General features: G+C 56.3%; 222 protein-coding genes, 2 tRNA genes and 1 riboswitch (2 of these 225 only partly in view). Of the genes, 116 read left to right on the forward strand and 108 right to left on the reverse strand.

Annotation, left to right across the window (positions count from 1 at the left end; translation table 11 throughout):
- The 3 genes from BCF46_RS10475 to BCF46_RS10485 all read right to left on the reverse strand — a co-directional run.
- Positions 1-1,088: the 5' portion of a DNA translocase FtsK gene (locus tag BCF46_RS10475; protein ID WP_121023957.1), read on the reverse strand. 1,702 nt of this gene lie to the left of the window's left edge; only the first 1,088 of its 2,790 coding nucleotides appear in the window; it begins with the start codon at positions 1,086-1,088; its stop codon lies beyond the left edge, outside the window.
- A gap of 16 nt (positions 1,089-1,104) precedes the next feature.
- Complete coding sequence (locus tag BCF46_RS10480) at positions 1,105-2,277, reverse strand: aminotransferase class I/II-fold pyridoxal phosphate-dependent enzyme (RefSeq protein ID WP_121023959.1); 1,173 nt, start codon at positions 2,275-2,277, stop codon at positions 1,105-1,107.
- Positions 2,278-2,417: 140 nt separating this feature from the next.
- Positions 2,418-3,749, reverse strand: a complete 1,332-nt coding sequence (locus BCF46_RS10485; protein ID WP_121024516.1) for an amidase — start codon at positions 3,747-3,749, stop codon at positions 2,418-2,420.
- Between the two features lie 49 nt (positions 3,750-3,798).
- Between BCF46_RS10485 and BCF46_RS10490 the strand changes: the two genes are divergently transcribed.
- Positions 3,799-5,061 carry a UbiH/UbiF/VisC/COQ6 family ubiquinone biosynthesis hydroxylase gene (locus BCF46_RS10490; RefSeq protein WP_121023960.1) on the forward strand — a complete coding sequence of 421 codons (1,263 nt, stop codon included), beginning with the start codon at positions 3,799-3,801 and terminating at the stop codon, positions 5,059-5,061.
- Here the strand turns inward: BCF46_RS10490 and BCF46_RS10495 are convergent.
- From BCF46_RS10495 to BCF46_RS10515, 5 genes are all read right to left on the reverse strand, one after another.
- Positions 5,058-5,237, reverse strand: a complete 180-nt coding sequence (locus tag BCF46_RS10495; RefSeq protein ID WP_121023962.1) for a Trm112 family protein — start codon at positions 5,235-5,237, stop codon at positions 5,058-5,060. The genes BCF46_RS10490 and BCF46_RS10495 overlap by 4 nt on opposite strands.
- Complete coding sequence (locus tag BCF46_RS10500; RefSeq protein ID WP_121024518.1) at positions 5,234-5,875, reverse strand: LON peptidase substrate-binding domain-containing protein; 642 nt, start codon at positions 5,873-5,875, stop codon at positions 5,234-5,236. The genes BCF46_RS10495 and BCF46_RS10500 overlap by 4 nt, the downstream gene beginning before the upstream one ends.
- Positions 5,876-5,902: 27 nt before the next feature.
- Positions 5,903-6,820 carry a thioredoxin gene (gene trxA, locus BCF46_RS10505; protein WP_121023964.1) on the reverse strand — a complete coding sequence of 306 codons (918 nt, stop codon included), beginning with the start codon at positions 6,818-6,820 and terminating at the stop codon, positions 5,903-5,905.
- Between the two features lie 53 nt (positions 6,821-6,873).
- Positions 6,874-7,662, reverse strand: coding sequence for an exodeoxyribonuclease III (locus BCF46_RS10510; protein WP_121023966.1), 789 nt, complete (start codon positions 7,660-7,662; stop codon positions 6,874-6,876).
- 244 nt (positions 7,663-7,906) lie between these two features.
- Positions 7,907-8,593 carry a response regulator transcription factor gene (locus tag BCF46_RS10515; protein WP_121023968.1) on the reverse strand — a complete coding sequence of 229 codons (687 nt, stop codon included), beginning with the start codon at positions 8,591-8,593 and terminating at the stop codon, positions 7,907-7,909.
- A 163-nt stretch (positions 8,594-8,756) separates the two neighbouring features.
- On the opposite strand from BCF46_RS10515, the gene ribA reads away from it, so the two are divergent.
- Both ribA and BCF46_RS10525 read left to right on the forward strand, forming a co-directional pair.
- Complete coding sequence (gene ribA, locus BCF46_RS10520; protein ID WP_121023970.1) at positions 8,757-9,836, forward strand: GTP cyclohydrolase II; 1,080 nt, start codon at positions 8,757-8,759, stop codon at positions 9,834-9,836.
- A complete protein-coding gene (locus BCF46_RS10525; protein WP_121023972.1) occupies positions 9,833-10,330 on the forward strand; it encodes a L,D-transpeptidase family protein in 498 nt (165 codons plus the stop codon). The genes ribA and BCF46_RS10525 overlap by 4 nt, the downstream gene beginning before the upstream one ends.
- On the opposite strand, the gene BCF46_RS10530 is transcribed toward BCF46_RS10525, so the two are convergent.
- The 3 genes from BCF46_RS10530 to BCF46_RS10540 all read right to left on the reverse strand — a co-directional run bounded on the left by BCF46_RS10530 (position 10,320) and on the right by BCF46_RS10540 (position 13,251).
- Entirely contained in the window at positions 10,320-10,979 is a 660-nt protein-coding gene (locus BCF46_RS10530; protein WP_121023974.1) for a YggS family pyridoxal phosphate-dependent enzyme, read from the reverse strand. The two genes, BCF46_RS10525 and BCF46_RS10530, sit on opposite strands and share 11 nt — an antisense overlap.
- A gap of 104 nt (positions 10,980-11,083) precedes the next feature.
- Complete coding sequence (locus BCF46_RS10535; protein ID WP_121023976.1) at positions 11,084-12,067, reverse strand: porin; 984 nt, start codon at positions 12,065-12,067, stop codon at positions 11,084-11,086.
- Positions 12,068-12,264: 197 nt separating this feature from the next.
- Positions 12,265-13,251 (reverse strand): porin, encoded by a 987-nt coding sequence (locus BCF46_RS10540; protein ID WP_121023978.1) that lies wholly within the window; start codon positions 13,249-13,251, stop codon positions 12,265-12,267.
- A 254-nt stretch (positions 13,252-13,505) separates the two neighbouring features.
- Here BCF46_RS10540 and BCF46_RS10545 point away from each other — a divergent pair, with 254 nt between their 5' ends.
- The 5 genes from BCF46_RS10545 (at position 13,506) to BCF46_RS10565 (ending at position 18,732) form a co-directional block, all read left to right on the forward strand.
- On the forward strand, positions 13,506-14,027 hold the full coding sequence (locus tag BCF46_RS10545) for a DUF3576 domain-containing protein (protein ID WP_121023980.1): 522 nt from the start codon (positions 13,506-13,508) through the stop codon (positions 14,025-14,027).
- 82 nt (positions 14,028-14,109) lie between these two features.
- The gene (gene leuS / locus BCF46_RS10550; RefSeq protein ID WP_121023982.1) at positions 14,110-16,641 is read left to right on the forward strand and encodes a leucine--tRNA ligase; all 2,532 of its coding nucleotides are present in this window, start codon (positions 14,110-14,112) and stop codon (positions 16,639-16,641) included.
- Entirely contained in the window at positions 16,628-17,110 is a 483-nt protein-coding gene (lptE, locus tag BCF46_RS10555) for an LPS assembly lipoprotein LptE (RefSeq protein WP_121023984.1), read from the forward strand. Before leuS ends, lptE begins: the two co-directional genes overlap by 14 nt.
- A 1-nt stretch (position 17,111) precedes the next feature.
- On the forward strand, positions 17,112-18,134 hold the full coding sequence (holA, locus tag BCF46_RS10560; RefSeq protein WP_121023986.1) for a DNA polymerase III subunit delta: 1,023 nt from the start codon (positions 17,112-17,114) through the stop codon (positions 18,132-18,134).
- Between the two features lie 10 nt (positions 18,135-18,144).
- The gene (locus BCF46_RS10565) at positions 18,145-18,732 is read left to right on the forward strand and encodes a glutathione S-transferase family protein (RefSeq protein WP_121023988.1); all 588 of its coding nucleotides are present in this window, start codon (positions 18,145-18,147) and stop codon (positions 18,730-18,732) included.
- A gap of 19 nt (positions 18,733-18,751) precedes the next feature.
- Here BCF46_RS10565 and BCF46_RS10570 read toward each other — a convergent pair whose 3' ends face one another.
- The 4 genes from BCF46_RS10570 to BCF46_RS10585 all read right to left on the reverse strand — a co-directional run bounded on the left by BCF46_RS10570 (position 18,752) and on the right by BCF46_RS10585 (position 22,724).
- The gene (locus BCF46_RS10570; RefSeq protein WP_121023990.1) at positions 18,752-19,939 is read right to left on the reverse strand and encodes a TIGR03862 family flavoprotein; all 1,188 of its coding nucleotides are present in this window, start codon (positions 19,937-19,939) and stop codon (positions 18,752-18,754) included.
- A complete protein-coding gene (locus tag BCF46_RS10575; protein WP_121023992.1) occupies positions 19,936-21,246 on the reverse strand; it encodes a mechanosensitive ion channel family protein in 1,311 nt (436 codons plus the stop codon). The genes BCF46_RS10570 and BCF46_RS10575 overlap by 4 nt, the downstream gene beginning before the upstream one ends.
- 114 nt (positions 21,247-21,360) lie before the next feature.
- Positions 21,361-21,972: an enoyl-CoA hydratase/isomerase family protein gene (locus BCF46_RS10580; RefSeq protein WP_121023994.1), complete on the reverse strand. Its 612-nt coding sequence runs from the start codon at positions 21,970-21,972 to the stop codon at positions 21,361-21,363.
- A complete protein-coding gene (locus BCF46_RS10585; protein WP_121023996.1) occupies positions 21,969-22,724 on the reverse strand; it encodes an SDR family oxidoreductase in 756 nt (251 codons plus the stop codon). The genes BCF46_RS10580 and BCF46_RS10585 overlap by 4 nt, the downstream gene beginning before the upstream one ends.
- A 128-nt stretch (positions 22,725-22,852) precedes the next feature.
- On the opposite strand from BCF46_RS10585, the gene BCF46_RS10590 reads away from it, so the two are divergent.
- The 5 genes from BCF46_RS10590 to lpxK all read left to right on the forward strand — a co-directional run bounded on the left by BCF46_RS10590 (position 22,853) and on the right by lpxK (position 27,582).
- Positions 22,853-24,199 (forward strand): TldD/PmbA family protein, encoded by a 1,347-nt coding sequence (locus BCF46_RS10590; RefSeq protein ID WP_121023998.1) that lies wholly within the window; start codon positions 22,853-22,855, stop codon positions 24,197-24,199.
- On the forward strand, positions 24,186-24,974 hold the full coding sequence (locus BCF46_RS10595) for a 3'(2'),5'-bisphosphate nucleotidase CysQ (RefSeq protein ID WP_121024000.1): 789 nt from the start codon (positions 24,186-24,188) through the stop codon (positions 24,972-24,974). Before BCF46_RS10590 ends, BCF46_RS10595 begins: the two co-directional genes overlap by 14 nt.
- A gap of 71 nt (positions 24,975-25,045) precedes the next feature.
- Positions 25,046-25,291 (forward strand): DUF4170 domain-containing protein, encoded by a 246-nt coding sequence (locus BCF46_RS10600; protein WP_121024002.1) that lies wholly within the window; start codon positions 25,046-25,048, stop codon positions 25,289-25,291.
- A 21-nt stretch (positions 25,292-25,312) separates the two neighbouring features.
- Positions 25,313-26,605, forward strand: a complete 1,293-nt coding sequence (locus tag BCF46_RS10605; protein WP_121024004.1) for a 3-deoxy-D-manno-octulosonic acid transferase — start codon at positions 25,313-25,315, stop codon at positions 26,603-26,605.
- On the forward strand, positions 26,605-27,582 hold the full coding sequence (gene lpxK, locus BCF46_RS10610) for a tetraacyldisaccharide 4'-kinase (protein WP_121024006.1): 978 nt from the start codon (positions 26,605-26,607) through the stop codon (positions 27,580-27,582). Before BCF46_RS10605 ends, lpxK begins: the two co-directional genes overlap by 1 nt.
- 3 nt (positions 27,583-27,585) lie before the next feature.
- Here lpxK and BCF46_RS10615 read toward each other — a convergent pair whose 3' ends face one another.
- Both BCF46_RS10615 and BCF46_RS10620 read right to left on the reverse strand, forming a co-directional pair.
- Positions 27,586-28,239: a DsbA family protein gene (locus BCF46_RS10615; protein WP_121024009.1), complete on the reverse strand. Its 654-nt coding sequence runs from the start codon at positions 28,237-28,239 to the stop codon at positions 27,586-27,588.
- 16 nt (positions 28,240-28,255) lie between these two features.
- The gene (locus BCF46_RS10620; protein WP_121024520.1) at positions 28,256-28,723 is read right to left on the reverse strand and encodes a DUF721 domain-containing protein; all 468 of its coding nucleotides are present in this window, start codon (positions 28,721-28,723) and stop codon (positions 28,256-28,258) included.
- A 170-nt stretch (positions 28,724-28,893) separates the two neighbouring features.
- Here BCF46_RS10620 and mutY point away from each other — a divergent pair, with 170 nt between their 5' ends.
- Positions 28,894-29,940 (forward strand): A/G-specific adenine glycosylase, encoded by a 1,047-nt coding sequence (gene mutY / locus BCF46_RS10625; protein WP_281272091.1) that lies wholly within the window; start codon positions 28,894-28,896, stop codon positions 29,938-29,940.
- A gap of 62 nt (positions 29,941-30,002) precedes the next feature.
- Positions 30,003-31,142 carry an alkane 1-monooxygenase gene (locus BCF46_RS10630; protein ID WP_121024011.1) on the forward strand — a complete coding sequence of 380 codons (1,140 nt, stop codon included), beginning with the start codon at positions 30,003-30,005 and terminating at the stop codon, positions 31,140-31,142.
- Positions 31,143-31,190: 48 nt separating this feature from the next.
- On the opposite strand, the gene BCF46_RS10635 is transcribed toward BCF46_RS10630, so the two are convergent.
- From BCF46_RS10635 to BCF46_RS10650, 4 genes are all read right to left on the reverse strand, one after another.
- On the reverse strand, positions 31,191-32,240 hold the full coding sequence (locus BCF46_RS10635; protein WP_121024013.1) for a small ribosomal subunit Rsm22 family protein: 1,050 nt from the start codon (positions 32,238-32,240) through the stop codon (positions 31,191-31,193).
- Between the two features lie 188 nt (positions 32,241-32,428).
- Positions 32,429-33,529 (reverse strand): site-specific DNA-methyltransferase, encoded by a 1,101-nt coding sequence (locus BCF46_RS10640; protein ID WP_073145537.1) that lies wholly within the window; start codon positions 33,527-33,529, stop codon positions 32,429-32,431.
- A gap of 108 nt (positions 33,530-33,637) precedes the next feature.
- Positions 33,638-34,252: a ribonuclease HII gene (rnhB, locus tag BCF46_RS10645; protein WP_121024015.1), complete on the reverse strand. Its 615-nt coding sequence runs from the start codon at positions 34,250-34,252 to the stop codon at positions 33,638-33,640.
- Positions 34,253-34,356: 104 nt separating this feature from the next.
- On the reverse strand, positions 34,357-34,773 hold the full coding sequence (locus tag BCF46_RS10650; protein WP_121024017.1) for a hypothetical protein: 417 nt from the start codon (positions 34,771-34,773) through the stop codon (positions 34,357-34,359).
- 160 nt (positions 34,774-34,933) lie between these two features.
- Here BCF46_RS10650 and BCF46_RS10655 point away from each other — a divergent pair, with 160 nt between their 5' ends.
- Genes BCF46_RS10655 through BCF46_RS10665 form a run of 3 tightly spaced genes read left to right on the forward strand, consistent with a single transcriptional unit; the run spans position 34,934 to position 36,739 of the window.
- Positions 34,934-35,230, forward strand: a complete 297-nt coding sequence (locus BCF46_RS10655) for a hypothetical protein (RefSeq protein ID WP_121024018.1) — start codon at positions 34,934-34,936, stop codon at positions 35,228-35,230.
- 13 nt (positions 35,231-35,243) lie between these two features.
- Entirely contained in the window at positions 35,244-35,903 is a 660-nt protein-coding gene (locus BCF46_RS10660; RefSeq protein ID WP_245989999.1) for a winged helix-turn-helix domain-containing protein, read from the forward strand.
- 41 nt (positions 35,904-35,944) lie between these two features.
- On the forward strand, positions 35,945-36,739 hold the full coding sequence (locus BCF46_RS10665) for an inositol monophosphatase family protein (protein ID WP_121024020.1): 795 nt from the start codon (positions 35,945-35,947) through the stop codon (positions 36,737-36,739).
- Here the strand turns inward: BCF46_RS10665 and BCF46_RS10670 are convergent.
- The 5 genes from BCF46_RS10670 to BCF46_RS10685 are packed head-to-tail and all read right to left on the reverse strand — an operon-like array spanning position 36,736 to position 42,861.
- Positions 36,736-37,800 carry an ABC transporter ATP-binding protein gene (locus BCF46_RS10670; protein WP_121024022.1) on the reverse strand — a complete coding sequence of 355 codons (1,065 nt, stop codon included), beginning with the start codon at positions 37,798-37,800 and terminating at the stop codon, positions 36,736-36,738. The two genes, BCF46_RS10665 and BCF46_RS10670, sit on opposite strands and share 4 nt — an antisense overlap.
- Before the next feature lie 9 nt (positions 37,801-37,809).
- Positions 37,810-40,026 (reverse strand): ABC transporter permease, encoded by a 2,217-nt coding sequence (locus BCF46_RS10675; protein ID WP_121024024.1) that lies wholly within the window; start codon positions 40,024-40,026, stop codon positions 37,810-37,812.
- Between the two features lie 3 nt (positions 40,027-40,029).
- Positions 40,030-41,055, reverse strand: a complete 1,026-nt coding sequence (locus BCF46_RS10680) for an ABC transporter substrate-binding protein (RefSeq protein ID WP_121024026.1) — start codon at positions 41,053-41,055, stop codon at positions 40,030-40,032.
- 37 nt (positions 41,056-41,092) lie between these two features.
- Positions 41,093-41,215 (reverse strand): hypothetical protein, encoded by a 123-nt coding sequence (locus BCF46_RS20080; RefSeq protein ID WP_281272092.1) that lies wholly within the window; start codon positions 41,213-41,215, stop codon positions 41,093-41,095.
- Positions 41,212-42,861 (reverse strand): Na/Pi cotransporter family protein, encoded by a 1,650-nt coding sequence (locus tag BCF46_RS10685; protein WP_121024028.1) that lies wholly within the window; start codon positions 42,859-42,861, stop codon positions 41,212-41,214. The genes BCF46_RS20080 and BCF46_RS10685 overlap by 4 nt, the downstream gene beginning before the upstream one ends.
- 198 nt (positions 42,862-43,059) lie before the next feature.
- On the opposite strand from BCF46_RS10685, the gene BCF46_RS10690 reads away from it, so the two are divergent.
- The 6 genes from BCF46_RS10690 (at position 43,060) to BCF46_RS10715 (ending at position 48,287) form a co-directional block, all read left to right on the forward strand.
- On the forward strand, positions 43,060-43,857 hold the full coding sequence (locus tag BCF46_RS10690; RefSeq protein WP_121024526.1) for a DeoR/GlpR family DNA-binding transcription regulator: 798 nt from the start codon (positions 43,060-43,062) through the stop codon (positions 43,855-43,857).
- Positions 43,858-43,917: 60 nt separating this feature from the next.
- Entirely contained in the window at positions 43,918-44,895 is a 978-nt protein-coding gene (gene phnD, locus BCF46_RS10695) for a phosphate/phosphite/phosphonate ABC transporter substrate-binding protein (RefSeq protein ID WP_121024030.1), read from the forward strand.
- Between the two features lie 65 nt (positions 44,896-44,960).
- Positions 44,961-45,758, forward strand: a complete 798-nt coding sequence (gene phnC, locus BCF46_RS10700; protein ID WP_121024032.1) for a phosphonate ABC transporter ATP-binding protein — start codon at positions 44,961-44,963, stop codon at positions 45,756-45,758.
- Positions 45,755-46,567 (forward strand): phosphonate ABC transporter, permease protein PhnE, encoded by an 813-nt coding sequence (gene phnE, locus BCF46_RS10705; RefSeq protein ID WP_121024034.1) that lies wholly within the window; start codon positions 45,755-45,757, stop codon positions 46,565-46,567. The genes phnC and phnE (BCF46_RS10705) overlap by 4 nt, the downstream gene beginning before the upstream one ends.
- Positions 46,567-47,382 (forward strand): phosphonate ABC transporter, permease protein PhnE, encoded by an 816-nt coding sequence (phnE, locus tag BCF46_RS10710; RefSeq protein ID WP_121024036.1) that lies wholly within the window; start codon positions 46,567-46,569, stop codon positions 47,380-47,382. The genes phnE (BCF46_RS10705) and phnE (BCF46_RS10710) overlap by 1 nt, the downstream gene beginning before the upstream one ends.
- A gap of 5 nt (positions 47,383-47,387) precedes the next feature.
- Positions 47,388-48,287, forward strand: a complete 900-nt coding sequence (locus BCF46_RS10715; protein WP_245990066.1) for an HAD-IIA family hydrolase — start codon at positions 47,388-47,390, stop codon at positions 48,285-48,287.
- 137 nt (positions 48,288-48,424) lie between these two features.
- Here BCF46_RS10715 and BCF46_RS10720 read toward each other — a convergent pair whose 3' ends face one another.
- Positions 48,425-49,519 (reverse strand): tyrosine-type recombinase/integrase, encoded by a 1,095-nt coding sequence (locus BCF46_RS10720; RefSeq protein ID WP_121024040.1) that lies wholly within the window; start codon positions 49,517-49,519, stop codon positions 48,425-48,427.
- Positions 49,520-49,844: 325 nt separating this feature from the next.
- Here BCF46_RS10720 and BCF46_RS10725 point away from each other — a divergent pair, with 325 nt between their 5' ends.
- Genes BCF46_RS10725 through mcrC form a run of 5 tightly spaced genes read left to right on the forward strand, consistent with a single transcriptional unit; the run spans position 49,845 to position 54,418 of the window.
- Positions 49,845-50,309: a helix-turn-helix domain-containing protein gene (locus tag BCF46_RS10725; RefSeq protein WP_245990001.1), complete on the forward strand. Its 465-nt coding sequence runs from the start codon at positions 49,845-49,847 to the stop codon at positions 50,307-50,309.
- Between the two features lie 4 nt (positions 50,310-50,313).
- Positions 50,314-50,610, forward strand: coding sequence for a hypothetical protein (locus BCF46_RS10730; RefSeq protein ID WP_121024042.1), 297 nt, complete (start codon positions 50,314-50,316; stop codon positions 50,608-50,610).
- A 4-nt stretch (positions 50,611-50,614) separates the two neighbouring features.
- Positions 50,615-51,514, forward strand: a complete 900-nt coding sequence (locus BCF46_RS10735; RefSeq protein WP_121024044.1) for an HNH endonuclease — start codon at positions 50,615-50,617, stop codon at positions 51,512-51,514.
- A gap of 49 nt (positions 51,515-51,563) precedes the next feature.
- Positions 51,564-53,357 (forward strand): winged helix-turn-helix domain-containing protein, encoded by a 1,794-nt coding sequence (locus BCF46_RS10740; RefSeq protein WP_170157913.1) that lies wholly within the window; start codon positions 51,564-51,566, stop codon positions 53,355-53,357.
- Complete coding sequence (gene mcrC / locus BCF46_RS10745; protein ID WP_121024048.1) at positions 53,357-54,418, forward strand: 5-methylcytosine-specific restriction endonuclease system specificity protein McrC; 1,062 nt, start codon at positions 53,357-53,359, stop codon at positions 54,416-54,418. The genes BCF46_RS10740 and mcrC overlap by 1 nt, the downstream gene beginning before the upstream one ends.
- A gap of 115 nt (positions 54,419-54,533) precedes the next feature.
- Here the strand turns inward: mcrC and BCF46_RS10750 are convergent, their stop codons facing one another.
- Positions 54,534-55,646, reverse strand: a complete 1,113-nt coding sequence (locus tag BCF46_RS10750; RefSeq protein WP_121024049.1) for a hypothetical protein — start codon at positions 55,644-55,646, stop codon at positions 54,534-54,536.
- 330 nt (positions 55,647-55,976) lie between these two features.
- On the opposite strand from BCF46_RS10750, the gene BCF46_RS10755 reads away from it, so the two are divergent.
- Positions 55,977-56,897 carry a hypothetical protein gene (locus tag BCF46_RS10755; RefSeq protein WP_147435989.1) on the forward strand — a complete coding sequence of 307 codons (921 nt, stop codon included), beginning with the start codon at positions 55,977-55,979 and terminating at the stop codon, positions 56,895-56,897.
- A 247-nt stretch (positions 56,898-57,144) separates the two neighbouring features.
- The gene (locus tag BCF46_RS10760; protein WP_121024053.1) at positions 57,145-60,855 is read left to right on the forward strand and encodes a hypothetical protein; all 3,711 of its coding nucleotides are present in this window, start codon (positions 57,145-57,147) and stop codon (positions 60,853-60,855) included.
- 274 nt (positions 60,856-61,129) lie between these two features.
- Here BCF46_RS10760 and BCF46_RS10765 read toward each other — a convergent pair whose 3' ends face one another.
- The 4 genes from BCF46_RS10765 to BCF46_RS10780 all read right to left on the reverse strand — a co-directional run bounded on the left by BCF46_RS10765 (position 61,130) and on the right by BCF46_RS10780 (position 64,236).
- On the reverse strand, positions 61,130-62,680 hold the full coding sequence (locus tag BCF46_RS10765; RefSeq protein ID WP_121024055.1) for a relaxase family protein: 1,551 nt from the start codon (positions 62,678-62,680) through the stop codon (positions 61,130-61,132).
- Positions 62,677-63,150, reverse strand: a complete 474-nt coding sequence (locus tag BCF46_RS19945) for a MobC family plasmid mobilization relaxosome protein (protein WP_245990003.1) — start codon at positions 63,148-63,150, stop codon at positions 62,677-62,679. The genes BCF46_RS10765 and BCF46_RS19945 overlap by 4 nt, the downstream gene beginning before the upstream one ends.
- On the reverse strand, positions 63,147-64,004 hold the full coding sequence (locus tag BCF46_RS10775) for a hypothetical protein (protein WP_121024057.1): 858 nt from the start codon (positions 64,002-64,004) through the stop codon (positions 63,147-63,149). The genes BCF46_RS19945 and BCF46_RS10775 overlap by 4 nt, the downstream gene beginning before the upstream one ends.
- A 155-nt stretch (positions 64,005-64,159) precedes the next feature.
- Positions 64,160-64,236, reverse strand: a tRNA-Arg gene (locus BCF46_RS10780).
- Between the two features lie 108 nt (positions 64,237-64,344).
- Here BCF46_RS10780 and BCF46_RS10785 point away from each other — a divergent pair.
- Positions 64,345-65,403: a LacI family DNA-binding transcriptional regulator gene (locus BCF46_RS10785; RefSeq protein WP_281272093.1), complete on the forward strand. Its 1,059-nt coding sequence runs from the start codon at positions 64,345-64,347 to the stop codon at positions 65,401-65,403.
- Here BCF46_RS10785 and BCF46_RS10790 read toward each other — a convergent pair.
- The 9 genes from BCF46_RS10790 to BCF46_RS10830 form a co-directional block, all read right to left on the reverse strand.
- Positions 65,400-66,272: a YihY/virulence factor BrkB family protein gene (locus tag BCF46_RS10790; protein ID WP_245990005.1), complete on the reverse strand. Its 873-nt coding sequence runs from the start codon at positions 66,270-66,272 to the stop codon at positions 65,400-65,402. The two genes, BCF46_RS10785 and BCF46_RS10790, sit on opposite strands and share 4 nt — an antisense overlap.
- 2 nt (positions 66,273-66,274) lie before the next feature.
- Positions 66,275-66,454, reverse strand: a complete 180-nt coding sequence (locus tag BCF46_RS10795; protein ID WP_121024061.1) for a PLD nuclease N-terminal domain-containing protein — start codon at positions 66,452-66,454, stop codon at positions 66,275-66,277.
- A gap of 76 nt (positions 66,455-66,530) precedes the next feature.
- Complete coding sequence (locus tag BCF46_RS10800; protein WP_121024063.1) at positions 66,531-67,862, reverse strand: UDP-glucose dehydrogenase family protein; 1,332 nt, start codon at positions 67,860-67,862, stop codon at positions 66,531-66,533.
- Between the two features lie 123 nt (positions 67,863-67,985).
- Positions 67,986-68,579 (reverse strand): sugar transferase, encoded by a 594-nt coding sequence (locus BCF46_RS10805; protein WP_121024065.1) that lies wholly within the window; start codon positions 68,577-68,579, stop codon positions 67,986-67,988.
- Entirely contained in the window at positions 68,576-69,346 is a 771-nt protein-coding gene (locus BCF46_RS10810) for an NAD-dependent epimerase/dehydratase family protein (protein ID WP_170157915.1), read from the reverse strand. The genes BCF46_RS10805 and BCF46_RS10810 overlap by 4 nt, the downstream gene beginning before the upstream one ends.
- Before the next feature lie 122 nt (positions 69,347-69,468).
- Positions 69,469-71,142 carry a polysaccharide biosynthesis protein gene (locus BCF46_RS10815; protein ID WP_245990009.1) on the reverse strand — a complete coding sequence of 558 codons (1,674 nt, stop codon included), beginning with the start codon at positions 71,140-71,142 and terminating at the stop codon, positions 69,469-69,471.
- A 614-nt stretch (positions 71,143-71,756) separates the two neighbouring features.
- Complete coding sequence (locus tag BCF46_RS10820) at positions 71,757-72,443, reverse strand: D-lyxose/D-mannose family sugar isomerase (protein ID WP_121024071.1); 687 nt, start codon at positions 72,441-72,443, stop codon at positions 71,757-71,759.
- Between the two features lie 232 nt (positions 72,444-72,675).
- A complete protein-coding gene (gene uxaC, locus BCF46_RS10825; protein ID WP_121024073.1) occupies positions 72,676-74,082 on the reverse strand; it encodes a glucuronate isomerase in 1,407 nt (468 codons plus the stop codon).
- 139 nt (positions 74,083-74,221) lie between these two features.
- Positions 74,222-74,297: transfer RNA gene (locus BCF46_RS10830), tRNA-Lys, on the reverse strand.
- Positions 74,298-74,404: 107 nt separating this feature from the next.
- Here BCF46_RS10830 and dapF point away from each other — a divergent pair.
- From dapF to BCF46_RS10860, 6 genes are read left to right on the forward strand one after another with little or no spacing between them, the layout of a single operon-like run.
- A complete protein-coding gene (dapF, locus tag BCF46_RS10835) occupies positions 74,405-75,241 on the forward strand; it encodes a diaminopimelate epimerase (protein WP_121024075.1) in 837 nt (278 codons plus the stop codon).
- Entirely contained in the window at positions 75,238-76,470 is a 1,233-nt protein-coding gene (mtaB, locus tag BCF46_RS10840; RefSeq protein WP_121024077.1) for a tRNA (N(6)-L-threonylcarbamoyladenosine(37)-C(2))-methylthiotransferase MtaB, read from the forward strand. The genes dapF and mtaB overlap by 4 nt, the downstream gene beginning before the upstream one ends.
- Positions 76,467-77,132, forward strand: coding sequence for a glutathione S-transferase (locus tag BCF46_RS10845; RefSeq protein WP_121024078.1), 666 nt, complete (start codon positions 76,467-76,469; stop codon positions 77,130-77,132). Before mtaB ends, BCF46_RS10845 begins: the two co-directional genes overlap by 4 nt.
- 19 nt (positions 77,133-77,151) lie before the next feature.
- Positions 77,152-77,784, forward strand: a complete 633-nt coding sequence (locus tag BCF46_RS10850) for an FMN-binding negative transcriptional regulator (protein ID WP_121024080.1) — start codon at positions 77,152-77,154, stop codon at positions 77,782-77,784.
- Positions 77,781-78,395, forward strand: a complete 615-nt coding sequence (locus BCF46_RS10855) for a glutathione S-transferase (RefSeq protein ID WP_121024082.1) — start codon at positions 77,781-77,783, stop codon at positions 78,393-78,395. Before BCF46_RS10850 ends, BCF46_RS10855 begins: the two co-directional genes overlap by 4 nt.
- A 3-nt stretch (positions 78,396-78,398) precedes the next feature.
- Positions 78,399-78,839, forward strand: coding sequence for a GNAT family N-acetyltransferase (locus BCF46_RS10860; protein WP_121024084.1), 441 nt, complete (start codon positions 78,399-78,401; stop codon positions 78,837-78,839).
- Between the two features lie 201 nt (positions 78,840-79,040).
- Here BCF46_RS10860 and hppD read toward each other — a convergent pair whose 3' ends face one another.
- Positions 79,041-80,126 (reverse strand): 4-hydroxyphenylpyruvate dioxygenase, encoded by a 1,086-nt coding sequence (hppD, locus tag BCF46_RS10865; RefSeq protein ID WP_121024086.1) that lies wholly within the window; start codon positions 80,124-80,126, stop codon positions 79,041-79,043.
- 121 nt (positions 80,127-80,247) lie between these two features.
- Between hppD and BCF46_RS10870 the strand changes: the two genes are divergently transcribed.
- The gene (locus BCF46_RS10870; RefSeq protein ID WP_245990012.1) at positions 80,248-80,730 is read left to right on the forward strand and encodes an Lrp/AsnC family transcriptional regulator; all 483 of its coding nucleotides are present in this window, start codon (positions 80,248-80,250) and stop codon (positions 80,728-80,730) included.
- Between the two features lie 9 nt (positions 80,731-80,739).
- On the opposite strand, the gene BCF46_RS10875 is transcribed toward BCF46_RS10870, so the two are convergent.
- From BCF46_RS10875 to BCF46_RS10885, 3 genes are read right to left on the reverse strand one after another with little or no spacing between them, the layout of a single operon-like run.
- Complete coding sequence (locus BCF46_RS10875) at positions 80,740-82,056, reverse strand: TRAP transporter large permease (protein ID WP_121024089.1); 1,317 nt, start codon at positions 82,054-82,056, stop codon at positions 80,740-80,742.
- A gap of 18 nt (positions 82,057-82,074) precedes the next feature.
- Positions 82,075-82,593, reverse strand: a complete 519-nt coding sequence (locus tag BCF46_RS10880; RefSeq protein WP_121024091.1) for a TRAP transporter small permease — start codon at positions 82,591-82,593, stop codon at positions 82,075-82,077.
- A gap of 3 nt (positions 82,594-82,596) precedes the next feature.
- Complete coding sequence (locus BCF46_RS10885) at positions 82,597-83,634, reverse strand: TRAP transporter substrate-binding protein (RefSeq protein ID WP_121024093.1); 1,038 nt, start codon at positions 83,632-83,634, stop codon at positions 82,597-82,599.
- Positions 83,635-83,862: 228 nt separating this feature from the next.
- Here BCF46_RS10885 and BCF46_RS10890 point away from each other — a divergent pair, with 228 nt between their 5' ends.
- Entirely contained in the window at positions 83,863-84,303 is a 441-nt protein-coding gene (locus BCF46_RS10890; RefSeq protein ID WP_121024095.1) for a MarR family winged helix-turn-helix transcriptional regulator, read from the forward strand.
- A gap of 10 nt (positions 84,304-84,313) precedes the next feature.
- On the opposite strand, the gene BCF46_RS10895 is transcribed toward BCF46_RS10890, so the two are convergent.
- The 10 genes from BCF46_RS10895 to BCF46_RS10940 all read right to left on the reverse strand — a co-directional run bounded on the left by BCF46_RS10895 (position 84,314) and on the right by BCF46_RS10940 (position 93,482).
- Entirely contained in the window at positions 84,314-84,748 is a 435-nt protein-coding gene (locus tag BCF46_RS10895; RefSeq protein ID WP_121024097.1) for a MarR family winged helix-turn-helix transcriptional regulator, read from the reverse strand.
- A 64-nt stretch (positions 84,749-84,812) separates the two neighbouring features.
- The gene (locus tag BCF46_RS10900) at positions 84,813-85,001 is read right to left on the reverse strand and encodes a DUF2783 domain-containing protein (RefSeq protein WP_121024099.1); all 189 of its coding nucleotides are present in this window, start codon (positions 84,999-85,001) and stop codon (positions 84,813-84,815) included.
- Positions 85,002-85,004: 3 nt separating this feature from the next.
- Entirely contained in the window at positions 85,005-86,630 is a 1,626-nt protein-coding gene (locus BCF46_RS10905; RefSeq protein WP_121024101.1) for an FAD-dependent oxidoreductase, read from the reverse strand.
- 22 nt (positions 86,631-86,652) lie between these two features.
- Positions 86,653-87,603, reverse strand: a complete 951-nt coding sequence (locus BCF46_RS10910; protein ID WP_121024103.1) for an MBL fold metallo-hydrolase — start codon at positions 87,601-87,603, stop codon at positions 86,653-86,655.
- Between the two features lie 11 nt (positions 87,604-87,614).
- Complete coding sequence (gene fahA, locus BCF46_RS10915; RefSeq protein WP_121024105.1) at positions 87,615-88,868, reverse strand: fumarylacetoacetase; 1,254 nt, start codon at positions 88,866-88,868, stop codon at positions 87,615-87,617.
- Positions 88,865-89,506 carry a maleylacetoacetate isomerase gene (gene maiA, locus BCF46_RS10920; RefSeq protein WP_121024107.1) on the reverse strand — a complete coding sequence of 214 codons (642 nt, stop codon included), beginning with the start codon at positions 89,504-89,506 and terminating at the stop codon, positions 88,865-88,867. The genes fahA and maiA overlap by 4 nt, the downstream gene beginning before the upstream one ends.
- A complete protein-coding gene (gene hmgA / locus BCF46_RS10925; RefSeq protein ID WP_211332809.1) occupies positions 89,503-90,864 on the reverse strand; it encodes a homogentisate 1,2-dioxygenase in 1,362 nt (453 codons plus the stop codon). The genes maiA and hmgA overlap by 4 nt, the downstream gene beginning before the upstream one ends.
- Before the next feature lie 334 nt (positions 90,865-91,198).
- Positions 91,199-91,807 carry a LysE family translocator gene (locus tag BCF46_RS10930; RefSeq protein WP_170157916.1) on the reverse strand — a complete coding sequence of 203 codons (609 nt, stop codon included), beginning with the start codon at positions 91,805-91,807 and terminating at the stop codon, positions 91,199-91,201.
- A 239-nt stretch (positions 91,808-92,046) separates the two neighbouring features.
- Complete coding sequence (locus BCF46_RS10935) at positions 92,047-92,835, reverse strand: enoyl-CoA hydratase/isomerase family protein (RefSeq protein ID WP_121024112.1); 789 nt, start codon at positions 92,833-92,835, stop codon at positions 92,047-92,049.
- A 194-nt stretch (positions 92,836-93,029) separates the two neighbouring features.
- Positions 93,030-93,482: a TrmH family RNA methyltransferase gene (locus BCF46_RS10940; protein WP_121024114.1), complete on the reverse strand. Its 453-nt coding sequence runs from the start codon at positions 93,480-93,482 to the stop codon at positions 93,030-93,032.
- Positions 93,483-93,618: 136 nt separating this feature from the next.
- Between BCF46_RS10940 and petA the strand changes: the two genes are divergently transcribed.
- The 4 genes from petA to BCF46_RS10960 all read left to right on the forward strand — a co-directional run bounded on the left by petA (position 93,619) and on the right by BCF46_RS10960 (position 96,950).
- Positions 93,619-94,182: a ubiquinol-cytochrome c reductase iron-sulfur subunit gene (gene petA, locus BCF46_RS10945; RefSeq protein WP_121024116.1), complete on the forward strand. Its 564-nt coding sequence runs from the start codon at positions 93,619-93,621 to the stop codon at positions 94,180-94,182.
- A 13-nt stretch (positions 94,183-94,195) separates the two neighbouring features.
- Positions 94,196-95,539, forward strand: a complete 1,344-nt coding sequence (gene petB / locus BCF46_RS10950; protein WP_121024118.1) for a cytochrome b — start codon at positions 94,196-94,198, stop codon at positions 95,537-95,539.
- Between the two features lie 13 nt (positions 95,540-95,552).
- On the forward strand, positions 95,553-96,359 hold the full coding sequence (locus BCF46_RS10955; protein WP_121024120.1) for a cytochrome c1: 807 nt from the start codon (positions 95,553-95,555) through the stop codon (positions 96,357-96,359).
- 141 nt (positions 96,360-96,500) lie between these two features.
- Positions 96,501-96,950 (forward strand): CreA family protein, encoded by a 450-nt coding sequence (locus BCF46_RS10960; protein WP_121024122.1) that lies wholly within the window; start codon positions 96,501-96,503, stop codon positions 96,948-96,950.
- A 1-nt stretch (position 96,951) separates the two neighbouring features.
- Here BCF46_RS10960 and BCF46_RS10965 read toward each other — a convergent pair whose 3' ends face one another.
- Genes BCF46_RS10965 through BCF46_RS10975 form a run of 3 tightly spaced genes read right to left on the reverse strand, consistent with a single transcriptional unit; the run spans position 96,952 to position 100,140 of the window.
- Positions 96,952-97,647 carry a thiamine ABC transporter ATP-binding protein gene (locus tag BCF46_RS10965; protein WP_121024124.1) on the reverse strand — a complete coding sequence of 232 codons (696 nt, stop codon included), beginning with the start codon at positions 97,645-97,647 and terminating at the stop codon, positions 96,952-96,954.
- Positions 97,634-99,181, reverse strand: coding sequence for a thiamine/thiamine pyrophosphate ABC transporter permease ThiP (locus tag BCF46_RS10970; protein WP_121024126.1), 1,548 nt, complete (start codon positions 99,179-99,181; stop codon positions 97,634-97,636). Before BCF46_RS10970 ends, BCF46_RS10965 begins: the two co-directional genes overlap by 14 nt.
- Positions 99,157-100,140, reverse strand: a complete 984-nt coding sequence (locus BCF46_RS10975; protein ID WP_121024128.1) for a thiamine ABC transporter substrate-binding protein — start codon at positions 100,138-100,140, stop codon at positions 99,157-99,159. Before BCF46_RS10975 ends, BCF46_RS10970 begins: the two co-directional genes overlap by 25 nt.
- A 35-nt stretch (positions 100,141-100,175) precedes the next feature.
- A riboswitch (TPP riboswitch) is annotated at positions 100,176-100,275 on the reverse strand.
- A gap of 92 nt (positions 100,276-100,367) precedes the next feature.
- Between BCF46_RS10975 and aroC the strand changes: the two genes are divergently transcribed.
- Entirely contained in the window at positions 100,368-101,462 is a 1,095-nt protein-coding gene (gene aroC, locus BCF46_RS10980; RefSeq protein WP_121024130.1) for a chorismate synthase, read from the forward strand.
- On the opposite strand, the gene BCF46_RS10985 is transcribed toward aroC, so the two are convergent.
- The 4 genes from BCF46_RS10985 to ade all read right to left on the reverse strand — a co-directional run bounded on the left by BCF46_RS10985 (position 101,459) and on the right by ade (position 106,135).
- Positions 101,459-102,328: a DMT family transporter gene (locus BCF46_RS10985; RefSeq protein ID WP_121024132.1), complete on the reverse strand. Its 870-nt coding sequence runs from the start codon at positions 102,326-102,328 to the stop codon at positions 101,459-101,461. The two genes, aroC and BCF46_RS10985, sit on opposite strands and share 4 nt — an antisense overlap.
- A 100-nt stretch (positions 102,329-102,428) precedes the next feature.
- Positions 102,429-102,719: an HU family DNA-binding protein gene (locus BCF46_RS10990; RefSeq protein ID WP_073144880.1), complete on the reverse strand. Its 291-nt coding sequence runs from the start codon at positions 102,717-102,719 to the stop codon at positions 102,429-102,431.
- Between the two features lie 132 nt (positions 102,720-102,851).
- Positions 102,852-104,336: an AMP nucleosidase gene (locus BCF46_RS10995; protein ID WP_121024134.1), complete on the reverse strand. Its 1,485-nt coding sequence runs from the start codon at positions 104,334-104,336 to the stop codon at positions 102,852-102,854.
- Positions 104,333-106,135 (reverse strand): adenine deaminase, encoded by a 1,803-nt coding sequence (ade, locus tag BCF46_RS11000; RefSeq protein WP_121024535.1) that lies wholly within the window; start codon positions 106,133-106,135, stop codon positions 104,333-104,335. Before ade ends, BCF46_RS10995 begins: the two co-directional genes overlap by 4 nt.
- Positions 106,136-106,235: 100 nt before the next feature.
- On the opposite strand from ade, the gene BCF46_RS11005 reads away from it, so the two are divergent.
- From BCF46_RS11005 to BCF46_RS11020, 4 genes are read left to right on the forward strand one after another with little or no spacing between them, the layout of a single operon-like run.
- Complete coding sequence (locus BCF46_RS11005) at positions 106,236-106,985, forward strand: class II aldolase and adducin N-terminal domain-containing protein (protein ID WP_121024136.1); 750 nt, start codon at positions 106,236-106,238, stop codon at positions 106,983-106,985.
- Positions 106,985-108,145 (forward strand): acyl-CoA dehydrogenase family protein, encoded by a 1,161-nt coding sequence (locus tag BCF46_RS11010; RefSeq protein ID WP_121024138.1) that lies wholly within the window; start codon positions 106,985-106,987, stop codon positions 108,143-108,145. The genes BCF46_RS11005 and BCF46_RS11010 overlap by 1 nt, the downstream gene beginning before the upstream one ends.
- Complete coding sequence (locus BCF46_RS11015; RefSeq protein WP_121024140.1) at positions 108,138-110,159, forward strand: acetate--CoA ligase family protein; 2,022 nt, start codon at positions 108,138-108,140, stop codon at positions 110,157-110,159. The genes BCF46_RS11010 and BCF46_RS11015 overlap by 8 nt, the downstream gene beginning before the upstream one ends.
- Positions 110,156-110,938: a carnitinyl-CoA dehydratase gene (locus BCF46_RS11020; RefSeq protein ID WP_121024142.1), complete on the forward strand. Its 783-nt coding sequence runs from the start codon at positions 110,156-110,158 to the stop codon at positions 110,936-110,938. Before BCF46_RS11015 ends, BCF46_RS11020 begins: the two co-directional genes overlap by 4 nt.
- On the opposite strand, the gene serB is transcribed toward BCF46_RS11020, so the two are convergent.
- A complete protein-coding gene (gene serB / locus BCF46_RS11025) occupies positions 110,935-111,807 on the reverse strand; it encodes a phosphoserine phosphatase SerB (protein WP_121024144.1) in 873 nt (290 codons plus the stop codon). The two genes, BCF46_RS11020 and serB, sit on opposite strands and share 4 nt — an antisense overlap.
- Positions 111,808-111,964: 157 nt before the next feature.
- Here serB and BCF46_RS11030 point away from each other — a divergent pair, with 157 nt between their 5' ends.
- Together BCF46_RS11030 and serA are read left to right on the forward strand one after the other, a co-directional pair.
- Entirely contained in the window at positions 111,965-113,104 is a 1,140-nt protein-coding gene (locus tag BCF46_RS11030; RefSeq protein WP_121024146.1) for a phosphoserine transaminase, read from the forward strand.
- Between the two features lie 72 nt (positions 113,105-113,176).
- The gene (gene serA / locus BCF46_RS11035; protein WP_121024148.1) at positions 113,177-114,772 is read left to right on the forward strand and encodes a phosphoglycerate dehydrogenase; all 1,596 of its coding nucleotides are present in this window, start codon (positions 113,177-113,179) and stop codon (positions 114,770-114,772) included.
- Between the two features lie 66 nt (positions 114,773-114,838).
- Here the strand turns inward: serA and BCF46_RS11040 are convergent, their stop codons facing one another.
- The gene (locus BCF46_RS11040; protein ID WP_121024150.1) at positions 114,839-116,407 is read right to left on the reverse strand and encodes a pentapeptide repeat-containing protein; all 1,569 of its coding nucleotides are present in this window, start codon (positions 116,405-116,407) and stop codon (positions 114,839-114,841) included.
- Between the two features lie 139 nt (positions 116,408-116,546).
- Here BCF46_RS11040 and BCF46_RS11045 point away from each other — a divergent pair, with 139 nt between their 5' ends.
- The 3 genes from BCF46_RS11045 to BCF46_RS11055 all read left to right on the forward strand — a co-directional run bounded on the left by BCF46_RS11045 (position 116,547) and on the right by BCF46_RS11055 (position 119,337).
- Positions 116,547-117,107, forward strand: a complete 561-nt coding sequence (locus BCF46_RS11045; RefSeq protein WP_121024537.1) for a DUF2585 domain-containing protein — start codon at positions 116,547-116,549, stop codon at positions 117,105-117,107.
- A gap of 143 nt (positions 117,108-117,250) precedes the next feature.
- Positions 117,251-118,066, forward strand: a complete 816-nt coding sequence (locus tag BCF46_RS11050) for a metallophosphoesterase family protein (RefSeq protein ID WP_121024152.1) — start codon at positions 117,251-117,253, stop codon at positions 118,064-118,066.
- A gap of 95 nt (positions 118,067-118,161) precedes the next feature.
- Complete coding sequence (locus BCF46_RS11055; RefSeq protein ID WP_121024154.1) at positions 118,162-119,337, forward strand: acetyl-CoA C-acyltransferase family protein; 1,176 nt, start codon at positions 118,162-118,164, stop codon at positions 119,335-119,337.
- On the opposite strand, the gene pbpC is transcribed toward BCF46_RS11055, so the two are convergent.
- Positions 119,338-121,365, reverse strand: coding sequence for a penicillin-binding protein 1C (gene pbpC, locus BCF46_RS11060; protein ID WP_121024156.1), 2,028 nt, complete (start codon positions 121,363-121,365; stop codon positions 119,338-119,340).
- Complete coding sequence (locus tag BCF46_RS11065; protein WP_121024539.1) at positions 121,365-126,797, reverse strand: alpha-2-macroglobulin family protein; 5,433 nt, start codon at positions 126,795-126,797, stop codon at positions 121,365-121,367. Before BCF46_RS11065 ends, pbpC begins: the two co-directional genes overlap by 1 nt.
- A gap of 131 nt (positions 126,798-126,928) precedes the next feature.
- On the opposite strand from BCF46_RS11065, the gene BCF46_RS11070 reads away from it, so the two are divergent.
- On the forward strand, positions 126,929-129,070 hold the full coding sequence (locus BCF46_RS11070; protein WP_245990016.1) for an ATP-binding protein: 2,142 nt from the start codon (positions 126,929-126,931) through the stop codon (positions 129,068-129,070).
- On the opposite strand, the gene BCF46_RS11075 is transcribed toward BCF46_RS11070, so the two are convergent.
- Positions 129,057-130,055 carry an asparaginase gene (locus BCF46_RS11075; protein WP_121024157.1) on the reverse strand — a complete coding sequence of 333 codons (999 nt, stop codon included), beginning with the start codon at positions 130,053-130,055 and terminating at the stop codon, positions 129,057-129,059. The genes BCF46_RS11070 and BCF46_RS11075 overlap by 14 nt on opposite strands.
- Positions 130,056-130,231: 176 nt before the next feature.
- On the opposite strand from BCF46_RS11075, the gene BCF46_RS11080 reads away from it, so the two are divergent.
- The 3 genes from BCF46_RS11080 (at position 130,232) to rlmN (ending at position 132,705) form a co-directional block, all read left to right on the forward strand.
- Positions 130,232-130,753 (forward strand): invasion associated locus B family protein, encoded by a 522-nt coding sequence (locus tag BCF46_RS11080; protein WP_245990069.1) that lies wholly within the window; start codon positions 130,232-130,234, stop codon positions 130,751-130,753.
- Between the two features lie 97 nt (positions 130,754-130,850).
- The gene (locus BCF46_RS11085) at positions 130,851-131,468 is read left to right on the forward strand and encodes a Hint domain-containing protein (RefSeq protein WP_121024159.1); all 618 of its coding nucleotides are present in this window, start codon (positions 130,851-130,853) and stop codon (positions 131,466-131,468) included.
- Positions 131,469-131,511: 43 nt separating this feature from the next.
- Complete coding sequence (gene rlmN, locus BCF46_RS11090; RefSeq protein WP_121024161.1) at positions 131,512-132,705, forward strand: dual-specificity RNA methyltransferase RlmN; 1,194 nt, start codon at positions 131,512-131,514, stop codon at positions 132,703-132,705.
- Positions 132,706-132,788: 83 nt separating this feature from the next.
- Here rlmN and BCF46_RS11095 read toward each other — a convergent pair whose 3' ends face one another.
- Positions 132,789-132,968, reverse strand: coding sequence for a hypothetical protein (locus BCF46_RS11095; protein WP_121024163.1), 180 nt, complete (start codon positions 132,966-132,968; stop codon positions 132,789-132,791).
- A 156-nt stretch (positions 132,969-133,124) separates the two neighbouring features.
- Positions 133,125-133,727 (reverse strand): L,D-transpeptidase, encoded by a 603-nt coding sequence (locus BCF46_RS11100; protein ID WP_121024165.1) that lies wholly within the window; start codon positions 133,725-133,727, stop codon positions 133,125-133,127.
- Positions 133,728-133,885: 158 nt separating this feature from the next.
- On the opposite strand from BCF46_RS11100, the gene dalA reads away from it, so the two are divergent.
- Positions 133,886-134,395 carry a divisome-associated lipoprotein DalA gene (gene dalA, locus BCF46_RS11105; protein ID WP_121024167.1) on the forward strand — a complete coding sequence of 170 codons (510 nt, stop codon included), beginning with the start codon at positions 133,886-133,888 and terminating at the stop codon, positions 134,393-134,395.
- A gap of 10 nt (positions 134,396-134,405) precedes the next feature.
- Here dalA and BCF46_RS11110 read toward each other — a convergent pair whose 3' ends face one another.
- From BCF46_RS11110 to BCF46_RS11135, 6 genes are all read right to left on the reverse strand, one after another.
- On the reverse strand, positions 134,406-134,903 hold the full coding sequence (locus tag BCF46_RS11110) for a L,D-transpeptidase family protein (protein ID WP_121024169.1): 498 nt from the start codon (positions 134,901-134,903) through the stop codon (positions 134,406-134,408).
- Between the two features lie 71 nt (positions 134,904-134,974).
- Positions 134,975-135,844, reverse strand: a complete 870-nt coding sequence (locus BCF46_RS11115) for an SDR family oxidoreductase (RefSeq protein WP_425454420.1) — start codon at positions 135,842-135,844, stop codon at positions 134,975-134,977.
- Positions 135,844-136,866: a tRNA epoxyqueuosine(34) reductase QueG gene (queG, locus tag BCF46_RS11120; RefSeq protein WP_121024545.1), complete on the reverse strand. Its 1,023-nt coding sequence runs from the start codon at positions 136,864-136,866 to the stop codon at positions 135,844-135,846. Before queG ends, BCF46_RS11115 begins: the two co-directional genes overlap by 1 nt.
- Positions 136,867-136,868: 2 nt before the next feature.
- Positions 136,869-137,534, reverse strand: a complete 666-nt coding sequence (fzlA, locus tag BCF46_RS11125) for an FtsZ-binding protein FzlA (RefSeq protein WP_121024173.1) — start codon at positions 137,532-137,534, stop codon at positions 136,869-136,871.
- A 57-nt stretch (positions 137,535-137,591) separates the two neighbouring features.
- Positions 137,592-138,359: a monofunctional biosynthetic peptidoglycan transglycosylase gene (gene mtgA, locus BCF46_RS11130; RefSeq protein WP_121024175.1), complete on the reverse strand. Its 768-nt coding sequence runs from the start codon at positions 138,357-138,359 to the stop codon at positions 137,592-137,594.
- 77 nt (positions 138,360-138,436) lie between these two features.
- Positions 138,437-138,694 carry an I78 family peptidase inhibitor gene (locus BCF46_RS11135; RefSeq protein ID WP_211332801.1) on the reverse strand — a complete coding sequence of 86 codons (258 nt, stop codon included), beginning with the start codon at positions 138,692-138,694 and terminating at the stop codon, positions 138,437-138,439.
- 117 nt (positions 138,695-138,811) lie between these two features.
- On the opposite strand from BCF46_RS11135, the gene BCF46_RS11140 reads away from it, so the two are divergent.
- Positions 138,812-139,924, forward strand: coding sequence for an S-(hydroxymethyl)glutathione dehydrogenase/class III alcohol dehydrogenase (locus BCF46_RS11140; RefSeq protein ID WP_121024547.1), 1,113 nt, complete (start codon positions 138,812-138,814; stop codon positions 139,922-139,924).
- 41 nt (positions 139,925-139,965) lie between these two features.
- Here BCF46_RS11140 and BCF46_RS11145 read toward each other — a convergent pair whose 3' ends face one another.
- Positions 139,966-140,583 (reverse strand): TetR/AcrR family transcriptional regulator, encoded by a 618-nt coding sequence (locus tag BCF46_RS11145; protein ID WP_121024178.1) that lies wholly within the window; start codon positions 140,581-140,583, stop codon positions 139,966-139,968.
- Between the two features lie 123 nt (positions 140,584-140,706).
- On the reverse strand, positions 140,707-140,973 hold the full coding sequence (locus tag BCF46_RS11150) for a hypothetical protein (protein ID WP_147435990.1): 267 nt from the start codon (positions 140,971-140,973) through the stop codon (positions 140,707-140,709).
- 164 nt (positions 140,974-141,137) lie between these two features.
- On the opposite strand from BCF46_RS11150, the gene mbfA reads away from it, so the two are divergent.
- The 6 genes from mbfA to BCF46_RS11180 are packed head-to-tail and all read left to right on the forward strand — an operon-like array spanning position 141,138 to position 146,211.
- Positions 141,138-142,112, forward strand: coding sequence for an iron exporter MbfA (gene mbfA, locus BCF46_RS11155; protein ID WP_121024182.1), 975 nt, complete (start codon positions 141,138-141,140; stop codon positions 142,110-142,112).
- A 42-nt stretch (positions 142,113-142,154) separates the two neighbouring features.
- Positions 142,155-143,078 (forward strand): AEC family transporter, encoded by a 924-nt coding sequence (locus BCF46_RS11160; RefSeq protein ID WP_121024184.1) that lies wholly within the window; start codon positions 142,155-142,157, stop codon positions 143,076-143,078.
- Between the two features lie 10 nt (positions 143,079-143,088).
- The gene (gene fghA, locus BCF46_RS11165) at positions 143,089-143,919 is read left to right on the forward strand and encodes an S-formylglutathione hydrolase (protein ID WP_121024186.1); all 831 of its coding nucleotides are present in this window, start codon (positions 143,089-143,091) and stop codon (positions 143,917-143,919) included.
- The gene (locus tag BCF46_RS11170; protein ID WP_121024188.1) at positions 143,916-144,536 is read left to right on the forward strand and encodes an HAD family hydrolase; all 621 of its coding nucleotides are present in this window, start codon (positions 143,916-143,918) and stop codon (positions 144,534-144,536) included. The genes fghA and BCF46_RS11170 overlap by 4 nt, the downstream gene beginning before the upstream one ends.
- Entirely contained in the window at positions 144,533-145,441 is a 909-nt protein-coding gene (locus tag BCF46_RS11175) for an ornithine cyclodeaminase family protein (protein WP_121024190.1), read from the forward strand. The genes BCF46_RS11170 and BCF46_RS11175 overlap by 4 nt, the downstream gene beginning before the upstream one ends.
- A complete protein-coding gene (locus BCF46_RS11180) occupies positions 145,438-146,211 on the forward strand; it encodes a phytanoyl-CoA dioxygenase family protein (RefSeq protein WP_121024192.1) in 774 nt (257 codons plus the stop codon). The genes BCF46_RS11175 and BCF46_RS11180 overlap by 4 nt, the downstream gene beginning before the upstream one ends.
- On the opposite strand, the gene BCF46_RS11185 is transcribed toward BCF46_RS11180, so the two are convergent.
- On the reverse strand, positions 146,199-147,437 hold the full coding sequence (locus BCF46_RS11185) for an MFS transporter (RefSeq protein ID WP_121024194.1): 1,239 nt from the start codon (positions 147,435-147,437) through the stop codon (positions 146,199-146,201). The genes BCF46_RS11180 and BCF46_RS11185 overlap by 13 nt on opposite strands.
- Before the next feature lie 84 nt (positions 147,438-147,521).
- Between BCF46_RS11185 and zapE the strand changes: the two genes are divergently transcribed.
- A complete protein-coding gene (zapE, locus tag BCF46_RS11190; RefSeq protein ID WP_121024196.1) occupies positions 147,522-148,592 on the forward strand; it encodes a cell division protein ZapE in 1,071 nt (356 codons plus the stop codon).
- A gap of 8 nt (positions 148,593-148,600) precedes the next feature.
- Here the strand turns inward: zapE and BCF46_RS11195 are convergent, their stop codons facing one another.
- The 3 genes from BCF46_RS11195 to BCF46_RS11205 are packed head-to-tail and all read right to left on the reverse strand — an operon-like array spanning position 148,601 to position 151,747.
- Positions 148,601-149,872, reverse strand: coding sequence for a bifunctional folylpolyglutamate synthase/dihydrofolate synthase (locus BCF46_RS11195; RefSeq protein ID WP_121024198.1), 1,272 nt, complete (start codon positions 149,870-149,872; stop codon positions 148,601-148,603).
- A complete protein-coding gene (accD, locus tag BCF46_RS11200) occupies positions 149,869-150,789 on the reverse strand; it encodes an acetyl-CoA carboxylase, carboxyltransferase subunit beta (protein WP_121024199.1) in 921 nt (306 codons plus the stop codon). Before accD ends, BCF46_RS11195 begins: the two co-directional genes overlap by 4 nt.
- A gap of 55 nt (positions 150,790-150,844) precedes the next feature.
- A complete protein-coding gene (locus tag BCF46_RS11205) occupies positions 150,845-151,747 on the reverse strand; it encodes a CPBP family intramembrane glutamic endopeptidase (RefSeq protein WP_170157918.1) in 903 nt (300 codons plus the stop codon).
- 121 nt (positions 151,748-151,868) lie between these two features.
- On the opposite strand from BCF46_RS11205, the gene ilvD reads away from it, so the two are divergent.
- The 7 genes from ilvD (at position 151,869) to BCF46_RS11240 (ending at position 159,592) form a co-directional block, all read left to right on the forward strand.
- Positions 151,869-153,602 carry a dihydroxy-acid dehydratase gene (gene ilvD, locus BCF46_RS11210; protein ID WP_121024203.1) on the forward strand — a complete coding sequence of 578 codons (1,734 nt, stop codon included), beginning with the start codon at positions 151,869-151,871 and terminating at the stop codon, positions 153,600-153,602.
- A 4-nt stretch (positions 153,603-153,606) separates the two neighbouring features.
- Complete coding sequence (locus tag BCF46_RS11215) at positions 153,607-154,314, forward strand: hypothetical protein (protein WP_121024205.1); 708 nt, start codon at positions 153,607-153,609, stop codon at positions 154,312-154,314.
- A gap of 82 nt (positions 154,315-154,396) precedes the next feature.
- Positions 154,397-155,158: a DUF6478 family protein gene (locus tag BCF46_RS11220; RefSeq protein WP_121024207.1), complete on the forward strand. Its 762-nt coding sequence runs from the start codon at positions 154,397-154,399 to the stop codon at positions 155,156-155,158.
- A 12-nt stretch (positions 155,159-155,170) separates the two neighbouring features.
- Complete coding sequence (locus BCF46_RS11225) at positions 155,171-155,551, forward strand: hypothetical protein (RefSeq protein WP_121024209.1); 381 nt, start codon at positions 155,171-155,173, stop codon at positions 155,549-155,551.
- A 98-nt stretch (positions 155,552-155,649) separates the two neighbouring features.
- Entirely contained in the window at positions 155,650-157,674 is a 2,025-nt protein-coding gene (locus BCF46_RS11230) for an NADPH-dependent 2,4-dienoyl-CoA reductase (RefSeq protein ID WP_121024211.1), read from the forward strand.
- Entirely contained in the window at positions 157,671-158,537 is an 867-nt protein-coding gene (locus BCF46_RS11235) for a zinc transporter ZntB (RefSeq protein ID WP_121024213.1), read from the forward strand. Before BCF46_RS11230 ends, BCF46_RS11235 begins: the two co-directional genes overlap by 4 nt.
- A 143-nt stretch (positions 158,538-158,680) precedes the next feature.
- Positions 158,681-159,592: a LysR family transcriptional regulator gene (locus BCF46_RS11240; protein WP_121024215.1), complete on the forward strand. Its 912-nt coding sequence runs from the start codon at positions 158,681-158,683 to the stop codon at positions 159,590-159,592.
- A gap of 31 nt (positions 159,593-159,623) precedes the next feature.
- On the opposite strand, the gene BCF46_RS11245 is transcribed toward BCF46_RS11240, so the two are convergent.
- From BCF46_RS11245 to BCF46_RS11260, 4 genes are read right to left on the reverse strand one after another with little or no spacing between them, the layout of a single operon-like run.
- Positions 159,624-160,577 (reverse strand): OmpA family protein, encoded by a 954-nt coding sequence (locus BCF46_RS11245; RefSeq protein ID WP_121024217.1) that lies wholly within the window; start codon positions 160,575-160,577, stop codon positions 159,624-159,626.
- Complete coding sequence (locus BCF46_RS11250) at positions 160,574-161,143, reverse strand: peroxidase-related enzyme (RefSeq protein ID WP_281272094.1); 570 nt, start codon at positions 161,141-161,143, stop codon at positions 160,574-160,576. Before BCF46_RS11250 ends, BCF46_RS11245 begins: the two co-directional genes overlap by 4 nt.
- Positions 161,144-161,156: 13 nt before the next feature.
- Positions 161,157-161,864, reverse strand: a complete 708-nt coding sequence (locus tag BCF46_RS11255; RefSeq protein WP_342768425.1) for a GNAT family N-acetyltransferase — start codon at positions 161,862-161,864, stop codon at positions 161,157-161,159.
- The gene (locus tag BCF46_RS11260) at positions 161,848-162,579 is read right to left on the reverse strand and encodes a competence/damage-inducible protein A (protein ID WP_121024551.1); all 732 of its coding nucleotides are present in this window, start codon (positions 162,577-162,579) and stop codon (positions 161,848-161,850) included. The genes BCF46_RS11255 and BCF46_RS11260 overlap by 17 nt, the downstream gene beginning before the upstream one ends.
- A gap of 46 nt (positions 162,580-162,625) precedes the next feature.
- On the opposite strand from BCF46_RS11260, the gene sfsA reads away from it, so the two are divergent.
- From sfsA to radC, 3 genes are read left to right on the forward strand one after another with little or no spacing between them, the layout of a single operon-like run.
- Positions 162,626-163,360, forward strand: a complete 735-nt coding sequence (gene sfsA, locus BCF46_RS11265) for a DNA/RNA nuclease SfsA (RefSeq protein ID WP_121024221.1) — start codon at positions 162,626-162,628, stop codon at positions 163,358-163,360.
- A 48-nt stretch (positions 163,361-163,408) separates the two neighbouring features.
- A complete protein-coding gene (gene map, locus BCF46_RS11270; protein WP_121024223.1) occupies positions 163,409-164,221 on the forward strand; it encodes a type I methionyl aminopeptidase in 813 nt (270 codons plus the stop codon).
- Positions 164,222-164,264: 43 nt separating this feature from the next.
- Positions 164,265-165,014: a RadC family protein gene (gene radC, locus BCF46_RS11275; protein WP_121024225.1), complete on the forward strand. Its 750-nt coding sequence runs from the start codon at positions 164,265-164,267 to the stop codon at positions 165,012-165,014.
- A gap of 3 nt (positions 165,015-165,017) precedes the next feature.
- Here radC and BCF46_RS11280 read toward each other — a convergent pair whose 3' ends face one another.
- From BCF46_RS11280 to secA, 3 genes are all read right to left on the reverse strand, one after another.
- On the reverse strand, positions 165,018-166,568 hold the full coding sequence (locus BCF46_RS11280) for a phosphate ABC transporter substrate-binding/OmpA family protein (RefSeq protein ID WP_121024227.1): 1,551 nt from the start codon (positions 166,566-166,568) through the stop codon (positions 165,018-165,020).
- Positions 166,569-166,581: 13 nt separating this feature from the next.
- Positions 166,582-167,430, reverse strand: coding sequence for a hypothetical protein (locus BCF46_RS11285; protein ID WP_121024229.1), 849 nt, complete (start codon positions 167,428-167,430; stop codon positions 166,582-166,584).
- Between the two features lie 102 nt (positions 167,431-167,532).
- The gene (gene secA / locus BCF46_RS11290; protein WP_121024231.1) at positions 167,533-170,223 is read right to left on the reverse strand and encodes a preprotein translocase subunit SecA; all 2,691 of its coding nucleotides are present in this window, start codon (positions 170,221-170,223) and stop codon (positions 167,533-167,535) included.
- A 180-nt stretch (positions 170,224-170,403) separates the two neighbouring features.
- Here secA and BCF46_RS11295 point away from each other — a divergent pair, with 180 nt between their 5' ends.
- From BCF46_RS11295 to mutT, 3 genes are read left to right on the forward strand one after another with little or no spacing between them, the layout of a single operon-like run.
- Entirely contained in the window at positions 170,404-171,243 is an 840-nt protein-coding gene (locus BCF46_RS11295; protein ID WP_121024233.1) for a peptidylprolyl isomerase, read from the forward strand.
- A gap of 22 nt (positions 171,244-171,265) precedes the next feature.
- Entirely contained in the window at positions 171,266-172,501 is a 1,236-nt protein-coding gene (gene argJ / locus BCF46_RS11300) for a bifunctional glutamate N-acetyltransferase/amino-acid acetyltransferase ArgJ (protein ID WP_121024235.1), read from the forward strand.
- The gene (gene mutT / locus BCF46_RS11305; protein ID WP_121024237.1) at positions 172,498-172,896 is read left to right on the forward strand and encodes an 8-oxo-dGTP diphosphatase MutT; all 399 of its coding nucleotides are present in this window, start codon (positions 172,498-172,500) and stop codon (positions 172,894-172,896) included. The genes argJ and mutT overlap by 4 nt, the downstream gene beginning before the upstream one ends.
- Positions 172,897-173,123: 227 nt before the next feature.
- Here mutT and hemH read toward each other — a convergent pair whose 3' ends face one another.
- Positions 173,124-174,173, reverse strand: a complete 1,050-nt coding sequence (hemH, locus tag BCF46_RS11310) for a ferrochelatase (RefSeq protein ID WP_121024239.1) — start codon at positions 174,171-174,173, stop codon at positions 173,124-173,126.
- 2 nt (positions 174,174-174,175) lie between these two features.
- Positions 174,176-175,027: a methyltransferase domain-containing protein gene (locus tag BCF46_RS11315; RefSeq protein ID WP_121024241.1), complete on the reverse strand. Its 852-nt coding sequence runs from the start codon at positions 175,025-175,027 to the stop codon at positions 174,176-174,178.
- Between the two features lie 44 nt (positions 175,028-175,071).
- On the opposite strand from BCF46_RS11315, the gene BCF46_RS11320 reads away from it, so the two are divergent.
- Genes BCF46_RS11320 through BCF46_RS11335 form a run of 4 tightly spaced genes read left to right on the forward strand, consistent with a single transcriptional unit; the run spans position 175,072 to position 177,351 of the window.
- Positions 175,072-175,791, forward strand: coding sequence for a double zinc ribbon domain-containing protein (locus tag BCF46_RS11320; RefSeq protein ID WP_121024243.1), 720 nt, complete (start codon positions 175,072-175,074; stop codon positions 175,789-175,791).
- A gap of 37 nt (positions 175,792-175,828) precedes the next feature.
- A complete protein-coding gene (gene grxC / locus BCF46_RS11325; protein WP_121024245.1) occupies positions 175,829-176,083 on the forward strand; it encodes a glutaredoxin 3 in 255 nt (84 codons plus the stop codon).
- Entirely contained in the window at positions 176,080-176,907 is an 828-nt protein-coding gene (locus BCF46_RS11330) for a carbon-nitrogen hydrolase family protein (protein WP_121024247.1), read from the forward strand. The genes grxC and BCF46_RS11330 overlap by 4 nt, the downstream gene beginning before the upstream one ends.
- A 3-nt stretch (positions 176,908-176,910) precedes the next feature.
- Entirely contained in the window at positions 176,911-177,351 is a 441-nt protein-coding gene (locus BCF46_RS11335) for a MarR family winged helix-turn-helix transcriptional regulator (protein WP_121024249.1), read from the forward strand.
- Here the strand turns inward: BCF46_RS11335 and ubiG are convergent.
- Positions 177,348-178,088, reverse strand: a complete 741-nt coding sequence (gene ubiG / locus BCF46_RS11340) for a bifunctional 2-polyprenyl-6-hydroxyphenol methylase/3-demethylubiquinol 3-O-methyltransferase UbiG (protein ID WP_121024251.1) — start codon at positions 178,086-178,088, stop codon at positions 177,348-177,350. The genes BCF46_RS11335 and ubiG overlap by 4 nt on opposite strands.
- Positions 178,089-178,159: 71 nt before the next feature.
- On the opposite strand from ubiG, the gene pip reads away from it, so the two are divergent.
- From pip to BCF46_RS11365, 5 genes are all read left to right on the forward strand, one after another.
- Positions 178,160-179,137: a prolyl aminopeptidase gene (gene pip / locus BCF46_RS11345; RefSeq protein WP_121024253.1), complete on the forward strand. Its 978-nt coding sequence runs from the start codon at positions 178,160-178,162 to the stop codon at positions 179,135-179,137.
- A gap of 113 nt (positions 179,138-179,250) precedes the next feature.
- Entirely contained in the window at positions 179,251-180,249 is a 999-nt protein-coding gene (locus BCF46_RS11350; RefSeq protein WP_121024255.1) for an ABC transporter permease, read from the forward strand.
- The gene (locus BCF46_RS11355; protein WP_121024257.1) at positions 180,246-181,445 is read left to right on the forward strand and encodes an ABC transporter permease; all 1,200 of its coding nucleotides are present in this window, start codon (positions 180,246-180,248) and stop codon (positions 181,443-181,445) included. Before BCF46_RS11350 ends, BCF46_RS11355 begins: the two co-directional genes overlap by 4 nt.
- On the forward strand, positions 181,442-183,088 hold the full coding sequence (locus BCF46_RS11360) for an ABC transporter ATP-binding protein (RefSeq protein ID WP_121024259.1): 1,647 nt from the start codon (positions 181,442-181,444) through the stop codon (positions 183,086-183,088). Before BCF46_RS11355 ends, BCF46_RS11360 begins: the two co-directional genes overlap by 4 nt.
- Positions 183,089-183,163: 75 nt before the next feature.
- The gene (locus BCF46_RS11365; RefSeq protein ID WP_121024261.1) at positions 183,164-184,708 is read left to right on the forward strand and encodes an ABC transporter substrate-binding protein; all 1,545 of its coding nucleotides are present in this window, start codon (positions 183,164-183,166) and stop codon (positions 184,706-184,708) included.
- A 59-nt stretch (positions 184,709-184,767) separates the two neighbouring features.
- On the opposite strand, the gene BCF46_RS19790 is transcribed toward BCF46_RS11365, so the two are convergent.
- The gene (locus BCF46_RS19790; RefSeq protein WP_170157920.1) at positions 184,768-184,911 is read right to left on the reverse strand and encodes a hypothetical protein; all 144 of its coding nucleotides are present in this window, start codon (positions 184,909-184,911) and stop codon (positions 184,768-184,770) included.
- 224 nt (positions 184,912-185,135) lie between these two features.
- Between BCF46_RS19790 and rimP the strand changes: the two genes are divergently transcribed.
- Genes rimP through infB form a run of 4 tightly spaced genes read left to right on the forward strand, consistent with a single transcriptional unit; the run spans position 185,136 to position 190,487 of the window.
- Positions 185,136-185,711 carry a ribosome maturation factor RimP gene (rimP, locus tag BCF46_RS11370; protein WP_073144726.1) on the forward strand — a complete coding sequence of 192 codons (576 nt, stop codon included), beginning with the start codon at positions 185,136-185,138 and terminating at the stop codon, positions 185,709-185,711.
- Positions 185,711-187,330, forward strand: a complete 1,620-nt coding sequence (gene nusA / locus BCF46_RS11375; RefSeq protein ID WP_121024263.1) for a transcription termination factor NusA — start codon at positions 185,711-185,713, stop codon at positions 187,328-187,330. Before rimP ends, nusA begins: the two co-directional genes overlap by 1 nt.
- Positions 187,331-187,353: 23 nt before the next feature.
- Positions 187,354-187,989 carry an RNA-binding protein gene (locus BCF46_RS11380; protein WP_121024264.1) on the forward strand — a complete coding sequence of 212 codons (636 nt, stop codon included), beginning with the start codon at positions 187,354-187,356 and terminating at the stop codon, positions 187,987-187,989.
- On the forward strand, positions 187,986-190,487 hold the full coding sequence (infB, locus tag BCF46_RS11385) for a translation initiation factor IF-2 (protein WP_121024266.1): 2,502 nt from the start codon (positions 187,986-187,988) through the stop codon (positions 190,485-190,487). The genes BCF46_RS11380 and infB overlap by 4 nt, the downstream gene beginning before the upstream one ends.
- Before the next feature lie 68 nt (positions 190,488-190,555).
- Here infB and BCF46_RS11390 read toward each other — a convergent pair whose 3' ends face one another.
- Positions 190,556-191,752 carry a Hint domain-containing protein gene (locus BCF46_RS11390; RefSeq protein WP_121024268.1) on the reverse strand — a complete coding sequence of 399 codons (1,197 nt, stop codon included), beginning with the start codon at positions 191,750-191,752 and terminating at the stop codon, positions 190,556-190,558.
- A 177-nt stretch (positions 191,753-191,929) separates the two neighbouring features.
- On the opposite strand from BCF46_RS11390, the gene hslV reads away from it, so the two are divergent.
- Positions 191,930-192,487 (forward strand): ATP-dependent protease subunit HslV, encoded by a 558-nt coding sequence (gene hslV, locus BCF46_RS11395; RefSeq protein ID WP_121024270.1) that lies wholly within the window; start codon positions 191,930-191,932, stop codon positions 192,485-192,487.
- Entirely contained in the window at positions 192,480-193,562 is a 1,083-nt protein-coding gene (locus tag BCF46_RS11400; RefSeq protein ID WP_121024272.1) for a hypothetical protein, read from the forward strand. The genes hslV and BCF46_RS11400 overlap by 8 nt, the downstream gene beginning before the upstream one ends.
- On the opposite strand, the gene BCF46_RS11405 is transcribed toward BCF46_RS11400, so the two are convergent.
- Entirely contained in the window at positions 193,563-193,946 is a 384-nt protein-coding gene (locus BCF46_RS11405) for a DM13 domain-containing protein (protein ID WP_121024274.1), read from the reverse strand.
- A 160-nt stretch (positions 193,947-194,106) separates the two neighbouring features.
- Between BCF46_RS11405 and hslU the strand changes: the two genes are divergently transcribed.
- From hslU to BCF46_RS11420, 3 genes are read left to right on the forward strand one after another with little or no spacing between them, the layout of a single operon-like run.
- Positions 194,107-195,426 (forward strand): ATP-dependent protease ATPase subunit HslU, encoded by a 1,320-nt coding sequence (hslU, locus tag BCF46_RS11410; RefSeq protein ID WP_121024276.1) that lies wholly within the window; start codon positions 194,107-194,109, stop codon positions 195,424-195,426.
- 1 nt (position 195,427) lies between these two features.
- On the forward strand, positions 195,428-196,519 hold the full coding sequence (locus BCF46_RS11415) for an alpha/beta hydrolase (RefSeq protein WP_121024278.1): 1,092 nt from the start codon (positions 195,428-195,430) through the stop codon (positions 196,517-196,519).
- Complete coding sequence (locus BCF46_RS11420) at positions 196,519-197,763, forward strand: MFS transporter (protein ID WP_121024280.1); 1,245 nt, start codon at positions 196,519-196,521, stop codon at positions 197,761-197,763. Before BCF46_RS11415 ends, BCF46_RS11420 begins: the two co-directional genes overlap by 1 nt.
- On the opposite strand, the gene BCF46_RS11425 is transcribed toward BCF46_RS11420, so the two are convergent.
- The 3 genes from BCF46_RS11425 to BCF46_RS11435 are packed head-to-tail and all read right to left on the reverse strand — an operon-like array spanning position 197,725 to position 200,013.
- Positions 197,725-198,318, reverse strand: coding sequence for a Smr/MutS family protein (locus tag BCF46_RS11425; RefSeq protein ID WP_121024282.1), 594 nt, complete (start codon positions 198,316-198,318; stop codon positions 197,725-197,727). The two genes, BCF46_RS11420 and BCF46_RS11425, sit on opposite strands and share 39 nt — an antisense overlap.
- A 4-nt stretch (positions 198,319-198,322) precedes the next feature.
- Complete coding sequence (gene mltA, locus BCF46_RS11430) at positions 198,323-199,360, reverse strand: murein transglycosylase A (RefSeq protein WP_121024284.1); 1,038 nt, start codon at positions 199,358-199,360, stop codon at positions 198,323-198,325.
- Positions 199,357-200,013: a Tim44/TimA family putative adaptor protein gene (locus BCF46_RS11435; protein WP_121024286.1), complete on the reverse strand. Its 657-nt coding sequence runs from the start codon at positions 200,011-200,013 to the stop codon at positions 199,357-199,359. The genes mltA and BCF46_RS11435 overlap by 4 nt, the downstream gene beginning before the upstream one ends.
- Before the next feature lie 118 nt (positions 200,014-200,131).
- Between BCF46_RS11435 and BCF46_RS11440 the strand changes: the two genes are divergently transcribed.
- Both BCF46_RS11440 and secB read left to right on the forward strand, forming a co-directional pair.
- Positions 200,132-200,620 carry an FxsA family protein gene (locus BCF46_RS11440; protein WP_121024288.1) on the forward strand — a complete coding sequence of 163 codons (489 nt, stop codon included), beginning with the start codon at positions 200,132-200,134 and terminating at the stop codon, positions 200,618-200,620.
- A gap of 69 nt (positions 200,621-200,689) precedes the next feature.
- Positions 200,690-201,190 carry a protein-export chaperone SecB gene (secB, locus tag BCF46_RS11445; protein ID WP_121024289.1) on the forward strand — a complete coding sequence of 167 codons (501 nt, stop codon included), beginning with the start codon at positions 200,690-200,692 and terminating at the stop codon, positions 201,188-201,190.
- Here secB and dnaQ read toward each other — a convergent pair.
- The 4 genes from dnaQ to BCF46_RS11465 are packed head-to-tail and all read right to left on the reverse strand — an operon-like array spanning position 201,187 to position 203,897.
- A complete protein-coding gene (gene dnaQ, locus BCF46_RS11450; protein ID WP_121024292.1) occupies positions 201,187-201,879 on the reverse strand; it encodes a DNA polymerase III subunit epsilon in 693 nt (230 codons plus the stop codon). The genes secB and dnaQ overlap by 4 nt on opposite strands.
- Positions 201,872-202,471, reverse strand: a complete 600-nt coding sequence (coaE, locus tag BCF46_RS11455) for a dephospho-CoA kinase (RefSeq protein WP_211332803.1) — start codon at positions 202,469-202,471, stop codon at positions 201,872-201,874. Before coaE ends, dnaQ begins: the two co-directional genes overlap by 8 nt.
- A complete protein-coding gene (locus BCF46_RS11460) occupies positions 202,468-203,301 on the reverse strand; it encodes a shikimate dehydrogenase (protein WP_121024294.1) in 834 nt (277 codons plus the stop codon). The genes coaE and BCF46_RS11460 overlap by 4 nt, the downstream gene beginning before the upstream one ends.
- Positions 203,298-203,897 carry a Maf family protein gene (locus BCF46_RS11465; protein ID WP_121024296.1) on the reverse strand — a complete coding sequence of 200 codons (600 nt, stop codon included), beginning with the start codon at positions 203,895-203,897 and terminating at the stop codon, positions 203,298-203,300. The genes BCF46_RS11460 and BCF46_RS11465 overlap by 4 nt, the downstream gene beginning before the upstream one ends.
- 394 nt (positions 203,898-204,291) lie before the next feature.
- Here BCF46_RS11465 and hemJ point away from each other — a divergent pair, with 394 nt between their 5' ends.
- The 7 genes from hemJ to BCF46_RS11500 all read left to right on the forward strand — a co-directional run bounded on the left by hemJ (position 204,292) and on the right by BCF46_RS11500 (position 211,657).
- Positions 204,292-204,744, forward strand: a complete 453-nt coding sequence (gene hemJ, locus BCF46_RS11470) for a protoporphyrinogen oxidase HemJ (protein WP_121024298.1) — start codon at positions 204,292-204,294, stop codon at positions 204,742-204,744.
- A gap of 139 nt (positions 204,745-204,883) precedes the next feature.
- A complete protein-coding gene (rho, locus tag BCF46_RS11475; protein WP_121024300.1) occupies positions 204,884-206,155 on the forward strand; it encodes a transcription termination factor Rho in 1,272 nt (423 codons plus the stop codon).
- 31 nt (positions 206,156-206,186) lie between these two features.
- Positions 206,187-207,467, forward strand: a complete 1,281-nt coding sequence (gene mnmE, locus BCF46_RS11480) for a tRNA uridine-5-carboxymethylaminomethyl(34) synthesis GTPase MnmE (RefSeq protein WP_121024302.1) — start codon at positions 206,187-206,189, stop codon at positions 207,465-207,467.
- Positions 207,468-207,478: 11 nt separating this feature from the next.
- Positions 207,479-209,350 carry a tRNA uridine-5-carboxymethylaminomethyl(34) synthesis enzyme MnmG gene (mnmG, locus tag BCF46_RS11485; RefSeq protein ID WP_121024554.1) on the forward strand — a complete coding sequence of 624 codons (1,872 nt, stop codon included), beginning with the start codon at positions 207,479-207,481 and terminating at the stop codon, positions 209,348-209,350.
- Entirely contained in the window at positions 209,347-209,973 is a 627-nt protein-coding gene (gene rsmG / locus BCF46_RS11490; RefSeq protein WP_245990029.1) for a 16S rRNA (guanine(527)-N(7))-methyltransferase RsmG, read from the forward strand. Before mnmG ends, rsmG begins: the two co-directional genes overlap by 4 nt.
- Positions 209,974-210,774 (forward strand): ParA family protein, encoded by an 801-nt coding sequence (locus BCF46_RS11495; RefSeq protein ID WP_121024304.1) that lies wholly within the window; start codon positions 209,974-209,976, stop codon positions 210,772-210,774.
- The gene (locus tag BCF46_RS11500) at positions 210,764-211,657 is read left to right on the forward strand and encodes a ParB/RepB/Spo0J family partition protein (protein ID WP_121024306.1); all 894 of its coding nucleotides are present in this window, start codon (positions 210,764-210,766) and stop codon (positions 211,655-211,657) included. The genes BCF46_RS11495 and BCF46_RS11500 overlap by 11 nt, the downstream gene beginning before the upstream one ends.
- 4 nt (positions 211,658-211,661) lie before the next feature.
- Here the strand turns inward: BCF46_RS11500 and hemW are convergent, their stop codons facing one another.
- From hemW to rph, 3 genes are read right to left on the reverse strand one after another with little or no spacing between them, the layout of a single operon-like run.
- Positions 211,662-212,822: a radical SAM family heme chaperone HemW gene (gene hemW / locus BCF46_RS11505; protein ID WP_121024308.1), complete on the reverse strand. Its 1,161-nt coding sequence runs from the start codon at positions 212,820-212,822 to the stop codon at positions 211,662-211,664.
- Positions 212,812-213,420, reverse strand: a complete 609-nt coding sequence (gene rdgB, locus BCF46_RS11510; RefSeq protein ID WP_121024310.1) for an RdgB/HAM1 family non-canonical purine NTP pyrophosphatase — start codon at positions 213,418-213,420, stop codon at positions 212,812-212,814. The genes hemW and rdgB overlap by 11 nt, the downstream gene beginning before the upstream one ends.
- 3 nt (positions 213,421-213,423) lie before the next feature.
- A complete protein-coding gene (gene rph, locus BCF46_RS11515) occupies positions 213,424-214,137 on the reverse strand; it encodes a ribonuclease PH (protein ID WP_121024312.1) in 714 nt (237 codons plus the stop codon).
- 133 nt (positions 214,138-214,270) lie between these two features.
- Between rph and hrcA the strand changes: the two genes are divergently transcribed.
- On the forward strand, positions 214,271-215,305 hold the full coding sequence (gene hrcA, locus BCF46_RS11520; RefSeq protein WP_245990033.1) for a heat-inducible transcriptional repressor HrcA: 1,035 nt from the start codon (positions 214,271-214,273) through the stop codon (positions 215,303-215,305).
- 8 nt (positions 215,306-215,313) lie between these two features.
- Positions 215,314-215,865, forward strand: a complete 552-nt coding sequence (locus BCF46_RS11525; RefSeq protein ID WP_121024316.1) for a nucleotide exchange factor GrpE — start codon at positions 215,314-215,316, stop codon at positions 215,863-215,865.
- Here BCF46_RS11525 and mutS read toward each other — a convergent pair.
- Positions 215,851-218,469 carry a DNA mismatch repair protein MutS gene (gene mutS, locus BCF46_RS11530; protein WP_121024558.1) on the reverse strand — a complete coding sequence of 873 codons (2,619 nt, stop codon included), beginning with the start codon at positions 218,467-218,469 and terminating at the stop codon, positions 215,851-215,853. The two genes, BCF46_RS11525 and mutS, sit on opposite strands and share 15 nt — an antisense overlap.
- Positions 218,470-218,631: 162 nt before the next feature.
- Here mutS and BCF46_RS11535 point away from each other — a divergent pair, with 162 nt between their 5' ends.
- Positions 218,632-220,890, forward strand: coding sequence for an NADP-dependent malic enzyme (locus BCF46_RS11535; RefSeq protein WP_121024560.1), 2,259 nt, complete (start codon positions 218,632-218,634; stop codon positions 220,888-220,890).
- Positions 220,891-220,921: 31 nt separating this feature from the next.
- Here BCF46_RS11535 and dnaJ read toward each other — a convergent pair whose 3' ends face one another.
- Positions 220,922-222,061, reverse strand: a complete 1,140-nt coding sequence (gene dnaJ / locus BCF46_RS11540; protein ID WP_121024318.1) for a molecular chaperone DnaJ — start codon at positions 222,059-222,061, stop codon at positions 220,922-220,924.
- Between the two features lie 86 nt (positions 222,062-222,147).
- Positions 222,148-224,067 carry a molecular chaperone DnaK gene (gene dnaK, locus BCF46_RS11545; protein ID WP_121024320.1) on the reverse strand — a complete coding sequence of 640 codons (1,920 nt, stop codon included), beginning with the start codon at positions 224,065-224,067 and terminating at the stop codon, positions 222,148-222,150.
- Between the two features lie 205 nt (positions 224,068-224,272).
- Here dnaK and BCF46_RS11550 point away from each other — a divergent pair, with 205 nt between their 5' ends.
- A complete protein-coding gene (locus tag BCF46_RS11550; protein WP_121024321.1) occupies positions 224,273-224,899 on the forward strand; it encodes an alpha-ketoglutarate-dependent dioxygenase AlkB family protein in 627 nt (208 codons plus the stop codon).
- On the opposite strand, the gene BCF46_RS11555 is transcribed toward BCF46_RS11550, so the two are convergent.
- Positions 224,896-225,717 (reverse strand): ABC transporter permease, encoded by an 822-nt coding sequence (locus BCF46_RS11555; protein ID WP_121024322.1) that lies wholly within the window; start codon positions 225,715-225,717, stop codon positions 224,896-224,898. The genes BCF46_RS11550 and BCF46_RS11555 overlap by 4 nt on opposite strands.
- A gap of 142 nt (positions 225,718-225,859) precedes the next feature.
- Here BCF46_RS11555 and cysQ point away from each other — a divergent pair, with 142 nt between their 5' ends.
- The 5 genes from cysQ to galE form a co-directional block, all read left to right on the forward strand.
- A complete protein-coding gene (gene cysQ / locus BCF46_RS11560; protein ID WP_425454422.1) occupies positions 225,860-226,642 on the forward strand; it encodes a 3'(2'),5'-bisphosphate nucleotidase CysQ in 783 nt (260 codons plus the stop codon).
- Complete coding sequence (locus tag BCF46_RS11565) at positions 226,642-227,442, forward strand: 3-deoxy-manno-octulosonate cytidylyltransferase (protein WP_121024326.1); 801 nt, start codon at positions 226,642-226,644, stop codon at positions 227,440-227,442. The genes cysQ and BCF46_RS11565 overlap by 1 nt, the downstream gene beginning before the upstream one ends.
- Positions 227,439-228,644: a glycosyltransferase family 2 protein gene (locus tag BCF46_RS11570; RefSeq protein ID WP_121024328.1), complete on the forward strand. Its 1,206-nt coding sequence runs from the start codon at positions 227,439-227,441 to the stop codon at positions 228,642-228,644. Before BCF46_RS11565 ends, BCF46_RS11570 begins: the two co-directional genes overlap by 4 nt.
- Positions 228,645-228,784: 140 nt before the next feature.
- A complete protein-coding gene (galU, locus tag BCF46_RS11575) occupies positions 228,785-229,678 on the forward strand; it encodes a UTP--glucose-1-phosphate uridylyltransferase GalU (RefSeq protein ID WP_121024330.1) in 894 nt (297 codons plus the stop codon).
- 15 nt (positions 229,679-229,693) lie between these two features.
- Positions 229,694-230,167, forward strand: partial view of a UDP-glucose 4-epimerase GalE gene (gene galE / locus BCF46_RS11580; protein WP_121024332.1) — the beginning only. 510 nt of this gene lie beyond the right edge of the window; 474 of the gene's 984 nt are visible here — the first part of the coding sequence; the start codon lies at positions 229,694-229,696; the stop codon falls past the right edge of the window.

The raw sequence follows: 230,167 nt of genomic DNA on the forward strand, positions 1-230,167 counted from the left end.
CGCAAAGCCGGCTCGATCCGCAATGGATCCGGGCCGCGTCCACGTGTCAATTTCGGCTCGGCGCGCATTGCCGGTTCATCGGTGTATTCCAGAGGTTTTGTCCGGCGGGCGCGATTTTTGATCACATCCGAAATCTTGGACCTAATACGATCTTCCGGCTCGATGTCATCGTGGATCATCGCAGGCTCGTCGTCATACTCGGGCTCACGCGGCTTCAGGCCGGGCAAGCGCGCGAGCAAACTTGGCTTGGTGACGGGTTGCTCAACTTCGATCTGAGGCTGACCAACCGGCTGGGGTGCGTGTACAACGGGTGTCCGGCGCAAGGATGGTCCAGCAATGGGGGCGTCTTCGTCATAGGCCTCTGCCGCAGCGGTCAGCCGTGCTTCCTTGCGTTGAACACGAATGTCATTGGCCTTAGCCGCGGCGAGAACTGCACCTTTGCCGGTTGAACCAAGAATTTTCATGATGCTCGCATAGGTCAGGATAACGCCGACTAGCATGAATCGAGCGACCGACTTGATTTCGGAGCGGTCAAAACCAAGCACAAAGAGAGACAGGAACAACAGGCCGAAGAACACGATAAACGCCAAGACTTTTAGACCGAACGTGGCGCTGATCGGAGCGACACCAAGGATCGCGCCCAAAACGGTGTCACCGAACAGGCCACCAAGTCCAAAGGAATGGGTCCACTCGCTTACCGGAACATGGGTAGAGGCGTAGACCGAAGCCAGGGCGACAGCCAATGGCGCGAAAATCAAACGGCCAACCGCACGCTCTTCGCCGCGGTGCATAACGAAACGCAGGCCCCAGACGACGGCAACAAAAGGAATGGCCCATGCCCCGAACCCGACGATGATAAACAACGGGCTAGCAAGATAGGCACCGAAACGGCCCAACCAGTTCTTGGCAGGCTCGTCTGTAGCAGACATCCAGCTTGGGTCTTCTGGCACGTAAGACAGCAGCAACATCGTCACCATGACACCAAGCGCCAACAGCCCGAAGCCAAAAAGCTCTTTGCCTCGTTTTTCGATTGCCGCCTGCATGTCGCTGTCCAAAAACGGATCGCGTGACCTTGCCTGATACGCCATAACTACTTCCTCACCTTCAACCGTATATGCAGCTCTTGAGGCGGGTTAGCCCCGGCTGCAGTTCGTTCATTGGGGCAACCAAGGCCACCCGGATATATTTCGTGCCGGGGTTAGACCCCTGATAGTCGCGACCCAGATACGCACCGGGTAATACTTTAACGCCTGTTTCGCTCCACAGCTTTTTCGTAGCCTCTTCGCCATCCTTGACCGGAAGCCATAAGAAGAAACCAGCTTCGGGCGCTAGGTAGCCGTCAACGTCGCCAAACAGTGTATCGCTAAAGTCCAGTTTTTCGCGGTAAAGTGCGCGGTTCGCTTCAACATGCTCTTCGTCCGCCCAAACCATTTCCGCGACGCGCTGCAAAGGCAGCGGCAAGGGAGCGCCAGCATAGGCCCGCAGCGCCTTTAGTCGTTTGATATTTTCGGGGCCACTTGCTGCAAAGCCAGACCTGAGACCCGCCAAATTAGATCGCTTCGACAGTGAATTGAACAAAACCACCCGCTCTGGGTCCAAATCCTTACCCGCTGTCAGCGCCCCCATCGGCGCGGAGGAGCGGTAGATCTCGGAATAGCACTCATCGGCAAAAATCTTGAAGTCGTACTTCTCAGCCAAGGCAAGCAAGTCGGCCCAATATTCTGGAGACGCCACAGCGCCTTGCGGATTGGAGGGCGAACACAAATAGGCGATCGCGGTGCGGTTCAGAACATCTTCGGGTAGAGCGCCAAAATCAGGCAAGAAGCCTGTTTCCAACGTTGCAGGCACATAGATCGGCTCCGCCCCTACAGCTAGTGTTGCAACCGCATAGACTTGATAAAACGGGTTCGGCATTAATACGACCGGTGTTCCGTTCTTTTCCTCGGGGCACAGAGCCAAGGCCGCGTTGAACAACCCTTCGCGGGTGCCGTTAAGAGGCAAAACCTGCGTCTCACCATCAACTGCTACGCCGTATCTGCGGGCGATCCATCCAGCAATCGCGGACTGCAATTCCGGCGTTCCATCATTCGGCGGGTAGCCGCCGAACCCTGAAGCATGGGCTACAATGATGTCAGTAATCCAGTGAGGGAAGGGATGCTGAGGCGAGCCAATCGTCATATCCACTGGCACCCCACCCGACTCAAGCCCGGCGAGAAGCGACCGCAAACGCGGAAATGCATATGGTGGCAGGTTCGAAAACCGCTCAGGAAAGGTCATTTGGACCTACTATTACTGCCTCAAGGATCGGGATCATTTTCGCCCCGTTTGTCCCAAGCTACCCCAATGCGCGGGGGGCGGTCCAGAAAAAGCACCGCAATTTCAGCAATGTGGTCACATGCCTGTGACTTTTTGGCCCATTAGCTGAACGCAGCCTCTGCCGCGGCGCCCAAGCGAAGCAAACGCTCCTCCGAGTTTGGCGCGCCAAGGAACATAATCCCCGTTGACGACAATCCGGTTGGCAATGTGATGCCAGCTGACCCCATCAGGTTGCCAACCCTAGTATTGCGCAGCGCCAGCAGATTTTCAGTGACGTAGTATTCGCTATCAGTCAGCAACCGCTCGGCGTTTGGCGGCAAAATAGGCGATGTGGGCAATATAACTGCGTCATAGCCTGCGATGCGTTCATTCCAGATGACTCGAAGCGCTTCGAGTTTACGCCAGCCAGCGACATAGTCTGGTCCAGATATTTGGCTGCCTGACCGGAAGCGCTCTAGAATTTCGGGGAACATTACGCTTGGATTTGCGTCGATCACGTCTTTCCAAATACCATAGGCTTCTGGCGCGAAAAGCGTGCCTGACAGGGCCAACGCATCCGCTACCTCGGGAGCTTCCTTGCGTTCAATGACAGCACCCGCCGCCTTGAGACGCTCGACCGCGCTCTCGAAGCCCGCCTTTGGTTCTGGGCGGATGTCGTCAAACGCGACTGACTCTAGGATCATCAACCGCATGCCGTCCAACGACACGCCATTTATGTCCGCTACTTTACCGCCCTCTAACGCAGCCAGCAGGTGCGCCGCATCCTCAACCGAGCGACACAACGGACCGACGGAATCAAAGCGGGCGCAAAGAGGCACCACGCCCTTGACGCTTACTCTACCGACTGTCGTCTTCAACCCGACAAGATCGTTCCACGCGGCAGGGATGCGAACTGATCCGCCCGTATCAGACCCTATTCCTGCGGCAGCCAGCCCAAATGCGACGGAGGTGGCCGCACCGGAAGACGATCCGCCTGCGACCGCGTCCACGTCATTCACACAAGGCGACGTGGCCGTGACAGGGTTTAGGCCAAGCCCCGAGAAGGCCAGTTCAGACATATGGGTTTTGCCAAGGCAAACAGCTCCGCCATGCGATGCGTTGACCAGCACTTCTGCATCGGAGTCAGGAACGCGGCCTTTCAGCAATGCGCTACCTGCTTCTGTTCCGGTGCCAGCCGTATCGAACAAGTCTTTCCACGAGATCGGAACGCCATCTAGCAACCCTCGGCGCTGCCCCATGTCTGCCCGGACCTTCGCAGCGGCAGCCTCGGTCCTTGCCCGACCTTCGGTCAAGCGAGCGTAAATACGATCGGAAAATTCATGACCCCGCGCCGCGTCCAGATACAACTCGGTCAGGGCAACCGGATCAATCTCTGCGGTATCGATCCCGCGACCCAAGTCGCTTGCTGTCATAAACAACCATTTATCCGACATCACCAATTCCTTGTGCTGATTTGGCGCGAGGGTAGCGGCAGCACAACGCATGGACAATCCCAACCAGCCCTCCATATTGAGAGGCATGAATTATGACAGCGATATCGCCATCGTCGGCGGAGGCCTGAACGGCTGTGCCCTTGCCATTGCGTTGGCCAGCGGTGGCCTTTCCGTCACATTGATTGACAGCTTGGCTGTCGACACGCTGAAGGACGACAGTTTTGACGGTCGATCCTATGCGCTTGCCTTGGCGTCCAAACGCTTGCTGAGCGCCGTCGGCGTATGGGACGGCATTGCCACTGATGCCCAACCGATGTTGGAGATCAAGGTCACAGATGGGCGCGCTGGCGAAGGCCCCTCGCCGTTTTGGATGCACTTTGACCATACCGAAATCGAGGAAGGCCCAATGGGGTTCATGGTCGAGGATCGCCATTTGCGCCGCGCCTTCCTTGAGAGAATTGCCTCGGATGATCACATCATCCACGTCACACCAGAAACTGTGATCGCCCAATCGGTCGATCAGGTAGGTGCAACTGTTTCTCTGGCTTCCGGCAAGACCATCCGCACGCGTCTGCTGGTTGGCTGCGATGGACGGCGCAGTGGTGTGGCCGAACGGGCCAATATCGGACGCAGCTTCAAAGACTATGGCCAGACAGCCTTGGTCGCGGCGATTGGGCATGAGTTGCCTCACAACGGAATTGCTCATCAGTTCTTTATGCCGGCTGGTCCTTTGGCAATCTTGCCCTTAACGGGTAACCGTAGCTCTATTGTGTGGGCCGAAACGCATGAGCGGGCGGCGGAGCTTTCCGGCCTCGACGATGACGCGTTCATCGAGGCCTTGCGCCCTGCGTTTGGGGATTTTCTGGGTAACATTCACGTCACCGGGGCGCGGTTTTCCTATCCGCTGAATCTGACTCTAGCTGACCGGCTGGTTGATACACGGCTCGTTTTAGTCGGCGACGCGGCGCATGGCGTTCACCCAATTGCCGGCCAAGGATTGAACTTGGGTCTTCGGGATGTCGGCGCACTGGCACAAGTACTTGTTGACGCCCGTAGACGCGGAGAAGACGTCGGAGCAGACGCAGTTCTGGCGCGATATGAAGACTGGCGGCGCTTCGACACCACAACATTGGCAATGGCGACAAATGGATTCAACGAATTGTTTTCAAACGATAATCCATTATTGAGAGCAGGTCGCGATATTGGGATGGGGCTGGTCAACGCCTTCCCCGCCTTGCGCCGAAGCTTCATTCGCGAAGCCGCCGGATTGACCGGAGACCTGCCCCGCTTGCTTCAGGGGCGCGCGCTTTAATCGAGCTTGCGCGCCTCGTCGACCAGCATGATGGGGATACCACCTCGTATGGGAAAGGCGAGTTTTGCGCCCTTCGAAACCAACTCTTGTTTCTCAGCATCGTAGGACAGCGTGGCCTGCGTGATCGGGCAGACCAAACCTTCAAGCATATGACGGTCAAAGTTGGGGTCGGTCATTGAAGTATCTCCTCGGTAGAGCCGCCTCGTAGCGAAAATTCGATCAGCGTTACCAGCGTTTCACGGCGCGTCGTCAGCGACGGCGCTTCAAGCAATGCTTGCTTTTCTTCTGGCTCGAACGGGCAGAGCATGGACAAGGAATTGATCAGTAACTCGGTGTCTGCATCTTTCAGGCTTTCCCAATCGGTGCGCAGGTCATGCGCGTCGAAGAACTTTTCAAGAGAATTCAGAAACTCTACGCGGTCAAACCCTGCATCTTGTTCAGTTGGCCCCAAGTCCCGCTCGAACCCTGCCCAACTCACCTCCGCCTTACGGTACGGGCTGAAACCATCGACTTCTTTGGAAATCCGAAAGCGGGAGATCCCTGCCAAAGTCACCATGTATCGCCCATCTTCTGTCTCGGAAAACTGGGTCACACGCCCTGCACAACCGATTGCATGAAGTTGTTCCTCGCCCTTCGGTCCATTGTGCGGCTGAACCATGCCGATAAGTCGATTAGACGTCTTTAGGACGTCTTCAAACATCTGCAAATAGCGAGGCTCAAACAAGTGCAATGGCAGCCTTGCACGTGGCAGCAGGAGTGCACCCGGCAACGGAAAGAGCGGGATAGTATCGGGAAGGTCAGCTGAGTTCATCATACGCATGGACCTAGCTCGCGCGCCTCTTCAGACAAATATCATCGACGATAATTTGCGGCGACCGTTCAACACGATCGGATCATCCGCTTTCAGTGCATCAAAAACCGTAAACAACTGTGACTTGGCGGCCCCGTCATTCCATTCGCGATCACGTCGGAACAACTCCAGCAAGTGATCGACCGCGCCTTGAGCGTCTCCTGAAGCATGCAATGCGACGGCCAAATCCAACCGTGCCTGATGGTTGTCAGGATCGGCGTCAACAGCGGCTTGAAGCTCCGTTGTTGGGCCAGTCTCCGCTGCCTGCAACAGCAGTTCTAACTGCGCGCGGACGGCCTCAATCTCGGGTAGGCCGTTCAACTCTTCCGGCGCGTTGGCGAGCAGCGTCGATGTTTTTTCTAGTTCATCCATCGCCATATGCGAGCGCATTAGCCCTGCATATGCGGCGGGGTTGTTCGGCTCTTCGCCCAAGATGGCCGCGAAGGTTTGCGCGGCGTCGACGGCAGCGCCCTCTTCCAGCATGGCTTCAGCAGCCGCGATGGCCTCGCCCAGCCCTTCGTCAACTTCACCGCCGGACTCGGCAATCAGTTTGTCGATAAAAGTCTTGATCTCGCTCGCCGGCAAGGCGCCTTGAAATGCGTCGATCGGCTTGCCTTTGTAGAAAGCATAGACGGTAGGGATCGACTGAATTTGCAGTTGGCCGGCGATTTGCTGATTTTGGTCGACATCGACCTTCACCATTTTTACAGCACCCTTGGCTTCTTTAACCCCGGCCTCCAACGCCGGGCCAAGCGTTTTGCATGGGCCACACCACGGAGCCCAGAAATCAACGATTACAGGCACTTCGTGGCTGGCCTCGATCACATCAACCATGAAGGTCGCTTCACTTGTGTCTTTGATCAGGTCGCTACCACCGGCGGAAATTCCGCCTACGTTTAGTTCAAGCATGGTTTTGTCCTCGGTGTTTAAGCTCAGTTGCCCTGTATATGTGCGCTCTTTGCTCAAAGATCAAATGTCGCGAAAACTGGCGCGTGATCAGAGGGTTTTTCCCAGCCCCGCACGTGCCGCACAACCCGTGAGGAATGGCCGGACGACGCAATGTCAGAGGTTGCCCAAACATGATCCAGCCGGCGGCCTTTGTCAGCGGCATCCCAGTCTTTGGCGCGGTAGGACCACCACGAATAAAGCTGCCCCTCCGGAATATCGTTACGGGTCACGTCAGACCAGCCGCCTGCGTCCATCACCTCGTTGAAATGTTCAACCTCGATCGGGGTATGGCTCACCACCTTTAGTAGCTGCTTGTGGGACCAAACGTCATCCTCACGAGGTGCGATATTCAAATCCCCGACGAGAATTGACTTGGTTGGCTTATCCGCATGAAAGGCGTCGCGCAGCTCGGTCAGGTAGTCGAGTTTGTTGCCAAACTTCTCGTTGATGTCACGGTCCGGCACATCACCGCCCGCCGGGATGTAATGGTTGTGGATGGTCACGCCATTCTCAAGCCGTGCGGCGACATGGCGGGCATGGCCCAACGAAGCGTAGTCCTCGGCACCAGCTTCAACAATTGGCAAGCGCGAGATAATTGCCACACCGTTATACCCCTTCTGGCCGCGTGCAACCATGTGGGAATAGCCAATTGCGTGCAGCCCTTCGAGCGGGATATTGTCCACGGGACTTTTGCATTCCTGCAGGCACAACACGTCAGGCGCTTCCTCGCGGAGTAGTTTTAGAACCAACTCCTCTCGCAACCGAACCGAGTTGATGTTCCAAGTAGCGAGAGTGAATGACATGAGTTTTCTCCGATGTGACCTGTTGCAAGGTTAGTCCGACGCTTGCGCCAGCACCACAAGGAAACGAAGAAAGCCAATTCCGCAATCAGCCATACCATGCGTCGTGCCAGTCCCTCACCTTGCAGGATACATCAGCGTGCACATCCAAAAAAAAGCCCGAGCATAAAGCTCGGGCCAGTCCAACAGGGAGAATACCGCAACATAACCCCGTTGCGGTCAGGGGAGCTTTGATTGAGGTCAAACCTCACGAATTCAGTTTATAGCCTCCAGATTCGGTCACAAGAAGGCGCGCATTTGACGGATCTGGTTCTATTTTCTGACGAAGGCGGTAAATATGTGTCTCAAGTGTGTGCGTTGTCACACCGGCGTTATAGCCCCACACTTCGTGCAACAGGACATCACGCGCCACCACGCCATCGGTCGAGCGGTAGAGAAATTTCAGAATATTCGTCTCTTTTTCAGTCAGACGGATTTTCTTCTCATCCTCGGTAATCAACATCTTCATAGAAGGTTTGAACGTGTATGGCCCAAGCTGGAACACTGCATCTTCGGACTGTTCGTGCTGGCGCAATTGGGCGCGGATGCGGGCCAGCAGAACAGGAAACTTAAACGGCTTGGAGACATAGTCGTTGGCGCCGGCATCAAGGCCCAAAATAGTATCTGAGTCGCTGTCATGCCCCGTGAGCATCAATATAGGGCATTTCACGCCTTGTTTACGCATCAAGCGACAAAGTTCACGCCCGTCTGTGTCTGGCAAACCGACATCAAGAACGACAAGATCGTAGATCGCCTCTTTTGCCTTCAGCATCGCGTCGGCGCCATTTCCGGCTTCAAACACGTCGAAATCTTCTGTCATGATCAATTGCTCGGACAGTGCCTCACGCAAGTCCTCGTCATCATCAACAAGCAGGATTTTTTTGAGTGTCGTCATTGTTCAATGTCCTCTTTTGTTGAGTACAAGATGTGCCCTGCCACCAAAGTAAACAACTCACGGGCCCGTTATTCACAGCCTCGTGTCGCAATGGGGGTGTTTTGTTTCAACTTTCTTTCGTTTGGAGTAGAAGTGGGCTGACAATGTTACAAGAATGAGCCCCATGACACTGGCACCTGACACAATTGAGCTAGCCGCCCGCGCCCGTGCTGACCTACGAATGGGCGTTCCAGTGGTCATTGGATCATCTCTCGTGCTTGCAGCAGAGACCCTTGGAGAAGGGCGTCTGAAGGCGCTGCAAATCTCTGGAATGCCCCTTGTGTTGGCTATTACGGACTGGCGTGCGCGTACGCTGAAGGCCCGTGCCTATGATACTGACCTTGCTCGAATCATCGTTCCAACGGACGCACCGGTGGATTGGATTGTCGCTATTGCCGACCCCGCTGATGATTTGAACGCCCCAATGAAAGGGCCGCTTCAAACACTGCGTGATGGATCCGCCGATGACGCGCGCCTAGCAATTCAGCTGACCAAAGACGCACGGTTGTTGCCCGCTGTTGTCATGACGCCGCTGGACTCCCCGTTTGAATATGCGGCGCGCCACTGTCTAACGGCGCTTGATGCAGATGCATTGGCCCGTATTTCTGCGACACCTAGCCCGCTTCACCCTTTGGTTAGCGCCCGTCTCCCGTTGGAGGTCAGCGAAGCAGGACGTTTGCATGTTTTTCGCCCTGAAGACGGCGGAGAAGAGCATTATGCGATCGAGATCGGCCAACCATCGCGATCAGCACCAGTGTTAACGCGGCTACATTCTGCATGTTTTACCGGCGACCTCCTTGGATCCCTTAAATGCGATTGTGGGCCGCAGCTTCGCGGGGCTCTCGCTCAGATGGGGGCGGAAGGGCAAGGTGTGTTGCTCTATCTAAACCAAGAGGGCCGCGGCATCGGACTCGCAAACAAAATGCGCGCCTATTCACTGCAGGATCAAGGATTCGACACCGTCGAGGCCAACCACCGGCTTGGATTTGAAGATGACGAACGCGACTTTAGGATCGGTGCTGGAATTTTGAAATCTATGGGATTTAGCAAGATCAAGCTTCTGACCAACAATCCCGCCAAACTTGCGATGCTAGAGGCCAATGGTCTGGAAGTAGTCAAGCGTGTACCCTTGAAGGTTGGCGAAACCCGCCATAACGCCGACTACCTCGCCACCAAGGCCGCGAAATCGGGACATCTTTTGTGACCACGGATGACTTGGTTGTAACCCGTTGGGCTACACGTTTCATGGGAAGGCTTTTTTCTTGCAGCATTGGCAAGGGCGGTCTCTCAAGCGACAAACGCGAAGGAGACGGTGCGACGCCTGCCGGTGTGCTTCGGATAGCAGGTATGCTTTATCGCCCTGATCGATTGGAAGCACCAACGACGTGGGCCCGACCAATTGGCCCCGCAGACCTTTGGTCCGATGATCCAACCGCCGCCGACTATAACCAATTGGTGCGGGCGCCGTATGCCCCGAGTCATGAGGCGTTGCGACGCGCTGATCCACTCTATGATCTGATTCTTTTGACGGACTGGAATTACCCGGTGTCGGTTCCCGGTTTGGGATCGGCAATTTTCATTCACCGCTGGCGCAAACCGCGACATCCCACCGAAGGTTGTGTAGCCTTTTCACCCGGAGATTTGCTGTGGATCGCACAAAGGGTAAATCTCGGCACCCGCGTGGTTGTCAGGCCTTAGTCGGGACACGCTCTCCAAAGATCGCAGATCCCACACGCACGTAGGTAGCACCTTGCGCGATGGCCTGCTCGAAGTCGCCACTCATGCCCATGCTTAACTCTGGCAGTCCGTTGCGCTCGGCCAGTTTTCTTAGCAGTGCAAAATGCACGGACGGGTCTTCGTCGACCGGCGGGATGCACATCAGGCCAATCACTGGTAGGTCGAGCTTCTGACACGCTGCGATGAAGCTATCGGTTTCTTCGGGCAAGACACCCGCTTTCTGATCTTCTTTTCCCGTGTTCACTTGAATGAACAGCTTGGGACAACGCCCCAGCTCGTCCCTTATCGCAGCTATCCGTTTGGCGAGCTTTAGCCGATCAAGTGTATGGAAATAATCGAACAGTTCCACCGCTTGTCGCGTCTTATTGGTTTGGAGCGGACCCAAAAGGTGAAGCTCTACACCATCATACTTGCTGCGAAACTCTGGCCATTTGCTTGCGGCCTCCTGCACGCGGTTCTCGCCGAATATCCGATGACCTTGCTCAAGCACCTCCTCGACACGGTCATTTGGTTGAACCTTGGAAACTGCGATCAAACCGGTGCTGCCACGTGGCCGACCGGCACGTTCTTCTTCTGCTGCGATGCGGTTTCGAATATCTGATAGCGACATGGACAGCTCCCGGAAGTTGGCACGCCCTTATCCAACATAGACCTGCACAAAAGAAAAGAGCGGGCCTAAGCCCGCTCTCTCTAAATCAGTAGGTTTGGTAGAGCTTAGAAGCTCAGGCCAAGACCGATCGAAGCCGATTTTTGTGTTGGGCCAGCGCCGACTTTGCCGGAACCGTAACCGAAGTGAGCAACTGCACCGCCGCCTAGGTCGTAAGCTGCAGCCAAGCCGAAGCCTTTTTGGTCGTTGGCAGCGACAACGCCGTCATACTTGCCGTAGTTGGCGTGGACCGAGATCGCGCCGGTTGTGTAACCAACACCAACACCGATGTGCTTGTCGAAGACCGAGTTGGTCATGTCTGTGTACTCGATGCCAGCGGCCAGGCCGTTAGCGAAAGTAGCGGACACGGAAACACCGGTTGCTTTTGCGTCAGTCGCGGTGCCAGGAGCGCCGTCAGCTGCGCGCTGGTGACCCAAACCGAAGTTTACAGTCGTGCCGGACAGGTCCAGAGCGTATTTGAAACCGATCGCATAACCGATGCCGGTGTTTACAGCGTTCGAACCGTTGTCGTCTTCCAAGGAGACTGCAACGCCCCAAGCGCCCGATGTGTAATCCCAACGCAGGATTTGGCCATCGTTGCCGCCATCAAGATACGCGCCGTTGTAGCCAGCGTGTGTGGTTTCGTCGTCAGCGATGGAACCTGGGTTGCCAACGTTACCGGCATCAGTCAAAGCCCAGTCCAGAGCGCCGTCTGTGTCGCCCATCGTCACGGTGCCGAAGCCGCCGGAGATGAAGATCGTTGCGCCGCCATCGTCGGAGTTGTTCTTCGTTGCAGCTTGGTTGCCGCCTTCGTCCAGATCAACGGACGCGCCGAAGGTCAGGCCGTTGTCAGTTTCGCCGGACATGGTGAATGTCACGTCGATGTCGGTGAAGAATTGTGGGTCACCAGGGTTTGCTGCGCCCTTAGCGGCTGCGAATGCGGCGTTGTACTGGTATACGCCCATTTCGGCGCGACCGGACAGAGCAACATCTGCTGCAGCCAGACCAGCTGTGGAAACCAGCGCGGTGGATGCGATAAGGATCTTTTTCATGACAATATGCCTCTTAAGTTAGTGTGCCAAAGATTCGGCACGTATATTTCCTTACCTTGGATAAGAGAAAACGCCGCCGGGCAAAAGTGGCAGAAAAATTGTAAGGCGAATTCGGCGCTTTTTTGCAACATATTTACGAACGAAAAAAGGCGGGCCTGCTGGCCCGCCTTTCTAAGATAGTCGCTTGGTGGGTGAGCTTAGAAGCTCAGGCCCAGACCCAAGGACATGGATTTTTGGCTTACGCCAGCGCCGACTTTGCCGGAACCGTAACCGAAGTGCACAACTGCACCGCCGCCCAGGTCGTAAGCAGCAGCCAAGCCGTAGCCTTTTTGGTCGTTGGCGGCGACAACGCCGTCATACTTGCCGTAGTTGGCGTGGATCGAGAACGCGCCGGTTGTGTAGCCAAGGCCAACACCGATGTGCTTGTCGAAGACCGAGTTGGTCATGTCTGTGTACTCGATGCCAGCGGCCAGGCCGTTAGCGAAAGTAGCGGACACGGAAACACCGGTTGCTTTTGCGTCAGTCGCGGTGCCAGGAGCGCCGTCAGCTGCGCGCTGGTGACCCAAACCGAAGTTTACAGTCGTGCCGGACAGGTCCAGAGCGTATTTGAAACCGATCGCATAACCGATGCCGGTGTTTACAGCGTTCGAGCCGTTGTCGTCTTCCAAGGAGACTGCAACACCGAAGGCGCCCGATGTGTAATCCCAACGCAGGATTTGGCCATCGTTGCCGCCATCAAGATACGCGCCGTTGTAGCCAGCGTGTGTGGTTTCGTCGTCAGCCAGGGAACCTGGGTTGCCAACGTTACCGGCATCAGTCAAAGCCCAGTCCAGAGCGCCGTCTGTGTCGCCCATCGTCACGGTGCCGAAGCCGCCGGAGATGAAGATCGTTGCGCCGCCATCGTCGGAGTTGTTTTTCGTTGCAGCTTGGTTGCCGCCTTCGTCCAGATCAACGGACGCGCCGAAGGTCAGGCCGTTGTCGGTTTCGCCGGACATGGTGAATGTCACGTCGATGTCGGTGAAGAATTGAGCGCCAACTTCAGTAACAGGGTTGCCTTTGGCAGCCTGGAACGCAGCGTTGTTTTTGAAGATACCCATTTCGGCACGGCCGGAAAGAGCTACATCTGCTGCCGCTGCGCCGCCGAAGGCGACCAATGCGGTGGATGCGAAGAGAATGTTTTTCATCGTTTTCCCTCGAAGGTTTCATTAATACTTAGGTGCACCTCAATTCAGGGAATCCGAACTGAGTCCCAGTCTGTTTCTTACGGACGGCCTCGCAATTCAAGCCGCCGCGCTCAAAGGAAAAGTTTACCACACCGATTGATGCAACAGCGCCACAGTCCCATTTTTGGCCAATGTGACCGTTTAGCTATTCTTTCTTGTTCCATATGGCAGCGTCCGATATGACAGGGAAAACAACAGGCCGAGAGCATTTATCAATGGTGAGCACCCGTATCCTTAAATGGACAGCAACCTGTACCCTAGTCCTGTCATTGTCAGCCTGCGGCGGTAGCGGCATCTTCGGCAAAGGCAAGAATGAGCGTCGCGAAAATGACGCTAACGGCTTCTCCCGCGATTATGACAGTGCCGCCCGCTCGAATGCGGTGAAGAAGGGCAGCCGGTTGGCCGACCTGTTTACCAACAATGACGATCCCAACGTCACGTTGAAGGTGAACAAATACCTTTGGAAGGCCTCTTTGGATGTGTTGAACTTCATGCCGGTTGAAGCCGCCGACCCGTTCACCGGCACGATCGCGCTAGGCTATGGCCGACCGCAAGGCGGTGGCCGCGCGTATCGTGCGACTGTCTTTATTACCGACCCCGCGCTTGACGCCCGCTCTTTGCGCGTGTCGCTGCAAGGCGCTGGCGGCAGTGCCGTTTCTACGCAAACCGCCCGCGCGGTCGAGGATGCGATCCTGACTCGCGCCCGCCAGCTTCGCATTGCTGACGGCAAACTCTAGCCTCTGGACCAAGTCCAGCGGCATCCCTATTACATGCGCCGGGCCTCATCGCCCGGCGCTTTTCGTATCCTAGGAAGACCAAATGTCCCGCTACAACGCCCGCACAGTCGAACCAAAATGGCAAAAAGCTTGGGATGACGCCCAAACCTTCCTAGCCACCCGTGATGAATCCCGCGAGAAATACTACGTGTTGGAGATGTTCCCCTACCCGTCGGGCCGCATCCATATCGGGCATGTGCGCAACTACACCATGGGTGACGTGATCGCGCGGTATAAGGCGTCATGCGGGTTTAGCGTGCTTCACCCGATGGGTTGGGACGCTTTTGGCATGCCTGCGGAAAACGCAGCAATGGCAATCGGCGGTCACCCCAAGGAATGGACTTACGGCAACATCGCCGCGATGCGCGACCAGATGAAGCCGCTGGGCCTGTCCATCGACTGGACCCGCGAATTTGCCACATGCGATCCGGAATACTACGGCCAGCAGCAGGCGCTGTTCCTCGATTTCATGGAAAAGGACTTGGTCTACCGCAAGAACGCCACGGTGAACTGGGATCCGGTCGATATGACCGTTCTGGCCAACGAGCAGGTGATTGACGGCAAGGGCTGGCGCTCCGATGCACCGGTGGAGCGACGCGAGTTGACGCAATGGTTCTTCAAGATCAGCGATTGGTCCGAGGAATTGCTGGGCGCGTTGGACGGGCTAGATAACTGGCCGGACAAAGTGAAGCTGATGCAGGCCAACTGGATCGGCAAGTCACGCGGCCTGCAGTTCGGGTTTGAGCGCACAGACGGTGGCGATGCGATTGAAGTTTACACAACTCGTCCTGACACGTTGATGGGCGCCAGCTTTGTAGGCATCTCCCCGGATCACCCGCTGGCTAAGGAACTGGAAGCCTCCGATCCAAAAGCCGCCGAATTCATTGCAGAGTGTCGCAAGGGTGGCACCACGGCGGAAGCTTTGGAAACGGGCGAAAAGCTAGGCTTTGACACTGGTATAAAGGTGAAGCACCCGCTGAACCCCGACTGGGAATTGCCCGTCTGGGTCGCGAACTTCATCCTGATGGACTACGGCACCGGCGCGATCTTCGCCTGCCCTGCGCATGACCAGCGCGATCTGGACTTCTGCCGCAAGTATGACTTGCCGGTGATCGACACCTTCTTTGCAATCGATGACGCGAAGCCCGTGGAGACAGAAGCCTTCGTACCGCTGAAAACCGAGAAGGTGAAATGGGTCGACCATTTTGCGGGCCTTGATGTTGCCACAGGCGAAGACGCGGTGAACGCCACCATCGACTTCGTTGAGGCCGCTGGTTGGGGCAAGGGCGTCACCCAGTATCGCCTGCGCGATTGGGGCCTGTCGCGCCAACGCTACTGGGGTTGCCCGATCCCCGTCGTGCATTGCGACGACTGTGGTGTGGTGCCCGAGAAGAAAGAGAACCTGCCGATTGAGTTGCCCGATGATGTCACTTTCGACATCCCCGGCAACCCGCTCGACCGCCACCCGACATGGCGCAACACGCCCTGCCCGTCTTGTGGCAAAGCCGCCAAGCGTGAAACCGACACGATGGACACGTTCGTGGACTCGTCGTGGTATTACGCGCGCTTCACCTCGCCCCACGCGAGCACGCCGACCGATATGGCGGACGCGGAGTACTGGATGAACGTCGATCAGTATATCGGCGGCATCGAGCACGCGATTTTGCACCTGCTCTATTCCCGCTTCTTTGCCCGCGCGATGAATGAGACGGGGCATTTGCCCGCGTCGGCAAAGGAGCCGTTCGATGCATTGTTTACGCAAGGCATGGTGACGCACGCTATCTACCAAACTCGCGACGACAACGGACGACCCATCTATCACCTGCCCGAAGATGTGGACGAAGCGAACGCCACCTTGCGTGCAACGGATGAAGCTGTGGAAGTCATCCCCTCCGCCAAGATGTCCAAATCCAAGAAGAACGTCGTCGATCCCGTCGACATTATCGACCAATACGGCGCGGATACCGCGCGGTGGTTCGTGTTGTCCGACTCACCTCCCGAACGGGACGTGGAATGGACCGCGTCTGGTGCAGAAGCCGCGTGGAAGTTCCTTGGCCGCGTCTGGCGCTTGGCTGCTGAATTGGAAGACGGCGATGACAGCGACCTTGATCTGGAGCGGGCCAGCGCGCAAGCCATCCGTGAAGTCACTTTGGGCATCGAGACCTTCGGGTTCAACAAGTCCGTGGCCAAGCTCTACGAATTCGCCAACGCGATCTCGAAGTCCAAGGCCGGTTCGGGCGCGAAACGCAAGGCGGTCAAAGTGTTTGCGCAGCTCATGTCCCCTATGACGCCGCACCTGTCGGAAGAAATCTGGTCTCATCTGGGCGGCGAAGGCCTGATCGCCAACGCCCCATGGCCCGTCGCCGACGAGGCACTATTGGTCCAAGACACCATCACCATGCCAATCCAGATCAACGGCAAACGTCGTGGTGAAATCGACGTGAGTGCGGACGCCTCCAAGGAAGAGGTTGAAAAGCTGGCGCTGGCGCATGATGCTGTCATCAAGGCTCTCGAAGGTCGCGAGCCCAAGAAACTTATCGTGGTGCCGGGCCGGATCATCAATGTCGTCATTTAACCGCCGTTTCCTGCTTCTTGCTCTGCCAGCCCTCGCCGCGTGCGGGTTCGAGCCTGTCTATGGCACAGGCGGTAGTGCAGAAGGCCTGCGCGGTTCTATTCTTGTGGACGAGCCGACCACGCTAGACAGCTTCAATCTGGTCGCTCAGTTGGAACAGCGGTTGGGCCGCGCGCAAGCACCTGTCTACGGCATGAGCGTGACGCTTAAGGTCGAAGAGAAGGGGCTCGCCATTTCCGGCTCCAACGACATTACGCGGTACAATGTCTTGGGAACTGCCGTCTACGTGTTGCGCAATCTGGGTTCGGACGAACAGGTCTACAAAGGCACCGTGAACACGTTCACGGCGTATTCTGCATCCGCCCAACCGGTCGCGACACTTGCAGCAAAGCGCGACGCCAGCGAACGGCTGATGACCGCGCTTGCCGATAAAATCACCACCGATCTGCTGATCAACTCCGGCAAGTTCTGACATGAAACTGGCCCCGAAAGACGCCCGCGCGTTCTTCGCCAAACCCGACCCGACCCGCGCCGGCCTTTTGATCTATGGCCCCGATGCCATGCGCATCGCTATGCGCCGTCAGGAAGTTATCGCAGCCCTAGTTGGCCCTCAGGGCGAAGCGGAAATGCGCCTGACGCGCATCCCGTCTTCGGATTTGCGCAAAGACCCGGCAATGTTGATGGACGCAATCAAGGCGCAGGGCTTTTTTCCCGGTGCGCGTGTGGCTTTTGTAGAGGACGCCACTGATACGGTCGCCAAAGCCATCGACGCGGCGTTGAAGGATTGGCGGCAAGGCGATGCTACCATCCTCGTGACATGCGGGCAGCTCACCCCCCGCTCTGCCTTGCGCAAGATGTTTGAGGGCCACAACAACGCCTATGCGGCAGCAATCTATGCCGATCCACCTGGCCGCGATGAAATTGAAGCAGAGCTTCGCAAGGCAGGTGTAACCGACATTCCACCCGATGCGATGGGTGATTTGATGGACCTAGGCCGTGTTCTCGAGCCGGGTGATTTCCGTCAAACCGTCGAAAAGCTGTCCCTTTATAAGCATGGTGACGCCACGCCCGTTACGTCCGACGACATCGCAAACTGCGCCCCCGCTACGTCCGAGGCATCGCTTGATGATGCGCTGGATATCGTGGCGGAGGGACGGTTTCAGGAAATCGGTCCGATCCTGACCAAGCTGGAGGCGCAGGGTGTTGCCGCCGTGCGCTTGTGCATCGGGGCGACGCAGCATTTCCGCAAGCTACACTTGGCAGCAAGCGACCCAAAAGGGCCAGACGCCGGCATCGCTCGCGCCCGCCCGCCCGTACCATATAAGCGCAAGGACCGGATGCTCCGGCAGGCCCGCGCTTGGGGCACCTACAAGCTCGAAAACGCCCTTCGGCTTCTGACAGATACAGATTTGCAGCTCAGGTCAGCTAGTACAGCACCACAAATGGCGCTTATGGAACGGGCGCTGATCCGCCTTGCAATGATGAACCGAAGATGAGGAAGCCCCCATGTATACGCTGATCGGATTGACCAAAACGCGCACCTTCCGCGTAAAGTGGGCACTAGAAGAGCTGGGATTGCCTTACACGCAACGGCAGGCTCCCCCCCGTTCCGACGAGGCGATGGAGCACAACCCCTCCGGCAAAGTTCCTGCATTGATCGTCGACGGCGCTACACTGACTGATAGCACTGCGATCATCACATATCTCGCTGACAAACATAGTGGGATAACATGTAAAGCTGGCACGCTAGGCCGTGCACGTCAGGATGGGTTTACGCATCTGATCCTCGACGAGCTTGACGCCGTACTCTGGACTGCCGCCCGGCACAGTTTTATTTTGCCGGAGGAAAAGCGCGTACCCGAAGTCAAAGAATCTCTGAAATGGGAATTTGCCCGCTCTGAAGCGGTGCTGGTCGCTCAAATGGGTGACGGGCCGTTCCTGATGGGTGAAGAGTTTACCATCGCGGATATCGTACTGACGCATTGTCTCGATTGGGCGATTGGCGCGAAGTTTGGCATCTCACAATCTCGTTTGAGAGAATATCTCAAAACCGTACACGCGCGGCCTGCCTATATAGCTGCGCGCGCTGACTAAGCGGGCTTAGTTTTGGCACCTACGAGATCTTGTTCGCCGACGGGCGCGACGCGTACGCAGCTGCAGCGTTCCCTGCCCAGCGGCCTGTCGCCAGACAACCAGTTATCAGGTAGCCGCCCGTTGGCGCTTCCCAATCCAGCATCTCGCCAGCGGCAAAAACACTAGGACGCGCGCGCAGCATTAGAGTCTTGTTGACCGCTTCCGACGCCAATCCGCCTGCCGTCGAGATCGCCTCGTCTATTGGACGCGGCCCTTTGTGTGGAACCGGAAGCGCCTTGATCAAAGCCGCCATATCGGTTGGATCATCCGGCAGCGGTCGTGCGAACTCTTGTAACAGAGCCAGCTTGACTGGCTCCAGTTTCAGGTTCTTGCGCAGATGATTTGACCAGCTGTTTTTCCCGCGTCTGCGCCTAAGGCGTTTCTCAACGTCAGCGATACTTAAATCAGGCAAAAGATCTATCTTCAGCTCAGCGCCATCGCGCACCGCCCCGGACACGGCATATACGCCGCCTCCCTCCAGCCCTTTGGAAGATATAACCGCCTCGCCGCGTATCGGAGCACCACCCGCGCTAAATGCAATATTCTTCAAGGGCGTTCCCAAGTGGTCATCCATATGGGTCGACCAGTCCACCACAAACCCCATATTGGCAGGTTTGAAAGGTTGCAGATCGGAACTGTTGAACTGCTCGGCCCATGCTCCGTCTGATCCAAGCTTGCGCCATGACGCGCCGCCCATTGCAAGGACAGTCACCGTTGGCTCAACTTCGATCGGCCCGTTAGGCGTCATGAAAATCGAAGCGTTGCCCTTCCAGCCTGTCCACCGCCACCGCGTTTGGAAACTTACATCTTTTTCAGCCAAGCGCGCCAACCACGCCCGCAAAAGGGGCGAGGCCTTCATTGCTTTTGGAAAAACCCGCCCACTTGAGCCGGTAAAAATCTGTTGCTCCAAATCTTCGGCCCAAGCCATGACGTCTACCGGTCCGAACTCTCTAAGCGCGGGCAGCAACCAGTCGGCTTTGAATGTACTGAAGAATTCAGCTTCGGGTTCATCTTTGGTCAAATTTAGTCCCGACTTACCAGCCATAAGAAACTTGCGTCCAACCGAGGGCTTTTGTTCGGCAACGGTCACTGAACGACCTGCATCCGCCAGCATCTCGGCTGCCATCAGGCCCGCAGGCCCGGCGCCGATGACAAGTGCATCGCTCACTTGGGCATCTCGCCTTTGAACTCGATGACACGGTGCGGATAAGGGATCTGAATTCCGTTGTCTTTCAGCGCGTTCCAGATGCGGAACAACACATCAGATGTGTATTTATGCCGCCCGTCGTCAATTCCGTTCACCCAGAACTCCACCGAAAAATCTATCCCGCTATCGCCAAACCCACGCAGCTCGCAATCGGCGGGGTATGGCTCCAGCAATACGTCTGGGTGCGCCTGCACCGCGGCCTCGACAATCGCGGGGACGGTATTGATATCGGTATCATAAGATACAGAAAATTCCGCCTCATACCGGTTAGCCGATCCTTGATCTGAATAGTTGACGACACGGGTGACAATGAAATCTTCGTTGGGCACGACAATCCATCTACCGTCGTAGGTCTCCAGGATGATCGCCCGAGCAGTCATCTTTACGATGGTGCCGGCTTCACCTCCGTCAAGCTCTACGAAGTCGCCCACGGTGGCTTGGCCTTCCAGTAGCAAGATGACGCCCGATATGAAGTTGGAGGCGATCTTTTGCAGGCCAAAACCAAGACCAACACCGATAGCACCGCCCAACACGGCAAGACTGCCGAGGCTGATCCCCATGATGTTCATCAACAGCAGGAACGCGGCGCCAAAGATCATGATCTCGACGGCTTTCACCGCAAGTTGCCGCGTCGCAGGGCGCAGCTCTTTCTGGTTTCCGATCATCGCCGCGCTTTGGTCGTTTGACCAACGCCCTAGCCAGAACAACAGCGAGCCAGCAATCAGCCCCCGTACCAGCGCCATGAGCGAGAAGCGGATGTTCCCGATTCCAACCTGGAACTCCGTGAGCGCCACCGTAGCGGTATCCAACAGACCCAGCGCATATAGCGCCGCTATCGGGATCAGGATGAATTTACCAAGTAGTTTCAGGAACGGATCAGTGATGATCCGCTGCACAAGGATTCGCGCTGCAAGAAACAGAAATACACGCTTTCCGAACGCGATGACCGCGCCACTATCGAATAGCGACCGGACGACCTGCTCGCCTACGGCGGTAAAGACGTAGGCCAACAGTGGCAGCATGAGCGGCAGGAACCGAAGAACAAAGCGTCGTGCCGTTGTGATGATGCCTTGGGACTCTTCTGCAGGTGTTAAAAGCGCACGCAGCATTTTGTTCAAACGTCGGCTTAGAAGCCACGCCAGTCCGAACGCGGCAACCAGCAGTGCGAACTGGGACCAGGCGGCCGGACTCGTAAGCCAACTCAGCGCCAGCTCCCAGCCCTGTTCGCCATAGCCTAGCATCTTCTGAATAAATGGATTGTTTTCCATCGCATGCACCTCTGGTCGTCGCACCTTGTTGGGTAATCTCTAGTCGGTCACCAACAGCAAAGGAAGCCCTACGAAGACGCGATGCCTTAGTTGGGAAGTCATCGCGCGGTGCGCCTAGCCAAGCATCGCCTTGATCCTAGCCGCATGCGCTGGCGTGGCTGCCACGACATCGTCCGCCAACGACTTTGCGGCATCAATTAGATCGTCGGCTTCTACTATGCGGTCGATCAAACCCCATTGCAGAGCCTCTTTTGCCTCAATCTTCTGGCCCGCCATCAAGATCATCTTGGCCCTTGCTGGACCAACGAGTGCACTTAGACGCGGCGGATCAGAAGGTTGCGGAAGAAAGCCAAGTTTCATTACCGGATAGAAAAATTTCGCCGTTGGGACACAAATGCGCAGATCGCAAGCCAACGCCATACCCGTGGCTCCGCCAGCCAGGGTGCCGTTTAACGCCGCAATGCTGAGGCCGGGAAAATCGGCGATTGCCTTTGATAGACGTTCCCAAATCGGATCGGTGGCCAAACCGGCCTTAGCGGCCTCCAGATCAGCGCCGGCACTGAACACTTTGCCTTCGCCTGTCAGAACAATGGCTTGCGCCTGCCCTGCCGCTGTTTCGACCGAGACTGCCAAGTCTTCCAGCATACCGCGTGTCAGCGAATTCGCCTTGTCCGGCCGGTTGATCTTGATAATCCAGATCGCGTCGTCCTTACGAAGCTCAATCATTCGCCAAGGCCCAACTGATTGCGGATATCCTCGTTTCGCAGCGAAATTTCCTCGCCCAGATGCGCGTCGGCATCGGCCCCGCACATCCAGAGTAGCGCCTTCGCGGGCCAATCGGCTGGAATATGGACGGACGGGTCCAACTCGCTGACCGGGTTAATACCGCTGGCTTTTATCTTGACTTGCATGTCAGTCGCGACCGTCCCCGGGGAAAGCCCCATGACGCGGATACCCGCATGGCTATGCTCTTTGTGGATGCAGCGCGTCAGCATGGCCGCTCCGGCCTTGGATGAGCAATAGGCGCTCCACCCTTCCAAGGGGCCGTGCGCAGCGCCAGAACTGATGTTCAAGATCGTGCCATACCCTTTGGCGATCATCGTCGGCAAGGTGGCTCTTACGCCATAATAGACACCTTTCAAATTCACATCTATGAGTCTGCCCCATTCCTCTGGGTCGCTATCTTCCAGACGCGCTATAGGGTCGATCAGGCCAGCATTGTTGACCAGAATGTCGATACGGCCAGTTTGCTCCAGCGCTACGCTCACAGCCTTGGTCCAGTGGTCGTAGTTAGCAACATCAGACGTGCAGACAATTGCTTGCGCCCCTATTTCAGCCGCCAGAACCTCCAGATCACGAACGCTGCGGGCGAGCAGAACAACCTGCGCCCCGGCCGCTGCCATGGCACGTGCAGTATCAGCCCCGATACCCCTGCTTGCACCCGTTATCAGCGCAGTTTTCCCCGTAAGATCAACCATGACTACTCCATCAACTTTCGCTCTATGTGACCCGTGCGCTATAACAGTTGCAAGCAGTCGTTACCCAAGTCGCCTTGCAAGCGGCGATCCATGAGACTACCTCCAACCATACACCACCGGAGCCACCTATGTCCCAAGATCTGTCCGCCCTAACCGACCGCATGCTTGAAGCCGCCCGCAAAGCTGGTGCCGAGAGCGCTGACGCGATGGCGGTTGATGGCACGTCCGTTTCCATCGACGTGCTAGATGGAAAGCTGGAACATGCCGAGCGATCCGAAGGCGTCGACATCGGCCTGCGCGTCTTGATTGGGCAACGGCAAGCAGTCGTGTCCTCGTCGCTTTTTGATGATGCGACTTTAACCACGATGGCCGAGCGTGCAGTCGCGATGGCCAACGAAGCCCCCGAAGACCCGTATATCGGTCTGGCAGACCCGACGCAGTTGGCCAACGATTGGGACGTGGGCACGCTAGAACTTTACGACACCACCCCTGAACCCAAGGCGGCAGAGTTGGAAGACGACGCCAAGCGGGCCGAGGCGACGGCCTTGGCACATGACGGTATCAGTCAGGTGCAATCCGCTTCTGCGGGTTATGGACAACGACGCATCCACCTTGCCACGTCCAACGGCTTTTCCGGTGGCTACCAGCGATCAAGCCGCAGTCTGTCTTGCGTAGCTATTGCCGGTGAGGGCAGCGCTATGGAGCGAGACTACTATGGCGAAAGCCGGATTTTTCAAAGTGAGTTGCCCGGCGCAGAGGAAGTCGGTCGCATTGCCGCAGAACGCACGCTAGCGCGTGCGGGTGCGCGCCGCCCGAAAACCGGGTCTTACCCTGTAATCTTCGACGAGCGCATCGCGTCCTCGTTAGTCGGACACCTGCTAGCGGCGTCAAACGGATCGATGATCGCACGCGGCTCCTCTTGGTTGGCCGGCAAGCTCGGAGAGCAAATCCTTCCTGCCGGCCTGTCGATCACCGAGAACCCGCACCGGCCGCGCATCTCCGGCTCTAAACCATTTGACGGCGAGGGCCTTGCCACCAAACAACGCGACATCGTGCGTGACGGGGTGCTTCAGGGATGGACGCTCGACCTTGCCAACGCCCGCAAGCTGGGTATGGAAAGCACCGCTTCTGCATCGCGCGGAACGTCGGGGCCGCCTAGCCCAACAGTCTCTAACATTGCGCTTACGCAAGGGGATCGTAGCTTGCAGGAGTTGATGAAGGAGATGGGGACCGGACTCTGGATCACCTCGATGATTGGCTCCACGATCAACCCCAACACCGGTGACTATTCACGCGGGGCCTCCGGTATCTGGGTAGAGAACGGCGAGCCGCAATATGCCATCAACGAATGCACGGTTGCTGGAAACTTGTTGGATGTGCTTCCCCGCATTCAACCCGCCAACGACGCCCGAACACATCTATCGCGTGTTGTTCCAAGCCTTCTGGTCGAAGGATTGACCCTTGCCGGCGACTGATGATTTACAGCTGCTAATCGACGCGGCCTACGCAAGCGGCGATATCGCGCGAAAGCACTTCAACGCGTCGCCAGAGGTTTGGGACAAGCCGGGGAATGCCGGACCTGTGACCGAGGCCGACTTAGCCATCGATGATATGCTGAGAACCGACTTGCTAGCTGCCCGAGCAACTTACGGATGGCTGTCCGAGGAAACTGAGGACGATAGCGCACGGTTGTCGCGAGAGCGGGTTTTCATCGTCGACCCGATTGACGGCACTCGTGCCTTTATCGCGGGTGAGCGGCATTTCTCCCACTCACTCGCTATCGCAGAGAATGGACGGGTGACGACCGCAGTGGTGTATGTCCCGATGTTGGACATGCTTTTCGCGGCAACCGAAGCCGGTAAATCGACCCTAAACGGTGCAAAAATAACTACGTCAGCACAGCTAGATCTGGATGGCGCGACCCTCCTCGCGACCAAACCGAACATGCGACCAGAACACTGGATTGGTGGTGTTCCCGCTGTGCAACGCAAGTTCCGGCCGTCGCTAGCGTACCGCCTTTGCTTAGTCGCACAGGGCCGCTACGACGCGATGCTAACGTTGCGCGACTGTTGGGAATGGGACATCGCAGCAGGCGACCTTATCGTGCGGCAGGCAGGTGGAACCGTCACCGACCGCCATGACAGTCCGCTTGCATTTAACAACCCACATCCCAAGACCAAAGGTTGCCATGCAGCCGGTCCACCGATGCATAAGGCATTGCAAGCCCGCATTCGCCAGCCAGAGCAGTAATAAGCCCCTGTCGCAACCCTGACCCATGGCCTATTGTCGGCGCAAACCATAGCAACACCGGAGCCTTTCCTATGACCCAGCGCCTGCACCTCGTCTTTGGCGGCGAGCTTGTCGATCCAACCAAAAACGCGTTCAAAGACGTCGACGACATCCATATCGTAGGAATGTATCCTGACTATGCCACCGCCTACGACGCGTGGAAGTCAGAGGCGCAGAAAACTGTAGACAATGCGCATATGCGGTACTTCATCGCGCATATCCACCGCCTGCGCGACGAAAAGGTCGAGGCGTCACCGACCGAAGAACTCGACAGCTAACGCAACTGCGTAGGTCTCGCGATGGCATTTTCCCCAATGCTGGCACTTTATCTGACGGCCTCTCGCTGGATGGTTCCGCTTGCCAATCGCAAACTGGAATCCCGTTTGGCCGAAGGGAAAGAAGACCCTGACCGCATCAACGAGCGGCGTGGTATTGCCTCGCAACCACGCCCTCGTGGAGAGCTCGTTTGGTTTCATGCGGCGTCGGTCGGTGAATCGCTTTCAGTACTGGACCTCATAGAGTCGCTCATCGACGAGCGACCCGATCTAAACGTCCTTATCACGACTGGCACGCGCAGCTCGGCTGACCTGTTGGAATCGCGACTTCCTGACCAGACAATTCACCAATTTGTCCCATTAGATGCCCGTGAGTATGTCAGAACATTTCTCGACCACTGGAAGCCTGACGTTGCGGTGTGGACAGAAAGCGAGTTTTGGCCCTCACTCATCCATGAGACCAGCGCCCGCGGGATCGCGATGATTTCCCTCAATACCCGCATGTCACACGACTCCTACAAGAAATGGCTTTGGTTTCGCGGCGCCGCGAGCGCGCTGCTTGGAAAGTTCAATCTGTTTCTGGCGCAAGACAGGATTACAGCGAAGCACCTACAACGCCTTGGCATCCCATCCGATCGGGTGCGCATTAACGGTTCTCTCAAAGAAAGCAGCGGTGCGCTGCCGCACGACGAAAAAGAGCGTGAGGCGATCTCCGCTGCTTTAGAAACGCGCCCGGTCTGGCTCGCGGCGTCCACCCATCCTGGAGAGGATGAAATTGCGGCGGAAGCGCAGCGCATTGCCCGCCGCACCGCCCCGCGGCTGCTGCTTATCATCGCCCCTAGACATCCAGAGCGAGGGCCAGAGATTGCCGAAATGTTGCGCAAGTCCGGTTGGCGCGTGGCCCTGCGCTCCGAAGGGGTGCAGCCTGATGCCGTAATCGATATCTATATTGCAGATACGCTTGGTGAGATGGGCCTCTGGTACCGAATTGCCCCGCTTAACTTCCTTGGTGGGTCGCTGGTCGAGATTGGGGGGCACAACCCCTACGAGCCCGCCGCGTTGGGCTCTGCAATTCTGCACGGCCCACATATTGAGAATGCGAAAGACATTTATGAGCGCCTCGATGAATCGGGCGGCGCACGGCTGGTCAATGACTCCCGTAGTCTGGGCGACGCTGTGATTGAGTTGCTGGAACCCCACAGGTCCGCCGCAATGGCTCATGCAGCTTGGGAAATCAGCAGCCAAGGTGCGCAAGCCGCGGAAACCGCCTTCGTCGAAATCAACGCCGCCCTTGACCGCGTCGCAAAGGGGGACTGATGCAGCCTCCCCGATTTTGGCACCGACCGCCTGGATTATGGTCCACACTATTGTCGCCGCTGGGGGCACTCTACGCCGCCGGCACGGCACGTCGTTTGGCTCAAGGACAACCGTCGAAGCAGAGTGTACCGGTAATCTGCATCGGCAACATTAACGCTGGCGGGACAGGAAAAACACCGACTGTCATTGCGCTTACCCAACGGCTGCAAGCCATGGGTCACACCCCGCATATCGTATCGCGCGGATACGGCGGCTCGGTGACGTCTGTTGTTCGGGTCGACGAACGCGCACACAAAGCAGCCGACGTTGGCGACGAGCCACTGCTACTGGCGGCTTTCGCGCCGACATGGGTTTCACCTAACCGTGTTGATGGCGCGGAACTGGCCGTTCAAAACGGGGCTGACGCCATCATTCTGGATGACGGATTCCAAGACCCGGCGCTACACAAAGATCTGTCTGTGGTCGTCGTTGATGCCGCGCGCGGATTTGGTAATGGGAAGGTCATCCCCGCAGGCCCTTTACGGGAACCCATCGCCACAGGCCTTGCCCGTGCCGATTTGCTGCTGAGTATAGGCCCTAAAAAGGCGCAAAGTCGTTTTTTGGAGGCATGGGGAACGCCACCCTGTCCGCATCTAACAGGCCGCTTAACCCCGCTGCAATCTGGCATGGATTGGCAAGGGAGCCGTGTTCTCGCTTTTGCGGGCATTGGTCACCCGCAAAAATTCTTTGCGACAGTGCAAGAGCTGGGAGCGGATATCGTAAAGTCCGAGGCCCTTGAAGACCATCAACCCCTATCGCAAGCGCTGATGGTTAGGCTGGAGCATGAGGCGATGCTTCTTGGGGCCCAGTTGGTTACAACCGAAAAAGACGCAACGCGCTTGCCCGACGAATTCCGTGCCAAGGTTCTGGCTGTGCCGGTCCGGTTGGAAATCGAGAATTGGTCAGCGCTTGACGCCGCGCTGACCAAGTTGTTCTAGATATTACAGCTCGGCGTCGAGGATCTTTTTCAGATCATCATAGCTCATGTTTTCATGGAGCTTGCCGTTGATAACCAGCGACGGCGTGGAACGGATGCCATCCGCTTCTGCGTTCTTTTGGTAGACGGCGGTCAATGCCGCCGCTTTGTCGCCATCGGTCATACAAGCATCAAGCGTTGCGTCGTCAAGGCCCGCTTGCTTGCCAAACTTACGAAGATTGCCCGCGATCTGGGCAGGTTCGCCCTGCGCCCAGTCGCGTTGGTTCTCGAAAATCAGATCAGTGATCCCGAAATAGCGCATGCCGTCACCGCAACGCGCAACCATGCCTGCCCAAAGGCCATAACGGTCGAAATAGACCTCACGAAACACGAACTTTACTTTGCCAGTGTCGACGTAGTCTTTCTTCAGTTGCTTGAAGACGTTTTTGTGGAAGGTCGCGCAGTGCGGACAGGTGAAGGACGCGTATTCAATCAACGTGATTGGGGCGTCGACGTCACCGATGACCATTTCCTTGACGCCAGAGGTGTCTACGTCACTGGTACTCGCCGTCTGTGCGTTCAAAGGCGTCACCGGCTCAGGGCTATTCCCCGTTAGCACGAAAGCGCCAAGGCCGATGGCGAGGACGCCAACTATGGCAATCAGGATATTGCGGTTCATCTGCTTATGTTCCTTCTCAGGTGTTCGTTTTGCGGGCCATAACATTTTGGCCAAGTTGTTCCAATGCGCGGCGCAGGCCGTCGCTTTCTACATCGCTAGCTAGTTCTTTACTGGCGGAAATCACGTGGGGCGCGGGAGGCGCTTTCTGCTTAGGGGCCGTATCGAACGACATCTGCCCCTCGCTGAACCCGACAGGCGCGGTTTGTGTCACCCGAACGCGGCTGATGGCGGAGTACCCATAGCAGGCATTCACCTTCTCGCGAATTTGCGGAAGCATCTGCTGTACTAGCGGCGCGCTGGAGCCCGTGCACAGCACGGTCAGGGTCGCGCCAAATCCTTCGCGACCATAGCCGACGTCCACCGGATGGGCCATGCGGGCAGTGTCGTCGCCGACAATTTCATTCCAGTGGGTCAAAAGGCGCATAACGGCAAAGCCGCGCTTCTCTCCCGCCCGACGGATTTGCCCGTCGAGAAACCCGGACATCGCCGAAAACCCTTTCGAGCCGCGCCGACGGTGGGTCGGGCGACCCTTTGTGCTGGGCGCGGAATATGGCGTCTGCTTGCGAGTCACGTTTTTTGCCTTAGGTTGCGCCCATAACCTAACGCCTCACCTTCGCGGTGTCAGACAAAAGCGATCCAATAGGGGAATAAACTTTGCGTGAAGACCCAACTTCCGACGCCCTCCTTGCGTGGTACGATCAGCACGCACGGCAGATGCCGTGGCGCGTTTCGCCGCAAGATCGCGCGCAGGGTATCATGCCCGATCCCTATCGCATCTGGCTAAGCGAGGTAATGCTACAGCAGACAACCGTAGCCGCAGTGAAGGACTATTTCCTGAAATTCACCACCCTTTGGCCAACGGTTCAAGATCTCGCCGCCGCTGAGGATGCCGATGTCATGGCCGCGTGGGCAGGTCTTGGCTACTACGCGCGCGCGCGCAACTTGCTCAAATGCGCGCGTGTGGTGGCGGCAGAATATATGGGCGTATTCCCAAGCGATCGTGACAGCCTGCAAACGCTCCCTGGTATTGGGCCTTATACCTCCGCTGCAATTTCAGCGATTGCATTTGATCTTCCCGAAACAGTGTTGGACGGAAACGTAGAGCGCGTGATGGCACGTATCCACGCTATCGAAACGCCACTGCCTACAGCCAAGCCCGAGTTGATGGCTTTGGCGCAGGCTCTAACACCGCTCAAAAGGGCCGGCGATTACGCACAGGCGGTAATGGATTTGGGAGCCACGATCTGCACCCCCAAAAACCCTGTATGTGGAATATGTCCTTGGCGGGACGGCTGCGAAGGGCACGCCACAGGCATCGCGCCAGAGCTTCCACGCAAGCTGGCCAAGAAAGCCAAACCAACCCGTCGCGGGATCGCCTATGTATTACGCAACTCGAACGGCGACTGGTTGTTGGAAACGCGTCCTGAAAAGGGTCTACTTGGCGGAATGTTGGGATGGCCGGGGTCGGACTGGTCGGAAGCCCCCGTTGCTGCGCCGCCAGTATCAACAGGATGGGAGGCTGCCGGAATGGAGGTCCGCCATACATTCACCCACTTCCATCTGATCCTCGAGGTTATGACCGCGCGCGCAGATATAGACCCTGACATTGGGAAATTTGTCCCGCATCATGCTTTCCGCCCCTCCGATCTTCCAACTGTTATGCGCAAGGTATTTGACGTTGCGAAACATCGCTTCGAGTAGAATTGAGTGCCTCCCGTTAACAAGGTACAATCTAACCAAACCAGAGTCGAAACAGGTATATCATGGCAACTTTGACCACGACCGAGGTCTCGAAATTCAGTGCGGCGGTGCCGTTTTGGCTTTCTCTGCTCATGATACCCCTTGCGTTAATAGGGGCGACACAAGGCGGGTGGTGGCTGGCGTTGCTTCCAATCTATGGCTGGGGAATGTTCTCGATCCTCGACGCAGTCATTGGCCTAAATCTTGACAACGCCGATCTGGACACCACCGAGGACGATCTGTTTTGGTACCGCATCATCACGATGATCTGGTTCCCACTGCAATTCATCCTGATCTTCGGAATGATCGCTTACGCCACGCGCGCAGACCATTTGTCAGGCGGTGAGAAAATTGCACTGTTCTTCGGCATCGGAGTGATTTCGGGAACGGTGGGCATCAACTACAGTCACGAACTGATGCACCAGAAAAACAAGCTGGAGCGCTGGCTGGGCGACCTGCTACTCGCAACAGTTATGTACTCGCATTTTCGATCCGAGCATTTGCTGACGCACCATCGGTATGTCGCGACGCCCAAAGATCCGGTGACTGCACGGTACAACGAAGGCTTCCACCGCTTCTTCCCACGCGTTTTGCGCCAGAGTGTGATCTCGGCTTGGGATGCGGAAAAAGCGATGCTGGCGCGCAAGGATTTGCCCGCGACGGACTTTGGAAATCCGTTTTATCGCTACGCGGCGTTGCAGGGGGTGATGTTGGTGCTGGCATTTCTGATTGGCGGCTGGGCCGGTCTGGGGCTTTTCCTGTTCCAAGCCTATGTCGCAATCTGGCAGTTAGAGCTGGTTAACTACATCGAACACTATGGTTTGACCCGAAAGCATCTGGGAGAAGGCAAGTACGAGCACGTCCAGCCACGTCATTCTTGGAATGCCGCACATAAAGCTTCGAACTGGCTTCTCATTAATTTGCAACGTCACTCGGATCACCACTACAAACCCGACCGGCGCTTCCCGCTCCTGCAAAACTATACCGAGGAGGAAGCACCTCAGTTGCCTTATGGCTATCCGGTAATGACATTAGCCGCGATGGTGCCGCCGATCTATCGTCGCATTATGAACCCAAGGGTGCGCAAGTGGCGGGCAATGTACTATCCCGAAATTACCGATTGGGGGCCCTATAAAGCGGCCACCAACCCGATGCCGCGCTAGGCGACGGGTCTTCACTACAATTGGGACATCTTGTATCTTTGCCGCTAACTAAAGAGCATAGCCATTGCGGCGCGATGCTTCCACCAACGGTCGCCAATATCCAAGTGCTGCATCTGTAGAACTGCTGTGCACCGGCGCCTCGGTGCCAATCAGTTCAGCACGATCCCGAAGCTTCTCCGTCTGATATGGCGCGACGCCCGCTACGTAGATTGAAGGCGCAATTTTAGAGCATCGTATGTCATCATCTTCCGCCGAGAAGCCCAGATACGGGGCGATCAATATGGTTCCGGGGCGGGCCTGCTTCATGATCTGATCTTCCATTTCAGTTAGACCAACGGAGTCTTTTAATGGCCTATAAAAATAGATCACATCGTAACTTGAATAGTCATCGAACAGCCGTGCGTCCGCCTCCATAATGCAGTCGGCAGGTGCGTTTAACTTTGCCATAGCGGCAGCGCCAATTTTCACCTGTGTTGGATTGTTCTCTAGGCCACGGGCATCGGGGAAAAACGGTAAAGCGGCCCAAATTTTGGTCCCGCCTCCGCACCCGACGTCAAGAAATCGCGGCGGAGCGTCTCGACCCTGCGCAAGACAAATCCTGTACGCGGCATGCATCAACGCCTCGAAATGGGTTGCGGGCAAAGCGACATCAGGGTGCGCGTCCGGCATCAGGTTCATCATCGCGGCGGCGGACGGCAACGCAAGTGTGTGCAGCGCCGAATACAGATGATTAACGTAGCGGTTATGTGCGCCCTCCATGTAGTTGGAAGGCTGCGGCATCAGCGCCTTACGCTCCGGGGTCACCTGCTTGTTCACCATATCTTCGATCTGAGGCCACAGGCGCAGGCGTCGGTGCGCTGCGTTATATCCGACTCGCTGTTCAATCTCGGATCTCTTTGCATCACGGTATCTTGGGTCGGAAAGAGCAGAGCTCTGTTCTTGCAAAGCAGTCCTCAATTGAACCCTATATCTGGAAATGGGGCGCCAGATTTTGGCAAACCCCGGAGTGCTGCGGTCGGTGGGTGGAAGTGACAAGAATTCTGCCAGTTGTTTGGTCAACTGAGCTAATTCGGCTTCCATTTTGTCTAATTTGGACATCCGAGAACCGTTCTGACTAATAAAAGATATGCAATTTACCAGCAGGTTAGACATTCGGCACAAGCATGACCAGTGCCGCAAACCGTGAAACCGCGTGAAAAAAATGCCCCGCACCTTGGGTTAGGGCGGGGCAGTTATGTGCCGCGGATAGGCCGCAGACACAGGCGGTAACTTGGAATTTCGGTGTCTTAGTTCATCTCGGCGCGGATTTGCTGGCGCAACAAATCAATCGGAACTTTTTTGCCATCGCGTTTGAACGTCCAGTAAGTCCAGCCGTTGCAACTTGGTGCGCCTTCCAACGCCGCGCCCACTTGATGGATCGATCCTTTAACGTCGTCGCCAATCAATGTGCCATCGGCGCGGATTTTCGCTTTGTGACGCCCGTTGAGGCTCCAGAGTTCTTCGCCCGGCGTCAGCATGCCGCGCTCAACCAATTGGCCGAATGGAACGCGTGGCTCGGCGCGTTTGGATTGCGTGACTTCTAGGGATGTTCGGTCAAATTTCCGCACATTCTTCAATCGTTTCTCGGCAACTTCACGATACGCGGCTTCACGCTCGATACCGATGAAGTCGCGGCCAAGCTTCTTGGCAACAGCACCTGTCGTGCCTGTGCCAAAGAATGGATCAAGGACCACGTCGCCCGGGTTTGTGGTCGCAACCAACACGCGGTGAAGCAGGCTTTCCGGCTTTTGTGTCGGGTGGGCTTTGTCGCCCGCGTCGTTTTTGAGGCGTTCGTGGCCGGTACAGATTGGCAGGACCCAATCGGAGCGCATCTGCGTGCCCTCGTTGAGAGCCTTCAATGCCTCATAGTTGAATGTGTATTTGCTGCCTTCGGACTTGGAGGCCCAGATCAGCGTCTCATGGGCGTTGGTCAAACGCTTGCCACGAAAGTTTGGCATCGGGTTCGACTTGCGCCACACCACGTCGTTGAGCATCCAGAACCCTTGGTTCTGCAACTCGTGTCCGACACGGAAAATGTTGTGGTAGGACCCGATCACCCAGATCGCGCCGTTCGGCTTGAGCAACCGCTTGGCGGCTTTTAGCCAAGCTTGGGTGAATTCATCGTATTTCTTGAAGGACGAAAACTGGTCCCATGCGTCATCGACCGCATCAACCTTGGAGTTGTCAGGACGATGCAGATCGCCACGCAATTGAAGGTTGTAAGGAGGATCTGCAAAGATCAGGTCGATGGAGCCTTCAGGAAGGCTGTTCATCGCATCAATGCAATCACCGTCTAAAATCGTGTTCAGCGGCAATGCTTCATGCATCACCTTTGTCATTTTACCCATCGTCTGCCCCAAGCTGGTGCACGTTGTCGTGCTTGTTCGCTGTGTTGCCCTAAAGATGAGTCAAAGCTGATTCGCTGTCAAAATCTTTATATTTCAATGCGTTAAAAATTATGGATGACACAAGATGTTGTGGACCGGCTTGAAGCTACGTCTATGATGTGGGGTCACACCAAGCTCAATTAGGGCAGAAATGTGACCCTTGGTCGGATAACCGGCATTTTTGTCCCATCCGTAGCCGGGGTATTGTTGCGCAAGTGCATCCATGTGTCTGTCGCGCGTCACTTTGGCCAATATGGAGGCAGCGGCAATTGACTGTGATTTACCGTCACCCTTCACGATCGCAGTTGCAGGTGCCATCATGTCGCGCGGGATTTTGTTGCCGTCGACCAGCACATGCCCGACCTGCCCCAAACCTGCCACAGCACGACACATCGCCAGATGCGACGCGTGGTAGATGTTCAGTTCGTCGATTTCTTCCACGGTCGCTTCGGCAACGCAAAATCGTGCGTGAGACTTTATCAAATTGAACAAGAGATCCCGCTTCTTGGCGCTGAGCTTCTTGGAATCATTCAGCCCGTCGGGAATGTTGTTGGGGTCCAGAATTACGGCGGCAGCGACCACGGGGCCAGCAAGTGGTCCGCGCCCAACTTCGTCGGTGCCGGCAATGGCTGTCACTCCTCGCGCGATCAGCGCCTGTTCATAGGTGAAATCCGGTTCGATCATACACACAGCAAGAGCCGGATTCGAAAGTGAGCGCAACCAAGATAGCTAGACAAGGAAGGGGCGAGCCTTTCAGCTCGCCCCTCCTGCTCGGTTATCTGAATTGGTTAAGCGTTCCAGCCGTTCCTGCGCAGGCAACGCGGCGCATAAAATTTGCGCACTCCGTTACGGGTATCAATGGTGCGCTTACAGTTGCGCGGTAGTGCATGGCGAGCATTGTTCTTCATACAACGCGCACTGTAGACCTCGCGCTTGCCACGGTGCGTCCATTGTTCACGCAGGCAACGACGCGGGGCGACCTTCTTATCGTGACGCTGGCGCTTCGGCTTCACATGATGCGGGCGATGCTGGTTTTGGGTGACGACCTGACGGTCGTTCTTCTTTGCAGCGTTGGCCAGAATACCCAGCAGCGCCAGACCGGCGATGATCTTGACAACATCTTCATCTGCGCGAGCGGGTGCGGTCGTCATGGCGCTAAATCCAAGTGAGAGGCTAAGCAGGGCGGCGATAAATTGGCGTGTCATGATGTTTCCTTCGGTTTGGCCTAGCTGAGTAGGCTTGTGATGGGTTGACCTTGACCGCAGCGGGTATTGTCGCTCAATGACAGCGCGTGGTTATCTGATAGCATGCCTCAAAATGCAGCTTGATATTGAATAACGGGGCGGCGCGGATCATGGTCGCCCTATGAAACATCGCATTCACATACTCGCCCTTGGTCTTGGACTGTCTGTCCTGGCATTACCCGCGCATGCCGCCTGCTATGCCGATTATAAGGCCAAGAAGGATAATCCGTTGAAACTGCATTACGGGGTGATCAAGCTTCCCAATTCCGCATGCTCATCCGCGAGTACCGCAGCCAATGCTATCGCACCACGGTTGGCGGCGGCGGGCTGGACCTTGCTCAACATTGTGTCGCTGTTCAACGAGAATGGCCTCGACGGGAGGCGGGCAAATGCCGGACCTTACTTCCTCCGCTTCTAAAGCGCCTTCACCCATGCAGGTTATCGTCGTTGGGATGGCCGCCATTGTGGGCATCCTAGTGGTGGCCGCATTGGTTTTGTTCCTGAACCTGCCCGACGCCAATGCCTTCAACATGCGGGTAGAACGCATTTTCATCGAAAACGACGCCCTCACCCAAGGCGGGGAAATCCGGCTGCTGGAAATTCTTGCGCAATCTGGCACTGCGTTCTCCGACACGCTGGCCTCCTACCGGTTCATCATCTTCGTTCTGCTAATTTTCGCGACCGCGCTGCTTATCGCGGCTTTGGTTTCAATTGTATTCCTCGTCACCCTTGCGCGCCGCATGGCCGAGATCGAGAAGAGCGGCATTCAAGTCAGTTCACTTGTTGTCAGTCGCGACGAGCGGATTGTTCAGATCAATGACATGGAATTCAAACTCACAGAGGCTGCACTTGAAACGCTTTCTGTACTAGCCGAAGCGCGGTTGGATGACGATATTCTGTCGGGACTGGAAATAGAATCCATGATTTCGGGGAAACCCGAAGTTGACTGCGACGAGGCCTCCGGCGCGACCCGCATCAAGCGGCTACGCGATCACTTGGGGAACCAGATGATAAGCGAGTTGTTGATTAAGAACATCGCCCGCAAAGGCTATGTTCTGGCGGTGGAGCCAAACGCGATCAAGATGATCTGAGCCTCTTTACGTGTTCAGGAAAGTCGCTACGCTTCGTCCCCATGACATATGATGCACGTTTAGAAATTCTTAAGAAAATCTGCGCCGAGGCTGGCAAGCTGGCCTTGCGATATTTCGAGAACCAGGGTGATTTGGTCATTGATCACAAAGGCCATCAGGACTTCGTGAGCCAAGCCGACCGCGAGGTCGAAGCGTTTACGCGCCGCCTTCTGGAAAACGCCTTTCCTGATGATGCAATCGTGGGGGAGGAAGATGCACCCAAGGCGGGCACAACCGGTTTTACTTGGGTGATCGACCCAATTGACGGGACCGCAAATTTCATCAACGGCATTCCCGCTTGGACCGTGGTGGTTGCTGGTGTCAGCCAAGGCAAGACCCAGATTGGCGTCATTCACGACCCCTGCCACGACGAAACGTTCGCGGCGATGTCAGGTGGTGGCGCTACACTGAACGGCAAGCGGCTGTTGCTGGACGATCAACGTGGCCTATCAGATGGGACAGTTGGCGTCGGGTATTCCGGTCGCGTCGATAACAAGGGGATCGTTCAGCTTGTCAAAGCACTCATAGATGAAGGCTCGATGTTCTACCGCAATGCCTCGGGCGCAATCTCGTTGGCTTATGTCGCCGCAGGGCGGCTGCTTGGTTATTCGGAAGAACACATGAATGCGTGGGACTGCCTCGCTGGGCAGTTGATTGTGGCCGAGGCAGGTGGTGTCGTGGAGGTCCAAGACGCCGACACGATGATCCTGGAAGGAGGTCGCGTCGTTGTCGGAACTCCTGCGGTATTCGAGCGACTGCTTGAGATATCCGAAAAGGCATTTGCGCCTAGCGCCTAGCCCTCGGGTAACAGCACAGGCCCCTTTGCGGCGAAGCCAACCGTTACCTCGGTTCCGACATCCAAAGGCGCGTCCACGTCGTCTTGCACCGCGAACATCGACCCAAATGCGGCCTCAAGCGTGTATTCCATCCTCACCCCGACATATGTGGCCTTGATAACCTTAGCTCGGAAACCGTCCGCAGCCCCGATGACCAAACGTGACGGACGAACAGCCATAGTCGCAGGCCCTTCGGAAATGCCTCGTGACGGCAGGTCGTAGCGATAGTCTTCGATCGCAATCGTCGCCTGCTCGCCCGTCACTGTCTCGATCGTGCACGGTAGCAAGTTCGCTTCGCCAATGAAGTCGGCGACGAAGCGATCCACGGGCGCATCATAAAGCTGGCGTGGCGTGCCGATCTGGGCAATCGCCGCGTTGCGCATGACGACAATTTCGTCAGAAACCGCCAACGCTTCTTCCTGATCGTGGGTCACGTAAACAACGGTCAAACCAAGATCTTTTTGGATAGCGCGAATGTCTTCGCGTACCTGCCGCCGCAGTTTAGCGTCGAGGTTGGAAAGTGGTTCGTCAAACAACAGAACCTGCGGCTCCAGCACCAACGCCCGCGCCACCGCTACCCGCTGCTGCTGTCCGCCCGATAGTTCGCTTGGCAACCGAGTGTCGAAGCCTTTGAGGCCGACAAGATCAAGGCCCACCAAGGCCCGCTCCCGCGTTTCGGCCTTCGAGAAGCCCGAGAACGACAGCCCATAAGACACGTTTTCCAGCACCGACATATGCGGGAACAGCGCGTAGGACTGGAACACCATCGACACGTCGCGGTCTGTTGCAGGCAGCGTTGTGACGTCGGCGTCGCCGATCAGGATACGGCCGGACGTCGCCATTTCCAGACCCGCTATCATGCGCAGCGTCGTGGTCTTGCCGCAGCCTGATGGCCCCAACAATGTGACCAGCTTACCAGCCTCTATCTCCAAATTCACGTCGTCTACCGCCAACACGTCGCGGCCATAAATCTTGCTGACATTCTGGAAGCTGACTGGCGCCGCCTTGGAACTAATTTTCATGATGATCCCTCAGACATTGGTGCGCGACTGGCTCATGCGCCGCCCGATTTCGGTTCGCCCGACAATAAGTTGCATGACGCCCACGACCGACAGCATCACGAAGATCAGCGTTGTCGAGTAGGCGATGGCAAGGCCGTAATCGTTATTCTCGACGCGCCCGATGATATAGCTGGTCGCCATGTCGTATTCCGCCGACACCAAGAAGATCACTGCCGAAATTGCAGTCATGGCGCGCACGAAGCTATAGACGAGAGCCGCCAAGATAGCCGGTCGTAGCAGCGGCAGGATCACCTTGCGGAAGGTCTGCCAGCTGTTCGCGCCAAGGGTCAGGGATGACTCATCAAGCGACTTGTCCAGCTGCGACATCGACGCGATGCCCGCACGGACACCCACGGGCATGTTTCGGAAGATGAAGCTGATGATCAGGATCAAACCCGTTCCGGTGATCTCGATGGGCGGCACGTTGAAGGCCAGAATATAGCTGACGCCAATGACCGTGCCGGGAATGGCAAAGCTGAGCATTGTGCCAAACTCGAACGCGTTTTTGCCCGCAAAGGTTTGCCTCGTCAGCAGGTAGGCGGTGATCAAACCGACCACTGCCGTGAGCGGAGCCGCAGCTGCTGCGATGTAGATCGTCGTCCAGAAACTGTCCCATGCCGCACCAGTCCAGCGGATGCCGCTATCCTCGATGCGGACCGAGAACGCGGTGACATAGTGCTTGAAGGTCAGTGTGTTGTTGACACCCCAAAGTTCAACCATGCTGCCGTACAGGATCATGCCGTAGATCACGATAGTGAAGAGCCCCCATGCGCCGGCAATAACAAAGACCGGAATCGCCAATCCGTTTGGCATCATTGGGTGAACGCCAGCATCCCCCTTGCCCGATACTGTCGTGTAGCTTTTCTTACCCAGCCACGCGCGTTGCGCGTAGAAGGCTGACAGCGTGAAGAACAACAGCACCATGGCCAGCACAGCCGCGCGGCCTTGATCGTATTGAGCACCTACAATGGCAAAGAATATCTCGGTCGACAGCACATCGAAGTTGCCGCCAAGAACCAGCGGATTGCCGAAATCCGCCATGCTCTCGATGAAACCAAGCAAAAACGCATTGGCGAGACCCGGGCGCATTAAAGGAAGCGACACTGTGCGGAAGGTTTGCCATTTGTTGGCCCGCAGCGTTTGCGCGGCCTCTTCCATTGACGGCGAGACGCCTTCCACGACGCCGATCAGCACAAGGAAGGCGATGGGCGTGAACGCCAAGACTTGTGCGATCAAGACTCCCGGCAGGCCATATAGCCACCTGGTGGGTTGGACGCCGAACAGGTCGGAAATGAATTGCGTGACGGCCCCGGACAAACCGAACAGCAGGATCAGTGCCAAGCCGATGACGAAAGGCGGTGTGATGATGGGCAGAACTGTGAGCGCCCGAAGGGCGCGTTTATAGCGGAAGCCGGAACGTGTCACGACCAGCGCGAAAACAAGGCCGAGAACCGTAGTTAGCAAACCAACAAGGACGGCTAGGAATAGCGAATTCCACGCAACACCACAGCGTCCACCACTTAGGCAGCCAAGCCCCCAGAGCCGATCATCGAAGAACTTTGCTGCGAAAACGCCCGCCGAATAACTACCTTCTTCGGTAACGAAGGCCGCAAGAAGCATCTTGGCAATCGGGAAGAATACGAATGTCGTCACGATAACGATAACGCCCCCGATGGCGCTGACCACGAACACGTCGCCGTTGATCGCCCCGCGTGCAGCTATGCCTTGGGTGAAGATAAACAGGAATGCCGAGGCAAGGACCATCGCGCCTAGCCCCATGCCGAATTGGCGGTCGCCCAACTCTCCGAACAGCGCTTTGAGCCATTCAAAGTTGAACCCGCGAATGCCAATTCCGAAGCCTTGGGCCGTCAACCATCCAAAGCCGAGTGCACCCGTCAGGATGAGAATTTTTGCGTAAAGCGGATCACTCTTTGGACGACCTAACGCGGCAAGTGACAATGCAAGCGGTAACAATAATGGAGCGAGCCATAGCTTCTCTCCCTGTGCGATAAGGAACGCCGCGGGCGCGTAGTCTTCGTCGAACGGATAGCCGTCTATCAGCCATTCAAACGACAGGATTCCGTCTTCGACCCCATACCAAGGCAGAAGCAGAAACCCGACCCACCCGGCAACGATCCAGAAGATCAACGCCGGGTGGGAGGTCTTGGTGTTTGTCGTATTGCGCAAAGTTTATTGCGGCAAAGTCGAGACGTCTTCGTCCCATTTTTGCAAGAGGCGCTTGCGTTCTGCCGACGACCCGTAGGTTTTGAAGTCGTAATCAATCAGCTTGATCGAAGACATGTCAGGCGCTGAAGGAGACGTATCCGCACCTTTGTTCGACGGCACTTGGAACGCGTTCACTTCAAGCGCAAGGTTCTGCGCGTCGGTTGAAAGCGCCCAGTCATAGAACTTCTTGGCCTCGTCCATGTTGCGCGCGCCTTTGATGATCGACATAGAGCCGATCTCGTAGCCGGTGCCTTCGCACGGGGCCACAACCTTCACGGGGAACCCCGAGACAGCCTGCTTCACAGCGTCATGCATGAAGACGATACCAATCGTGTTCTCGCCACGACCCGCGGCTTTGATCGGAGCCGAACCGGACTTGGTATATTGGTTGATGTTGGAGTGCAGACCCTTCATGAAATCAAAGCCTTCGTCCTCACCAAACAGCTGCACCATTGTGGCAAGCGTCGTGTAAGCGGTGCCCGACGAGTTCGGGTTCGCCATCTGCACGTGGCCTTTGTATTCAGGCTTCAGAAGATCCTTCCAGCAGGCAGGCTCTGGCAGGTTGTTCGCGGCAAGAAGGTCGGTGTTGTAGCCGTACCCCAAAGCGCCGGAATAGATGCCGATGGTTTTGTCACCGGCGCTTGATGCCTGAGAAATCGCCCAGTCGTGCAGCTCGCCACGCATCGGTGTGACATATGGCTCGGTCAGGTCTTCTTCGGCAGCTTGAAGATGTGGATCGCCAGTACCACCCCACCAGACGTCGCCCTTCGGGTTCGATGATTCCGCTTTGATCTGGGCGAAAGTTTCGCCGGATGATTTGCGGGTCATGTTCACGTCGATGCCTGTCGCATCTTCAAAACTACGCGCCATAAGCTGGCACCAGTCTTCTTGCGCAGAGCAGTAAAGCGTCAGCTTTTCGGCCTGTGCAGCTGAAACACTGGCGGCCATCGCAATAAGCGACGGGATCACTAGTCTTTTGATATTGTTCATATTTTCCTCCCTAGGATTTACTTGGTCTTATCGTCAGTCACAATGTCCTGAGCAGCAGTTCTTCGACCGCCGATTGTCCTCTCGGCTTGGTGGCCAGCACATGCAGCATGTGCGGAAACGCAGCTTCGTCAACATTATTCGTAGTGCTTGCAACTCTCACACCACGCCCTCCCCGGTCGCAAGACGGCTCGACAACAACGCCCCGGTCGCCTCCACGATCGGATAAGCAGTGTAGGTGAAATCAGTGTTCACTTGCTTCAAGGCGCGGATGGTTTCTTGGTGAAGGTTGCTCGTTTCCACGGTTGCAGTGTTGCCTTTTCGCAGTCGCTCAAGGTGATGCGCCTGCAGTCGTTGCTCGGCTTCGCGCATGCGGTCCTTTTCCTCGACAAGCTGAATTGCGGCCTCCGCGTCACCCGTCATCAGAATATTCAATCCAAGCTGCACATTCGACATAACCTGATCATGAAAATCGCACAGATCTCGCCAGCCTTCTTCCGAGAATGACAATCCGTCAGCACGAAGACGTTGAGCAATGTCGATCAGATTGGTGGAAACCTGATCGCCAGCGTCCTCGAGGTGATTAGAGATTGTTGCGATATCCATCGCTCGACGTGCTTGCCTGCCGGACAATACGCCTTCCTGAAGGTGGGCAATGTATAGCTTCACCTCGAAGTGCATCCGGTCAACTTCGTCTTCGCTATCACGGATCGCGCGGAGGGTATCTTCATCCCAGTCGCGCAATAGCCCCATAATCGGGGTCAACATGCCGTGAACCTGCTCGCCCATCTCTAGTACCTCACGCGCCGCACAGGCCAGTGCGCGATCAGGATCTGTCATCGTCGCATCAAGTGCGCTGATCCGCCGTGGTTTGGACGGTGCGATCTCCGGTAGAATCGAGGTGACAAGACTAAGCGTTGGGGTGATCAGTATCAGCCCAAGCAGCAGCACCACAAAATTGAACACCAGATGTAGATTGATAGACTGAACTGCGGCGCTCGCGCCAAGCAAGCCGATCTGATCTTGCCAATGAAGCAATGCGAGCAACGCCAGCAACGCGCCACCACCACGGATCAGCAAATTGGCCAACATGACCCTCCTTGCCGACTGCGCCCCAGACAACGTGAGCAACACCGGGATCGTAGCGCCGCCAAGGTTAGCGCCAAGGACAATTGCAGCCGCAACAGGTGCCGCAAGGAATCCTTCGGACGCCATGGCCACGACCGCAAGTACAGTCGCAACGCTGGAATGTGTCACCCATGCCAACACCGCCCCGATCAAAAACGACGTCAGAAGATCCGTCGACAGATACGAAAAGATCAGTGTGGTAAATTCGCTGTCCTGAAGGGGTGCTGTCGCTGTGCGGATCATCGAAAGGGACGTCAACACAAGCGCAATGCCTATGACAATGCGGCCCGATTGCTTGGTTCGGCGCGACCTGCCTTTCAAAAACAACCCGACACCGACAACCAAGAGCACCGGCACCAGTGCTGCAATCGGGGTCAGCAAAATGCGGGCTGCAATCGACGAGCCCAAATCCGCGCCAAGAATCACGGCCAAACCGCTTCCCATCGGAAGTGTGCCAGCGGTCAGAAACCCGGCGACGAGCATTGCGACAGCAGTTGAGCTTTGCATCGCGATGGCGGCAACTAGGCCGCTGCCCGCTGCGGTAGTTTTCTTTTGAGAAGCCCGTCTCACACCTGTACGCAACGGGCCGGAGAATCCTCGCTCAATTCCAGTGCGCACCAGACGCACCGACCAAAGGAGGAGCGCAATCGCGCCCGCAAGATTTCCAACTATTTGGATCACCGAATTTTATCCGATCCGCGCACTATCTCACAAATCGACGCCAAGCATTCTCTATAGCGCCACCGACCAGAAACCGGCCCTTGAGACAATCGGAACACCGAAATCTGCTATATGCAACAATTTTTCTTGCAAAAATGTGGAAAAGTCCACAACTTCGGCTGCAAGTTGGGGAATCTGATTCAAATTCAGAAAGCGCACATGTCAATCGATGTCGACATTGAAACACGACCGAAGCTGCGCAAGCACGAACGACGCAAGCATATCTTGCTTGAGTTGCGATTGCGTCCTCACGTCCGCATTTCAGAATTGGCTGATCGATTTCGGGTCTCCTCGGAAACCGTCCGCAGGGATCTTGAGAAACTCAGCGCAGATGGCCTGCTTGATCGGGCGCATGGCGGTGCATTGGCTTTGGTGTCAGGCAAATACCCCACATTCGACGAGCGCGCGACTGCCCGTGTCGAGGAGCGAGAACGGATCGGTCGTGTGGCTGCGCATCTTGTGCAACCGGGAGAGACGCTGATGATCGACTCCGGCTCGACGACCCTTCAGCTTGCACGGTTTCTTGCCTTTGACGGCACAGCTTGCACCGTGATCACCAACAGCTTTCCTGTTGCGATGGCTCTAGGCCAAAGCGAGGCTGCCAATGTCATCATCTGTCCCGGCGACTATCTTCCATCCGAGTCTGCGGTGATTGGGACGGATGCCGTCGAATTTCTAGCGCGCCATTCCGTTGATAGGTGCCTAATTGGTGCTTCGGGCATCGCCGAAGCGGGGCCGTCGGAGGCCGTGCGCGGGTTCGCTGCAATCAAACGCGCGATGCTGCGTCAAAGCGCTATCGCTCACCTTTTGATTGACGGCCAGAAATTCGGCCGCAAAAGTCTCGCACAAGTCGGCAATTTGTCTGACGTGTCGTCAGTTGTATCCGATCAAGCGCCAGCAGAAGAATTGGCCGCGTCACTCAAACGGGCAAATGTCGAGGTGCTTGTTGCACGTTAGAATAAGCGTGCTAGCCAGAAAAGGCTGGCACAAATGTAAAACCAAGGGAGGAAAGAAAGAATGAGTAAACTAAGAAAGATACTAGCAGCGACGGGGGCAATAGCCGCATTGTCGATCACGGCAACCGGTGCTTGGGCACAAGACTGCCCACGTGGCGATCTTGACGCGCGCTATTGTGACCGTGATGGCGATCTGGTCGCCGATACGCCTGATGACGCGTCTGAGTTAGTCGACCCTGACACGCTGATCTTTGCGTATACGCCAGTTGAAGATCCAGCCGTGTACAAAGCCGCTTGGGCTGACTTTCTGGATCACTTGAAGGAAAAGACCGGCAAAGACATCGTCTTTTTCCCGGTACAATCAAACGCAGCCCAAATCGAAGCCATGCGCTCCGGCCGTTTGCATATTGCAGGCTTCAACACAGGCTCCAACCCACTGGCGGTAAACTGTGCGGGCTTTAGCCCGTTCACAATCATGGCGGCGGACGATGGCGGCTTTGGCTATGAGATGGAGATCATCACCTATCCCGGCTCTGGTATCGAAGACGTCGCGGATATCAAAGGCAAGCAGTTGGCTTTCACTTCGCCAACGTCAAACTCCGGGTTCAAGGCACCAAGCGCTATTCTGAAAGCCGACTATGACATGCTGCCAGAGCGCGATTTTGAACCGGTCTTTTCCGGCAAGCACGACAACTCGATCCTTGGCGTAGCCAACAAAGACTACCTGGCCGCTTCTGTCGCCAACACGGTGATTACGCGCATGGTCGCGCGTGATGTGATCAAGGCTGACCAGATCGTGTCGCTCTACAAATCAGAGACATTCCCAACCACGGGTTTTGGCACCGCGTACAACCTGACGCCTGAGTTGCAAGCCAGTATTCGCGATGCGTTCTTCTCGTTCGAATGGGCCGGTACTTCGCTTGAGGCCGAGTTTGGCAAAGGCGGTGAGTCGCAGTTCATTGAAATGAACTACAAGGACTTCTGGAACGTGATCCGCAAAATCGACGCGGCAAACGACGTCAGCTACACCTGCCAATAGGCTAACCCTAATTGGCGGCGTTCTTACGGACGCCGCCAGCAAGACTGCGTCAACCGAGGCTGGACATGCTGAAACTCAAAAAGCTCGTGAAAACCTATCGCACGGGCGATCAGGCACTGAAATCTATCGAACTCGAAGTGCCGGAGGGACAAGTACTTGCCCTGATTGGGCCGTCGGGTGCGGGCAAGTCTACCTTGATCCGGTGCATCAACCGCCTTGTCGAACCCACCTCGGGTGAAGTCTGGCTGGGCGATATCGAACTCACCCACCTCAAGTCCTCTGGCCTGCGCCGTGCGCGGCGCGAAATGGGTATGATCTTTCAAGAATATGCGTTGGTCGAGCGCTTGACCGTTATGGAAAACGTCCTGTCTGGTCGACTTGGCTATGTAGGTTTTTGGCGCAGCCTGACGCGCCGTTTCCCGCAATCGGATGTCGACGAGGCATTCCGGCTGCTTGATCGTGTTGGGCTTCTGGCAATGGCCGACAAGCGCGCCGACGAATTGTCCGGCGGCCAGCGTCAACGCGTTGGGATTTGCCGTGCCCTAATCCAGAATCCCAAATTGTTGTTGGTCGACGAGCCCACCGCCTCGCTTGACCCAAAAACCAGCCGCCAGATCATGCGGCTGATATGCGAGCTGTGCACCGAGCGCGGTCTTGCGGCAATTATCAACATCCACGACGTCGCCCTCGCGCAGATGTTCGTGCAACGCGTCGTTGGGCTTCGGTTTGGTGCCGTCGAATTTGACGGGCCACCCGAAGCGCTGACACCAGACGTCCTGACCACCATCTACGGCGAGGAAGACTGGGAAGCGACAATCAAGAAAGTCGACGATGACGGCAATGAAATTGAGGCCGCCGAATGAGTACCGAGCTAGAAGCAGTACTTGGTAAAACTTGGAAACGGCCACCTTTCATCTCGAACCAGCTGCTACGCCGAGGGCTGGCCCTAGCGTTCGTGGCCTACCTGATTGCTGCCTATTTGACGATCGATATCAACTGGTCTCGCGTCTATGAGGGCCTCGACAGAGGGGCGCAGTTTGCCCTGGCCTTTACCAACCCCGACTTCACGTCCCGCGCGTCAGACATCTGGGGTGGTTTATTGGAAAGTGTGATAATTACCGTTGCCGCGTCGGTCGTCGGCATCTTGATTTCGATCCCTATCGGCTTGGGTGCTGCACGCAACATCGCACCTTTGCCAGTATATCTCATCTGCCGGGGCATCGTGGCCATCAGCCGTGCTTTGCAAGAAATTATCGTGGCAATCCTACTTGTCGCCATCTTCGGTTTTGGCCCGTTGGCTGGCTTCCTGACGCTTAGCTTCGCGACAATCGGCTTCCTGTCCAAGCTACTGGCAGAGGACATCGAAAGCATGGACCGTGTTCAAGCTGAGGCTATCAAAGCCTCAGGCGCGCGATGGGCGCAATGGATCAACTACGGGGTTCAGCCACAGGTCATGCCGCGGCTGGTCGGGCTATCAATCTACCGGGTGGACATCAACTTCAGAGAAAGTGCGATCCTAGGTCTTGTTGGCGCCGGCGGTATCGGCGCAACGCTGAATACCGCATTTGACCGGTATGAGTATGACACAGCCGCTGCAATCCTGATTTTGATTATCGTTGTCGTAATGGCGCTGGAATACATATCCGGCATTGTCCGCGCGAGGGTCCAATAATGCCCGTTATCGAAAAAAATGGCGACACCATTTGGCATCGCCGGACGACCAAGCAGTCGCTTGCACATTCCGCGATGTGGCTCGTTGGCCTCGCGATATTCGCCTATTGCTGGCAGCAAATATCCAATGCCACAACTTGGTTCTTCGTTTGGGACGCGCCTCGTATTGCAAGTGACATCTGGACACGTGCCACTCCTCCCAAATGGGAATACATCTCCCAGCTGGGCCGCCCGATCTGGGACACTCTGAACATTGCAACGCTCGGCACTTTAATCGCGCTTTGCCTCGCAGTTCCCGTTGCCTTTCTGGCCGCGCGCAATACCACGCCCTCGGCACTTTTCATCCGACCCGTCGCTCTATTGATTATCGTATCGACGCGCTCGATTAACTCGCTGATCTGGGCCCTACTACTAATCGCGATCATCGGACCAGGTGTGTTTGCTGGTGTTGTAGCCATCGCGATCCGCTCCATCGGTTTCTGCGCGAAGCTTTTGTATGAGGCCATCGAGGAAATCGACGAAGTCCAAGTGGAGGCCATCACGGCAACCGGTGCATCACGTTGGCAGGTCATGGCTTACGGTATCGTGCCTCAAATCCTTCCCGCGTTTGCTGGAATTGCAGTGTTCCGTTGGGATATCAACATTCGCGAATCCACAGTCTTGGGGCTCGTAGGTGCAGGGGGTATCGGACTTCAACTTTCGGCGTCCCTGAATGTTCTGGCATGGCCACAGGTTAGCTTGATCCTTCTGGTAATCCTCGCTGCTGTGGTGATCAGCGAATGGGTATCAGCGAAAGTTCGGGGGGCAATCATTTGAGCGAAATGGATACCGCTACGGCTTTTGCAGCTTACGAAGCTGTAAGACACCGTTTGCCGGTTCCCACCAAGCCGAGAAAAATCCCCCATCACGCCACGACGCTAGAAGACATTGCAGACCATTACGACGCCTTTCTTCTTGATGCATTCGGGGTACTTAATATCGGCGAAACAGCAATTCCCGGCGTCGCTGAACGGATTGAAATGCTGAAATCACGTGGCAAACGCGTGATCGTCGTCTCGAATGCCGCTGGCTTTCCTCAAGCCGCGTTGATGGAAAAGTATCGCCGCTTGGGTTACGATTTTACGCAAGAAGACGTGATCACCAGCCGGGCGACCCTATTGTCTGCGATAGGCTCCTATAAAGCGATGCACTGGGGTTTGATGGCGACGCGCAGCACGGGTTTGCGTGACCTTGAAGGTCTTAGCATAAGCTATCTGGAAGAAGACCCGGCTCCCTACTCGCTGGTTGACGGAGTCCTGATGATTGGAAGTGCGGCATGGACCGAAGAGCGTCAGGCGCTGCTTGTTCAGGCGTTGAAAGATCGCCCCCGACCGGTCTGGGTTGGCAATCCTGACATCGTCGCCCCGCGTGAAACTGGGTTTTCGGTGGAACCTGGCCATTTCGCGCATCGGTTGGCCGATGAGGCGGGTATTGTACCGCAGTTTTTTGGCAAACCGTTCAGCAATATCTATGAGCTTGCATTTGAGCGTCTGGGGTACGAAATACCGCGCGATCGTATCGTTATGGTTGGTGACAGCCTGCACACCGATATCCTTGGCGCGCAGGCAGCAGGCATCAAATCGGCGCTTATCGCAGATCACGGATTCTTTGCCGGCTACGACGTACAAAGCGCAATCAGCGCATCAGGTATTTCACCGGACCACGTCGTAACGCGCCCTTAGCGTTGCTCGATATCCTACGTCCGACTTTCCACACCAGTTACAGCCTAAATCGCAGAAATCTATCAGTAGTTTGGGATGGTGACCCCGGCAGGATTCGAACCTGCAACCTGCCCCTTAGGAGGGATGCGTTCATAGCGCTATTCCTTTTGTGATTTCTTACTGTTGGGTGTTTGTACAGTGTCATCCTGTACGTGGTTTGTACGAAAACGGGCCCTGATGTCGGCCTCATCGGTCTCTGCGTGGGCATAAATGCGCATGGGTAAATTGGGGTCTGACCATCGCCCAGCTTTAGCCGCCGTAACGGGGTCGACGCCCTGACGGACAACAAGTTCGGTGAAGAAACCGTGCCGTCCAGCGGGGTGCGCAGAAAGGTACGGAATGCCCGCGAGCTTACAGATCGTCTTCCAGCGCGTGTTGTAACCTGTCGAGCTGCCATAGCCGAAGATGCGCGCTTTCATCAGCTTGCCGGTCTTGCGGTTCTTGGGTCGCTTGGGTGGCAATGCGAGAAGCTCATCCATCATCTGAGGTGAGACAGTGATCCAGCTTTCCGGATGCCCCTTCTGCGCTTTCACGCTAACTTTGTTTTCATGCGGTCGAAGGTCATCAGGCTCCAATGACACTGCTTGATCAATCCGTGCAGCCGTCTCGAACATGAAGCGGACCAGAGCGGCGTTATATGGATCGGCGGCACGGCAAAATGCCTCGATCCATTCCTTGTCGGCTGGCGTGCGCTCGACGCGGCTGAGCTTCCCTCGTCGCTTGTCCTGCGCGATCCGCTCGAACTTGTCGTAGGGCCTCACGCGGATCAGCGGCGTCCCCTCCAGCTCATGAGCATTGTTGATCACTGCACTCGCAGGCGTCACGATTTCACGCCACCAAGTATCCGTTGATGCCTTGGGTTTTAACTTTGGCCCGAGGCCCTTTAACAACGCACCGGAAATTGCACTCAAAGACAGGTCGCCGATTGCTTCGACAATCGGGATCAACTGCTTCGCTGCTTTTGGGGACGCGTTGTAGAGCATGATTGCATCAGAGAACGTCTTGCTTGGTTCGTCGCCCACGACATAGCGACGGATCTGACGTTCGGTCTCATGGTTTATCCAGTCCCGTGCGCCCTCTTCTGAAGATGCCTTAGTGCTTCGCCGGTATGGGCCGGCGATTGGCCTGCCGTTGTATTCGATCCACCCCTTGGCCCAGTAAACGTGGCCCCTCTTGTAAATTTGGAGCGGCATGACTGGCCTCCTTCAAAAATCGTATCAATCTGCGCGGGCGTGATCAGCATGGTCCGCCCAAGCCGATAAAAAGCGCCCGTCTCATTGGCGCGTTCGCGCAAGGTGCGTTCCGAAATATCGATCCCCATCCCGGCCATAACTTCGACCCATTGCGCGGGCGTTTTCCCAAGCCCCAGGATTTGCGAGCTGTCTGAAAAGTTGGTCTCTGCCATTTCAGTCGTCCTTGTCCGCTTAAGTTGAATCGGCGACACGCATGGAATCGCTTGTTCTGCACCTTCTGACGTGATCAGATGTGATTAACTGAAAAAGTTCGTCACTTTTTGCAATGTTCGCGAAATTTGGCGAAGTAGTCAATTGGAAAATGCAGATGCCGCAGAAACATGCTGATCTTTTTGCTGCAATGGGTGCTCGTCTAACCATTGCTCGCAATGAAATCGGCTTCTCACAAGCGGCCATGGCGGAAGCCATCGGTGTTTCACCGCGCGCGTATCACAGCTACGAAAAGGGCCAACGCGGCATGCCTGTAGAAGCCCTGGTCGCGATGGGGGAACGGTTCGAGGTGGACGTTCCTTGGCTACTGCTGGGCACCAAATCCATTCGGGCTGGGCATGATTTCGAAGCGCTCAAACACATTGAAAGCTCGCTGGATAAGCACCTCACCGAAGAGGGCATAAAAATCAAAAGCGAGAAGCGCGGGGCCATCGTCGCCCGTTGGTATCAATCGCATGTCGAAGGTCGTGAAGTGACGGATGACGACGTGCACACATGGATCGAGTTGGTAAGGGAGTAATCTGGTGAACAATGCAAGCAAACGCTGGAAAATGTTGCGGCACTCAGTCTTGGAGCGCACCCGCCGTGAGGTGATCGAACCCTTTGGGCCGCTCTACTCGATCTTACTTGGAACCAGTGTGTTCTACCTGATTGGCTTGGGTCGATTATCATTGGCACAACAGACCGCCGAATACTCGGTTTTGGCCGCCATCATGATTTTTGCCATCGCCGCAGCTGGCTTGGCACTTCCATTTTTGACAGGTGCGGTGCTGACCCTTCGCGCGGCCGATCGAAAACTGGAACGCCTCCAACGCGGGTGATCCGATGGCTTTCGGTATCTTCATCCATCGTAGCGACTCGATCTACGACGACATTCCCTCGGAGCGGTATCAGTTTCCCAAGCAATATCTTTCGCGTGCCCAGCAGTGCGAAGGGGATTGGATCGTCTATCTGGAGCCAAGCAAGGTCAAAGAGACCAAAGGCTATTTTGCTGTCGCTAAGGTCCAGGAGATCATTCCGGACCCTAGGAAGCCGGACATGTTCTTGGCGGTGATAGAGCCAGGAACGTATCTTGATTTCGGCGACCCAGTTTCATTCCGGGACGAGAATTCAATCATCGAAAGAGGATTGCTGAACGATCAAGGCAAGATATCCGGACGCGCGCAAGCCGCGGTTAGAACCCTTTCCGCTGAAGACTTTGCTCGAATTGTCGAACGTGGTCTTGGAAGGGATGAGGACATCTTGCCCCGCGTGGGTGACACGATGCAGATGCCAGGGTTTCAGGACGCGCAAACACCTTTCCAACAAATGCCAGCACGGGAACGCGTCAACCAACTGACCAACCGCGCTGTTCGCGACCGCAACTTCAGAAAGAACGTCCTGCGCGCCTATGGAGAACGGTGCGCCATCACTGGCTTGCGCCTGATCAATGGCGGTGGTCGCGCTGAGGTGGAAGCCGCTCATATCAGACCGGTCGAACATGACGGCCCTGACATCGTTAGTAACGGGCTCGCCCTGTCCGGAACCGCGCACTGGATGTTTGATCGCGGTCTCGTTGGGTTGGCAGACGACCTGACAATTCAGGTTTCCCGTCAAAGCAACGATATCGAAGCCGTAACGTCGATGATCAACTCGTCCGGCAAGATCTTGGTGCCGGACCGCCTCGCCAACCGACCAAGGACTGAGTTTGTAACCTGGCACAGAGAGAATTGTTTTAAGCAGTGATGGCCAATCAAGTAGGTCCTCCTGAACAAGCAAAAGTTTGGAGTTATCCGTGAAGTTATTTGAGCAAAAAATCGAAGGCGTTCCCCAATTTGTTAGCTATTTTGGTCCGGTTCTAGATGTCCTTAGAGACCTGGGCGGCGAGGCAAAACCTAAACAGGTCTTCGAGGCGATTGCTGAGCGTCACGAAGTTCCAGAAGATTTCCTGAATCAGACAAACAAGAATGGGCAGCCCAAATTTAACAACCGTGTCGCTTGGGCTAGGTTCTATCTGGTTAAAGCTGGACTTTTGTACTCACCAAAACGTGGCATCTGGGCTCTTACCGAGGAAGGAAAGGCCACAGAGATGTCTGACGACTTGGCTGTCGATATTTTCCGGCGCGAGCATTCAGCTCTCAAGGCCGACGAAGACGAGGACCAGGCACCTGAAGGCGAGATCGTACCAGACGGAGTGAACTATTGGTTTGTAGGCGCAGCTTGGGATGAGGGAGATCAAACGCCTCGATTCCTAGAAAATGGCATTTGGCAAAACGGCTATGACGACAAATTTTCGCACCTCGTGCGCCAAATGAAGCAAGGCGATCGAATTGCGATCAAGGCAACATACACCCGCAAACATGATGTGCCTTTCGACAACCGTGAACGTGCTGTCAGCGCGATGCGGATCAAAGCGATTGGGACGATCACCGGCAATCACGATGATGGAAAGACGGTCGAAGTATCTTGGGAAGAAATCGATCCTCCTCGCGAATGGTTCTTCTACACATACCGGACGACTGTTGCCCGAGCACGTTTCGAAGACGATGAAATGGCTCGGCAACTTGTTGGCTTCACCTTTGAGGGTAAAGACCAGAACATCGAACGCTTTCTCAAACACCCCTACTGGGCAGAAAAATATGCAGAAGATATTGAGCCACTCGCTGCGATTGAAGAGCAAGAAGAAGCGGATGATGAGCAGCCAATCGAGCCCTATGGTGTAGACGACATCATTGCCGACGGTGGATTCATGACGCTTGGCACATTGCAGGGAATGATTTCTCGCATAGAGAGTAAGAAAAACATCATTCTGCAGGGCGCTCCGGGCACTGGGAAGACATGGCTTGCGAAGAAATTGGGGAAGGCCTTAATCGGGAAACGAAATCCGAGCCCAGGGCAGCTGCGTTCAGTTCAGTTTCACCCATCTCTTTCTTACGAAGACTTTGTTCGAGGTTATCGGCCTAGCTCTACTGGCCTCGTCATTACCGATGGCATTTTTCTTCAAGTCGTCGAAGTCGCGCGTGCCCAACCTGACATCGCCCACGTCTTGATTATCGAAGAAATCAACCGTGGCAATCCTGCGCAGGTGTTCGGTGAAATGCTGACTTTGCTGGAAAACACGAAACGCAGCCGAGCAGATGCAATCGAGCTCGCTTATCGCAAACAACCTGGCGAACGCGTCCATGTGCCAGACAACCTCTACATTATTGGCACAATGAACGTCGCTGATCGTTCTTTGGCGCTTGTAGATTTGGCGTTGCGACGGCGTTTTGCATTCGTTTCCCTAGAGCCTGTTCTAAATGACTCTTGGGCGGCCTGGTGTTCAGATCGTGGCATCGACGGTGAAACGATCGACTTCATACGCACCCAAATGACCGCACTTAACAATGACATTTCATCCGACAGATCCTTGGGCCCGCAGTTCCGGATAGGTCATTCATATGTGACGCCGAACGAAACCATTGAAGACGCCAAAGCTTGGTTCAAAGATGTCATCGAAACTGAAATTGGACCATTGTTAGAAGAATACTGGTTCGACGCGCCCGAACGGGCAACAGAGGCAATGGCGCGGTTGCGCAATGGGCTGTGATGTCCAGGCCAATCCCCGTTCGAAACATTTGGATCTTGTTCTTATACGCCGCAGATCTCGTCCAGTTTCGTGACAAATACGAACGGGATGTTGAGGACGCCAGGGACCTCCCTGACCTCATCGGGCGGCTGCTGGCGCATGTGGTCGAAGACAGAATGCGAAAAAACCTAAGCCGAGGGTATCGCTCCAAATCGGCAGTGCTCCAACGGGTTCGTGGCCGTATCGATATGCTGGCAACTGAAACTGCGCAACTTATGGATCGTGGGCAAGTCGCCTGCCGCTTCGAAGAACATGTTATGGATACGCCTCGGAATAGATTGGTGCGTACTGCGCTTGAGCGCCTCGCAGCTAGAGTGGATAACATCGAAACGGCCCATCGATGTCGAAAACTTGCTGCCGATTTTGCCCGCTTCGGTGTGTCCGGAATGCGACCCTCGCGGGCTCAATTGGCAACGGACCAGATCGGACGAAACGAGAGCGCAGATCGAATGATGGTCGCACTCGCGCGCATGGTGTTTGACGGTAGCATTCCAACGGAAATCGAAGGCAACGCCCTCCAACCTGGCGATGAAACAACTGAGCACCTAATCCGGCGGCTTTTTGAACGCGCAGTCGGCAACGCCTGGCGAATTCAATTGGAACCCGAGGGGTGGCACGTTGCGCAAGGTCGCCGCATTTCCTGGCCGGTTTCTGCCGCGAGTTCAGGCCTGCATGCAATCCTTCCTGGGATGCAGACAGACATAGAATTGAACCATCCTCAAACAGGGCGGCGCGTGGTCATCGATACAAAGTTCACGAGAATTTTGACCTCTTCAAACTACCGAAGTGAGGTATTGAGGAGCGGATATCTTTACCAGATGTATTCCTACCTTCGAACCCAAGAACAAGAATCTGATGCCCCCAGCCTGGCAGCAAAAGGTATTCTGCTTCACCCGCAGACGGGAGGTTATGTAAATGAAATGATGATGGTCCAAGGACATGAAATTTCGTTTAGAACCATTGACCTGACTGCCTCCGCATCGAATTTCGAACGCCAGCTGAGACTGCTGGATGCAAACTAAAACCGGATTGTTTGTGCGCTCATCAAAATAAGGTGCGGCACACCGCATCGCTGGCGTGAGGAACGGGTGGTCGGGTTTGCATACCCGACCACCCAACTTTAGGAGCGTTTAAGCATCATCGCTTGATCACACCGTGGTTTTCATAGGCCTTCAGCAGTGTCTCGGTAAAATCTGCGGTGTCTGAAGTCATGTGCCCCAAGTCCGGCCAAGCAAATGGTTCTGTGAACAAAGAAACTTCTTGCGCAACTTCCAGTCCCAGCTTTTTTGCGACAGCCAATGCTGAATTTGGCTCCTTGTCTTCAGGCCACAACATCTCGTCAAATGTGATCCAGACCTCTTCTCCATCTAAGAGGCTAATGTCTGCTCGCATCGCGCCTAGCCGTTCGTTGACTGATGCCGCATCCTCGAGCAACGCACACCGGATCAATGTCGAGACGGTTTCCTCGTTCAAGTGAAGGGTCAGCCTAGGTTCCACAATCCGCACCTCCGGGTTCTCTCGCTCAGCCGCCTCAGGCGTTTCCACCGGCTCCCCCGGAAACTGACCATCAACCGGCTCAGCATGGATATTGAGAGGGTGCGTCCCGCAGTTAGGGCAATGCCAATAGTTCTTAGCCAATTGTGAACCTGTAATCTGTGCATCACAGCTGTGACAGTACCAAGTTGAGGCCTCTCTCCCTCGTAGGGGATGGCGCGCAATGCCGTCGATATCTGCTTTTGTCGATCTACGCGGCCAATCGACTGCCATCTGAGCGCGGATCCGTTTGCTACGGTCTTCTGCAATCTCAATGAGTTCAGCTAGGAAGCGTGGATCTTTGACTGGGCTGGTTTCTGCGTGGCGTTTATCAATTTCAACAATAGGTGCTTTGAGGGGAGCTTCCGGAATGCACAACTCCCACCCATTCCCCGAGACGATAACATCCCCGAGGTAGCTTCCAATCTGAAATTGATGACCGCAAAGCTCTCCGTTTTCCGGTTCTGGTTCGTGGTAGTGCGAGGCGTCATTTCTTGCATCCGTTTTGGCACCTGCTTTGCGCACGAATTCTTCGACCTGAGCGAGCGCTTCTTCACTCGGCTGCCAATCTTCCTTCACCGCATCGGTAAGAGATTTCCAGTGAGCGAAGCCAAACTCCATGGCCAGGATGTTCAAAGCGTCAGTGTGTGCCATTGCAGTCGCTCGCGCATACCGCTTGCCCAAAGTTTTCATTTTTTTGATCTGATAGTGTTCCATGTGTCATCTCCAATAGGATCTGACTAGGTGCCCGCTGCTAATCATCCCGCGCAACTTGCGCAGTGTGTCAATTCAAAGCTTAATACGCTGCTTAGCTTTGCATGGCGGGCACACCGGCCTGCGTGAAGGCCAAACTCTGGATATGAACTTCAAACGATTTGGTCAAGTGGCCCGTTGCAGACTTTCGGTAGAGTGCTTAGTGCTGTGGCTTCTCGTGAGCGGACGTTATTGGGCCGCCATCGAAGGGAAACGGGTTCGGATGCAGCTAACGTCGCTTCAAAGTGTATGAGTGCAAATCCGCGCCCACGAAGTATCGCAAAGGGGTTTGAGTTGTTAGACATTAATGCCTTGGCTGGGACAAACTGGAATTACGATTTTCACGAGTTATGCAATTTTGGCAAAGACTTGAAAACAGGTCGACCTGGACTGGCGGATTACGCGAATAGAACCAAACCATTGTTTGCAAAATTGGCTGATCGTTGGTCGCCAGAGTTGCACGCCGAATGGTTACAGCGGCACTACCTTTGCCTAAAACTTGTTATGGGGGCGACACTACAGTTTGGCACAGCGGAAAATGCATATCGTCACAACCTTCAGATGGCCGTCCCATATCTATCCTATTACGGAATGTTCAATGCGATCCGAGCGAATATATTGAGTTCCCCAAGATCTGGATGGGGAAAAAATAGCCTCACGATCGGTCATGAAAAAGCAATTGAGGCATATAAGAACGAAATTTCACTTCTTCTTTCTCCTGACGAAGTCGAAGCAGAAATCAGTTTGTTTGTTAAAGCCAAACGCGGCAGGGAACTGTTCTCTTATCGTTTTCCAAGTAAGGGTGCTCCGGGTCGCGGCGGTTTCTTTATTTATCCAGATGAAGCTGAACGTTTTGCTAGGGTTGCTGCTGAGCTGGCTTTGTTTAACTCGTTCTGCCTGGGCGCAGCCATCGAAAGAAAATTTGGTAAGTACGGAGAGTGGGACGGCTACCTAGTCGACGACCGAGAACTTTCCCAAATGTGGGAGCATGCTCTGAAAGGGTCTCTGGGCGATGATGATTACATTCACGTCGATTCCGCGGACGAACACAGGGTCAAGAAAATCGCTCGATCGCTTCGCCAACCATTGCCATTTGTCTGGATGATAGGAGAAGGCGGCGTGGAAGACTTTTTTGAAGCACATGGCCCTACCGAGGATGCCGAAGATGCGTTCGACCCTGACGAGCACTGGGACAGGCTTCTCGAACTACCCTAGCTGACCACCAGTTCTACTCACGGCCCTGTACGACATTCAATACCCACATTTTTTTGGAGAGCAGCGTCGCCAAACCGGTCATTTCGGAACAGCAGACATCCGAAGCACTCCAACCGTAGCCTTAAAGGATACTTGGCTCAGCTCTTGCTGAGGAACCATATTGGCAGCCTGCTTGACCTGCTCCCACAACTACAAGTTACATAGCGCAACGTGATATCTGTTCGACCACATTTTGAAAGTGCAGCGTATGGCAAGTTCACCATTTGACCTTCTGGCAGCTCAGGAAGCCATGCAAGCAGCAAGTCAAAAAGGCGTAAATAAATTTGCGAAACAGCTTGTTGGCTTTGATCGAGGTGTCGCAGCACAGGCCATTGGCGGTCTCATGCTTCTTCCAGCCTTGCAGGCTTCCACATACAGGTTGGAAATGCTTGCCCACGCTGTGGTGTCAACTTGCGCTGGGGACAAGGCACCTCGTCAACGTGACTTGTCGGAGTGGCTTGCGGCGTCAGGTAAAGCGGTCGGCCACCATGAAGATCCTGCCGAAGATGTCTTCTTGGGACGTGTCACTTACGACGGCGAGAACTACCGCGTTTTAGAAGGGCTGAGCGAGGGCGGATGCTTCCACCTCCAAGTTTTGCTGAAAATCGTCGAAAACATGCCAGCAAAGTTCCGGGAACTAAAGGATGCGTGTCAGGCATGCCTGACTCTTTCGGAGCAAATGTGCGAACGTGTTGGACTTGTCGGCTTCGAGGTTGGCGCCGAAGATCCCATACGGACGCGCGTCCCGCCGACAGACCTTCCTCCAGTCCGGACACTATCGAGTTGGGTCACATTCTCGAAGGCGGAACTTAGTGCATTGGGCATTACAACGGAGGCCTTGAGCAGTTTTGTGCTGGCCCCTGAGTTTTTCGATGTGTTGGAGGCGTACGCAGGAGATAGCGCTCTTTTTCGCAAGCCGGTCCTTTGCCTCGGTGAACATATCGTCGTAGCGCTCCCTACAGCAATTGGACCGGCGATCCGCAGCATTGTGATAGATTTTTGTCGGTCACTTGGGCCTGCTGGAGAGCAGCTTTTCCGGATGCAACACCTCTCGATAATCGCAAATCAAATGCTTGAAACACCCATGATCGATAGTATCGGGATGAGTCCATCGCCCTTGACGCTTGATCCAGTTGTCCCGAGCCCACCCGTCGAAATTGATCCGGGATATTGGGTGCAAGTCGTTATCGTTGCTGACGATCTCTCAGGTTTCGAACAGGACGGACTGATGGGAACTTCGCAAAATGGCGCAAAAGCACAAATTGAGCTGGAGGAGGCGATCCAGTCTGCACGCGAGCGATGCGAAGGGTCCGCGAATTTCAAGGCGGGCCTGACCTTTGTCATCTTCTGTGGCTTTGGGCGCGGTCAAATGGTGGGGCTGCCTGATCGCAGTGACGGTTGGTTTGTAGAAGCTGCAAGCGCATACGACGCCGAAGTGCTTGGTTGGCGTACAGACTTTTCCATATTCGACCTGTTGCGCTTTTCAATGGCCGAGCTTGACCTCAATTCCAAGGGGTTTGAAATGCCCCACGTGAATGGGCTTCTCGCGCAGGTCGGGGATACTATTAGGAATGGCGGCCACCTAATACCGCACAGCGACCTGCCTGACGGGATGCCTGGTGGACTGATCATGGGTCGAACGAACGGGCAGCTTCAAATAAGAGTGGAGCATCATCAACGCCATGATCGGCGCATTGTGTGCACGCCTGACGGTGAATTCGTGGCAATGCAAAAAGAAGGCACTGGAGCACGCTCTCCAGGGGGCGTGAGCCACCTCTACGTGTCAATGGATGACGCACGAAATAGACGGTTTCGTGCGGTCTGGATTCAGTCTCAAAGAACTTGGTGGGTTGAGACCCGTCCGCGGTCGAAAAATGTCATCTCTCCCTGCTACAGAAGCTTTGAAGCACTTCGGACCTGGATCCAGAGAATAGCCCCCGTACTTGATGAAGCCATTCCAGAATTGCCAGATTTCCTTTTGTGGGACATGAAAATCGATCCGCAGCCGCCGACTCCCTCTGCCGATCTTGTCCCGGCGGGCGCGGACGACATCAGGGCATCAATCGACTTGCAGTGCCCTTCTCCGGGAGTAATTACAACGACTGTAGCACCTGAGTTTTGGTTGGGCTTGTCCAATGACAGTAATATCGCGGAAGCTACTTTGGTTGAGGCATTCTTGCTCGGCGCACTGCGCCTTACCGGTAGGGAAGAGAGTGAATTGGCATCGATCAAGGGAAGGATCGTGTCATCGCCTCGTGCCCGGCAATTGCATGCATTCGCTCCACAAGATTTCCGCGATCACATGCGCGATACATTCGATCGGCGCGTCGTGGAAATTAGTTCGATACAAGATGCCGCAATTCGGATCGGGCTCGGTTGGAGCGGTGTCGAGCGCCCCGGGGGCCGAGTCTACGGCGTAGACGCCTGTACGGATGCTTTGAACAAAATCACGGCGGCCGCGGAGGACGATCTTTGTGAAGACCTGTCCCTTTTTAGTCGGCAGGGTTTAATCGAAGCAGCAATCAGAAACCACGAGGCGGCAGCAATTGATGCACGGCGTTGGAGGAAGACCTCCGGCGCAATCATTGCATTGTCCGACAACGAGAGCGCAGTGCGGTCTGAAATCGCGGAGACCCTGTTTGGCTTAAACGGGGTGTCGTTGGCCTGCCGCCTACTCATCGAGATCGGTCTTCACCATTGCCCCGAAAAAGGTGGATTGGAGGTGGGCGATATCGACCTGTCGCGGCTTATGGCGAGGGTGATGATGATCGTACATCTTGGCGGGTATTCGGACGCCATCCAGTATGGAGCAATGAAGCCAGAGCTACGTATCTCTCCTGCGGGAGAGGTTCAGATCGACATCACCTTCTTTGATCGGATCATGGAGCCGGTCGGCAGAGCTTTCACCGATCGGCAGGTTGATCGAGAGCGAATGTCCTATAGCGTTTCCCTTCGAGAACCTGAACTTGCAGATGAGAGTCAACACGGGAAGGTAGACACGGATTTCGAGATGGCTTGGGCAGAAGAGTTCGGCGCAAGTTTCTGGGCGTATCGATCAACTATGGATGAACTTGAGAAGCTCTGTGCGCAACAAGAGAAATCGTGGATTATCTTGCCCAGATCCGAATTGATTGCCCTCCTCGATACAGAGGAGGCTCCCAAGGTATTGGAAATGCTCGAGAGCGTGCCGCGAGAACGTTGGAAATCGGTGCCGCAAGGCTACGATGACGCAGATCGGCAGCCATGGCGTTTCAAGCGTCGACTTTCTATTGCGAGACGACCTATTGTGAGGCTCGGAATGGACGCTGATGCAAACGTGCTCGTGGCACCTGGTATGGTCAGAGAAAGCCTATCGGCAACCGTCCACAACATGTATGAAGGTTCCTATGAGCCGTTTCGGCTCGCCTCGCGCAAGATGCGCCGTTGGGCCGACAAAGTTTCAAACGCGAACGGAACGGACTTTGAGGAGGAGGTCGCATCAAAGCTTACGGACCTCGGTTGGTCCGTCAGACGAGGTATCAAGTTCGGCGAAATCCTTGGACGTCACCCAGACGAAGATCCCGGAGACATCGATGTGCTTGCATGGAATAAGGCAGGTTGCATAATGCTTCTAGAATGCAAGCACCTCCAGTTCGCCAAAACAGCAAGCGAGATTGCAAAGCAACTCTCCAAGTTCAGAGGTGAGGTCGATGAGAAGGGCAGGCCCGATCGCCTTGCAAAACACTTGAGACGTTGGACGTTAGCTCGGCAAAACACTGAAACATTTTCGAAATTCACTAGTCTGAAGGATCCGAAAATCGAAGCTGGCTTAGTATTCTCTAACACCGTGCCCATGCAGTTCGCCGTTGATCGTATGCGCGAGCAGTTATGGACGGGAACGATTGAGCAGCTTGGTGCGCTTTCGGATCGGTCGAATTAGCAGCGTGCTGCAAATTGGCTATTCCAGAGAGGCTCCTGCGTATGGGCGTGCGACACAAGATACGATTTGTATCCTGCTCTCTGTAGAGTCCCCATTCGACCAATAGTCAAATTAGTGCCGACCGAATCCGGCATTTTCTGAATTTCATCTTCGGTAGTGGATCTGGCATGCGTTCACGACTGCGGCGAACTTCCGGAAACCGCCCAACTCCAACCGACTAGCTACGGCAAAGCAAACGGCCAGTGACTGAAGAAAATCGGCTCTTCCATAGCACCTAATGGGTGAGCCTTTGGTTGAGTTCCCGCGCATCTAACTCTCGTTCAGCCGCTTCTCGGCTTCTTTCGCTAGTTTCCAGCTGGTTTTTAATCCCGACTGAAGCGTGTCGTAGTTCTGCTCCTCGCGCAGCAAGTCGGCTAATGTGGTGACGGACGTGAGATGTGATTTCATCAATAGCGCCACGCAATGCGCCAAGCCATTCACCTTGCTTTCGATCCTGCTGGTCGAGCGCTTCTCCAAGGCGTGCAATTCCTTGGCTGAGCTCTCGCAAGCCGTTACCAAGCGTTCCACGGATGCGAGCAATTCGCGCTCCAATGCTGTCAGGTGCTGCGTCATCTAGGGCTCCTTGATTTCGATGCAGATAATCGGCGTTTGCGCCATCGTGCAGGTTTTCAATTCGGTCCGGTCGGGGTCCAATGTCACCCATGTCAGCCCAGCCTGTTCGATCCGAGTCAGACCCAGCCCCGTCAGCTCCGAGCGTGTTGTCAAAGCTGTCCAAATCCAACCCGCCATCAGCACTGTCGCGATCCAGGCTGCGACCATCCCCACGATCACCCAAGGTGAGATCGTCAGCAAGCGCCGTATCGTCTCGCTCCGCCTCTCCAACTCGCTCTTGCTGTCGCTGAGAAAGAACCTGATATCGGTCTCGATTGTATGCAACGCGCTGGTCGCAATGCTGCTGAAATCGCTTCTGAAGCTCTCCAGCTGAGATGCCATCAAGGCGGCGTGGTCGTTCCGGATCGTCTCCAGGTCCGCATTCAATTTCTCGGCGAGGCGGTTCGGCTTGCCAGTCGTCATGGAAAATCTCTCCTTTCAAACGCCAGCGCTCACCGGTGTCGGGGTCTTTGGCGGTGATGTAGTTTTTGCTGGTGCGGGGGATCTCGAAGCCCGCGTCGGCCAAAGCATCGATCATGCTGGCGCGGTCAGTGATAATGCCGACGCTGATCTGATCGAGGATCCAATCGTGTAGCGCTTCGCGACCTTGCGCGCGCGTCGGCGCTTCAATCGTCGCCCTCAATTCACGGGCGCGTTCTGGCTCCAAAGGGTCTGCCCAACCGTGCGTCTTGTTCATCAGATCGCGCAGGCTGGAAAAGGCGTTCTCATGTCCTGGCGGCGCGATGTTCAGCGCCTTGCCGGTGCTGAGCTCAAGGCGTGGCGTGCAGAAGTGCAGCTCGACATTGCCCTCATGCGAGTGGCGCACCCAGAGACAATCGTATTGATCCCTGTCCAGCCCAGCAAAGGCCAGAGCCTCAAATAGCTCAATGGCCTCTTGCTGGGCGTCGGGACTGGGATCATCGCTTTCAGCAAAGCTGATGACGCCTGCCGTGTAGCTCCACTTGTTGGGGCTCGCGTCGATCAGGTTGCGGGTTTGGTCGGGGTTGCCGTGCAGTACCTCGGGCACCGGGTCGCGGATCTTGGTTTGCGGCTGGCCGGTGTCGTCGCGGATTAGATTGCGGTTCTCGTCGTAGGCCAGAACTTCACGCGCTGTCAGGTAGTCGACGGGGGCCGCTCCGCCGCCCGTACCGGTGGAGAAGAACGAGATGATCATGTGTCGCTGCCTCCTGTGTGTGCCGTTGCGATCTGCGCCATTTGCCGTTCGATGACCACCAGTTGCGTCGCGACCTTGAGCGCATCGATCTGGCTCGCGCGGCCGGATTTGACCGCGCCGTTGATCCAGCGGGAGAGCTGATTGAGGTTGCCGCCGACACGGGCAATCGCAAAGGTCAGCTTCGGGTCAACACGCGGCACGGGCTTGCGTCGACGTGCCTCGGCCAGTCCCAGGGCTTCGCGCATCAGCGTGGCATTGGGCAGGCCAGCGGCGCGCGCTTTGGCCACAAGCGCTGCCTTCTCCGACGGCGTGCATCGAAAGATCACGCTCTCGGAAAGGCTCTCTTTGACACGCGCCTCGCGCGTCTGGTTGGGGTTTGAAGGGGAGGCTTGCCGCCCCTCACAAGTCCCGCCGATGTAATCGGTGGGTAACCTTGCTCTCTGCTCTTTGTGGGGATCAGTTGCGTTCATGCTCTGAGCCCCGCCGCCTCGATTTCGGCTGGGCTGACTAGGTTTGCAGCCAGCAAAGCGGTCACTTGGCCGGGTGTAATGTGGCGGCACAGTGGATGTTTGCCTGTGACCCAGTCGGCCAAACCTTTCAGCAATTCCACCTCTTTGGCTTTGCCTGCTTCTCGTGCCTCCTCAACGTCGTGGAGGTATTTCAGCCAACGGCCAGAGGTGAACCAGTTGTCGGAGAAGCACACCTTGGATCGGGTGAACCCTTTGCTCTCGGTGGCGTAGGCACGCACGGCTTCCTCAAGGTCTTTGGCGTCCACGCCGTCGGCCAGCGCTTGGCGGATTTGTGAGAGGCAAACCGCCTTGCCGCGAATGCGATCTTCGGGATAAGCGGACAAAATCTTTTCTGATATCTCATCCTCCACCGCCGCATTCGCGTGCGAAGGATTTGGTTTTTGATATGGTTTATATCTGTTCTTATAGGATTTGCCCTCTGGGGCAGATGGCTTGTCCTCAGGGGCAAATGCATCATTTTCCCTTTCGGTCGCATCGATTTGCCTATTTGGGCAAATGGAGTTGCCCAGGGCATACCAACAGGTCCGATCATAACGATCATCGCTGAAATTACCCTTGATGATCAGCTCCGCGCTGACCAGCTTTTCGAGCGCCGTGCGGATCTGCTTCTCGCTCAGATAGGGGAAAAGCTCGCCAAAGGCCGAGATCGAATTGTAGGTCCAATACCGCCCGTCGCAAAGATTGCGGCGATTGGCTTGGTTCTTCTCGATCCAGAAGGTGATGTTCTGGAAGATCACCGCTGCATTGAGACCGACACGTCCGGCGATTTCGGGATCAAAGCTATGGCGGCTCATGACTGACCCCCAAAATACGCACAAACGTGCGAATTTTGTACAGGTTTTGTACGAGAAATCGGCCGTTTCAGCCGATTTCGGCCTGAAAGCTGTCGGGACTTTTTGCACGCTTCCGCACAACGTCCTGTAAATAATCCATATTTTTCAGGTGTTTTTGGTGACCCCGGCAGGATTCGAACCTGCAACCTGCCCCTTAGGAGGGGGCTGCTCTATCCAGTTGAGCCACGGGGCCACTCAGCCTGTATGGCGTTTTTCTCGACAGGCAGGCAACCCTAAATGCCGCCACAGTTGCGCCTTGGAGAGTGCCGAGTTTAGCGCTATCATACCTCACACTCAAAAGTTGACGAGATATACATTGGCCGAACGCTCCAGCCCAGAATACCGCCACCAGCTTACTCTTCGGGACGTTTCAGAGGCGTCTGGGGTTAGCGAAATGACCGTCAGCCGCGTGTTGCGCAACCGCGGAGAGGTGTCTGACAAGACTCGAGAAAAGGTCCTGCTTGCCGCTCGCCAACTTGGCTACGTTCCCAACAAAATAGCCGGAGCCTTGGCCTCGAACCGGGTGAACTTGGTTGGCGTTATTATCCCCTCACTGTCGAACATGGTATTTCCCGAGGTAATGATGGGAATATCAAAGGTTCTTGACGAGACGCCCTTGCAACCCGTGGTTGGTGTCACGGATTATCTTCCCGAAAAGGAAGAGAAGGTCATTTTCGAAATGCTATCATGGCGCCCCTCTGGCCTGATCGTAGCCGGGTTGGAGCACACGGATGCCGCCCGCCGCATGATGGAAAACGCCGGTGTGCCTATTGTGGAAATCATGGATGTGGACGGCCCGGCCGTTGACGCGTCGGTGGGCATTTCTCACACGCGCGCAGGCCGCGAAACGGCGAAAGAAATTCTGAAACGTGGATACCGGAATATCGGCTTTCTTGGCACCAAAATGCCGCTCGACCACCGCGCCCGCAAGCGTTTCGAAGGTTTCGAGGCTGTTCTGCGTGAAAACGGACTTAGCCTTGCGGCCGAAGAATACTATTCTGGCGGCTCGGCCTTGGGCAAAGGGCGCGAGATGACCGCAAACATCCTTGAGAAGAAAAAGGATTTGGATTTCCTATACTACTCCAACGACATGATCGGAGCGGGAGGGTTGCTCTACTGTCTTGAGGCGGGAATTGACGTGCCCGGAAGATTGGGGCTGGCAGGGTTCAATGGGGTGGAGCTGATAGATGGATTGCCTCGCAGGTTGGCAACGATGGATAGTTGCCGTGTCGAAATCGGGACGGCCGCAGCTCAGATCATTGCAAACGAAGCAGATGGGTCAGGCGACGCAAGCATCGAGAAAAGAATAGAGCTATCTCCGGTGTTTGCGCCTGGCGACACACTGCGCCCAGTCGCCTAGCCTCTCTGACCCACTTCCAGTTTCTTGTTGTGGGAGCGCCGCGAGAGCTCACAATTCAACGTCGCTCCAAGCAACACCACCCACGCGCTGATATAAAACCACATCAGCAACGCCACGACCGCGCCGATTGACCCGTATACCTCGTTGTACTTGCCAAAATTGGCCAGATATTGAGAGAAAGCCCATGACGCGGCGCCCCAGATAACAAGGGCGACCAACGCACCAGGCGAAACCCAGCTTGCCTTGAGATGTGCCGTTTTATGATTGGGGCCGAAACGGTAGATCAGCCCCAAACCAAGGATCACGGCCAAGATTACCACGACCCAGCGCAGCGTTTCGAAAGTATCTTCGGCATACTCTCCCAAAGGCAACAATGCCAATGCGATGGGGAACACCACGATGCCCGTAAGGGCGATCAATGACATTGCGATGAGGCAAATCGTTAGCAGCAGGGCTGCAAAGGCACGTCTTATTCCTGTACGGTGAGGCGCCGAATACACAGCATTAAGACCCCTGATCAAAGCAGACACTCCGGCACGCGTAGACCAAAGGGCCGCTCCCAGAGAAATCATTGTTGTGTAGCCCAATGTCGAGTCGTTTGCGTTAATCAACGCGTCAACTTGCGCCTCGAACAGCCTGAACGCGTCACCCGGGATGAACCTGCGCAACAGCGTCACCTGATCGTCGATTAGCGCAGGGTCAGAGAATACCCCCCACAAAGCGATGACCGCCGCTAGGGCGGGAAATATTGCCAGCATAGCGTAGAAGGCCACACCTGCCGAAATCAGGCTCAGGTTGCGCGCGTCCATGGCTGTCAGAACTTTGCTGACGAACATGTAGAACGACATCAGGTAGCGTAGTGCTGTCACGATCAGCGGGCCGGTTTTGGACCCGCGAAATACCAGATCAGAAAGCCGATAATTGGCAAGAATAGGACCAACGCGATCCACAGAGCTTTTTGCGCCGTCTCGACTTTTGAGTTGAAAATCGACGCAATGGCCCAAATATCGAGCGCGAAAATTATGAGGGCAAACAGAGGGTTAAGGCCCATAGGAGGCTCCTTTTGCGTTACAATGCTCTCTCAAAGGTAAGCAACTACGCCCCGAATACCAAGCACCGCGTTGTGCTTAGCTTTCATATCCTTGCCGCCCGATGGACGCATAGGCCGCGAAGCCAGCCCGTTTTGCGTCTTTTGCCGAGTAGATGTTGCGCAAATCGGCCATCCGGGCGTTCGACATCCTCTTCGCTAGCTTTTTAAGATCAAGAGCACGGAATTCATTCCATTCGGTGAGGATCACCACCGCGTCAGCGTTTTGGGCCGCCTTGTATGGATCCTCAGCCCACTGCACACCTGGTAGCAACGCCTCCCCCTCGCGGAAGCCTTGCGGATCAACCACGCGAACCTTGGCACCGCCACCGACCAAGGCCGGTACAATAGTTAGGGATGGTGCGTCGCGCATGTCGTCGGTGTTGGGCTTAAAGGTGACACCAAGAACCGCTATCGTCTTGCCGTTAAACGAGCCCTCGCACAGGTCGCGCAGCTTCTCAATCATACGTGCTTTGACGCCATCATTAACCCGCATCACGGTTTCGGTTATTTGCATCGGAACCGCGTGTTCTTGCCCGATCCGCGCCAGTGCAGACGTATCTTTGGGGAAGCATGAGCCACCATATCCGGGGCCTGCATGCAGAAACTTATTGCCGATCCGGCCATCCATGCCCATGCCGCGAGACACCTGTTTGACGTCTGCGCCGGTTTTTTCGCACAAGGCCGCAATCTCGTTGATGAACGTGATTTTGGTCGCAAGAAATGCGTTCGCGGCGTATTTGATCATCTCCGCGCTTTCCAGATCGGTCGTGATAATCGGGAAATCGCGCAGGTATAGCGGGCGGTAGACTTCGGACATGACCTCAGCAGCGCGATCGCTTTGAACCCCGACGACCACGCGGTCTGGCTTCATAAAGTCGTCAATGGCCGCACCTTCGCGCAGGAATTCCGGGTTAGAGGCCACGTCAAAGTTAAGATCAGGTGCCGCTTTGCGAACCACCTGTTTGACCTGACGGTTGGTCCCCAAGGGCACCGTCGATTTGGTAACAATCACCGTATAGGAATTTCCGGCCGCAGAGCAGGCCTTGGCAATATCCTCGGCAGCGGCATAGACGAACGACAAATCCGCATGACCGTCCCCGCGCCGCGTCGGGGTGCCTACAGCAATAAAGATTGCTTCGGCGTCTTTCACGCCTGCACTCAGATCGGTTGTGAATGACAGGCGGCCAGCCTCTACGTTTTTGGCCATCAAATCATCAAGGCCGGGCTCATAGATTGGAACTTGCCCACTGTTGAGCATTTCGATTTTGGACGGGTCGCGGTCAACGCAGACCACATCATGCCCGAAATCCGAGAAACACACACCGGACACCAGTCCGACATACCCTGTGCCGATCATCGTGATTTTCATACTAACCTCTTAAGCCACTTACACGGACTTGCGGAAATTTTGGGTTCACTGTCAACGAAACGCGTGTCCTAAGACTCGTCCCGTTCGCAAATGCGATCTTTGTACCTCACCTTGCGTCGCCCCTCAGAAGATAGTTTTCACCATGATCCACGCGTCCATGCACAGGTTGCGGTTCTTTTGATACATCAAATCCAGTTGCGCCTTCCGGGGAATGCAGCGTCGTGAGTAAACCGAGTCAGTTTCTCCGGGCGTTTCACACACGGCCAGCAATAGCTCTTCGTGGCGATGAAAGATAATCGACGCCAAACCTGTTATCCCAGGTCGACTTTGTAAAACCCGCCCGTAAATCTCTGGAAAACGCTCCACGTATTCCCGAAGCGGCGGGCGTGGTCCTACGAAGCTGATATCGCCGCGCAGAACATTCCAAAGTTGTGGGATTTCATCCAACCGCAACCGGCGCAGCGTCGCACCCGTTCGGGTGACCCGATGGGCCTTGTTTCCACCAGATACGCCCCCATCCGCATCGGCTATGGTCATCGTGCGGAACTTGACCAGTCGAAAACTCTGCGTCGAGGTCTTCATCCGCTCGGCCAAATAGAAAATGGGGCGACCATCGAGAATGGCCACCACGACTGCGGTCACCAAGATAACCGGCAGCAGTATGGCACCAAGCAACAGCGTCGCCAAAAGATCAAACAGTCGTTTTGAGATGGTCAAGCCAAGACCCCCAGATTGCGCAATTCGGCTACCATATTGTCCGGCGATGCAGCAAGGCTTTGCGCGCCGAGGGTTTGCGCCAGTAATGTGCAATCAAGGGTTATTCGCTGGGTTTGATACCGCTCTACTGGAGCGGGTGACCAAACCCACGGCAAATTTGCAGCTTGAACCAAATCAGCCATTGCGACCGGAGGTTCTGCCGCGCAGTTCAGAACAGGAGGTAAGGCGCCCTCGTGTCTAACCAACTGCTCCAAGCAGCGCGCCAAATGCGCAGGGCCGATATAGGAGCGGAGCGGGCCTTTTTGATCCGGAAATTGGTCCAATTTTATAGGATTGCTGTCTGTCACGTCGCGTGCGCGCCCAAGCAGCGCGTCGGCTCCTGCTACGTTCCCGATCCGCAGACAGCAAACCTCTGGACCGACGGTTGACTGTAGAACCGAACGCTCCATATCGAGTTTCGCCTGACCATATGCGCTTATCGGATCAGGTATATCACTTTCGGATTTGTCTTCTCCCAGCGCATAGACCGCAGATGACGATGCAAGCAAAACTCTTGGGACATCAGCCTGACTTGCCGCGCTGACCACCGCATGCGCCAGCGCAGCAGTCTGCGCCATATCTCCGGAAGTCGAAGGTGTCGCGCCAATCATTGCGACGATTGCCTTTAACCCGCCTTCAGCCTCGTTGAAGCGCAGCAGTGGATCAGGGCCATCTTCTAAAGGCGACCACTGGAGATCGAAGCCTGCACTACGAGATTGGGTTCGCACCGGGTTTTGCGATGGCGACGCCTGCCAATGCCTCACGAGCAGCTGGCTGACCCGACCCTTGGCGCCCATCAACAGAAAGGCCGGTTCTTGTGGAAAATTGTTCAATTGATGCCTTACGAATGTCAGACGACGTCATCCAGACCCGTTTCGGCCACATGAAAACCGTCCACGTTTGCCTTGATGATCGCGCGCAGCGCCGCGGGATCATTTGCGGCAATCGCCGTCCTAATCTGTTTCAGAATCCGTGCCATTTCTATCTGGGACAGCCGACCTTCCTCGGCCCGCATGATCTTTTCATGCGGCGTTGAAAGCATGTTGTTCCCGATCAGAAGCTCTTCATAGAGCTTCTCGCCTGGCCGCAACCCGACAGTTTGAATATCGATGTCGCCATGAGGGTTGTCTTCGTCACGCACGGTTAACCCCGTCAGTTCCACCATCCGCCGTGCAAGGTCACGAATGTTAACAGGCGCTCCCATATCCAGCACGAATACGTCGCCACCGGTTGCATATGCGCCCGCCAAAAGCACCAGTCGGGCTGCTTCCGAGATCGTCATGAAATAGCGGGTGATCTTGTCATGGGTCAGTGTGATCGGACCACCGGCGGCAATCTGGTCTTGAAACAACGGAATGACAGAGCCAGAGGAGCCCAACACATTACCAAAACGGACCATCGCAAATTTCGTGACCTCGGATCGCGTTTGCAAATCCTGAATGGCCAGCTCCGCCAATCGCTTACTTGCGCCCATGATATTGGTCGGACGAACAGCTTTGTCGGTCGAGATAAGAATGAAGCGTTCAACACCCGCCTGCTGCGCGGCTTCTGCGGTTGTCAGCGTTCCGAACAAATTGTTCCGCAAGCCCTCAATCTCGTTTTCCTCAACGAGTGGCACGTGCTTGTAAGCAGCGGCAAACAGAACGATATCAATTTCGGATTCTGCGATGACGTTCGACATCCGATGCCGGTCACAAACCGATCCGAGCCGCGTTACCAACTCGACGCCATGCATGAGTGCAAGCGGCGCCAATTCACGAGAAATCGTGTAGAGTGCATATTCCGAGTGATCCAGCAAAGTTACGCGATGTGGTGCGCGCAAAATGATTTGGCGGCACAGCTCCGACCCGATGGACCCGCCTGCACCTGTGATGAGAACACGGCGCCCCGCATAGGTACGCGCTACTTCCGCCGTTTCCAAATCAACTTTATCACGCCCCAAGAGCCGGTCAGGGGTAACAGGACGAAGGTTCGAAGCAAGACCCGTTCCTTCAACCAACTCACTATACGTGGGCAGGGCATGGACTTCGCATCCTAGCTCTGAAAGCTCTTGCGTCATTCGGCGCATTTTTGGCTCACTTACGGAAGGCATCGCGAGCAAAACGCGTTTTATCCGGCCTTTTTTCACCAGCGCCTCGAGACCCGATCGCGAACATACCTGCATTCCTGAAACTGTCATCGACTGAAACGTCACGTTGTCATCCACGAATGTAATTGGACGCATTTGTAAATCTTGGCGCAGTGCCGCCAGAAGCTGGACGCCTGCTGACCCCGCCCCATAAATGGCGACGGGAATCCGGCCGGATCCATCATTGAGTCTGCGGACGAGAAGATTTCTACCAAGTGTTCTGAGACCAAAATGTAACAGCAAGAAAATTGGACCGGTCAACAGCGCAACCGCGTGCGGAATGTCGAGACCGAACAGATACCTTATTCCCGCAGTCAAGATTGCAACCGAAAGCGCCGCGAAAGCGCCGCGACGCATGTCATGCGCCTCGAATGCCATCAATTTAATACGGTTCAAGCCAATGCGCATGAATACCGGTGTGGCAAGAATTGGGGTTATCAGAAAAAGCGGTAGAGCCGCCCAAATTAATTCGCCTGCGGGCGCGGTATCAAAAAGAAATACAAGCGCTATCATCAAGCTTAGTGGCACTAGAAATACGTCGATAAGAAGCAGGATGTGCCGTTTAATCGGTCTCGGCAGTGTTACTAGAAAATCAAGCATATGAAAAAGCGTCCCCGGCCCCACAGTTCTCGATGAAAGAGACAGGCAGAAAATGTTGCAGGGGTAAGATTAATAGTATCTCCGATAGATCTGAGTCCGCAACCGACATTCCATGAAATTTAAGGGGAAACGGCGACATCTTGCCGCGTATTTGAACATTCATTGTGATTTCACACACTTTTGGCACAAAATAAGGGTGCTTTGCTTGAAGCGCATAAGCCGCGTGTCGCAAGGAAAAGCGGATGAACGCTTGTAAAAATAGCTAGATTCTTTGCCTCAAGCCAAGAGCACTCCAGTGTTTTCCACCCACTATGCACCGATATCCATTTGATCAACGCTATCGCTCAAAGCGTGAGAATAATTAGTTAATAATTGACTAATACGCGGCGTCAGACCCCACGATGCCTTAGCTATCGCATCCAGGTCTGGTAATCGCTGACCAACAGATGTGTGGGGGCCACGTCTTCCTCCACATTAGCAAATCGGCCAATTGGTTCACGGAAAATGTTATCTGTTTCATCATCATTGACCGTAGAGACCTCGCCAATCAGCACATCGCCGCCCTCGCCCCAAAAAGCGTGCCAGTCGCCGGGCATCAGCGTGACACTTTCACCTGGCGCGAGCTTCAGTTTTTCCCCCGCGGCAAACTCTCGCCGGATGCCGTCACAGTATACAGTGCCGCCCCTATCTTCAGCAAACTGCCCGTTATCATTCGACCCGAACAGCTCGACAACCAAAGTCGCACCACCACGGTTAATGATGTCTTCGGCTTTGATCACATGCGTATGCATCGGCGAAAGCTGATCCTGCTTCGAGATCAACAGCTTTTCGGCGTAGCACATACCACCGCCGCGTTGCAGATCCGTCAATCGACCGTTGCGTAAGGTGAACAGGAACAACCCCAACTCATCATAGCGACCCTCGCCGTAGTCTGTGATGTCCCAGCCGCAGCGCGCATCGATGACGTTTTGCGCGTGGCTTTTGTTGCGCTCGAACTCTTCGGGCGTCCAAAACGCGAATGGCGGCAGAACAAAGCCGTGGCGGCGGATCATCTCATCGGCTTCAGCCATAATGCTATTGATTTCAGAGCGTTTCATTTCTGGCTTTCATTGTCTGCAATGGAGATTCAGATACCCATCGCGGTGATACAAGTAAATTGCCGACAGCCCCGCTCAGGACAGTTACCTACAAAAAGCTTGACCCACGACGCGGGTGCCTTCGGTACCAAGTAGCTCATACGATGACGTGACTGCGTCGCGAAAAATACCAATACCTAAAAGCTTGGGCTTGTTGCATGTCAGGCGTGACTACGTCAGCAATGCAGGCTACTCATAGCTTGTAGGCAGCTTTGGCCAAACCATAGGCAAGATCATGGGCGACCTCTAAAGCGTCAGCCATGCTTAAGCGGCCCGTCTCCACAAGACCGGCAAGGTAGGCGCAATCAGAGCGACGCGCCACGTCGTGCCTTGCAGGAATGGAGCAGAAGGCCCGCGTATCATCGTTAAAACCAGCCGTGTTGTAGAAGCCGCAGGTCTCAGTCGTGGCCTCGCGGAACCGTTTGATCCCCTCAAAGCTGTCAAAGAACCACCAAGGCGGGCCCAGTTTCAATGACGGGTACGCACCTGCAAGCGGGGCAAGTTCGCGTCCGTAAACCGTTTCGTCCAAGGTAAACAGCAGCACGGTTAAATCCGGTTCCATCCCAACGGCATCCAGCAAGGGCTTTAACCCGCCGACATAGTCGGTCCGTGTGGGGATATCGAACCCCATGTCCCGGCCATGTGTCTTGAAGACCTGCTGCGAGTGGTTGCGGCCAGACCCCGCGTGGATTTGAATAGTTAGCCCGTCTTCAAGGCTCATCTTCGCCATCTCCGTCAGCATCTGCCCGCGAAATGCGTCCGCCTCCTCAACCGTGCAGGTGCCAGCCAGCGCCTTCTGGAACAGCGCGTCTGCATCTGACGCACTCAGGTTCTCAGTCCGCGCCGTTGGGTGGCCATGATCGCTCGCAGTCGCCCCGAAGCTCTTGAAAAACGCACGGCGTTTGCGGTGAGCATTTAGGTAGCCGATCCAAGTCGTAGCCTTCTCGCCGGTGGTTTCGCCGAAAGCTTCGATGTTCGCGGCAAACCCCTCAAAGTCGGGATCAACCACAGCATCAGGGCGATAGGTCGTGATCACGCGACCAGACCAGCCGCTTTCTTTGATCGTCTTGTGCGACTTTAAGTCATCAAGCGCTCCCTCGGTGGTGGCTAAACACTCGATCCCGAAAGCGTCAAACAGGGCTCGCGGGCGAAACGCATCTTGCGACAACTTATCGTCGATATGATCGTAGTATTGATCCGCCGTATCCGCACTCAACGGCATATCCAATCCGAAAACGTGCTCGAACGAATGGTTCAGCCACATGGAAGACGGCGTTCCGCGAAAAAGATGGAAGTTTTGTGCAAACAGCCGCCAAATCTTGCGCGGATCGGTCTCGGTTGCGCCGCCATCAATGCGCGAAATACCCAAATCCGTCAACGGCACACCTTGGCTCACCAACATGCGAAACACGTAGTGATCGGGAATGACCAACAGCTCAGCCGGATTTGGAAAACGCGCGTTCTGAGCAAACCAACTTGGGTCGCAATGCCCGTGCGGACTAAGGATCGGCAGGGCTTCGACGCTCTCAAACAAGCTACGTGCGGTGCTGCGCAGCTTGGGATCAGAGGAGAAAAGTCGATCAGGGTCGGTCAAAGGCATCGCGTTTCCAACTCATTTCGAGAGGCCGTTCCGCAAACTGATATTCTAATATGCCAGCATGTCAAATCAACGCGCTCAAAGAAAACAAACGTGCCACAAAAGATTGAGACACGTTTCATTTCAATAGAAATGGAGAAAGTGGTGAGCCCTGATGGGTTCGAACCATCGACCTACTGATTAAAAGTCAGTTGCTCTACCAACTGAGCTAAGGGCCCACTGAGGGTGCTATCTAGAAAGGTCGCCCCATGGGGTCAACCCCCAAATCCACGTGAATCTGCGCCACGTCTTCCATTGTGTCCAAGCGAAGGTTATATCGCGCGTCATGCAACATGCAGATGCCCCCCTCGGCCTGCCCTTCATGAAAATGCACGGGCTGGGCAACGACTTCGTGGTTATTGACCAACGGGGCAACGATACGCGTGTGTCGGCGGCCCTCGCCCGCGCGCTTGGCGACCGGCATCGCGGGGTGGGATTCGACCAACTTGCGGTGCTGGGTGACGTTGCAGACGCGGATATCGGCCTGACTTTTTTCAACTCTGACGGCTCCACCGCGGGTGCATGTGGCAACGCAACACGCTGTGTCGCGCGATTCGAGATGGCGCGGCGGGGAATCACGTCCCTCACCCTCAAAACCGAACGTGGGCTTTTGCAGGCCGAGGATGCCGGAGGCGGCTTGACGCGCGTCAACATGGGCGCGCCGCTGCTGGACTGGGCGGACATCCCGCTCGCGCGCGAAATGGACACCTTGGAACTGCCAATTGATGGCAAGCCCACTGCCACAGGCATGGGCAACCCGCACTGCACCTTCTTCGTTGACGATGCCGAGGCGATTGATCTCACCAGCTTCGGTTCTGCGCATGAGCATCACGAGCTCTTCCCCCAGCGCACCAATGTACAGGTGGCGCATCTGGTCGATAAAAACCACCTGCGCATGCGGGTCTGGGAGCGCGGTGTCGGCGTGACGCTGGCCTCCGGCTCGTCCTCATGCGCGACTGCCGTGGCCGCCGCCCGCCGCGGGCTCACCGATCGCCAAGTGCGCATCGACCTCGATGGCGGGCGCATCGACATCAACTGGCGCGACGACGGCGTCTGGATGACCGGCCCCACGGCGCATGTTTTCTCCGGCCACCTAACGCCCGAATTTATAGCCGCGCTATGAAACCGCCGATTTTCTCCACCCACGGCTGCCGCCTCAACGCCTATGAGACCGAGGCCATGCGCGACCTGACCCAAGGCCAAGATAACTTGGTCGTGGTGAACACCTGCGCGGTGACGGCCGAGGCCGTGCGCAAAGCCCGCCAAGACATCCGAAAGCTTCGCCGCGAGAACCCGAATGCCCGCCTCGTGGTCACCGGCTGCGCCGCGCAAACCGAGCCGGAAACATTCTCTAATATGGCCGAAGTCGACAATATCATCGGCAATACCGAGAAGATGAACCGCGCCACCTGGGGCTTCCTGCCCGACACTGAAAAGGTGCAGGTAGACGATATCATGAGCGTCGAGGAAACCGCCGGCCACCTGATCGACGGCTTCGGCACCCGTGCGCGGGCCTATGTGCAGGTGCAAAACGGCTGCGACCACCGCTGCACCTTCTGCATCATCCCTTACGGACGCGGCAATTCCCGATCCGTTCCGGCTGGCGTGGTGGTCGACCAAATCAAACGCTTGGTCGACAAGGGCTACAACGAAGTGGTGCTCACCGGCGTCGACCTCACCTCTTGGGGCGCCGACCTTCCTGCCACACCACAGCTGGGCGATCTGGCGCTGCGCATCCTCAAACTGGTGCCGGACCTGCCGCGCCTGCGCATCTCGTCCATCGACAGCATCGAGGTGGACGAGGCCCTGATGCAAGCCATCGCGACAGAGCCGCGCCTGATGCCCCACCTGCATCTCAGCCTGCAAGCTGGCGACGACATGATCTTGAAGCGCATGAAGCGCCGCCACCTGCGCGATGATGCGATCCGCTTCTGCGAGGACGCCCGCAAGCTGCGCCCCGACATGACCTATGGCGCGGACATAATCGCGGGCTTCCCGACCGAAACGGACGCCATGTTCGAAAACTCGTTGAAGCTGGTCAAGGACTGTGACCTGACATGGCTGCACGTCTTCCCCTACTCCGCCCGTCAGGGAACGCCCGCCGCTAAAATGCCCGCCGTCAACGGCAAGGACATAAAGGCCCGCGCAGCCCGTTTGCGTGCCGCCGGCGAGGCGCAGGTACAAAAACACCTCGCCTCCCGCGTCGGCCACACCCACAACATCCTCATGGAAAACCCGCGCATGGGCCGGACCGAGCAATTCACCGAAACGCTGTTCGAGACCGACCAGCTCGTAGGCCAGATCATCCCCGCCCGCATCATCGGGACCAAAGGCACCCAGTTGCGCGCATGAGTCTTCATCTTGGCGAAAATATTCCCGCCGGAGGCATCCCCGTTCTCTACAGTTTCCGCCGTTGCCCCTATGCGATGCGGGCGCGCCTTGCGATTCATGCAGCAGGTCTTCAGTTAGAGCACCGCGAGATTTTATTACGAGACAAAGCCCCTGAGTTCCTGGATGCCTCCCCGAAAGGAACTGTTCCAGTTGTCGTCGCACCTAGTGGGGTGATCGAGGAGAGTCTTGATATCATGCTTTGGGCACTGACTCAGAACGATCCCGAAAATTGGCTGCAAAACCGCAACGACAGCCTAGACCTGATTGCGCAGAATGACGGCCCGTTCAAGACTGCATTGGATCGATACAAATACGCGAACCGGCACGACAACGATCCTGAAACATGGCGTGCCCTCGGATCCGGCACTTTAGAAAATTATGACTCTATCCTTGCTCAAAATGCCTATCTTCTGGGCAACCAGCCTCGCCTCGCAGACATGGCAATCTTCCCCTTCGTGCGCCAGTTCGCCAACACCGACCGCGCGTGGTTCGACGCTCAACCTTGGCCGCATCTGCTCCGGTGGCTAAACGGTCACCTGACCTCCCCAAGATTCACGGCGATCATGATGAAATATCCCAAATGGCAGGCGGGTGATCCGCCAACCCTTGCGCCCTCGGCCTAACCCCGCCAAGGATAGCACCATGCATCCGAACCCCGCCTTCCGTCAGGACCCCAACAGCCGCAACATCGGCTTCGCCCGCGAACGCGGTTTCGGCACCTTGGCGATCAACGGAGATGACGGCCCTCTGACTGCGCACATCCCGTGCTTGCTGTCGCAGGACGGCAAACAGGCAGAGCTGCACCTTGTCCGCTCGAATCCCATCGCGCGGGCCTGCAAGGGCCCCACGAAAGCTGTGATCACCGTCACCGGCCCCGACAGCTACATCTCACCAGACTGGTATGGTGTCGCGGATCAGGTGCCTACATGGAACTACGTTGCGGTTCGGATCAGCGGAACGCTCAGCCCCTTGCCGCAAGACAACCTACACGCGTTGCTAGACCGCCTTTCCGCGCATTTTGAAGACCCTTTGCTTCCTAAAACGCCATGGACCTCCGCTAAGATGTCGGATGGTGTCATGGACCGCATGATGCGCCAAATTCAACCCTTCCAATTTGACGTGACCCAGATCGACGGCACTTGGAAGCTGGGCCAGAACAAACCTGATGATGTCCGCGTCAAAGCCGCCGATCATGTTGCGGGACACGGCATCGGGCAAGACACGCAAACCCTCTCTGCGCTTATGCACGGGGCCAAACCGGAGAAACCACAATGAAGCTCTTTTCAAGCCCGACATCCCCCTATGTGCGCAAGGTTCTCGTCCTATTGCGCGAGACCGACCAGTTGAATGACGTGGAGATGGTCCCCGCGGGCGGCACCCCGCTCGATCCCGGCACAATGCCACGTGACTTGAACCCGTTGGGCAAGATCCCGGCGCTTGCCCTTGATAACGGACAGCCGATCTATGATAGCCGCGTCATCTGCCGCTTTTTCGATGATCGCGCCAAGGCTGGCATGTATGGCTCTGGCGACGCGACATGGCAACTCCAAACGCTTGAAGCCACCGCCGACGGCATCCTCGATGCGGCAATTTTGATGGTCTACGAAGCCCGCGTGCGCCCAGAAGACAAGCAATTCGAAGGCTGGACGGAAGGTCAATGGCGTAAGATCAACACCGCGCTAGATGCGTTGGAGGCGGCTTGGATGGACACCCTCACTACCGACAGCCTGACCATCGGCCAGATCGCGATTGGCTGCGCGTTGCCGTATCTCGATCTGCGCCACGCCGACCGAAACTGGCGCGAGGGCCGTCCGAACCTTGCCGCGTGGGAGGCCGAGTTCGCCAAGCGCGACAGCATGACCGCCACCGTGCCGCCCGCCGGCTGACATATGGCGCAGATCACCCGCACGGATGACATCACCACCTGCCTTCAGATCAGGCGGGTGGTGTTTATCGACGGCCAGAACGTGCCGGAGCCCGAGGAGATCGACGGCGACGACCCCAACTGCATCCAGTACCTTGCTACCGCGAAGGGCGCGCCCGCAGCGACGGCGCGGGTTAAACCGCTTGGTAAAAAGGCAAAAATCCAGCGCGTCGCAGTTCTGGGCACTCATCGCGGAACCGGCCTGGGGGCGGAACTGATGCGGTTCATCCTGACTGACCTGCGCGCAGATTTCGACGAGGCGGTCTTGGGATCACAACTCCATGCCATAGGTTTCTACGAAAAGCTGGGGTTTGAGGTGTTCGGGCCAGAGTTTGACGACGCGGGCATTCCACATCGCCATATGCTTTTGAAGCTAGAAGAAAAGTCCTCTTGGCGGGGGAAGTGACTGTTCACCGCCCCCCAACAGCCGCATTCCACGTGCCGTCCCTAGTTTAAACAGTGGCAGAAATTTTGCTTTCGCCACGCGTACCGATCAAAATCGACAAAATTTGCGATGGCCTGAATTCAGCGTCTGACCACTCGCTAGTTTGAAATTTGCTGATACCAGATCGGTGCGTTGCATGCCTTGGTGTCAACGCAGTCGCATCTACAATGCGCCTCGTGCAATTTGATCTGCTTCTATACTCTCGAACAGAGCCTTGAAGTTCCCCTCTCCGAAACCGTCATCGCCTTTGCGCTGTATGAACTCAAAGAAGATCGGACCAATCACGGTTTTTGAGAAAATCTGCAGTAAGATGCGGGTTTCGCCCCCGTCAACCACGCCTTCGCCGTCGATAAGAATCCCGTGTTTCTGCATCCGGTCCAGCGGCTCTTGATGATCGACCACGCGCGATTGGCTGAGTTCGTAATAGGCGGCTGGCGGCGCGGGCATGAACTTCAGGCCGTTTTCGGCAATTTTGTCGGTCGCATCATAGATATCGTGAGCGCCAACGGCGACATGTTGTATGCCCTCGCCATTGTATCGCTTGAGATATTCGACAATCTGACCTTTCTCGCCGCGATCTTCGTTGATCGGAATGCGGATACGTCCACAAGGAGAGGTCAGTGCGCGGCTATAAAGGCCAGAGTGTTTGCCTTGAATGTCAAAAAAGCGGATTTCTTTGAAGTTGAACAGTGCCTCATAGAACTTGAACCAGACATCCATGTTGCCCTTGTGCACATTGTGGGTCAGGTGGTCGATATAGTGGAATCCGACGCCCATCGGATGCGTCTTCGCTACCCAATTGAACTCTGCGTTATAGGGGTTTGCCTCGTAATATTGGTCGATGAAATAGATCAGCGAGCCGCCAATGCCTACGATGGCAGGCACGTCCATGGTTTTGTCGTCGCCGGTGTAAGGCGTCGCACCGTTGGACACCGCATGATCGAATGCTTGCTGCGCATCGACAACGCGCCAGGCCATGGAAGGGGCGCAAGGGCCGTGCTCTTCGACAAACGCGCGGGCATGACTTCCGGGCTCGTTGTTCAGCACATAGGTGATATCGCCCTGCTGCCAGAGCTGAATGTCTTTAGTTTTGTGTGTTGCAGTATGGATGTAGCCCATTTTCTCAAACAGCTCGCGCAGTTTTTCTGGCTCTGGGTGGGCAAACTCCACAAACTCAAATCCATCTGTCCCAGCGGGATTTTCAGCAGTGATGGTCGCTTTTGGTGCATCATGTGGAAACGGGCCCATGGGTCAATCCTTGTTGTTGGTGGAATGTGACAGGCATACCGCAAGCCCAAAGCGTTGAGTGCGTATAATTCGCGGAATTTTGGCAGTTATTTGCGTTCAGTTTGCATGATTCCATAGTTTCATGCACGATACGAGCATGACCAGACTCGACTCAATTGATATCCGTCTTCTCGAACTTCTTCAGCGCGATGCGCAAACCACCGCGCAGACGCTGTCGGAGGTGCTGCATTTGTCGCCCTCGCAGGTAGGGCGCCGTCGGCAGCGGTTGGAGATGGAAGGCTACATTATCGGCACAGCCTGCAAGGCCAGCGCCAAGCGGCTGGGACTGACGGTGCAGGCCTTTGTTCAAATTCAGACCGTCGCACATGCGGCAGAAACCCATTCAGCCATCGAACAGCTGATCGGGTCACAACCCGAAATTACGGCCGCCTGGACCCTGACCGGAGATGCGGATTATCTGCTACGGGTTTATTGCGCCGACCTTTCGGCGCTCAATCACCTGATCCAAAATGTGCTTTTGCCGCATCCATCCATCGGGCGAGTGCAAAGCCAGGTCGTGATGGATCAGTTGAAAACGGATGCACCTCTGCCGGTGTTTGGCTGATGCCCGCGGCTACATCGCCGTTACAAGCCACAGCGACAACCAAGGTACCGCGATCAGCAGAGCGAGCCGCGCGATATCGGCCAGCCAGAACGGCAGTACACCGCGGAAGATCGTGCCCAATGAGACGTCTTTCAACACTGACTTCAGGACAAATACATTCATGCCCACGGGCGGAGTGATCAGGCTGATTTCGGTTACCACCACAACGACAATGGCAAACCAGATCAAGGCATACTCCGGGTCTTGCAACAATTCGTTGGTAAAGGGCAGTTCGTACATCAGCGGATAGAACACAGGCACGGTCAGCAGCACCATCGACAAGCTTTCGAGCACGCAGCCCAGCACCATGTAGATGACCACGATCATCAGGATCACCGCCCAGACGGGCATTTCCAAATCCAACACCAGTGATGCCAGCCCATCGGGCAATCCGGCGAAGTTCACGAAGTTTGAAAAGAGCTCTGCGCCTATGATCACGGCAAAGATCATCGCTGTTGCCCGAACGCTGTCAAACGTGGCGGTCATGAAGTCCCTGAAGCTCATGGTGCGCAAGCCAACAGCGATCAACACGGCAGCCCCGGCGCCGGTCCCCGCCGCTTCGGTCGGGGTGAAAAAGCCACCATAGATTCCCACCATGATGAAGGTGAAAAGGCCAAGTACACAGAACACACCTATCAAGTCAGAGGTATCCATGGGCTCATTCTCGGTGACGTCCGGTGCCAGTTCCGGCTTGAGCCAAACGGTGATCTTGACCGCCATCAGATAGAGCAAAACCCCCAAAATGCCGGGGATGATGCCTGCGATAAAGAGTTTCGAGATATTGGTTTCGGTCAGCAGCCCGTAGATGATCAGGATTACCGACGGTGGGATCAGGATGCCCAGCGTGCCGCCCGCCGCGATGGACCCTGTCGCCAGCCGGTCATCATAGCCAAATTTGCGCATGGACGGCATGGCGACCTTTGACATGGTTGCGGCCGTTGCCAGAGATGAGCCGCAAACAGCGGAAAACCCGCCGCAGGAAAACACCGATGCCATGGCCAACCCGCCGCGAGTACGCCCGAACAGCCGGTCTGCCGCCGCAAACAACCCGTGTGCAACGCCGGACGCTGCCAACACATTGCCCATGAAGATGAACAAGGGAATGACCGACAGGCTATAGGACAGCGCGGAATCGAAAGCGATTTGCCCTGTCATTGCCCACGCCGGCTGCCAGCCACGCAGAAGGGCGAAACCGATGCCCCCGACAGCGGCCATGGCAAAAGCAATCGGCACGCGCAGCAGGATCAACCCAAGCAGAACGGCAAAACCTATCAACGATTCCAACATGGCAGGGTCCTAAGCGACTTATCGGTTGCGAGGGGGGTGGATGCCGCGCAGGAACGCGATACAGGCGCTGACCATACACGAGAATGCGGCGAGAAAGCCAAATGGTGCCAACGGGATAGACAGCGCGTTGGTAACGGCACCATCTTCAAAGCTCGACGCGGCATGTGACGCCAATCGCCACGCCAGTGTCGCCAAAAGAGCCGCCGAAAAAAGCCCGGCGAAGGCTGAGAGCAGTTTTTGAAACTTGTCGCTCAGACCCACGTTCAGAAGGTCCACTTCAATATGCTCGCGACGTTCCGTGGTCAGTGGCAGCGCGGTGAAAACCAGCGCTGCCAGCATGATTTCAGTGACTTCGAACGCGCCGCTAAGCGGGGCCGAAAAGAAATAGCGGCCAACCACATCCACGCAGGTCACCAGAATGAGGCAGAAGAGCAACAGCCCCGCCGCGACACCAAGTGAGTTTTGCATGATCAGGCCGATGTCCAGGCTGTTCTGGCCAAGGACATCGTCCGTTTTCTGTGGATCAGGCTGCGCCATGGATCAGAACGACACGCCGGATGCTTTACGCATCGCAGTCAGGGCTGCGACACCGTCAAAGCCGTCTTCTGCGATCGCGTCGGACCAAGTTTTTTCGTGCACGGCAGCAGCATCTTTGATCGTGTTCAAAAGCGCATCGGGAGCTTCGGAAACTTCGATGCCAGCTTCCGCGATCTTAGCAATGGCAGCTTCATCTGCAGCGTTCCAGGCTTCGCCAATCCGTTCGGCAAAGGCCGCGCCGGAAATAGCTTCGATTGCGGCACGGTCATCTTCGGAAATTCCGTTCCACGCTCCCTCGTTCATCACGAGGAACCAGGTGGTATTGTAGAGCCCGCCTGGCACCTTGGTGGTGTGTTTTAGGTCATCGGTCAGCTTGAACGCGGTGAGGGCTTCGTAGGTAAAGGTCACCCCATCAATCACCCCGCGCGAGAGCTTTTCGAAGACTTCACCGGAGGACATGAACAGAGTCTCAGCGCCCAAATCCGACATCAGGTCCGCGATATAGCCGCCGGGAACGCGAATTTTCAGACCGTCCAGATCGTCAGATGTTGTGATCTCGCGGACGTTGTTGTGCAGCACGCCGGGGCCGTGGACAAAGAGACCAAGCAGTTTGACGCCTTCGTGTTCCGCTTGGGCATCCAATTGGCCGGTATACACTTCCCAGAAGGCTTTCGATCCGCTGACAGCATCATCCCCGATGAAGGAAAACTGGCCAATGCGCGAACGCTCAAACCGGTCGTCCTTGGTAAAGGAATGCAAACCGTAGGTGATGTCGGCAATTCCATCTGCTGCCATGTCGTAATGTGCGGGTGGCGCACCCAACGGCTTGGCCAGAACACGCACCTTCACGCGGCCTTCGGTGACATCTTCAATCTCTTTGGCCCAAGGCTTGATCGCGTTCACCACAATCGGGTGGCGTGGCGGTAGCCAGCTGGACAGCGCCAGTGTGGTTTCGGCAAACGCCGCGGTGGATGTCAAAAGGCTGGCACTCAGAAGTGCCCCTGCCATTAGTTTTCCAAAGGTGGGTGTAAGTTTGGTCATTGTTTTCGTTCCTCCCAGTAACGTCGTTTATTTGTCGATCGGCATCACCCGTTTGTGTTGCCAATTTAGCAGCGCCACTCCGTTCATCAGGCCTCTTGTCCCCCTGAGCGCTTGGGCGTTGATTCATCTCCCGTTCATAATCGTTTCATTTGCAACGAAGTCAACTATTTTATTGCACATGCAACGAAATTGCGGTCTTGTTCGACGCGAACCGCAAAGCTTGGACGTATGAAAAGCAACCTGCCCGACTTTGATCTTGATCGATATCTGCCTTACCGGTTGACCGTAATCGCGGCTCAACTGAGTGCGCGGTTATCCAAGCAATATAAGACCCAATTTGGCATATCTATTGCCGAATGGCGTATCCTGCTGAACCTCGGCTATTCAGGCAGCGGATCTGTGAGGGATATCGAAAAGCGGGTCAGTCTGGAGAAATCAAAGGTGAGCCGCGGCGTGTCGCGGCTTGAGGCCAAGGGATATTTAACGAAATCAGTAGATGACAAGGATCGACGTCTTCTGAAATTGGCGCTTACAGAAACCGGTGTCGCATTGCTTGGTGAACTCATCCCTATTGCCACGGCCTATCAGGAACAGCTGGACGAGATATTGGGAGAAAAAACCCAATCCTTGCAATCAGCACTAGATCGTCTGGCTGAAAGCCCCGACTGAGTTCTTCCTATTACGACTGGTTATTCGCCACAGCACGGGCCAACGCCTCAATACCCTGAACCAGTGCGGCCCGGTCTTCCTCACTCAGCTTTGCTAGAACGACATTGGCCTGTGCATCTACCTGTGGAAAAACCTCGGCAAAAAGCGCCTGACCGGTTTGGGTGCAGGCATACACACGCAGCCGTTTGTCCACTTGTGAAATCTCTCGGGTGATCAGGTTCTTGTCTTCGAGGCGTTTCGAGGCGCGGCTGATCTGTACCTTGTCCAAAGTGGTCCGCTGCGCAAGCTCATGCGAACTCAGTTGCTGCGCTTCGGCCAGAAGCAGTAGTAACCGCCATTCTTCTCGCGACAAACCATATTTGCGGCCATAGACCTCAACCAGCTTTTGTGAAAACGCTTCTGCGGCCAAAGCGAGCCGATAGGGAAAATAGGTCTCAAGTTGCATGTGCCTTCCTTACGCGATCGGCAAAGCTCGTTACAAGTGAAACCAATGCTGCACAGCTTTCACACTACTTGGCTTTGGCGGCAGCAAAGGCCTGTCGCAAAACCTCCCGGTCTCCGATGTGATTGGCAAGGATCAGGATTAATCGCGCATTCAGCGCATCACTTTGCGCCTTATCAAGGTCCTGATGCGCCCCAAGCAATTCATCATAGAACCCATCGGCGTCCGGAATGTTGGGATTGGTGTTCAAATCCATAGCTTAGCTCCTTTTCGCAACGGCTGTCCTAAGGGCGGACCGCACATCGCTTGCATTCGCCCGCGTCCAGCGCGCCGCAACATGCTGATCCGGGCGGATCAGGTAGATGGCGCACTCGGCGGTCCCCAGATACCGTTCTTTCAAAGCGCCGGTTGGGTCATCGGCTGAAGTGTCCAAGCGCAGCTTCTGTAATTCGATCCCATCTACCTCGGTTAGTTCCGGCAGCTGGGTATTGATGGCAAGTAACGTGAAGTGCCCCGGCAATTGATCCAGCAAAAACCCATCTGAGAGGGGCGCATCGACGCACGGCGCGCCCACGCGGGTACAGCTCGGGCCATCCAAGCCATCTGCGCCGTTCAGGGACAGGCCATCATACGCGCATGGCACTGAAAGTCTGCCGGAGTTCACCAAAGGTCGTGCAAAATCATGATGCCGCGCAAGATCCAGCACAGCATTTCGGAAGATCTTGCTGATCTCACTTTTGGGGGTCAGAAAATCGGTGGCGCGGGTGGAATTCAGAATGTTCTCGTCCGCACCATGAACGCGTTCTTCTGAGTAGGTATCAAGCAGGGTGTCGTGGGCTAGCCCCTTGATCACCAGATCCAGCTTCCATGCCAGATTGTCGACGTCCTGAATACCTGAATTCGCCCCGCGCGCACCAAAGGGGGAAACCTGATGCGCGGCGTCTCCGGCAAAAAGAACACGTCCGTGTCGGAACTCTTTCATGCGGCGACACTGGAAGGTGTAGATCGACGTCCACTCCAGCTCATACTCAGCGTCATCGCCCAGCATCGCATCGACGCGTTCGCGGATTTTCACCGGATCAAGTTCCGCTTCGCGGTCGATATCCCAGCCCAGCTGAAAATCGATCCGCCAGATGTCGTCGGGCTGTTTGTGGAGCAAAGCCGACTGGCCGCTGTTTTTGAAGGGTGGTTCAAACCAGAACCACCGCTCGGTCGGGAAATCTGCCGTCATGCGTACATCGGCAATCAGGAAATTATCCTCAAACACCCGGCCATCAAAGCTTAGCCCCATCATCTCGCGCACAGGCGAGCGTGCGCCGTCGCAGGCGATCAGCCAGTCGGCTTCGACCTGATAGGGGCCGTCAGGGGTATCCACATCCAGACACACATGATCGTCGTGCCGGGTCAGTCCAGTGACAACATTGCGCCCCCTGATTTCAATCGGCGCACCATTGGCCTGAGCGCGACGCACAGCGTCTACCAGGAATTTCTCAAAGTAAGGTTGCTGTAGGTTGATAAAGGCGGGGTTCTTGTGGCCCTCTTCTGGCAACAGGTTGAACTCGAATACCTTATCCGGACCGTGAAACACCTTGCCGACATTCCAGATCACACCCTTGTCGACCATCGCCTGACCTGCGCCAAGCCTGTCGGCAATCTCTAGCGTACGCTTGGCGAAGCAAATCGCACGACTTCCCAGCCCAACGCCATCATGGTCGTCCAGCACCAGAACCGGCGTACCCTTCAGGCCCAAATCTAGGGCCGTTGCCATGCCAATCGGCCCACCACCGACAACCACAACGGGATGTCGGTGCGGCGGCAGATCTTGTGACGCGACCTTTGCGTAGGGATAAAGCTCAAAAGCAAGTTGATATGTTGCGCCAACCATAGCGGCCTCCTGTGCGGTGATGTCAGCCCTGCAATTGATCCCACATTTCCAGATCACGCTTGTCGGTCCAGATGCGGGGGGTGTCGATGCCGCGAGCCTCGTCATAGGCGCGGGCAACGTTGAAGGGCAGGCAATGTTCGTAAATGGCGTAATCCGCGAATTTGGGATCGCAGGACGCACGAACAGCATCCCAGGCGTCCTTCAAAGAACCGCCTTTGGCTGCAACTTTTGCGGCGGGGCGATAGGTGCTTTGCACAAAATCATGGGTGCTTTGGATGGCTTTGTTTACCATGTCCTGCCCAATCAGTGCGCCACCCCGACCGGGTGCGATCGCATCCACTTCGTAAGCCTTGATCGCATCAAGCGTATCGCCCCAGTCCGCAAAATGCCCGTCGCCGCAGTAACACGCCGAGTGGTATTCAACGATGTCGCCGGTGAACATTACGTTCTGATCTGGCACATGGATCACCGCGTCACCCGCCGTGTGGGCGCGCCCCAGATGTTTGATATCAACCCGACGATTGCCCAGATAGACCGTCATGCTGTCACTAAATGTTGTGGTGGGCCAGGTCAGACCGGGGATGCTTTCATGCCCCTCAAAAAGGCGCGGAAAGCGTTGAAACTCGCTGTCCCAGTCTTCCTGTCCGCGTTCCACAACCATGGCGCGGGCCGTGTCGGACATGATGATCTGATCGGCACCAAAGGCCGAAGCGCCTAGCACGCGCACGGCGTGATAGTGGGTCAGCACCACATGGCTGATCGGCTTGTCGGTGACCTCGCGCACTTTCTCGACGACCTTGTTCGCCAGTCGTGGCGTGGCCTGAGCCTCGACAATCATCACGCTGTCATCGCCGATGATCACACCTGAATTGGGATCGCCCTCAGCAGTGAAGGCGTAAAGCCCTTCACCGATCTCATCGAAGGTGATTTTCTTTTCCGTCATGTCGCCCTGCGACGCGAATGCCTTTGCCATGTCAGGTCTCCTTAGCGTTTGTAGGGGTTTTCGAGGGCGGGCAGGATTTTGCCTGTGCAGTCACCAAATCCAATGGTGAATCCTTCGCCATGCGCCGCGGCCGTCAGGGTCAACGTATCGCCGTCCTCAATGAAGCTGCGGGTCTCGCCGGTCTCCAGCTCAAGCGGTTGTTTTCCGCCCCAGCTCAACTCCAGCAACGATCCCCGGTTTTGTTTTTTAGGTCCCGAGATCGTGCCCGATCCCAGCAGATCGCCCACCCGCATCGCGCAGCCTGATGTGGTGTGATGCGCCAATTGTTGTGCGGCGGAATAATACATCTCGTTGTAGTTGGTGCGCGCGATGGTGTCGGCCGCTTTGCCCTCAGGGGTCAGCGTGACGGACAGGTCAATGTCATAAAGCATCGGGCCCGCGTCTTTCAGATGATCGAGCAGTTCAACCTCGCGCGCGGGCGTATCGCACCGGAAGGGTGCCAGCGCCGCGGCGGTCACGATCCAAGGGCTAATTGAGGTCGCCGTTGCCTTGGCCTGAAACGGACCAAGGGGTTGATATTCCCACGCCTGAATGTCGCGCGCGGACCAGTCGTTCAGCAGCACATATCCGAAGATGTTTTCATCCGCCTCTTGCACCGTAATCGGCCCGTCGCTGGCGGTGCCGACAATAGCGCCCATTTCCAGTTCGATGTCGAACCGGGCCGAGGGCGCAAAGCGCGGTGCATCGTCATTCGGGCCTTTCAATTGACCCCAAGGCCGCCGAACATCCGTGCCGGAAACCACAACGCTGGAAGCACGGCCATTATATCCGATGGGGATATGCAGCCAGTTGGGCGGCAGAGCATTTTCCGCGCCACGAAACATGGTTCCCACATTGGTGGCATGGTGGCGGCCGGCGTAAAAATCGGTGTACTCGCTGACGGTGATTGGCATGTGCAAGCTGGCGTCTTCTTGGGCCGTCAGAAGCGGCTCTGCCTGTTCGCGGTCGGTGCTTCCCTCGGCCAAAATTTCCATCAGGCGCTGCCGCAGCTTGGCCCAATCCGCCTTGCCTAGTGCCATGAAGGTATTCCAGGACGACGCTTTGAAAGCCCCTCCGAATGCAATCAGCCCTTTGGCTTCAAGCGCCTGAACATCAAGAATGTAATCGCCAATGGCCACGCCGCAGCGTGGATCGCTGTCAGCGGTTGAGAACACGCCATACGGCAGGTTGTTCAGCGGAAACTGGGTTTCAGCGGTGTTCGCGCTCTCCACCCAGGAACGGAGCAATTTGGTCATGAGATCACTTTCGCATCAGGTTGTTGGTCGGGATGAGCCGCTGCGATTTCGGGAAGGGCAAGGCATGCCTCCTCTACCCCGCGCAGCTTCGGATAGTGGGTCAGGTCCAGCCCCCAGCGACGGGCATTGTAAAGCTGTGCAATGATGCAAAGATCAGCAATGTCCGGAACGGCGCCAAAGACAAATGGCGTGTTTTCCTCAAGCTGCGCCTCTAGCGCTTCGAACCCCAAACGCATCCAGTGACACATCCAGTCTGTTAGCTGGTCTTGTGTGGCCCCGAAACGCGTCTTCAACTCACCGAGCACGCGCAGATTGTTCACAGGATGGATGTCCAACGCCACGGTATGTGCGGCCGCCAGCACCCTTGCGCGCTGCAGCGGATCAAAGGGGATCAGCTGAGGCTCAGGCCATGTGGCGTCGAGATAGTCGAGGATGGCCAATGATTGCGTCAACGTGGTGCCGTCCTCCAGCACCAATGTAGGCACGCCTGCGCCGGGGTTCAGCGTTAGATAATCCTCTTTGCGCTGAACTCCGGCCACTAGGTCAACCGGTACGATCTCATAGCTCAGCCTCTTGAGGTTCAGCGCGGCGCGGACTCGGTAGGACGTACTGGATCGCCAGTAGGAATAGAGTTTCATTTCTTGCCCGGAGTGCCGTCGAACTTCTTCTCCAGACTTTCCCAGCAATCAATATAGTCGTCTTGTAAGGGCGCTTGCTTGCCTGCAAATTCTGTCAGTTGCTGCGGAAAGCGCGTCTCGATCATGAACGACATCGTGTTGTCCAGCTTCTCGGGACCCAGATCGGCATTTGACGCCCCCTCGAACGCTTCCATATCAGGGCCGTGCGGCAGCATCATGTTATGCAGGCTGATCCCACCGGGAACAAATCCCTGAGGTTTGGCATCATATTGGCCATAAATATTGCCCATCAGCTCGGACATGATGTTCTTGTGATACCAAGGCGGGCGGAAGGTATCCTCCATCACCATCCAGCGCTCGCGGAAAAGCGCAAAGTCGATATTTGCGGTACCGGGCTGGCCCGACGGGGCTGTCAGAACGGTGAAGATCGACGGATCAGGGTGGTCAAACAGGATCGCGCCAACAGGGCAATAGGTGCGCAGGTCGTATTTTACCGGCGCGTAGTTGCCGTGCCAGGCCACCACATCCAGCGGCGATTGTTTGATCTTGGTTTCATGGAATTGACCGCACCATTTGATAGTGATGGTTGAGGGAACCTCGCGGTCTTCAAAGGCCGCCACGGGCGTTTTGAAATCACGCGGGTTGGCCATGCAATTGGCCCCGATCGGGCCCCGGCCCGGCAGTTCAAACTTCTGCCCGTAATTTTCGCAGACAAAACCGCGGCAGGGGCCTTCCAGCACCTCAACCCGGTACACCAGCCCGCGCGGAATGATGGCGATCTCCTTGGGCTCAAGATCGATGATCCCCAGCTCGGTACAAAAGCGCAACCGCCCTTCTTGGGGGATAATCAGCAATTCGCTATCAGCCGAGAAAAAATAGCTGTCGACCATGCTTTGCGTCACCAGGTAGACGTGGTTTGCCATGCCTACCTGTGTGTTCACATCGCCCGCCGTGGTCATCGTTCGCATACCGGTCAGCCAAGTCTGATCTTGATCGGAATGTGGCAAGGGATCCCAGCGATATTGACCAAGGCTGGTGACGTCCTCGACCACGTTGGGTGCGGACTTCCAGTGCGGCAGATCGATTTTCTCGTACCGGTGCGAATGCTTAACCGACGGGCGGATACGGTAACACCATGTGCGTTCATTCTGATGGCTTGGTGCAGTGAAAGCGGTTCCACTCAACTGCTCACCATAAAGACCGTAATTGCATTTCTGCGGGCTGTTCATGCCCCGCGGCAATGCACCCGGGAGTGCTTCGGTTTCAAAATCGTTGCCAAAACCGGGCATGTAACCAGGCGTAACTCCAATATTATCAGGGGCCGTAACCATTTCATTTTGCGCGTTTGATGTATTCATTTGGCAACCTTCCTTGGTGGTCTGATTCAATTTGGTGTTGCCTTCTTTATTTCGTTGCAATTGCAACAATGTCAAGAATTTTATTGCACATGCAACGAACCTGGCCAGTCTAGAGCGCTTAGACTTGTCGTCGCGAAACAGCATCCCGACATCGAAATCGCTGCTTCGAGTACTCTCGGGCATATTCTGACAGAGTCATATGTTACAGAAGCGAACAGAGCTTTCATCACGCAGGAAAAGCGCAGTTGCGGTCGTTAATGGAAGATGCGGTATTCAACGCTTGGGCTTGTTCCGGTCATTCACTGCGATTTGCGCCAAGGTCGGCTATGCGGGACTAAGCCGACCTTGTTGCGCGTGCCGTAAACACACCTGCAACGAACAAACAGCTCGCGCCGATGCGGTTCAGTATCCTCATGGCTGCGGGTCTCTGAAATTGTGTCCTCATTCCATTGGCGAAGTAGAGCCAGAAAAGACTGTTCAGCGTTGCAACGAACAAGAAAGTTGCGATGAGGATCGCAAATTGCTGAAAAATCGGACCTGACGGGCTGACGAACTGGGGCACGAACGCGACATAGAAAGCAGGGCCTTTCGGATTTAAAACGCTGATAAGCAGAGACTGCCAGAATAGGTTTTTCAAAGGCTTCGCGTCGGACACTCTGCCAACCGATATGCTTTCAACAGGAGCCGTCCAAAGAGAGTATGCCAGCCATATCAGATAGATCGCGCCTGCCAGCTTAAGAAGCGTGAAAAGAAAGGCTGACGTTGCCAAAACTGCTCCTGCGCCCAATAGAGACAGCGACATTGCGATAAACGCTCCAAGGACGACACCTGGAATTGTCGCGAGGCCTGACCGTTTTCCGTCGCGGATCGCATAGTTCACTGTCAGCACGATGTTTGGGCCGGGAATGAGGACAACAATCGCGCTTGCTACGGCAAAGGCCAACCAAGTTTCGTATGTCATTTGTCACTCCCACGCTACATACTGCTGACGCTGATAAGACTGGAAAGCCGAGCAGATTGAAAGCTCAATTCTGCGTCCGCAGCATTAGGAAAAAAGGGCTCTAAGCGGACATCTGAGCGTTTTCCTCAAACATCAGGGCCTTCCTAGAATGGCTGCAATGCGTACGAAGCGGAATTTATAGGCGGGAAGGCGAAGCCAGTGCCAAGTACATCTCGGTGCTGTCATCCACCTGTAAAGCGAGGCTGCCGTTTTTCGAGAAATGCACTGATGCCTTCATTGGCATCTTCACTTTCTAGTGCAAGTGCGAATTGATCATGATCCGCATGGCTCGCAACACCTGCCAACGCATTGGCATAAGCATTGATATCTTGTTTGCACATTCGCACAGCAACCGGGGGCATAGAAGCTGCTCGGGTCGCCAGGTCCATTGCCGCATCCAGTGTGGAACCGTCCGCAACCACGTCATCCGCCAATCCCCAATCCAGTGCGCGGTCTGCCCTTATCTTTTCCGCAAGAATTATGATGCGCTTGGCGCGTGCCGGTCCAACGAGATTTGTGATACGGGGAACAGATCCCCATGACATATTCAAGCCGCGTTCAACCTCTGGCACATAAAGGCCAGCACTCTCACCTATGACGCGCAAGTCGGTGGCAACCGATAGGGCGACACCACCACCAACGCACCACCCCTCGACGGCAGATATAGTGAGAGGCTGTAAGTCTTCCCAAGCCTGACACATACGTTTGCCGACCATCGCAGCTTGCCGGCGTTCGGCTAATCCAGCACCTTGCAATTTGCTCGTTTCTGCATCACTTAAATCAAAACCCATCGAGAAATTATCTGGCCGACCAGCTAGGACAATTGCAGAAGTTTCAAAGTCGTCTTCGAACCCACGCGCCGCTTCGGTAAGTTCTCGCATCAGATCATATGACAGCGGGTTAGCCGTCTTGCCGCAATCAAAAGAGACAACGGCGATCCGGCCATGTTGTTCAATTTTTACGTACTTCATATGACGTCCGCTTCCGGTTTTGCGAGAGCGTGAAGCAAGCGGCGGATCGTGTCTAGAATGTTCTATTACCGCATCATCAAGGATCGGTCCCCGACATGCTTCGTGGCAGGAGGAAAAGCCACCCATTCAAAGCGAAGGGGGCGTCATGTGATATAGGGTTGGCGGCAGTGTCAGAGCATGAGTTGGAACCGAATTCACCCACGCAGTTGCCGATGCGCCTCCGCTATGGCAATTCCGGCCGAAATCGCCACGTTCAGGCTCCGCCCTCCGCCGGGCATGGCGATCTTTACGCGGCCCTCGGCGGCGTCATGCACATGATCCGGCACGCCTGCACTTTCGCGCCCGACCAAAAGGCAGTCACCGCGCTGAAACTCGAAATCCCACAAATCCGTCGCCCCTTTGGTCGTCAACAACACCAGTCGCCCCACCTTTTCGGCCTCGAAGGTCTCCCAGCTGTCATGGTGGTGCACCTCGGCGTGCTCTGCGTAATCTAAGGCCCGTGTTCGCAGCAATTTCAGCGAAAACGGGAAACCGCAGGGCTCGATCACATGCAGCGGGGCGTCAAAGCACACGCCCAAACGCACCAAAGACCCCAAATTGGGGGCCAAATCCGGCTCAAACGCGGCAATTTGGACAAAGTGCGACAAATGGCTTCCCTTACAGTACGTTCTTGGGTGGACGTGGAGGCACCTTAGAATATATCTAGCCTCGATATCCTGCGCCCTCGGTGCGGATTCTTCAATTTACCGGCCGCACAAGCGGTCCGACAAGGGAGAAGTTCTCGTGTCCCACGCAGACGACCACAGCGGCGCTACCCGTCGCGACTTTCTGTACTACGCAACAGCGGGTGCAGGCGCAGTGACCACAGGGGCCGCCGTTTGGCCTTTGGTCAACCAAATGAACCCCTCCGCTGACGTGCAGGCTCTGGCCTCCATCGACGTTGACGTGTCTGGCATCGAGCCCGGCACCCAACTGACCGTCAAGTGGCTCGGTAAGCCGGTGTTTATCCGCCGCCGGACTGCAGACGAAATCGAAGCGGCCCGCGCAGTTGCGCTGTCTGATTTGCCAGACACTGGCGCAGAGAATCGCAACCTTGGACCGGAAGCCGATGCCGAGGACCAAAACCGCACGCTCGACGAAGACGGCGAATGGCTGGTGATGATCGGCGTTTGTACACACCTTGGCTGTGTGCCGCTGGGCGACGCAGGCGACTTTGGCGGCTGGTTCTGTCCTTGCCACGGTTCGCACTACGACACTGCAGGCCGTATCCGCAAAGGCCCTGCCCCGCTAAACATGCTAATTCCTGTGGCTCAATTCACGTCTGACGACGTGCTGAAACTCGGTTAAGGGAGAAACAATTATGGCTGGTATCCCACACGACCATTATGAGCCCAAATCCGGCGGCGAGAAGTGGCTCCACTCTCGGCTGCCGATTGTTGGTCTGGCTTACGACACACTGATGATCCCCACTCCGAAGAACCTGAACTGGATGTGGATCTGGGGCATCGTTCTGGCATTCTGCCTCGTTTTGCAAATCGTCACCGGCATCGTGCTGGCTATGCATTACACGCCGCATGTCGATCTGGCCTTTGCGTCTGTCGAGCATATCACGCGTAACGTCAACGGCGGCTACATGCTCCGTTACCTGCACGCCAACGGCGCGTCGCTGTTCTTTGTGGCCGTTTACGCCCACATCTTCCGCGGCCTGTACTACGGCTCCTATAAGGCCCCGCGTGAAATCACGTGGATTATCGGCATGATCATCTACCTTGCCATGATGGGCACCGCCTTTATGGGCTACGTGCTGCCATGGGGTCAGATGTCCTTCTGGGGCGCTACTGTGATCACCGGCCTGTTTGGCGCTATCCCGGGTATCGGCGAGATGCTGCAAACGTGGCTGCTGGGCGGACCTGCTGTGGACAACGCCACGCTCAACCGCTTCTTCTCGCTGCACTACCTTCTGCCCTTCGTGATCGCCGGCCTCGTCGCCGTGCACATCTGGGCGTTCCACACCACGGGCAACAGCAACCCCACCGGTGTCGAGGTGCGTCGCACATCGAAAGAAGACGCGGCGAAAGATACCGTTCCGTTCTGGCCTTACTTCGTCATGAAGGACCTGTTCGCGCTTGGCGTCATCATGATCGTCTTCTGGGCGGTTGTCGGCTTCATGCCAAACTTCCTTGGTCACCCTGACAACTACATCGAGGCAAACGCGCTCGCCACTCCTGCGCACATCGTGCCTGAATGGTACTTCTTGCCCTTCTACGCAATTCTGCGGGCCTTCACCGCCGACGTTTGGGCCGTGCAGCTGGTGTCCTTCCTGACGGCTGGCATCGTTGACGCGAAGTTCTTCGGTGTGGCTGCCATGTTCGGCTCCATCGCCGTGATGGCTCTGGCGCCATGGTTGGACACGTCATCGGTACGCTCCGGTCGTTACCGCCCGATGTTCAAATGGTGGTTCGCCCTGCTCGTATTGGACTTCTTCGTCCTGATGTGGGTCGGTGCCATGCCAACTGACGAGCCTTTCGCCACCATCTCGCTGATCGCGTCGGCTTACTGGTTTGCCTACTTCTTGGTGATCCTGCCGCTTTTGGGTGTCATCGAGAAACCGCTGGCCCGTCCCGCGACGATCGAGGAAGACTTCGATTCGCATTACCCCGCCAAAGACAAGGGCTCCGACACTGTCGCAGCTCCTGCAGAGTAAGAGGAAGATACCAATGCTCAAGAAACTCTCTCTCGCAACCGTCTCGGCAGTGGCTCTGGCCTCCGGCGCATTTGCCGCCGGCGACGCGGGTCACACCCACGATGTGGATTTCTCGTATGAGGGGCCGTTTGGCACCTATGATCAAAACCAGCTGCAACGCGGCCTGAAGATCTACACGGAGGTTTGTTCCTCCTGTCACGGTCTGAAGTTCGTACCACTGCGCACGCTGGCAGACGAAGGCGGCCCCGCGCTGCCCGAAGATCAGATGAAAGCCTATGCTACGGCGTTCCCGATTAACGACGAGCTGTCAAACCCTCAACTCTTCGACAAAGACCTCGAAGAGTACCGCACGCTGAAGCCTACGGATAACTTCCCGGCGCTGTACTCTGCCAATGCACCTGACTTGTCCCTGATGGCCAAGGCACGCGCTGGCTTCCACGGCCCATTGGGCTCTGGGATCAACCAGTTGATGAAGGGCATCGGCGGCGCTGAATACATCGCGTCCTTGATGACCGGCTACACTGGCGAAGAAAAGGAAGAAGCTGGCACCACGTTCTACGAAAACACCGCCTTCCCGGGTGGCTGGATTTCCATGGCGCCGCCATTGTACGGCGAAGACGTCGACTTCGCTGACGGTCACTCCAACGAGTTGCACCACGAGGCAGAAGACGTCGCAGCCTTCCTGCGCTGGACGGCAGAGCCACATCAAGACGCCCGCAAGCGCACAGGCTTCGTCGCCGTGTTCTTCTTGGTCATCCTGACAGTGCTGCTCTACCTGACCAACAAGCGCATCTGGGCACCGATCAAGCGCAAAGACTAAGCGCTTTCGCCAATAGTTTCGAAAGGCGCGTCCCTCGGGGCGCGCCTTTTTCTATGCGCGGCGCGAAAGGTATTGTGAACCAACAGCAGCGGCACCATCTTCACTACAAGCGACCCCTGCCACGACAACCGGAGCAAGCCGATGAAACTTCTACTGACCGCAATCCTGTGCTGCCTACCATTCACGCTCGCCGCTGAAGAAGTGGGCCGTGTCGGGGTCGACTGGGTCGGCAACGACATCATCATCGAAGCCATTCCCGATCCGGACGTCGAGGGCGTGACCTGTCACATCGCCTATTTCGACCGCAGCCTGATCGACCGCCTGTCCAACGGCAACTGGTTCGAGGACCCGTCCAACGCCTCCATCGACTGCCGCCAGACGGGGCCAATCACCATAGGCGACATTGACCGGTCCGACGACGGCGAAACCGTGTTTCGCGAAGGACGGTCAGTGATCTTCAAGTCCCTGCGCCTGTCGCGCATCTATGATGAAGAAAATCAGGTTCTTATCTATCTGGCACATGGCAACGAGCTAACCCAAGGCTCTGCAAAGATGTCGATCTCTACCGTGCCGCTCTATCAAGCCCAGTAATTCAGCCCCCGAGATAGGCCCGCAACACATCCGGCGGCGCGTCCAGAAAAGGGCCGGTCGGCACCGGCGCATGGGCGATCCCATCGGCCACCAGAATAGTACTTCCATTCAACTGCCGCGCATCCTTGGGGTCGTGGGTCACCATCAGGACCGTCAACCCGCGCTCCTCAGCGATTTCCACCATCAGGGCCAGCATCTCGACCCGCAGCGCAGGCCCGAGCGCTGCAAAAGGCTCGTCCAATACCATCACGGGCTTGTCGCGCAACAGCACCCGCGCTAGCGCCACGCGGCTTTGCTGTCCGCCGGACAGGGCCGCAGCCTTGCGCGCCTCGAAACCGCTAAGTCCCACTCGCGCCAAAGCCTCCGCCACGCGGGTGTGTTCTTGCGCCGCCAGTTTCAGGCTAGGTTTCACCCCAAGCCCCACATTCTGCGCCACTGTCAGATGCGGAAACAGGTTGCTGTCCTGAAACACCATCGCCAGTGGCCGGCCGGCGGGCGCGGCTCTCGAGATGTCGACGCCCTGCCAGAAAATGCGCCCGCTGGTGATGGGCACGAACCCCGCCAGCGCTGATAACAACGTCGACTTACCCGCTCCCGACGGCCCGATCACGGACACCATCGCGCCCGCCTCAACGGGGAAATCCGCGCTCAGCGAGAAGTCCCCCTGCACGATCTCCACCTTGTCAAACGTCAGCATCTACGCGGCCTCCTCGGTCGAACAGCCAGAACAGGGTCAGACTCAGCACCAGCAAAACAAGCGCTGCGGCAAATGCCTCCTGCATCCGGTATGCGGTCATCAGGTTATACAATGCCAACGGCAAGGTCGCGCGGCTGGGGTCTGCGAACAAGGTGATGACCCCCAGATCCCCCATCGACAACGCCGCTGCTAGTCCCGCGCCAAAGCCCAAAGGGCGGCGCAGGCGAGGCAGCAACACTATCTTCAGCCGCGCCCACCCCGACAGCCCCAGAGAGGCTGCCAGCCGCCCATAATCCGCCTCGACCTGACGCAGCGCCGGGGACAAAGCCCGCAAGGTAAACGGCAAACTCATCGCTGCGTTCACCACTATTGTGACTGGCAAGGCCAGCAAAACAGGGTCTATCCAGCGGTAAGTCAGGATGAACAGCCCCGTGCCGATCACCAAAGGCGACGCCGCAACGGACAGATACCCGACAATCTCATAACCTCGCCCCCACCTTAACGATAGCAACGCCAGCGCAAGGGCCAAAACAACCGTCAAGGCGGCAGAGGTCACCGCGACCCACACCGACCGCCACGCAGCGCCCAAGATGCTCAGCGACAGGTCAGGCAGTCCCGGCAGCCCCTTCGCTACAATCATCATCAAAGGCGTGATCAAGAACAACGCCACAACGGCAATCGCAAAGCCGTCCAAAACCTTGGACCCATCGTTGCGCGGCACGACACGGTCCAGCCCCGCGCCCTGCCCCGAAGGAACGGAAACCGTCAGCGACACCAATGCCAGCACCGCGCAGATGGCGAACTGCACCAATCCCAGCAGCGCAGCTTTCCCAAGGTCAAAATCGAAGCGGAATGCTTGGTAAATCGCCAACTCAATCGTCGTCGCTTTCGGACCGCCCCCCAAGGCCAACGCCACCGCAAAACTCGTGGTACAGATCAGGAAAATCACCATGACGACGCCGGGCAAAACTTCTCGCAGCATCGGGCGTTCCAGATGCCTTGCGATGTCACGTGAGGTGAAGCCAAGCGACTGTGCCAACCGGAACCGCTCCGCCGGAATGGACAGCCAGCCCTGCAGGATCAGCCGCGTTGCCAGAGGCAGGTTAAAAAACACATGCGCGAGGATGACACCATGCCATCCATAGATCGAAACAGGCTCTAACTCTGCCCAAACCAGTACATCTGAGACGATTCCACTACGCCCGTAGACTGCCAGCAAGCCCAACACGGCGACGATCACGGGCAAGATAAACGGCGCGCCCAGAATGGTCAGCAGCGCCCCCCGCCCCCAGAATTGCCGCCGCGCCAACGCGCGGGCAACGGGGATCGCGCAAACCGCGCTCAGCAGGGCAGACACTGCCGCCTGCCAAAGCGTGAACCGCACCGCGGACCAGTCGGAACGCGACAATGCCGACACCTCTTCCGCCCGCCACGCAACCGCGCCGAGCGTTCCAAGTGTCAGCACCAAAAGCAGGGCGACCACCGCCGCCCCGCCAAAGGTGGACAGGCTTATTGGCTGAACGCGCTCAGCCATTCTTCCAGCGCCGCATCGCGCAACCCTGCTGCTTCATCTTCCGAATAGAACAGCGCCTGCGCAGGCATATCCAACTTCTTGAACCCGTCCGGCAGCTTGTCCGCGTCCAGTTTCGCGGGGAAGGACCAATTGGCGGTCGGAATCATCGACTGAAACGTCTCCGACAACACGAAATCCATGAACGCCTGCGCCAGTTCCGGCTGCTTAGAGCCTTTCACCTGCGCCGCCAACTCCGTCATGAAGTAGTGGCCTTCGTCGAAAATCGCCGCCCGCTTGGTTTCATCCTCTTCCGCGATGATGTGGTAGGCGGGGGACGTCGTGTAGCTCAGCACCATGTCCGCCTCGCCATCGGTGAACATGCCATAGCTTTCCGACCAGCCTTTGGTCACGGTCAAAGTCTTGCGCGCCAGCTTGTTGAACGCCTCCTGACTGTCGTCGCCATAAACCGATTTCACCCACAGCATCAAAGCCAAGCCAGAGATCGAGCTGCGCGGGTCCTGCAACACCACCTTGGTGTCCTCATCCGCCAAAAAAGCATCAAACGTGGTCGGCGCATCAGCCATTTTCTCGGTGTTGTAGATGAACGCAGTATGCCCCCAGTTGAACGGCAAGAACACGTCATCCGTCCACTCGATCGGCAGCGTCAGGTCGCTGGTATCCTGCTCGTGGGGCAGGAATAGACCCGTTTCGCGGGCCTTCTTGGTGACATCGGTATTCAACCCGATCACCACATCCGCCTTGGTTCTCTCGCCTTCCAAAAGCAAGCGTGGCAGCACGTCACCCGCCACGTATTTCACGTCGCAAGCACACGTCTCTTCAAACGCCGCTTCAATCTTCGGGCCGGGGCCCCATTCGCTGGTAAAGTAGTCAGGCGCATAGATCGTCAGCACGGGCTTATCGTCGGCAAATGCCGAAGTAGCCAGAGCAATCAGTCCTACGCTCAGAAGGGTCTTTTTCATCTCATTCCTCCAAAACGACGGACGGAGTGGGGAGTGAGAGCATCTCAAACCTTCCCTCCGCCGGTCTTAACCGGTTCAGGTTCAACGGGTCAGCTTGCGCTATCTCAGCCAATGAAGGCCCCCCGAGGTATCGTGATATCTAAGCCCCAACCCGCGCATCGGCAAGGCGAAAGGTCTTGAGGGGGGCGTTGTGCCTCGCTAGACCTCTGACAAAAGGGAGACGCCCCATGTCGATGAACAGCTTTGGCCATCTTTTCCGCGTGACCACTTGGGGCGAAAGCCACGGGCCGGCGCTTGGCGCGACCGTCGACGGCTGCCCTCCGGGTGTGCCTTTGACGGCCGAGATGATTCAAGTTTGGCTCGACAAGCGCAAACCCGGTCAAAACAAATACACCACCCAGCGCCGCGAGGCCGATGAGGTGCGTATCCTGTCTGGCGTGTTTGAGGGCGTCACCACCGGAACACCGATCCAGTTAATGATCGAAAACACCGACCAACGCTCCAAAGATTACGGCGATATCGTCGAGAAATTCCGTCCCGGCCATGCCGACATTACCTATTGGACCAAATACGGCATCCGCGACTATCGCGGCGGCGGGCGCTCCTCTGCCCGCGAAACTGCGGCCCGCGTTGCAGCTGGTGGCGTTGCACGTGAGGCGATCAAAATGCTGGCGCCTGATCTGAAGATCACCGGCTTCATGGTTCAGATGGGCGAGCATAAAGCCGACAACCGTGACATGGACCAGATCGACCAGAACCCGTTCTGGGTTCCTGACGCCGAGGCCGCTAAGACGTGGGCCGACTATCTGGACGGCCTGCGCAAGTCCGGCAGTTCCGTCGGCGCTATGATCGAAGTCATCGCCCAAAACGCCCCTGCGGGGCTAGGCGCACCCGTTTATGCCAAGTTAGACACTGATTTGTCCGCCGCCATGATGTCGATCAACGCGGTCAAAGGCGTCGAAATCGGCGCAGGAATGCAAGCCGCCATGCTCACCGGAGAGGCCAACGCGGACGAGATCAGCATGGGGCCGGACGGCCCCGTCTACAGCTCCAACCACGCAGGCGGCATCTTGGGCGGCATCTCCACTGGCCAAGACATTGTCGTGCGCTTCGCCGTGAAGCCCACAAGCTCGATCCTCACCACCCGCAAGACCATCACCAAATCCGGCGAGAACACCGAGATTATCACCAAAGGCCGCCACGACCCCTGCGTCGGCATCCGCGCCGTTCCCGTGGGCGAGGCCATGATGGCCTGCGTGATCCTTGACCACATGCTGCTACACCGTGGGCAAATCGGCTCTAACCAAGGAAAAATCGGCTAGATTATCTTCTGCTTCGCCAGTTGCACCGCAAGAATGCCACCGGCGATGATGAGCACGCCGATCAGGTCGACCCGTCCGATACTCTCGCCTAGCAGAACCGCCGCGATCCCAACCCCGAATACTGGGTTGAGGAAGTGGAAGGTCGATGCTTTCACCGCCCCCACACGGCCCACCAGCATAAACCAGACCCATGTCGCCAACAAACCGGGTACCAGCGTGGTGTAAACGAATGCCACGATCCAAGTCGGACTCAAGGTTACGTCCCATGTCTCCAACGGCACAGCGACGGCAAATAGGCAGGCCGAGCCCACCAGCATTTGCAACCCGACAATCATCAAAACGTTTCCGCCCGAGGCCGCACCCTTCACCGACAAGGTCGCAAAGGTCAGCGCCATGGCCCCGACCAAGCAGAACACCACGCCCAAAACATCGACGCCGCCACTGATCCGGCTGCCCATAATCAGCACAACGCCCGCGATCCCCGCAACCAATCCGATCATGCCCATCAGCGGAACACGATCCTTGAACACCAGCCATCCTACCAATGCCACCAACAGCGGCATGGTCGAGGCAATAATCGCCGCCAGCGAGGCTTCGATCCATTGCATGGCGACGAAATTTAGACCCAGATACAGCGCATTTTGGCAAATCCCGAAGATCCACGTCGCCCGCCACTGCGCACGGCTCAGGCTCCACGTTTGCCCCAACGCCTTGGCGATCAATATCCCCAACAGCCCGGACAGCAAAAACCGCAAACTCAGCGAATAAAGCGGCGGCGCGTCGGCGACGATAATCCGCGCCGAGGTGAAGGCGCTGGACCACATCAGCGCGAAGGCCAGCCCCATAAAAATCGCTTTGATATCCACGCCGAAATCCTTGCCCGTTTCGCGGCACTGTCACGCGAATAGGCGCAAAAGAAAAGGGCCGCCCGAAGGCGACCCTTAAATCTGTAAACGTATCTGGCGCTTAGCCGTTTACGCTATCTTTCAGAGCTTTCGCGATGGTCATTTTGACCACTTTGTCAGCGTCTTTAGAAATCTGCTCACCAGTGGCGGGGTTGCGAACCATACGTGCCGGACGTTCGCGGCAGTAGATTTTGCCAACGCCGGGCAGGGTCACTGCGCCGCCGCCAGATACTTCGCGGGTGATGATTGCGATCAGACCGTCCAAGGAAGCAGCTGCGCCCTTCTTGTCGGTGCCTGCTTCTTCAGCCAATGCTGCGACCAATTGTGTCTTGGTCATAGGTTTCGTTGCCATGAGCTCTGCTCCCTCTCTATTACCCCACCTTTGGGGTGTTATCGCGAGAACCTAACTGAATATTGCGGGGCCGCACAACAATTAGTGTGCGAAAACCCCTTCTTTTTCGTGTTTTTTGCAGTTTCCCTAGGGTTAAAGGAAGGCAGTTTCGGCAAAACTGCGCAATTTCCGCGAATGGAGGCGCTCCAACGGCATTTCCCGCAGATGCTCCATCGCCCGAATTCCGATCAACAAATGCCGTGAAACCTGCGTTTTATAGAAGTCTGACGCCATTCCGGGCAGCTTCAATTCCCCATGCAGCGGCTTGTCGGACACACATAGCAACGTCCCGTATGGCACACGGAACCGGAACCCGTTCGCGGCAATCGTCGCGCTCTCCATATCCAGCGCAATCGCGCGGGATTGGCTTAGCCGTTGCACCGGTCCGGACTGGTCGCGCAACTCCCAGTTGCGGTTATCAATCGTCGCAACCGTTCCCGTCCGCATGATCCGCTTCAAATCGAATCCCTCGAACTGCGTGACCTCGGCCACGCTCTTCTCCAACGCAATCTGAATCTCCGCCAGCGCCGGAATTGGCACCCAAACAGGCAGGTCATCGTCCAGCACGTGATCCTCGCGCAAGTAAGCATGTGCCAGCACGAAATCACCCAGACTTTGGGAGTTCCGCAAGCCCGCACAATGCCCCACCATCAGCCACGCATGAGGCCGCAAAACCGCGATGTGGTCCGTCGCTGTTTTGGCATTAGACGGCCCGACCCCGATATTCACCAAAGTAATGCCAGAGCCATGCTTGCGCTTCAGGTGATAGGTCGGCATCTGCGGCGTTTTCTCGTTTGTGGGAATAACTCCCTCCGCGTCCGTCAGCACATGGTTCCCCGTGCTCACGAACGCCGTGTACCCGCTGTCGGGGTCGGCCAGCATCTGCCGCGCGTAGGCTTCGAACTCCTCAACGTAGAACTGGTAGTTCGTGAACAAAACGTGGTTCTGGAAATGCTCCGCCGCCGTCGCCGTATAATGCGACAAGCGCGCCAGTGAATAGTCGATGCGCTGCGCCGTAAAGGGTGCCAGCGGCGCGGGAACATCCGCCATCTCTTTGAGCGTACCATTCACGATGTCATCATTCGTCGTCGCCAAATCCGGCACGTCGAACACATCACGCAAAGTGAAGTCCATCGCCCCGTCTTGCGGCACCGTCAGGTCGGTCGCGTTCGCCACGGCGAAGTGCATCGGCATCGGGGTCGTAGACACGCCGATCTCGACTGATATCCCGTGATTATCGACCAACAGCTGAATCTGCTGCTCCAAATAGTATTGAAACAGGTCGGGCCGCGTGACCGTCGTCGAATAGGTCCCGGGCTGGGCCACGTGACCAAAGCTCAGGCGGCTGTCGATCTTCGCAAAACTCTGCGTGGTGATTCTGATCTCCGGATAAAAAGCGCGATAGCGTTCGGCGGGCGGATTGCCCTCAAGGCTGTCGCGAAACCGTTCGATCAGGAAAGACGTGGCGACTTCGTAAATCTCGCACAGGCGCTGCACCGCTGCTTTTGGATTGCTGAAAAGCTCCGCAGCCGGCGTGTCAGGGGTGCGGATAGGTAAATTGGCATCAATGCCGTTCATTGAGTTTCCTCTATCAATTCTGTCAGTTCAAATTTGGTCACGTCCACCAGCCCCAGATCGGATATCCGAAGCGATGGAATGACCACGAGCGCCAGCAGCGAGTGCTGCATATACGCGTTGTTCAATGTGCAGCCGCAGGCCTGCATGGCCGCGACCATCTGGTCAGCCTTGGCGGCAACTTCCTTGGCGGGCCGATCGGACATAAGTCCCGCAATCGGCAATTCGACCAATGCCAGTTCTTCGCCACCTTTCCAAACGGTGACCCCGCCGCCAACCTCAGCCAAGCGGTTCGCCGCCAGTGCCATCTGCGCACGGTCGGTGCCGACCACGATCATGTGGTGGCTGTCATGCGCCACGGTCGAGGCCATCGCCATGTTGCCTTCATACCCGAACCCCTCCACCAGTGCATTAACCACGTCGCCGGTGCCTCTGTGGCGTTCCACCAGAGCGATTTGGCAAACAGCACCTTCCGGCTCCAACAGACCCTGTTTCACTGCAATCGTGCGTTTTAGTGCTTCCGTGGGTGCTTGATTCTCGACCACACCAATCACCTTGGCCGTAACCGTCTCCACCCCGTCAGGTGCCTTAATCTCGAAATCAGCTCCGCTCAACTCACGCCCCAAATGCACCGTCTGCCGCGCATCCTCCGGCCAGTCCAGATGCGGGCAGGTCACGGTAATCTCACCCGCCTCCGCCACGATACGCCCCTGTGCAATCACCCGCTCAATCGGCAGGTCTCGCAGATCAGACGTCACGATCAAGTCCGCTCGCCGCCCCGGCGCGATGGAGCCCAACTCTCTTTCCAACCCGAAATGGGTCGCGGTGTTGATCGTCGCCATCTGCAACGCCACCAGCGGATCACAACCACATTCAATCGCATGACGCACCACGCGGTTCATATGGCCGTCATTCACCAAGGTGCCAGAATGGCAATCATCCGTGCACAGGATGAAATTCCGCGAATCCAGCCCCTTTTCCGTCACAGCCGTGATCTGCGTCTCCACGTCATACCAAGCCGAGCCCAGCCGCATCATCGACCGCATCCCCTGCCGCACCCGCGCAATCGCATCCGCCTCGCAGGTGCCTTCGTGGTCATCCGCAGGTCCGCCAGCGGCATAAGCATGAAAGTCAGGCCCCAAATCAGGCGAGGCATAATGCCCACCCACGGTTTTCCCCGCGTTCTGGGTCGCCGCAATCTCTGCCAACATCTGCTGACTGCCATTCACTACCCCGGGGAAATTCATCATCTCCCCCAGCCCGATAATACCGGGCCATGTCATAGCCTCGGCCACGTCATCAGGGCCAATCTCATACCCCGTCGTCTCCAACCCAGGGGCGGACGGCGCGCAGCTTGGCATCTGCGTATAGATCGAAATCGGCTGGATTAGAGCCTCGTCATGCATCAGCTTCACGCCCCGAAGCCCCAACACATTGGCAATCTCGTGCGGGTCGGTGAACATCGTCGTCGTGCCATGGGGGATCACCGCGCTGGCAAATTCTGCGGGGGTCAGCATGCCCGATTCAATATGCATGTGCCCGTCGCACAGCCCCGGAATCAGGTAACGCCCGCCCAGCTCGATCACATCGGTATCCGGCCCGACGCAATGCCCAGCGTCCGGCCCAACATAGGCAAACCGCCCGGCACTGATGGCAACTTGCCAGCCGTCCAGCACCTCTCGCGTATGTACATTAACGACTTTTCCGCCACGCAGAACCGTGTCCGCAGGCGCACGACCAGCCGCAACGGCAACCAAGGTTGCAGCGCTGTCGGCCCATGATTTGAGGGGTTGGTGTTCCATGTTCCAATTGTCCAGACTTTGAACGCGGGTGCAAGTCGCAAAATCGCTAGTCATATCGCGCCCAAAATGCCTTACTTGCCCAAAGTGAAAGGGGCATGACATGGACGGAACACACGCAAACATCGAACACTGGGCGGAGCGGGTCGACCTAGCCGCCGCCTTCCGCTGGACCGCGCGGCTGAATATGCACGAGGGCGTGTCCAACCACTTCTCCTTCGCGATCAATGACGATGGCACCAAGTTTCTGATGAACCCCAATCAGGTGCATTTCTCGCGGATCAAGGCCTCCGACATGCTGGTGATCGACGCCAACGATCCCGACACGCTAAAAGGCCCTAATGCGCCTGATCCCACGGCTTGGGGCCTGCATGGCGGTCTGCACCGCCACTGCCCGCACGCCCGTTGCGCGATGCATATCCATTCCATCCACGCCACGGTTCTTGCCTGTCTGGAGGACAAAGTCCTCCCCCCGCTCGACCAAAACGCAGCGATGTTCTACGACCGTCAGGTGGTCGACGACAGTTACGGCGGACTCGCCTTCGAGGAGGAGGGCGAGCGTTGCGCCCAACTGTTCATCGACCCGAAAAAAAAGGTCATGATCATGGGCAATCACGGCATCATGGTTATCGGCGACACCGTGGCCGACACCTTCAACCGAATGTATTTCTTCGAGCGCGCCTGCGAGGTCTACATCCGCGCGCTGCAAACAGGCCGCCCCCTGTCGATCCTGCCCGACGACATCGCCGCCAAAACCGCCGATGAAATCGAAAACTACCCCGAACAGGACATCCGCCACTTGGCCGAACTCAAGGCCATTCTCGACACTGAACAACCGGATTACGCAACCTGATGCAATATGGCCTGAATGAAGAGCAGGAGATGATCGTCTCCACCGTCCGCAGCTTCGTGGAAAAGGAAATCTACCCGCATGAAGAATTGGTGGAGCGTACCGGTGAGGTGCCGCACGAAATCGCGCAAGACATCAAGAATAAGACCCTAAACCTGGGCTTTTATGCCTGCAACTTCCCCGAAAGTGTCGGCTGCGCAGGTCTCAGCCACCTCGATTTTGCGCTGGTGGAACGTGAGTTGGGCCGTGGCTCCATGGCGCTCAACCACTTCTTTGGCCGTCCGCAGAACATCCTCATGGCCTGCGAAGGCGACCAAAAGGAACGCTACCTCATGCCCGCCGTTCGCGGTGAACGGATGGACGCGCTTGCCATGACAGAACCAGGTGCCGGCTCCGACATTCGCGGCATGAAATGCGCCGCCGTCCGCAATGGCGGCGATTGGGTGGTGAACGGGACCAAGCATTTTATCTCCGGCGCGGATCACGCTGACTTCTTCATCGTCTTCATCGCCACCGGCGAAGATGACACGCCAAAAGGCCCTAAAAAGCGGATTACGGCCTTTCTTGTCGATCGCGGCACCCCCGGTTTCACCATCCGCGACGGCTACAAATCCGTGTCCCATCGCGGCTACAAGAACATGATCCTCGATTTCGACGACTGCCGGCTGCCCGACGCACAGGTTCTGGGGCAGGTCGATGGCGGTTTCGAGGTGATGAACACATGGCTCTACGCCACCCGCATCACCGTCGCCACCATGTCCGTCGGCCGCGCCCGCCGCGTGTTCGACTACGCGCTAAGCTACGCCGCCGAGCGGGAGCAATTCGGCCAGCCAATTGGCAAATTCCAAGGCGTCAGTTTCCAGCTTGCCGACATGATCACCGAGATTGATGGTGCCGACCTGCTCACCCTCGCCGCCGCCGACCTGCTCGACAAAGGCCTTCCGTCGAACCGCGAAATCGCCTCTGCCAAGCTTTACGCCTCCGAAATGCTGGGCCGCGTCACCGATGCCGCGATCCAAATTCACGGCGGCATGGGCCTGATGGATGACTTCCCGCTGGAACGTTTCTGGCGCGACGCAAGGGTGGAACGCATCTGGGACGGCACGTCCGAGATCCAGCGCCACATCATCAGCCGCGAATTGCTGAGGGCGCTCGGTGCCTGACCTCTTTCGCCTCCTGAACCCGAAATCCCTCGCCGTTATCGGCGGCGGCGCGTGGGGCGAAGCCGTGCTGACTCAAGCGAAGAAGTTCGGCTATCAAGGTACGCTCTACGCCGTGCATCCGGTGAAGACGGAATTCGCTGGAATCAGAGCCTATCCAAGCGTAATTCACCTCCCTGAAGTCCCAGACGCCGCCTTCGTCGGCATCAACCGCGAAGCGACGATCGGCGCTGTCGAACGCATGCGAAAGCTCAACGCAGGCGGCGCGGTCTGCTTCGCCTCCGGCTATGCCGAAGCCAGCGGCGAGGACATTTCCGGCACCGACGCGCAGGCAAGATTGTTGAAGGCGGCAGGCGATATGCCGATCCTTGGCCCCAACTGCTACGGCTTCATCAACGCGCTGGACGGTGTCGCCGTCTGGCCCGACCAGCACGGCTGCAAGCGTGTTGAATCAGGTGTTGCGATCCTCACCCAGTCCTCCAACATCTCGATCAACATGACGATGCAGACCCGCGGCCTGCCCATCGGCTACATGATCACCGCCGGAAATCAGGCGCAAACCACCCAAGCCGATATCGCTTTAGCCTTGCTCGATGACCCCCGCGTCACCGCCATCGGCCTTCATATCGAAGGCTTCGGCGACCTGACCCGTTGGGAGGCCCTCGCCGCCAAAGCGCACGCCAAATCCGTCCCCCTCGTCGCGCTCAAGGTCGGCATTTCCACCCACGCGCAAGCCGCCACGATCAGCCACACCGCGTCCCTTGCCGGCGGCGACACCGCCGCGCAGGCGTTCCTTGACCGGCTCGGCATCCTGCGCTCCCCCGACCTGCCCAGCTTCCTTGAAACGCTGAAACTGCTGCATGTCGCAGGGCCGCTCGCTTCTAACCGGATATCCTCCATCAGCTGTTCCGGTGGCGAGGCATCGCTGGTCGCCGACATGACCCACCGCCACGATCTCACCTTCCCAGAGCTCACAATAGAGCAGAAACAGAGCCTATTTGAAGCTCTCGGCCCCAAAGTCGCGCTGGCCAATCCGCTCGACTATCACACCTATATCTGGCGCGACGAGGACGCGATGACCGCTGCGTGGTCCACCATGGCCGCGCCGCATATCGCGCTGACGCTCGTGGTGCTCGACTACCCCCGCGACGACATCTGCGACGCCAGCGATTGGGCCTGCGCCACCAACGCGGCGTTACGGATGCGCAAGGCAACCGGCCAGCCCGTCGCTGTTGTAGCCACCCTCCCCGAGCTGATGCCCGAACCTGTCGCCGCGCAGCTTATGGAGGGCGGCGTGATTCCCTTCGCCGGACTGGCCGAGGCCCTGAACGCCGTCGAAGCCGCATCACGCCCGCGAAACACACCTTCCGCCGACCCCGTGCTCAAACGCCCGCTGGCTGAAAACACCAAAACACTGTCCGAATTCGACGCCAAAACCGCCCTCGCCGCTTTCGACCTGTCGGTCCCCAAAGCGATCCAAACCAACCACAGCGCCATAGGTCTCGACGCGCTGACCTTCCCCGTTGTGGTCAAGGCCGAGGGCATGGCGCATAAGTCCGATGTCGGCGGCGTGATCCTTGACTGCAATTCCCGCGCCGAGGTCCGCGACGCGATGGACAGCATGACCAATGCCACGTCGTTCCATGTCGAGGAAATGTGCGACGCAGGCGCGGAGCTTCTGGTCGGCGTCACGCAAGACCCCGCCCATGGCTACCTGCTGACCATCGGCGCGGGCGGCATCCTGACGGAACTCCTGAACGACACCCAGTCCGTGCTGATCCCCAGCACGCCGGAAGACATAAAACAGGCCCTAACCCGCCTGAAAATGTATCCTTTGCTCACCGGCTATCGCGGTGCCGCGCCCTGTAATCTGGACGCCATCACCGACGCCATCCTCGCCGTTCAATCCTATGTCGTCGCCCAAAACGGTGCGGTGGCCGAGGTCGAGGTTAACCCCCTCATCTGCAGCCCCGAAAGCGCCGTCGCGGCAGACGCACTCATCCGGAGGACCCCATGACAAACCCCATCAAAACCCGCCGCGAAGGCACCATTCTGGAGGTCACGCTCGACCGTCCCAAGGCCAACGCGATCGACCTCGCGACCTCCCGCATCATGGGCGACGTCTTCGCGGATTTCCGTGACGACCCCGACCTGCGAGTGGCGATCATCACCGGCGCGGGTGACAAGTTTTTCTGCCCCGGCTGGGATCTGAAAGCCGCCGCTGATGGCGATGCGGTCGATGACGACTACGGCGTCGGCGGCTTCGGCGGATTGCAGGAGTTGCCCAACCTCTACAAACCGGTCATCGCCGCCGTGAACGGCATCGCCTGCGGCGGCGGGCTGGAACTGGCGCTGTCCGCCGACATCATCCTTGCCGCCGACCACGCCACCTTCGCTCTGCCCGAAATTCGCTCCGGCACCGTCGCCGACGCGGCCTCCGTCAAGCTGCCGAAACGCATCCCCTATCACATCGCCATGGAATTGCTGTTCACCGGCCGCTGGTTCGACGCCGAGGAGGCGCGCGGCTGGGGCATCGTTAACCACATCCACCCCGCCGATAAGTTGATGGAGGAAGCGTGGGACATGGCCCGCCTGCTCGCCTCCGGCCCGCCGTTGGTCTACGCCGCGATCAAGGAAATCGTGCGTGAGGCCGAGGACGAGAAGTTTCAGGATACGATGGACCAGATCACCGGCAGCAAGTTCGAGTCGGTAAAACGGCTTTATTCCAGCGAAGACCAGCTTGAAGGCGCAAAAGCCTTCGCCGAAAAACGCGATCCCGTCTGGAAAGGCCGCTAGGCGAAGTCGCTCACTGCATAGCCTTGCAGGAACAAGAGCGCAGTCAGATCACCGTGGTTCACCCGTATCTTCGCCTGTGCTTGCACTGTCGGTTTCGCGTGCAGCGCCACGCCCGCTCCCGCCCGCTGCAACATGCCCAGATCATTCGCGCCATCCCCGACCGCCAAAACGTCAGCCTCTGAAATCCCCAGCCGCGCCGTTATCTCCTCCAGCGCCTGCACCTTCGCCTCGCGTCCCAAAATCGGCATCGCCACCTGTCCAGTCAGCTTGCCGCCATCCTCCAGCAACGTATTCGCGCGGTTCTCGTCAAAGCCCAGCGCCGCCGCGACGGACGCCGTGAATGCCGTGAACCCGCCCGACACCAGCGCCGCATAGCCGCCATTGGCCTTCATCGTCGAGACCAGCGCTTTGCCGCCGGGCATATAGGTGATCCGGTTCGCCAAAACAGTCTCTATTACACCGGAATCAAGCCCTTTCAGCAGCCCCACACGCTCTTTCAGCGCAGCCTCGAAATCCAGCTCCCCATTCATCGCGCGGGCAGTAATATCCGCCACACGCGCACCCACGCCAGCTTCATCCGCCAACTCGTCAATGCACTCCTGCTGGATCATCGTGCTGTCCATATCGGCCAGCAGCATCTTCTTGCGCCGCCCCTCCATCGGCTGGATCACCAGATCCACCCCCAGCGCCTGACATTCTTCCCAGACCTGATCGAAATTCGCCGGCACGCTCGCCAAAGCAAACTCCGCCGCCACATCCGGCATTAACCAGATCACATCCCCGCCGCCCCATGCGTTGCGCAAATTAACCGGCAAAGCCGCGTCCAGTTTCGGCGCGGAGGGGTCACATAAAAGGGTCGCTACGAACATCGTGAAGTTTCCTATCGTGGAGAAGCATGTCGCAAATAATCACTCAAGCGGCGCTATAGCGACGTTTTCTCTATTGTGAAAGCCCGCGCCCTTCCGTAGTGACGCCAGTGGGACACCTCTCCCCAACGAGAGGCAATTATCTGTAAGGGTAGATATTATGACTATGAAAGCTCCGGCTACCAAGCCGACGAATCCGCGTTTTTCTTCCGGCCCCTGTGCCAAACCCCCCACATTCACGCTCGATAAGCTGGCCGACGCCCCTCTGGGCCGCTCGCACCGTGCTGCTGTCGGCAAAGCCAAGCTGCTTGCCGCGATCGAAACCACGCGCGAGGTGCTGGGCATCCCCGCCGACTACAAGATCGGCATCGTGCCTGCGTCTGATACCGGCGCGTTTGAAATGGCCATGTGGAACCTCTTGGGCGAACGCCCCGTAGAGATGCTCGCGTGGGAGAGCTTCGGTTCCGGCTGGGTCACAGACGTGGTCAAGCAGCTCAAGATCGACGCGCAGGTGACGACCGCCGATTACGGCGAGATTGTCGACTTCTCGCAGGTCAACTTCGACAATGACGTTTGCTTCACTTGGAACGGGACCACCTCCGGCGTGCGCGTCCCGTCGAAAGACGTGATCCCGACCGACCGCGCGGGCTTAACCCTGTGCGATGCGACCTCCGCCGCTTTCGCGATGGACCTTCCTTGGGACCGCTTGGACGTCACCACCTTCAGCTGGCAGAAAGTTCTGGGCGGCGAAGGCGGCCACGGCGTCCTCATCCTGTCCCCCCGCGCCGTGGAACGGCTGGAAAGCTACACCCCCGCATGGCCCCTGCCCAAAATCTTCCGCCTGACCAAAGGCGGCAAGCTGATCGACGGCATCTTCACGGGTGCCACCATCAACACGCCGTCGATGCTGTGTGTCGAGGATTACCTCTTCGCGCTCGACTGGGCGAAATCCGTGGGCGGCCTCAAAGGCCTCATCGCCCGCGCCGATGCGAACACGGCCGCGATCACCGATTTCGTCTCGGCGCATGACTGGATCGACTTCCTCGCCACAGACCCCGCGACCCGCTCCAACACCTCCGTCTGTCTGAAGTTCACCGACGACCGCATCACCGACGGTGCCGCATTCGCCAAAGCCATCGCCAAGCGGCTGGAGGCGGAAAACGTCGCCCTCGACGTTGGCGCCTACCGCGACGCCCCTCCGGGTCTGCGCATCTGGTGCGGGGCCACGGTCGAGACGTCCGACATCGAAGCCATGCTCCCGTGGCTCGCCTACGCCTTCGAGCAAGAGATCAAGTCGTAAACCCATTTCGTGCCATACGCTTTGCCGACGCAAAGCCGACGTAATTCATACCGCAAAAACAAGGAGCCCATCATGGCCCCCAAAGTACTCGTATCCGACAAACTGTCCGAGACCGCCGTCCAGATTTTCCGCGACCGCGGCATCGATGTGGACTTCATGCCAGAGCTTGGCAAGGACAAGGAAAAGCTGCTGTCGATCATCGACCAATATGACGGCCTCGCCATCCGGTCCGCGTCTAAGGCGACCGAGAAACTGATCGCTGCAGCAACGAACCTCAAGGTCATCGGTCGCGCCGGCATTGGTGTAGACAATGTCGACATTCCCGCCGCGTCGAAGAAGGGGATCATCGTGATGAACACCCCATTCGGCAACATGATCACCACCGCCGAACACGCCATCGCGATGATGTTCGCCGTGGCCCGTCAGATCCCCGAGGCGTCGGCATCGACCCACGCAGGCAAGTGGGAAAAATCCAAGTTCATGGGGGTTGAACTGACAGGCAAAACCCTTGGCGTCATCGGCGCGGGCAACATCGGCGGCATCGTCTGCGAACGCGGCGTTGGCCTTAAAATGAAGGTGATTGCGTATGATCCGTTCCTGTCGGAAGAACGCGCGGAGAAACTGAACGTGACCAAAGTGGAGCTGGACGAATTGTTCGCCCGCTCCGATTTCATCACGCTGCATGTGCCTGCCACCGACAAAACCCGCGGCATGATCTCCGAGGAAAACATCGCCAAGATGAAGGACGGCGTGCGTATCGTGAACTGCGCCCGTGGCGGTCTGGTGGACGAGGCCGCACTGGCCAACGCGCTCAAATCCGGCAAGGTCGCCGGCGCCGCCTTCGACGTGTTCGAGGTCGAGCCCGCCACCGACAGCCCGCTGTTCAACCTGCCCAACGTCGTCGTCACTCCGCACCTCGGTGCGGCCACCACGGAGGCACAAGAGAACGTAGCCCTACAAGTGGCCGAGCAAATGTCAGACTACCTGCTGACGGGCGCAGTTTCCAACGCGCTGAATATGCCCTCCGTCACCGCGGAAGAGGCTAAGGTCATGGGACCATGGGTAAAATTGTCCGAACATCTTGGAGCGTTCATCGGCCAGATGACCGACGAGGCGATGAAGGAAATCCAGATCACCTATAACGGCAACGTGTCCCATATGAATCTGGAGGCGCTGAATTGCGCTGCCGTGGCTGGCATCATGAAGGCCACCAATCCGGATGTGAATATGGTGTCGGCGCAGGTTATCGCCAAGGAACGTGGCGTCAAAATCTCGACCACGACGCAGGACAAATCCGGCGTGTTTGACGGCTATGTCAAGCTAACCGTGGTCACCGACACCCGCGAGCGGTCGATTGCTGGCACGGTGTTCTCCGACGGCAAACCGCGCTTCATCCAGATCAAAGGCATCAACATCGACGCCGAGATCGGCGAACACATGGTCTACACCACCAACAAGGATATGCCGGGGATTATCGGCACTTTGGGCCAAACCATGGGCGAGAACGGCGTGAATATCGCGAACTTTACCCTTGGCCGCGAATCTGCCGGTAACGGTGCGATTGCGCTACTGTACGTGGACGGCGCGGTGCCTGCGCCGATCCTTCAAAAGCTGACGGATACCGGCCTGTTTAACCAAGTAAAAGCGCTGCGTTTCGACGTGGCATAAGCAACACCGGACACGCGAACCCAACGCCGCTACCCTTCACGGGTCGCGGCGTTTTCCGTTAGCGATCTAGTCTTTGCGGATCACACCCGTAATTGCGGCGGCGCCCAGCGCAGTTACGATCCAGCCGATAGATTTGGCGAACCAGCGAACCCACCACGCAATTTTGCCCAAAGGCGAGCGTGACGTGGAGGGTGCCCATGCGCTTTCCTGCCCAAAATTCACCAGTGGCACCACCACGTCCGCCGCATAGGCAAAGGCGTTGAAGGTCTCCCAATCCTGACCACCTTGCCCCGGAGACGACCAGAAGACCGCCGGATTATCAGGATGGGTTCGCGTGGCATCCACCCAATCCTTCGATACCAGAATTGGGGCCGCATTTGGTGTCATGTCACCCGCGCGCCATGTGCTTTCAAAGAAGAACCCAAGCGCAACAGTGAGAACGATCGCGATAACCACTGCCCGTCCGGGCCGATAACCATACCCGATAGACCAGCGCAGGAAATCATCTGCAAATCGTGATACGCCCCGCCGCGCTGTCGATACATTTCGCTGCGCCATCAGTTTGCGGTTCTCGGCCCTGAGCAGGCGTTCTTTGCGCATCAAGACCGAGCGCGCATCATTGCGATGTCCAAGCGATTGTAGAACCGATGCCAGTTGCTCGTAGGGTTGCGAAGTAAACGGCATGTCCGCTGGTTTTCGCGCTAACCAGTCAAGGCGGGCGGCAATGTTCGTTTCCGCGTGGCGGGAAAAATCACCGTAGCGAAACCCATCAAGCCGCACCGGATATGCGGCACCCGGCCCGACTGGTTCATCACGGAAACGGGCGACCTCGGCCCCCGCGAAGTTCACGATCCCGCGTGCGATATGATTGTCGGCGAGATACAAAATCCCACTGATTTTTGCCCGCGCAAGACTAAGCGCCATATCGCGGCCATGCTCCTCGGTCGGGTCAAAAACCGGTGCGATAGCAATAGGATCTTGGGGCAAGCTGATGGAGGTATTCGTCAGGAAAAAATCATGGTCCACCCGCGCCGAGGAGAAGAACAAAAGCCCAGTTGTATGAAGCTCTGTAACGCTCTCGGAATAGGGGTAATTGCCTAGAAAAACAGATCCCTCCACACGCAAGGACGGGGCGAAAATAGCGTCTTGTCTAGGGCTCTCGATCGTTGCGTCGCAAATTTGGAGGTCGCCGCTTATCCGCGCGCCCGCCATGGAAATCTCACCCGTGACCCGCGTGCCTGCCCTAATATATACAGAGCCGGAAAAAGATGTGTTGTCTGCCGACAGGCCGGTCAGGCTACAACCCGACAGGTGCAATCCGCGTAGCCGGGCATTTACGAGATTGACCGGCGTGCTCAAGTGGCAATGGGACAGCGAGATGTCGCGCTCGCAATCACACCCCTGCAGGTCGAGTGCGCCGCTGATCCAAGCTCCACGCAGGCGAATGCCCTTGTCGTGAAGGGCATCGAACCGCAGCAACAGGTGACGTATCAATTCACCGCGGATCGCTCGATCCGGATCATCAGTTTTAGGCAACTCGCCGTCACCAACACTGGTGCGCTCCGGGTCGGCGGCGTCATCTATAAGTTTCTGTTCGGCTAGGGAAAACGGGGCAAAGGCGTCAAGTGAATTCATGCCGGAACCGTGGCACGGGGCGCGCGATCAGGCAAGATACAGACACCCGAAAGCCGGTGGGGCAAAAAAGACTCAGACAGACCGCACGGCGCTTGGGCAGGGTTTACACTGCGCCGCCCTGTGTGGTCCCGTCCAAGCCATGAACAAGCGCTTTCTTCCCTATTGGGTCACCTTCGGGATCCTCGTCGCCACCGCCGCAATCCTACTGTGGATGGGCCGCGTTCCCATGTGCAAATGCGGCTATATCAAACTGCTGCATCTGGAGACCATGAGTTCCGAAAACTCCCAACACATCATGGATTGGTACACTCCGTCCCATGTCCTGCACGGCTTTATCTTTTACTTGATATTGTGGCTCTTTGCGCGGCGCGTGGACATAGGTTGGCGCTTGGCTATCGCGACCCTGATCGAGGCAGCGTGGGAAGTGCTCGAGAACACCGACGCCGTAATCAACCGCTACCGCGAGGTGACTATTGCACTGGACTACTATGGCGACAGCGTTCTGAACTCTGTCTGCGATATCTTGGCCATGTGGTTCGGTTTCTGGTTGGCAAAGCGTGTGCCGGTCTGGGTCAGCGTCGCAATCGTCATCATCGCCGAAGTCGCCGTCATGGCGGCCATTCGAGACGGATTGGCGTTGAACATTATCATGCTGCTGTATCCGCTCGACGCGATACGCGAGTGGCAGGCAGCAGGCTAGGCAGAAACAATCGCCCTACCATTCAGCAGGTCAAACTCCAAAAACGCCGCAGCTTTCCGCGCGTTGTCGCGGTCAGGCCTGTTTTGCTTGCATTCCAAGCCTGCGGCGACCAACTGTAGCGTAACCCAGCGAGAGTTACCCCTATGAACCTGCTACGCTCATTTTTCAAAGGCAAAACGGCTCCGAAAGACGTTCAAACGAGTGATATTGACCGGTCTCGACCAAACCCTACGACCCCATATTTTGTAGTTGGCGATTTGCACGGTACACTCGATCTGCTGGAGCATATTCTTGAGCAAATTGACCATGTCATCGGCACACTAGAGCTGCGTGACCCCAAGCTGGTCTTTGTGGGTGACTATATCGACAGAGGTCAATCTAGCGCAGCTGTACTGACACGTTTGCACGAGCTCAACAAAGAATTCCCAGAGAACGTCACCTGCATATTAGGCAATCATGAGCAGATGATGCTCGACTTTCTCGACGCGCCAGAGGCCCGCCACGCGAGGTGGTTCCGAAACGGGGCAACAGAGACCCTCGCCAGCTTTGGCATTCTGATCCCCTTCGAGACAGAATGGGCTACGACTGCAAATTCCATCGCCGAAGAGCTTCGCTCGCAACTGGGTGACGAAATGGAAGACTGGCTGCGGAACTTGCCAGCCTCCGTCAGTTCCGGAAACCTGATGATCACCCATGCGGGCGTCGATCCTGGCCGTGCCATCAACGACCAATCGTCACGCGTCTTGCTGTGGGGGCATCCCGAATTTCTGACCCGTGGTCGCACTGACGGACAATGGGTCGCCCATGGACACACGATAATGGAGCGCGCGGTTTGCGAGGACGGTCGTATCTCGGTTGATACCGGAGGTTACGCAACCGGTTGCCTGACCGCTGCGGTGGTGCTCCCTGACGGCACGGTGGAGTTCCTGCAGACAACGCAACCCCGACAAACCGGATAAGCCTGTCGCCTCATTCATAGAATAAGACGCAAGGTCACTTCTTCTAGTGTGCTGAACTGCGTTAAACTTCATGCGACTCAAACGGAGGACCCATAATGTCTGAAATCATGATCCTGAGCGGCGCACGCACCGCCATCGGCACCTTTGGCGGCGCATTGGCCGCGACCCCGCCCATTGATCTGGGCGCTGCCGTCTCCAAGGCAGTGATGGAGCGGGCGGGCGTCGACCCGTCCCAAATCGGGCATGTCGCCTTTGGCCATGTCATCAACACCGAACCGCGCGACATGTACCTGTCCCGCGCCGCCGCGATGCAGGCCGGTATCCCCGACACCGTGCCCGCGATGAATGTGAACCGTCTTTGCGGTTCCGGCGTGCAGGCGATTATCTCGGTTATCCAGTCGCTGATGCTGGGCGACGCAGAGTTCGGCCTTGCTGGTGGCGCGGAAAACATGAGCCGTTCCCCCTACATCATGCCGGATGCGCGTTGGGGGCAGAAAATGGGCGACGCCAAATCCCAGGACATGATGCTGGGCGCATTGAATTGCCCCTTCGGCACCGGCCATATGGGCATCACCGCCGAGAACGTCGCGGCGGAGCATAACATCTCCCGCGAGGCGCAAGACGCCTTCGCGTTGGAAAGCCAGACCCGCGCCGCCCGTGCGATTGAGGCGGGGTATTTCAAAGACCAAATCGTGCCCGTAGAGGTCCGCGTGAAGCGTGACATGGTGCCGTTTGATACCGACGAACATCCGAAAGCGACGTCGCTTGAGGTGTTGTCAGGGCTGCGCACGGTGTTCCAAAAAGACGGCACCGTGACGGCTGGCAACGCATCGGGCATCAATGACGGCGCGGGCGCGGTCGTGCTGGCAACGGAAGCTGCGGCGAAGCAATCCGGCCTGCCGCCACGCGCGCGCATCATCGGCTACGCCCACGCCGGTGTGCGCCCGGAAGTCATGGGGATTGGTCCGGTTCCTGCCGTGCAAAACCTGCTGAAACGCACCGGCCTGAAGGCGAGCGATTTCGACGTGATCGAATCCAACGAGGCCTTCGCCGCGCAGGCGTTGGCAGTGTCTCAGGAGTTAGGCCTCGACCCAGAGAAGGTGAACCCCAATGGCGGCGCGATTGCCTTGGGGCATCCCGTTGGCGCCACCGGCGCGATCATCACCGTCAAGGCCCTGCACGAGTTGGAGCGGACCGGCGGCTCCAAGGCGCTGATTACCATGTGTATCGGCGGCGGTCAGGGCATCGCTCTGGCGATTGAACGGGTCTAGCTACTCCGCAAAAACTGTGGTGCCCGTGGCGCGGCCGCGGGCATCTATCACCCGCACCTGTACGTAGCCCCGCCCCGACGGGACAAGCTGCGCTTGGCGGTCCCAGCTGTTTGTCAATACAGGCGTGCCATTCTGCATCCAAGTAAACGGCGCAACGCCGTCCCGTATCTGCACAGTCAGCGCGCCGCCGCGCAGCGCTACGCGTGCGCCATCAGGCGGAAACGCGACCTTGGGGTGGTCTTGCGCAACGCCGCGCTGCTCGACCCGGCTGATGAACCGTTGCAAAGGTTGCGGCAGTTCCGCATTGCCCGACAGAAGCGCATCGCGCGGCGGCGCGGGCAACGGGTCACTGTCCGGTTTTATCTTGTCGAAGGCTTGGAACATCAGCGGCGCAGCAAGCTCGCCGCCGAACGCCCCCGGCACCGGTGTGCCATCCGCCCGCCCCATCCAGACACCGACGACATGCCGCCCGTCATAGCCAATTGCCCACGCGTCGCGGTGCCCGTAGGAGGTCCCTGTCTTGAACGCAACGTCCTTGCGCCCCGCCATGGCGGGGCGTGGAACGCCTTTGAGGATGTCGCCGATATACCAACTGGCACGCTTGCTCAGCACCGGCGGCAACGGGGCGATGGCCCCTTGGGTCGCCGCGAGGGTCTTGGCCCTATCCGGCTGGGCGATCACCGCGTAAAGCTGCACCAGCTCGCTCAGGCTCAGCCCCAACCCGCCCAGCGCTATTGCCAGCCCCGCCTGATCACCCGCCAATTGCGGCGACGCCCCAGCCTGACGCAGCTTGGCGATCAGGTTCGCGGGGCCAAGCCGGTCCAGTATGCTCACAACCGGCAGGTTCAGCGAGGCCTGCAGTGCCTGCCGCACTCGAATGTCGCCACGGAAAACGCCGTCGAAGTTCTGCGGCGCATAAGCGCCGAACTGCATCGGGCGGTCCGACACCAGCGTTTCAGGGTGGATCAGACCCTGATCAAATCCCATGCCGTAGATCAGCGGCTTCAACGTCGATCCGGGCGAGCGGCGCGCCTGCGTCATATCAATGAAACCACCACGCCGGTCATTCGCGTAACTGGCCGAGCCGACCGACGCGATAATCTCGCCCGTTTGGTGGTCTGCCACCATCATCGCCACTGACAGATGTCGGCCCGCCGTGGCAACTGCATTGGCAGCCATCCGCTCCAGTTTTCGTTGGATGCCGACATCCAGCGTGGTGCGCACAAGTTGCCCGCCGTTTGTGTTGCGAATGCGGTCCGTCAGATGCGGGGCAAGTGCTGCGAACTCGTGGCGCTTTGCCCGTAGCGCCTGTCCGCTCCTGTCCTCTGGTGTCAGGGCACCAGCGCCCACAAGACGCTCAATGACGTGCTTTCTGGCCCGTAATGCACGTTCCGGAAAGCGGTCGGGCCTGCGGCTTTCGGGTGATTGCGGCAAGGCGATCAGCATGGCGGCCTGCGTCGGCGTCAGCCGCCGCGGTTCTTTGCGATAATAGGCCAATGTCGCCGCCCGCAATCCTTCGAGATTGCCGCCATAGGGTGCGCGTACCAGATAGAGCGACAGGATTTGCTCCTTGCTCAACCTCCGTTCCAGCGCCAGCGCCAGCCGGATCTGGCGCAGTTTGCCGGGCCACGAGCCTGTGCCGCTCTCCTCCAGCAGACGTGCGACCTGCATCGTCAGGGTCGACCCGCCCGAAACGATACGCCCGTTCCACACCCCTTGCGCGGCGGCTCGCAGCATCGCGACAGGGTCAACACCCGCGTGGTCATAGAACCGTTTGTCCTCGTAGCGGATCAACAGGCACAAAAACTCGGGGTCGACCTCAGCGACAGATGCCGCGAGCCGCCACCGATCGTCCGAGGTTTGAAACGCGCGTAGCAAATGGCCGCGCCGGTCCAGAACCTCCACGCCTGTCTCAATCGCCAACACCGGTATTTCCGTCCGGTCTATCCAATGGTCAAATCGGTCGCGCCCGAAGGCGGCAGCCCACAACGCAACCGCCAGTAGACCAAATGTTCGGGACAGTCGCACTACCGCACGACCTGCACGCGACCCTCATCGGTGCGGGCGCGGTAGAACGGGCGGTACATATCCTCCACGCTCGCCGCAGGGTGGTGATACTCGCCCGGAGCCACGGCGCGTAGAATATAGGCTAGCTGAAATTCCTTCGTCCCGTAGTGGTCGACGGCGGCAAGAAACCGGTCATCTCTAAATTCCGAGTTGCGCACATTGGCCTCGGTATTGAGCCACGGTAGTGATTTGACGTCACCACTGCGAAGCAAGTTCGGATTGTCGATCTCGAAGCCTGCGGGTAACGGGTCGCTTACCATCAACCGCGCTTCGCCTTTGGCAAGGGGCGTGACCGTCAGAACCGCAACCAATCGCGTGCCTGACGCGACACGGCTTGCGTCAACAGGATTGCCATCCAGATCATAATAGTCGCGTGCGATGCGGTAACCGTTACCACCGGCAGCAACGGGATCATCCGAGACGCCGATTGCGGTCAGGGTTACGGTCGTGTCTTCCCCAGACGTGTTGGTGATCCGAACAGGGTCTTGGGTGTCTTCATCCAACACCTTCACCAAGGGGCCATCGACGACCTCGCCATTCAGCGACAGGCCTGTGCCTTGGCGGTCGATCAGCGCGTTTGCCGCCAGCAATGTCCACACGGATTCCTGCGTGGAGCGCCCGACGACATCGCCGATGGACGGAGCGATCCGCGCACCTATCTTGGCCACGTCCAACACGCTAGAACCGGATTCGACCGCCAGCGTCAGCACCGCCGCCGCATCCCGCAAGTCGGTGCCGTAATCGTCACGCCAGACCTGTTGGTTTCCTTTTTCCTTGTCCAGCAACTCGGCCGCCCTGCGGAACATCGCATCTGCGCGCGTTGGATCGCCGTAAGATGCCAGAGCAGCGCCCAATTGTGCCGCCGCCAGTGCGGTCGCGAAGTCGTCAGCCTTGGTGTCCGCGTAATAGCGCAGATCCCCGATGGACGCCGCCCCTTCGCGGGCCAGCACCAACAATGCGTAGGCCAGACCCTCTCCGCCGTTCTCGAAGTCTGGGGCGCTGTTGACCTCGTTGCGCAGGTTGTCGAGCGCCTGACGGAACGCAACTTGCGGCACGTCATGGCCTTGCGCCCGTGCCCTGCTCAGGAAGTCGGTGACATAGGCATCCAGCCACAGATCGCCCCGATCAGGCCGCCATAACCCAAACGCCCCGTTGGAGGCCTGATTGGTCAGCACCAGCGATATGGACTGGCTGATGCGCTCGGCAATGCCGTCGCGGTCTTCCAGTCCCATCGCACGCGCAACCTGATCCAAATAGAGCAGCGGCAAGGCCTTGGACGTCACCTGCTCGGTGCAGCCGTAGGGATATTTGTCGAGCGCATTGAGCAGCCCCGGCACGTCAAACCGCGCCAACGGCCCTGCGGCCAGCGTCACCGAGCCGGAGCCGGGCGCGAAGCCGGCAAAAGCGTTTCCATCCAGCGTGAAGGTTCCGCCAGCAGCCAAGGCGAACTGGCTGCGTCGCTGGGTAAGGGGGTCGTTGCGACGCAGTTCGATCTGGTGCGTTTGTGTCAGCGTTCGGCCATTTGGCAGCGTCAGGGCAATGTCCATGGTCACCGCGTCGGTGCCTTGCGCCGTGAAGGGCACGGAGAGCCTCGCCGTTTCTTTCTCGCCAAGAGTGACGGAGGCTGGTGGCTCATCCGCAAGCCGCGCGCCTGACGCGCTGACGGACAACGGCATCTCACCGGTCGGCCCGTCCGCATGCACGATTTCAAGCAATAGTTGGCTGGTGTCGCCGGGGGCCAGAAAACGTGGCAGGGTGGCCGAGACCACGACCGGATCGCGGACCAGCACCTCGGCATTGGCCTCGCCAACCCCGTCTTTCGACCAGACCACCGCCATCAGGCGAACAGAGCCGTTGAATGCCGGCAGGTCGAAAACCGTCTCAACATTTCCGTTCTCATCTACCTTGAGAGGCCCACTGACATAGGCGACCAGCTCTTCCGTAGGTGGTGGAGATTTCGCCCGAAGCTGCGCACTTGCATCGCCACCGGAGCGGACAGCGCCCAAGGCACCGGCTGTCCCGTCGATCAGGCGGCCATAAACGTCGCGGATAGCGACGCCCAACTTACGCTGGCCGAAATAGTGCTCCGACGCATCGGGCGGCGTGAAGCCCGTGAGGTTCAGAATGCCCTGATCCACGGCAGCGATCATGGCGAAGGTTTCGCCGTCAGCATTGTCGACCTTAAGGCGCGCCGTAAGCGGGCCTCGCGGGGCGGCCTCGGCGTCAGTTTCAAAACGAGCCGCCAGTTTGGCGTTTTCAGGGTCTATCGCCGCATGCGAAAGACCCAACGCCCGCGCGGGGTTTTGACCTGCCACCGCGCCCATCGGGCGCAGCACGGAGGCGGCGACATAGGCACCGCTGCCCCACTCGTCCGTGACCAGCAGCGTAATCAGGTTTTCGCCTTCAGACACGTCGACCGCCTTCATGTCGATCAAACGGTTCGACATGACGGTGACCAAAGCGGTGCCCGCATAGCGCGTCACGATGCGAAGGGTCGCCGTGTCGCCCGACTTGTAGAATTCCTTGTCGAGCGAAGCATCCAGCAGGTCGGGTGTTTGAGCCGCATCGGCGCTGGCATACCAACCAGCGTCGAAACTCATGGAGGAGGCCACATACGGCCCGTCTATGCGTTCGATCTTTACCTCGTACTCGCCCCACTGCACCGGTGCGCCGATCCGCAATGGGGTATCCGCCTTCACGGTCGCCTCCCCCGACGCCACGCGACTGCGGGTCGTGATCGGGTCCCAATACCAATTGCCGTAGTTGGAGTACCACTGGTACTCGGTCCGGACGCGATTGATCGTCCAGCGCACCTGCATGTCCTGCCGCGTCAGGTCTTGACCAAGGGCCACGACACTGAACTCCGCCTCGCTGTTTTCAGGAAGAACACCATCGAAATCGGGCTTGATCCCAATCAGCGGCTTATCAATCAGAAGCGGCCGTTTGATGCGGCGCTCGATCGGCCGGTTGGAGCCTTCCCGCACGCGAACGACAACCTCGGCCTCCAGCGGCTGCATCACCTCATCCAGTTCGGGAATATCCAGTAACGCGGTCGCGGTCCCGCTGGAATCTGTGCGAACGGCGGAGACAAACCCGCTACGAAGCGGGCGGAAGGGCGTGTCATGCCTCCCGAAGCGGTAGTCCTTGAACCCGTCCAGCGATTTGGATGCGCGGAGGATCATGTCACCCTCCACCGCAAGATCTGCACCCGGCGCACCAAAAAGATACCGCGCCTCAATGCCAAGCTCAGGGGGGATTCCACCCGCAATCATAGGGCCATCTGGCAAGGTTAGGGTCGCGTCGATACGTTCTGGAAGGAAATCCTCAACCAGCAGGTTTTGCGTCGACAGCGCGGGTGCGTCAGGGTCTGCAAAAATCGAAAGACTCCACGTGCCGCGCGGCACCTCTGGCCCAAGCGGCATCCTGAACATACGCCCACCCGCACCAGCATCCTGCTCGGTTATGCGCGAATACTCTACGCCATCGGGGCGATTTAGAACGGCCGTAAGTGACAGGTCTTTGATTGCTTTAGCGGTTCCATCACGGGCCAAGGCCAGCGCGTTGATTACTTCGCCCGCTCGGTAGGCGCCGCGTTCGGTGGTCACAAAGAGATCAACGGGTTTGGCAGGCGAACGCCCTTCGACGCCACGGTCCGAAAGGTCAAATTCCGGGTCGCGCAACGACAGGAAAGCAAAGTCGTCATCCTTCTGAACGGTCAGCAAACCCGGAGCGGTTGCGCCAGTGCCGCGGATCAGGCCCGCATCAAAGCGGGCGTAGCCTTCGGCATCAGTTTCGACGGTGTCCAACACCTCGTTGGCGCGGGAGATCAGCGAGACCGAAACCCCCTCCTTAGCCGCGACGTCGGACAGGCCGCGCACGAACACATGCATGCCATCGACGCCCTCTAGGCTGGTCAACCCCAGATCACTAATCACAAACCACTGGGTTGCAGGTGAGGCTTCGTCGGATGACTTTCCTGCGACAGATGCTTGCAGGGCGTACACCCCCGGTTGCATCTTCCCCACTATATCGGACACGGGCAATCGGGTCGTGACGTCGCGGTTCAACTCCGTTTGGACGTCACCGATACCTTTCCACACTTCTACACCCATGGACGCGCGGAACTCCCGCTCGCCGTAATAGCTAAGCGGTCGGGCGAAGAAGTCGTTCTGCATAGTGCGCAGGATGTTTCTGTCCGACACCTTGTAGAGCGTCAGGTCCAGCTTGTCGGTATTCACCGCGACCACGGGCAACGCCGCATCACCGCTGCTGGGCAGAATGTAGGATCGTCCGGGAAAGCGGACGGACGGGGCGCGGTCACGCACATATTGCGTGATCTCGATTGGCTTTTGCAGAACTTCACCGGATGCCGCAGGCAAGCCTTGGCGCAATGTGAAGCGATAACGGTCACCGTGGTTGAGCCCGCCCAGACAAAGCTGACGGTCCTGCGCCTCGATACTGAGCCCTTCGATCTGCGACTTCACGAAGGGCGCATAGTCTGTGGTCTTGGACAGAGACTCCGAAAAGGCCACACAGATCCGCGGCTCTGCGGAATTGTTTTCCACGTCCGTGTCGGCCACGTTGAAACCAAACAAGCCTATGACCCGGTCCAGCGCCTTTTCAGTATCGTCTCTGGGTTGCAAGGATTGCGCCAACCGCAAGGGCGCAATGGCATCGCGACCCCTGCCGTTTTGCTCGAACGCATCCGCCAACAGGCTCAGCGCATTGACCGACATGGCAGGGTTGGGCGCGCGCAAATAGGCGTTTAACGCGGCGGTCAAATAGCGCCGATTGAACTCCCGCCGCTTACTCCCATCCTTCTTGGCAGCCGAGGCCGCGTCGCGGGCAAACTGGTCCCACAAGTCAGAACGATCCTCTATGGTAAGACCTGCCCCGACAAACCGCATCGCCACATCCGGCTTACCTTCGCTTCGGGATTTATTCGCGGCGTCGATAAACTGCTGGAGCGAGAAGGCATTGGCCGCGTAGCGGCTGGTCATGGAGGACGCTTGCGCATAGGCCGCGTTCAAATCCCGCTCAGTCAGGAAAGACGCCCGCCCTCGCTGCGTCTCGGCCAGACGCAACTCCGCCGCAGATGCATTGGTCACCTTGACTGACAAAGCGCCTTCAAACGGTTCACTATTCGTGATGTCCGACTTCGGGAAGCACGCGCTCGATTTCGTATTGAACGTAAACGCCTTGCAGGACGGATCGGTTAGACACGCGCGCGTGCAGGCGTCGAAGCTGGTATCGAAAATGTTGGTCAGGTCACTGCCGTAGAAATCCACGTTGCGCAACAGGGTCATGCGGCGGTCCGGGATCAAATCATCCGCAACTGCCATTGATGTTGTCGCGGCGGCCAACAAGCCTACCAAGAGAGTGCGGAACGCCATATCAACCTCGTAGTTCAAAACGCACCCCAAGGGTGGCACGACCGGACCGAGTCGGGCAACCCGATCGCGTTAAGTCGGCTTTCACCAAGTTTCGACAAATCTGTACGCAAAAGCGGGCAGACGATTCGAGAATGATGGAACACTCACTGACAAATCAGGACCTCATGCAGGAACGGCGCGCCCGGCTGGCTGCCGAACGGCTGCTGGAGCAAAAACAGACCGAGCTTACTGCCGCCAATCGCAAGCTCTCTGCCCATGCGTTGGATCTGTCGGGTCAAATTGTCGACCAACGGCGGGTGGTGGAGGAGCTTGAGGGGCAGAACACCCGCGTCGCCAACGACCTGATGGCCGCCAATCACAAGGTGGTCGCCGTCGAGCGGCTTCTTTGGGACGCTATCGACACCATCAGAGACGGCTTTGCCTTGTTCGATGCCAATCTGAACCTGATCGCAGCCAATCCGCCCTATCTGGCCGCCTTTGAGGGCGCCGGCGACATTGGACCAGGATCCGGCTTTGGGGACATTCTTGATCTTTGTATCGACGAAGGTATCGTCGATTTGCGCGGGCAGAGTTCCGAAGACTGGCTCGACATGATGCTGGACCGATGGACCGTAACGGAGATCCAGCCGATCACGTTGCGTTTCTGGAATGGTGTTTACGTCAAAATGATGGACCGGCGCACCTCGGATGGCGGCGTCGTCTCAATGGTGCTCAACATCACCGAAAACATACTACGCGAGGACGAGTTGCGCGACGCGCGTGACAAGGCCCAAGCCGCTGACCGTGCGAAATCCGCATTCCTTGCAAAGATGAGCCACGAGTTGCGCACGCCGATGAACGGCGTCGTTGGCATGGCAGATTTGCTGCTTGAGAATGGGTTGGATGACGAAAGCACGCTCTACGCGCAAACGATCCGCAACTCGGGCGAAGCGTTGCTGGAAATTATCAATGACGTATTGGATTTCTCGAAAATCGAAGCGGAGCGAATCCTACTAAAGCCCGCACCATTCGACCTAGAGCGCCTAGTGCAGGATGTTGGCTTGATTGTGGGTCCGACTGTGCAGCAAAAGGGCCTCGATTTCCAGATAGACTACGACCAATTCTTACCCGCCGAGTTTGTCGGTGATCAGGGCCGTATCCGTCAAATCCTCACCAATCTTGTTGGCAACGCAGTGAAATTCACTGACAAGGGCCACGTGATGGTGCGTGTTGTCGGGATCGTCGATGACAAGACCAACATATGCCAAACTCACTTCACCATTGAAGACAGTGGCCTAGGGGTCGAGGCATCGATGGTCGATCACATATTTGGAGAATTCAATCAGATTGAGGATGACGCAAATCGCAAGTTTGAGGGCACCGGGCTTGGGCTCGCCATCACCCGAAAGCTCGTTGAGCAAATGGGCGGTGAAGTCTGGATCAGCAGCGTAAAGGGCGAAGGTGCCTGTTTTGGCTTCCAGATAAATCTACCACTGGTAACGCCAGCAGACGTCAGCCCGAATGCGGTTCCAAGCGAGATCAGAACTGCCGTCGTCGTTGAGTCAAACGCGATGGACTTGGATATTCTCACAAGACAGTTGGAGTTGCTGGGTGTTCCGATCACAGTGCTGCCCAACGCCGCTGCCGTACCGGCGGACATAGCTCCTGATGTGATATTCGTGGGCCATCACCTCGAATGCAGCGATGGACCGTCAACTATTGAAACCATGGGGCGGGCTTTCCCTGACACCCCAATCGTAGCCATGATGTCCGCTGTCGATCCGGCTCCGGAGCCGGATGGCGTGCTGACACTTCGTAAACCCTTTCGCCGCGAGGATCTATTTGCCTGCTTGTCCGAGGTCGAGCGGGCACCTGCTGTTGTCAAAGCCAAACGCCAGTTGCGGATCCTTGCAGCAGAGGACAACAAAACCAACCAGCTGGTGTTTCGCAAAATGCTAAAAGCTGTGGCAGCTGACTTGACGATGGCGATAAACGGCGTCGAAGCGGTAGATGCTTTTGAGCAGGGTGAGTTCGACCTGATCTTCATGGACATCTCGATGCCCGAAATGGACGGGATGGAGGCCAGCCGGGCCATCCGCCAGATAGAGAAGGATCGAGACGCAAACCCGATCCCGATCATCGCGATGACCGCGCATGCCATGGAAGGCGACGAGGAGCGGATCAAAGAGGCCGGGCTAAGTCACTACCTGACCAAGCCTCTCAAGAAGGACAAAATCCATGCCTTGATCCAGGAGCTGTCGCCGGCTGATACCGACCCGCTCAAAGCTGAATGAAGTCAGGGCTTAGCCGGATGCGGCCTGCGTGCAGCCCGCTTCTGCTCAAAATCGGACCATACATGCGTTTTCTTGCCATGGGATGGTTTTCATCAAGTACCCCATACTTCACCAAGAGCCCTGCAATCGCAGCCTCTGCCGCTCGGGTGCCACCGTCGACAATCTTTAGCGCCATGCCCAGACCCTGTTCGGGCAGAATGGCGGTAAAGACCGCCTCGGCGCCCGTCTTGATCGCGACCTTGCCATCCATGGCCCGCATCAACTCTGTGCACGCGCGGCCTTCACCTGCGACGAGTTCAGGATGCGCACGCATCGCATCTACCAGTCGAGTTGACGCCTGAGCGCGGGAATCCGAACCGGACGGCTTGGCCATCCGCGCCATTGCCCGCGCCAGCCCGGTCACCGAGGTAGAGAAATTTGGGGCGGAGCAACCGTCGATCCCATAAAATTCTGATCTTTCGCCTGTCATCTCTTCAAACGCAGCTTTGGCCGCCCGCTGAACCGGATGATCCACTTCGACATATTCCGATCCAGCACCCAAATGTTTGTTCAACGTCAGAAAGCCACCATGCTTGCCCGAGCAATTGTTGTGAATCTGGCATGGGTTCTTACCCGCCCGCACGAGCGCTTCATGCGCTTCCTTGTCGTCAGGTCGTTGGGGTCCGCAGCGAAAATCCGAAACGGAGAGGCCCAGGTCATTCAGCCAGACTTGCACCCGATCCGTGTGGATCGCCGCCCCTTGGTGCGATGCGCAGGACAACGCCAAATGCTCGGATGTCAGTCCAAAGGCATCAGCTGCGCCGCTCTCGATCAACGGCAAAGCCTGCAACATTTTGCATGAGGAGCGGGGGTAGATCACCTTTTCGTCATCACCCCACGCCTCGACCACGTTTCCGCTCGCGTCACAGACGACCGCATGGCCCAGATGTTGTGATTCAAGCAGGTCGCCCCGCCAGATTTCGACCATAGGGATGGGTTGTGTCATAGACGCCTCCTTCTAAAGCGAAAATCCGCCAATTGGGCTTTCCCAACACATGCATTCTGGGCTATCGTTTGGCAATCGAGATAATAATATGTTGTGCTGAGATAAGTTGAATCCGTTAAGGATCGATCAGTGCACAAGAGGCAGAAACAGCTGGAGCTGTGAGATACATGAAAAAGATGCTGCAAGGCATGGCCGTAAGCACGGCCCTTATTCTGGCCATTGGCCCCCTTTCCGCTCAGGAACAATCTACAAATCGCGTGGCGTCCAAAACGGACTGGAGCGTGTTTGTCGAGGACAACCCGACCCAGTGCTGGATCGTATCCAGCCCAAAGGAAGTTGTGAACACCAAGGGTGGCCGCGTTGTGGCCGTGACCCGCGGCGACACGCTTATGTTCGTGAGCTACTGGCCCGGTGCCGGTAAACTGGGCGAAGTCTCCTTCACTGGTGGCTACCCCTACCCCGATGGCGCGACCGTGAGTCTGAAGATCGGTGATGGCACATATGAGTTGTTCACCAGTGGTGAAACAGCTTGGGCCCCGACGCCAGCTGATGACAACAAGATCATTTCTGCCATGAAGCGTGGCGCAGATGCGGTCGTCACCGGGGTGTCGAAACGCGGCACAACCACTAAGGATTCCTTCTCCCTGCTCGGCTTCACCGCCGCGCTCGAGGATGCCGCAAAGCGTTGCGGCGGGTAATTTAGTCAAATTTTTCAGGGTTAAGGGATCGGCTGCCAAGGTTCCTTAACTCCCTCCACACTAAGACCGGGACAACCCGGCCAACAGGCAGCATCTTATGACCATCTCCTCGAACACCAGTTCCGTTAGGCTTCCCGCTGAGAAGACCGCAGTCGCTGTCCGACTCTCCCCCGCTGGGTTGAGCGTGGGAACACCTGTCATGGCCAGCACTGGGGAACGCTTTGTTGAAGATCTTAAATCCGGTGACAGGATTCTAACCAAAGACCTTGGAATGCAGACAATCAAATGTGTCGCGTTTCGGGATTTCGACCTTATCGCATCCCCTAAGGAATCGCCTATCCGCATACCCGCAGGCATGTTCGGGGGCGATCGCCCCAGCACCGACATTTTTCTTGCGCCAACGCAGCGTATCGCCTTGCGTCATCAGATGTTTGACGTCCTGTTTTCCGCGCGCGAAGTTCTGGTCTGCGCCAAGGATCTGTTAGGCATGGACGGCGTTCATCAGATCGAAGGTCTGCGCGGGGTGACATATGTCTCGCTCGGCTTCTTGCAAAGCCATCTGCTTTACTGTGGAAACTTGGCGGTTGACCTCGGACCTACCGGCCCGTCGTGCTCACGCCCCTCCTTATCTGCTGAAGAAGCACGCCTTGCCTGCAGCCTTGTGCGACCCCAAGTACAGCAGGTTCACCAAGCCGCTGGTTTCCCTTTGCACTGATTTGGTGTATCCGGCGGTCTTTCTGCTCTCTCGTGAGGCTCCGATGTCCGCAACTGCTCCGATCACCCAAGACCTAGTGACTATCCCCCGCAAACTGCCCGACGGCGAGCGGACCAACCTGATCGGTTTGACCCGTGATGGTTTGCGCGAGGCGTTGATCGCTGCCGGCACCCCTGAAAAGCAGGCAAAGATGCGGACTGGGCAGGTGTGGCAGTGGTTGTACCAAAAAGGTGTGCGTGATTTCGACAGCATGACCAACTTGTCGAAGGATTACCGCGCGCTGTTGGCTGAAAAGTTTGAAATCGCCCTGCCCGAAGTCGTGACCCGTCAGGTCAGCACCGATGGCACGCGCAAATATCTGGTACGCATCGCTGGCGGCCATGAGGTGGAGGTCGTCTACATCCCCGAGGAAGATCGCGGCACACTGTGCATTTCCAGCCAGGTTGGATGCACGCTGACATGCTCGTTCTGCCACACTGGCACGCAAAAACTGGTGCGCAATCTGACCGCGGGTGAAATTATCGGACAAGTTATGCTGGCCCGCGACGATCTGGGCGAATGGCCAGAACCGGGCCACAACCCGAATGACGAGGCGCGGCGCAAGCTGTCCAATATCGTTCTGATGGGCATGGGTGAGCCTCTCTACAACTTCGAGAACGTGCGCGACGCCATGAAAATCGCGATGGATCCTGAGGGAATCAGCCTGTCACGCCGTCGAATTACACTATCAACCTCGGGCGTCGTGCCCGAAATCGCAAGAACAGCCCAAGAGATCGGCTGCCTTCTGGCCGTGTCCTTCCACGGCACCACGGACGAGATCCGCGACAAGCTGGTCCCGATCAACAAGCGTTGGAATATTGAGGAATTGCTTGCATCGCTAAGGGCCTACCCAAAAGCGTCGAATAGCGAGCGGATTACCTTCGAATATGTGATGCTTAAAGACGTGAACGACTCTGATGAAGACGCGCACAGGTTGGTCGAATTGATCAAAGGCATCCCCGCCAAGATCAACCTTATCCCGTTCAACGAGTGGCCCGGTGCACCTTATGAGCGGTCTTCAAACAACCGCATCAGGGCGTTTTCCGAAATTGTCTATCAAGCCGGTTACGCCTCTCCCGTGCGCAAACCGCGTGGGGAAGATATCATGGCAGCTTGCGGTCAACTCAAGTCCGCAACCGAGCGTGAACGCAAATCCCGTAAACAAATCGAAGCTGAAGCCGGGTTGGCAAACGAGTAATTAGCCGTTCCTTCCGAGCCCCCAACGTAGAAAAGGCGCCCGATTGCTCGGACGCCCTTTCAAAAACTCGGTTTAGCGTGCGCTTAGGAAGAAGCAGCGGCAGCGGCCAGAACCAGGAACAGCAGTGGAATAAAAATGCCACCAGCAGAAGAAGAAGTTTCTTCTACGATTACAGGCTCTTCGATGATTGGGTCAGACAGACCACCAGCGAAAGCAGTAGAAGCGGCTGCAGTGAAAACTGCTGCAAGTACGATTTTTTTCATCTCTATATATCCTTCCAAGATACGCCTGCTGGACCCAGACTATCCGGTCCATCCACAGACACCCAAGACAGTATCTCGTTACATCGTATAACCAAAAATGTTTGCTCAATACAATGGCACGACGCATGAGGTCGATTTCAACCAGTCAGAATGTCGTCAAATTAGCAACACTTGTGTGCCGATCTTGGCATTGGCGAACACCTCCGCGATGTGCTCGTTGAACAGACCAATGCACCCGTTTGACGAACGGCGCCCGATTTTGCGCGTGTCGTGCGTCCCATGGATCCGGTAATATGTCCAGCCAAGATACAAGGCATGCGTCCCGAGCGGATTGTCCGGTCCTGCCGGCACGAAGTCCGGCCATTCAGGGTTGCGCTTCTTCATTGCAGGTGTGGGACTCCAGGTTGGACCATCAACCTTACGGATGATGCTGGTACGACCCCGGCGCGTTAGATCTTCGGACAACGGAACGGAGGACGGATATAGCCTATATCCACCGTCTTCGGTCCACATATGCAGGGCGCGGCTGTCGATATCGACAAGAATCGCGCCATTTCTCAGGTTGCTGAAATAGGGCTGCCACTGCAAAGAACGGAAGCTCGACATATTGCGGCGCACCACTTCAGTGACATCCCGCTCAACTTCGGTGGTGTCAGCAGTAACTTGCGACAGCGTCGGTGTCGCGAAGCCCGTCGCAGCGGCGCCGGCGGTTAGTAGGAAACTACGGCGGTTCAGGCCGGTGAAAGTCGTTTTGCTCATGGAACATACCCCCCTTGAGTAGTCTTCGGTCCATTAATATGGCGAGAATGCCGCAATCACAAATCAAACAATGATATGATCGGCCATTTTCCACCACCGTGTTTGAACAGCCGCACCGTTCAGTTTAAGGATTGGCAAAATTCTAAGGAATAATTGGTATGGCAAGACTGCTTCTCATTGTGATCTCCGCGTTCTTCGCGCTCTCGGCTTGTACACCGGTCGGTCCAACCATTGGTCCAGACGGGAAGCCGCTGCCTCGCGTGTATCGAATAAAAGCCAACGATACCGCTAAGATCCAGTTCCGCGTGCTGGATTCCGTCAACGCCTTGCGTGTTGCCGCTGGCAAGAACCCGGTAGAACTCGACAGCAAACTAACAGCCGCCGCCGCAACGCATTCACGTGATATGTCGGTGCAAAACCGCCCTTGGCACTTTGGCTCTGACGGCTCTTCCCCGCTAGATCGCGTCGCACGCACTGGGTATGAAGGTCAAATGATCGGCGAAAACATCTCCGAATCTTACGAAAACGAGTCAGAAACCGTCGCCGCATGGATGCAATTGCCCTCGACGCGCGAGGTCATTTTGTCCCCACGGGCCCGCAAGCTGGGATTTTCGTGGTTTCAGGAGCCAAGCGGCAAAATTTGGTGGACCATGGTCACGGGCAGCTAAAGCTGCCCGCTTACGGGAAGATGTCGATTACGGTCCCGTTCTTTACCATTGCATAAAGCAACCGCATCTCCTTGTTTCGGATAGCTATGCACCCTGCCGTCCAATCCGGCCCGCGCTTACCTTTTAAGTTGGGTTGACCGTGAATGAAGATGTCGCCGCCCGGTGATTTCCCGATCGACCGCGCATAGGCACGATCCCTTGCGTTCGGGTAAGATATTCCAAGAGACAGATAGAACGAGCTATTCGGGTTACGGCGATCAATGGTGTAGCGCCCCTCAGGTGTACGCCCGTCACCCTCAACCTGTTTGTGGCCCCGCGCGCCGAATCCCAGATCAACTTCGTAGGTCTTAAGAAGTCGGTTTCCGTGGAAAACTCTCAGGATTCGTTGGGTCTTATGAATCTCGAGCTTTGTGACCTCAGGTCCATTGTAGGTTGCGAACTTCGACGAACAGGCCGACAGAATCAGCAAAGAGGCCAGAAGCAGACCACGCAAAAGCACAAAGCGCATATGAGTTACCATCCCGATTTTTGAGAACTATAACCAGAAATTTCCGTCGCAGGAATCCACTAAATTCACCGTCACACTGATGTGTTCTCAGCTGCCAGCAATGCCTCAAGTCCTATGCGATAATCCGGGTAGAGCAATTTCACCCCAAGCTCTTCCTTGATGCGATCATTACGAACGCGTTTGGACTCCGCGTAAAAGCTACGCGCCATGGGCGACATGTCTGCGGACGCGAAATCCACTGCCTCTGGCAAAGGCATATCAAGCAACCTAGCCGCGTAACCGATCACGTCTTGCGGTGGGGCTGCGTCGTCATCGCAAAGATTGTAAACCGCGCCGGGGTTGGGTTGTCTAATGGACGCTTCTAATACCTGCGCGATATCTTCAACATGGATGCGGCTAAAGACCTGGCCTTCCTTGATAATCCGTCGCGCCGTTCCGTTTCGAACCTTTGAGAAGGGTCCACGCCCCGGTCCATAGATTCCCGCAAGACGGAAAATATGGAGCGGTAAATTCACCTCATCCGCAAGGTCCTGCCAAGCAGCCTCCGCCTCGACCCGCATTTTGCCGCGTTTCGTAGATGGCGAGAGCGGGGTGGCTTCATCAACCCAGCCACCATGATGATCACCGTAGACACCGGTGGTCGATAGGTAGCCCACCCATTCCAGATTTCCGGCGAATTTTGCAATCTGTGTCCGCAGTTCGTTCAGAACCGGATCACCGTCTTCGTTTGGCCCAGCGGATACCAGTAAATGCGTAGCTCTTGCCAAATGAGGTGCCATGTCTGCATCTGGCCAGATAACGGGCTGAACACCTTCCTGCTGCAAGGTTTCTGCTTTTTGTTTGGATCGCGTGGTGCCGGTAACTGTCCAACCCCGCGGCAACAACAAACGCGTTAACGCCTGCGCTGAATATCCGTGACCAAAGCTCAGAAGATGCGGCATCAGGTTAACCTCTCAACGGCCCATCGCGCGGCATCTGCAATAGTAGGGTCGGGGTCGTTGGTATGTGCTCGTGCCGCTTCAATCAGCGCAGGTGTCGCAGAATTTCCGATGGCATAAAGCACATTCCGAATGAAGCGATCCCGCCCGATCCGCTTGATCGGCGAGCCAGAGAACTTTGCCCGAAACTCTACGTCATTCAACGCGACCAACTCCGCAAGGGCTGGTGCACGCAAATCGTCACGTGCAGCATAGCGAAGCTCTGTCGCGTTTTGGGCGAACTTGTTCCACGGGCAAACGGCGAGGCAGTCGTCACAGCCGTAGATGTGGTTGCCGAGTTTTCCGCGCAGGTCTTCGTCGATAGGGCCTTTGTGCTCAATCGTCAGGTAGGAAATGCAACGCCGCGCATCCAGCTGGAACGGAGCAGGGAACGCATCCGTCGGGCAGACGTCCAAGCAGGCGCGACAGGTCCCGCAATTTTCGGTTTGGGCGGTATCAGGGTCTAATTCAACGGTTGTGAAGATCGCCCCGAGGAAGAACCAATTGCCCAAATCGCGCGACAGAATATTCGTGTGCTTCCCTTGCCACCCAAGACCAGCGGCCTGTGCCAATGGTTTTTCCATAACCGGCGCAGTATCTACGAAAACTTTGATCTCAGCTCCCTCAGCCTGATCAATCAGCCAGCGGCCAACGCGCTTGAGGCGCTTTTTTACAATGTCATGATAGTCTCGGTTCTGCGCGTAGACCGAGATCACCGCGCGGTCGCGAAGCTTCAGGGTTTCAAGCGGGTCGTGATCTGGTGAGTAAACCTCTGCCAGCATGATCACAGAGCGGGCCTCGGGCCAAAGAGCTTCAGGACTTCCGCGCCATGCCATGCGCTCTGCCATCCAGCCCATCTGGCCATGACGCCCTTCGTCGACATAGGTATTCAGGCGATTGGAAGCCTGCGGGATAGCGTCCGGCCTGCATATCCCCATTTTCGCAAACCCTTCCGCGAGCGCTTGCGCCCGTAGTCGGTCCTTCAGGCTCAAAAATCTAGATCCGCATAGTGCGGCGGCTGGATGAAGCCTGACACCTGATCCGCGAGGATGGATCGAAACGCAGGCCGTGATTTGATCTTCGCGTACCAGTCTTTGACGTTAGAGTTCCTGTTCCAGTCCACATCACGAATATAGTCGAGGCAGGAGAAATGGGCCGCAGCGGTGAAATCAGCCAAGCTAAGCTGGTCCCCACCCAACCAACGACGTTGATCCAGAAGCCAGCCCATATAGTCGATGTGGTACTTGATTTTCTGAGCGCCCAGCTTCACGTTCCGGCTCTCAGGATAGCCTTGGCCCATGATCTTCTTGTTGACCCGCTCATAGAGCAATTTCGACGTGACTTCTTGGTGGAATTTATCATCAAACCAAAACACCAACCGTCGTACTTCGGCACGGTCTTCCGGCTTTTTCGGCAGCAAAGCCGGCTCTGGGATGACTTCTTCCAGATACTCGCAGATCGCTTGGCTCTCGCTCAGCGTTTGACTGTCGATCTTCAAGATCGGCACTTTACCCGCAGGGTTGCGTTGCATGAAATCGGTGCTCTGCTCCCAATAGCGCTCCTCGACCAGTTCAACCTCGACCTTCTTTTCGGCCAAGACGAGGCGTACCTTGCGGCAAAATGGTGAGAGCGGGGCGTGGTAAAGGCGGTTCATCACATTATCCAATGAGAGAAATCTGTCTGTTTGTCATGGCAACGTTGCACGGAATTTTCAACCTTCGAAACACTGATTGCGCCCATCCGCGCGGATCGTAGCCGCCCCGGACGCAATCGACCGTGCCCGTTTCTGAATGTATGCGGATGGCCGTTTCGCCGAACGTCCCTTCGGATTTGGTAAGATCGCCGCCAGCAACGAGGCCTGTCGCATGGTCAAATCTTTGGCATCTACACCAAAATACCAAGGCGCCGCAGCACCGACACCAAACACGCCTTCATCGAACTCGGCAACATTCATGTAAACCTCAAGAATACGGCGCTTCGTCCAGACTGCTTCCATCACCGGGGTGATGCCCGCCTCCAGTGCCTTGCGAGTCCAGTTTCGGCCATGCCAAAGAAACACGTTCTTTACCGTCTGCTGCGAAATCGTGGACGCCCCTCGACCACCGCCATCTTCCAACGCGTCGCGAATCGCGGCCATGTCGAAGCCCCAGTGGTTACAAAAGTTGGCATCCTCGGCGGCGACAATAGCATGCGGCATATTGGGTGAAATAGTCTCGAAATCGCGCCATTCCCGACGGGTTTCGTCAAGCCGCCAATTTTCCGAAAAGATATAGGCGGTCGTAGGAGGATTTACCAAAGCATAAAGCACGACCATGAACAGTACGAACAGCGCCAACGCCACCAAAAGCCGCCACCCCCATCGCACCGCCAGAAACGGCACGACGCCGATCCACCAGAAGATAGATCGTTTTGGTTTCGCCTGTTTGGTTTTCGGAGCCAGTTTAGCTCGCGTTTTTGGTTTCGTCACTGCCTTCGCCATATCGCTGTTCTACCCCGATTGAGGGTGTGGTCAAAGGTTTGACGTCCCGATAGTTGAAGGCTGCCGAGTGGTGATGCCTATCGGCAAGTTACGCTAGAAATCAGGCCGGATCTGTCGATATCAATCGTCAGGCGGTCTGGACTAAAATCCATGGTAATTACGTCGTCAGGACGTAGCACGCGCGAAGACTTGGGTAGGTCGAGCTTATCCAACGCCGAAGCCCTTTTACCCAACAGATAGAAATAGCTCTCGGCACCACAGCGCGGCTGCCCGTCAAAATCTGCGGGGTCAGTGAATTGATCGCCACAGGCAGCCAACAGCAAGAGAAGGGGCAAAAGGAATCGCATCCAAGCGGTTTAATGGGTCCGGCCGACATGAGCAAATCTAAGGCGATTGATTTCACCGTGACTATGCGCAAGTTTGACCACAACACACTAGGAAAGGATCACATAATGCGCACCAGAGCCGCAGTCGCCGTTCAAGCCGGAAAACCGCTGGAAGTCATGGACGTAAATCTAGATGGCCCTCGCGACGGCGAAGTGCTGGTCGAGATGAAGGCCACTGGCATTTGCCATACGGATGAATTCACCTTGTCCGGCGCTGATCCCGAGGGACTGTTTCCCGCAATCCTTGGCCATGAAGGCGCAGGCGTTGTCGTGGATGTCGGTCCGGGCGTGACGTCGCTGAAAAAGGGTGACCACGTCATCCCGCTTTACACGCCAGAATGTCGTGAGTGCGAGTATTGCCTGAACCCGAAAACCAATCTGTGCCAATCGATCCGATCCACGCAGGGGCAGGGGCTTATGCCTGACGGCACGTCGCGGTTCTCAACTCTCGATGGTGACCCGATCCTGCACTACATGGGATGTTCGACCTTCGCGAACCACTCGGTCATGCCAGAGATTGCGCTGGCTAAGGTGCGAGACGACGCGCCATTTGACAAAATTTGCTACATCGGCTGCGGCGTAACCACCGGCATTGGCGCGGTGATCAATACGGCCAAGGTTGAAATTGGCTCCCGCGCGATCGTTTTCGGTCTTGGTGGCATCGGGCTGAACGTCATCCAAGGCTTACGCCTTGCCGGTGCAGATCAGATCGTAGGCGTGGACCTGAACCCGTCCAAGGTTGAGATGGCGACACGCTTTGGCATGACAGATTTCGTCAACCCCTCCGAGATTGACGGCGATCTGGTAGCCTACCTAGTGGCCCTCACTAAAGGCGGCGCGGATTACACATTCGACGCCACCGGAAATGTTGGCGTAATGCGCACCGCGCTGGAAGCCGCACATAAGGGCTGGGGCGAATCTATCATCATCGGTGTAGCGCCCGCGGGCGCAGAAATTAGCACGCGACCATTCCAACTGGTCACCGGACGCAGCTGGCGCGGTACTGCATTTGGCGGTGCGCGCGGTCGCACCGATGTGCCTAAGATTGTTGACTGGTACATGGATGGAAAGATCGAGATCGATCCGATGATTACCCACACTATGGGCCTTGAAGACATCAACAAAGGTTTCGATTTAATGCACGCGGGCGAGTCGATCCGGTCGGTCGTGGTCTACTAAGAACAGATCACAAAAGACCGCTATCAAGCGCGGGGCGTAAGTTACGCTCCGTAGCGCGCCAAAAACATATCGACAGCGCCACTGATGACCCGATCAACTTGGGCTTCAGTTGGTTTTTCGATGATATTGAAGATCATCTGCACGAAGATTTCCGATTTCATCAGCTCCTGGAACTGCATCGCGGCGAGGCCAATATCGTCGATCTTCAACTCCCCACGTTCGCAGGCATGTTCGAAATACTCGCTTAGACGATCTTCCAGCAGCTTCGGGCCGGATGCGTAAAACTCGCGCCCCAGCTCCGGGAAGCGATCCGACTCGGCCACGCAAATACGGAAAATGCGCTGTGCGAAATTGGACGTCAGAAACTCCATCATCTTGTAAGACATTGCAGTCAGCATTTCGCGCACAGGAACATCGGTTGCATCAACCTGCAAAGCACGGTCTGCTTGCGATGCGCATTCCTGCTTCGCGACTTCGATGAAGAGAATCCGTTTGTCAGGGAAATAGCTATAAAGCGTGGCCTTGGAGACCCCGGCTTCGCGCGCGATCAGGTCGACACTTGCGCCCTCGAAACCCTGAGCCAGAAAAACGTCACGCGCCCCTGCGATCACTTGATCGTATTTGCGGCCGCGTTTGATTTCAGGTGTGTTTCCGTCCAAGTGAGTGTCTCCCGACCCAATGTGTTATTATAGACCATACAGTTTAGTTTGGGCAATGACTGCCAGAAACTTAAGGGCGGGCCACGAGGCCCGCCCAGTTGTACGACATGAGTTAGGGGGGAGCTACTCGTCGCGCGCAAGCTTGCGTTTCACCAGCTCCGATTTGGAGATGGTGCCGCAAGCATCCGGTTGAACCCCAACTTCCCGTTCCAGCAGCGTGCAGCGATCACCAGAGGGTGCCAGCAATTTGGCATTGTTCTGCGAGACAGTCACATCCTGCGAAGGGTAGGTGAGGTTGTGAATATAGCCAAAAGACATTCCTCCGTTAGCCAGCGCAGGGCCAGCAAAAACTATCGAGGCGGCGATCAGGGCGGACTTGAGAGAGTTCATGGTTTTCATCCTTCATAAGTGAACCGTTCAGTTCATATTCGGATAACTAAACCGAGTCGTTCACTTTTTCAAGATGTTTCTGAACCGTTCGGTTTACTTTTTATCGCGGGTTGATCTCTCTTATGAATTGCCTATTTTAGAACCATTCTAATATTGAGGTTCCAATGCTTCCCTCCGTCAGTTTCCGCCGTCGCTTCACCGATCTAAGCGAACAAGAAGTCCTCGCCTTGGCGATTTCGTCAGAGGAAGACGATGCCCGTATCTACCGGGGATATGCCGAACGCCTACGCGAGAGCTTTCCCGCGACTGCGGAAGTGTTCGAAGCTATGGCAGCAGAGGAAGATACACATCGACAGATGCTTATTGATTTGCATAAGAAACGGTTTGGCGACGTCATCCCACTCTTGCGCCGCGAGCATGTTGCAGGTTTCTACGCCCGTTCCCCGATTTGGCTTGTCGAGAATCTCGGCCTCGAGAAAATACGCGAGCAGGCCGGACAGATGGAGCGTGACGCGCAGCGGTTCTATGAACTTGCTGCTAAACGGACCACAGATGCCGACACGCGCAAGTTGCTTGGCGATCTGGCCGCCGCCGAGGCTGGCCACGAACAAAAGGCTTCTGAGCTTACCGCCCGAATAGATGGTGATACGCGTGACTCCGAGGACAAAGAGGCGCATCGCCAGTTTGTGCTGACTTGGGTTCAGCCTGGCTTGGCCGGACTTATGGACGGTTCAGTTTCAACTCTTGCACCGATCTTCGCAGCCGCTTTCGCCACCGGCAACACGTGGGACACCTTCCTTGTGGGACTTGCGGCGTCAGTCGGTGCAGGTATCTCGATGGGCTTCACCGAAGCGGCGTCCGATGACGGGCAGTTGTCTGGCCGTGGCTCCCCATGGAAGCGCGGCTTTGCGTCGGGTATCATGACCACGCTTGGTGGCTTGGGGCATGCGCTGCCTTATCTCATCACGGATTTCTGGACCGCGACCACCATTGCGATCATCGTCGTGTTTATCGAGCTTTGGGCCATAGCGTGGATTCAGAATCGCTTCATGGAGACCCCGTTTTTCAGAGCCGCATTGCAGGTGGTACTTGGCGGCGCGCTTGTCCTTGCCGCGGGTGTATTAATCGGCAGCGGCTAATCCACTGTTGCAGCCCCCGAGACCGTGGTATCGGGGGAAGCGATGCTGGAGATATTTCTGAAAACACTGCCCTTTTTCGCCATCATAGGCGTGGGCTACTGGGCTGGTCGGGTGAAATTTTTCACGCCCGAGGCCACGGGCTATCTGACAAAATTCGTCTTCTATTTCGCATTGTCGGCCATGCTGTTCCGCTTTTCTGCCAATCTCTCCATAGCCGAGATTCTGGATTGGACGTATATCGTCGCCTATTTCTGGGCAACGGCCCTTGTCTACTTGCTTGTCACCGCTGTCGCATTGCTACGCTGGCGGTCGGTTGAAGAAGCGGCGATTGAAGCCCAGTGCGGGGTCATTGGCAATGTAGGTTTCCTTGGCGTGCCGATGCTCGTGTTGCTTATGGGCGAGGACGCCATTGGGCCAGTCATGTTAATTTTGGCGGTGGACCTAATCTTCTTCGGTAGCCTCGTGGTGATCCTGATTACCGGGTCACGCGACGGTCGCATGTCGCTTGGAATTTTGAAAACTGTAGGTACGGGCCTGATTAAAAATCCAATGATCGTCTCTATCGTTTTGGGTTTCGCATGGTCGGCCTCCGCGATGCCCATCCCCGTTCCCTTCAACGAGTTCCTCTCCATCCTTGGTGGTGCGGCCACACCCGGCGCATTGTTTGCAATCGGTGCCTCGCTCGCGACCAAATCAGCGGAACGTATGGAGGTGGCAACTTGGCTGTCCTTCTCAAAACTGGTGCTTCATCCAGCGGCTGTAGCGGTATCCGCGCTTTGGCTGTTTTCGGTGGACCCCTATTCCGCCTCGGTCATGATTGCCGCCGCCGCCTTGCCAGTTGCGGGCAATGTTTACATGATCGCGCAGCATTATGGGGTTGCCCCGACGCGGGTATCGGCCAGTATTCTTATATCAACTGCCGTCAGCATCCTGACCGTTTCGCTGGTGATCGGCTGGGTCACTTAAAGGAGACCACATGGAAATCATTTCTGAGAACGCGTGTTTTGGCGGGGTCCAAGGCGTCTACTCTCACCGCTCCGACAGCTGCGATTGTGACATGACGTTCGGACTGTTTCTTCCTGCCGAAGCGAAAGACGGGCCCGTTCCCGTCCTATGGTACCTATCGGGCCTGACCTGCACGCACGAAAACGCCATGGTAAAAGCTGCCGCGCAAGGGTGGGCAGCAGAGCAAGGAATCGCACTGATATTCCCGGATACCTCCCCGCGCGGTGACGGCGTTGCAAATGACGACGCATATGATTTGGGCCAAGGTGCTGGCTTCTACGTGAACGCCTCCGAAAATCCGTGGGCTCCCCACTTTCAAATGTATGACTATGTTACCAAGGACCTGACTGAGCTGGTCTTCTCCAAGTTCCCTCTGGATGCGTCACGTCAGGCAATCACCGGCCATTCAATGGGCGGCCATGGCGCGCTAACAATTGCAATGAAGGAGGTTGGTCGGTTTGCCAGCGTCTCTGCGTTCTCGCCTATCTGCAACCCAACCGATTCCGATTGGGGCAAAAAGCAGTTTACGGCCTATTTAGGCTCTGATGAGGCGAAATGGGTGGATCACGATGCCAGTCTGTTAATGGCCGATCGCGGCTTTGACGGTCCCGTTCTTATCGACACAGGAACCAAGGACCAATTCCTTGACCTGTTAAGACCCGAAACTCTGGCGCAAGCTGCCGCTGCCAAGCGTCAAGAAATCACGTTTCGGATGCAGCCGGGCTATGACCATTCTTACTTCTTCGTTTCCACCTTCATGGAAGATCACATCACCTTCCACGCAGAGGCCCTTTACGCATGATCAAGGCAGTTATTTTCGACATCGGCAACGTGCTGATCGAGTGGCAACCGGAGCGCTATTACGACAGCGCCATCGGGGAAGAGCGTCGCAAGGCGATGTTTGCCGAGGTGGACTTGCACGGCATGAACGACAAGGTCGATTTGGGCGGTCCCTTCAAAGAGACGATCTACGACGCCGCTGAAGCGTACCCAAAATGGCGGGAAGAAATCCGGATGTGGCATGACCACTGGATTGAAATGGCGTCGCCCACGATTGACCACTCGGTCAAGCTGCTTCGTGCGTTACGCAGCAAAGGCGTCCCGGTTTTTGCGCTTAGCAACTTTGGCATTGGCAGCTTTGACTACGCTGAAACGATCTACAACTATCTCGGTGAGTTTGATCGGCGCTACATCTCCGGCCACATGCAGGTGATCAAGCCCGACCCCAAGATTTATCAAATGTTGGAAGACGATTGCGGCCACGCACCCCAAACGCTCCTGTTTGCGGATGATCGCGCGGACAATATCGACATGGCACGATCCCGTGGGTGGAACGCGCATTTGTTTGAAAATCCGCAAGGCTGGGCAGATTGTCTGGTCTCACATGAACTACTTACCGCCGAGGAGGCCGCCGCTTGAGTATCACGATCATCGGTTATGAAGACGGCGAAGCCGCATTGACGTGGAGTGGCCTAACAGATGCGCTCGCCAAAGGGCATGCCCTTCCCAAGGCCGAGATCAGCGATACGTTTCTTTACCGCGATCCTGATACGCTATTGTCCCGCTCTGCTTGGATCGACGGTCTGGGCGTCGCGGTCAAATCCGCGACCATCTTTCCCGGCAACAAAGCCAAGGGACAGCCCGCAGTGAACGGGTCTGTTTCAATGTTCTCGGATGAAAATGGAGAGTTGGAGGCACTGGTGGACTTCCACCTGGTTACCAAGTGGAAGACAGCGGGCGATAGCCTTTATGCGGCCAAACTGCTTGCTAATCCGAACCCAGAGACAATTCTAATTGTCGGAACAGGCACCGTTGCGGGCAACATGATCGACGCGTATCGCAGTGCATTTCCAGATGCTCGATATATCGTTTGGGGCAGGAATAGAGACTATTCTGCGGAATTTGCGAAAGCTCATGGCGCTACCTCTGTTACGGATTTGGCAGACGGCATTCAGCAGGCTCAAATCATCTGCACCGCCACGATGGCAACCGATCCAGTCCTCAAGGGTGAATGGTTACAACCCGGCCAACATCTGGACCTGATCGGGGCTTATCGTCCTGATATGCGGGAAGTCGATGACGAGGCATTGCAGCGAGCGCGAATATTCGTTGATAGCTTTGAAACCACTCTGGATCACATCGGAGAATTGAAAATCCCACTCGCCAGCGGGGCAATTAGCCGTGGTGACATTCTGGGTGATTTTTACGACCCATCTGTCTTCAAGCGGGCACCAGACGACATTACCATATGCAAAAATGGTGGTGGCGCACATCTAGATTTGATGACCTGCCGCTACATTATAGATCAGTGGAAACCGAAATGATCACCAAGCAGCAGATCGCCAACTTTCAGCGCGACGGCGCGGTCGTTGTGCGTGGCGTATTCAAGGAATGGGTCGACACCATGGCTGAAGGGATTGAGCGCAATATGCGTGAGCCCGGCCAATACGCGTCCGAGAATGCCGTTTCAAAGGGGCGTTTCTTCGACGACTACTGCAATTGGCAACGCATCCCCGAATTCGAACGCGTGATCCGCGACAGCCCCGCCGCCGAGCTTGCTGCCAAAGCCATGGTGTCTAACACTGCGCAGATCTTTCATGACCATGTATTGGTTAAAGAACCCAGCACGCCAAAGCCCACACCGTGGCATCAGGATTCTCCCTACTACTTCGTCGAAGGATCACAAACAGTCAGCCTGTGGATTCCCCTTGATCCGGTCCGAGAGGCCAGCCTTCGCTTCATCGCGGGTTCACACAAATGGGACCGTATGGTCAGGCCAGTGTCTTGGGCTGACAACAGCGATTTCTACGCCTCCGATGACAAATGGATCGACGTACCAAGCCCCAGTGACGACGACGTTCTGGAATGGCCTATGGAACCGGGGGATGCGGTATTGTTTGACTATCGCACCGCCCACGGCGCACGCGGAAATGAGACCAGCAGCCGAAGACGTGCACTCTCGTTGCGGTTTGTCGGGGATGACGCGCGGTATGTCGACCGGCCGGGCCGCACGTCTCCGCCCTTTCCGGGTCACGGGATGAAAGCTGGTGACAAGTTGCGCGAGGATTGGTTTCCCGTGGTTTACACAGGCTGAGCCGACCACGGTTTTTCCCGCACGGGTAAATGTACGATTGCGCTGAACGCACCTACACCTACGCCGATCCACCAAACCAACGTATAGTCACCTGTGAGGTCATAGAGCTTGCCACCGAGCCAGACGCCCAAAAAAGACCCTAACTGGTGGGAAAAGAAGACAATTCCATAAAGCGTGCCCATGTAGCGTAGCCCGAAGATATGCGCCACAAGACCGGAGGTAAGCGGTACCGTCGCGAGCCACAGGCTCCCCATTGCAAGGCTGAAGATGATCACCGTTGTTGGCGTCATGGGGGTCAGGATAAACCACGCGGCGACGACCGTTCGCCCTGCGTAGATGCCCGCGAGCAGGTATTTCTTGGAGTGCCGCTTTCCCAGATACCCTGCAAGGATCGTTCCTCCGATATTGGACAGTCCAATCAGCGCAATGGACAGGGCGCCCAATGCCGATGTGGTAGTGATCCCCATACCCGCCAACAAGCCGCCGCCTGAAATTGGGCCGCATACCTCTGTGATGAACGCCGGAAAGTGCGCGGTGATAAATCCCAACTGATAGCCGCAGGAGAAGAATCCCAGAAAGATCATCGTATAGGATGGATCCCTAAAGGCGCGCTTGAGGACAGTCCCTAAACTGTCTTCAAGTTCCGACCGTGTCGCCATGGGTGCGCGCATAAGCGGAAGCGCGAAAAGCGACAGAAGCATGACTGCGGCGAAGATCACGAAGACCGTTTGCCAAGGGAAGTAGCCCAACAAGAGTTCCGCTGCGGGCGCTCCGAACACCTGACCGGCAGAGCCCGCAGCGGTTGCAATGCCCAGAGCCATCGACCGGTTCTCGTCCGACGTGGCGCGACCAACCATAGCAAGGATCACCCCAAAGCCCGTGCCGGCGATTCCGAAACCTACGAGTATCTCGTAGAACTGGTGCTCGCCCGGCGTGATTGCGAATGAGGACAAAACAAGCCCTGCCGCATAGAACAAAGCACCCAGAATAATCGCTTTCCGGTCCCCCATCTTTTCGGCAATCGCGCCGAAAATGGGCTGACCGATGCCCCAGGCCAAATTCTGGATGGCGATGGCAAGACTGAAATCCGCGCGCGGCCAGCCAAACTCCTCAGCGATAGGAATCTGGAACACTCCAAAGCTCGCGCGGATCGAGAACCCGAGCATCATTATGATGCAACCGACAATGAGAACCGGAGTGAAAAGAGGGGTACGCGTTTGTTCCATCGCGAGACCGTCGGTGAATTTCAGGTTTGCGTCAATTCACGAATATTGCGACACGAGGTAAGCAATATTGATGAGACGCGCCACATGCTTTTGACAGACAGTTACAACGCCAAGGTCCAAGCGGGGGAAATAAACCCCGATCCCGCGCAGATGGAGGCACTGCCGTTTTTTGATGTCGTGGCCGAAGAGATGGCAAATTCAACCGGCAAAAAGAAGCTGTTCGGCCTGTTCGGCACCGACGATGTACCCGTGAAGGGCCTGTATCTGTGGGGCGGGGTCGGACGTGGAAAGTCCATGCTGATGGACCTGTTTTTTGAGACCGTGCCAGAGCCGCGCAAGCGCCGCGTACACTTTCATGCCTTCATGCAAGAGGTGCACAGTGCGATGCACGAAGCGCGGAAAACCGGTGTGGACGACGCGATCAAACCGGTTGCCGATGACATTGCCCAAGATGTGCGCCTTCTGTGCTTTGACGAAATGCAGATCAGCGACATCACCGATGCGATGATTGTCGGGCGGCTGTTCGAAAACCTCTTTGCCAGTGGTGTCGTGATCGTAACGACGTCGAACAGGGTGCCAGATAATCTGTATAAGAACGGATTAAACCGCAATCTTTTTGTCCCGTTCATCGACCTTCTAAAGAGCCGAATGACAGTACATGAACTGGCATCCGAGACCGATTATCGTCAGGATCGACTGGAAGGCGAGCAGGTGTATTTCTCACCTGCGAACGCAGAGGCAAAGGCGAAGATCTCCGATATTTGGCAAAGCCTTACGGGTGGCGCAGCCGAGCCTTTGGTCCTTCGTGTCAAAGGGCGCGATGTGACACTCCCGGCATTTCGAAACGGAATTGCGCGAGCAAGCTTCTTTGATCTCTGCGGCCAGCCCTTGGGCGCGGCAGACTACCTTGCCGTGGCCGAAAACGTGCGTGTTTTGGTGCTAGAAAACATTCCCTGCCTATCGCGTGACAACTTCAATGAAGCAAAACGCTTCGTGACCTTGATCGACGCCTTGTACGAAGGCAAGGTTCGTCTGATTTGCTCAGCAGCTGCGCAGCCGGAACGGCTGTATCTTGAGGGCGAAGGTGTGTTTGAATTCGAACGCACTGCGTCGCGGCTGCGTGAAATGCAGGCTGCGGAATGGAGCGCTGAATAGCGCTCTACTTAGCCGTTTTCACGCAAAACACCACCAGCAAGGTAGAGCGAGCCGCAAATCAGAATGCGGGCGTTTGGGTCGATTGCAGATATTTTCTTGATCGCAGCCAAGACCGTTTCAGACTCCTGCGCTTGCAAGCCCGCCTCTCGCGCGGCAGCAGCAGTTTGCTCTGCTGACAAAGTCGCCTGCTCCCCCGGAATTGGAACAGCATGGAGGGTTTGGGCAACCTCGACGAGCGGCCTCATATAGCCAACAACGTCTTTGGTATTAAGCATTCCACACACCAGATGGGTCGGCTTCGGCGGCAAGGTTTTCAATAGTGCAGACAGCGCCTCCCCTGCTGCGGGGTTGTGACCGCCATCGAGCCAGAGTTCCGCGGCACCTGCGGCATCTACCAAGGGGCCGGACTTCAAGCGCTGCATACGGGCGGGCCAAACCGCTCGAACCATCGCAGCCTCGCAAGCGGTCTCATCAAAGCCAAGGTGCCGGAGAGCAGCAAGTGCCGCGCCTGCGTTCTGGATCTGGTGCGCACCCAATAGGGCGGGCAATGGCAGATCCATCAGGCCGCGTTCATCTTGAAAAATCAGTCGACCGCGTTCTTCCCAAACATGCCAGTGCTGTCCATACGCCAGAAGGGGCGCACCAAGTTTGGCGGCTTGCGCTTCGATCACTGCCATCGCTTCGTCAGGCTGAGGTCCGACAACGCAAGGCACACCGCGCTTGATGATACCGGCCTTCTCGAAGGCGATCTTGGCAAGAGTGTTGCCCAGATAACTCTCGTGATCGATGGAGATCGGCGTGATCACTGAAACCTCTGGCTTAGCGATCACGTTGGTGGCGTCTAAGCGGCCGCCCAAACCCACCTCCAAAAGCGTAAAATCGGCTCTAACACGGCTGAAAGCGAGCAATGCTGCAACCGTCGTGATCTCGAAATAGGTGATCGATTCCGGCCCATTGGACGTGTAGCACTCATCGAGAACTTCGCTTAGATACTCTTCGGAAATCAACTCCCCAGCAAGGCGGATACGCTCGTGAAACCGTGCCAGATGTGGCGAGGTGTACGCGTGAACTGACCTTCCCGCGCCCTCCAGTCCAGCGCGGATCATCGCCTGCGTAGAGCCTTTGCCGTTGGTCCCCGCGATATGAATAACCGGGGGTAATTTCGTCTCGGGGTGGCCCAGCGTTTCGAGCAAACGCCAGACGCGGTCCAATGTCAGATCAATGATCTTCGGGTGAAGCGCCATCATCCGGTCGAGGATGGCGTCGCTGGTTTGAGTCACTCGGCGGGTTCCGCTGGCTTCGGATCTTGTTCAGGCTCCGGCGCTGGTAGATCCCCTTTGATCGCAGGGGGCTGACCTGTCAGCATACGAATGATCGTTACCAACTCATCTTTCATGTCCTTGCGGTGGGTAACGCGATCAAGCATGCCGTGGTCGAGCAGATATTCCGCTCGCTGGAAGCCCTCGGGCAGCTTCTCACGGATCGTTTGTTCAATCACACGCGCGCCTGCGAACCCAATCAGCGCATTCGGTTCTGCAATTTGCACGTCGCCCAGCATGGCGTAGGACGCCGTCACGCCGCCTGTTGTTGGATGGGTCAGGACAACGATGTAAGGCAGGCCTGCCTCTTTAAGCATTTCAACGGCAATCGTCGTACGCGGCATTTGCATCAGGCCCAAGATGCCTTCTTGCATCCGCGCGCCGCCGGCGGCGGAGAACAGCACCAAAGGGCGACCCATTTCGATCGCGCGTTCGGCGGCGGCGATAATCGCGTTGCCGACATACATGCTCATAGAGCCGCCCATAAAGCTGAAGTCCTGTGCAGCGGCCACGATAGGCGTGCGAAGGATTTCACCCTCGACGACCAGCATCGCTTCCTTTTCACCGGTCTTCTTGATCGCAGCCTTCATGCGGTCGGGGTATTTCTTTTGATCTTTGAAGTGCAACGGGTCTGCCACCGGTGCCGGAACAGCGACTTCGGTGAATATGCCGCCGTCAAACAGCCCCGTGAACCGTTCGCGTGCTGTGATCGGCATATGGTGATCGCAATTACTGCAGACGTTCTGGTTGTCCGACAGCTCGCGGTGGAACAGCATGGTGCCGCATTCGTCGCATTTCGTCCAAAGGTTCTCGGGCACCTCGCGGCGCGAGAATAGCGAGTTGATGGTCGGCCGGACGTAGTTTGAAATCCAGTTCATGAGGCTCTGCTCCCGTTGCTCACAATCAGATAATCCCGAGGCTTGGAAATTGCAATCAACGCAGCATCCTGCGGGTTACGGCCCAGATCAGCAAAAGAACCGCTATATCAAGAACAATGTAGTTAATAAGGATGGACGTGTCTTCCATCGTAAACGGCGCGTGATAGAGCGCGAGACCGGACAGCTCTCCCGGCACACCCACCAGCAACAACGCTACAAAATTATTGGCGAAATGGAGACCCATCGCAGCCGCCAAGTTGCCCGTCACACGCGTCAAATCTGCGGCAATGACGCCGAATAAAGTTGTCGCAAAAACGATCAAAAGGGCCAAGATAGGGTCTATTGTGTCGTCATAGTGACCCAAGCCAAACAGCAAGGATGGCATGACCATCCAAATGATCGGATTGTTGAAACGCGCTGCAAGCTGCTGCTGGAAGTAGCCACGAAACACCAACTCCTCGGATGTGGTTTGGATGAACAAAAGCGGTATGGCCCAAATCAGATGTTTGGCCCATGTTCCAAAGGCGAGATTTGGCACATAGTCCGCAGTTCCGATCACCTGCTCAACGATAAAGAATATGACGTTCGCTGCTGCCAATATGGCAATTGCAATGAAAAAGTTTCGGGCGAAGCCTTGCGGCGGCCCGAAAACCGTCAGTGGACCACGCCAATGCCAAGCCGCCATCGCAAAGGCAGCCAGCCCCATGGGAATGAACGTCGCGAGGATGAGGGCCATCTGACCGGGCGACGAACCGTTCGCATACAAAAGCATGAACGCATCCATGCCTTCCAGCTCCGGGAAAATGCGCGCAAGCGGTTTGATCCCGAACCACAGCACTATCGCGGCACCCATCATGTAGACCGCAAAGCCCGTAATCGTCGCCACGACGATCCGCCAGAACGCAGGGTAGACCCGCGCAGGGGCGATGAAGGCCTCGAAAGCCGGAGTTCTGAGCATATGCAAGCGCCTCAACGTGGTTTTCGCCACGCTATCGCTGCAAAACCTCAGGTGCAATCGCGCTTGTGCCTCTGGGGCTTGGGCTTTATTCCGTTTTGCAACGCTTTTGAGGGAGCCACCCATGCTGAAGAAACCTACCGATAAAACCAATATGCCCAGCCGCCATGTGACCGAGGGCCCGTCGCGGGCACCGCACCGGTCATATTTCTATGCGATGGGCCTTGGCGACGAGGAAATTCACCAGCCGTTCGTGGGTGTCGCAACCTGCTGGAACGAGGCCGCGCCCTGTAACATTTCCCTGAACCGTCAGGCACAAGCGGTGAAGCTGGGCGTCAAGCAAGGCAATGGCACCCCGCGCGAATTTACGACAATCACCGTGACGGACGGCATCGCGATGGGTCACGAGGGCATGCGGTCCTCATTGGCGTCGCGCGAAGCCATTGCCGACACGGTCGAGTTGACCATGCGCGGCCACTGCTACGACGCGATTGTGGGCTTGGCGGGCTGTGACAAATCCCTTCCGGGTATGATGATGGCGATGATCCGTCTGAACACGCCTTCGGTGTTTATCTACGGCGGCTCCATCCTTCCGGGCCGGTTGAACGGCAAGGACGTCACCGTCCAAGACGTGTTCGAAGCTGTGGGCGAGCATCAGGCAGGCAACATGTCCGACGAAGCGCTGCGCACACTGGAGCGTGTTGCATGCCCATCCGCAGGCGCGTGCGGCGGTCAGTTCACGGCGAACACCATGGCGTGTGTGTCCGAGGCGATTGGTTTGGCTCTGCCAAACTCCGCCGGTGCGCCAGCGCCATACGAGAGCCGCGATCACTATTCCATCGCGTCCGGTCAAGCGGTTATGAACCTGCTGGAGAAAAACATCCGCGCACGGGACATCGTGACGCTGGAAAGCCTGCAAAACGCCGCGCGGGTCGTGGCCTGTACCGGTGGCTCAACCAATGCTGGGCTGCACCTGCCAGCAATGGCGCATGAGGCTGGCATCGACTTCGATCTGGATGACGTCTGCGAAATTTTCCGCGACACGCCGTACTTCGTCGATCTGAAACCCGGCGGGCAGTATGTGGCCAAGGACCTTTATGAAGCAGGCGGCGTTCCTGTCATCATGAAAGAACTGCGCAAAGCTGGCCTGATCAACGAAGACTGCATGACTGCGACCGGCTATTCCATCGGCGAAGAAATCGACCGTGTGGAGTTGGAAGCAGACGGCAAGGTGATATACTCGATCGGCGAGCCGCTGTCGAAAACCGGTGGCGTTGTTGGCCTGAAAGGCAACCTCGCGCCCGAAGGTGCAATCGTGAAGGTCGCGGGCATGTCGTCCCAGCACCAGATGTTCACCGGCCCAGCGCGTGTGTTTGAGTGCGAAGAGGATGCGTTCGCCGCCGTTCAAAAGCGCGAATACAAAGAAGGCGAAGTGCTTGTTATCCGCAACGAAGGCCCCGCAGGCGGTCCGGGTATGCGCGAAATGCTGGCGACGACGGCGGCGCTGTCTGGCCAAGGTATGGGCAAGAAGGTCGCTTTGATCACCGACGGTCGCTTCTCCGGCGCGACTCGCGGGTTCTGTGTGGGCCATGTCGGCCCCGAGGCCGCGCATGGTGGTCCGATTGCCTTGCTTCAGGACGGCGACGTTATCACGCTGGACGCTATCAAAGGCGAAATCAGTGTCGATCTCTCCGACGATGAACTTGCCGAGCGCAAGGCCAACTGGAAAGGCCCGCGCGAAACGATCTATGCGTCGGGCGCGTTGTGGAAATATTCCCAGCTGGTCGGCTCCACCCGCCTTGGCGCTGTGACCCATCCGGGTGCCAAGTTGGAAAAACACATCTACATGGACCTCTGACGCAGTGCGTCTCAGGTTTTTGTTGCTGTTGATACCGCTCGGGATTTCGGCTTGCGGGGATGATCCGCTGGCCAGCTTCATTGGTGGCGGATCATCTAAAGCGCTTAGCGAAATTACGGTCACTTCTGACCGGGTTGTTTTGCGAGGGCCAACGGGATTCTGCGTTGACCCAAAATCTTCACAGCACGGCCCGTCACAAGCCTTTGTGGTGTTCGGTAACTGTGCTGCCATTTCGGGCAATGATGAGCAGCCCCAACCGTTTGTGAATGCCATTGCGACCGCATCCGTGTTGCCGTCGAGGCAGAACAGCCCCGCGATTGGAGAGTCTGAGGTAGCACTTGCGGAATTCTTCGCCTCCACGTCCGGCAAGGCGGTCCTCAGTGCTGATGGAAACGCGGATAGCGTCGAGATCCTAGACAGTTTCTCCCGCAATGGTGCTTTCTTCGTGCACGCCCGCGATAAGTCTGCGCCGGTCTTGCCCGGAACCACCAATACCTATTGGCGTGGTTATTTTGATGTAAAGAACTCTGTCGTAGCGCTGTCAGTACTTGGGTTGAAGAACGCGCCGGTAGGTAGCGCCGATGGGCTTCAAACGTTGTACGACTTCGGGAATGCGCTGATGGAAGGTCAGGCGTCGCGCACCAAAGGCGCTGCCACGCAAGCGTCAGGAGATGTTGCCAAGACGGGACTCCTTCGTCGTTTATTTGGCTGAAACCATTGTTTGCAATGCGGAAACAGTGGTAGCGAATTAGATTAAAGCTAATAGGACTGTCTCAACAGCCATGATGGATCGGATGCGAGAATTCGTACGACGGCGATTGCACCGCCGGACCTTGCGTCGTTGGGAAACAGCGGTGCAAGACGCGGAGACCATAGATTTATCGCTATTGCGGCATCTGCGTGCGCAAGCTCGCCAGATGCGACGACGCGTCGATCAGGTGACCCATGTTGCCGATGCACGCCTGACCCTACCCCGAATCGGCTCAAACGCTATACGCAAGCCGGCGCAGTCGGATTGGTCCCATCGGCCAGAACTGTGGCGCGGTCCGGTTTCCCCGATCGGCGTAGCAGCCGTCGAAAGCCGGACAAGGATCGGCAACGCCGCAACGATTTATCACGACTGCCAGATTTCCGAACTCACCCTGCGCCAAGTCCGAAACACCCGCGAAGGCGACCTTGCACCGTTCGGGCTGCGGATGGATGTGTTCAGGTTTGACGGCAGCTTCCTGAGCATCGTGCTAGACCTGCCCGAAGATGCAACTGACGGCCTTCGGAAGAACCATATCCTGCGGATGGATACCGAGATCGAAACCGAAAAGCCTCTGGAGATCTTTGCCCGCCTGAACATCAAGTATGGCCCCAACGTAGAGCAGGTCGTGCGCGAGCTGCCGCTTGATGGCTCCGACACCATGGTTGAGTTCGATCTGGCGCACACCAAAATCAGCGAGCGCCGGTTGGAACGTATCTGGATGGACCTGATTTTTGAGGGCCCAGAAATGAACGAAATCAACCTGCGTGACGTTACATTCAGTCGTCGCCCGCGCGCCGATTTCTAGGGAGCACGCCACATGAGCAAAGTCGTCCTTACCAAGACCCGCATTCAAGCCGGAACCTACGAAGCCGTGCTGACCGCTGAGACCGAGGAGAGCTACACTCCTAATTTGGTCGCCATCCACTTGGAACGCGAGTTGGACGGGCTGTCAGTGACCGAGGATACCAGCCTTGGCAACACGTGGCATGTACGCTTCGACATTCCGCGCGACGTGCTGACAGACGGGGTCCAGACCTTCCTGATCAACGAAAAATCAACAGATGACACGCTGGACAGTTTCACCATCGTGACTGGCGAAGTTCTGTCCGATGATATTCGCGCCGAGATGGATTTGCTGCGCGCCGAACTCGACATGCTCAAGAAAGCCTTCCGGCGGCATTGCGTCGAGACTTCCTGAGGGCCAGACTCACCCTGTTTTGTGAGCGCATGACGCCGCGTTTTGCGTGACGTGCGCGTAAGGTTGGGTAAAGCTGTGATGAACTCTGGAGGACACTTATGACCGCTTATCCAAACCTTCTTGCTCCGCTGGACCTTGGCTTCACAACCTTGAAGAACCGCGTTCTTATGGGCTCTATGCACACTGGTCTTGAAGAGACCAAAGATTGGAACCGCGTCGCGGAATTCTACGCTGAGCGGGCCCGTGGCGGGGTTGCGCTAATGGTAACGGGCGGCATGGCTCCGAACCGCGAAGGTGGAGTGTTTCCCGGTGCTGCCGGTCTGTTTTCCGACGAGGATATCGCTAACCACAAAGTGGTCACTGACCGCGTACATGAAGCAGATGGCAAGATCGCGATGCAAATCTTGCATGCGGGTCGGTACGCTTACGGCCCTGAATGTGTGAGCGCATCGGCCATAAAGTCCCCGATTTCACCGTTTCCACCGAAAGAGCTGGACGAGGACGGGATCGAAAAGCAGATCAGCGACATCGTCACCGCCGCCAGCCGTGCCAAGGAAGCCGGATATGACGGCGTCGAAGTCATGGGGTCGGAAGGCTACTTCCTGAACCAGTTTCTCGTCACCCACACCAACAAACGCGAAGACCGTTGGGGCGGCTCGTATGAGAACCGGATGCGCCTACCTGTTGAGGTTGTGAAGCGGGTGCGCGCTGCCGTGGGGAGCGATTTTATCGTGATCTACCGGCTCAGCATGATCGACCTGATCCCCAACGGCTCTACTTGGGAAGAGGTGGTGCAGCTGGCCAAAGAAATCGAAACGGCAGGCGCCACGATCATCAATACCGGCATCGGCTGGCACGAGGCACGCATTCCGACAATTGCGACATCGGTGCCGCGTCGCGCGTTTACATGGGTGACCAAGAAGCTGATGGGAGAGGTGTCGATCCCCATCATCACCTCGAACCGGATTAACACGCCTGACGTTGGCGAAGCCGTGCTGGCCGACGGATCTGCCGACATGGTGTCGATGGCCCGTCCGTTTCTGGCCGATCCGCACTTTGTCGCGAAAGCCGAAGCGGGCCGTGCGGCCGAAATCGCACCATGTATTGCGTGTAACCAAGCCTGTCTTGACCACACGTTCAGCGGCAAAATGAGCACATGCCTTGTGAACCCGCAAGCCTGCTTTGAAACTGAGTTGCTGATTGAACCCGCCTCTAATGCCAAAACCATCGCCGTTGTAGGCGCTGGGCCAGCAGGGCTTTCGACCGCGCTTACGGCGGCAGGTCGTGGACATAAAGTGACGCTATTCGACAAGAGAGACGAGCTTGGTGGCCAATTGAACATGGCCAAGCAGGTTCCCGGCAAAGAGGAATTCTTTGGGTTGGTCGACTGGTACAAAACCATGGTTGCCAAAAGCAGCATCGAGCTACGCCTTGAGACCGAGGCCACCGCACAGATGCTAGCAGATTTTGACGAAGTGATTATCGCCACCGGCGTTGCCCCGCGTGATCCACAGATCGACGGGCAAGATGGGCCGAATGTTGTCTCCTATATTGATGTGCTGCGGGGCGGTGCCCACGTTGGCAAACGCGTGGCGATTATTGGCGCAGGCGGCATCGGTTTTGACGTGGCAGAGTACCTGACAACAGATGACAGCCCGACAGTTGATCTGGACGCTTGGCTGGAGGAGTGGGGCGTCACCGACCCGGAAACCAAACGCGGCGGCTTGGCCGCCGAGGGGCCACAGCCCGACCCCGCGGTTCGGCATGTCACACTGCTTCAGCGTAAAGCCGAGAAACTGGGCAAGCGGTTGGGTAAAACCACAGGTTGGATTCATCGCGCCGCGTTGCAGATGAAGGGCGTACACATGGTGGGCGGTGTCAACTACGAACGAATTGATGCGCAAGGTCTGCATGTGTCGGACGGCGACGCGCGGGAGAACCCGCGGGTGATTGAAGTCGATACCATTGTCCTATGTGCGGGTCAGGTGCCAATGCGCGCGTTGGCGGATGAGCTGGAAGCGGATGGTCGCACACCACACGTCATTGGCGGCGCGGATGTGGCGGCGGAACTCGATGCGAAGCAGGCAATCAACCAAGGCACCCGCCTTGCGGCCGCACTTTGAATTTCCAGTGGCATCACTTCGAGCTTGGTGACCCGACGTTGCCCGACTGGCTTTCTGCAAATGTACCGGAGATCGCTGCCGCAGCTTTGGTCCAGTCCGAGACTCGGCCGAGATGCGACAGGCTTGGCGATGGCATTATCCTCAACCTGCGCGGCGTGAATATGAACGAGGGTCAGCATATCGATGACATGGTATCCCTGCGTTTATGGGTAACTTCCGAAATGATTGTCACCGTGAGAATGCGCCGCATCTTCGCCCTAGAGGACATTCGCACGCAAATCACCGAAGGGCACGGGCCTGAAACGGTCGGGAACTTCTTGACCAAGCTTGTGACCGGACTGACAGATCGGATCGAAAACACTGCAATGCGTCTAACCGCTACAACTGACGACATTGAAGACACTGTTCTTGAGAATAGCTCCGGCGACGTCACTGGTCTCGGACCACTTCGACATTCGACCATCAAGCTGCGCCGCTATATCGGGCCGCAGAAGGACGCGCTTGCGAAACTGGCTGCGCTAGACAGCCCTGTGCTGACTGAAGCGGACCGGCTGCAGTTGCGTGAACCCGCGAACCGCATGGCTTTGGCACTTGAGGCGCTGGATGCGGTGCGGGACAGGTTGGTTGGATTGCAGGATCACCTCGATATTCAGGTGGCGCTCAATCAAGGGCGAAACGGCTATGTGCTTTCCTTGATTGCCGGGGTTTTTCTACCTTTAGGATTTCTGACCGGCCTGTTCGGAATGAACGTCGCCGGCCTTCCTGGCACTGAATGGCCGATGTCTTTTGCCCTGTTATGTTTTGCCATGCTCGGCGTCGCATTGGGCTTGGTCGCGCTGTTTAAGTGGCTCGACTGGCTTTAGCGCCGTCTGGAAATAACCGCTCCCTTGTTTCCACGCCATCAACGATCCCAATAGATACCCCTGAATCGTCCAACGGAATTCGCATTCCTGCCCCAATTGAACTGGATAACGGCTCAAACGTCATGAGTTATTGAGGTATCCGAATGGACCGACTGACCGAAATGGAAGCATTCGCCACTGTGGTGGATCAGGGGGGCTTTACCGATGCGGCCCGCAAGATGGGGATTTCAAAATCCGCTGTCTCGAAGCACGTATCATCCCTTGAGACACGACTTGGGGCGCGGCTTCTTAACCGCACGACGCGGCGTGTCAGCCCGACCGAAATTGGCCTTGCTTACTATGACCGCGCCCGTCGCGTTTTGAATGATGCAGGCGAGGCGGATGCCTTGGTCTCGTCAATGCAAAGCGCGCCATCCGGCCTATTGCGCATCTCTGTTGCGACGGATTTCGGCGTGAACCATATGTCACCCATATTGGGTGACTTCCTTGTGGATTACCCCGATATCACTGTGAACATGGTGCTGAACAACCGGTTCGTAGAGCTCATCTCCGAAGGCTTCGATCTGGCGATCCGCATCGGCGAAATGGAAGATAGCTCCCTTCGCGCCCGCAAGCTGACAGAGACCAACAAGCGGCTCATCGCGGCCCCGAGCTATTTCGAGCAATTTGGCCGCCCCGAAAAGATCGACGATCTGAATAACCATAAGCTGCTGCATTATTCCAACCAGTCGGCTGGCAATGTGTGGAAGCTAACCGCGCCGTCGGGCGAAAAACGTCAAGTGCGCACGCAGGGCTGGCTGACAGTAAATGACGGGCAATCCTTGCTAAACGCATGTGTGTCTGGGCTGGGCATCGCCTACCTACCGAGCTTCCTCTACGCCGACGCCCTTCGCCAAGGACTGGTGGAAGAGGCCATGCCGGAACTTCCCAAAGAAACACAAGGCATTTACGCCGTCTATCCACCTGGCCGCTACACGCAGCCAAAGGTGAGAACGTTTATCGACTTCCTTGTCGAGGCGTTTAAAGAAAAAGGCCCTGACGTCTGGGCGAACTAGATGACATGATTTTCCCCGATGTTTGGCAGCATCACTTTTGGGTCGAGGTGACAATCACCTCGACCCTTCTGTTTTGCGTGCGGCCTTCTTCGCTAAGATTGCTGGCGCGCGGGGCCAGATAACCAACACCATCGGCCTCAAGTTGCCTGCTTGGGATGCCAAACTCCTTGGTCAGACGCGACGCCACGGATTGTGCGCGCTTGCGTGACAGGCTGACATTGCCCTGAAGCGACCCTTCGGCGTCTGTATGCCCGACAAGGGCGATGCGAAATTCGGGGTTTGCCTTCAGATATTCCGACAAGTCGACAAGCGATTGGAACGGCCCGCCACCCAACGCGGACGAGCCCGTTTCGAACTGCAAATCATTCAGCACCACATGCCCGTCGCGCAAAAGAGCCGCGACCAGAGAACCGGATATCGCGGTTGGAACTGCTGGTGTCACCTGCGCAACCGCGTCGCCGGATTTGGTCGTTAGCGCCGCTGTCTCGGGACTGCCCACAAGGATCATTTGCACGAATGCGGTGTCCCCACCACGACTGACAAACAAGCTGATATACTCGGGAACAGGGCCACCAAGCCGCTGGGCGGCAAGATAGCGAAAGTCGCCAAGGTCGACATGCATGACCGGTTCTGGAAGCACATCGGTGGCGAACCTGAAATCGAAGCCGCCGCAGATTTCAGTAGTGCACTCATACAGCAACTCGAATCCGGACGCCTCCAGCTGCTGGCGTAGGTTGTCCATCACCAGCAGCGACGTTCCGACATCAATGGCTATCCGCCATGCGCGCGTCGTCTGCTGCCCCTCGGCCACCAATGTCTGCACGAAACCGTCGGCATACGGGCCTACGGGCAACTTGTAGCTGCCAAACTGCTCGGTCTTGGCAAAGGTCTCGGTTGCCGGGCCCGGAAAGGTCAGATCCAGGTCGGCCAAAGCCGGGTTGGCGAAGATAAAACCCGCCAAACAAAGAGGCAGTGCTCGGATCATCTATCCGCCGCGTGATATTCTGCATTCGGGCGCATATCCACCGCCGAGGCCATCCGGTTGGTCATGTTGAAAAAGCTCGCAACAGCAGCGATATCCCAGATATCGTGGTCGCTGAAGCCAACTTTGCGCAACGCGTCACGATCAGTTTCCTCAATCCGGTAGCTGGCTTCCGTCATCAGCACTGCAAAGTCCAGCATGGCCCGTTGTCGGGCATCAAGGGGTGCCACGCGATAGTTCATTACCAATGCCTCGCCCAAAGCCGGATCGCCGGACAACTGGCGCACCGCAGCGCCATGCGCCACGAGACAATAGAAGCATTTGTTTACGGACGACACCGCGACGGCGATCATCTCGCGCTCCAGCTTCGACAGGTTGCTATCGCCAAGCATCAGGTCGTTATACATGCCTGTAAACGCGTTCAGCTTGTCTGGGTCGAAGGCGTAGGACTGTAGCACGTTCGGGATCATGCCCAACTTTTGGGTGCAAATATCGAAGTACTTTTGCGTTGCGTCGGGAAGCGGGTCGGCCATCGGAAGATCAAGCGCGGTCACGTTAGGGTTGGTCACGGGGCAGGGCCTTTCAGGGTTTCATGCGGTAATGATACCGCCCAACCACCGACAAGCCCAGCGAACTATAGAGTGCTTGCGCAGCGACATTTGATCCCGTCGTCACCAACGAGAAATTTTCTGCGCCTTGGTCTTTGGCCCAACGCGCAGCGGCGTACATCATGTTTCGGGCAAGTCCATGGCGGCGATAATCGGGCAAAACTTCAACAGCGTGGACCATTGCTGTCGTCCCGTGCATCGCAACGAATGCGCAGCCGGCAGCGCGATCCGAGATACGGCCAAGGATGGATGTTTTGGGGTCGGTCACACGTTCCATAACCGCAATTCGCCCGTGACCAATGCCACCTTCGGCCCAAACGTCTTTCATAATCTGCAACGGCGGCCAGATATCAAATGCTGTGACAGGTGGGACTTCGGCCTCAAAGACCGGTCCTATGAACAAAATCGACGGATCGAGCACCACATAGCCCATTCGAGCGAGGATAGAGTCTAAATAGCCATCTTCAGGACGAAGCGAAAACAGAGCGGGTTGCCCCAGCTTCTCCATCTCGGTAACAGCCATGGCGATATCTTCTTGCTTCACCGGTCCTAAAGGCCGCGCGGCAGATACGCGCTTGCCGCCGCCCTGACCATCGCGGATCAGCCACGGGCCAACCTGCGTTTCCTTAGCCGCAGGCCACGTGGCCTCGACAACTTCAAAGAGATCATCCGCGTTCAACACCAAGCGCCTTTGCCAATTGTTCCATTACCGATTTTAGACGGGTAGCATCGGTGCCACGCGCAACCACGTTACTGCCGTAAACGCCGTCTTTTTGAAACGGGTAGGAGCCGAGGGACACGTCGGGATTAGCCTCCGCAAGCACCCCCAAAGGCCCCGCAATATCGCCTTCGCCAATAAATACTTTCAACGTCTCGGACAGCAGTGGCTGCCCGCCAGTCATCGTGGCCAGCACCGTGGCGACCATAGCGTGAAACACCGTTGGTACACCCGCCATAACGTGCACATTGCCAATGCTGAAGCCCGGCGCAATCGAAACCGGGTTGTCGATCAACGTGGCCCCGTCAGGGATACGGGCCATACGCTTGCGGGCGGCATTGAACTCCATGCCTTGGCGCTCGTAATGCGTGGCCAACAGCGCGCGAGCGTCGTCCCGAATGTCGACTTTCGCACCAAAGGCGGCACCAACCGCGTCAGCGGTGATGTCATCATGGGTTGGACCAATGCCCCCAGACGTAAACACATGATCGAATTGTCCGCTCAGGGCCTGAAGAGCGTCAACAATCTGAGCCTGATCGTCGGAGACAACGCGCGCCTCTTTCAGATCGATACCTGCTTCGGTTAACGCGCAAGCCAAATAGTTGGTGTTGGCGTCTTTCGTGCGCCCAGATAAAATCTCGTCCCCGATAACAAGCATGGCGGCGGTGGGGTTTGGCATAGCGTTATCCTTGATTGACGGCTTCCTTTCGGTATAGGCCCCGCCCATGCGCTTTCAAACCCCACTTGTGCCCGCTCGACTAATCCGACGCTACAAACGCTTCCTCGCGGATGCGGTATTGGAGGAGACAGGGCAAGAAGTTACCGCCCACTGCCCAAACCCCGGCGCGATGCTTGGGCTAAAGGACGATGGGATGCGCATATGGCTTGAACCGAATGACGACCCGAAGAAAAAGCTGAAATACGGGTGGCGGGCTGCTGAATTGGCAGGTGGTCATTTCGCCTGCATAGACACTGGCCTGCCTAATCGCGTGGTCAAAGAAGCGCTGCTGTCCAACCAGATTACAGAGCTTTCGGCCTACCGCACCATAAGGCCCGAGGTTGCCTATGGCACCGGGAGCCGCGTGGACTTTCTGCTGACCCAAGATGGATTACCGGATGCCTATGTGGAGGTCAAAAGCGTGACCCTGCGACGAGACGGCGATTGGGCGGAATTTCCCGACTGCGTCACTGTGCGGGGTGCGAAACACTTGCGTGAGTTGACTGAGATTGCGCAGACCGGAGCCCGTGCCGTGATGCTGTATCTGGTAAGCCGAACCGACTGCCGCCAACTACGGATGGCGGCCGATTTAGACCCTACATATGCGCAAAGCTTTGATCTGGCACGTGCGAACGGCGTCGAGATGCTTTGCTATTCGAGTAATATCTCGGCAAATGAGATGACGATAGACGTACCGTTGCCAGTGGACCCAGCGCCGCAAAGCCGCCCAAGGGTGGTCTAACCCCACAGGGCATATTATATGTGCAAAAAGCAAACATCGGAGTGACCCGTGGACGACACGACGCATAAAGGCCGCATTACCAAGCAAGGCATACGCATCTACGACGACGTGGATTTCGCAGGTATGGCCAAGGCAGGCGAACTGGCGGCGCAGATCCTGGATAATATGGTCGAGCTTGTGCAGCCCGGCACCACGACCGAGGCTCTGGATTCAGCGATCACCAAAATGGTGAGCGACGCAGGCTCGACCTCTGCCACCATCGGTTACAAGGGCTACCAGCACGCCAGCTGCATCAGCGTGAACCATGTCGTCTGCCATGGCATCCCCGGCTCGAAGGTGCTGAAGGACGGTGATATTCTAAATATCGACGTCACAGTAATCGTGGATGGTTGGTTCGGTGACACAAGCCGCATGTATGTAGCCGGCAAGCCCAGTCGAAAGGCGGAACGCCTCATTCAAGTGACGCATGACGCGCTCTTCAAGGGAATTGAGGCCGTGAAGCCCGGCAACACCTTTGGCGACATCGGCCATGCCATTCAAAGCTATGTCGAAGGTCACCGCATGTCGGTGGTCCGAGATTTCTGTGGTCACGGGCTGGGCCGCGTGTTCCACGCCCCGCCGAACGTTCTGCATTATGGTAGACCCGCGACCGGTGCCGTACTGGAAGAGGGCATGTTCTTCACGATCGAGCCAATGGTGAATCTTGGACGCCCAGAGACCAAGGTGCTTGCTGATGACTGGACCGCTGTGACCCGCGACAAGTCGCTATCGGCACAGTTTGAACATTCCATCGGCGTAACGGCTGACGGATGTCAGGTTTTTACCCTGTCGCCAAACGGAAAGTTCCACCCGACCTACTGACGCGCTTAACCCACAATTAAGTCGAATCGCCTGAACTGGCGCTATGACACTGCACCAGACACACCTGAGCGACGCTTTACCGGGGCTACAACCACACCGGATCTCGATCCCGCCCGCGCGGGAGGCGGAGCAACATGGCCACCGTCAACGCGTTCGGGACCGTTTCTTGATTTCCGGCGGTGACGCAACACCGGAATCGGAGTTGCTGGAACTGGTGTTATTTCGGGCGATTCCTCGGCGTGAGGTTCGCAGCCTGGCGCGGCGGCTATTGGCAACCTTTGGTGACTTTAACAGCGTGATTTCTGCGTCGTCCAATCGACTATCAGCCGTGCAAGGTGTCGGATCGAGTGTAATTCAAGAACTAAAGATTGTGGAAGCAGCGGCCCAAACCATGGCGCGTGCCAAGGTTATGCATCGTGACGTGTTGTCGTCTTGGGATGCCCTGCTGGAGTACTGCCGCACCAAGATGGCATATATGGAACGTGAACAGTTCCGCGTCCTGTTTCTAGATCGCCGCAATAGGCTGATGGCAGATGAGGCACTCCAGACAGGGACAGTCGATCATGTGCCTGTTTATCCGCGTGAAGTGGTCAAGCGGGCGCTGGAACTCAACGCCTGCGCACTAATCTTGGTACACAATCATCCATCCGGTGACGCCACGCCGTCCGAAGATGACATCGCCATGACACGTCAAATTCGCAAGGGCGCCGATGCTTTGGGTTTGACGCTGCACGATCACTTAATCATCGGAAGCAGCGGTAGCTACTCGTTCCGCTCAAATGGGCATTTTTAGGGTCTATTTCACCCAAACTTCTACGCGTCGGTTGATTGCACGCCCCCAATCGGTGTCATCACATGCCATGGGAAGCGCCTCGCCAAAAGCCTCCGTGGCGAGTGTCACGCGCTTGAAATCCGCATCGGGTGCAGTCTCTTTCAAAAGCCGCAATACCGTCCGCGCCCGCTTCTTGGACAACGCCAGATTAGGGCCTGCAGGCCCTTCGCCATCGCTGAATCCGGCAAGCAGCAAATCTTGATCATTGAACGCGCCCGTCTCAAGCGCACGGGCAAGGCGAATGATGTTTTCTTGTGACTGCACATCAAGTCTGGTTCCACCAGTGAAGCGGAACGTTGTGGATAGGCGGTCGCGATCACGCAACGCCCCAACCATAGTTTGCAAATCTTCTAACGTGACTTCCGGACCAGCCTGCGAAATCGCATGGGCCAATCGATCGCCCTGATCGTCAAACCGCGTTTTGGTGATTGCTTGGTCGATAAATCCGGCGCGACGGATCACCAGATCAGCCGCAGGGTCTTGGGTAAAATCAAGAAACTCACGCGCAATAAGCGGCAGCCGTCGTGCGGGCGTATAGAGCATAAGGGGTAGGGTGAGCGGGTAGTCCTCAGCGCGCAACGCAGCGAGCGTCGCGCTTGTCTCAAAGCCACAACTTCCAGCCACCTTCAAAGGAATGGTGTTTCCAATCTCGCTCAGCGTTGTCAGACCTATGGCAAAGGTGTCATCAGCCACTCGATCTGACAAATCCTCCAAGAAAGCATGATGTGTTGCACCATCGTTTAGGGTCAGCTTACTCGGGCGTAAAACGCGGTCTTCAAAAGTCTCTAACAGGCCGGATCCCCGCTTTGGAAGGTGGCGAATAATGGGAATATCGGCCCCCCCGATGTCGGACCATCGCGCGGTCTGTCCCGAAATTGCGGAGGCCATCTGTTCCAACGATATGCTGCGTAGTGGCTGGCCCGGCGCGGTGATTGCCACGACCCCATCCAGCGCCACGACCCGAGCCCGCCTACCTTTCAACAAATCACCTGCTGCCGCCGTACGAGCCATGGACACCTCGGACTTGCGCGGCTCTCGTAAGACCAAAGCGATGTCGGCTTCTTCTGCGATCAGGTCGGCGTACCCTTCCGAGGTGGTGCCTGATGATAGCTGGAATCGCGCGCGCAGCCGCTCTTGGTCGCTTAACGCGAATGTGGACTGGCGATCGCTTTTCACCTCGCGGATGACTGAATACCCATTACGAATCGCAAAGGCCTGAATGAGCGCGGGGATCAAAACCTCCGCCATTCGATCCGTGCCGGACAGACGAATATTTGCAACGAAGGCGTTGAGGTCAGGGCAGCCCGGACCGTCGCACGTCACGCCTTGGCCATCCAGCGTCAGCGGACCATAGATCGTTTCCACGCGGTAGAACTCGCCATCATAGGTGAGTAGGGTGCCCTCAATCTGGATGGCCCCATCGCGCGACGTGAGCCGCACGTCATTTGCGACCGCCGACGCCGCCGACAAACAAAGCCAGATTGCCGCCCAAATACTGCGCCAGAAAAATTGCACGTGAGTGTCCGCCCTAATTTCCCGAGAGTTTCAGGTCTTGCAGGACATTATTCAACTGAAGACTTTGCCCGATAGCCCCGCAGCCCGGCCCGTTTAGGATCAAGCCATAGATCGAAGTCGGCTCACCCGGCACCATCCGACGCACGCGTGCCACTTGACCGCTACCGCAATTGGCCGCTGTCACGGGTGCACGCATCGACAACCGGACTACGCCTGATGCAGTTTGGTCGCTGATCCGGCTCGAAAAGACCTGCAGAACAGCTCCGTTGGCGTCAGGAGATTGACCCAGATGGATCACCTTGCCGTCCAAAACTCTAGGGGCCTTTGCCACCAACTCACCCGGGTCAGCGCCGCTCCATTGCAGTGCTACACGAGCGAAGTTTCGCGCATCAGGAACGTGGTTTCGCGCATTCAGAACGGTTCCATCAGAGAGTGTCGCGGTTAATTCAGCATCCGTATCGAGTGCAGGAAGCAGGAAGGCCAATTCCCCCGTCAACGGCATCGGGACAGTAAACGCCAATTCTTCATGCTCAAACCAAATGGCATCATATGGCAAGCAGGGCGCACTCACGCGAACAGCAAGCATCGCATCTGGGGCGACCGTCATGCTCAACGAAGGTCCGCAAGCAGTGCCGAAATTGGAGATGTTGGCCTGCCGCGCCACGATCCCAGCGACCGCGCGCTGCGGCTCGTCAAACGTTGCCTTGGCTGATTTGAACTGCGTAAGCGTGAACTCGCTTTCCCTCGGAAGTTCAGGTGACGGAAGCGACGCTCTTGGAAGTGGCGGAGTGATCGCCGCGGGAACTCCGTCTGCCAGTGTTGGGGGTGCAATACCAAACCACGCGGTTAAAACCGCGGTCATCAAATTTCTGCTCATTTACCTGCCTTGCCGAGTATTCTCGTTGCAATAGACTTCTAGCGTAGCAGAAAAGACGCGGCGGCGAAACCGTGTGGATTTAACCCCTTACCCGAGTTCGCCATGGCAGTGTTTGAATTTCTTGCCAGACCCACATGGGCAAGGCGAGTTGCGTCCGGGGTTGCCCCAAGTCGCCTGATCATTTTCATCGAAACCGGGGGCGGCAACGCCGTCATGCTCTGCTTCCAAATCGGCTACTGGCTGACCGCCATTTTGTTGCGCCAAGAACTGCTGCATGAGCTGCTCTTGCTCCGCTTCGGACAGTGGGCGCACTTTCGACAACTTTTCGGTAACGTCAACGCGTAGGCTGTCGAGCATACCCTCAAACAGCTGGAAGCTCTCGGTCTTATACTCGTTCAGCGGATCGCGCTGTGCATAACCACGGAAGCCCACGACCGAGCGCAAATGCTCCAGCTTCAACAAGTGATCACGCCACTTCCCGTCGATTGTTTGGAGCAAGAGCTGCTTTTCGATATTCCGCATCTGCTCGGGACCGAAATCAACAGCTTTCTTCGCCATGAATTCGTCGGACGCGTCATACAGGCGTTCACGAATATCACCGTCGTCGACACCTTCTTCGTCGGCCCATGCGATGACCGGCAGGTCCATTCCAAGGGTTTCCATCACAGCGACATAAAGCCCCTGCGTGTCCCATTGATCGGCATAGCTTTTGGCGGGAATGAACTGGTCAACCAAATCGTCGATCACCTGATGACGCATGTCTTGGGCGATCTCGCCGATTTCTTCGGCCTCCATGATCTCCATACGCTGGCCAAAGATGACCTTGCGCTGATCGTTCATCACGTCATCGAATTTCAGCAATTGTTTACGAATGTCGAAGTTGCGCCCTTCGACCTTTGCCTGTGCCTTTTCCAGCGATTTGTTCACCCACGGGTGCGCAATCGCTTCGCCTTCTTTCATGCCCAACGTGGACAGCATCTTGTCCAAACGCTCGGAGCCGAAGATGCGCATCAAGTCATCTTCCAGTGACAGGAAGAAGCTGGAACGACCCGGATCACCCTGACGACCGGACCGACCACGCAACTGGTTGTCGATACGACGGCTCTCGTGGCGCTCTGTGGCCAAAACATACAAGCCGCCAGCGGCTTTAACTTCGTCTTCAGCCTTGGACTGCTCGTCCTCGATACGGGCACGGATCGCTTCTGGATCCCCATCAGGTTCAGCTTCCAGCGCCGCCATAATCTTCATCTCGACGTTGCCGCCAAGTTTAATATCAGTCCCGCGACCCGCCATGTTCGTCGCAATTGTCACCGCACCCAAGGTACCGGCGTTTCCGACAATCTCGGCTTCTTTCTCGTGCTGCCGTGCGTTCAGGACGTTGTGTGGAACGCCTGCTTTTTCCAGAAGCTGGGACAGGAATTCCGATTTTTCGATGGAGGTTGTGCCGACCAGAACGGGTTGGCCCGTCTCATGAGACTTCTTGATCTCTTCGACGATGGCTTCGTATTTTTCCTTCGCCGTGCGGTAGATCGCGTCATGCTCGTCAATACGGGCGATGGGCTTGTTTGTGGGCATTTCGACCACGCCCAGACCGTAAATTTCGGCAAACTCTTCTGCTTCGGTCGCAGCGGTACCGGTCATGCCGGCCAACTTGTTATAAAGACGGAAGTAGTTCTGGAATGTCACAGAGGCCAGCGTGATGTTTTCAGGCTGGATTGGGCAGCCTTCCTTGGCTTCGATAGCCTGATGCAGACCACCAGACAGGCGGCGACCAGCCATCATGCGGCCGGTAAATTCGTCAACGAGCATAACCTCGTTGTTTCGAACCATATAATCCTTGTCCCGATGAAACGCCTTATGCGCCTTCAAAGCCTCGGTGACATGGTGCACGAGGGAGGTGCTTTCAGGATCGTAAAGGGATTGCTCTTCCGGCAGCAGTTCCATCTCGCGTAGGCGAACTTCGATGAAATCATTGCCAGCGTCGGTGATCGTGACAACGCGGGTTTTTTCGTCGAGCTTGTAGTGCTCTTCGGTCAACTCGGGGATGAGTTTGTCGATGGTCAGGTACAGATCGGAGCGGTCGTCCGACGGGCCGGAAATGATCAGAGGCGTGCGGGCCTCGTCGATCAGGATCGAGTCAACTTCATCGACGATCGCGAAGTTATGGCCACGTTGCGACATCTCGGCCAGGTTCGAGCGCATGTTGTCGCGCAGGTAATCAAAGCCCAACTCGTTGTTTGTTGCGTAGGTGATGTCGGCTGCGTAGGCGGCGCCCTTTTCGGAATCGGGTTGCTGCGGATAAACCACACCCGTTGTCAGACCCAGCGCGGCATAGACTTTGCCCATCCATTCCGCATCGCGTTTGGCCAGATAGTCATTAACCGTAACGATATGAACGCCCTTACCCGACAGCGCATTCAAATACGCGGGGAAGGTCGCCACAAGCGTTTTACCTTCACCGGTTTTCATTTCTGCGATGTTGCCTTGATGCAGGAAAATGCCACCCATGATCTGGGTGTCGAACGCGCGCAGGCCCAGCGCGCGGCGGGCTGCTTCGCGGACGTTGGCAAAGGCTTCGGGAAGCAGGTCATCCAGTTTCTCACCAGACTGCGCCCGCATCGAAAGCTGCTCGGTACGTTGCTTGATTTCGTCGTCGCTCAGGGCTTCAAATTCGGGCTCTAGCGCATTGATCTTAGCGACCAGTGGCCGGACAGCCTTTACTTTGCGGTCGTTCGGCGTTCCGAAAACCTTTTTCGTAATGGTACCCAAACCCAGCATATTTCCGCGCCTTTTGTGATGGCTAACAAATTCGTGTGTCAGTGCACCTTGCCCATCAGGCCGTCGCACCATATCTCGACGGCTAAGACAAGACGCGCCTCAAACCTCTTGGCGATGTAAGGGCCGTGTCTGAGAGTGTCAACGCCGCGCCCCCGTGCGGCCCCTGAGGAGACAGATAATATGGGCAAATTTTCAACACTTCTTCGTGCGACCGGCCTCGCCGTGACCGTCGCGATGCCAGCAATGGCGCAAGACGCGACGACCGTAATGGCGACTGTAAACGGCACGGACATCACGCTTGGCCACATGATCGCGCTGCAAGAGCGCCTGCCAGAGCAGTACAAGCAGCTCGAAGATGCTGTTTTGTTCGACGGCATTCTTGAGCAATTGATTCAGCAAACGGCCCTGAGCCAAGAAATGGAGAAAGACCTCTCCGGTGCGATAGAGATTAGCAAGGAAAACGAAATTCGTGCATTTCTCGCAGGCGAACTTCTTGCCAAAATCGGCACCGCTGATCTGGATGAGACCGCAATCGAAGCCGTCTACAAAGAACGCTACGCCGAGGGCGAGCCTGAAATGGAATTCAGCGCGTCGCACATCTTGGTAGAGACGGAAGAAGAAGCCAAGGAATTGATCGCGCAGCTTTCAGGCGACGCAGATTTTGCAGAACTGGCGAAAGAGAAGTCCACTGGCCCAAGTGGTCCAAGCGGTGGCTCTTTGGGCTGGTTCGGTAAGGGCGCGATGGTTCCTGCTTTTGAAGAGGCTGTCGTCGCGATGGAAGATGGGGCCGTGTCCGAGCCTGTTCAAACCCAGTTTGGCTGGCACGTCATCAAACGCAACGAGAGCCGCGTGAAAGAGGCCCCCGCCTTAGGCACCGTGCGCGACGAGATTGAACGCGAGCTTCGCGCCAAGGCAATCGACGACGAAATCACCCGCCTGACCGACAGCGCAAACGTGACGCGCACAGAGGTTGAGGTTGATCCGACAGCCATCCGCAATGTAGGCCTTCTGTCGAAGTAACCGACACATAAGGTTCACCGCCATGGCCAAGATCACCAAAGTATCCCCCCTTGCACCCAAGGGGGGCTTCCCGAAGCTTCCCCAGATTGACGGCGTGCGCTTCTCCGCCGCCGCTGCGGGGATCAAATACGCTGGCCGCACGGATGTGATGCTTGCCCAAATTGATGCAGGCAGCGCGATTGCTGGCGCATTTACGCGGTCGTCGACACGTTCCGCGCCGGTGCTGGACTGCCAGTCAAAGCTGGGGAGCGTTGAAGACGACAGCAAAGGGTTCGCCTTTTTGGTGAACTCGGGCAATTCCAACGCGTTTACCGGCGGCGTTGGTGTCGCAGCCGTTGAAGCTATCACAAACGCCACCGCGAAAACGCTGAACCTGCCAGCCTCGCATATCTACACGGCCTCCACCGGGGTCATTGGCGAGCCGCTTCCGTATGAGAAAATCACACACGCGCTGGACGGGCTGCATGGAGCACTAAAAGCTGACGGCATTGAAGACGCCGCGCGCGCGATTATGACCACCGACACGTTCGCAAAAGGGGCATCTGCCACGTGCGAAATTGGCGGAGTGGAAGTAGCCGTTGCGGGCATCGCCAAAGGCTCCGGCATGATCGCGCCGGATATGGCGACGATGCTGGTCTATATCTTCACGGACGCCAAAATCAGCCAGCTTGGGTTGCAGGAAATGGTGTCTCGTTTGAATGAGAACACGTTCAACTCGATCACAGTGGACAGCGATACGTCCACCTCCGACAGTTTGCTGGTTGCCGCAACCGGTACGTCTGGCGCAAACGTCGAATACAACGAAACCTTCGAGCGGACTTTGGGCGTAGTCATGAAAGACCTTGCCCATCAGGTTGTTCGTGACGGCGAGGGTGCCACTAAGTTTGTTGAAATCCGCGTCGGCGGGGCGACCGATAACGTCGACGCCCGCAAGGTTGCCATGTCGATCGCGAATTCTCCGTTGGTGAAAACCGCCATTGCTGGTGAAGACCCGAACTGGGGCCGTGTGGTGATGGCCGTTGGCAAGTCCGGTGCAAATGCAGATCGCGACAGGCTGTCGATCTGGTTTGGCGATGTGCTGGTTGCGGAAGACGGCTGGGTGTCGCCGACATATGTCGAAGCGGATGCTGCCGCCCATATGAAAAACCAAGACCTACGCATCCGCGTTGATCTGGGATTGGGTGCCGGACATAGCACCGTTTGGACCTGCGACCTGACGCATGGATATATCGAGATAAACGCGGACTACAGATCGTGAAAACTGTTCTTGTCTCAGCTGTCGCGCTGATCGACGCCGATGGTCGCGTCCTACTGGCCCAGCGCCCAGAGGGTAAGTCGATGGCGGGTCTATGGGAATTTCCTGGCGGCAAGGTTGAACCCGGTGAGACACCGGAGCACGCGCTGATCCGTGAACTACAAGAAGAGCTGGGCATCAACACATGGCAAAGCTGCCTCGCGCCGCTGACATTCGCCAGTCACAGCTACGATGATTTCCACCTGCTCATGCCGCTCTTTGCCTGCCGCAAATGGGAGGGCATCCCGACTCCGCAAGAAGGTCAAACGCTGGAATGGGCGCGACCTAATGCGCTGAAAAACTACCCTATGCCGCCCGCAGACATCCCGTTAATCCCGATTTTACGCGACTGGCTATAGGGTTAGCTGGTGCGGCAAATTAGACCAATTTTTCGGTGGCATAAGAAGCAAAGCTGAGTAAACTCCGGCGTAATAACTTTGGGGGAAGTTACAATGCTTCGGACAGTGACAATCGGTAGTTGCGTTTCAATTCAGGGCATCTTCGTAAAGGCGCTGGAAAACGGATTAATTCGTATCAAAGTTGACGACCGCATCTTTGATGGGCGCCCGGTCGCCCCACAGACGAACTAGACCCAACCCTTCAAGTTATCACCGATGATCTTAGTCAGCGCTGCAATATGCGCGGGTTCGGCGTTTAGGCATGGAATGTAGGTAAACTGCTCTCCGCCAGCCTCCTCGAAGCTTTCTTTGATCTCTTCGTTGATCTCTTCCAGCGTCTCGATGCAATCCGCTGAGAAGGCCGGCGCTATCACGGCAATCTTCTTCTTGCCGTTCTCTGCCAGCCGCGCAACCTCTTCGACGGTGTAGGGCTTTAGCCATTCCTCGCGGCCAAAGACAGATTGGAACGTCGTGGTGATGTCGGTGTCCGCCCAGCCCAACCGCTCTTTCAACAGGCGCGTCGTCTTTTGGCATTGGCAGTGGTACGGGTCACCTTCCATCAGGTAGCGGATTGGCATCCCGTGGTAGGAGCAAACCAATACATCGGGCCGTTGGATCCCCTTGTAGGCGCGTTCTACTGACTGGGCGAGTGCGTCAATATAAGCCTCATTCTCAAAATAAGCTGGAACTGTCCGTGCAGACGGTTGCCACTTTTCCTGCATTAGAGCGCGGAAGAATTCGTCGTTGGCGGTAGCGGACGTCGCACCTGCATAATGCGGGTAGAGTGGGAAGAACACGATCTTGTCGCATCCCTTCGCGATCAACTCTTTGACCTTCGATTTGGTCGACGGGTTGCCGTACCGCATGCAGAAATCAACCTCGACGTTGTCCCCGTACTTGGCCTGTAGTGTCTTTTTAAGAGCGGCAGTTTGGTCTTTTGTGATGGTCAGCAGCGGGCTTTCACCCTTGTCGTGGTTCCAGATGCTTTTGTAAGCCTCACCAGAAGAGAACGGACGTTTGGTCAGGATGATAAGCTGCAGCAATGGTTGCCACTTCCACGATGCCAAATCCACGACACGCTTGTCGGACAGGAACTCGTTCAAATAGCGGCGCATTGGCCAGTAGGTATAATCGTCTGGCGTGCCTAGATTGGCAATGAGTACGCCAACTTTGCCGAATTTCACTTTAGGGTGGTCTGCGTCTGCGTGGGGCAAAGGTGTCGGGGTCATTGTATTCATCTCTATTGGTCCTCGTCCCCTGTAACGGGTTTTGCATCCGGCCCCAACTCGGTCGTGTTCAAGAAATCCGCAAGTCGTGTGGAGGCCGAACCGGGTTGCAACGGTTTTTGTTGCGTCTCGGACGGCGCCCAACCTGTCAGGAAGATCATCTCGAACGTCGCCGCCACCCGATCCAGGCCAGCGGGGTAATTGTCAGAATATATACGCGCCATGCGGCTAAACAGATCACGGGGTGGTGGGGTTTTCTGACGATCCGTCAGGGCGTTGCCTTCCCCCATAGCCCGCAGATCGTGCAGTAGGGCCATAGGAGAACTGTAGCTGACGTTGCGCTTGGAGCAATCGGCAACGGGCAACGCAAGCCCAGCACGCTGTAACAAGCCGCCCAGATCGCGAATTTCGCCCATCGGTGCCACGCGCGGTGCAAGACCACCGCTGATCGACACCTCAGCCTCCGACAATGCGGCACGGAGCTGAACAAGCGTTTGCCCACCGAGAAACACAGCTATGAACAAGCCGTCAGGTTTTAACGCGCGACGGCATTGAACAAGTTGACCAACCGGGTCGTTTGCCCAGTGAAGACCCATGGCATGAATAACCAGATCATGTTCGATAGGCTCTAACGCCAAGGTGTCATCGTCCGGCACGATCTGCGCATCGGGGAAGGCGTTGGCCCAAAAATCCGGATGACCCGTGACAATCGCAGGTGACGTAAACGACCTGTTAACGTCGATAAGTCTTTCCTGAACCTCGAATAGCGCCTCTTCGTGCAGGAACGTGACCGGCCCTTGCCGCATCGCCCGTGCGCGCTGGCGCACCAACGCGGCGCGGTCTGTCAGGGGACGGGGTTGGGACACAGAGAAACTCCTAAGGCTCAGACGCCGCTACTTAGAGGAATGGGATGAAATTGCAATCCGCGCTAAGGCTGATCTATCCGCCACAATGCCTCACCTGTGGCGCAGCGGTAGAGGACGATCTGTCGCTTTGCGGCGAATGCTGGCGCGAAACGCATTTCATTCATGGCCTCGCATGCAAAAGCTGCGGGGTGCCCTTGCCGGGGAAAGATCGGGGCACCGACATGCAATGCGACGACTGTATGACTATTGAACGGCCATGGGATCGTGGGGCGGCGGCCATGATGTATCGCGGCAAGGGCCGCGACATGGTTTTGCGTTTGAAACACGGGGACCGCACCAATCTGGCGCGGCCCGCCGCGCATTGGATGGCGCGTGTCACGCCGCCGGTTGACCCCGATGCTGTCGTTGTTCCCGTTCCTCTACACTGGCTGCGCCAACTCAAGCGGCGCTACAATCAATCTGCGTTGATTGCGAAAATTTTAGCTAGAAACCTGGGCCTAGCCTATCTGCCTGACTCTTTGCACCGCCAACATGCGACTGAAACATTGGACGGTAAATCGCGCGACGGTCGCTTTGCATCACTCGAAGGCTCCATCATTCCGCATCGCAAGCGGGGGTATCTTCTTAAGGACCGCCCTGTTTTGCTGATTGACGATGTCATGACGTCCGGCGCCACCTTGGCCGCCTGCACCGAGGCCTGTGTTTCAGCAGGCGCACGGCAAGTTGACGTGCTGGTGCTAGCGCGCGTAGCGAAAGATGACTAGATAACGGTCCAACATCGCATCACCAAGGACCAGTTTCATGGCACAAATCGAAATCTATACGTCTTCTCTTTGTGGGTACTGCCACGCCGCGAAACGTTTGCTGACACAAAAAGGTGCTTCGTTCGAAGAGACCGATGTTGGTCGCGATGCCGCTAAGAAGGCCGCGATGATCCAGCGCGCCAATGGCGGCCGGACCGTGCCACAGATTTTCATCGACGATATTCACATTGGCGGATACGACGATCTCAATGCACTTGAGCGTGCCGGAAAGCTCGATGCGTTGTTAGTATGAAGATTGCCCTCCTCCAGCTCAATGCGAGTGACGACCCCGTTGCCAACCTTCCGGTGACACTTGCGTTGATCGACGACGCGGTACGTGACGGGGCAGAGTTTATGCTGACGCCGGAGGTGACCAACTGCGTGTCGACCAGCCGCAGTCATCAGATGAAAGTCTTATCCCACCAAGACAACGACCCCAGTTTGGCTGCGATACGTGACGCGGCGGCCAAGCGTGGAATTTGGCTGTTGATCGGCTCACTGGGTTTGAAGACTGACGATCCTGACGGGCGTTTCGCCAACCGCTGCTTTCTGATCAACCCACAGGGTGGCATCGAAGCGTGGTACGACAAAATTCATATGTTCGACGTGAAGATTTCGGAAAGCGAAAGCTACCAAGAAAGCGCAGGTTACCGCCCCGGTGATCGTGCTGTGGTTGCGGATGCTGGGTTTGCCAAGATCGGCATGTCTATTTGCTATGATATGCGGTTCCCGAAGCTTTACCGCGATCTGGCTAAAGCGGGCGCTCAGATCATCACGGTGCCAGCTGCGTTCTCGCCAATTACCGGCGCTGCGCACTGGGAAAGCCTGTTGCGCGCGCGCGCCATCGAAACGGGGTGTTTTGTGATTGCCCCTGCGCAAACGGGAAAACATCTGGCGACCAAAGGCAAATCACGCTCAACCCACGGGCATTCGATTGTTATCAGCCCTTGGGGCGAAGTTATTCTGGACGCAGGGACCGATCACGGTATGGTTTGCGCGGAGATTGATCTGGGTGACGTTGCGAGGGCGCGACAGCGTGTCCCTTCCTTAACACACGACCGTCCCTATACGCTTTGACCCATGGCAGAGACCCAAGACTCTATCGCTATTTCGCTTTTTAGTGAGCTGTTCATGGTTGATCAGCTTGCGCGAAACAAGTTGGGAAAGGCGTTGCCTAAAGGAATGGAGTTATCCCATTTCACCTTGCTCAATCACCTGTACCTGCTGACAGAGCCGCGGACACCCGCGCAACTTGCAAAAAGCTTTGCGCTTACCCGTGGGGCTTTGACCAACACTCTGGCCAAACTGGAGTGGGCCGGACATATCCATGTGTCCCCGGATTGGGATGACGCGCGCCGTAAGCAGGTGGTAATCAGCCCGGCGGGGCGTCGAGCCCGCGATGCCGCATTGAATTCGATCGCGCCGATGATCGTTAAAATTATTAACGGCGTTGGCTCCGAAAGGGTTCGCGACGCTGTGCCCGTTTTGCGTGATTTGCGCCGCAGTCTTGCCGAAGATTAATCGGACTTGATACTTGCTGTGACGTAATTCACCGACAAGTCGCGGTCTGACAAAGACCAACTCCAAGAGATCGGATTGAACACGAACCCTTTACGATCCACAGGGTTCAGCCCGGCATTGGAAATCAATTCGAATAATTCTTCAGGCGTGATGAATTTGTTCCACTCGTGGGTCCCCTTCGGCAACCAACGCATGATGTGCTCCGCCCCGATGATTGCCATCATGAAGCTTTTCGGGTTCCGGTTGATTGTCGAACACACCATCAAGCCACCCGGTTTCAGCAATTTCCGACATGCAGTCAGGTAAGCGAGTGGATCAGCAACATGTTCAACGACCTCCATGTTGAGCACGACATCAAATTGCTCCCCTGCCTCGGCCATCGCCTCGGCAGTGGTGTGTCGGTAATCGATATTCAGCCCAGACTGCGTTGCGTGAACTTGCGCGACCGGGATATTTCCCGCGGCAGCATCTGCACCCACCACGTCAGCCCCAAGCCGCGCCATGGGTTCCGAAAGCAAGCCACCGCCGCACCCAATATCAAGGATTCGCAGGTCCTTAAACGGTGCTTCGGCGTCCAGATCTCGGTCGAACTCTGCCGCAATCTGGCTTGTGATATAGTCCAAACGGCACGGGTTGAGCATGTGCAGCGGCTTGAACTTTCCGTTCAAGTCCCACCACTCCGCGGCCATGGCCTCGAACTTAGCGATTTCTGAGGGGTCGACGGTGGAGGTGTTCATGTGCAAACTCATCGATATGTTGATCATTTTCGGGCATGGTGCCCAGTGCTCAGCAGACTATATAGGGCCGTATGGACAGATCGTCAGGACAAAACCGCGCGGTAGCGCATCTCTACCCACCGATTGACCCCTTTGACCAACAGATGTTGGACGTGGGCGACGGCCATCGGATCTATGTAGAGCAGTGCGGCAATCCGGACGGCATTCCGGTTGTGGTTTTGCATGGCGGCCCGGGTGGCGGATGCTCCCCCGCGATGCGACGCTATTTCGACCCGGCCGTGTACCGCATCGTGCTATTTGACCAACGCGGCTGCGGACGATCCCGTCCACATGCCAGCGTCGAAAACAATACCACCTGGCATCTGATCCGTGACATCGAACTGATACGGAAGCGGTTCAATATCGAGCAATGGATTGTCTTCGGCGGCAGCTGGGGTGCAACGCTTTCGTTGCTCTACGCGCAAAGCCACCCTTGTCGCGCAACACAGCTGGTGCTTCGCGGTGTTTTCCTGATGACGCAAGCAGAATTAGACTGGTTTTACGGCGGGGGCGCAGGGCTGTTCTTTCCAGAGCAGTGGTCGAAATTCGCGGACCTCATCCCTAAAGAAGAGCAAGGCGACATGATTGCCGCCTATGAACGCCGCCTATTCTCTGGCGATATGAGATTGGAAACCCGCTATGCACGGGCGTGGGCGGGCTGGGAGAATGCCTTGGCGGCGTTGACGGTAACGCATTCTGTTGGCAATGCCCCGGCGGAATACGCCCGCGCCTTTGCCCGTCTGGAAAACCACTATTTCGCCAATCGGGGCTTTCTGGAAAGTGACGGCCAAATCCTCGCCAAACGCAGCCAGATAGAACATATCCCCGCTGTGATTGTGCAGGGACGATACGACATGATCTGCCCACCAATCTCAGCTTACCGCCTTGCTGACGGCTGGGAGAAGGCCGATTTGAGGATGGTCAAGGCATCCGGGCATGCCCTGTCCGAACCTGCCATTACTGCCGAACTTGTTGGCGTGATGGACAACTTACGCGCCGCGTATGCGTAATTGAGACTCCGAAAGTCCAGAAACCAGGCAAAATAGGTTCTACGGGTTTACAGATCGACTTGAGTCGCTAGTCTCTGAAAATCCGGGGAAATGTTGGGATGTAAAAAGCGCCTGTGGCTGGACTATCAAAGATCATCCTTCAAAGACTGTTGCTTGGGATCGCAACCCTCTTCGCTGTTTCCATTATCATCTTTGTCGCAGTGAACGCGCTGCCCGGCGATTTCGCGCAGTCCATTTTGGGGCAAGGCGCCACACCTGAAGCTGTCGCAGCGATCCGGGAACAGCTTGGCCTAAACGAAGGCCCCGTTACCCGCTATTTCAAATGGCTATCCGGCGCTGTTCAAGGCGACCTTGGTATTCCAATGTCACAAGCCCTATTTCAGTCGTTTGCCGGATCTAGCACCGGTGGTGATGTCACCACGGTATTTGAACAAATCGTGCCACGCCTGAAGAATACCATGTTTCTTGCCGGCGTAAGCGCTGCGATCTCGGTGCCGCTGGCTGTCACACTGGGAATTCTGACGGCGCTCTATCGCAACACTGCTTTTGACAAGGCGATGAATGTTACAACCCTGTCGGCGATCTCCAGCCCTGAGTTCTTCCTCGCTTATGTCCTGATCTTGTTCCTCGCCGTTTTGAACCCTGTGTTCCCGTCATTGTCCAATATTTTCCCCGGCATGGAATTCAGTGACCGCCTGAACAAAACAATGCTTCCAGCACTCACGCTGACTCTGGCCGTAACCGCGCAAATGATGCGCATGACACGCGCCGCAATTATCAACCTGTTGGCCTCGCCTTATATCGAGATGGCGCGCCTTAAGGGGCTTTCGCCAATGCGGGTGATCGTGAAGCATGCACTGCCAAATGCCTTGGCGCCGATCATCACCGTTATTGCGTTGAACCTTGCCTATCTAGTGACCGGCGTGGTCGTGGTCGAGGTGGTGTTCGTCTACCCGGGTATCGGCCAGCTATTTGTGGACAGCGTTAAAATTCGCGACATTCCTGTGGTACAGGCCTGCTGCCTGATCTTCGCGGCAGTCTATATCCTGCTGAACCTGACGGCGGATATCTTGTCCATCGTCTCCAATCCACGCCTGAGGCATCCAAAATGAACGCGCTAATTTGGATCATCGGCGGGCTTATTGTCATGCTGGCAGTTGCATGGGCCTTTCGGTTTGCTGCGCAGAAGGCCACCAACGACAAGCCCTACTTCCGCGACATGCCGCTTGGCGTCGCCTTTGGCTATGTGTTCGCGGCCGCGGCGCTGTTGTTCAGCCTTTGGTATTTTTTCCAACCTCAGGCCGTTGATGGCGTCCCACAGCCAGGTGTGATCTTCTTTCGGTGGGCTGTGATAGGGCTTTTGGGCTTTGCAGCTGCTTCTTGGGTGTTTCGCACGGTATTTCGCAATGTCGGCACTGAGAACAGTAAAAAGCTGTTTCGGTCCATGCCGCTGACTGCTGCATTTGGCATTATGATCATCTTCATCTATGCGATCGTGTCTATCTTTGCGGGCCTCATCGCCCCCTATGGGCAGGAAGAAATTCTGGGCGCCGCCAATGTTGTCGCCGGGGGTGATCCGGCTTTGGGCGGCAATCCCGAATATCCGCTTGGCACCGATCAGATCGGCCGAGACATTATGAGCCGCCTGATCTATGGCGCGCAGAACACCGTTGGTATTGCCTTCGTCACGACTTGCCTCGCGTTTTTCTTGGGCGGCTCCCTTGGCTTTCTCGCCGCAGTTTTGGGCGGATGGTTAGATCAACTTCTGTCACGGGTTGTAGATGCTCTTATGGCGATCCCCTCCCTGATCTTTTCGCTGTTGCTTATGACAATCGCTACCGCTTGGGCCGGCAGCGAGGCGTGGCTGGTCACCATCTATATGATCTTCATTATTGCAGTCATCGACAGCACCCGCGTCTTCCGTTTGTCACGCGCGGTCGGGCAAAGCATCGTCGTTATGGACTATATTGAAGCCGCAAAACTGCGCGGTGAGGGTATGGGCTACCTGATCTTCCGCGAAATCCTGCCCAACGCGCTTGCGCCATTGCTGGCTGAATTTGGTCTGCGGTTCTGCTTTGTATTCCTCACGATTGCGTCACTCAGCTTCCTTGGTGTCGGCATCCAGCCACCCAAAGCCGACTGGGGCACCATGGTGCGTGATCTGTCGCAGTTCATCAACTTCGCGGCCTTCGCGCCAAATGTTGCTGTCACCCCATTGTTGGCCGCTGGCGCCATCGCCCTGCTGACCGTCGCCGTGAACTTCGTGGTCGACTGGATGCTGCACAAATCTTCGGGGCTGAAAGAATGAGCGACCTGCTGCTAAAAATTCGTGGCCTGAAGATTGAAGGCCGGTCCGACGAGACTTGGAACCCAATTATCAACGGCATTGATGTTGATCTTAAGAAGGGCGAAGTGCTGGGCATGATCGGCGAGTCTGGTGCCGGTAAGTCCACGGTCGGCCTTGCCGCAATGGGCTACACCCGCGATGGCGTGCGGATCAGTGAAGGCTCTGTAGAGTTTGACGGTGTTGATCTGGTAAAGGCATCCGCTGCGGTAAAACGTGCCCTGCTTGGAAAGCGGATCGCCTATGTTGCGCAATCTGCTGCCGCCAGCTTCAACCCCGCGCATAAACTTATCGACCAGCACACCGAAGGCCCGGTTCAGCATGGCGTCTCCAGCCGCGGCGAAAGCGAGTTGGACGGTATCGAGCTTTACCGCCGCCTGCGCCTGCCAAACCCCGAAGAAATCGGTTTCCGCTATCCGCATCAGGTGTCTGGCGGTCAACTTCAGCGGGCTATGACAGCAATGGCGATGGCCTGTCGCCCCGACCTGATCATTTTTGACGAACCAACGACCGCGCTGGATGTGACGACCCAAATCGAGGTTCTCGCCTCGATCCGCGACATCGTCGAGCAGTTCGACACAGCCGCGATTTATATCACACATGATTTGGCCGTGGTCGCGCAGATGGCCGATAAGATCAAAGTTCTGCTGAAAGGTGATGAAGTCGAAGAAGCCGACACCCGCACGATGCTCTCTTCGCCTACAAAAGATTACACCAAGTCGCTTTGGGCGGTCCGCAGCTTCGAGCGCCCCGCGAAACCTGCGATAAACGTCAATGCTACCCCGGTGGTGAGCATCAGGAATGTCACCGCTGCCTATGGAACAGTTGACGTTTTGCACGATGTCAGCTTCGACATTCATGCAGGCCGCACTGTGGCCGTTGTCGGCGAGTCCGGTTCTGGCAAATCAACCGCCGCGCGCTGCATTACCGGGCTACTTCCACCGCGTATCGGTCATATCGAGTTTGACGGCGAACCACTTCCAGTGAGCTACAAACAGCGAAACAAAGGCCAGTTGCGTCAAGCGCAGATGATTTACCAAATGGCCGACACCGCGCTGAACCCACGCAAAAGCATTGGCGAGACCATCGGGCGTCCAGTCGAGTTTTATATGGGCCTGAAGGGCCGCGAAAAGCGCAAGCGTGTCGAGGAATTGCTGGCCGAGATCGAGCTGGAACCGACAGAGTATTTCAACCGTCTTCCCTCAGAACTGTCCGGCGGACAAAAACAGCGCATCGGTATCGCCCGTGCATTGGCCGCTGAACCGAAATTCATTATCTGTGACGAAGTGACGTCTGCTTTGGATCAATTGGTGGCCGAAGGGATTTTGCGCCTGCTCGCCAAGCTTCAAGACGAGCTAGGGCTGAGCTATATGTTCATTACCCATGATCTGGCCACCGTTCGCTCCATCGCAGATGAAGTCGTGGTGATGAAGGACGGTGAGGTCGTTGAACAAGGTCCGAAGAAGGAAATGTTCAAGCCGCCGCACCATGCCTACACTGACTTGCTGCTAAGCTCCGTACCTGAAATGGACCCGGACTGGCTGACAAATCTTCTGCAGGAACGCGGAGTTGATAACATCGGCGACGCTGCTGTTGATAAGATGTAAAACGAATCGCCCTGTAGCGGGGCCGATATAAATGCGGACGAACCGCATCTGACTAAAACCAACTGGGAGACACTCATGTCACAAATTTCAAGACGCAGCCTGCTCAAGACGGGCGTTGCTGCTGGCGTTCTGTCCGCCACGGGTCTGCCGCTTCGCGCGCAGGCCAAAAAGGGCGGTCGCCTTCGTATGGGGCTAAACGGGGCAAACACCTCGGACAGCTGGGATGCGCGGACCCATTCCGACGCATTCATGATCAACTGCGGCCACGGCTGCGTTTTCGACTGCTTGACCGAAGTTGGTCCGGACGGCCAGCTGCGCGGCGAGCTTGCCGAAAGCTGGGAAGCTAGCGCGGACGCTGTTAAATGGACGTTCAAACTGCGTCAGGGCGTTACCTTCCACAACGGTAAGGCATTCGGTGCGGATGACGTGCTGGCCTCGCTTGCGATGCACACCGAAGAAGGCGCTAAATCTGCGGCGAAACCGATTGTGTCGGCGATCAGCGAAATGAAAAAGATCAACGACCACGAAGTTGAATTGACGCTTGCCGCGGGCAATGCCGACTTCCCATTCCTGCTGTCTGACTACCATATCGTCATGTTCCCTGCGGGTCAGATTGACGAGGCTATCGCCAAAGGTATCGGCACGGGCATGTATGAGGTCGTCTCCTTCGACCCCGGCGTGCGTTTTGTCGGCAAGCGGGTTGCGAGCCACTACAAGGACGGCTCCGCAGGTTGGTTCGACGAGATCGAATACATCGCGATCAACGACACATCCGCACGGATGAACGCGCTGATGACGGGTCAAGTCGACGCCGTGAACCGCGTAGATTTCAAAACCGAGCCATTGATGCGCGCGAACCCGCGCGTCACGATTTTCGAAGTGACCGGCAACCAACACTACACGCTGCCAATGCTGTCTGACGTTGCACCTTTCGACAATCTGGATGTCCGTCTGGCGCTGAAATACGCCGTCGATCGTCAGGAATTGGTGGACAAAATCCTCCAAGGTCACGGCGCAGTGGCAAACGATCATCCGATCGGACCTGCAAACCAATACTATGCCGCCGATCTTCCTCAGATCGAGTTTGATCCGGACAAAGCCAAGTTCCACTTGGATAAATCCGGCGTCGGCGATCTGAGCGTTGATCTTCATATCGCAAATGCTGCGTTCAACGGCGCAGTGGATGCGGGGCAGTTGTATCAGTCGTCTGCCAAGAAAATCGGCATCAACATCAACGTCGTTCAAGAGCCTGATGACGGGTATTGGTCCAACGTCTGGCTCAAGAAGCCATGGTGTGCCAGCTACTACTCTGGCCGCGCGACTGAAGACTGGATGTTCGCGACCGCCTATGAAGCTGGCGTTCCTTGGAACGAAAGCAACTGGGACGATCCTCGCTTCCAAGAGCTGCTCTATGCAGGTCGCAAAGAGCTGGATTCCGCGAAGCGCCGCGTGATCTACCATGAAATGCAGGAAATCCTGTCGACCCGTGGCTCAACCGTGATCCCGATGTACGCGAACTACGTGGACGCGGCATCGTCCGGTCTGGCGCATGGAGAAAACATCGGGAACAACTTCCAGATGGACGGCTCCCGCATGGCAGAGCGCTGGTGGTTCGCGTAAGCGACCTCGATAGAAGATAGAAAAACGCCCCGTCCATTTGGCGGGGCGTTTTTTATTGGTTAGGCAGTTGCGGCTGCACGTTCAGCGCGTTCGGCGTCCCGTTTTTTCCAAGTGCGGTTCATCACCACATACATGATGGCCACGCCGCACAGGAATGCGCCGCCGCCGACGGAGACCACTAGGCCCAGGCTGCTTGAGTCCATTTTCGTTTCCTTCCAAATTGACTGTAGGAATAGTTAATTTCGGAATAGGGCGGTTTTTGGACAGGTTTGCGGCCCTTGCCGGAACATCTTCAAACAAAACTTGCAGACTCGTCCGGCTTCCCCTATATCCCCCTCAACAGCGGCGCGCTGGTCTCCACCCCCAGCGCTCCACCGGGAAACATCAACGGGCCGCGCGCCCGTTTTTTTGTGCCTCTAAGGAAACTATGTCTGATCTGATCGCCAAAGCCGCCATCGACCGCCGTCTGGCCGAGATTGCCCAACCCGTTATCGAGGGTCTGGGCTATGAGTTGGTGCGAATGCGCCTGCTCACGGGCAAAGCCGATATTGTGCAAGTTATGGCGGAGAAACCTGAGGGCGGTATCGAGGTCGATGACTGCGCCAAGATTTCTACCGCGCTGTCTGCGATTTTTGACGTCGAAGATCCGATCTCCGGCGAATATAGCCTTGAAGTGTCGAGCCCCGGCATCGACCGCCCCCTGACCCGCTTGAAAGATTTCGAGATGTGGGACGGGTACGAGGCAAAGATTGAAACCGAAGAACTCATCGACGGCCGCCGCCGCTTCAAAGGGCAGTTGGCAGGCGTTGAAGGTGACGAGGTTCTGATCACCATCGAAGAAGGCACAATCGGCCTGAAATTCGAATGGCTGACAGACGCGAAGCTAGTCCTAACCGACGAGCTGATCCGCGATGTTCTTAAAAACCGCAAAGACGCGGGCGAAATTGACGAAACCCAATTCGACGAAGTTCAACAGATCGTCGATGGCGAAGGAGACGACTAATGGCAATTACTTCAGCCAATCAACTTGAGCTGCTGCAAACCGCAGAGGCCGTGGCGCGCGAGAAGATGATCGACCCGGAACTGGTCGTCGAAGCGATGGAAGAATCCCTCGCTCGCGCAGCCAAATCGCGCTACGGTGCTGAGCTGGATATTCGCGTTTCCATCGACCGTAAAACGGGTAAGGCCACCTTCACCCGTGTGCGGACTGTTGTCGAAGATGACATGATCGAGAATGACCGCGCCGAGCTGAACGTCGCAGACGCCAAAGATTATCTCGACGACCCAAAGGTCGGCGACACAATCGTTGACGAAGTGCCTCCAGTTGAAATGGGCCGCATCGCCGCGCAATCTGCCAAGCAGGTTATCTTGCAGAAGGTGCGCGAAGCCGAGCGTGATCGTCAGTACGAAGAATTCAAGGACCGCGTGGGCACGATTATCAACGGTCAGGTTAAACGCGAAGAGTACGGCAACGTCATCGTCGACATTGGTCGTGGCGAAGCCATCCTGCGCCGCAACGAGAAAATCGGCCGCGAAAGTTACCGCCCGAACGACCGCATTCGCGTCTACATCAAAGATGTGCGTCGCGAAGTGCGTGGACCGCAAATCTTCCTGTCACGCACCGATCCGCAATTCATGGCGGAACTGTTCAAGATGGAAGTGCCAGAAATCTATGATGGCATCATCGAGATTAAAGCTGTGGCCCGTGATCCAGGTTCGCGTGCGAAAATTGCCGTTATTTCACATGACGGATCCATCGACCCAGTAGGGGCCTGCGTTGGTATGCGCGGCAGCCGCGTTCAGGCCGTTGTGAACGAACTTCAAGGCGAGAAGATCGACATCATCCCATGGAACGAAGACCAACCGACATTCTTGGTGAACGCACTTCAACCTGCTGAAGTTTCCAAAGTGGTTCTGGACGAAGAAGCCGAGCGCATCGAAGTTGTCGTGCCCGAAGAGCAGCTGTCGCTGGCGATTGGCCGTCGTGGTCAGAACGTGCGTCTTGCATCACAACTGACTGGCCTCGACATCGACATCATGACCGAGGAAGAAGAATCCGCGCGTCGTCAGGCTGAATTCGAAGTCCGTACCAAGCTGTTCATGGAAACACTGGACCTCGACGAGTTCTTTGCACAACTGCTGGTCTCTGAAGGCTTCACCTCGCTGGAAGAAGTGGCTTACGTCGAAGTCGGCGAGCTTCTCGTTATCGACGGCGTAGACGACGATACCGCATCCGAGCTGCAGGCCCGTGCCCGCGATTATCTGGAAGCTGCTGCCAAGAAGGCGTTGGAAACGGCCCGTGAATTGGGTGCGCAGGATAGCCTTATTGAATTCGAAGGACTGACACCCCAAATGGTGGAAGCGCTGGCGAAAGACGATGTGAAGACACTGGAAGACTTCGCAACCTGCGCTGACTGGGAACTGGCCGGTGGCTGGACAACAGTAAATGGCGAACGCTCCAAAGATGACGGCGTTCTGGAGCCCTTCGACGTGTCGCTTGAGGAAGCGCAAAAAATGGTTATGACCGCCCGCATCCAGCTTGGCTGGGTTGATCCTGCTGATTTGGCGTCTGAAGAAGAAGCCGAAGACGGTGCCGAAGAAACTGCGGAGGCTGAGGCCTGATCTCAGGCCTCAGGGATCCCGGCATGAGCCGCGGCGGTCAGGAAAAAGAACAAAACGGCCCGGAGCGACGTTGCATCGCTACGGGAGAGTTGCGCGACCCGGCGTTGATGATCCGCTTTGTGGTTGGACCGGAAGGTCAGGCCGTACCGGATGTTCGCAACAAGCTGCCCGGTCGTGGAATTTGGGTGAGCGCCGACAAGGACGCCTTGGAGAAGGCCATCAAGACAAAGGCGTTCTCGCGCTCCGCCAAGGAGCAAGTAAGCGTGCCAGACGGTCTGTTCGAACAGACCGACAAACTGCTGGCACGTAGGTTGGTTGATCTGATCTCGCTCGCGCGTAAGGCGGGGCAAGCGGTCACTGGCTACGAGAAGGTAAAGAGCCTGCTGGAAAACGAGCGTGCAACGCTCTTGGTGCAGGCAAGTGACGGGTCCGAGAGGGGCAAATCAAAGCTCCATTCGCCGCCCGGAAAAGACGTATTTATTGGCTGTTTGACCTCTCAGGAATTGGGTTTGGCTTTCGGTCGGGAAAGTGTGATACATGGCGCCTTAACGGCAGGTGGACTCAGCAGACAGATAAAAGCTGAGGGCATCAGGCTGAAAGGTGTCCGCGGACATAGCGGCGGAAAGAAATCCCGCCCGAAAGGAAAAGACGACGCATGAGCGATAGTGACGGTAAAAAACCCCTTGGCCTTAAAGGTGGCGCACGTCCCGGTAACGTGAAGCAAAGCTTCAGCCACGGGCGCACCAAGAACGTGGTGGTGGAAACCAAACGCAAGCGCGTAGTGGTGCCTAAACCCGGTGGCGCTAAGCCTTCAATTACTGGATCGCCCTCTGTTGGTGATCCTTCCAAACGTCCTGCCGGCATCTCCGATGCAGAAATGGATCGCCGCATGAAGGCGCTTCAGGCTGCTAAAGAGCAAGAAGCAGCCGACATCGAACGCCGCGCCGCCGAAGAGGCCGAACAGCAAGAGCGCCGCGAACGCCGCCGCGCCGAGGCTGAAGAAAAAGAGCGTGAAGAAAAAGAACGCGAAGACGCTCTCAAAGCCAAGGCTGATGAAGAGGCTCGCAAAGCTCGCGAGGCCGCAGAAGCCAAAGCTGCTGCGGCGGCTCCTGCTGTTGCACCGGCTGCTGCTGCAGCACCGGGCGAGCCCGCAGTATCCCCATCCGGCCCGCGTGGTGGCGGCAAAGCCGCGCCAACACCAGCGCGTCGTGATCGCGATGACCGCGACAATAAAAACGCGAAGACCCGTAACGACGACGCACGTCGCTCTGGCAAGCTGACGCTGAACCAAGCCCTACGCGGTGGTGACGGCCGTCACAAATCCATGGCCGCCATGAAGCGCAAGCAAGAGCGTGCGCGTCAAAAAGCTATGGGTGGCTCTGTTGAGCGCGAAAAGGTTGTGCGTGACGTTAAGCTGCCAGAAGCCATTGTTGTTTCTGAGCTGGCAAACCGCATGGCGGAACGCGTGTCAGATGTTGTTAAGGCGCTGATGACAAACGGCATTATGGCGACTCAGACTCAGTCCATTGACGCTGATACTGCCGAATTGATCATCGAAGAGTTCGGCCACAAAGTTGTTCGGGTTTCGGACTCGGATGTGGAAGACATCATCACGGAAGTGTTGGATGACGAAAAAGACCTGTCGCCGCGTGCGCCGGTCATCACCATCATGGGCCACGTTGACCACGGCAAAACATCGCTGCTTGACGCCATCCGCAACGCCCGCGTTACCGCTGGCGAAGCTGGAGGCATCACGCAGCACATCGGTGCCTACCAAGTAGAACAAAACGGCAGCTTGTTGACGTTCCTCGACACACCTGGCCACGCCGCATTTACGTCCATGCGCGCCCGTGGTGCTCAGGTAACCGACATCGTTGTACTGGTTGTGGCCGCAGACGATGCGGTGATGCCGCAAACGATCGAGGCTATTCACCACGCCAAAGCTGCCGGTGTTCCTATGATTGTGGCGATCAACAAGGTCGACAAGCATGACGCAAACCCGGACAAGGTTCGCACCGATCTGCTTCAACATGAAGTGATCGTTGAGAAGATGTCGGGCGAAGTGCAAGACGTGGAGGTTTCGGCTACCACCGGGCAGGGTCTCGACACCTTGCTTGAAGCCATTGCACTCCAATCTGAGATCTTGGAACTGAAAGCCAACCCTGATCGTGCCGCTTCCGGCGCCGTGATCGAGGCTCAGCTTGACGTTGGCCGCGGTCCGGTTGCTACGGTTCTGGTCCAGAACGGCACATTGCGCCAAGGCGACATCTTCGTTGTGGGTGAGCAGTACGGTAAGGTTCGTGCGCTGATCAACGACCAAGGCGACCGCATCAAGGAAGCCGGCCCTTCGGTTCCTGTCGAAGTTCTTGGCCTCAACGGCACACCTGAGGCTGGCGACGTTCTGAACGTCGTCGAGACCGAAGCGCAGGCCCGCGAGATCGCCGAATACCGCGAGAAAGCCGCCAAAGACAAACGCGCCGCCGCTGGTGCCGCGACGACCCTTGAGCAGTTGATGGCGAAAGCCAAAGACGACGAAAACCTGTCTGAGATGCCCATCTTGGTGAAGGCTGACGTTCAAGGTTCTGCCGAAGCTATCGTTCAAGCGATGGAGAAAATCGGTAACGACGAGGTCCGCGTTCGCGTCCTACACTCCGGTGTTGGTGCGATTACAGAAAGCGATATCGGTCTGGCGGAAGCCTCCGGCGCGCCAGTGTTCGGCTTCAACGTTCGTGCCAATGCATCTGCGCGTAACTCCGCCAACCAAAAGGGCGTGGAAATCCGGTACTACTCGGTGATCTACGACCTAGTGGATGATGTGAAACAAGCAGCCTCTGGCTTGCTGTCTGCTGAGATCAAGGAAACCTTCATCGGTTACGCCACGATAAAAGAAGTCTTCAAGGTCACCGGCGTCGGCAAAGTTGCTGGCTGTATCATTACCGAAGGTGTGGCCCGCCGCTCCGCTGGAGTACGCTTGCTGCGCGACGATATTGTGATCCACGAAGGCACGCTGAAAACTCTGAAACGCTTCAAAGATGAAGTTCCGGAGGTTCAGTCTGGCCAGGAATGCGGTATGGCATTTGAAGCTTACGACGATATCCGCCCTGCGGATGTGATCGAGATCTTCACCCGCGAAGAGGTCGAGCGTTCACTGGATTAAGTCGACGCAATATGAATACTAGAAAGCCCCGTGCAGAAATGCCGGGGCTTTTCTCGTTCAAGGCGCATCTAAAACGCGACAAGCGGCGTTTTGTGGTTCTTTACGTAGCGATGGATCATATGACGCGCACGCGCACCTGACCTGAGCGTTCGCGCCGAACGAAGCTGTCTCTCCGCTGCCTCGCCAATCGTCTTCGGAAGTAGAATTTCCAACTCCTCCCGCGCGGCGATCGAAATCGCACTCAGCGATTCAGAGCCCAGAAACAGACTTTCAGCGGCTACACCGTTGGCATTTAACACGTGGTGGTCGTCAAGAAGGACGTGGAAATAGTAGAAGTCCTCGTCGGGTTGCTCGACCGTAACCCCATCGCATCCCAACAGGTCTTTCGCGGGGACAAGTAGTTCGTCATGCCCAAACATGCGTTGCGCGATCTTGCCGGTGACAAGTAATCGGTGCTGACGTGACACCCGCAACGGACGCTGTTCGACGCCAAGACCCAGAGCTTTGGCGTCGATACAGATAGGTGCAAGTTTGGTATCCGACTTTAGCTCGGCAGCGCTGACCCGCCGCGCGAAAATCCAGCGGATTGGTTGAACGCCATTGTCGCGGGTATTTACCAAGTCCCCAGCGCGTAAATGTTCGATGCCGGTGAAGCCTTGCGGTGTCTCCAACATTGTTCCAGTCGCGAAACAAACGTTCTGCGATCCCGGCGTCGGCGTGGAATTGTTGGTAAAGCTGGACCCGCCGCGCTGAATAGAAAATCCGTCTTGATCATTCCCGAAGTTCTCACCCGATCCTACTCGCGTGGCCGTGCTGGAAAAACCGGCGTACCGCGAGCCCGTGGTCGGGTCGTCCAGCGTGTCGCCGTTATAGGTCGCCTGAATAAACTCGTCATTCGCAGGGTCGTAGACGACCAAGTTGTCGGCACTATTGTTAAACACGTTGCTGTTGTAGTTCGCGTCAAACGCAAGGTTATTACCTGTGACGCTGGGCAAACTGCCGCCGGATTGAACGTTGCGTACAACAACCGCTACGGCCCCTGCTTCTAGAACGGTGCCGGGTGGAAAGGTGAACCAGTTGTCGCGACCTGCATCCCAAAGCTCGAGACCAGAGATATCAATAGCACTGCCGGAGGTGTTTATGAGTTCAAGAAATTCGTCGCCGCCGCGCGCGACGCCACTGCCATCTGTATCAAAGTTGTTAGCGCCATTGGGGTCAACGAGGACCTCGTTAATCGCAATACCGCCCAAAAGTAAGTCGGGCACCGCTCTGCTCTTTATAATTTTGATCTAAGCGACCCGAATTTACCCAATTTTGTGGACAAATATACGGGGAAACAATGCTGGCTAATAAACTGTTGCAGATTTCCCGAAATTCTCGGCACCTCTTTGCGCCCATGCCCATCCATGACTATATGTCCGCAAGGTACAAAGGAGAGCAGCATGTCCGACGACAAATTCCCCGGCTGGCACGGCACAACCATCATTGGCGTTCGCAAGGGTGGCAAGGTTGTTATCGCGGGTGACGGGCAGGTGTCCGTTGGTCAAACCGTGATGAAAGGCACTGCGCGCAAGGTGCGGCGACTGTCTCCGGGCGGGACGGATGTAGTTGCGGGGTTTGCGGGGTCGACCGCAGATGCGTTTACCTTGCTTGAGCGGTTGGAAAGCAAACTTGAGGCTGTTCCGGGTCAGTTGGCGCGCGCCGCAGTTGAGTTGGCGAAAGACTGGCGTACAGATAAATACCTGAAAAACTTGGAGGCGATGCTGATCGTTACCGATGGCAAAGACCTGTTTGTCATAACTGGTGCGGGCGATGTGCTGGAGCCGGAACATGACGTCACTGCTATCGGCTCCGGTGGGAATTTCGCATTGGCAGCGGGTCGTGCAATGATGGACACAGACAAGGATGCCGAAACCATCGCAAGGGACGCGATGAAGATCGCCGCCGACATATGCGTCTACACCAACGGCAACCTAACGGTTGAGACCATTGATGAGTGACGGCATTTCACGCGATGATCTGCGCGCGGCGGTTGCATCTGGCGTTCTGGACGAGGCGCAAGCCAGCAACCTGATGATCCTGTCTGACCAGCGGCAGGGCTACCGCGCCAACATGATCGGCGACGACGAACCATTCGAGTTATTCAAGGGGTTTGCAGAGATATTCGTAACGGTTGGGCTTGGACTGCTCGTGGCGGGCTTGATTGGGCTGACCGCTATTTTTGGCGATGTCGTTCTGATTCCTGCCGTCACTATGGCGATTTCCTTAGCTTTGGCATTTTACTTCACCAAAAAGCGGCGCATGTCACTGCCCTCAATCGCGCTTTGCATCGCATTCGCTGTGACCCTGGCGCTCACCACCAGCTCTGTGATTGTCGGCGAGCAAGGCGACATGACTCCATGGAGAGTGGTGATAATAGGCCTCATCGGCATAGTCGGCATGCTGGGCTACTATCGCGTGTTCCGATTGCCGTTCGCAATGTTTGCGCTTGGGGTGTTTGGAGTCATCACGATCATCGGAGCGGTCGATTTCCTATTTCCAGGCAACACGCCAAACGCGGACCTGACCGACTACTTTGATCTACGTCGCCAACCCTATCTGGCTATTGGAACACTGGTCTTCGGGGTTTGCGCATTTCTGGGTGCGCTCTGGTTTGACTTGCAAGACCCGCATCGCGTCAGCCGCAAATCCGCCTCTGCCTTTTGGCTGCATATCCTTGCCGCCCCGGCATTGGTGAACACGCTTGTCATGTCCAACTACCAAATGGGCGGCGCGGTTGGTACAAGCCTCGCGATTTTCGTACTGGCACTATTCACCTTGCTCGCGATCATCATCGACCGGCGCAGCTTCCTGACGGCAGGGTTGGTGTATATGGGACTACTCTTGGCGTCCGCTATCAGTGAAACGGGCACCGAATGGGCGCCCGTTCTGACGATGCTTGTGCTTGGCCTTTTCGTCACATCCCTTGGAGCGTTCTGGACTCAGACCCGCGCATGGTTGCTTGGATTGCTGCCAAACTTTCCCGGGAAACACCGCCTGCCACCCTACGAGGACGGGCTGGCGGTGTCGGAATAATCACAACTTGGCGACACCCAGCGGCACGTTGAACTTCTCGCACCAAATCCAGACTTCGTTGTAGTCGTCGGGATTAATCCCGGATGGGATCTTGTATGTGGACGCGCCTTTGTCAGATTTCAGTGAGCCCATAAGCGTCTTTGGGTCGTACCCGTTATTTCCAAGCGCAACTTTTGGATCAGGGGCGCCGTCGAAGGTAAAGTCGCTCATCAATTCTACTGAGCCACCAGAACCCGATTTCACAAGCTCGGCACGACCGGTGGTCTTGTGATTGCTCGCGCCTTTGAATTTTCCGATGCGACCATGGCCACCAGCGAACGCCGGAAGCGCAGTTACGGTTGAAACGGCGATGGCGCCACGAAGGATAGATCGACGAGAGATCATGGGTTGCTCCATAGATTGATACAATGGGCAGAGTATTCGCTGAAAACGCCAAAGCCGGAACCCCTCACACGGAAACGTCACCTTAAGTGAATTCGACCCTTAAAGTTGCGGGTGGTTCGTCATAGGTCTAAAACACCTTCAAATCTAAGAGGATGCCATTGTGACCGACCTGACCCCCCGCGAAATCGTATCCGAGCTGGATCGCTTCATCATCGGGCAGAAAGACGCCAAACGGGCCGTGGCCGTGGCCTTGCGCAACCGCTGGCGGCGCAAGCAATTGGCTGATGATCTGCGCGACGAAGTGTACCCTAAGAACATATTGATGATTGGGCCTACCGGCGTTGGCAAAACTGAGATCTCGCGCCGTTTGGCCAAGCTTGCCCGTGCGCCGTTTTTGAAGGTTGAGGCCACCAAGTTCACCGAAGTTGGTTATGTGGGCCGAGACGTGGAACAGATCGTGCGTGACTTGGTGGATGCCGCAATCATCATGACGCGCGAGCAAATGCGCGAAGACGTCAAAGCCGCTGCGCATGAGGCGGCAGAAGAACGTGTGATTGATGCGCTGGCTGGGACTGATGCCCGTGATGGTACGCGCGACATGTTCCGCAAGAAGCTGCGCGACGGTGTACTGGACGACAAAGAAATCGAGCTGGATGTAACCGATTCTGGTGGCGGAAATCCCTTCCAGATGTTCGAAGTTCCAGGCCAGCCCGGCATGGGCGGCGGCCCCGGGATGATGAACCTTGGCGATCTGTTCGGCAAAGCAATGGGCGGGAAAACGACGAAGCGGAAAATGAAAGTTGCCGACTCCTATGAAGTGCTTGTGGCTGACGAGGCGGATAAGATGCTGGATCAGGAAGCCGTGACCCAAAACGCGATTGAAGCTGTTGAGCAAAACGGCATCGTCTTCCTTGATGAAATCGACAAAGTCTGTGCACGCGCCGACGCGCGCGGTGCTGATGTCAGCCGTGAAGGCGTGCAGCGAGATCTGCTTCCGCTCATTGAGGGCACAACTGTTTCAACGAAACATGGCCCCGTAAAAACTGACCATGTCCTGTTCATCGCCTCCGGCGCTTTCCATATCGCCAAGCCGTCCGACTTGCTGCCTGAATTGCAAGGACGCCTTCCCATTCGGGTTGAGCTGCGCGCCCTGACCGAAGATGACTTCGTGCGTATCCTGACAGAAACAGACAACGCGCTGACGCGTCAGTACACAGCATTGATGGGCACCGAGGAGGTCGAGGTATCTTTTACAGATGATGGGATCGCCGCCCTGGCCCGTATCGCCGCTGAAGTAAATCAATCGGTCGAGAATATCGGCGCACGTAGGCTTTATACCGTCATGGAGCGCGTGTTCGAAGATCTTAGCTTCACCGCGCCTGACCGCGCGGGCGACGAAATTACAGTGAACGCCGCGTTTGTTGAAACGCATCTGGGCGAGTTGAGCAGATCGGCCGACCTCAGCAAATACGTTCTGTAGAATGAAAGTAAAACTCCTCCTTCTGATTGCTGCGATGCTCCTGACGGCTTGCTCTTTCAGAGGGGGGCTTGCCCGTGTTCCTGTCGGGCTAGAACCAGCAACCGAGCGTTCGATATTTTTTGCGACAACAAGGCAAACCGATCGGCTTCCTTTTGGATCGCTCAGGTCCCGTGACTCTGTCTACGGACTGGTGGATGTTTCTATACCGCCAAACCACAAAGCTGGTAAGATCGAGTGGCCAAACGCCAATCCAGATCCCCAGAAGCACTTCCTTCTGGCGAATACGGAAGCTTATCAAAGTGGTGCGGACCTGCGCGCCAACATCAACAGAGCGCTTGCCGCGAAGAAGCCAAAAAACCGGGACGTGATTATCTTCGTCCACGGTTTCAACAACCGCTTCAGCGACGGCTTGTATCGTATTGCGCAGATGAGCCACGACTTGAACCTGCCCGGCGTAGCAATGACCTATTCATGGCCATCCGCGGGAAATCCGCTCAACTATGCGTATGACCGCGACAGTGCGCTTTTCGCCCGTGATGGGCTGCGCCGGTTGATCAATGAAGTGACGAAATCAAACGCCCGCAATGTTCTTCTGGTTGCGCATTCCCTTGGTTCGTTGGTCACCATGGAGACATTAAGAGAGCTCCGCGTATCAGGGAACACCCGAGCGCTGAACAGGATTGGTGGCGTGGTTCTAATGTCGCCGGATATCGATCTGGATGTATTCAAATCTCAGGCCGATACCATCGGCAAGTTGCCGGATCCATTCATTGTTTTTTCGTCCAAGAAGGATCGCGCATTGCGCTTGATTGAACGCGTAACCGGTCAGAAGAACAGGTTAGGGCTGCTGGAAGACGTGAGCGAGATTGCCGAATATGACATCACATATATCGATGTGACCGCTTATAGCGAAGGCGGAATTAACCACTTCCCGACCGCTAAATCGCCTGCATTGCTAAAACTCCTTGGTCAGGTGCCCGATTTGGAGCGCGCACTTTCCGCTGATGGCGGACGCCCGGGCCTGCTGCCGGGGACCGTTCTCACTGTGCAGAACGCAACAACATTGATCCTGTCGCCAGTGGCGAGCAGGTAATGGGCACGCTACGGTTTATCCGCAGCAACCTGAACTGGCTAAGCGCAGGGTTGCTTCTGACCTTCGCGTCGTCATTCGGGCAGACCTTTTTTCTTTCCATTTTTGCCGGCGAAATCCGCGCCGAATTTGGCCTGACACACGCGGCTTGGGGCGGCATCTACATGTTGGGAACCTTGTGTTCGGCGTTGGTAATGGTTTGGGCAGGTGTCCTGACTGATTTGCTTCGCGTCCGCGTTCTTGGATCCGCCGTGCTGGTGGTTTTGGCGCTGGCATGTGTTTCGATGGCGTTCGTCTCGTCCCTTCCAATGCTTGTGGCGCTTATCTTTGTGCTGCGCCTTATGGGTCAAGGCATGTCCAGCCATGTCGCCAGCACCGCAATGGCACGCTGGTTCGTCGCCGCGCGGGGGCGCGCGTTAGCTGTGGCGAGCTTTGGTTTCTCGATCGGCGAAGCGTTACTTCCGTTTATTTTCGTGGCACTTATGGGGCTGATTGGCTGGCGTAGTTCTTGGTTGGTCGCCGCTGGTGCGCTCGTGGTAATTTCACCCCTGATATTCCTGCTGCTAAAACAAGAGCGGACACCGCAATCATCTTCCTCTGAGGATCACGTCGCTGGCATGGACGGGCGTCACTGGACGCGAGTTCAGGTTCTTCGCTCGCCGCTGTTCTGGATGGTCGTTCCCGTATTGATCGGGCCGCCCGCCTTTGGCACCGCCTTTTTCTTTCTTCAGGTGCATCTGGCCGAAGTGAAGGGCTGGAGCCACCTTGACCTCGTTCAGCTATTCCCCGTTTACACCGCGATGTCGATTTGCGCGATGATAGCTTCAGGGTTTGCAATCGACCGGTTTGGAACTGGCCGTATGATGTCGGTTTACACGCTGCCGCTGGCCGTGGGTTTCTTGATCTTTTCGCAAAGCGCGACGCTGGTTGGCGGGGCAATCGGGATCGCGTTTTTTGCGATGACATCGGGCATGCAGGCGACGCTTCCAGCGGCGTTTTGGGCCGAGTTTTTCGGAACCAGAAATCTGGGAAGCATCAAGGCCATGGCCACCGCGATCATGGTCTTTGGATCAGCAGTCGGGCCGGGCTTAACGGGACTGATTATCGACTTTGGTGTGGATTACACCCAGCAAATGGTTTGGGTTTCTGGCTACATGGTTGCTGCCACCGCGTTCGCAATGACTGGGCTAAATCGCGCGCGTCTTTTGCTACCGCGCGCGCCGCAGGTAGACGTAATACGCCCCTGAGCCGCCATGCTTCTGGCTCGCTTGCGTAACTTGCAATATGTGAGGCTTAAGCGGGTGTTGTTGAAACCAGTTCGGCACCTGATGGCGCAAGACCCCTAATCGCGTCGGAATCGGGCCGTTGTCATCTCGGCTTTTGCCTTTACCCGTAATGACCAGCACCAGACGTTTCCCCTGGGCGTGGGCGTCCAGAATGAAGCGGTTTAGCCGTGGATGTGCTTGGTCTAACGTCATGCCATGCAGGTCTAGCCGTGCCTCTGGACTTAGCTTCCCCTGCTTCAGTCGCGTAAACGCCTTCTTGTCCATGGCGACCGGAGCTTTGACCAAGTGTTGGTCAAGGCTTGGCGCCAGATTATGTCTGGCAGTCTTGGAGGCAGCCCGCTCGCCCAGTTTGAAAGACTTAATAGGGCGGGGCGAAACGGGGTCGGCAACTTTTGTTTTGATTGGCTGATCGGCAATTTTTGCCTTTGAGCGCACAGGCATCGGTATAGCGGTTTCTGTGACACGCGCCCAAAGCTCTTGCTCTTCGGGGTTCAACTTACGTTTACCGCGCTTCATGCTGTTAACCGCCGGGGGCCAGAGTATAGGCGGTCTGGATAGGTAACAGGGCAACCAATCTGCCACGATCACGGATACGGCCTGCCGCTCGGCCAGCCTGATCGCCGGTCCCGTAGTAGATATCCGCCCGCTGCGCACCCTTGATGGCAGAGCCGGTGTCTTGCGCGATCATCAAGCGAGCGAGCGGCTTCGCGCCACCTTTCTCGATCCAGACCGGACCACCCAATGTGTTGAAAGCCGGATCAACAGCAATCGAGCGCATGGGCGTAATCGAGCGGTTCATTGCGCCAAGCGGACCTTTGTCAGCAGGCACCTCGGACACCTCGCGGAAGAACACGTAAGATGGATTGTGGCGCAGCAATTCGTGCCCGTCTATCGGGTTCCGCTTCACCCAGTTGCGAATGACCTGCGCTGAAACTTGGTGGGGTTCATAGATGCCACGGCGGATCAACTCTTTGCCAATAGACTTATATTCATGGCCATTCTTGCCGCCATACCCCACGCGCATCGCGCCGCCTTCGGCCAGCTTCACGCGGCCAGAACCTTGAACCTGTAGGAAAAACTTTTCAACCGGATCGTCGATCCACACCAACTCTAACCCGCGACCCTCGAGCAAGTTTTGCTCTTCTATTTCGCGTCGGGAAAACCACGTGCTCCCATTTTGTACTTCTGGGGGCTTACTATGAAGAGGGTATTGATACGGTCCGCCCCGCGTTCGAGATCCTCGCAGTTCAGGCTCAAAATATCCTGTAAACAGCGCTTGATCGTCGCCGTTGATCAGGACAGGGCGAAAGAACAGCTCGAAGAACGTGCGCGCGGACGGCTGGCTTGTCGCCAACGCGCAAAGGGTCGCCCATTCGGGGTCTTTGATATCAGCGCAGGTGTCCTGAAAAACGGAAAGGGCGGCGGCGTGATCGTCATCCGCCCAGCCGTTCAAATCATCAAATGTGAGGATTTCATAAGTGGGCGCGGCGTCAGCTGGGGTGAGGGTCACAGTCGCCCCCAGTGCAAATATCGCCGCTGCCCACCGGACATGCCTCATTCCCCGGTGGCGACCAATTGCCAATTAGGATCATCGCTGCCCATGATACGAGAGAAGGTCCAGATGTCTTTGACCCGCTTGATCGCATTCGGGTCGCCTTCGACAATATCGCCGGCGGCGTCGCGTACAACGGATGTAAGCTCACCCACAAACCGAACTTTCAGCTCGCCCTCTTCGGTGTCTTTGTCGAACTCCGCATCAAGTAGAGTCAGCTCGCGAACGCCAACGAAATTGGCTTGAACCAGAAGGCCTTCCTTCTCGCGTTGCTCGATCACTTGCTCGAATGCTTCGAGAACGTCACCGGATAGGAACGGGGCAATATCGTCGATCTCTCCAAGCTCGAACGCCATCAAGATCATCTCGTAAGCGCCGCGTGCGCCTCCTAGGAAATCACTGACACCGAAAGATGGGTCAACTCGCTTCATCTCCGCGAGTGCTTTGGCCGCGTCGCTGTCTTCGTCAACGTGGTCGGTAATGTCGCGATCCGCGCCGCCATCGATCACTTCAAACTTCTGACGCGCTTTTTGAGCAGGGTCGTTCGCGGATGGAATGGGGAGTGGAGGCTTCTCGAACCCCTCACGCGTGCCCAACACCGATTTCAGCTTTAGAATGAGAAAGACGGCGATGCCCGCCAAGACTAGAAGTTCGATCATATTATGCTCTTCAACGCCTCTGTGTGCCGGAAAGTTGGCAAATTGGAACCCAGCCTCTTATGTAGGTGCTAGGGGGACACAAGTCCACCTGACGCACTACTAGGAATAGGCTTTTGCCATGTGGCTATTTTTGCTCTTCGTTACGATCCCAATCGTGGAGATCGCGTTATTCATTCAGGTCGGTGGATGGCTAGGCCTATGGCCGACGCTGGCAATTGTGGTTTTAACCGCTATTTTGGGGACATTTCTTGTGCGTGCGCAAGGGCTTATGGCGATTTCCAAGATACGGTCCAACTTGCAGGAATTTCAAGATCCTACCGAATCCTTAGCACACGGCGCCATGATCCTCGCGTCTGGCCTATTATTGCTAACGCCCGGCTTCTTTACCGATGCCGTTGGTTTTGCCTTGCTTGTTCCACCAATCCGTTTGGCCTTGTTCCACTGGCTGCGCAGTAAAGTTAAGGTTCAGAGCTTTGTTCAAACCGACTATCGCCGCGAACAACGACGCTCACCTGACAATGGGGTGATCGACGGCGAGTTCTCCGAACTGGACGATGACGCGCCCAGCCCAACGCATCGACCGCCTTCAGGATGGACAAGGCATTGAGTTGAGGCGAACGTGACGACCTGCTAAGCACATTGCAGCTAAATTTCTCGCTTTAAGGAGACGCCTCAGATGGCCGAAGAAAACGGCGCGGCACCAACCGCCCCTACACCACCCCGCATGCAAGTTCTGGCTCAGTTCATCAAGGATATGTCCTTCGAGAACATCGCCGCCCAAAAGGGCCTTGGCGAAGGTGACCAGACACCCGATATTCAAGTTCAGGTAAATCTCGACGCGAAAAAACGCGGCGACGAGAACCAGTTTGAAGTGTCCACAAAGCTGGAAGTCACTGCGAAAACCACTGGCGAAGGTAAACCGATCTTCCTGATGGAGCTGGAATATACCGGTATTTTCCAAGTCGAGAACGTTCCCGAAGACCAGCTGCATCCCTATCTGATGATCGAATGCCCGCGCATGTTGTTCCCATTCCTGCGCCGTATCGTATCTGACGTCACGCGCGATGGTGGCTTCCCACCATTGAACTTGGAAACCATCGACTTCCTTGCCCTGTACCGCAACGAACTTGCCCGTCGTGCGCAGGCCGAGGCCGCAGCAAAAACCGCAGACGCCTAAGCTTGAGATTTCCACAAAGCGGCGTCGCCCAACTTGTCTACAAAGACTTTGTGGGCGGCGCGTTCTTCTTCGGTGATCAGCGGGGCCAGCGGTTCAGGCCGCGGCATTGGACGCCAAGCGTCCGCTGACTGGTTTTGACCAGTCGCGCCCCCCGACGCAGATAACACCAGATCGGGTTGACGCCCACCGATCAGCTCCAGATACACCTCTGCCAGAATTTCGCTGTCCAGAAGGGCCCCGTGTTTCTCACGTGCGGAGTTGTCGATACCAAACCGGCGGCAAAGCGCATCCAGCGATGCGGGCGAGCCCGGGAACTTCTTGCGCGCGATCGCTAACGTATCCAGCGCTTGATTGTTGGGAAGCAGCATAAAACCGCCCCAGCCCAATTCCGCGTTCAGAAACTTCATATCGAAAGCTGCGTTATGAATGACGAGCGTTGCGTCGCCGACAAAATCAAGAAATGCCTGCCCAACCTTCTTGAACACCGGTTTGTCACGCAAGAATTCGTCACCAAGCCCGTGCACCTCAAACGCGCCTTGCGGCATGGAGCGTTCAGGATTGATGTATTGGTGATAAACCTTACCCGTTGGCATGTGATTAAACAGCTCGACCGCGCCGATTTCGACGATGCGGTCCCCTTCACCCGGCTCAAAGCCGGTGGTCTCTGTATCCAGAACGATTTCACGCATGTCGGGCCCTCAATTCTTCGACCAAGGATGTCACGTCCGCCTTGGTGTTTTCAAGGGTCAGAGTCTCGACAACATAGTCCGCACGTGCGCGTTTTTTTGCATCGGGCATCTGTTTTGCAACGATCGCTTCAAACATTTCAGGCGTCATGGTGCCGCGATCCAATACGCGCGCGCGCTGAACCTCCGCGGGAGCGGTCACGACCAACACAGCATCAACCTGATCTTGCGCATTTGTCTCAAACAACAGTGGGATGTCCAAAACAACCAGCGCATCGTCCTTATGGCTCTGAAGAAATGCCTCGCGACTTTCGCGGACCAACGGATGCACAATCGCCTCGATCTGCTTCAACACATCGGGATCGGCGGCAATGGCTTGCTTCATCGCTGTCCGGTCGGCGTAGCCATCGGACACGAAGCTGGGGTTGATCTCTCTTAGACCGAAAATGGCGCGGCCATCTTGAGAATAGAGGTCGGCAACTGCTTGGTCGGCATCCCAAACAGGAACCCCAAGATCACGAAACATCTGAGCGGTGGTCGATTTTCCCATCCCAATCGAGCCTGTAAGCCCCAAAACGATGCGACCAGCCCTCATCCCAGAACGGCGCGGCGCAGTTCCGCATCCACCTCTGGCGCGCGACCGAACCAGCGCTCGAAGCCAGGAACGGCTTGATGTAGCAACATTCCAAGGCCATCCACGGTGAAACAGCCACGCTCTTTTGCATTCGCCAACAGCGAGGTGACCAACGGGTTATATACAATATCCGTGACCAGCGTTTTAGGTGTCAGGCCATCAAGATTGAACTTCAGTTCTTCCTTGCCAGTCATTCCCAAGGCCGTTGTGTTCACAAGCGTGGTCGCTTCATCAAGGTGGCTGGCGGCTTGTGTCCAGTCGACAACTTTGATCTTGCCGCCGAAATGGGCTTTCAGCGCATCCGCGCGTGCACGGGTGCGGTTGGTCAGAATAATCTCGGGCACTTTTTCATGCAACAGCGCTGCCACAATCGCACGAGATGCTCCACCGGCCCCAAGGACCAAAGCCGGTCCTGCTTTTGGGTCCCACCCTGGCGCCTCTTGTTTCAAACTAGAGATAAACCCGATCCCATCAGTGTTATCAGCGTGGATCTTACCGTCACTTTGAAAAGTCAGCGTGTTGGCTGCACCAATAAGTGCAGCCCGATCGGAAATGACATCGGCGATATCCAAAACGCTTTCTTTGTGGGGCAGCGTAATGTTTACCCCGCGAAACCCCATCTTGGGCAAGTTGTTCAGAACGTGAGGCAGGTTCACACTGGAGACGTCCATCGGGATATAATAGCCGTTAATACCATACCGCTTGAGCCAATGACCGTGCAGGAGGGGTGATTTGCTTTGGGTAATCGGCTGGCCAATGACCCCCGCCAAGAGGATTGTGTCGTTGGTCATCCGTCAATTGCTCCTGACATGGTAAGATAGCCTAGCACTTCTAATAGCGGCAGGCCCAGCACTGTGAAATAGTCACCGTCCACACGGGCGAAAAGCCGCGCGCCTTCGGCCTCAAGTTGATAGCCGCCAACGCAGTGGCGAATGTTATCCCAATTTCTGTTAACGTAGCCCTCGATATAATCTGGGCTCAGCACACGCATGGTTAATCGGACCTGCCCTACAGTCCGCCATACAGGCTTTGCATCCTCGTAAATGACAGCGGCAGAAAGCAGTTTGTGTTGTTTGCCGGACATTCGTGCAAGTTGCGCCATCGCATCATCAGGGGATTTAGGCTTGGATAGGACTTGGCGTTCAAACTCCAACACCTGATCGCTGCCGATCACCAAGGCTTCCGGGTGTCTATCCGCAATTCGGCGGGCCTTGAACTCCGCTAGGGTATCGGCGACGTCGCGTGCAGTCGCATCCTCGGCGAAAAGCGAAGCCTTAATGCTATCCTCATCAATACGAGCAACCATAGAGGTGAAGGAAACACCCGCCTGCCGCAGCATGGACTGCCGTGTTTCAGAGCCGGATGCGAGAATTATTGGGCGTGTCATGTGGATAACTCTGAGGGGAAGTGCAGGGACATATATTGCGTTAAGAAGATCTTATCCACCGTGTTTGAGTTGATCGATCGCTTTACCCACATTGTTCGAATTTTGGGTCTACTCTTGTCCCTTGTGGAGTACGCCATTCACGGATGTGCGCAATGTTGCTGAACGCAATTCCGTACACTATTTACCCACAGATTCTCCACTACGTTGAGTGTGTTTAACTATCTGTTTTTTATAAGTTTTTTATGGCTTTTACTTTTCCATGGAAACTTTCGCTCTCTGATTGCGGAATCGTGGACAAGTATTTGATCCACACTATCCACTGTACCTACTAACAACATCATCTTTTCTTTCTTCTTTATTTATTTAAGAAGGAACAACTTATATCGGAGCGCAAATGACAGATTTTCTGGCAGAAGTTTATCCATGGACCAAAAGCATGCATGTAATCTCCGTGATTGCTTGGATGGCCGGGTTGTTCTATCTGCCACGATTATTCGTTCATCATACTGAGAAAGTAGAAGTTGGGTCCGAAACGGACAAGCTGTTTCAAATGATGGAACTGAAGCTGTTCAAACTCATCATGACTCCGGCGATGATGAGTACGTGGATTTTTGGACTGTCACTGGTTTTTACCCCCGGGGTTGTAGACTGGTCGGAATGGTGGCCTTGGATCAAGGCCGGGGCGGTGCTTGGAATGACATGGTTTCATGAGTGGCTGGGTCAGCGCCGCAAGGAATTTTCTGCGGGGAAGAATACGCGAACGGGTCGAACCTACCGCTTGATGAATGAGCTGCCGACTGTTTTTATGATCGTTATTGTCATCATGGTGATTGTCCGCCCGATTTGATGTGGCCCGATTTGATGTGGATTGACTCGACCTGTCTTCGTTGCTACCCACCTCGCTTAATGGCCGTCCGGCTGTGATGACTCCCTGACCAACATATTTTCGACCTGGCTTAACTGCCACCTGAATTGGGTGATCCCTTATGTCTGAAGACAAGATAAATCTCGCTGACCTCAAGAAGATTAGCCCAGCCGATCTGGTGGCTATGGCTGAGGAGCTGGAAATTGAAAACGCTTCCACAATGCGGAAAGGGGACATCATGTTCTCGATCCTCAAAGAGCAGGCGGAAGAGGGCTGGGAAGTATCCGGTGACGGCGTCTTGGAAGTGTTGCAGGACGGGTTTGGTTTCTTGCGTTCTCCGGAGGCAAACTATCTACCCGGCCCTGATGATATTTACGTGTCGCCTGAGATGATCCGAAAACACTCGTTGCGTACCGGTGACACGGTGGAGGGCGTTATGGCTGCTCCCGGCGAAGGTGAGCGGTATTTCGCAATCACTTCGGTAACTTTGATTAACTTTGAAGATCCGGAGAAAGCGCGACACAAGGTATCTTTTGATAACTTAACGCCGCTTTACCCTGATGAGCGGATGACGATGGAGTTGAAAGACCCGACCATCAAAGACCGTTCCGCGCGGATTATCGATCTTGTCGCGCCGATTGGCAAAGGACAGCGATCCTTGATCGTGGCGCCCCCGCGGACGGGTAAGACCGTCTTGCTGCAAAATATCGCAAGATCAATCGAAGAGAACCACCCAGAGTGCTACTTGATCGTTTTGCTGATTGATGAACGGCCTGAAGAGGTGACGGACATGCAGCGTACGGTTAAGGGCGAAGTTGTCAGTTCGACCTTCGATGAGCCTGCGACTCGCCACGTGGGTGTGTCGGAAATGGTCATCGAAAAGGCCAAGCGTCTGGTCGAGCACAAACGGGATGTTGTTATCCTTTTGGACTCCATCACTCGTTTGGGTCGCGCATTTAACACTGTGGTGCCGTCATCTGGTAAAGTTTTGACCGGTGGTGTCGATGCGAACGCGCTACAGCGTCCCAAGCGCTTTTTCGGGGCTGCACGTAACATTGAGGAAGGCGGCTCTCTGACGATCATTGCAACGGCTCTGATCGATACTGGTTCGCGCATGGACGAGGTCATCTTTGAGGAATTCAAAGGGACAGGTAACTCCGAGATTGTTCTGGATCGCAAAGTTGCTGACAAACGCGTCTTCCCTGCAATGGACATCCTTAAGTCCGGTACGCGGAAAGAAGAGCTGTTGGTTGATAAAAACGATCTCCAGAAGACCTTCGTATTGCGCCGTATTCTGAACCCAATGGGGACGACGGATGCGATCGAGTTCTTGATCGGGAAATTGAAGCAAACCAAGTCAAATGCGGATTTCTTCGACTCAATGAACACCTAATTTCTGTTTAAAAACAGTAAGGTACGAGAATATGAACACGATATTCGCCCTCGCCACGGCGCGGGGTAAAGCTGGTGTTTCTATTATTCGGGTAAGCGGTCCGAAAGCGTTTGAAACAGCCAAGGTGTTGACTGGTCGCGACATCTCTGCGCGGAAACCTATGCTGTCCGATCTACGAGGTTTTGATGGTGGACTCATTGACCGGGCACTTGTGCTTGGCTTTGCCGAGGGCGCAAGCTTCACTGGCGAGCAGGTAATCGAGTTTCAGGTGCATGGTAGTCCGGCTATTGCATCCGCGTTACTGAAAATACTTGGTGACATGGATGGCCTGCGACTGGCTGAACCTGGGGAGTTTACCCGTCGTGCGTTGCAGAACGGGTGCTTAGACCTCGCTCAGGTCGAAGGGTTGGCGGATCTTATTGACGCAGAAACCGAAGCACAACGTCGGCAGGCGGTCCGGGTGTTTAGTGGTGCATTGGGTGAAAAAGCAGAAAGTTGGCGGAAGGATTTGATCCGCGCGGCTGCGTTGCTAGAAGCTACGATAGATTTCGCCGATGAAGATGTGCCGGTTGATGTCTCGCCGGAAGTTCGCACGTTAACGTCCGGTGTTCGGGTAGAACTGGATAAGATGGCGGACGGAGTTGGTGCCGCTGAGCGGATTCGTGACGGGTTTGAGATTGCGATTGTTGGACCACCCAATATCGGAAAGTCCACACTTCTAAATACGTTGGCAGGTCGCGACGCGGCGATTACTTCGTCGGTGGCTGGTACAACGCGGGACATTATCGAAGTTAGGATGGATCTTCGAGGTTTGCCGGTGACATTCCTTGACACTGCAGGATTACGCGACACGCAGGACGAAGTCGAAGCAATCGGAATTGGGCGCGCTGTAGAGCGAGCGGCAATGGCGGATTTACGAGTGTTTTTGGTTGATGACACGAACGCGCGGCTTCCGCTGGCTGTTCAGGCTGACGATATTGTCGTGCAGGGGAAGGCGGACAAGACTGGTGATGGTCTATCTGGCTTGACCGGGGAAGGCGTGCCCGAGCTGCTGGACAGGGTTCATATCTTACTGGAAGGCAAGGCGTCCGGGGCCGGGTTAGCGATTCGCGAGCGGCATCGTGTGGCGTTGTTGAAGGCCTCTGAGGCCTTGGGAGCCTGCGACGAAGAGATGCAGTACGGCATGGATCGCGCAGAGATTGCGGCAGAGGAGCTTCGGACGGCTGTAAGGGCATTGGAAAGTATGATAGGTCGCGTAGATGTCGAATCCGTATTGGACGAGATTTTCGCAAGTTTCTGTTTGGGCAAATAGGAGTGTTTCACGTGAAACATTCGTCATTCGATGTAATTGTTATTGGCGGCGGTCACGCTGGCACCGAGGCTGCGCACGCCGCGGCGCGCGCCGGCGCGCGAACTGCACTTGTTACGCAGAAGGCTGATACCATCGGCGTAATGTCCTGTAATCCAGCGATTGGCGGACTCGGAAAAGGGCACCTGGTGCGAGAAATTGATGCTCTTGATGGTATCATGGGTCGCGCAGCCGATGCGGCAGGGATTCAATTTCGGCTGCTAAATCGCCGCAAAGGTCCTGCGGTTCAGGGGCCGCGTGCACAGGCAGACCGCGCCTTATATAGATCGTCAATTCAAACACTTGTTGCGAATCAACCTAATCTCACAGTCGTTGAAGGCGAGGTCGAAGATCTTATTTTCAAAGGCGAAACTGTAGGTGGTGTGATTCTGGCTGACGGTTCGAAGATCACATCGGGTGCAGTTGTGTTAACGGCGGGCACTTTCTTGCGCGGAATTATACACATCGGTGATGAGTCGCGGCCCGGCGGTCGGGTTGGCGATGCGCCAGTGATAAAGCTGGCAGAACGCATTGATAGCTTTGGCGTTGAAATGGGCAGACTGAAGACGGGTACGCCCCCTCGGCTTGCCAGTGATACAATTAACTGGTCGATATTGGAGATGCAGCCCGGCGATGACCAGCCGGAGCTATTTTCGTTTATGTCTAAGGGAACAGTGGCTAAGCAGATTTCTTGCGGTATTACACACACCAATGAGCATACCCATGAGCTAATTCGCAGTAATCTTGAACGATCGGCGATGTATGGGGGGCACATCGATGGGGTGGGTCCTCGATATTGCCCCTCGATCGAGGACAAGGTTGTCCGCTTCGCTGACAAGACATCCCATCAAGTGTTTTTGGAGCCTGAAGGATTAAACAGCAACTCCGTTTATCCGAATGGTATTTCGACGTCGCTTTCTGCGGATATTCAGGAGAAATATGTTCAATCAATTCAGGGTCTTGAGAATGCGCACATCCTTCAGCCGGGCTACGCGATTGAGTATGATTACGTTGACCCGAGGGCGCTCAGCAGAACGCTAGAGCTTCGGGTTGCGCCCGGATTGTTTTTGGCAGGACAGATCAACGGGACAACAGGATACGAAGAAGCAGGCGCGCAAGGATTGATGGCTGGACTGAATGCAGCGCGACGCGCCCTTCGAAAGGATGAATTTATAATTGGCCGCTCAGAAGCATATATCGGGGTCATGATTGATGATTTGATCACGCGTGGGGTTCAAGAGCCATATCGCATGTTCACGTCCCGCGCAGAGTATCGAATGTCCCTTCGGGCTGACAATGCCGATCAGAGGTTAACGCAACGAGGCATCGAGGCGGAGTGTGTCAGCAAAGATCGCGCCAAAGTATACCGCACGAAGTATGAAGGCTTGATGGCGCTTCGCTCCCAGATGGAGTCTGTGAGAGTGTCTCCGCAAGAAGCGGAAAAAGCCGGTATTAGGGTGAACAAGGACGGGCAGAGGCGATCGGCTTTTGAGCTTTTGGCGTTTCCTGATGTAACGCTGGACTCGTTGTCCACGTTGGTGCCTGGATTGTCTGGATATGACTCAGAAATCGCGACTCAAGTAGCTCGAGATGCGCTTTATGCAAACTATATTGAGCGGCAGAATCGGGACGCAGAAGCGCTTCGTCGGGACGAAGCCGTTGTTATTGATAGTGATTTTAGTTTTGATAACCTAAATGGCCTTTCCAATGAGCTTAAGGGTAAGCTTACACGCGCACGTCCGGCGACACTTGCGCAGGCAGCGAAGGTGGATGGTGTGACCCCCGCTGCGCTAACGCTCATCCTCGGCCATATTAAGTCCCAGAGGGCGCGTGCGAGCCAAGCATGATGGAGCAAGATCAATTTGCTGAGCAGCATGATGTTTCACGTGAAACAATGACGCGACTGCGGACTTACGACAGCTTGCTGAGGAAGTGGACGACGAAAATTAACCTCGTCTCCAAATCAACATTGCCGGAACTCTGGACGCGCCATTTCGCGGATTCGGCGCAGGTATTTGACTCAATCCCTAGCGACGCCCTTTCACTATGTGATTTTGGCGCTGGTGGTGGCTTTCCGGGACTAGTAATCGCGGCATTAGCACATGAGAAACTACCAAATCTTACCGTTTCGCTCGTTGAATCGGATGTTCGGAAGGCATCATTTCTAGTCACCGCTGCACGGGAGATGGGTGTCCAGGTAGTGGTTCACGCCGAGAGGGTAGAAGCGTTGCCGGCGCAAAACGCGGACGTTATCACAGCGCGCGCCCTTGCTTCGCTCAGTGACTTACTTTTGATGGCCGATTTGCACCTCCGAGAAAGAGGGACAGCATTGTTTTTGAAGGGCGAGCGGCATCAAGAGGAACTAGACATAGCCTCAACGATGTGGGACTTCAAAGTAGACAAGCATAAGAGCACGACAAATACCGGGTCGGCCCTCCTAGCGATAACAAATCTGAGGCGAGCAGTATAAATGGCGAAAAAGCCACCAAGAATCATTTCTATCGCCAACCAAAAGGGCGGCGTGGGCAAGACAACAACGACAATTAACCTTGGCGCAGCTCTGGCCGCTAAAGGAAAGAAGGTTGCCCTAATTGACTTGGATCCTCAGGGTAACGCCTCAACTGGGTTAGGTATCGAGCATGCCGATCGGAAAAGCACGACTTACGATCTGCTCTTGAATGACATGCCGTTAACCGAGATTTTGCGGGATACCGCAGTTCCTGGCTTGTCAATTTCGCCCGCAAACTCCGACCTGAGTTCAGCTGACTTGGAATTGGTTTCAACAGCACGCCGAACTTTTCTTATTAGCGACGCTTTAACCGGACAGGATATCAAAGGGTTAGGCTTAGACTACATTCTAATAGATTGCCCACCATCGTTGAACTTGCTGACGCTGAACGCGATGGTTGCATCGGATTCGGTCCTTGTGCCCCTTCAGGCGGAGTTCTTCGCATTGGAGGGACTTTCACAACTGATGCTCTCAGTTCGCGAAATTCGCGAAACTGCGAACTCCAGACTTCGCTTGGAAGGTATTGTGCTTACCATGTATGATAGACGCAACAACTTGTGTCATCAGGTAGAGATGGATGTCAGGGAAAACCTTCGTGACCTCGTCTTTAAGACGATGATTCCTAGAAATGTAAGGTTAAGCGAGGCGCCATCTTACGGCCTTCCTGTGATTAACTATGACCCTGCTTCACTTGGGGCGGTGGCATACAAATCGCTCGCGACAGAGATGGTCGCGAGACATATTAAATTGGATGGAGCTTAAAATGGCGGAGAAACGTGGACTTGGGCGTGGATTGTCGGCGTTGATGGCTGATATTGATGTGTCCGCGCCGTCAAAGGCGGATAGCCCCACTGGCAGTGGTGAGCGGATCGTCGCAATCGAGCGTATCGAGCCAAATCCAGATCAACCGCGCCGTGATTTCATCAAGGCGGATCTAGAGGAGCTCGCTGAGTCCATTCGGGCCAAGGGGATCATTCAGCCCTTGATCGTGCGTACGCATCCGACGTCCGCAGACCGGTTTGAGATTGTTGCCGGTGAGCGGCGCTGGCGCGCAGCGCAAATGGCGCAAGTTCATGAAGTTCCTGTCGTCTTGCGGGACCTGAACGACACTGAAGTTCTTGAAATTGCTATCATCGAGAACATCCAGCGTGCCGATCTGAATCCCGTCGAAGAGGCGATGGGGTATCGACAACTGCAGGACAAGTTTGGCCACACCCAAGAGCAGTTGGCGAATGCACTGGGAAAAAGCCGCAGTCACATCGCGAACTTGATGAGATTGCTGAGCTTGCCAGAAGACGTTGTGCAAATGCTGCGCCAAGGGGACCTGACCAGCGGCCATGCTCGGGCGCTTATCACGACAGACAACCCTAGCGAATTGGCGCGGAAGGTTGTTAAAAATGGCCTTTCGGTACGAGAAACAGAACGTCTCGCGAAAGCAGGTGGCGCAAAGCCGAAGCGGGTTAAACCCGCAGTTCGATCAGAAAAGGACGCTGACACGAAGGCGCTAGAGGGCGATCTGGCTGCGACACTTAAAATGGGCGTGAGCATTGATCACATAGCGGGCACCGAGGGTGGCCGCCTTACCGTTACTTATAAAGACTTTGAGCAACTGGACGAACTGTGCCGCCTTCTTGCGGGAAACTAGTCTTCTAGGTCACAAGTTGTGCAAGTATTGCGTTCAGCAAAATCCTGGATTTAGCAGGAACAACCAATCTTGAATCCTCAAGTATTAAGCGACCAGATTCTGATAAGTCTTTGATTTTGCTAGATGAAATAGAGTTTTTATCCAACTGATACAACCAGTCCGTCTCGCAACCTTCTGCCAAGCGCAATGACATCAGGAGATATTCGAGCGCTTGCTCCTCAGTCGTGAGACGAGCCACGGCGTTTTCGCCCGTGCCTCGAGTATTGACGGAGTCCAGCCATTTGTTGGGCGCCAAAAAGGTCTCGGTTGCTAGTCGCGCGCCATTGGCATCAAATCTGCCATGGGCACCGGGGCCAACCCCCACATAGTCACCGCCGCGCCAGTATACCAAATTGTGGCGAGACTCTTGGCCAGCCTTGGCATGGTTAGACACTTCATAAGCGGAAAAACCATATGCGTCGGTGATGGATTGCGTAATCTCGAAGAGGTCTGCGGATAGGTCATCAGACGGTAATCCACGCAAGCCGCCCCGTGCGAAGCGATCACCGAATGCTGTGCCGTCTTCGATCGTGAGTTGATAGACAGAGAGGTGGTCGACGGCCATTCCCAGCGCGCGTGTCAACTCGGCTTCCCAGTCGGAAGCCGTTTGGTTCTGCCGCGCGTAGATTAGATCAAAGCTAACTCTGTCAAACGCCGTTCGTGCGATATCAAAGGCGCGCTCGGCCTCGGATACGGTGTGAAGTCTTCCCAAAAGTTTGAGGTCAGCGTCATTCAGCGCCTGTATCCCCATCGAGATCCGATTAACTCCAGCTTGACGAAAGCCGTTGAACCGCTCGGCTTCGACCGAAGTTGGATTGGCTTCCAAGTTTATTTCGATGTCGTTGGAGGTTCGCCAGTTAGCACGAATTCGTTCAATGATTGCGGCGACGGTGTCTGGATGCATAAGGCTAGGCGTGCCGCCGCCGAAGAAGACGGTGCTGACAATTCGGTCTGGTGTGAGTGCCGCGAGTCGGTTCAACTCTGATAAATAGGCTCTAACCCACGCGGATTGATCCACATTGGCCGAAACATGGCTGTTGAAATCGCAATACGGGCACTTGGCCTGACAAAAAGGCCAATGGACGTAGACGCCAAATCCGGCCCGTTGCCAGTTTTCAAGGCTCAAAGGCTTTTACCAGTTTAGAGAAGGCGTTGGCGCGGTGACTGATCTTGTTCTTTTCCCAACGGTCCATTTCGCCAAATGTGATGTCATAACCGTCTGGTTGAAAGACAGGATCGTAGCCGTGGCCCTGTTCGCCGCGCATTGGCCAAACAATCTGGCCTTCCATAGTGCCGACGAAGAACTCATCATGCCCATCGGGCCAGGCGAGCACCAATGTCGCACAGAATCGAGCGGTCCACGGCGCGGGCTGTCCTGACTTCAGTATCTCGTCATAGGTTCGGGTCATTGCGACAACAAAATCCCGTCCGTTAGGGGTCTCGGACCAATCTGCGGTGTAGACGCCCGGTGCGCCACCCAGGCAATCGACTTCGATCCCGCTATCATCAGACAGCGCAGGAAGGCCCGTGGCTTTCGCGGCAGCGTGCGCTTTGATGCGCGCGTTGCCGACGAAAGTTGTTTCGGTTTCTTCTGGTTCTGGCAGGTCATGTTCGGCGGCGGATGTCACATTGATCGCAAAAGGCTCTAACAATGCGGAAATCTCTTCCAATTTGCCCGTGTTGTGGGTGGCCACAAGAAGGGTATCGCCAGTAAACTTGCGCATTGCTTAGCCCCCGACGGCTGCTTTTTGCGCGGCTGTCAGCTCGGCAACGCCTTTTTCAGCCAGATCCATCAACTTGTTCAGCTCATCACGGCTGAACGTGGCGCCCTCGGCGGAACCTTGAACCTCGATAAGGCCAAGGCTATCCGTCATGACGAAATTCGCGTCAGTGCCCGCGTCGCTGTCTTCAGGGTAATCGAGGTCCAGAACGGGCTGACCTGCATAGATCCCACAGCTAATGGCCGCGACATGATCGGTAAGCGGATCGGTCGCGATATCGCCAGCCTTCATCAGCGCATTCACCGCTAAGCGCAAGGCGACCCAACCGCCCGTGATTGACGCGCAACGCGTTCCGCCGTCAGCCTGAATGACATCACAATCGACAACAATTTGACGCTCGCCCATCGCCACGCGGTCAACACCAGCACGAAGAGACCGACCAATAAGGCGTTGAATTTCCTGCGTTCTGCCTGATTGACCACGTTTGGCTTCACGATTCATTCGTGTGTGCGTGGCGCGGGGTAGCATACCGTATTCGGCCGTGACCCATCCAAGACCGGAATTCCGCAAAAATGATGGCACACGCTCGTCGATTGAAGCGGTGCAAAGCACGTGCGTATCACCGCATTTGATCAGGCAAGACCCTTCGGCGTGGCGGGTGACATTGGTCTCAATTGTGATGGAACGCATTTCGTCGAGCTGGCGGCCAGAGGGGCGCATGATAAATCTCCTGTTGGAACGGGTCCAGATACCCTTGTGATACGCTTGGTTGCAAGCCACATTGAGTATTGCCACATATCAAGCGGGCCATGAGAGAAGTTGCAGGATGAACCGAGAAGATCTCTTGTCGCAGATGAACGACCGCAGCCGGGAGGTGTTCCAGCGGATCGTGGAGTCATATTTGGCCAGCGGTGATCCTGTTGGCTCGCGTACATTGACGCGAACACTCAGCGAAAGCGTAAGCGCCGCGACCATTCGTAACGTGATGCAGGATTTGGAGCTTCTCGGACTGCTTGATAGCCCACATGTTTCAGCGGGCCGCATTCCTACACAGGCCGGGTTACGGATGTTTGTCGACGGGTTGCTGGAGATGGACGAAGTCACCATCCATGACCGAGAAAAACTGGATGCAACTTTAGGAAGCAATGACCGTGACGTCGGGGTGATGCTGGATCATATTGGATCGGCGTTATCGGGTCTAACACACGGCGCGAGCCTTGTTTTGACACCAAAACACGAGGCACCGATCAAGCATATCGAGTTCGTGAGTCTTGCCGCAGATCGCGCTTTGGTCGTTTTGGTGTTTGCGGATGGGCACGTAGAAAACCGCGTTTTCGTTCCGCCGATGGGCCAAACTCCGTCATCGATGCGTGAGGCGGCAAACTTCCTGAACGCTGTCGCAGTTGGTGCCACTATTTCAGAGCTTCGCGGGCGAATCCAAAAGGAAATCAAAGCCAGGCGGCAGGAGCTGGACGTACTGGCGCAAGACCTTGTTAAAACAGGTCTGGCCGTCTGGGAGAACGAAGGCGAGCAAACGGAACGTCTAATTGTTCGCGGACGGGCAAATCTGATTGAAGACGCTGACGATTCCGAAGCGCTTGATCGTGTAAGAGCACTGTTTGACGATCTCGAACGCAAGCGAGACATCGCTGAATTCCTTGAGTTGACCGATGCAGGCGACGGTGTGCGCATTTTTATTGGCTCGGAGAACAAACTCTTTTCACTTTCGGGTTCCTCTTTGGTCGTCTCTCCCTATATGAACTCTGATCGAAAGATTATCGGCGCGGTGGGCGTGATTGGCCCGACACGACTGAACTATGGGCGCATTGTGCCTATCGTGAATTATACAGCGCAGATGGTCGGCAAATTGATTTCGGACGGCGGCTAGAGGTAAATATGTCTGACGTGAACAAAGAAGATGATTTCCAAACGGATCACTTGGAGGCAATGGCTGAAGAGTCTGTAGATCTGATGGAAGAAAATGACGAGATGCAGGCGCTTGTTGAAGAGCGCGATATGCTGAAGGACCGCCTTCTGCGTGCGCTGGCGGATATCGAGAATACGCGCAAACGGGGTGAACGTGACCGGCGAGAGGCCGAAAACTACGGCGGGACAAAGCTGGCGAAAGACATGCTGCCAGTTTACGACAACCTACGTCGTGCGCTGGATGCTGCTGATGACACGCAGCGTGAAGCCGCCAAAGCAGTATTCGAGGGTGTCGAGTTAACTCTGCGCGAGCTTATTCACGTGTTCGGAAAGCACCAAATCGAGGCTATTATGCCTGAAGTGGGTGATCGCTTTGATCCCCAGCTGCATCAGGCGATGTTTGAGGCCCCGCTTCCAGACACCAAAGCTGGTGATATCATTCAAGTAATGGCGGAAGGCTTCTTGCTGCATGATCGCCTGTTGCGTCCGGCGCAAGTTGGCGTTTCTTCAACTCCGGCTTAAGTCCTTCAACTCATAGAGCAACTGCAAAGCCTCGCGCGGCGTTAATTCGTCGGGCGAGATTTCTTTCAGCCGCTCATCGGTTTGCGATGCCTTGGCGATCGGGGGTGGTGTCGGTGCCGATGCGAACAGCGGTAGATCGTCAATCAGCGCTTTTTGACGGGTTCCGCCTTCACGCTCGCCCTTTTCCAGCTGTTCAAGTACAGCACGTGCGCGGTCGATGACTGTAGCTGGAAGGCCGGCAAGCTTCGCAACTTGAACCCCATAAGATCGATCTGCTGCACCGCGCTTAACTTCGTGCAGGAAGATCACGTCGCCATCCCATTCCTTAACAGTAACCGTCGCATTTTCGACGCCCGGTAGTTTTCCGGCCAATGCGGTCAATTCATGATAGTGCGTCGCAAACAATGCGCGGCAGGTATTGGTTGCGTGAAGATGCTCAAGCGTGGCCCATGCAATAGACAGGCCATCATAAGTAGCCGTGCCGCGCCCGATTTCGTCGAGAATAACCAACGCCCGCTCGTCTGCCTGATTTAGGATGGCTGCGGTTTCAACCATTTCGACCATGAAAGTGGATCTTCCGCGTGCAAGATCGTCAGACGCACCGACACGGCTGAACAGTTGCGATACGACGCCGATGTGAGCCGAATCTGCGGGCACATAAGACCCTATTTGGGCCAAAAGCGCGATAATTGCATTTTGGCGGAGGAAGGTTGATTTACCCGCCATGTTAGGACCGGTGAGTAGCCAAATGCTTGACGCACCTTCCGAAGCTGACAGATCGCAGCCATTCGCAACAAAGGGTGCCGCGCCTTGATCTTTTAGCGCTTTTTCTACGACAGGGTGGCGTCCCCCAGATATTGCAAAGGCTCTGGAGCTGTCGACCGTTGGGCGAATCCAGTCCTCAGACGCGGCAAGATCTGCCAATGCCGCAAAGACATCTAGCTGCGCTAAAGCAGCAGCGGCGGCGAAGAGATTGGCGCTGACCTCCAGAACGTCTGCTCTGACATCCTCGAAAATTCTTAGCTCAATCTCTGTTGCTCGACCGCCTGCGTTCAGAATCTTTGTTTCTAGCTCCGACAGCTCTAGCGTCGTAAACCTGATGGCGTTGGCGGTGGTTTGGCGGTGAATGAAGCGTTCGGAAAGTGGAGGCTTGAGCATTTTTTCGGCGTGCGCCGTTGTTGTCTCGATGAAATACCCCAGCACATTGTTGTGCTTAATCTTTAGGGTGCTAATTCCGGTTTCCGCGGCGTATTCGGCTTGATGTTCAGCAATTATCTTACGCCCCTCGTCGCGCAACTTTCGCATTTCATCTAGTTCCGCGTCGTAGCCCGCAGCGACAAAGCCCCCATCTCTGGTTAGCAACGGGGGCTCAGCGACAAGCGTGCTTTGAAGTAGGCTTATGGTTTGGTCGTGGCCAACCAGATCCGTGGTGCACTCCTGAATTGTAGGAGAGAGGTCTGCGGAAATCAGCAGTTCGTGCAATATTAGACACTGTTCAAGCCCGGTACGAAGCGAAACTAGATCTCTTGGCCCCCCACGGTTCATCGCTATCCGCGAAAGTGCGCGGTCCATGTCTGGCACTCGTCGTAGTTCACCCCTTAATTCGGTCCGCAATTTGGCTTCCGTAGAGAACGTCTCGACCGAGTCCAGTCGAGCGTGGAGTTCTTCCAAATGTGTGGAGGGGCTGGACAGGCGACGGTCTAGCAATCGTGCCCCACCTGCGGTCAATGTGCGATCAATAGTGTCGAGCAACGAGCCTTTGCGGGTGCCGTTCAGCGTTTGTGAAAGCTCCAAATTGCGGCGAGTTGCAGCGTCGATTTGCATTGATCTGTTTGCGGCCTCGCGGACTGGCGGGCGTAAAAGCGGTAACTTACCCTTCTGTGTTATGTCGAGGTAGTCGACCAGTGCGCCAAGGGCTGCAATCTCGGCGCGGGAAAATGTTCCAAACGCATCCAACGATCCGATAGAATAGAGACTAATCAGACGCTTTTCGGCTGAAGCGCTGTCAAAGCTGCCTTTGCTGAGAGGTGTGAGCGCAGACCCCGTGTCTTCGACAATTGCCATCAGGTCATCAAAGTCCGGTTCAGAAACTAACACCTCGCTCGGAGCCAATCTTGCGAGTTCAGGAGACAGGCGCATCTTTGAGCAGGGCCCCGCGCGCATCTCGCCGGTGGAAATATCTACCCAAGCCATCGCGCCATCCCCGCGAATTTCGGAATACGCTGCGAGGAAGTTATGCCGTCGTGGCTCCAACAGGCTGTCTTCGGTGAGAGTTCCGGGGGTAACAAGCCGCACTACGTCCCGCTTCACCACCGATTTAGAGCCGCGTTTCTTGGCTTCAGCAGGGCTTTCCAGCTGTTCACCAACGGCTACGCGGAACCCTTTGCGGATCAGTGTCAGTAAGTAGTTCTCGGCAGCATGGAAGGGCACCCCACACATCGGTATGTCGTTTCCGAGATGTTTGCCGCGTTTTGTGAGGGAAATGTCTAGCGCCTCAGAGGCGGCAACCGCATCGTCAAAGAATAGCTCGTAGAAATCACCCATGCGATAAAACAACAGCGCGTCAGGATACTGCGCTTTGATATCCAGATATTGCGCCATCATTGGCGTTACAGATGCGTTGGCGACGGTCACAGTCTCACCCCCCGGTGTGTTTTGCAGATTCTAGTGGTCTGTGCGGGGGGGCGAAAGCCCGAATTCCAAGGGATGTTGTCGCGCGGTGTTAAGCTGGGTATCAATGGTATCTGCCCAACAGAAAGAATGTTCATGTCCAAGAAAAGCCGCGTCACTGATGAAGAGGCACTGTCCTACCATTTGGAACCCACCCCCGGGAAGCTGGAGATCAATGCCTCGACTCCGATGGCGACGCAACGCGACCTGAGCTTGGCGTATTCTCCGGGTGTCGCGGTTCCGGTTCAGGCGATCGCGGACAATCCGGCTACCGCCTATGATTACACGACCAAAGGCAACATGGTCGCCGTAATCTCGAATGGCACGGCCATTCTGGGAATGGGTAACCTTGGTGCGCTGGCGTCCAAGCCGGTGATGGAAGGCAAGTCCGTCTTGTTCAAGCGGTTTGCGGATGTGAACTCCATCGATCTGGAATTGGATACAGAAGACCCGGACGAATTTATCAATGCGGTCCGACTGATGGGGCCAAGTTTCGGGGGCATCAATCTTGAAGATATCAAGGCGCCTGAATGCTTCATCATCGAGCAGCGGCTCCGTGAAGAGATGGACATTCCGGTCTTTCACGATGACCAGCACGGAACGGCTGTGATCTGCGCTGCCGGGTTATTGAACGCGCTGCATCTAACGGGCAAGAAAATCGAAGATTGCAAAATCGTTCTGAACGGTGCTGGCGCGGCTGGGATTGCATGTGTCGAGCTGATTAAGGCCATGGGGGCCAAGCACGACAATTGCATCGCTTGCGATACCAAGGGGGTCATCTACCAAGGCCGGACCGAGGGGATGAACCAGTGGAAGTCCGCCCACGCCGCAAAGACAACGGACCGCACTCTTGAAGAGGCGATGACTGGTGCAGATGTGTTCCTTGGCGTGTCCGCGAAAGGCGCCGTGACGCAGGACATGGTAAAGTCCATGGCTGACAACCCTGTTATTTTTGCAATGGCCAATCCCGATCCCGAGATTACACCAGAAGACGCGCACGAAGTGCGACCCGATGCGATTGTGGCGACGGGACGTTCTGACTACCCGAACCAAGTGAACAATGTGCTATGTTTCCCTTACCTGTTCCGCGGGGCATTGGACATTCACGCACGAACAATCAACGACGCCATGAAAATTGCCTGCGCGGAAGCTTTGGCGAAGCTTGCAAGGGAAGACGTGCCAGATGAAGTGGCGGTGGCCTACGGGCAAAAGCTGACATTTGGTCGTGACTACATTATTCCGACGCCGTTTGATCCGCGACTGATCTACACGATCCCACCCGCAGTCGCGCAGGCCGGTATGGACACGGCTGTTTCACGCAAGCCAATCGTTGATTTTGACGCCTATACAGTGACCTTGCGATCAAGGATGGATCCAACAGCATCCATGCTGGAAGGATTGCACAACCGCGCCAAAACCAAGAATGCACGGATGATTTTCGCCGAAGGTGACGACATTCGCGTTTTACGCGCTGCGGTTGCGTATCAACGCGCAGGACTTGGGCAAGCTCTAGTTGTTGGACGCGAAGATGACGTCAGAGATAAGCTAATGGCGGCCGGGTTGGAGGACGCATATCGTGAGCTTAGCATCGTGAATGCGCGAAATACCGAGCATTTAGACAGTTACCGTTCATTCCTCTACAGCCGCCTTCAGCGGAAAGGTTACGACGCGCAGGATGTGCACCGCTTGGCGTCGCGCGACCGTCACGTGTTTTCTGCGTTGATGCTTGCCCATGGGCATGGCGATGGATTGATAACAGGCGCTACCCGCAAGTCTGCACATGTTTTGGAATTGCTGAACTATGCGCTGGACGTGTCCCCTGAAGATGGCGCCGTTGGCGTAACCGCCCTGCTTCGAAACGGCCGCATCGTGTTGATCGCAGATACATTGGTTCATGAATGGCCGGATGAGCACACTCTGGCGGATATCGCCGAACGCGGGGCCGCGACCGCGCGTTCGCTTGGCCTTGAGCCGCGTGTGGCGTTTGTCAGCTTTTCCACCTTTGGTTATCCGGTCAGCGAGCGCGCGGAGAAAATGCATGTTGCAACAAAGGTGCTTGATGGGCGTGGTGTAGACTTCGAATATGATGGCGAAATGACGGTGGATGTTGCGATGAACCTCGACGTCATGGCGAATTACCCATTCTGTCGTTTGACGGGTCCTGCCAATGTTTTGGTCGTGCCAGCGCGCCACTCTTCCTCGATCTCGGTTAAGTTGATGCAAGAAATGGGAGGCGCGACTGTTATCGGCCCGATTCTGAGCGGTGTGGATCATCCGGTACAGATTTGCTCGACGACGTCGACATCCAACGACATTCTGAACATGGCTGTTATGGCGGCTTGTAACGTCGGATAAGAAAAGAAGCGCCCGTTTTGGGCGCTTCTATTTAGCTTTTCATATCTTCCCAGAAGGATTTGACCTTCGAGAAGAAGTTGGTGAGGAGCGGATTATTCTCCTCACTAAGCTTTTCAAACTCTCGAAGCAGCTCTTTTTGCTTTCCGGTCAGGTTGACGGGTGTCTCGACGGCCAACTCAATGAACATGTCGCCAGATCCACCGCCACGAAGGGCTGGCATACCTTTCGAGCGAAGGCGCATTTGACGGCCGGATTGGCTGCCAGCCGGAACCTTCACGCGTGACCGACCGCCGTCAATAGTTGGGACTTCGACATCGCCACCAATCGCAGCAGTCGTCATTGCGACCGGCACCTGGCAGAATAGATCTACGCCGTCACGTTGGAACAGTTCATGCTCCGTGACTTCGATAAAGATGTACAGATCGCCTGACGGGCCTCCGCGCAGTCCGGCCTCGCCTTCACCGGCAAGACGAATTCGTGTACCAGTTTCGACGCCTGCGGGAATATTGACGCTTAGCGAGCGCTCTTTTTCCTCGCGGCCAGAACCGCCACATGTGCGGCACGGATTCTTGATAATTTGGCCCATGCCGGAACAGGTCGGGCAAGTGCGTTCAACAGTGAAGAAACCCTGTTGCGCGCGAACTTTGCCCATGCCGGAACATGTTGGACAGGTCTGTGGTTCTGCACCGCCTTCGGCACCGGACCCGTCACACCCATCGCACGACACAGAGGTCGGGACGGTGATAGCTTTTTGCAAACCGGCGAACGCATCTTCCAAAGAGATGCGCAGGTTATAGCGCAAGTCAGAACCACGGGTCGCGCGTTGACGCCCGCCACGCTGGGCGCCTCCGCCCATAAAGTCGCCAAACAGGTCTTCGAATACATCCGAGAACGCTGACGAGAAGTCACCATTGCCTTGGCGTTGACCGCCTCCGCCCATTCCGTTTTCAAATGCTGCGTGACCATATCGGTCATAGGCTGCCTTTTTGTCGGCATCCTTCAAAACTTCGTAAGCTTCATTCGCTTCTTTGAACTGGGATTCTGCGTTGGGATTGTCAGAGTTGCGGTCCGGGTGCAGCTCTTTCGCCTTTGTCCGATAAGCCTTCTTGAGCTCTTCGGGTGAGGCGCCGCGGGTGGCGCCCAGTACTTCGTAATAATCACGTTTTGCCATGGATCAACCTTCCAAAACTCGATCACTGAAACATGCAGACCGGCCCATGTTGTTGGGCCGGTCTTTGATTTCAGGACTTGGCGTCATCAGCCGCGTTTGTCGTTGTCCAAATCTTCGAAATCGGCATCCACGATGTCTTCGTCTACGCCGCGCATTTCGTCAGGCTCCTCGGAAGGCTCAGCCGCAGCGGCTTCGTCTTGCTGCGACTTGTAGATCGCTTCGCCCAACTTCATGGCCGCGTCGGTCAGGTTCTGGATGCCACCTTTGATCTTGCCGGCGTCCTGCGTTTCCATGGTTTCTTCGAGGGCCTTAACGGCTAGCTCGATGGCTTCCACTGTAGATCCGTCAACCTTGTCGCCATGCTCTTCCAGCGATTTGTTTGTGCTGTGGATCAGGCTTTCAGCTTGGTTGGTCGATTCCACCAACTCGCGACGTTCCGCATCCGCATCGGCGTTCGCCTCTGCGTCTTTGACCATTTGTTCGATATCGTCATCGGACAGACCGCCAGATGCTTGGATCGTGATCTTCTGCTCTTTGCCTGTGCCTTTGTCTTTGGCGCCAACTTCAACGATACCGTTGGCGTCGATGTCGAAGGTCACCTCGATTTGTGGCAGGCCGCGAGGAGCGGGCGGGATGCTTTCCAGATTGAACTGGCCAAGGACTTTGTTGTCGGCGGCCATCTCGCGCTCACCTTGGAATACCCGCAACGTCACAGCGTTTTGGTTGTCCTCGGCGGTCGAGAAGATTTGCGACTTCTTGGTCGGGATGGTCGTGTTGCGGTCAATTAGGCGGGTGAACACACCGCCCAGCGTTTCAATACCCAAGGACAGCGGGGTCACGTCGAGGAGGACGACGTCCTTCACGTCACCTTGCAAAACGCCGGCCTGAATGGCGGCACCCATGGCGACGACTTCATCAGGGTTCACACCTTTGTTGGCTTCGCGACCAAAGAATTTAGAAACTTCTTCGATAACTTTTGGCATGCGGGTCATACCGCCAACCAACACGACTTCGTCGATGTCAGATGTGGAGAAGCCCGCATCTTTAAGCGCAGCTTGGCATGGCTTGATAGACGCTTTGATCAGATCGCCAACGAGGCTTTCCAACTTGGCACGAGTCAGCTTCATCACCATGTGCAGCGGCTGACCGCCCTTAGGGTCCATGGAGATAAACGGCTGGTTGATCTCGGTTTGCTGGCTTGAAGACAGCTCGATCTTGGCTTTTTCAGCAGCTTCCTTCAGCCGTTGCAGCGCCATCTTGTCTTTTTTCAGGTCAACGCCGTTCTCTTTTTTGAACTCTTCGGCCAGATAAGACACGATGCGCATGTCAAAGTCTTCACCACCCAGGAACGTATCGCCGTTGGTGGATTTCACTTCAAACAGGCCGTCGTCGATTTCCAGGATGGTTACGTCGAACGTACCGCCGCCAAGGTCATAGACCGCGATCGTTTGGGTCTCTTTCTTGTCGAGACCGTATGCCAACGCAGCCGCAGTCGGCTCGTTGATGATGCGCAGCACTTCGAGACCAGCAATCTTGCCGGCGTCTTTGGTGGCCTGACGCTGGGCGTCGTTGAAATACGCAGGAACGGTGATAACCGCTTGGGTTACGTCTTCGCCAAGATAGCTCTCGGCGGTTTCTTTCATCTTTTGCAGGATGAAAGCCGAGATTTGCGATGGGCTGTATTTTTCGCCTTTAGCGGAAACCCAAGCGTCACCATTGCCGCCGTCGATCACGTCGAAGGGCAGGTTTTTCTTGTCTTTTGCGAGGTGCTTGTCGTCAAACCGACGGCCGATGAGGCGCTTTACGCCAAAGATCGTGTTGTCCGGGTTGGTTACGGCCTGCCGTTTGGCAGCCTGACCAACAAGACGCTCGTCGTCAGTGAAGGCAACGATTGATGGGGTTGTGCGTGCGCCCTCAGCGTTTTCAATAACGCGGGGTTGAGAGCCATCCATGATGGCAACGCAGGAGTTAGTTGTACCGAGGTCGATACCGATGACTTTAGCCATGAGCTAGGTCCTTTCTTCGCGGCGATGTTGAGGAGGGCAGGCCCAAGCTGGCCCCTGCACTCCGATCCCAAAATTGAACCGGGGGCGTAGCCCCATCGGAATTCGAAGGGTATATAAGGCTGGCTCATAGGTGCTGCAAGGCACAGGACTGCCGGAATCTCTCAAAATCGTGAGAATAGTGATCTAAAGTGACATGGAGGGGGAAATGAGCGGTCAATCAGGGAAACTACCACCAGATTTGGTAGTCCGAGGCGTTCAGATTTTTGAGAAATTTCTCGATGACGCTCAGCAGCAGGCGCTTTTAGAGGATCTCCGAAAAGTAGTCTCGGCTGCGCCACTTTTTACGCCGATAACAGCCCATGGTAAGGAAATGTCAGTCCGCATGACTTCCGCAGGTAAATTGGGTTGGGTGTCGGGCGAAAATGGTTACCGCTATGAGGCGACGCACCCGCGCGGCATGGCGTGGCCGTCAATCCCGGACTCCGTATTGGATATCTGGCGGGTGGTTGGATCCGCCCTCCGCGAACCGGATTGCTGCTTGATTAACTTTTACGACGCCACGGCGCGGATGGGTCTGCATCAGGACCGAGATGAAGCGAACTTTTCATGGCCTGTCGTTTCCGTTTCGTTGGGGGACGATGCGTTGTTCAGAATTGGCAACCAAACGCGCGGCGGGAAGACCGAAAGCATATGGCTGCGTTCCGGTGATGTGGTGGTTATGGGTGACGAGGCCCGATTAGCGTATCATGGGGTTGATAGGATCAAGGCCGGGACCTCACTTTTGCTGCCAAAGGGAGGGCGGATCAACCTGACGTTGAGGGTGGTGACTTAGCGACCAGCGGTCCAGCTGATGGAGGCGTGTCGACGTGCTTTGAACTCGCCCATCAGCCCGATCATGATCAGCGTGACCGACACGATCAAGGGATAGCTGATCGAGCTGAAATGCGGGTTGTAATTAATGAACGCGAAACCGCGCGCTTGGTCGATGCAGTGGAATAGGGGGTTCCAGTCGAAGAACACCAATATTGACGACGGCATGCTGTTGGCGACAAACATTTTACCCGAGGCGATCATGTTGGCTCGGCTATATACGGTCGATGCAATTGCAGCGAAGCCTGGAAACCATGGCTTGATAGCTAGGAAGACCATGCCTACCGCCACGCCGGAAAACCAAGAAAGAAGAAACATCCCAATCGTGCCTATTGGCTGACTGATTTCGATGGGATGCCATGCGACATGTACCATGAACAATATCAGGGCGGCCGACAGAGTTTGTAGATAAAGCGATGATAGCGCCGCCGAGGCGATTGCAATAGCGGTGTTCATCGGCGCATGTTTCATCATCGCCGATGTCGGGCCTTCAGAGCTCATGATTGCGCCCACCGCTTTAGTGTGGGTTAGGAACAGAAAAATGCCCGACAGCAAGTAGAGGATGAAGTCGCCACGAATGGCGTTGCCGCGCAACCCCAAGACCGAGAACATTATATAAAATGCCGCGACCATGACGATGGTCGTCATCATGTTTGTTGCCAACCCGATGATCGCGTTGCGGTGCGACTTGCGGATATGCCGCACTGTGCTGACGTAAATCAGGTCCGCCAGCCCGATGGCTGACCGAAAATGCGTGTTGCGTTCTTCGGTTTCGAACATTCTTGCAAACCTGCGTTGCTTACGGTCGGTGCCCTGATGCTTAGACGTCAGAAAACTTGCCGATCCGTTACCGACAAAGCATAAGAAGACCGTAATGTTAAATCAATTATCCGGCAGGAGAGTGGCTTTGGACTATAACAAGATGGCAACGGTGTTTCGTGAGCTGGCGCTAGAGGCTGGTGACAAGATCATGGAGATTTATGACGCCGACGATTTCGAGGTCCGCTCCAAATCTGATGATAGCCCTGTCACCGCCGCGGACGAAGCTGCGGATGCGTTGATTTCTGCCGGTTTGCGTGCGGCATTCCCCGATGTCTTGCTGGTCACTGAGGAACAAGCAGCGACACATGCGGAAAACGCCGCAAACTTTATAATTGTTGACCCGTTGGATGGAACCAAAGAGTTCATCAAGCGGCGCGGCGACTTCACCGTAAATATCGCATATGTGGAGAACGGCACTCCAATTCGCGGAGTTGTATATGCTCCGGCAAAAGGGCGGATGTTTTATACGGACGCAGACGGGAAAACAGTAGAAGAGGCGGGCCCATTTGATCGTGCTAAACAGGGTCTAACAAGACCTATTCGCGTTAAATCACCTGACAATAGCTCGTTGGTTGTAGTTGCTTCCAAGTCGCATCGGGACGAAGCCACAGACGACTATATTTCCAAATACAAAACCACCGATATGACGGGTGCAGGATCGTCGTTGAAGTTCTGTCTCGTGGCGGCTGGAGAAGCGGATCTTTATCCGCGCTTAGGTCGGACAATGGAATGGGATACAGCCGCCGGACACGCGGTCTTGAATGGCGCTGGCGGTGCGGTTGTTCGCTTCGACGATCACTCCCCGCTTACATACGGGAAGCCAATCTACGAGAACCCATTCTTTATCGCATACGCTCCGGGCGTAGAATTGAAGCCCGCCTGATGTCGGTCACGATTGTCATCCCCGCCCGTTACGCTTCGACCCGATATCCGGGCAAACCACTCGTCACACTCAAAGGTGCCACCGGCGAAGCGCGGAGCTTGATCGAGCGGTCCTGGGCCGCCGCGAAGTTGGTATCGGGTGTTGATCGGGTCGTCGTGGCGACCGACGATGATCGCATAAAGGAGGCATCGGAGAAGTTCGGCGCTGAGGTGGTTATGACCTCTTCCGATTGCTTCAATGGTACTGAGCGGTGTGCAGACGCTTTGCCAGCGTTGGGTGATGAGCCAGAGATCGTAGTCAACCTTCAGGGTGATGCGCCACTTACCCCTGCTTGGTTCGTCGAAGATCTGATTGCCGGCCTTCGTGCGGCTCCAGACGCGGCCTGCGCGACACCGGTTCTACGGTGTGATGGGTGGGCATTGAACGGGTTTCTCGAAGATCGCAGGAACGGCCGCGTTGGCGGTACAACTGCAGTTTTTGCACAGGATATGTCGGCGCTTTATTTTTCCAAGGAAGTTATCCCCTTTACGTCGAATACATACTCTAACAATGCTGAAACACCCGTTTTCCACCATGTTGGTGTTTATGCTTATCGCCCCGACGCTCTGCGCGCGTATGCCACCTGGCCTGTGGGCCCGCTGGAGAAACTCGAAGGCTTAGAGCAGCTGCGGTTTCTAGAGAATAGCCGCAAGGTTTTGTGCGTCGAGGTCGAAGCGCGCGGGCGTCAGTTTTGGGAGTTGAACAATCCTGAAGACGTCCCACGGCTGGAGGCGATGCTGTCGGAGATGGGCCATCCATGACATCCCTATCGGTCAGTGTGGTTATTGTCAGCCGCCATCGACCGGATGAACTACGTCGCTGCATTAAGGCTTTGGAGTTTCAAACATTCCGCGACGTCGAAATTGTGGTGGTTGTTGATGGCGATACCGCGACCAACCTGCATGAACTTGTTCCGCTTGATCGCGTCAAAGCCGCAACATGCGACGAAGCCAATATATCACGAGCTCGCAACATTGGGATTGGCCTCGCGGCAGGTGACTTGGTTGCGTTCATTGATGATGATGCAATCGCGGAGCCGACATGGCTTGAGCGCCTGATCGAGCCATTTTCAGATCCTAATGTTGGGGCTTCTGGTGGATTCGTCCGCGGGCGAAATGGCATCAGCTTTCAGTGGCGTGCGGAGGTGATCAGCGTGGACGGGGTGTCTAGCCCAATAGATATTGGCGAGGTCACCGTTTTGAAAGCCGATCCAAACAAGGGAATAAAGACGCAAGGCACCAATTGTGCGTTCCGGCGTGCAGCCTTGTATAAGCTCAATGGCTTCGACGAGAATTATCGGTTCTATCTTGACGAAAGCGATTTGAACCTGCGTGTCGGTCAGGCCGGATGGTTAACCGCGGTAGTGCCAAACGCAGAAGTTCAGCACGGGTTTGCTGCATCATATTTGCGAGGTAAAGACAGGCGCCCAAAATCGTTGTTCGAGGTTGGGGCGAGTCAGGCCTATTTCATAAAGAAGTTCGGTGGAATGAAGGCCGCTCTTCTGGCATTTCGAAAACAACAATGGGTGAGGTTGGAGTCCGTGCTTGTCAAAGGGACGTTGGAACCTAGAGACCTGCGTCGCCTTAGAACAGAACTCGATGCGGGGATCGCCGACGGGCAAGGTCGCGATCCACTCGTGGGTAGAGTTCGGCCTGCTCAAACGCCATTAAAGCCTTTCTCAATCCATAAGCCTGAAAGTCATAAATTCATCGCTGGCCGTTGGTTGTTCCGTCGACGGGTTTACGCTGAGGCCAAGAGGCTTGCAGAGAATGGAGTCCCCTGCACGGCAATCATCCTGAGTCCGACAGCAGTCTTTCACCGTCGCTGGTTTCATGAAGATGGGTTTTGGGTCCAGTCAGGGGGAATATTCGGCAAGTCTACCCGTTCGGATTCGCTTTGGTCTTGGTACAGTTTCGCCAAGCGGATTCGCAGAGAGCAGGCGTCGCTCCAAAAAACGCGTTAATCTGAGCGGAAACTGGCCTGAAAGTGGCGTTAGTCATACTCGAAGACCGATATGGCCACAGTTTTGCCAGAGTGACTGTTGATTGTGTGGCGAACCGCTCAGGAAATGAGTAAAGTTGTTAAGTGAATGAGGCATATTGAATGAAGCGTAGAGTTACGAAAGCGGTCTTTCCCGTCGCCGGGCTAGGAACGAGATTCCTTCCCGCGACGAAGTCGATTCCAAAAGAGATTATGACTTTGGTTGATAGGCCCCTCATTCAGTACGCCATCGACGAAGCGCGTGCTGCGGGAATTAAGGAATTCATCTTTGTCACGTCCCGCGGGAAAGGTGCGCTTGAGGATTACTTTGACCACGCGCCTGAGCTGGAAACATCTCTGCGCAAGAAGGGAAAGAAAGATCTTCTTGCGACCCTTAAGAACACGAATATGGACAGTGGCGCTATCGCGTATATTCGCCAGCATAAGGCGTTGGGCTTGGGGCACGCGGTGTGGTGTGCACGCCGGTTGATTGGCAATGAGCCCTTTGCTGTTATTTTACCTGATGACGTCATTGCGGCGGAAAAACCATGTCTGCAACAAATGGTCGAAGCTTACAGTGAGACTGGTGGTTGCATGGTGGCCGCTATGGAGGTTCCTCCGGAGAAGGCTTCGGCTTACGGCGTCTTGGACGTGAAAGAAGACATGGGATCCATGGTTTCCGTTCGCGGCATGGTAGAGAAGCCAAGTATCGATGAAGCGCCGTCCAACCTTGCTGTAATTGGCCGCTATATTTTAACGCCACAAGTGCTCAAAAACCTCAACCAGATCAAGCAGGGTGCTGGCGGCGAAATTCAACTGACAGATGCTATTGCTCAAGAAATTGAAGCTGATCGCGAAGTCTACGGTTATCGTTTCCGAGGCCAGCGTTTTGACTGCGGTTCCAAGGCGGGGTACTTGCAAGCAACGGTAGCCTTCGGACTTGCCCGCGAAGAGCTTCGTGACGAACTTGCAAGCTACCTGGATGAGATGAAAGCAGTCCGCAAAGCGGCTCAATAACTAGAGGACTGATTTATGGCGAATGTGCTGGTTACAGGCGGTGCGGGCTATATTGGCTCACACGCATGTAAGGTTCTGGCCGCTGCCGGTTTCACACCGGTCACTTTCGACAATCTATGTACTGGGTGGCAGGATGCCGTGAAGTTCGGGCCCTTTGCGCAAGGTGATTTACTTGATCGTGGCCGACTGGATGAGGTGTTTGCCGAATACGCGCCTGTTGCTGTGGTGCATTTTGCAGCGCTTAGCCAAGTGGGGGAATCGACGACGAACCCCGGTCTGTATTGGCGCAACAATGTCGGTGGATCACTCAACTTGATCGAAGCAGCCACCGCTGCCGGGTGCCTCAATTTCGTGTTTTCATCGACTTGCGCCACCTATGGCGATCAGGACGGCGTTACACTTACAGAAGATACCGAGCAGCACCCGATCAATGCGTATGGCGCGTCGAAACGGGCGGTCGAAGACATCTTGCGAAATTTTCAGGAAAGC

This window comes from Litoreibacter meonggei (genome assembly GCF_003663885.1).
In the GTDB taxonomy this organism is placed as follows: Bacteria; Pseudomonadota; Alphaproteobacteria; order Rhodobacterales; family Rhodobacteraceae; genus Litoreibacter; species Litoreibacter meonggei.

Coding starts and splice junctions, on each gene's coding strand:
- BCF46_RS10480 (WP_121023959.1), bottom strand. CDS start 2,277: ATGACCTTTCCTGAGCGGTTTTCGAACCTGCCACCATATGCATTTCCG.
- BCF46_RS10485 (WP_121024516.1), bottom strand. CDS start 3,749: ATGTCGGATAAATGGTTGTTTATGACAGCAAGCGACTTGGGTCGCGGG.
- BCF46_RS10490 (WP_121023960.1), top strand. CDS start 3,799: ATGGACAATCCCAACCAGCCCTCCATATTGAGAGGCATGAATTATGAC.
- BCF46_RS10495 (WP_121023962.1), bottom strand. CDS start 5,237: ATGACCGACCCCAACTTTGACCGTCATATGCTTGAAGGTTTGGTCTGC.
- BCF46_RS10500 (WP_121024518.1), bottom strand. CDS start 5,875: ATGATGAACTCAGCTGACCTTCCCGATACTATCCCGCTCTTTCCGTTG.
- trxA (WP_121023964.1), bottom strand. CDS start 6,820: ATGCTTGAACTAAACGTAGGCGGAATTTCCGCCGGTGGTAGCGACCTG.
- BCF46_RS10510 (WP_121023966.1), bottom strand. CDS start 7,662: ATGTCATTCACTCTCGCTACTTGGAACATCAACTCGGTTCGGTTGCGA.
- BCF46_RS10515 (WP_121023968.1), bottom strand. CDS start 8,593: ATGACGACACTCAAAAAAATCCTGCTTGTTGATGATGACGAGGACTTG.
- ribA (WP_121023970.1), top strand. CDS start 8,757: ATGACACTGGCACCTGACACAATTGAGCTAGCCGCCCGCGCCCGTGCT.
- BCF46_RS10530 (WP_121023974.1), bottom strand. CDS start 10,979: ATGTCGCTATCAGATATTCGAAACCGCATCGCAGCAGAAGAAGAACGT.
- BCF46_RS10535 (WP_121023976.1), bottom strand. CDS start 12,067: ATGAAAAAGATCCTTATCGCATCCACCGCGCTGGTTTCCACAGCTGGT.
- BCF46_RS10540 (WP_121023978.1), bottom strand. CDS start 13,251: ATGAAAAACATTCTCTTCGCATCCACCGCATTGGTCGCCTTCGGCGGC.
- BCF46_RS10545 (WP_121023980.1), top strand. CDS start 13,506: ATGGTGAGCACCCGTATCCTTAAATGGACAGCAACCTGTACCCTAGTC.
- leuS (WP_121023982.1), top strand. CDS start 14,110: ATGTCCCGCTACAACGCCCGCACAGTCGAACCAAAATGGCAAAAAGCT.
- lptE (WP_121023984.1), top strand. CDS start 16,628: ATGTCGTCATTTAACCGCCGTTTCCTGCTTCTTGCTCTGCCAGCCCTC.
- holA (WP_121023986.1), top strand. CDS start 17,112: ATGAAACTGGCCCCGAAAGACGCCCGCGCGTTCTTCGCCAAACCCGAC.
- BCF46_RS10565 (WP_121023988.1), top strand. CDS start 18,145: ATGTATACGCTGATCGGATTGACCAAAACGCGCACCTTCCGCGTAAAG.
- BCF46_RS10575 (WP_121023992.1), bottom strand. CDS start 21,246: ATGGAAAACAATCCATTTATTCAGAAGATGCTAGGCTATGGCGAACAG.
- BCF46_RS10580 (WP_121023994.1), bottom strand. CDS start 21,972: ATGATTGAGCTTCGTAAGGACGACGCGATCTGGATTATCAAGATCAAC.
- BCF46_RS10585 (WP_121023996.1), bottom strand. CDS start 22,724: ATGGTTGATCTTACGGGGAAAACTGCGCTGATAACGGGTGCAAGCAGG.
- BCF46_RS10590 (WP_121023998.1), top strand. CDS start 22,853: ATGTCCCAAGATCTGTCCGCCCTAACCGACCGCATGCTTGAAGCCGCC.
- BCF46_RS10600 (WP_121024002.1), top strand. CDS start 25,046: ATGACCCAGCGCCTGCACCTCGTCTTTGGCGGCGAGCTTGTCGATCCA.
- BCF46_RS10605 (WP_121024004.1), top strand. CDS start 25,313: ATGGCATTTTCCCCAATGCTGGCACTTTATCTGACGGCCTCTCGCTGG.
- lpxK (WP_121024006.1), top strand. CDS start 26,605: ATGCAGCCTCCCCGATTTTGGCACCGACCGCCTGGATTATGGTCCACA.
- BCF46_RS10615 (WP_121024009.1), bottom strand. CDS start 28,239: ATGAACCGCAATATCCTGATTGCCATAGTTGGCGTCCTCGCCATCGGC.
- BCF46_RS10620 (WP_121024520.1), bottom strand. CDS start 28,723: ATGTCCGGGTTTCTCGACGGGCAAATCCGTCGGGCGGGAGAGAAGCGC.
- BCF46_RS10630 (WP_121024011.1), top strand. CDS start 30,003: ATGGCAACTTTGACCACGACCGAGGTCTCGAAATTCAGTGCGGCGGTG.
- BCF46_RS10635 (WP_121024013.1), bottom strand. CDS start 32,240: ATGTCCAAATTAGACAAAATGGAAGCCGAATTAGCTCAGTTGACCAAA.
- BCF46_RS10640 (WP_073145537.1), bottom strand. CDS start 33,529: ATGGGTAAAATGACAAAGGTGATGCATGAAGCATTGCCGCTGAACACG.
- rnhB (WP_121024015.1), bottom strand. CDS start 34,252: ATGATCGAACCGGATTTCACCTATGAACAGGCGCTGATCGCGCGAGGA.
- BCF46_RS10650 (WP_121024017.1), bottom strand. CDS start 34,773: ATGACACGCCAATTTATCGCCGCCCTGCTTAGCCTCTCACTTGGATTT.
- BCF46_RS10655 (WP_121024018.1), top strand. CDS start 34,934: ATGAAACATCGCATTCACATACTCGCCCTTGGTCTTGGACTGTCTGTC.
- BCF46_RS10660 (WP_245989999.1), top strand. CDS start 35,244: ATGCAGGTTATCGTCGTTGGGATGGCCGCCATTGTGGGCATCCTAGTG.
- BCF46_RS10665 (WP_121024020.1), top strand. CDS start 35,945: ATGACATATGATGCACGTTTAGAAATTCTTAAGAAAATCTGCGCCGAG.
- BCF46_RS10670 (WP_121024022.1), bottom strand. CDS start 37,800: ATGAAAATTAGTTCCAAGGCGGCGCCAGTCAGCTTCCAGAATGTCAGC.
- BCF46_RS10680 (WP_121024026.1), bottom strand. CDS start 41,055: ATGAACAATATCAAAAGACTAGTGATCCCGTCGCTTATTGCGATGGCC.
- BCF46_RS10690 (WP_121024526.1), top strand. CDS start 43,060: ATGTCAATCGATGTCGACATTGAAACACGACCGAAGCTGCGCAAGCAC.
- phnD (WP_121024030.1), top strand. CDS start 43,918: ATGAGTAAACTAAGAAAGATACTAGCAGCGACGGGGGCAATAGCCGCA.
- phnC (WP_121024032.1), top strand. CDS start 44,961: ATGCTGAAACTCAAAAAGCTCGTGAAAACCTATCGCACGGGCGATCAG.
- phnE (WP_121024034.1), top strand. CDS start 45,755: ATGAGTACCGAGCTAGAAGCAGTACTTGGTAAAACTTGGAAACGGCCA.
- phnE (WP_121024036.1), top strand. CDS start 46,567: ATGCCCGTTATCGAAAAAAATGGCGACACCATTTGGCATCGCCGGACG.
- BCF46_RS10715 (WP_245990066.1), top strand. CDS start 47,388: ATGGATACCGCTACGGCTTTTGCAGCTTACGAAGCTGTAAGACACCGT.
- BCF46_RS10720 (WP_121024040.1), bottom strand. CDS start 49,519: ATGCCGCTCCAAATTTACAAGAGGGGCCACGTTTACTGGGCCAAGGGG.
- BCF46_RS10725 (WP_245990001.1), top strand. CDS start 49,845: ATGTTCGCGAAATTTGGCGAAGTAGTCAATTGGAAAATGCAGATGCCG.
- BCF46_RS10735 (WP_121024044.1), top strand. CDS start 50,615: ATGGCTTTCGGTATCTTCATCCATCGTAGCGACTCGATCTACGACGAC.
- mcrC (WP_121024048.1), top strand. CDS start 53,357: ATGTCCAGGCCAATCCCCGTTCGAAACATTTGGATCTTGTTCTTATAC.
- BCF46_RS10750 (WP_121024049.1), bottom strand. CDS start 55,646: ATGGAACACTATCAGATCAAAAAAATGAAAACTTTGGGCAAGCGGTAT.
- BCF46_RS10760 (WP_121024053.1), top strand. CDS start 57,145: ATGGCAAGTTCACCATTTGACCTTCTGGCAGCTCAGGAAGCCATGCAA.
- BCF46_RS10765 (WP_121024055.1), bottom strand. CDS start 62,680: ATGATCATCTCGTTCTTCTCCACCGGTACGGGCGGCGGAGCGGCCCCC.
- BCF46_RS19945 (WP_245990003.1), bottom strand. CDS start 63,150: ATGAACGCAACTGATCCCCACAAAGAGCAGAGAGCAAGGTTACCCACC.
- BCF46_RS10775 (WP_121024057.1), bottom strand. CDS start 64,004: ATGAGCCGCCATAGCTTTGATCCCGAAATCGCCGGACGTGTCGGTCTC.
- BCF46_RS10795 (WP_121024061.1), bottom strand. CDS start 66,454: ATGGGCCTTAACCCTCTGTTTGCCCTCATAATTTTCGCGCTCGATATT.
- BCF46_RS10800 (WP_121024063.1), bottom strand. CDS start 67,862: ATGAAAATCACGATGATCGGCACAGGGTATGTCGGACTGGTGTCCGGT.
- BCF46_RS10820 (WP_121024071.1), bottom strand. CDS start 72,443: ATGAAACGCTCTGAAATCAATAGCATTATGGCTGAAGCCGATGAGATG.
- uxaC (WP_121024073.1), bottom strand. CDS start 74,082: ATGCCTTTGACCGACCCTGATCGACTTTTCTCCTCTGATCCCAAGCTG.
- dapF (WP_121024075.1), top strand. CDS start 74,405: ATGCAACATGCAGATGCCCCCCTCGGCCTGCCCTTCATGAAAATGCAC.
- mtaB (WP_121024077.1), top strand. CDS start 75,238: ATGAAACCGCCGATTTTCTCCACCCACGGCTGCCGCCTCAACGCCTAT.
- BCF46_RS10845 (WP_121024078.1), top strand. CDS start 76,467: ATGAGTCTTCATCTTGGCGAAAATATTCCCGCCGGAGGCATCCCCGTT.
- BCF46_RS10850 (WP_121024080.1), top strand. CDS start 77,152: ATGCATCCGAACCCCGCCTTCCGTCAGGACCCCAACAGCCGCAACATC.
- BCF46_RS10855 (WP_121024082.1), top strand. CDS start 77,781: ATGAAGCTCTTTTCAAGCCCGACATCCCCCTATGTGCGCAAGGTTCTC.
- BCF46_RS10860 (WP_121024084.1), top strand. CDS start 78,399: ATGGCGCAGATCACCCGCACGGATGACATCACCACCTGCCTTCAGATC.
- hppD (WP_121024086.1), bottom strand. CDS start 80,126: ATGGGCCCGTTTCCACATGATGCACCAAAAGCGACCATCACTGCTGAA.
- BCF46_RS10870 (WP_245990012.1), top strand. CDS start 80,248: ATGCACGATACGAGCATGACCAGACTCGACTCAATTGATATCCGTCTT.
- BCF46_RS10875 (WP_121024089.1), bottom strand. CDS start 82,056: ATGTTGGAATCGTTGATAGGTTTTGCCGTTCTGCTTGGGTTGATCCTG.
- BCF46_RS10880 (WP_121024091.1), bottom strand. CDS start 82,593: ATGGCGCAGCCTGATCCACAGAAAACGGACGATGTCCTTGGCCAGAAC.
- BCF46_RS10885 (WP_121024093.1), bottom strand. CDS start 83,634: ATGACCAAACTTACACCCACCTTTGGAAAACTAATGGCAGGGGCACTT.
- BCF46_RS10890 (WP_121024095.1), top strand. CDS start 83,863: ATGAAAAGCAACCTGCCCGACTTTGATCTTGATCGATATCTGCCTTAC.
- BCF46_RS10895 (WP_121024097.1), bottom strand. CDS start 84,748: ATGCAACTTGAGACCTATTTTCCCTATCGGCTCGCTTTGGCCGCAGAA.
- BCF46_RS10900 (WP_121024099.1), bottom strand. CDS start 85,001: ATGGATTTGAACACCAATCCCAACATTCCGGACGCCGATGGGTTCTAT.
- BCF46_RS10905 (WP_121024101.1), bottom strand. CDS start 86,630: ATGGTTGGCGCAACATATCAACTTGCTTTTGAGCTTTATCCCTACGCA.
- BCF46_RS10910 (WP_121024103.1), bottom strand. CDS start 87,603: ATGGCAAAGGCATTCGCGTCGCAGGGCGACATGACGGAAAAGAAAATC.
- fahA (WP_121024105.1), bottom strand. CDS start 88,868: ATGACCAAATTGCTCCGTTCCTGGGTGGAGAGCGCGAACACCGCTGAA.
- maiA (WP_121024107.1), bottom strand. CDS start 89,506: ATGAAACTCTATTCCTACTGGCGATCCAGTACGTCCTACCGAGTCCGC.
- hmgA (WP_211332809.1), bottom strand. CDS start 90,864: ATGAATACATCAAACGCGCAAAATGAAATGGTTACGGCCCCTGATAAT.
- BCF46_RS10935 (WP_121024112.1), bottom strand. CDS start 92,835: ATGAAGTACGTAAAAATTGAACAACATGGCCGGATCGCCGTTGTCTCT.
- petB (WP_121024118.1), top strand. CDS start 94,196: ATGGCTGGTATCCCACACGACCATTATGAGCCCAAATCCGGCGGCGAG.
- BCF46_RS10955 (WP_121024120.1), top strand. CDS start 95,553: ATGCTCAAGAAACTCTCTCTCGCAACCGTCTCGGCAGTGGCTCTGGCC.
- BCF46_RS10960 (WP_121024122.1), top strand. CDS start 96,501: ATGAAACTTCTACTGACCGCAATCCTGTGCTGCCTACCATTCACGCTC.
- BCF46_RS10965 (WP_121024124.1), bottom strand. CDS start 97,647: ATGCTGACGTTTGACAAGGTGGAGATCGTGCAGGGGGACTTCTCGCTG.
- BCF46_RS10970 (WP_121024126.1), bottom strand. CDS start 99,181: ATGGCTGAGCGCGTTCAGCCAATAAGCCTGTCCACCTTTGGCGGGGCG.
- BCF46_RS10975 (WP_121024128.1), bottom strand. CDS start 100,140: ATGAAAAAGACCCTTCTGAGCGTAGGACTGATTGCTCTGGCTACTTCG.
- aroC (WP_121024130.1), top strand. CDS start 100,368: ATGTCGATGAACAGCTTTGGCCATCTTTTCCGCGTGACCACTTGGGGC.
- BCF46_RS10990 (WP_073144880.1), bottom strand. CDS start 102,719: ATGGCAACGAAACCTATGACCAAGACACAATTGGTCGCAGCATTGGCT.
- BCF46_RS10995 (WP_121024134.1), bottom strand. CDS start 104,336: ATGAACGGCATTGATGCCAATTTACCTATCCGCACCCCTGACACGCCG.
- ade (WP_121024535.1), bottom strand. CDS start 106,135: ATGGAACACCAACCCCTCAAATCATGGGCCGACAGCGCTGCAACCTTG.
- BCF46_RS11005 (WP_121024136.1), top strand. CDS start 106,236: ATGGACGGAACACACGCAAACATCGAACACTGGGCGGAGCGGGTCGAC.
- BCF46_RS11010 (WP_121024138.1), top strand. CDS start 106,985: ATGCAATATGGCCTGAATGAAGAGCAGGAGATGATCGTCTCCACCGTC.
- BCF46_RS11020 (WP_121024142.1), top strand. CDS start 110,156: ATGACAAACCCCATCAAAACCCGCCGCGAAGGCACCATTCTGGAGGTC.
- serB (WP_121024144.1), bottom strand. CDS start 111,807: ATGTTCGTAGCGACCCTTTTATGTGACCCCTCCGCGCCGAAACTGGAC.
- BCF46_RS11030 (WP_121024146.1), top strand. CDS start 111,965: ATGACTATGAAAGCTCCGGCTACCAAGCCGACGAATCCGCGTTTTTCT.
- serA (WP_121024148.1), top strand. CDS start 113,177: ATGGCCCCCAAAGTACTCGTATCCGACAAACTGTCCGAGACCGCCGTC.
- BCF46_RS11040 (WP_121024150.1), bottom strand. CDS start 116,407: ATGAATTCACTTGACGCCTTTGCCCCGTTTTCCCTAGCCGAACAGAAA.
- BCF46_RS11045 (WP_121024537.1), top strand. CDS start 116,547: ATGAACAAGCGCTTTCTTCCCTATTGGGTCACCTTCGGGATCCTCGTC.
- BCF46_RS11050 (WP_121024152.1), top strand. CDS start 117,251: ATGAACCTGCTACGCTCATTTTTCAAAGGCAAAACGGCTCCGAAAGAC.
- BCF46_RS11055 (WP_121024154.1), top strand. CDS start 118,162: ATGTCTGAAATCATGATCCTGAGCGGCGCACGCACCGCCATCGGCACC.
- BCF46_RS11065 (WP_121024539.1), bottom strand. CDS start 126,797: ATGGCGTTCCGCACTCTCTTGGTAGGCTTGTTGGCCGCCGCGACAACA.
- BCF46_RS11070 (WP_245990016.1), top strand. CDS start 126,929: ATGATGGAACACTCACTGACAAATCAGGACCTCATGCAGGAACGGCGC.
- BCF46_RS11075 (WP_121024157.1), bottom strand. CDS start 130,055: ATGACACAACCCATCCCTATGGTCGAAATCTGGCGGGGCGACCTGCTT.
- BCF46_RS11080 (WP_245990069.1), top strand. CDS start 130,232: ATGCTGCAAGGCATGGCCGTAAGCACGGCCCTTATTCTGGCCATTGGC.
- BCF46_RS11085 (WP_121024159.1), top strand. CDS start 130,851: ATGACCATCTCCTCGAACACCAGTTCCGTTAGGCTTCCCGCTGAGAAG.
- rlmN (WP_121024161.1), top strand. CDS start 131,512: ATGTCCGCAACTGCTCCGATCACCCAAGACCTAGTGACTATCCCCCGC.
- BCF46_RS11095 (WP_121024163.1), bottom strand. CDS start 132,968: ATGAAAAAAATCGTACTTGCAGCAGTTTTCACTGCAGCCGCTTCTACT.
- BCF46_RS11100 (WP_121024165.1), bottom strand. CDS start 133,727: ATGAGCAAAACGACTTTCACCGGCCTGAACCGCCGTAGTTTCCTACTA.
- dalA (WP_121024167.1), top strand. CDS start 133,886: ATGGCAAGACTGCTTCTCATTGTGATCTCCGCGTTCTTCGCGCTCTCG.
- BCF46_RS11110 (WP_121024169.1), bottom strand. CDS start 134,903: ATGCGCTTTGTGCTTTTGCGTGGTCTGCTTCTGGCCTCTTTGCTGATT.
- BCF46_RS11115 (WP_425454420.1), bottom strand. CDS start 135,844: ATGCCGCATCTTCTGAGCTTTGGTCACGGATATTCAGCGCAGGCGTTA.
- fzlA (WP_121024173.1), bottom strand. CDS start 137,534: ATGAACCGCCTTTACCACGCCCCGCTCTCACCATTTTGCCGCAAGGTA.
- mtgA (WP_121024175.1), bottom strand. CDS start 138,359: ATGGCGAAGGCAGTGACGAAACCAAAAACGCGAGCTAAACTGGCTCCG.
- BCF46_RS11140 (WP_121024547.1), top strand. CDS start 138,812: ATGCGCACCAGAGCCGCAGTCGCCGTTCAAGCCGGAAAACCGCTGGAA.
- BCF46_RS11150 (WP_147435990.1), bottom strand. CDS start 140,973: ATGAACTCTCTCAAGTCCGCCCTGATCGCCGCCTCGATAGTTTTTGCT.
- mbfA (WP_121024182.1), top strand. CDS start 141,138: ATGCTTCCCTCCGTCAGTTTCCGCCGTCGCTTCACCGATCTAAGCGAA.
- BCF46_RS11160 (WP_121024184.1), top strand. CDS start 142,155: ATGCTGGAGATATTTCTGAAAACACTGCCCTTTTTCGCCATCATAGGC.
- fghA (WP_121024186.1), top strand. CDS start 143,089: ATGGAAATCATTTCTGAGAACGCGTGTTTTGGCGGGGTCCAAGGCGTC.
- BCF46_RS11170 (WP_121024188.1), top strand. CDS start 143,916: ATGATCAAGGCAGTTATTTTCGACATCGGCAACGTGCTGATCGAGTGG.
- BCF46_RS11180 (WP_121024192.1), top strand. CDS start 145,438: ATGATCACCAAGCAGCAGATCGCCAACTTTCAGCGCGACGGCGCGGTC.
- BCF46_RS11185 (WP_121024194.1), bottom strand. CDS start 147,437: ATGGAACAAACGCGTACCCCTCTTTTCACTCCGGTTCTCATTGTCGGT.
- zapE (WP_121024196.1), top strand. CDS start 147,522: ATGCTTTTGACAGACAGTTACAACGCCAAGGTCCAAGCGGGGGAAATA.
- accD (WP_121024199.1), bottom strand. CDS start 150,789: ATGAACTGGATTTCAAACTACGTCCGGCCGACCATCAACTCGCTATTC.
- BCF46_RS11205 (WP_170157918.1), bottom strand. CDS start 151,747: ATGCTCAGAACTCCGGCTTTCGAGGCCTTCATCGCCCCTGCGCGGGTC.
- ilvD (WP_121024203.1), top strand. CDS start 151,869: ATGCTGAAGAAACCTACCGATAAAACCAATATGCCCAGCCGCCATGTG.
- BCF46_RS11220 (WP_121024207.1), top strand. CDS start 154,397: ATGCGAGAATTCGTACGACGGCGATTGCACCGCCGGACCTTGCGTCGT.
- BCF46_RS11225 (WP_121024209.1), top strand. CDS start 155,171: ATGAGCAAAGTCGTCCTTACCAAGACCCGCATTCAAGCCGGAACCTAC.
- BCF46_RS11230 (WP_121024211.1), top strand. CDS start 155,650: ATGACCGCTTATCCAAACCTTCTTGCTCCGCTGGACCTTGGCTTCACA.
- BCF46_RS11240 (WP_121024215.1), top strand. CDS start 158,681: ATGGACCGACTGACCGAAATGGAAGCATTCGCCACTGTGGTGGATCAG.
- BCF46_RS11245 (WP_121024217.1), bottom strand. CDS start 160,577: ATGATCCGAGCACTGCCTCTTTGTTTGGCGGGTTTTATCTTCGCCAAC.
- BCF46_RS11260 (WP_121024551.1), bottom strand. CDS start 162,579: ATGCCAAACCCCACCGCCGCCATGCTTGTTATCGGGGACGAGATTTTA.
- sfsA (WP_121024221.1), top strand. CDS start 162,626: ATGCGCTTTCAAACCCCACTTGTGCCCGCTCGACTAATCCGACGCTAC.
- radC (WP_121024225.1), top strand. CDS start 164,265: ATGACACTGCACCAGACACACCTGAGCGACGCTTTACCGGGGCTACAA.
- BCF46_RS11285 (WP_121024229.1), bottom strand. CDS start 167,430: ATGACCGCGGTTTTAACCGCGTGGTTTGGTATTGCACCCCCAACACTG.
- secA (WP_121024231.1), bottom strand. CDS start 170,223: ATGCTGGGTTTGGGTACCATTACGAAAAAGGTTTTCGGAACGCCGAAC.
- BCF46_RS11295 (WP_121024233.1), top strand. CDS start 170,404: ATGGGCAAATTTTCAACACTTCTTCGTGCGACCGGCCTCGCCGTGACC.
- argJ (WP_121024235.1), top strand. CDS start 171,266: ATGGCCAAGATCACCAAAGTATCCCCCCTTGCACCCAAGGGGGGCTTC.
- hemH (WP_121024239.1), bottom strand. CDS start 174,173: ATGAATACAATGACCCCGACACCTTTGCCCCACGCAGACGCAGACCAC.
- BCF46_RS11320 (WP_121024243.1), top strand. CDS start 175,072: ATGAAATTGCAATCCGCGCTAAGGCTGATCTATCCGCCACAATGCCTC.
- grxC (WP_121024245.1), top strand. CDS start 175,829: ATGGCACAAATCGAAATCTATACGTCTTCTCTTTGTGGGTACTGCCAC.
- BCF46_RS11330 (WP_121024247.1), top strand. CDS start 176,080: ATGAAGATTGCCCTCCTCCAGCTCAATGCGAGTGACGACCCCGTTGCC.
- BCF46_RS11335 (WP_121024249.1), top strand. CDS start 176,911: ATGGCAGAGACCCAAGACTCTATCGCTATTTCGCTTTTTAGTGAGCTG.
- ubiG (WP_121024251.1), bottom strand. CDS start 178,088: ATGAACACCTCCACCGTCGACCCCTCAGAAATCGCTAAGTTCGAGGCC.
- pip (WP_121024253.1), top strand. CDS start 178,160: ATGGACAGATCGTCAGGACAAAACCGCGCGGTAGCGCATCTCTACCCA.
- BCF46_RS11355 (WP_121024257.1), top strand. CDS start 180,246: ATGAACGCGCTAATTTGGATCATCGGCGGGCTTATTGTCATGCTGGCA.
- BCF46_RS11360 (WP_121024259.1), top strand. CDS start 181,442: ATGAGCGACCTGCTGCTAAAAATTCGTGGCCTGAAGATTGAAGGCCGG.
- BCF46_RS11365 (WP_121024261.1), top strand. CDS start 183,164: ATGTCACAAATTTCAAGACGCAGCCTGCTCAAGACGGGCGTTGCTGCT.
- BCF46_RS19790 (WP_170157920.1), bottom strand. CDS start 184,911: ATGGACTCAAGCAGCCTGGGCCTAGTGGTCTCCGTCGGCGGCGGCGCA.
- rimP (WP_073144726.1), top strand. CDS start 185,136: ATGTCTGATCTGATCGCCAAAGCCGCCATCGACCGCCGTCTGGCCGAG.
- nusA (WP_121024263.1), top strand. CDS start 185,711: ATGGCAATTACTTCAGCCAATCAACTTGAGCTGCTGCAAACCGCAGAG.
- BCF46_RS11380 (WP_121024264.1), top strand. CDS start 187,354: ATGAGCCGCGGCGGTCAGGAAAAAGAACAAAACGGCCCGGAGCGACGT.
- infB (WP_121024266.1), top strand. CDS start 187,986: ATGAGCGATAGTGACGGTAAAAAACCCCTTGGCCTTAAAGGTGGCGCA.
- hslV (WP_121024270.1), top strand. CDS start 191,930: ATGTCCGACGACAAATTCCCCGGCTGGCACGGCACAACCATCATTGGC.
- BCF46_RS11400 (WP_121024272.1), top strand. CDS start 192,480: ATGAGTGACGGCATTTCACGCGATGATCTGCGCGCGGCGGTTGCATCT.
- BCF46_RS11405 (WP_121024274.1), bottom strand. CDS start 193,946: ATGATCTCTCGTCGATCTATCCTTCGTGGCGCCATCGCCGTTTCAACC.
- BCF46_RS11415 (WP_121024278.1), top strand. CDS start 195,428: ATGAAAGTAAAACTCCTCCTTCTGATTGCTGCGATGCTCCTGACGGCT.
- BCF46_RS11420 (WP_121024280.1), top strand. CDS start 196,519: ATGGGCACGCTACGGTTTATCCGCAGCAACCTGAACTGGCTAAGCGCA.
- BCF46_RS11425 (WP_121024282.1), bottom strand. CDS start 198,318: ATGAAGCGCGGTAAACGTAAGTTGAACCCCGAAGAGCAAGAGCTTTGG.
- mltA (WP_121024284.1), bottom strand. CDS start 199,360: ATGAGGCATGTCCGGTGGGCAGCGGCGATATTTGCACTGGGGGCGACT.
- BCF46_RS11435 (WP_121024286.1), bottom strand. CDS start 200,013: ATGATCGAACTTCTAGTCTTGGCGGGCATCGCCGTCTTTCTCATTCTA.
- BCF46_RS11440 (WP_121024288.1), top strand. CDS start 200,132: ATGTGGCTATTTTTGCTCTTCGTTACGATCCCAATCGTGGAGATCGCG.
- secB (WP_121024289.1), top strand. CDS start 200,690: ATGGCCGAAGAAAACGGCGCGGCACCAACCGCCCCTACACCACCCCGC.
- dnaQ (WP_121024292.1), bottom strand. CDS start 201,879: ATGCGTGAAATCGTTCTGGATACAGAGACCACCGGCTTTGAGCCGGGT.
- coaE (WP_211332803.1), bottom strand. CDS start 202,471: ATGAGGGCTGGTCGCATCGTTTTGGGGCTTACAGGCTCGATTGGGATG.
- BCF46_RS11460 (WP_121024294.1), bottom strand. CDS start 203,301: ATGACCAACGACACAATCCTCTTGGCGGGGGTCATTGGCCAGCCGATT.
- BCF46_RS11465 (WP_121024296.1), bottom strand. CDS start 203,897: ATGACACGCCCAATAATTCTCGCATCCGGCTCTGAAACACGGCAGTCC.
- hemJ (WP_121024298.1), top strand. CDS start 204,292: ATGACAGATTTTCTGGCAGAAGTTTATCCATGGACCAAAAGCATGCAT.
- rho (WP_121024300.1), top strand. CDS start 204,884: ATGTCTGAAGACAAGATAAATCTCGCTGACCTCAAGAAGATTAGCCCA.
- mnmE (WP_121024302.1), top strand. CDS start 206,187: ATGAACACGATATTCGCCCTCGCCACGGCGCGGGGTAAAGCTGGTGTT.
- rsmG (WP_245990029.1), top strand. CDS start 209,347: ATGATGGAGCAAGATCAATTTGCTGAGCAGCATGATGTTTCACGTGAA.
- BCF46_RS11495 (WP_121024304.1), top strand. CDS start 209,974: ATGGCGAAAAAGCCACCAAGAATCATTTCTATCGCCAACCAAAAGGGC.
- BCF46_RS11500 (WP_121024306.1), top strand. CDS start 210,764: ATGGAGCTTAAAATGGCGGAGAAACGTGGACTTGGGCGTGGATTGTCG.
- rdgB (WP_121024310.1), bottom strand. CDS start 213,420: ATGCGCAAGTTTACTGGCGATACCCTTCTTGTGGCCACCCACAACACG.
- rph (WP_121024312.1), bottom strand. CDS start 214,137: ATGCGCCCCTCTGGCCGCCAGCTCGACGAAATGCGTTCCATCACAATT.
- hrcA (WP_245990033.1), top strand. CDS start 214,271: ATGAACGACCGCAGCCGGGAGGTGTTCCAGCGGATCGTGGAGTCATAT.
- BCF46_RS11525 (WP_121024316.1), top strand. CDS start 215,314: ATGTCTGACGTGAACAAAGAAGATGATTTCCAAACGGATCACTTGGAG.
- mutS (WP_121024558.1), bottom strand. CDS start 218,469: ATGATGGCGCAATATCTGGATATCAAAGCGCAGTATCCTGACGCGCTG.
- BCF46_RS11535 (WP_121024560.1), top strand. CDS start 218,632: ATGTCCAAGAAAAGCCGCGTCACTGATGAAGAGGCACTGTCCTACCAT.
- dnaJ (WP_121024318.1), bottom strand. CDS start 222,061: ATGGCAAAACGTGATTATTACGAAGTACTGGGCGCCACCCGCGGCGCC.
- dnaK (WP_121024320.1), bottom strand. CDS start 224,067: ATGGCTAAAGTCATCGGTATCGACCTCGGTACAACTAACTCCTGCGTT.
- BCF46_RS11550 (WP_121024321.1), top strand. CDS start 224,273: ATGAGCGGTCAATCAGGGAAACTACCACCAGATTTGGTAGTCCGAGGC.
- BCF46_RS11555 (WP_121024322.1), bottom strand. CDS start 225,717: ATGTTCGAAACCGAAGAACGCAACACGCATTTTCGGTCAGCCATCGGG.
- cysQ (WP_425454422.1), top strand. CDS start 225,860: ATGGCAACGGTGTTTCGTGAGCTGGCGCTAGAGGCTGGTGACAAGATC.
- BCF46_RS11565 (WP_121024326.1), top strand. CDS start 226,642: ATGTCGGTCACGATTGTCATCCCCGCCCGTTACGCTTCGACCCGATAT.
- BCF46_RS11570 (WP_121024328.1), top strand. CDS start 227,439: ATGACATCCCTATCGGTCAGTGTGGTTATTGTCAGCCGCCATCGACCG.
- galU (WP_121024330.1), top strand. CDS start 228,785: ATGAAGCGTAGAGTTACGAAAGCGGTCTTTCCCGTCGCCGGGCTAGGA.